Source organism: Pseudomonas sp. M1, from assembly GCF_022760135.1.
GTDB lineage: Bacteria > Pseudomonadota > Gammaproteobacteria > Pseudomonadales > Pseudomonadaceae > Pseudomonas > Pseudomonas citronellolis.
The window spans coordinates 1,301,850-1,526,956 of sequence record NZ_CP094343.1; the positions used below are offsets into that span (position 1 = coordinate 1,301,850).

Annotated in this window: 204 protein-coding genes and 1 pseudogene (2 of these 205 cut by a window edge); 135 read left to right on the plus strand and 70 right to left on the minus strand. The window is 65.9% G+C overall.

Annotation, left to right across the window (positions count from 1 at the left end; genetic code table 11):
- From PM1_RS05805 to PM1_RS05840, 8 genes are all read left to right on the plus strand, one after another.
- Positions 1-832, plus strand: partial view of a helix-turn-helix domain-containing protein gene (locus PM1_RS05805; RefSeq protein ID WP_009616173.1) — the 3' portion only. The gene continues 203 nt to the left of window position 1, outside the view; the window shows 832 of its 1,035 coding nt (coding positions 204-1,035); the start codon falls outside the window, past its left edge; the stop codon is at positions 830-832.
- A gap of 2 nt (positions 833-834) precedes the next feature.
- Entirely contained in the window at positions 835-1,947 is a 1,113-nt protein-coding gene (gene ispG, locus PM1_RS05810; protein ID WP_009616174.1) for a flavodoxin-dependent (E)-4-hydroxy-3-methylbut-2-enyl-diphosphate synthase, read from the plus strand.
- Positions 1,948-1,965: 18 nt separating this feature from the next.
- Entirely contained in the window at positions 1,966-3,255 is a 1,290-nt protein-coding gene (hisS, locus tag PM1_RS05815; protein ID WP_009616175.1) for a histidine--tRNA ligase, read from the plus strand.
- 26 nt (positions 3,256-3,281) lie between these two features.
- Positions 3,282-3,926, plus strand: coding sequence for a YfgM family protein (locus tag PM1_RS05820; RefSeq protein WP_009616176.1), 645 nt, complete (start codon positions 3,282-3,284; stop codon positions 3,924-3,926).
- Between the two features lies 1 nt (position 3,927).
- A complete protein-coding gene (gene bamB / locus PM1_RS05825) occupies positions 3,928-5,070 on the plus strand; it encodes an outer membrane protein assembly factor BamB (protein WP_009616177.1) in 1,143 nt (380 codons plus the stop codon).
- Positions 5,071-5,156: 86 nt separating this feature from the next.
- Positions 5,157-6,644 (plus strand): ribosome biogenesis GTPase Der, encoded by a 1,488-nt coding sequence (gene der / locus PM1_RS05830; protein ID WP_009616178.1) that lies wholly within the window; start codon positions 5,157-5,159, stop codon positions 6,642-6,644.
- A gap of 115 nt (positions 6,645-6,759) precedes the next feature.
- Positions 6,760-7,908 carry a pyridoxal phosphate-dependent aminotransferase gene (locus PM1_RS05835; RefSeq protein ID WP_009616179.1) on the plus strand — a complete coding sequence of 383 codons (1,149 nt, stop codon included), beginning with the start codon at positions 6,760-6,762 and terminating at the stop codon, positions 7,906-7,908.
- Positions 7,896-8,690 (plus strand): amidohydrolase, encoded by a 795-nt coding sequence (locus PM1_RS05840; protein ID WP_009616180.1) that lies wholly within the window; start codon positions 7,896-7,898, stop codon positions 8,688-8,690. Before PM1_RS05835 ends, PM1_RS05840 begins: the two co-directional genes overlap by 13 nt.
- A 472-nt stretch (positions 8,691-9,162) precedes the next feature.
- Here PM1_RS05840 and PM1_RS05845 read toward each other — a convergent pair whose 3' ends face one another.
- Together PM1_RS05845 and PM1_RS05850 are read right to left on the minus strand one after the other, a co-directional pair.
- Positions 9,163-10,092 (minus strand): sulfotransferase, encoded by a 930-nt coding sequence (locus PM1_RS05845; RefSeq protein WP_009616181.1) that lies wholly within the window; start codon positions 10,090-10,092, stop codon positions 9,163-9,165.
- 99 nt (positions 10,093-10,191) lie between these two features.
- On the minus strand, positions 10,192-11,145 hold the full coding sequence (locus PM1_RS05850; RefSeq protein ID WP_009616182.1) for an aldo/keto reductase: 954 nt from the start codon (positions 11,143-11,145) through the stop codon (positions 10,192-10,194).
- 342 nt (positions 11,146-11,487) lie between these two features.
- Here PM1_RS05850 and dapA point away from each other — a divergent pair, with 342 nt between their 5' ends.
- The 4 genes from dapA (at position 11,488) to PM1_RS05870 (ending at position 13,375) form a co-directional block, all read left to right on the plus strand.
- Positions 11,488-12,354 (plus strand): 4-hydroxy-tetrahydrodipicolinate synthase, encoded by an 867-nt coding sequence (dapA, locus tag PM1_RS05855; RefSeq protein WP_009616184.1) that lies wholly within the window; start codon positions 11,488-11,490, stop codon positions 12,352-12,354.
- 65 nt (positions 12,355-12,419) lie between these two features.
- Positions 12,420-12,755 carry a DUF5629 family protein gene (locus tag PM1_RS05860; protein WP_009616185.1) on the plus strand — a complete coding sequence of 112 codons (336 nt, stop codon included), beginning with the start codon at positions 12,420-12,422 and terminating at the stop codon, positions 12,753-12,755.
- Between the two features lie 106 nt (positions 12,756-12,861).
- Positions 12,862-13,101 (plus strand): CopG family ribbon-helix-helix protein, encoded by a 240-nt coding sequence (locus PM1_RS05865; protein WP_009616186.1) that lies wholly within the window; start codon positions 12,862-12,864, stop codon positions 13,099-13,101.
- Positions 13,091-13,375, plus strand: a complete 285-nt coding sequence (locus tag PM1_RS05870) for a type II toxin-antitoxin system RelE/ParE family toxin (protein WP_009616187.1) — start codon at positions 13,091-13,093, stop codon at positions 13,373-13,375. Before PM1_RS05865 ends, PM1_RS05870 begins: the two co-directional genes overlap by 11 nt.
- Before the next feature lie 687 nt (positions 13,376-14,062).
- Here the strand turns inward: PM1_RS05870 and leuA are convergent.
- Entirely contained in the window at positions 14,063-15,733 is a 1,671-nt protein-coding gene (gene leuA, locus PM1_RS05875) for a 2-isopropylmalate synthase (protein WP_009616188.1), read from the minus strand.
- Positions 15,734-16,200: 467 nt separating this feature from the next.
- On the opposite strand from leuA, the gene PM1_RS05880 reads away from it, so the two are divergent.
- The 4 genes from PM1_RS05880 (at position 16,201) to PM1_RS05895 (ending at position 19,929) form a co-directional block, all read left to right on the plus strand.
- Complete coding sequence (locus PM1_RS05880; protein ID WP_009616189.1) at positions 16,201-16,548, plus strand: DUF2946 domain-containing protein; 348 nt, start codon at positions 16,201-16,203, stop codon at positions 16,546-16,548.
- A 110-nt stretch (positions 16,549-16,658) separates the two neighbouring features.
- Positions 16,659-18,770, plus strand: a complete 2,112-nt coding sequence (locus PM1_RS05885; RefSeq protein ID WP_009616190.1) for a TonB-dependent copper receptor — start codon at positions 16,659-16,661, stop codon at positions 18,768-18,770.
- Positions 18,771-18,887: 117 nt separating this feature from the next.
- Positions 18,888-19,400 (plus strand): copper chaperone PCu(A)C, encoded by a 513-nt coding sequence (locus PM1_RS05890; RefSeq protein WP_009616191.1) that lies wholly within the window; start codon positions 18,888-18,890, stop codon positions 19,398-19,400.
- A 100-nt stretch (positions 19,401-19,500) separates the two neighbouring features.
- Positions 19,501-19,929: a DUF6491 family protein gene (locus PM1_RS05895; protein WP_009616192.1), complete on the plus strand. Its 429-nt coding sequence runs from the start codon at positions 19,501-19,503 to the stop codon at positions 19,927-19,929.
- On the opposite strand, the gene PM1_RS05900 is transcribed toward PM1_RS05895, so the two are convergent.
- Entirely contained in the window at positions 19,919-20,755 is an 837-nt protein-coding gene (locus tag PM1_RS05900; protein ID WP_009616193.1) for a M23 family metallopeptidase, read from the minus strand. The two genes, PM1_RS05895 and PM1_RS05900, sit on opposite strands and share 11 nt — an antisense overlap.
- A gap of 415 nt (positions 20,756-21,170) precedes the next feature.
- Complete coding sequence (gene xseA, locus PM1_RS05905; RefSeq protein ID WP_009616194.1) at positions 21,171-22,550, minus strand: exodeoxyribonuclease VII large subunit; 1,380 nt, start codon at positions 22,548-22,550, stop codon at positions 21,171-21,173.
- A 137-nt stretch (positions 22,551-22,687) separates the two neighbouring features.
- Between xseA and guaB the strand changes: the two genes are divergently transcribed.
- The 5 genes from guaB (at position 22,688) to PM1_RS05930 (ending at position 28,262) form a co-directional block, all read left to right on the plus strand.
- Positions 22,688-24,157: an IMP dehydrogenase gene (gene guaB / locus PM1_RS05910; protein ID WP_009616195.1), complete on the plus strand. Its 1,470-nt coding sequence runs from the start codon at positions 22,688-22,690 to the stop codon at positions 24,155-24,157.
- A 101-nt stretch (positions 24,158-24,258) separates the two neighbouring features.
- Positions 24,259-25,839: a glutamine-hydrolyzing GMP synthase gene (gene guaA, locus PM1_RS05915; protein WP_009616196.1), complete on the plus strand. Its 1,581-nt coding sequence runs from the start codon at positions 24,259-24,261 to the stop codon at positions 25,837-25,839.
- A 301-nt stretch (positions 25,840-26,140) separates the two neighbouring features.
- A complete protein-coding gene (locus PM1_RS05920; RefSeq protein ID WP_009616197.1) occupies positions 26,141-27,397 on the plus strand; it encodes a tyrosine-type recombinase/integrase in 1,257 nt (418 codons plus the stop codon).
- A 60-nt stretch (positions 27,398-27,457) separates the two neighbouring features.
- Positions 27,458-27,733, plus strand: a complete 276-nt coding sequence (locus tag PM1_RS05925; RefSeq protein WP_009616198.1) for a hypothetical protein — start codon at positions 27,458-27,460, stop codon at positions 27,731-27,733.
- A gap of 4 nt (positions 27,734-27,737) precedes the next feature.
- Positions 27,738-28,262, plus strand: coding sequence for a helix-turn-helix transcriptional regulator (locus PM1_RS05930; protein WP_009616200.1), 525 nt, complete (start codon positions 27,738-27,740; stop codon positions 28,260-28,262).
- 14 nt (positions 28,263-28,276) lie between these two features.
- Here PM1_RS05930 and PM1_RS05935 read toward each other — a convergent pair whose 3' ends face one another.
- The 3 genes from PM1_RS05935 to PM1_RS05945 all read right to left on the minus strand — a co-directional run bounded on the left by PM1_RS05935 (position 28,277) and on the right by PM1_RS05945 (position 30,502).
- Complete coding sequence (locus tag PM1_RS05935; protein WP_024128483.1) at positions 28,277-28,660, minus strand: helix-turn-helix transcriptional regulator; 384 nt, start codon at positions 28,658-28,660, stop codon at positions 28,277-28,279.
- A 213-nt stretch (positions 28,661-28,873) separates the two neighbouring features.
- Positions 28,874-29,665, minus strand: a complete 792-nt coding sequence (locus PM1_RS05940) for a hypothetical protein (protein WP_009616203.1) — start codon at positions 29,663-29,665, stop codon at positions 28,874-28,876.
- Positions 29,666-29,671: 6 nt separating this feature from the next.
- Entirely contained in the window at positions 29,672-30,502 is an 831-nt protein-coding gene (locus PM1_RS05945; RefSeq protein WP_238603224.1) for a WYL domain-containing protein, read from the minus strand.
- A gap of 162 nt (positions 30,503-30,664) precedes the next feature.
- Between PM1_RS05945 and PM1_RS05950 the strand changes: the two genes are divergently transcribed.
- The 7 genes from PM1_RS05950 (at position 30,665) to PM1_RS05980 (ending at position 41,199) form a co-directional block, all read left to right on the plus strand.
- The gene (locus PM1_RS05950) at positions 30,665-31,858 is read left to right on the plus strand and encodes a hypothetical protein (protein ID WP_009616205.1); all 1,194 of its coding nucleotides are present in this window, start codon (positions 30,665-30,667) and stop codon (positions 31,856-31,858) included.
- A complete protein-coding gene (locus PM1_RS05955; protein WP_009616206.1) occupies positions 31,858-34,110 on the plus strand; it encodes a Mov34/MPN/PAD-1 family protein in 2,253 nt (750 codons plus the stop codon). Before PM1_RS05950 ends, PM1_RS05955 begins: the two co-directional genes overlap by 1 nt.
- 45 nt (positions 34,111-34,155) lie before the next feature.
- The gene (locus PM1_RS05960) at positions 34,156-35,226 is read left to right on the plus strand and encodes a ComEC/Rec2 family competence protein (protein ID WP_009616207.1); all 1,071 of its coding nucleotides are present in this window, start codon (positions 34,156-34,158) and stop codon (positions 35,224-35,226) included.
- 85 nt (positions 35,227-35,311) lie between these two features.
- Positions 35,312-36,637 (plus strand): hypothetical protein, encoded by a 1,326-nt coding sequence (locus PM1_RS05965; RefSeq protein WP_009616208.1) that lies wholly within the window; start codon positions 35,312-35,314, stop codon positions 36,635-36,637.
- Positions 36,630-37,379, plus strand: coding sequence for a chromosome partition protein MukE (locus tag PM1_RS05970; protein ID WP_009616209.1), 750 nt, complete (start codon positions 36,630-36,632; stop codon positions 37,377-37,379). The genes PM1_RS05965 and PM1_RS05970 overlap by 8 nt, the downstream gene beginning before the upstream one ends.
- 2 nt (positions 37,380-37,381) lie before the next feature.
- Complete coding sequence (locus tag PM1_RS05975) at positions 37,382-40,306, plus strand: hypothetical protein (RefSeq protein ID WP_009616210.1); 2,925 nt, start codon at positions 37,382-37,384, stop codon at positions 40,304-40,306.
- An 83-nt stretch (positions 40,307-40,389) separates the two neighbouring features.
- Complete coding sequence (locus PM1_RS05980; RefSeq protein ID WP_126547487.1) at positions 40,390-41,199, plus strand: hypothetical protein; 810 nt, start codon at positions 40,390-40,392, stop codon at positions 41,197-41,199.
- A 97-nt stretch (positions 41,200-41,296) separates the two neighbouring features.
- Here PM1_RS05980 and PM1_RS05985 read toward each other — a convergent pair whose 3' ends face one another.
- A complete protein-coding gene (locus tag PM1_RS05985; protein WP_009616212.1) occupies positions 41,297-41,893 on the minus strand; it encodes a hypothetical protein in 597 nt (198 codons plus the stop codon).
- 615 nt (positions 41,894-42,508) lie between these two features.
- On the opposite strand from PM1_RS05985, the gene radC reads away from it, so the two are divergent.
- A complete protein-coding gene (radC, locus tag PM1_RS05990; RefSeq protein ID WP_009616213.1) occupies positions 42,509-43,018 on the plus strand; it encodes a RadC family protein in 510 nt (169 codons plus the stop codon).
- A gap of 52 nt (positions 43,019-43,070) precedes the next feature.
- Here radC and PM1_RS05995 read toward each other — a convergent pair whose 3' ends face one another.
- The gene (locus tag PM1_RS05995) at positions 43,071-43,880 is read right to left on the minus strand and encodes a hypothetical protein (protein WP_009616214.1); all 810 of its coding nucleotides are present in this window, start codon (positions 43,878-43,880) and stop codon (positions 43,071-43,073) included.
- A 593-nt stretch (positions 43,881-44,473) separates the two neighbouring features.
- Between PM1_RS05995 and PM1_RS06000 the strand changes: the two genes are divergently transcribed.
- Together PM1_RS06000 and PM1_RS06005 are read left to right on the plus strand one after the other, a co-directional pair.
- On the plus strand, positions 44,474-45,304 hold the full coding sequence (locus PM1_RS06000) for a DUF932 domain-containing protein (RefSeq protein WP_009616215.1): 831 nt from the start codon (positions 44,474-44,476) through the stop codon (positions 45,302-45,304).
- 79 nt (positions 45,305-45,383) lie between these two features.
- Entirely contained in the window at positions 45,384-47,420 is a 2,037-nt protein-coding gene (locus tag PM1_RS06005) for a ParB/RepB/Spo0J family partition protein (RefSeq protein ID WP_009616216.1), read from the plus strand.
- 237 nt (positions 47,421-47,657) lie between these two features.
- Here PM1_RS06005 and PM1_RS31295 read toward each other — a convergent pair whose 3' ends face one another.
- The 3 genes from PM1_RS31295 to PM1_RS06020 form a co-directional block, all read right to left on the minus strand.
- On the minus strand, positions 47,658-47,927 hold the full coding sequence (locus PM1_RS31295) for a DUF7740 domain-containing protein (RefSeq protein WP_446731347.1): 270 nt from the start codon (positions 47,925-47,927) through the stop codon (positions 47,658-47,660).
- 236 nt (positions 47,928-48,163) lie between these two features.
- Positions 48,164-50,308, minus strand: a complete 2,145-nt coding sequence (locus PM1_RS06015) for a DEAD/DEAH box helicase (protein WP_009616217.1) — start codon at positions 50,306-50,308, stop codon at positions 48,164-48,166.
- The gene (locus tag PM1_RS06020; RefSeq protein ID WP_342394084.1) at positions 50,308-51,972 is read right to left on the minus strand and encodes a HamA C-terminal domain-containing protein; all 1,665 of its coding nucleotides are present in this window, start codon (positions 51,970-51,972) and stop codon (positions 50,308-50,310) included. The genes PM1_RS06015 and PM1_RS06020 overlap by 1 nt, the downstream gene beginning before the upstream one ends.
- A 992-nt stretch (positions 51,973-52,964) precedes the next feature.
- Here PM1_RS06020 and PM1_RS06025 point away from each other — a divergent pair.
- Complete coding sequence (locus PM1_RS06025; protein ID WP_009616221.1) at positions 52,965-53,276, plus strand: DUF736 domain-containing protein; 312 nt, start codon at positions 52,965-52,967, stop codon at positions 53,274-53,276.
- A gap of 47 nt (positions 53,277-53,323) precedes the next feature.
- Here PM1_RS06025 and PM1_RS06030 read toward each other — a convergent pair whose 3' ends face one another.
- The gene (locus PM1_RS06030) at positions 53,324-53,614 is read right to left on the minus strand and encodes a helix-turn-helix domain-containing protein (protein ID WP_009616223.1); all 291 of its coding nucleotides are present in this window, start codon (positions 53,612-53,614) and stop codon (positions 53,324-53,326) included.
- Between the two features lie 316 nt (positions 53,615-53,930).
- Here PM1_RS06030 and PM1_RS06035 point away from each other — a divergent pair, with 316 nt between their 5' ends.
- The 12 genes from PM1_RS06035 (at position 53,931) to PM1_RS06090 (ending at position 65,051) form a co-directional block, all read left to right on the plus strand.
- Entirely contained in the window at positions 53,931-54,281 is a 351-nt protein-coding gene (locus PM1_RS06035) for a DUF2958 domain-containing protein (protein ID WP_024128488.1), read from the plus strand.
- Positions 54,282-54,622: 341 nt separating this feature from the next.
- On the plus strand, positions 54,623-55,420 hold the full coding sequence (locus PM1_RS06040; protein WP_009616227.1) for a DUF2285 domain-containing protein: 798 nt from the start codon (positions 54,623-54,625) through the stop codon (positions 55,418-55,420).
- 99 nt (positions 55,421-55,519) lie between these two features.
- A complete protein-coding gene (locus PM1_RS06045; protein ID WP_043300118.1) occupies positions 55,520-55,801 on the plus strand; it encodes a helix-turn-helix transcriptional regulator in 282 nt (93 codons plus the stop codon).
- Positions 55,802-55,827: 26 nt separating this feature from the next.
- Complete coding sequence (locus tag PM1_RS06050; protein WP_009616230.1) at positions 55,828-56,661, plus strand: replication initiator protein A; 834 nt, start codon at positions 55,828-55,830, stop codon at positions 56,659-56,661.
- A 241-nt stretch (positions 56,662-56,902) separates the two neighbouring features.
- Positions 56,903-57,541 carry a ParA family partition ATPase gene (gene parA, locus PM1_RS06055; protein WP_009616231.1) on the plus strand — a complete coding sequence of 213 codons (639 nt, stop codon included), beginning with the start codon at positions 56,903-56,905 and terminating at the stop codon, positions 57,539-57,541.
- The gene (locus PM1_RS06060; protein WP_009616232.1) at positions 57,538-57,789 is read left to right on the plus strand and encodes a hypothetical protein; all 252 of its coding nucleotides are present in this window, start codon (positions 57,538-57,540) and stop codon (positions 57,787-57,789) included. Before parA ends, PM1_RS06060 begins: the two co-directional genes overlap by 4 nt.
- Positions 57,786-58,319 (plus strand): DUF2840 domain-containing protein, encoded by a 534-nt coding sequence (locus PM1_RS06065; protein ID WP_009616233.1) that lies wholly within the window; start codon positions 57,786-57,788, stop codon positions 58,317-58,319. The genes PM1_RS06060 and PM1_RS06065 overlap by 4 nt, the downstream gene beginning before the upstream one ends.
- Positions 58,316-58,903, plus strand: coding sequence for a S26 family signal peptidase (locus PM1_RS06070; RefSeq protein ID WP_009616237.1), 588 nt, complete (start codon positions 58,316-58,318; stop codon positions 58,901-58,903). The genes PM1_RS06065 and PM1_RS06070 overlap by 4 nt, the downstream gene beginning before the upstream one ends.
- A 435-nt stretch (positions 58,904-59,338) precedes the next feature.
- Positions 59,339-61,318: a relaxase/mobilization nuclease and DUF3363 domain-containing protein gene (locus PM1_RS06075; RefSeq protein WP_009616240.1), complete on the plus strand. Its 1,980-nt coding sequence runs from the start codon at positions 59,339-59,341 to the stop codon at positions 61,316-61,318.
- 150 nt (positions 61,319-61,468) lie between these two features.
- The gene (locus PM1_RS06080) at positions 61,469-62,605 is read left to right on the plus strand and encodes an acyl-CoA dehydrogenase family protein (RefSeq protein ID WP_024128489.1); all 1,137 of its coding nucleotides are present in this window, start codon (positions 61,469-61,471) and stop codon (positions 62,603-62,605) included.
- Positions 62,606-62,629: 24 nt separating this feature from the next.
- Positions 62,630-63,850 (plus strand): acyl-CoA dehydrogenase family protein, encoded by a 1,221-nt coding sequence (locus PM1_RS06085; RefSeq protein WP_009616244.1) that lies wholly within the window; start codon positions 62,630-62,632, stop codon positions 63,848-63,850.
- Between the two features lie 10 nt (positions 63,851-63,860).
- Positions 63,861-65,051 (plus strand): acetyl-CoA C-acyltransferase, encoded by a 1,191-nt coding sequence (locus PM1_RS06090; protein ID WP_009616246.1) that lies wholly within the window; start codon positions 63,861-63,863, stop codon positions 65,049-65,051.
- 66 nt (positions 65,052-65,117) lie between these two features.
- Here the strand turns inward: PM1_RS06090 and PM1_RS31300 are convergent, their stop codons facing one another.
- The 3 genes and pseudogenes from PM1_RS31300 to PM1_RS06100 form a co-directional block, all read right to left on the minus strand.
- On the minus strand, positions 65,118-65,981 hold the full coding sequence (locus tag PM1_RS31300; RefSeq protein WP_409077363.1) for a methyl-accepting chemotaxis protein: 864 nt from the start codon (positions 65,979-65,981) through the stop codon (positions 65,118-65,120).
- Positions 65,976-66,593, minus strand: a pseudogene (locus PM1_RS31305) (HAMP domain-containing protein); the annotation flags it as partial. The gene PM1_RS31300 and the pseudogene PM1_RS31305, both read right to left, overlap by 6 nt.
- Positions 66,594-66,690: 97 nt before the next feature.
- Complete coding sequence (locus PM1_RS06100; RefSeq protein ID WP_009616249.1) at positions 66,691-67,365, minus strand: OmpW/AlkL family protein; 675 nt, start codon at positions 67,363-67,365, stop codon at positions 66,691-66,693.
- A gap of 371 nt (positions 67,366-67,736) precedes the next feature.
- On the opposite strand from PM1_RS06100, the gene PM1_RS06105 reads away from it, so the two are divergent.
- From PM1_RS06105 to PM1_RS06130, 6 genes are all read left to right on the plus strand, one after another.
- A complete protein-coding gene (locus PM1_RS06105) occupies positions 67,737-68,915 on the plus strand; it encodes an acetyl-CoA C-acetyltransferase (protein WP_009616251.1) in 1,179 nt (392 codons plus the stop codon).
- 11 nt (positions 68,916-68,926) lie between these two features.
- Positions 68,927-69,901, plus strand: a complete 975-nt coding sequence (locus tag PM1_RS06110) for an NAD(P)H-dependent flavin oxidoreductase (protein ID WP_009616253.1) — start codon at positions 68,927-68,929, stop codon at positions 69,899-69,901.
- 9 nt (positions 69,902-69,910) lie between these two features.
- Positions 69,911-72,034, plus strand: coding sequence for a 3-hydroxyacyl-CoA dehydrogenase NAD-binding domain-containing protein (locus tag PM1_RS06115; protein WP_009616255.1), 2,124 nt, complete (start codon positions 69,911-69,913; stop codon positions 72,032-72,034).
- 25 nt (positions 72,035-72,059) lie between these two features.
- A complete protein-coding gene (locus PM1_RS06120) occupies positions 72,060-72,827 on the plus strand; it encodes a 3-hydroxyacyl-CoA dehydrogenase (RefSeq protein WP_009616257.1) in 768 nt (255 codons plus the stop codon).
- Positions 72,828-72,905: 78 nt separating this feature from the next.
- Positions 72,906-74,045 carry an epoxide hydrolase family protein gene (locus PM1_RS06125; RefSeq protein ID WP_009616259.1) on the plus strand — a complete coding sequence of 380 codons (1,140 nt, stop codon included), beginning with the start codon at positions 72,906-72,908 and terminating at the stop codon, positions 74,043-74,045.
- Between the two features lie 50 nt (positions 74,046-74,095).
- Positions 74,096-74,692, plus strand: a complete 597-nt coding sequence (locus PM1_RS06130; protein ID WP_009616261.1) for a chalcone isomerase family protein — start codon at positions 74,096-74,098, stop codon at positions 74,690-74,692.
- A gap of 87 nt (positions 74,693-74,779) precedes the next feature.
- Here the strand turns inward: PM1_RS06130 and PM1_RS06135 are convergent, their stop codons facing one another.
- The 8 genes from PM1_RS06135 to PM1_RS06170 all read right to left on the minus strand — a co-directional run bounded on the left by PM1_RS06135 (position 74,780) and on the right by PM1_RS06170 (position 86,913).
- The gene (locus PM1_RS06135) at positions 74,780-77,461 is read right to left on the minus strand and encodes a LuxR C-terminal-related transcriptional regulator (RefSeq protein ID WP_009616263.1); all 2,682 of its coding nucleotides are present in this window, start codon (positions 77,459-77,461) and stop codon (positions 74,780-74,782) included.
- A 100-nt stretch (positions 77,462-77,561) separates the two neighbouring features.
- Positions 77,562-77,720 (minus strand): rubredoxin, encoded by a 159-nt coding sequence (locus tag PM1_RS06140; RefSeq protein ID WP_009616265.1) that lies wholly within the window; start codon positions 77,718-77,720, stop codon positions 77,562-77,564.
- Positions 77,717-78,556, minus strand: a complete 840-nt coding sequence (locus PM1_RS06145) for a fatty acid desaturase (RefSeq protein WP_238603225.1) — start codon at positions 78,554-78,556, stop codon at positions 77,717-77,719. The genes PM1_RS06140 and PM1_RS06145 overlap by 4 nt, the downstream gene beginning before the upstream one ends.
- Positions 78,557-78,795: 239 nt before the next feature.
- Positions 78,796-81,414: a LuxR C-terminal-related transcriptional regulator gene (locus PM1_RS06150; protein ID WP_009616269.1), complete on the minus strand. Its 2,619-nt coding sequence runs from the start codon at positions 81,412-81,414 to the stop codon at positions 78,796-78,798.
- A 91-nt stretch (positions 81,415-81,505) separates the two neighbouring features.
- Positions 81,506-82,729 carry an NAD(P)/FAD-dependent oxidoreductase gene (locus tag PM1_RS06155; RefSeq protein ID WP_009616271.1) on the minus strand — a complete coding sequence of 408 codons (1,224 nt, stop codon included), beginning with the start codon at positions 82,727-82,729 and terminating at the stop codon, positions 81,506-81,508.
- A gap of 10 nt (positions 82,730-82,739) precedes the next feature.
- On the minus strand, positions 82,740-84,290 hold the full coding sequence (locus tag PM1_RS06160) for an acyl-CoA synthetase (RefSeq protein WP_009616272.1): 1,551 nt from the start codon (positions 84,288-84,290) through the stop codon (positions 82,740-82,742).
- A 36-nt stretch (positions 84,291-84,326) separates the two neighbouring features.
- Positions 84,327-85,430, minus strand: a complete 1,104-nt coding sequence (locus PM1_RS06165) for an NAD(P)-dependent alcohol dehydrogenase (protein ID WP_009616273.1) — start codon at positions 85,428-85,430, stop codon at positions 84,327-84,329.
- A 19-nt stretch (positions 85,431-85,449) separates the two neighbouring features.
- On the minus strand, positions 85,450-86,913 hold the full coding sequence (locus PM1_RS06170) for an aldehyde dehydrogenase family protein (RefSeq protein ID WP_052058996.1): 1,464 nt from the start codon (positions 86,911-86,913) through the stop codon (positions 85,450-85,452).
- A gap of 170 nt (positions 86,914-87,083) precedes the next feature.
- Between PM1_RS06170 and PM1_RS06175 the strand changes: the two genes are divergently transcribed.
- The 16 genes from PM1_RS06175 (at position 87,084) to PM1_RS06250 (ending at position 101,726) form a co-directional block, all read left to right on the plus strand.
- A complete protein-coding gene (locus PM1_RS06175) occupies positions 87,084-87,920 on the plus strand; it encodes an enoyl-CoA hydratase/isomerase family protein (RefSeq protein ID WP_052058997.1) in 837 nt (278 codons plus the stop codon).
- Positions 87,921-88,082: 162 nt separating this feature from the next.
- Positions 88,083-89,012, plus strand: a complete 930-nt coding sequence (locus PM1_RS06180) for a LysR family transcriptional regulator (protein WP_009616276.1) — start codon at positions 88,083-88,085, stop codon at positions 89,010-89,012.
- Positions 89,013-89,014: 2 nt separating this feature from the next.
- Positions 89,015-89,266, plus strand: a complete 252-nt coding sequence (locus tag PM1_RS06185; protein WP_009616277.1) for an EexN family lipoprotein — start codon at positions 89,015-89,017, stop codon at positions 89,264-89,266.
- Positions 89,267-89,484: 218 nt separating this feature from the next.
- Complete coding sequence (locus PM1_RS06190) at positions 89,485-91,485, plus strand: conjugal transfer protein TraG (RefSeq protein ID WP_009616278.1); 2,001 nt, start codon at positions 89,485-89,487, stop codon at positions 91,483-91,485.
- Positions 91,482-91,943 carry a ribbon-helix-helix protein, CopG family gene (locus tag PM1_RS06195; protein ID WP_009616279.1) on the plus strand — a complete coding sequence of 154 codons (462 nt, stop codon included), beginning with the start codon at positions 91,482-91,484 and terminating at the stop codon, positions 91,941-91,943. Before PM1_RS06190 ends, PM1_RS06195 begins: the two co-directional genes overlap by 4 nt.
- The gene (gene trbB / locus PM1_RS06200; RefSeq protein WP_009616280.1) at positions 91,940-92,965 is read left to right on the plus strand and encodes a P-type conjugative transfer ATPase TrbB; all 1,026 of its coding nucleotides are present in this window, start codon (positions 91,940-91,942) and stop codon (positions 92,963-92,965) included. Before PM1_RS06195 ends, trbB begins: the two co-directional genes overlap by 4 nt.
- Positions 92,962-93,345: a TrbC/VirB2 family protein gene (locus PM1_RS06205; protein ID WP_009616281.1), complete on the plus strand. Its 384-nt coding sequence runs from the start codon at positions 92,962-92,964 to the stop codon at positions 93,343-93,345. The genes trbB and PM1_RS06205 overlap by 4 nt, the downstream gene beginning before the upstream one ends.
- Complete coding sequence (locus PM1_RS06210; RefSeq protein ID WP_009616283.1) at positions 93,342-93,611, plus strand: VirB3 family type IV secretion system protein; 270 nt, start codon at positions 93,342-93,344, stop codon at positions 93,609-93,611. The genes PM1_RS06205 and PM1_RS06210 overlap by 4 nt, the downstream gene beginning before the upstream one ends.
- A 15-nt stretch (positions 93,612-93,626) precedes the next feature.
- Complete coding sequence (gene trbE, locus PM1_RS06215; protein ID WP_009616285.1) at positions 93,627-96,062, plus strand: conjugal transfer protein TrbE; 2,436 nt, start codon at positions 93,627-93,629, stop codon at positions 96,060-96,062.
- Positions 96,059-96,796 (plus strand): P-type conjugative transfer protein TrbJ, encoded by a 738-nt coding sequence (gene trbJ / locus PM1_RS06220; protein ID WP_009616287.1) that lies wholly within the window; start codon positions 96,059-96,061, stop codon positions 96,794-96,796. Before trbE ends, trbJ begins: the two co-directional genes overlap by 4 nt.
- Before the next feature lie 11 nt (positions 96,797-96,807).
- Entirely contained in the window at positions 96,808-97,137 is a 330-nt protein-coding gene (locus tag PM1_RS06225; RefSeq protein WP_009616288.1) for a hypothetical protein, read from the plus strand.
- Positions 97,134-98,507: a P-type conjugative transfer protein TrbL gene (gene trbL, locus PM1_RS06230; protein ID WP_009616289.1), complete on the plus strand. Its 1,374-nt coding sequence runs from the start codon at positions 97,134-97,136 to the stop codon at positions 98,505-98,507. The genes PM1_RS06225 and trbL overlap by 4 nt, the downstream gene beginning before the upstream one ends.
- A 12-nt stretch (positions 98,508-98,519) precedes the next feature.
- Positions 98,520-99,224, plus strand: coding sequence for a conjugal transfer protein TrbF (gene trbF, locus PM1_RS06235; protein WP_009616290.1), 705 nt, complete (start codon positions 98,520-98,522; stop codon positions 99,222-99,224).
- Entirely contained in the window at positions 99,221-100,207 is a 987-nt protein-coding gene (gene trbG / locus PM1_RS06240) for a P-type conjugative transfer protein TrbG (RefSeq protein ID WP_009616291.1), read from the plus strand. Before trbF ends, trbG begins: the two co-directional genes overlap by 4 nt.
- A 2-nt stretch (positions 100,208-100,209) precedes the next feature.
- The gene (locus PM1_RS06245; RefSeq protein ID WP_009616292.1) at positions 100,210-101,484 is read left to right on the plus strand and encodes a TrbI/VirB10 family protein; all 1,275 of its coding nucleotides are present in this window, start codon (positions 100,210-100,212) and stop codon (positions 101,482-101,484) included.
- A complete protein-coding gene (locus tag PM1_RS06250; RefSeq protein WP_009616293.1) occupies positions 101,481-101,726 on the plus strand; it encodes a DUF2274 domain-containing protein in 246 nt (81 codons plus the stop codon). The genes PM1_RS06245 and PM1_RS06250 overlap by 4 nt, the downstream gene beginning before the upstream one ends.
- Before the next feature lie 348 nt (positions 101,727-102,074).
- Here the strand turns inward: PM1_RS06250 and PM1_RS06255 are convergent, their stop codons facing one another.
- Positions 102,075-102,860, minus strand: coding sequence for a crotonase/enoyl-CoA hydratase family protein (locus tag PM1_RS06255; protein ID WP_009616294.1), 786 nt, complete (start codon positions 102,858-102,860; stop codon positions 102,075-102,077).
- A gap of 209 nt (positions 102,861-103,069) precedes the next feature.
- Here PM1_RS06255 and PM1_RS06260 point away from each other — a divergent pair, with 209 nt between their 5' ends.
- Positions 103,070-104,461, plus strand: coding sequence for a multicopper oxidase family protein (locus tag PM1_RS06260; protein ID WP_009616296.1), 1,392 nt, complete (start codon positions 103,070-103,072; stop codon positions 104,459-104,461).
- Positions 104,449-104,967: a tRNA adenosine(34) deaminase TadA gene (tadA, locus tag PM1_RS06265; protein WP_043300119.1), complete on the plus strand. Its 519-nt coding sequence runs from the start codon at positions 104,449-104,451 to the stop codon at positions 104,965-104,967. Before PM1_RS06260 ends, tadA begins: the two co-directional genes overlap by 13 nt.
- A gap of 358 nt (positions 104,968-105,325) precedes the next feature.
- On the opposite strand, the gene mltF is transcribed toward tadA, so the two are convergent.
- Complete coding sequence (gene mltF, locus PM1_RS06270; RefSeq protein ID WP_009616299.1) at positions 105,326-106,795, minus strand: membrane-bound lytic murein transglycosylase MltF; 1,470 nt, start codon at positions 106,793-106,795, stop codon at positions 105,326-105,328.
- Between the two features lie 314 nt (positions 106,796-107,109).
- On the opposite strand from mltF, the gene purL reads away from it, so the two are divergent.
- Positions 107,110-111,006 (plus strand): phosphoribosylformylglycinamidine synthase, encoded by a 3,897-nt coding sequence (gene purL, locus PM1_RS06275; protein ID WP_009616301.1) that lies wholly within the window; start codon positions 107,110-107,112, stop codon positions 111,004-111,006.
- A 536-nt stretch (positions 111,007-111,542) separates the two neighbouring features.
- Positions 111,543-111,860: a Nif3-like dinuclear metal center hexameric protein gene (locus tag PM1_RS06280; protein WP_009616303.1), complete on the plus strand. Its 318-nt coding sequence runs from the start codon at positions 111,543-111,545 to the stop codon at positions 111,858-111,860.
- A gap of 50 nt (positions 111,861-111,910) precedes the next feature.
- Here PM1_RS06280 and PM1_RS06285 read toward each other — a convergent pair whose 3' ends face one another.
- Both PM1_RS06285 and PM1_RS06290 read right to left on the minus strand, forming a co-directional pair.
- Positions 111,911-112,411 carry a L,D-transpeptidase family protein gene (locus PM1_RS06285; RefSeq protein WP_009616312.1) on the minus strand — a complete coding sequence of 167 codons (501 nt, stop codon included), beginning with the start codon at positions 112,409-112,411 and terminating at the stop codon, positions 111,911-111,913.
- A 59-nt stretch (positions 112,412-112,470) separates the two neighbouring features.
- On the minus strand, positions 112,471-113,025 hold the full coding sequence (locus PM1_RS06290; protein WP_009616318.1) for an NUDIX hydrolase: 555 nt from the start codon (positions 113,023-113,025) through the stop codon (positions 112,471-112,473).
- Positions 113,026-113,161: 136 nt separating this feature from the next.
- On the opposite strand from PM1_RS06290, the gene PM1_RS06295 reads away from it, so the two are divergent.
- The 5 genes from PM1_RS06295 to PM1_RS06315 are packed head-to-tail and all read left to right on the plus strand — an operon-like array spanning position 113,162 to position 116,454.
- A complete protein-coding gene (locus PM1_RS06295; protein WP_009616320.1) occupies positions 113,162-113,758 on the plus strand; it encodes a CoA pyrophosphatase in 597 nt (198 codons plus the stop codon).
- Positions 113,759-113,796: 38 nt separating this feature from the next.
- Complete coding sequence (locus PM1_RS06300) at positions 113,797-114,321, plus strand: gamma carbonic anhydrase family protein (RefSeq protein WP_009616321.1); 525 nt, start codon at positions 113,797-113,799, stop codon at positions 114,319-114,321.
- Positions 114,318-114,506, plus strand: a complete 189-nt coding sequence (locus tag PM1_RS06305; RefSeq protein ID WP_009616323.1) for a DUF1289 domain-containing protein — start codon at positions 114,318-114,320, stop codon at positions 114,504-114,506. The genes PM1_RS06300 and PM1_RS06305 overlap by 4 nt, the downstream gene beginning before the upstream one ends.
- Positions 114,507-114,544: 38 nt before the next feature.
- On the plus strand, positions 114,545-115,726 hold the full coding sequence (gene purT, locus PM1_RS06310; RefSeq protein WP_009616325.1) for a formate-dependent phosphoribosylglycinamide formyltransferase: 1,182 nt from the start codon (positions 114,545-114,547) through the stop codon (positions 115,724-115,726).
- Positions 115,723-116,454, plus strand: coding sequence for an SGNH/GDSL hydrolase family protein (locus PM1_RS06315; protein WP_009616327.1), 732 nt, complete (start codon positions 115,723-115,725; stop codon positions 116,452-116,454). Before purT ends, PM1_RS06315 begins: the two co-directional genes overlap by 4 nt.
- Positions 116,455-116,680: 226 nt before the next feature.
- Here the strand turns inward: PM1_RS06315 and PM1_RS06320 are convergent, their stop codons facing one another.
- The 3 genes from PM1_RS06320 to PM1_RS06330 form a co-directional block, all read right to left on the minus strand.
- Entirely contained in the window at positions 116,681-117,982 is a 1,302-nt protein-coding gene (locus tag PM1_RS06320; RefSeq protein WP_009616338.1) for an MFS transporter, read from the minus strand.
- 281 nt (positions 117,983-118,263) lie between these two features.
- Positions 118,264-119,562 carry an HlyC/CorC family transporter gene (locus tag PM1_RS06325; RefSeq protein ID WP_009616340.1) on the minus strand — a complete coding sequence of 433 codons (1,299 nt, stop codon included), beginning with the start codon at positions 119,560-119,562 and terminating at the stop codon, positions 118,264-118,266.
- A 46-nt stretch (positions 119,563-119,608) separates the two neighbouring features.
- Complete coding sequence (locus tag PM1_RS06330; RefSeq protein ID WP_009616342.1) at positions 119,609-120,409, minus strand: cytochrome C assembly family protein; 801 nt, start codon at positions 120,407-120,409, stop codon at positions 119,609-119,611.
- Between the two features lie 192 nt (positions 120,410-120,601).
- Here PM1_RS06330 and ffh point away from each other — a divergent pair, with 192 nt between their 5' ends.
- The 5 genes from ffh to rplS all read left to right on the plus strand — a co-directional run bounded on the left by ffh (position 120,602) and on the right by rplS (position 124,068).
- Entirely contained in the window at positions 120,602-121,975 is a 1,374-nt protein-coding gene (ffh, locus tag PM1_RS06335) for a signal recognition particle protein (protein ID WP_009616344.1), read from the plus strand.
- A 142-nt stretch (positions 121,976-122,117) separates the two neighbouring features.
- Positions 122,118-122,366: a 30S ribosomal protein S16 gene (rpsP, locus tag PM1_RS06340; RefSeq protein WP_009616346.1), complete on the plus strand. Its 249-nt coding sequence runs from the start codon at positions 122,118-122,120 to the stop codon at positions 122,364-122,366.
- Between the two features lie 5 nt (positions 122,367-122,371).
- Positions 122,372-122,905, plus strand: a complete 534-nt coding sequence (gene rimM / locus PM1_RS06345; protein WP_009616348.1) for a ribosome maturation factor RimM — start codon at positions 122,372-122,374, stop codon at positions 122,903-122,905.
- A 24-nt stretch (positions 122,906-122,929) separates the two neighbouring features.
- Positions 122,930-123,673: a tRNA (guanosine(37)-N1)-methyltransferase TrmD gene (trmD, locus tag PM1_RS06350; protein ID WP_009616361.1), complete on the plus strand. Its 744-nt coding sequence runs from the start codon at positions 122,930-122,932 to the stop codon at positions 123,671-123,673.
- Between the two features lie 44 nt (positions 123,674-123,717).
- A complete protein-coding gene (gene rplS / locus PM1_RS06355) occupies positions 123,718-124,068 on the plus strand; it encodes a 50S ribosomal protein L19 (protein ID WP_009616363.1) in 351 nt (116 codons plus the stop codon).
- 350 nt (positions 124,069-124,418) lie between these two features.
- On the opposite strand, the gene PM1_RS06360 is transcribed toward rplS, so the two are convergent.
- Together PM1_RS06360 and PM1_RS06365 are read right to left on the minus strand one after the other, a co-directional pair.
- Positions 124,419-125,096 (minus strand): hypothetical protein, encoded by a 678-nt coding sequence (locus PM1_RS06360; protein ID WP_009616368.1) that lies wholly within the window; start codon positions 125,094-125,096, stop codon positions 124,419-124,421.
- A 116-nt stretch (positions 125,097-125,212) separates the two neighbouring features.
- Complete coding sequence (locus PM1_RS06365) at positions 125,213-127,045, minus strand: cation:proton antiporter (RefSeq protein WP_009616370.1); 1,833 nt, start codon at positions 127,043-127,045, stop codon at positions 125,213-125,215.
- A 95-nt stretch (positions 127,046-127,140) separates the two neighbouring features.
- On the opposite strand from PM1_RS06365, the gene xerD reads away from it, so the two are divergent.
- The 5 genes from xerD (at position 127,141) to PM1_RS06390 (ending at position 132,457) form a co-directional block, all read left to right on the plus strand.
- Positions 127,141-128,037, plus strand: a complete 897-nt coding sequence (xerD, locus tag PM1_RS06370) for a site-specific tyrosine recombinase XerD (protein ID WP_009616372.1) — start codon at positions 127,141-127,143, stop codon at positions 128,035-128,037.
- A 299-nt stretch (positions 128,038-128,336) separates the two neighbouring features.
- Positions 128,337-129,065 (plus strand): DsbC family protein, encoded by a 729-nt coding sequence (locus PM1_RS06375; RefSeq protein WP_009616374.1) that lies wholly within the window; start codon positions 128,337-128,339, stop codon positions 129,063-129,065.
- 172 nt (positions 129,066-129,237) lie between these two features.
- Positions 129,238-130,542 carry a homoserine dehydrogenase gene (locus PM1_RS06380; RefSeq protein ID WP_024128495.1) on the plus strand — a complete coding sequence of 435 codons (1,305 nt, stop codon included), beginning with the start codon at positions 129,238-129,240 and terminating at the stop codon, positions 130,540-130,542.
- A gap of 89 nt (positions 130,543-130,631) precedes the next feature.
- Positions 130,632-132,041, plus strand: a complete 1,410-nt coding sequence (thrC, locus tag PM1_RS06385) for a threonine synthase (RefSeq protein WP_009616379.1) — start codon at positions 130,632-130,634, stop codon at positions 132,039-132,041.
- A gap of 131 nt (positions 132,042-132,172) precedes the next feature.
- Complete coding sequence (locus tag PM1_RS06390) at positions 132,173-132,457, plus strand: DUF3509 domain-containing protein (protein WP_009616381.1); 285 nt, start codon at positions 132,173-132,175, stop codon at positions 132,455-132,457.
- Positions 132,458-132,516: 59 nt separating this feature from the next.
- On the opposite strand, the gene PM1_RS06395 is transcribed toward PM1_RS06390, so the two are convergent.
- Positions 132,517-132,840, minus strand: coding sequence for a hypothetical protein (locus PM1_RS06395; RefSeq protein ID WP_009616383.1), 324 nt, complete (start codon positions 132,838-132,840; stop codon positions 132,517-132,519).
- 419 nt (positions 132,841-133,259) lie between these two features.
- Positions 133,260-134,459, minus strand: a complete 1,200-nt coding sequence (locus PM1_RS06400) for a CaiB/BaiF CoA transferase family protein (protein WP_009616384.1) — start codon at positions 134,457-134,459, stop codon at positions 133,260-133,262.
- Between the two features lie 258 nt (positions 134,460-134,717).
- Between PM1_RS06400 and PM1_RS06405 the strand changes: the two genes are divergently transcribed.
- The 3 genes from PM1_RS06405 to recJ all read left to right on the plus strand — a co-directional run bounded on the left by PM1_RS06405 (position 134,718) and on the right by recJ (position 138,372).
- Positions 134,718-135,890 carry a GGDEF domain-containing protein gene (locus PM1_RS06405; RefSeq protein ID WP_009616385.1) on the plus strand — a complete coding sequence of 391 codons (1,173 nt, stop codon included), beginning with the start codon at positions 134,718-134,720 and terminating at the stop codon, positions 135,888-135,890.
- Positions 135,891-135,959: 69 nt separating this feature from the next.
- Complete coding sequence (locus tag PM1_RS06410) at positions 135,960-136,499, plus strand: YaeQ family protein (RefSeq protein ID WP_009616386.1); 540 nt, start codon at positions 135,960-135,962, stop codon at positions 136,497-136,499.
- 157 nt (positions 136,500-136,656) lie between these two features.
- Positions 136,657-138,372 (plus strand): single-stranded-DNA-specific exonuclease RecJ, encoded by a 1,716-nt coding sequence (recJ, locus tag PM1_RS06415; protein WP_009616387.1) that lies wholly within the window; start codon positions 136,657-136,659, stop codon positions 138,370-138,372.
- A gap of 104 nt (positions 138,373-138,476) precedes the next feature.
- On the opposite strand, the gene PM1_RS06420 is transcribed toward recJ, so the two are convergent.
- Genes PM1_RS06420 through PM1_RS06435 form a run of 4 tightly spaced genes read right to left on the minus strand, consistent with a single transcriptional unit; the run spans position 138,477 to position 142,788 of the window.
- Entirely contained in the window at positions 138,477-139,994 is a 1,518-nt protein-coding gene (locus PM1_RS06420; RefSeq protein ID WP_009616389.1) for a tripartite tricarboxylate transporter permease, read from the minus strand.
- 10 nt (positions 139,995-140,004) lie between these two features.
- Positions 140,005-140,475: a tripartite tricarboxylate transporter TctB family protein gene (locus PM1_RS06425; RefSeq protein ID WP_009616391.1), complete on the minus strand. Its 471-nt coding sequence runs from the start codon at positions 140,473-140,475 to the stop codon at positions 140,005-140,007.
- A gap of 17 nt (positions 140,476-140,492) precedes the next feature.
- A complete protein-coding gene (locus PM1_RS06430) occupies positions 140,493-141,476 on the minus strand; it encodes a Bug family tripartite tricarboxylate transporter substrate binding protein (protein ID WP_009616393.1) in 984 nt (327 codons plus the stop codon).
- A gap of 19 nt (positions 141,477-141,495) precedes the next feature.
- Positions 141,496-142,788 (minus strand): OprD family porin, encoded by a 1,293-nt coding sequence (locus PM1_RS06435; protein WP_009616395.1) that lies wholly within the window; start codon positions 142,786-142,788, stop codon positions 141,496-141,498.
- 185 nt (positions 142,789-142,973) lie between these two features.
- Here PM1_RS06435 and PM1_RS06440 point away from each other — a divergent pair, with 185 nt between their 5' ends.
- Together PM1_RS06440 and PM1_RS06445 are read left to right on the plus strand one after the other, a co-directional pair.
- Entirely contained in the window at positions 142,974-143,645 is a 672-nt protein-coding gene (locus PM1_RS06440) for a response regulator (protein WP_009616396.1), read from the plus strand.
- Complete coding sequence (locus tag PM1_RS06445) at positions 143,638-145,053, plus strand: sensor histidine kinase (RefSeq protein ID WP_009616398.1); 1,416 nt, start codon at positions 143,638-143,640, stop codon at positions 145,051-145,053. The genes PM1_RS06440 and PM1_RS06445 overlap by 8 nt, the downstream gene beginning before the upstream one ends.
- A 355-nt stretch (positions 145,054-145,408) precedes the next feature.
- Here PM1_RS06445 and PM1_RS06450 read toward each other — a convergent pair whose 3' ends face one another.
- Positions 145,409-146,245: an HDOD domain-containing protein gene (locus PM1_RS06450; RefSeq protein ID WP_009616407.1), complete on the minus strand. Its 837-nt coding sequence runs from the start codon at positions 146,243-146,245 to the stop codon at positions 145,409-145,411.
- 48 nt (positions 146,246-146,293) lie between these two features.
- The gene (gene ygfZ / locus PM1_RS06455) at positions 146,294-147,238 is read right to left on the minus strand and encodes a CAF17-like 4Fe-4S cluster assembly/insertion protein YgfZ (protein ID WP_009616417.1); all 945 of its coding nucleotides are present in this window, start codon (positions 147,236-147,238) and stop codon (positions 146,294-146,296) included.
- Between the two features lie 162 nt (positions 147,239-147,400).
- Between ygfZ and PM1_RS06460 the strand changes: the two genes are divergently transcribed.
- Positions 147,401-147,655 carry an FAD assembly factor SdhE gene (locus tag PM1_RS06460; protein ID WP_009616418.1) on the plus strand — a complete coding sequence of 85 codons (255 nt, stop codon included), beginning with the start codon at positions 147,401-147,403 and terminating at the stop codon, positions 147,653-147,655.
- Complete coding sequence (locus tag PM1_RS06465; protein WP_009616419.1) at positions 147,639-148,091, plus strand: protein YgfX; 453 nt, start codon at positions 147,639-147,641, stop codon at positions 148,089-148,091. The genes PM1_RS06460 and PM1_RS06465 overlap by 17 nt, the downstream gene beginning before the upstream one ends.
- 2 nt (positions 148,092-148,093) lie before the next feature.
- Here the strand turns inward: PM1_RS06465 and pdxA are convergent, their stop codons facing one another.
- The 5 genes from pdxA to nadB all read right to left on the minus strand — a co-directional run bounded on the left by pdxA (position 148,094) and on the right by nadB (position 154,029).
- On the minus strand, positions 148,094-149,095 hold the full coding sequence (gene pdxA, locus PM1_RS06470; RefSeq protein ID WP_009616420.1) for a 4-hydroxythreonine-4-phosphate dehydrogenase PdxA: 1,002 nt from the start codon (positions 149,093-149,095) through the stop codon (positions 148,094-148,096).
- Positions 149,096-149,113: 18 nt separating this feature from the next.
- On the minus strand, positions 149,114-150,352 hold the full coding sequence (locus PM1_RS06475) for a four-carbon acid sugar kinase family protein (RefSeq protein ID WP_009616421.1): 1,239 nt from the start codon (positions 150,350-150,352) through the stop codon (positions 149,114-149,116).
- Positions 150,349-151,353 (minus strand): 2-keto-3-deoxygluconate permease, encoded by a 1,005-nt coding sequence (locus tag PM1_RS06480; RefSeq protein ID WP_009616428.1) that lies wholly within the window; start codon positions 151,351-151,353, stop codon positions 150,349-150,351. Before PM1_RS06480 ends, PM1_RS06475 begins: the two co-directional genes overlap by 4 nt.
- Positions 151,354-151,568: 215 nt before the next feature.
- Positions 151,569-152,351, minus strand: a complete 783-nt coding sequence (locus PM1_RS06485; protein WP_009616431.1) for a DeoR/GlpR family DNA-binding transcription regulator — start codon at positions 152,349-152,351, stop codon at positions 151,569-151,571.
- Between the two features lie 73 nt (positions 152,352-152,424).
- Positions 152,425-154,029, minus strand: a complete 1,605-nt coding sequence (gene nadB, locus PM1_RS06490; RefSeq protein WP_009616433.1) for an L-aspartate oxidase — start codon at positions 154,027-154,029, stop codon at positions 152,425-152,427.
- A 394-nt stretch (positions 154,030-154,423) separates the two neighbouring features.
- Here nadB and rpoE point away from each other — a divergent pair, with 394 nt between their 5' ends.
- From rpoE to PM1_RS06515, 5 genes are read left to right on the plus strand one after another with little or no spacing between them, the layout of a single operon-like run.
- Positions 154,424-155,011, plus strand: coding sequence for an RNA polymerase sigma factor RpoE (gene rpoE / locus PM1_RS06495; RefSeq protein WP_009616435.1), 588 nt, complete (start codon positions 154,424-154,426; stop codon positions 155,009-155,011).
- 30 nt (positions 155,012-155,041) lie between these two features.
- Entirely contained in the window at positions 155,042-155,629 is a 588-nt protein-coding gene (locus tag PM1_RS06500) for a sigma-E factor negative regulatory protein (RefSeq protein WP_009616437.1), read from the plus strand.
- Between the two features lie 19 nt (positions 155,630-155,648).
- Positions 155,649-156,605 (plus strand): MucB/RseB C-terminal domain-containing protein, encoded by a 957-nt coding sequence (locus tag PM1_RS06505; protein ID WP_009616439.1) that lies wholly within the window; start codon positions 155,649-155,651, stop codon positions 156,603-156,605.
- Positions 156,602-157,057, plus strand: coding sequence for a SoxR reducing system RseC family protein (locus PM1_RS06510; protein WP_009616441.1), 456 nt, complete (start codon positions 156,602-156,604; stop codon positions 157,055-157,057). Before PM1_RS06505 ends, PM1_RS06510 begins: the two co-directional genes overlap by 4 nt.
- Before the next feature lie 34 nt (positions 157,058-157,091).
- Complete coding sequence (locus PM1_RS06515; RefSeq protein ID WP_009616442.1) at positions 157,092-158,507, plus strand: DegQ family serine endoprotease; 1,416 nt, start codon at positions 157,092-157,094, stop codon at positions 158,505-158,507.
- A gap of 379 nt (positions 158,508-158,886) precedes the next feature.
- On the opposite strand, the gene PM1_RS06520 is transcribed toward PM1_RS06515, so the two are convergent.
- Positions 158,887-161,376: a TonB-dependent receptor gene (locus PM1_RS06520; protein WP_009616445.1), complete on the minus strand. Its 2,490-nt coding sequence runs from the start codon at positions 161,374-161,376 to the stop codon at positions 158,887-158,889.
- Between the two features lie 317 nt (positions 161,377-161,693).
- Here PM1_RS06520 and lepA point away from each other — a divergent pair, with 317 nt between their 5' ends.
- The 7 genes from lepA (at position 161,694) to pdxJ (ending at position 167,949) form a co-directional block, all read left to right on the plus strand.
- Complete coding sequence (lepA, locus tag PM1_RS06525; protein WP_009616447.1) at positions 161,694-163,493, plus strand: translation elongation factor 4; 1,800 nt, start codon at positions 161,694-161,696, stop codon at positions 163,491-163,493.
- 5 nt (positions 163,494-163,498) lie between these two features.
- Positions 163,499-164,353, plus strand: coding sequence for a signal peptidase I (gene lepB, locus PM1_RS06530; protein WP_009616449.1), 855 nt, complete (start codon positions 163,499-163,501; stop codon positions 164,351-164,353).
- A 138-nt stretch (positions 164,354-164,491) separates the two neighbouring features.
- Entirely contained in the window at positions 164,492-164,869 is a 378-nt protein-coding gene (locus tag PM1_RS06535; RefSeq protein WP_009616451.1) for a DUF4845 domain-containing protein, read from the plus strand.
- Complete coding sequence (rnc, locus tag PM1_RS06540; protein WP_009616452.1) at positions 164,866-165,555, plus strand: ribonuclease III; 690 nt, start codon at positions 164,866-164,868, stop codon at positions 165,553-165,555. Before PM1_RS06535 ends, rnc begins: the two co-directional genes overlap by 4 nt.
- Positions 165,548-166,456 (plus strand): GTPase Era, encoded by a 909-nt coding sequence (gene era, locus PM1_RS06545; protein WP_009616454.1) that lies wholly within the window; start codon positions 165,548-165,550, stop codon positions 166,454-166,456. The genes rnc and era overlap by 8 nt, the downstream gene beginning before the upstream one ends.
- 52 nt (positions 166,457-166,508) lie before the next feature.
- A complete protein-coding gene (recO, locus tag PM1_RS06550; RefSeq protein WP_009616456.1) occupies positions 166,509-167,213 on the plus strand; it encodes a DNA repair protein RecO in 705 nt (234 codons plus the stop codon).
- Positions 167,206-167,949 carry a pyridoxine 5'-phosphate synthase gene (gene pdxJ / locus PM1_RS06555; RefSeq protein ID WP_009616458.1) on the plus strand — a complete coding sequence of 248 codons (744 nt, stop codon included), beginning with the start codon at positions 167,206-167,208 and terminating at the stop codon, positions 167,947-167,949. Before recO ends, pdxJ begins: the two co-directional genes overlap by 8 nt.
- A gap of 350 nt (positions 167,950-168,299) precedes the next feature.
- On the opposite strand, the gene cmoB is transcribed toward pdxJ, so the two are convergent.
- From cmoB to PM1_RS06595, 8 genes are all read right to left on the minus strand, one after another.
- Positions 168,300-169,268, minus strand: a complete 969-nt coding sequence (gene cmoB, locus PM1_RS06560) for a tRNA 5-methoxyuridine(34)/uridine 5-oxyacetic acid(34) synthase CmoB (protein WP_009616460.1) — start codon at positions 169,266-169,268, stop codon at positions 168,300-168,302.
- Complete coding sequence (gene cmoA / locus PM1_RS06565) at positions 169,265-170,005, minus strand: carboxy-S-adenosyl-L-methionine synthase CmoA (protein WP_009616462.1); 741 nt, start codon at positions 170,003-170,005, stop codon at positions 169,265-169,267. Before cmoA ends, cmoB begins: the two co-directional genes overlap by 4 nt.
- A gap of 116 nt (positions 170,006-170,121) precedes the next feature.
- Positions 170,122-170,694, minus strand: coding sequence for a hypothetical protein (locus tag PM1_RS06570; RefSeq protein ID WP_009616464.1), 573 nt, complete (start codon positions 170,692-170,694; stop codon positions 170,122-170,124).
- Between the two features lie 86 nt (positions 170,695-170,780).
- Positions 170,781-171,530 carry a substrate-binding periplasmic protein gene (locus PM1_RS06575; RefSeq protein WP_009616466.1) on the minus strand — a complete coding sequence of 250 codons (750 nt, stop codon included), beginning with the start codon at positions 171,528-171,530 and terminating at the stop codon, positions 170,781-170,783.
- A gap of 7 nt (positions 171,531-171,537) precedes the next feature.
- Complete coding sequence (locus tag PM1_RS06580; protein ID WP_009616468.1) at positions 171,538-172,200, minus strand: lysoplasmalogenase; 663 nt, start codon at positions 172,198-172,200, stop codon at positions 171,538-171,540.
- Between the two features lie 97 nt (positions 172,201-172,297).
- The gene (locus PM1_RS06585; RefSeq protein WP_009616470.1) at positions 172,298-172,693 is read right to left on the minus strand and encodes a protease inhibitor I42 family protein; all 396 of its coding nucleotides are present in this window, start codon (positions 172,691-172,693) and stop codon (positions 172,298-172,300) included.
- 789 nt (positions 172,694-173,482) lie between these two features.
- The gene (gene lon / locus PM1_RS06590) at positions 173,483-175,882 is read right to left on the minus strand and encodes an endopeptidase La (RefSeq protein WP_009616472.1); all 2,400 of its coding nucleotides are present in this window, start codon (positions 175,880-175,882) and stop codon (positions 173,483-173,485) included.
- Between the two features lie 55 nt (positions 175,883-175,937).
- The gene (locus PM1_RS06595; RefSeq protein ID WP_009616474.1) at positions 175,938-176,744 is read right to left on the minus strand and encodes an AraC family transcriptional regulator; all 807 of its coding nucleotides are present in this window, start codon (positions 176,742-176,744) and stop codon (positions 175,938-175,940) included.
- Between the two features lie 81 nt (positions 176,745-176,825).
- Here PM1_RS06595 and PM1_RS06600 point away from each other — a divergent pair, with 81 nt between their 5' ends.
- Together PM1_RS06600 and PM1_RS06605 are read left to right on the plus strand one after the other, a co-directional pair.
- Positions 176,826-177,716 carry an ATP-binding protein gene (locus PM1_RS06600; RefSeq protein ID WP_009616476.1) on the plus strand — a complete coding sequence of 297 codons (891 nt, stop codon included), beginning with the start codon at positions 176,826-176,828 and terminating at the stop codon, positions 177,714-177,716.
- A 67-nt stretch (positions 177,717-177,783) separates the two neighbouring features.
- The gene (locus PM1_RS06605) at positions 177,784-178,533 is read left to right on the plus strand and encodes an AraC family transcriptional regulator (RefSeq protein WP_009616479.1); all 750 of its coding nucleotides are present in this window, start codon (positions 177,784-177,786) and stop codon (positions 178,531-178,533) included.
- Between the two features lie 10 nt (positions 178,534-178,543).
- Here PM1_RS06605 and PM1_RS06610 read toward each other — a convergent pair whose 3' ends face one another.
- Genes PM1_RS06610 through PM1_RS06620 form a run of 3 tightly spaced genes read right to left on the minus strand, consistent with a single transcriptional unit; the run spans position 178,544 to position 180,554 of the window.
- A complete protein-coding gene (locus PM1_RS06610) occupies positions 178,544-178,852 on the minus strand; it encodes a hypothetical protein (protein ID WP_009616481.1) in 309 nt (102 codons plus the stop codon).
- Positions 178,849-179,379, minus strand: coding sequence for a hypothetical protein (locus PM1_RS06615; RefSeq protein WP_009616483.1), 531 nt, complete (start codon positions 179,377-179,379; stop codon positions 178,849-178,851). Before PM1_RS06615 ends, PM1_RS06610 begins: the two co-directional genes overlap by 4 nt.
- Positions 179,380-179,384: 5 nt before the next feature.
- Positions 179,385-180,554 carry a PepSY-associated TM helix domain-containing protein gene (locus PM1_RS06620; protein WP_009616485.1) on the minus strand — a complete coding sequence of 390 codons (1,170 nt, stop codon included), beginning with the start codon at positions 180,552-180,554 and terminating at the stop codon, positions 179,385-179,387.
- Between the two features lie 210 nt (positions 180,555-180,764).
- On the opposite strand from PM1_RS06620, the gene PM1_RS06625 reads away from it, so the two are divergent.
- The 4 genes from PM1_RS06625 to PM1_RS06640 all read left to right on the plus strand — a co-directional run bounded on the left by PM1_RS06625 (position 180,765) and on the right by PM1_RS06640 (position 183,881).
- Entirely contained in the window at positions 180,765-181,091 is a 327-nt protein-coding gene (locus tag PM1_RS06625) for a fe2+ zn2+ uptake regulation protein (protein WP_024128501.1), read from the plus strand.
- A gap of 102 nt (positions 181,092-181,193) precedes the next feature.
- Complete coding sequence (locus tag PM1_RS06630; RefSeq protein WP_009616489.1) at positions 181,194-182,300, plus strand: NADH:flavin oxidoreductase/NADH oxidase; 1,107 nt, start codon at positions 181,194-181,196, stop codon at positions 182,298-182,300.
- Positions 182,301-182,436: 136 nt separating this feature from the next.
- Positions 182,437-182,766, plus strand: coding sequence for a hypothetical protein (locus PM1_RS06635; RefSeq protein ID WP_009616491.1), 330 nt, complete (start codon positions 182,437-182,439; stop codon positions 182,764-182,766).
- A 77-nt stretch (positions 182,767-182,843) separates the two neighbouring features.
- A complete protein-coding gene (locus PM1_RS06640) occupies positions 182,844-183,881 on the plus strand; it encodes a zinc-dependent alcohol dehydrogenase family protein (protein WP_009616493.1) in 1,038 nt (345 codons plus the stop codon).
- Positions 183,882-184,151: 270 nt separating this feature from the next.
- On the opposite strand, the gene PM1_RS06645 is transcribed toward PM1_RS06640, so the two are convergent.
- From PM1_RS06645 to PM1_RS06680, 8 genes are all read right to left on the minus strand, one after another.
- Positions 184,152-184,643, minus strand: coding sequence for an ester cyclase (locus PM1_RS06645; protein ID WP_009616496.1), 492 nt, complete (start codon positions 184,641-184,643; stop codon positions 184,152-184,154).
- Between the two features lie 102 nt (positions 184,644-184,745).
- Positions 184,746-186,170, minus strand: coding sequence for a gamma-aminobutyraldehyde dehydrogenase (locus tag PM1_RS06650; RefSeq protein WP_009616498.1), 1,425 nt, complete (start codon positions 186,168-186,170; stop codon positions 184,746-184,748).
- Positions 186,171-186,427: 257 nt separating this feature from the next.
- Positions 186,428-187,249, minus strand: coding sequence for an ABC transporter permease (locus tag PM1_RS06655; protein ID WP_009616500.1), 822 nt, complete (start codon positions 187,247-187,249; stop codon positions 186,428-186,430).
- Complete coding sequence (locus tag PM1_RS06660) at positions 187,239-188,189, minus strand: ABC transporter permease (RefSeq protein ID WP_009616502.1); 951 nt, start codon at positions 188,187-188,189, stop codon at positions 187,239-187,241. The genes PM1_RS06655 and PM1_RS06660 overlap by 11 nt, the downstream gene beginning before the upstream one ends.
- Before the next feature lies 1 nt (position 188,190).
- Positions 188,191-189,219, minus strand: a complete 1,029-nt coding sequence (locus PM1_RS06665) for an ABC transporter ATP-binding protein (RefSeq protein ID WP_009616504.1) — start codon at positions 189,217-189,219, stop codon at positions 188,191-188,193.
- A gap of 218 nt (positions 189,220-189,437) precedes the next feature.
- Positions 189,438-190,583, minus strand: coding sequence for a putative ABC transporter substrate-binding protein YdcS (ydcS, locus tag PM1_RS06670; protein ID WP_009616505.1), 1,146 nt, complete (start codon positions 190,581-190,583; stop codon positions 189,438-189,440).
- 119 nt (positions 190,584-190,702) lie between these two features.
- Positions 190,703-192,211: a gamma-aminobutyraldehyde dehydrogenase gene (locus PM1_RS06675; protein WP_009616506.1), complete on the minus strand. Its 1,509-nt coding sequence runs from the start codon at positions 192,209-192,211 to the stop codon at positions 190,703-190,705.
- Between the two features lie 114 nt (positions 192,212-192,325).
- Positions 192,326-193,237 carry a LysR family transcriptional regulator gene (locus PM1_RS06680; protein WP_009616507.1) on the minus strand — a complete coding sequence of 304 codons (912 nt, stop codon included), beginning with the start codon at positions 193,235-193,237 and terminating at the stop codon, positions 192,326-192,328.
- Positions 193,238-193,544: 307 nt separating this feature from the next.
- Between PM1_RS06680 and PM1_RS06685 the strand changes: the two genes are divergently transcribed.
- The 4 genes from PM1_RS06685 (at position 193,545) to PM1_RS06700 (ending at position 196,620) form a co-directional block, all read left to right on the plus strand.
- A complete protein-coding gene (locus tag PM1_RS06685; protein ID WP_009616508.1) occupies positions 193,545-194,261 on the plus strand; it encodes a tellurite resistance TerB family protein in 717 nt (238 codons plus the stop codon).
- A 95-nt stretch (positions 194,262-194,356) separates the two neighbouring features.
- Positions 194,357-195,082, plus strand: coding sequence for a DUF533 domain-containing protein (locus tag PM1_RS06690; protein WP_009616509.1), 726 nt, complete (start codon positions 194,357-194,359; stop codon positions 195,080-195,082).
- 119 nt (positions 195,083-195,201) lie between these two features.
- Complete coding sequence (eco, locus tag PM1_RS06695; RefSeq protein ID WP_009616510.1) at positions 195,202-195,684, plus strand: serine protease inhibitor ecotin; 483 nt, start codon at positions 195,202-195,204, stop codon at positions 195,682-195,684.
- A gap of 390 nt (positions 195,685-196,074) precedes the next feature.
- The gene (locus PM1_RS06700) at positions 196,075-196,620 is read left to right on the plus strand and encodes a DNA topology modulation kinase FlaR (RefSeq protein WP_009616511.1); all 546 of its coding nucleotides are present in this window, start codon (positions 196,075-196,077) and stop codon (positions 196,618-196,620) included.
- Between the two features lie 340 nt (positions 196,621-196,960).
- Here PM1_RS06700 and PM1_RS06705 read toward each other — a convergent pair whose 3' ends face one another.
- Positions 196,961-197,443, minus strand: coding sequence for a BRO-N domain-containing protein (locus PM1_RS06705; RefSeq protein ID WP_009616512.1), 483 nt, complete (start codon positions 197,441-197,443; stop codon positions 196,961-196,963).
- Positions 197,444-197,609: 166 nt separating this feature from the next.
- Here PM1_RS06705 and PM1_RS06710 point away from each other — a divergent pair, with 166 nt between their 5' ends.
- Entirely contained in the window at positions 197,610-198,188 is a 579-nt protein-coding gene (locus tag PM1_RS06710; protein ID WP_152604463.1) for a hypothetical protein, read from the plus strand.
- A 40-nt stretch (positions 198,189-198,228) separates the two neighbouring features.
- Here the strand turns inward: PM1_RS06710 and PM1_RS06715 are convergent, their stop codons facing one another.
- Complete coding sequence (locus PM1_RS06715) at positions 198,229-199,137, minus strand: LysR family transcriptional regulator (protein WP_009616513.1); 909 nt, start codon at positions 199,135-199,137, stop codon at positions 198,229-198,231.
- Between the two features lie 132 nt (positions 199,138-199,269).
- Here PM1_RS06715 and PM1_RS06720 point away from each other — a divergent pair, with 132 nt between their 5' ends.
- Both PM1_RS06720 and PM1_RS06725 read left to right on the plus strand, forming a co-directional pair.
- A complete protein-coding gene (locus tag PM1_RS06720) occupies positions 199,270-200,928 on the plus strand; it encodes a GMC family oxidoreductase (protein ID WP_009616514.1) in 1,659 nt (552 codons plus the stop codon).
- A gap of 118 nt (positions 200,929-201,046) precedes the next feature.
- On the plus strand, positions 201,047-202,669 hold the full coding sequence (locus tag PM1_RS06725; RefSeq protein WP_009616515.1) for an MFS transporter: 1,623 nt from the start codon (positions 201,047-201,049) through the stop codon (positions 202,667-202,669).
- A gap of 488 nt (positions 202,670-203,157) precedes the next feature.
- On the opposite strand, the gene PM1_RS06730 is transcribed toward PM1_RS06725, so the two are convergent.
- Complete coding sequence (locus PM1_RS06730; RefSeq protein WP_009616516.1) at positions 203,158-205,521, minus strand: DNA polymerase II; 2,364 nt, start codon at positions 205,519-205,521, stop codon at positions 203,158-203,160.
- A gap of 1,030 nt (positions 205,522-206,551) precedes the next feature.
- On the opposite strand from PM1_RS06730, the gene PM1_RS31310 reads away from it, so the two are divergent.
- The 18 genes from PM1_RS31310 to PM1_RS06820 form a co-directional block, all read left to right on the plus strand.
- Positions 206,552-207,166, plus strand: coding sequence for a methyl-accepting chemotaxis protein (locus PM1_RS31310; RefSeq protein WP_372241054.1), 615 nt, complete (start codon positions 206,552-206,554; stop codon positions 207,164-207,166).
- Positions 207,167-207,237: 71 nt separating this feature from the next.
- A complete protein-coding gene (locus PM1_RS06740) occupies positions 207,238-208,179 on the plus strand; it encodes a class I SAM-dependent methyltransferase (protein WP_024128504.1) in 942 nt (313 codons plus the stop codon).
- A gap of 102 nt (positions 208,180-208,281) precedes the next feature.
- A complete protein-coding gene (locus PM1_RS06745) occupies positions 208,282-209,025 on the plus strand; it encodes a YkgJ family cysteine cluster protein (protein WP_009616519.1) in 744 nt (247 codons plus the stop codon).
- Positions 209,026-209,197: 172 nt separating this feature from the next.
- Positions 209,198-210,817 carry a methyl-accepting chemotaxis protein gene (locus tag PM1_RS06750; protein WP_009616520.1) on the plus strand — a complete coding sequence of 540 codons (1,620 nt, stop codon included), beginning with the start codon at positions 209,198-209,200 and terminating at the stop codon, positions 210,815-210,817.
- The gene (locus tag PM1_RS06755; RefSeq protein ID WP_009616521.1) at positions 210,792-211,292 is read left to right on the plus strand and encodes a chemotaxis protein CheW; all 501 of its coding nucleotides are present in this window, start codon (positions 210,792-210,794) and stop codon (positions 211,290-211,292) included. Before PM1_RS06750 ends, PM1_RS06755 begins: the two co-directional genes overlap by 26 nt.
- Entirely contained in the window at positions 211,289-212,530 is a 1,242-nt protein-coding gene (locus PM1_RS06760; protein ID WP_009616522.1) for a CheR family methyltransferase, read from the plus strand. Before PM1_RS06755 ends, PM1_RS06760 begins: the two co-directional genes overlap by 4 nt.
- The gene (locus PM1_RS06765) at positions 212,523-213,191 is read left to right on the plus strand and encodes a chemotaxis protein CheW (protein WP_009616524.1); all 669 of its coding nucleotides are present in this window, start codon (positions 212,523-212,525) and stop codon (positions 213,189-213,191) included. The genes PM1_RS06760 and PM1_RS06765 overlap by 8 nt, the downstream gene beginning before the upstream one ends.
- Positions 213,188-215,440: a hybrid sensor histidine kinase/response regulator gene (locus PM1_RS06770; RefSeq protein ID WP_009616526.1), complete on the plus strand. Its 2,253-nt coding sequence runs from the start codon at positions 213,188-213,190 to the stop codon at positions 215,438-215,440. The genes PM1_RS06765 and PM1_RS06770 overlap by 4 nt, the downstream gene beginning before the upstream one ends.
- Before the next feature lie 267 nt (positions 215,441-215,707).
- Positions 215,708-216,715 (plus strand): chemotaxis response regulator protein-glutamate methylesterase, encoded by a 1,008-nt coding sequence (gene cheB, locus PM1_RS06775; RefSeq protein WP_009616528.1) that lies wholly within the window; start codon positions 215,708-215,710, stop codon positions 216,713-216,715.
- Positions 216,716-216,751: 36 nt separating this feature from the next.
- Positions 216,752-217,774 (plus strand): response regulator, encoded by a 1,023-nt coding sequence (locus tag PM1_RS06780; RefSeq protein ID WP_009616530.1) that lies wholly within the window; start codon positions 216,752-216,754, stop codon positions 217,772-217,774.
- A gap of 78 nt (positions 217,775-217,852) precedes the next feature.
- A protein-coding gene (gene prfB / locus PM1_RS06785; RefSeq protein ID WP_152604464.1) for a peptide chain release factor 2 occupies positions 217,853-218,948 on the plus strand; the annotation gives its coding sequence in 2 pieces (ribosomal slippage) (positions 217,853-217,924 and positions 217,926-218,948; 1,095 coding nt in all).
- A gap of 118 nt (positions 218,949-219,066) precedes the next feature.
- The gene (gene lysS, locus PM1_RS06790; protein WP_009616532.1) at positions 219,067-220,572 is read left to right on the plus strand and encodes a lysine--tRNA ligase; all 1,506 of its coding nucleotides are present in this window, start codon (positions 219,067-219,069) and stop codon (positions 220,570-220,572) included.
- A 407-nt stretch (positions 220,573-220,979) separates the two neighbouring features.
- A complete protein-coding gene (locus tag PM1_RS06795) occupies positions 220,980-221,693 on the plus strand; it encodes a TetR/AcrR family transcriptional regulator (RefSeq protein WP_009616533.1) in 714 nt (237 codons plus the stop codon).
- A 54-nt stretch (positions 221,694-221,747) separates the two neighbouring features.
- The gene (locus PM1_RS06800) at positions 221,748-222,311 is read left to right on the plus strand and encodes a hypothetical protein (RefSeq protein WP_009616534.1); all 564 of its coding nucleotides are present in this window, start codon (positions 221,748-221,750) and stop codon (positions 222,309-222,311) included.
- On the plus strand, positions 222,308-223,612 hold the full coding sequence (locus PM1_RS06805) for a flavohemoglobin expression-modulating QEGLA motif protein (RefSeq protein WP_009616535.1): 1,305 nt from the start codon (positions 222,308-222,310) through the stop codon (positions 223,610-223,612). The genes PM1_RS06800 and PM1_RS06805 overlap by 4 nt, the downstream gene beginning before the upstream one ends.
- Before the next feature lie 147 nt (positions 223,613-223,759).
- Positions 223,760-224,680: an alpha/beta hydrolase gene (locus tag PM1_RS06810; RefSeq protein WP_043300120.1), complete on the plus strand. Its 921-nt coding sequence runs from the start codon at positions 223,760-223,762 to the stop codon at positions 224,678-224,680.
- Entirely contained in the window at positions 224,677-225,009 is a 333-nt protein-coding gene (locus PM1_RS06815; protein WP_009616537.1) for a hypothetical protein, read from the plus strand. The genes PM1_RS06810 and PM1_RS06815 overlap by 4 nt, the downstream gene beginning before the upstream one ends.
- A gap of 46 nt (positions 225,010-225,055) precedes the next feature.
- Positions 225,056-225,107 carry the 5' portion of an O-acetyl-ADP-ribose deacetylase gene (locus PM1_RS06820; protein ID WP_009616538.1) on the plus strand. 467 nt of this gene lie beyond the right edge of the window, so the window shows 52 of its 519 coding nt (coding positions 1-52); its start codon is at positions 225,056-225,058; its stop codon lies beyond the right edge, outside the window.

Genomic DNA, 225,107 nt, shown 5'->3' on the forward strand with positions numbered 1-225,107 from the left:
CGCCTACGCCAAGCTGCTGGGCATGGACCAGGCGCAGATGGTCAGCGCCTTCGACCAGTACACCGGCACCGACGCCACCGGCAGCAACGTGCAGAGCCTCGGCCGGGTGGCCGAGCCGATGCGCCTGTCGCGCAACCTGCTGCGCCTGTTCAGCCTGTTGCTGCTGGCCCTGCTGGTGGGCTTCGGCTACTTCTGGTGGCAGGAGCGCGCCGGGCGCAACCTCGCCGAGAACAGCGGCCTGAACCTGGAGCACGTCGAGGTCGAGAGCGCCGACGGCACCACCGAAGTGCACAGCCTCGACGAGCCCGAAGACCAGGCCGTCGCCGAGGATAAGGCCAGCGCGCCGAGCGAACCGGCTGGCGACAGCGGCGCCGCCGAGCCCGAACAGAATGCCGAGGCCCCGGCCAACCCGGCCGAGACCGCGCCCCAAGTGGCCGCCCCTGCGGCGCCGGCTGCTCCCGCCGCGCCGGCCGCTAACACCGCCGCCGTGCCTGCGACTCCGGCCGCTCCTGCCGCCCCGGCGGTTCCGGCTGCGCCCGCTGCCGAACCTGCTGCCCCGGCTGCCGCTCCAGTGGTGGCTTCGGCCGGCCAGGGCGTGGTCAAGGTGCAGTTCATCGCCGACTGCTGGACCCAGGTCACCGACGCCGACGGCAAGGTCCTGGTCAGCGCGCTCAAGCGCAAGGGCGACTCCATGGAAGTCGCCGCCAAGGTTCCCCTGGAGTTGCGCCTGGGCTTCGCCCGCGGCGCCCAGGTCAGCTACAACGGCCAGCCGGTCGACGTTTCGCCCTATTCCCGCGGCGAGACGGCACGCATGAAGTTGGGTGGTAACTAAAGATGCATTGCGCTTCTCCGATCAAACGCCGCCAGTCCCGCAAGATCTGGGTCGGCTCGGTGCCGGTGGGCGGTGACGCGCCCATCGCCGTACAGAGCATGACCAACACCGATACGCTGGACGTGGCCGCCACAGTCGCGCAGATCCGCCGCCTGGAAGACGCCGGCGCGGACATCGTGCGCGTCTCGGTGCCGGACATGGACGCGGCCGAGGCCTTCGGCAAGATCAAGCAGCAGGTCCGCGTGCCGCTGGTGGCCGACATCCACTTCGACTACAAGATCGCCCTGCGCGTGGCCGAGCTGGGCGTCGACTGCCTGCGCATCAACCCCGGCAACATCGGCCGCGAGGACCGCGTCAAGGCGGTGGTGGACGCGGCCCGCGACAAGAACATCCCGATCCGCATCGGCGTCAACGCCGGTTCGCTGGAGAAGGACCTGCAGAAGAAGTACGGCGAGCCGACCCCCGAGGCCCTGCTGGAATCGGCCATGCGCCACGTCGAGCATCTCCAGCGCCTGGACTTCCAGAACTTCAAGGTCAGCGTGAAGGCCTCCGACGTGTTCATGGCCGTGGCGGCCTACCGTCTGCTGGCCAAGGAAATCGAGCAGCCGCTGCACCTGGGCATCACCGAGGCCGGGGGCCTGCGTTCGGGCACCGTGAAGTCCGCGGTGGGCCTGGGCATGCTGCTGGCCGAGGGCATCGGCGACACCATCCGCATCTCCCTGGCCGCCGACCCGGTGGAAGAGATCAAGGTCGGTTTCGACATCCTCAAGTCCCTGCACCTGCGCTCGCGCGGCATCAACTTCATCGCCTGCCCGAGCTGCTCGCGGCAGAACTTCGACGTGGTCAAGACCATGAACGAGCTGGAAGGCCGCCTCGAAGACCTGCTGGTGCCGATGGACGTGGCCGTGATCGGCTGCGTGGTCAACGGCCCGGGCGAGGCCAAGGAGGCCCACATCGGCCTCACCGGCGGCACGCCGAACAACCTCGTCTACATCGACGGCAAGCCGGCGCAGAAGCTGCAGAACGAAAACCTGGTGGATGAGCTGGAACGGCTGATCCGCGAAAAAGCGGCCGCCAAGGCCGAAGCCGACGCCGCCCTGATCGTGCGCGGCTGACCGCAACAAGGACAACATGTGAGCAAGTCCCTGCAAGCCATTCGTGGCATGAACGACATCCTGCCGGACCAGACCCCGGTATGGCGCTACCTGGAAAACACCTTCGCCGGCCTGCTGGAAGAATACGGCTACAGCGAAATCCGCCTGCCGATCATGGAGTTCACCGAACTCTTCGCCCGCGGCATCGGCGAAGGCACCGACGTGGTCGACAAGGAGATGTACACCTTCCTCGACCGCAACGAGGAGTCGCTGACGCTGCGCCCCGAAGGCACCGCGGGCACCGTGCGGGCCATGCTCGAACACGGCCTGACCGGCGGCGGCCAGGTGCAGAAACTCTGGTACACCGGGCCCATGTTCCGCTACGAGAAGCCGCAGAAGGGCCGCTACCGCCAGTTCCACCAGATCGGCGTGGAAGTCTTCAACCTGCCGGGGCCGGACATCGACGCCGAGCTGATCATCCTCACCTGGCGCCTGTGGCAGAAGCTGGGCATGGCCGACGCCGTGACCCTGCAGCTCAACACCCTGGGCTCCAGCGAGGCCCGCGCGCGCTACCGCGAAGCGCTGGTGGCCTACCTGCAGGAACGCTTCGAGCAGCTCGACGAAGACAGCCAGCGGCGCATGACCACCAACCCGCTGCGCATCCTCGACAGCAAGGTGGAAAGCACCCAGGCGCTGCTGGTCGGCGCGCCGACCCTGCACGACTACCTGGACGAAGAGTCGATCGCCCACTTCGAGGGCCTGAAGGCCCGCCTGGACGCGGTCGGCCTGCGCTACGAGATCAACCAGAAGCTGGTGCGCGGCCTGGACTACTACTGCCGCACCGCCTTCGAATGGGTCACCGACAAGCTCGGCGCCCAGGGCACCGTCTGCGGCGGGGGCCGCTACGACGGCCTGGTCGGCCAGTTCGGCGGCAAGCCGACGCCGGGCGTGGGCTTCGCCATGGGCGTGGAACGCCTGGTGCTGCTGCTGGAGACCCTGGGCGTGGTGCCCGCCGAGCTGAAGCGCCCGGCCGACGTCTACGTCTGCGCCTTCGGCGAGCCGGCCGAACTGGCCGCCCTGGGCCTGGCCGAGAAGCTGCGCGACGCCGTCCCCGGCATCCGCCTGCTGCTCAACGCCGGCGCCGGCAGCTTCAAGAGCCAGTTCAAGAAGGCCGACAAGAGCGGTGCCCAATTCGCCCTGATCCTGGGTGACGACGAACTGGCCGCGCGCGTGGTAGGTTTCAAGCCCCTGCGTGGCGAGGGTGAGCAACAGAACATAGCCTGGGAGGCTCTGCCCGAGCACCTGGCAGCCTGCATCCAGCGGGCCTGAGAATCGAGCGGATTAGGAGTATTGGGGTGACCACGCGTACCGAAGAAGAACAACTGGCGGATCTCAAGGACTGGTGGCAGCGCAACGGCATGCCCCTGCTCACCGGGGCCGCCCTGGCGCTGGTGGTGGTGTTCGGCTGGCAGGCCTGGAAGAAGTACCAGGCCAACCAGGCGCAGAACGCCTCCATCCTCTACCAGCAACTGGTCGAAGCCTCGCTGACGCCCTCCGGCCAGCCGGACACCGCGCGCGTCGCCGAGCTGGCCAACAAGCTGACCAGCGAGTACGGCGGTACCCACTACGCCCAGTACGGCCGCCTGTTCGTCGCCAAGGTGGCGGTGGACGCCGGCAAGCTGGACGATGCCGCCAGCGAGCTGAAGGCCGTGGTCGACAAGCCGGTTGACGCCACCCTCGGCGAACTGGCCCGCCAGCGCCTGGCCCGTGTCCTGGCCGCCCAGGGCAAGGCCGAGGACGGCCTGAAGCTGCTCGAAGGCGACGCCGACAAGGCCTACGTCTCCAGCCGCGAAGAACTCAAGGGCGACCTGCTGGTGCAGCTCAAGCGCACCGACGACGCCCGCAGCGCCTACGAGAAGGCCAAGGCCGCCCTGCCCGAAGAGGCCGCCGCTGGCGCCCTGCAGGTGAAACTCGACGACCTCGCCAAGGGAGGTGCGTAAGATGCTGCGCTGGAAACATGCGGCGCTGCTGGCGCTGACCCTGCTCGCGGTCGGTTGCAGCAGCAACAGCAAGAAGGAACTGCCGCCGGCGGAACTCACCGACTTCAAGGAAGAGGTGCGCCTGGACAAGCAGTGGAGCCGCTCGGTCGGTGACGGCCAGGGCGACCTCTACGAACTGCTGCAGCCGGCCGTGGACGGCTCCAGCATCTATGCCGCTTCCGCCGAAGGCCGCGTCATGGCCATGCAGCGCGAGAACGGCGATGTGCTCTGGAAACAGGACCTCGACCTGCCGATCTCCGGCGGTGTCGGCGTCGGTGGCGGCCTGGTGCTGGTCGGCACCCTGAAGGGCGACGTCATCGCCCTGGACGCCGCCAACGGCGAGCAGAAGTGGCGTACCCGCGTGCCCAGCGAAGTGCTGGCGGCGCCGGCCACCGACGGCGACGTGGTGATCGTGCAGACCCAGGACGACAAGCTGATCGCCCTCGACGCCAGCACCGGCAACCAGCGCTGGGTGTACGAGAACACCGTGCCCGTGCTGACCCTGCGCGGCACCGGCGCCCCCATCATCGCCGGGCGCATGGCCATCGCCGGCCTGGCCAGCGGCAAGGTGGTGGCGGTGGACGTGCAGCGTGGCCTGCCAATCTGGGAAACCCGCGTCGCCGTGCCCCAGGGCCGTTCCGAACTGGACCGCGTGGTGGACATCGACGGCGGCCTGACCCTGGTCGACAACGTGATCTACGTAGCCAGCTACCAGGGCCGCGCCGCCGCCCTCGACCTGGCCAGCGGCCGGGTGATCTGGCAGCGCGAGGCCTCCAGCTACGCCGGCGTCGCCGAAGGCATCGGCAGCGTCTACGTCAGCGATGCCAGCGGCACCGTGGAGGCCCTGGACGGCCGCAGTTCGTCCTCGCTGTGGAGCAACGACGCCCTGGCGCGTCGCCAGCTGTCGGCCCCGGCGGTGTTCTCCAGCAACGTGGTGGTGGGCGACCTGGAAGGCTACGTGCACCTGCTGAGCCAGGTGGACGGCCGCTTCGTCGGCCGCGAGAAGGTCGACGGCGACGGCGTGCGCGTGCGCCCGCTGGTGGTCGACCGGTGGATGTACGTGTATGGCAACAGCGGCAAGCTGGTCGCCTTCACCATTCGCTAAGCTATGTTCTACCTGCCGGCCGCTGTTGGATGACGACAGCGGCCGGCGTGTTTTTTACGAATTCCTGAAATTTCCTGGAGAGCCGCATGGTTCCCGTAATCGCCCTGGTGGGCCGCCCCAACGTCGGCAAGTCCACCCTGTTCAACCGCCTGACCAAGACTCGCGACGCCATCGTCGCCGAGTACGCCGGCCTGACCCGCGATCGCCAGTACGGCGAGGCCAAGTGGCAGGGCAAGAAATTCATCGTCATCGATACCGGCGGCATCACCGGTGACGAGGAAGGCATCGACGCCAAGATGGCCGAGCAGTCGATGCAGGCGATCGAGGAAGCCGATGCGGTGCTGTTCATGGTCGACGCGCGCGCGGGCCTGACCGCCGCCGACGAGATGATCGCCGAGCACCTGCGCAAGCGGAACAAGCGCAGCTACCTGGTGGCCAACAAGATCGACACTGTCGATCCGGACATCGCCCGCGCCGAATTCAGCCCGCTGGGCCTGGGCGACGCCCTGACCATCGCCGCCGCCCACGGCCGCGGCATCACCCACATGCTGCAGACGGCCCTGGGCGAGATGTTCCAGCCCGAGCCCGAGGCGCCGGAAGACAACGACCTGCCGGACGAGCTGGAAGAGGTCGCCGAGGGTGAGGAAGCCAAGCGCATTCCCGGCCCCAGCGAGAAGGACGGCATCAAGATCGCCATCATCGGCCGCCCCAACGTCGGCAAGTCGACCCTGGTCAACCGCATGCTCGGCGAGGAGCGGGTGATCGTCTACGACCAGGCCGGCACCACCCGCGACAGCATCTACATCCCGTTCGAGCGCAACGAAGAGAAGTACACCCTGATCGACACCGCCGGCGTGCGCCGCCGCGGCAAGATTTTCGAGGCGGTGGAGAAGTTCTCGGTGGTGAAGACCCTCCAGGCCATCCAGGACGCCAACGTGGTGATCTTCGTGATGGACGCCCGCGAGGGCGTGGTCGAGCACGACCTCAACCTGCTCGGCTTCGTGCTGGAGACCGGCCGCGCGCTGGTCATCGCGCTGAACAAGTGGGACGGCATGGAGTCGGGCGAGCGCGACTACGTCAAGACCGAGCTGGAGCGCCGCCTGCTGTTCGTCGACTTCGCCGACATCCACTTCATCTCGGCGCTGCACGGCACCGGCGTGGGCCACCTGTACAAGTCGGTGCAGGAGTCGTTCCGCTCCGCCGTCACCCGCTGGCCCACCAGCAAGCTGACGCAGATCCTCGAGGACGCGGTGCAGACGCACCAGCCGCCGATGGTCAACGGCCGCCGCATCAAGCTGCGCTACGCCCACCTGGGCGGCGCCAACCCGCCGCTGATCGTGGTCCACGGCAACCAGACCGAAGCGGTGCCCAAGGCCTACACCCGTTACCTGGAGAAGACCTACCGGCGCGTGCTCAAGCTGGTCGGCACGCCGATCCGCATCGAGTACAAGGGCGGCGAGAACCCCTTCGAAGGCAAAAAGACCCAGCTCACCGAGCGCCAGGTCAACAAGAAGCGCCGCTTGATGTCGCACCACAAGAAGGCCGAAAAGAAAAAGAAAGACAAGAAGCGTTGAAAGCCGAAAAGAGCGCTGGAGGCTGGAAGGCTGGACGAGCGAGAATCCTCCGGCGCTCTGTATTTCGTTTAGCCTCAAGCCTTCAGCGCTCTTAATCGGCTTTTTGGGAACCGCCATGCTCACCAGCAAACTGCCCAACGTCGGCACCACCATCTTCACCCGCATGTCGCAGCTCGCCGCCGAGTGCGGTGCGCTCAATCTGTCCCAGGGTTTCCCAGACTTCGACGGCCCCGCCGCCTTGCGCGAGGCGGTAGCTCGCCACGTCATGGCCGGGCACAACCAGTACTGCCCGATGACCGGCCTGCCGGCGCTGCGCGAGCAGGTGGCGGCCAAGGTCGCCGCCTTCTACGGGCGCAACGTCAGCGCCGACGCCGAAGTGACCATCACCCCCGGCGCCACCGAGGCGATCTTCTGCGCCGTGCAGGCGCTGATCCGCCCCGGCGACGAGGCCATCGTCCTCGACCCCTGCTACGACAGCTACGAACCCTCGGTGGAACTGGCCGGCGGCCGCTGCGTGCACGTGCCGCTGAACCTGCCGGACTTCCGTATCGACTGGCAGCGCCTGGCCGACGCCATCACCCCGCGCACCCGCCTGATCTTCCTCAACAGCCCGCACAATCCCAGCGGCGCGCTGATCGACCGTGCCGACCTGGACCGCCTGGCGGCGCTGATCCGCGAGCGCGAGATCTACGTCATCAGCGACGAGGTCTACGAACACCTGATCTACGACGGCGTGCAGCACGCCAGCGTGCTGGCCCACGACGAGCTCTACGCCCGCGCCTTCGTGGTCAGCTCCTTCGGCAAGACCTACCACGTCACCGGCTGGAAGACCGGCTACGTGGTGGCGCCGCAGGCTTTGTCGGCGGAGATGCGCAAGATCCACCAGTACGTGAACTTCTGCGGCGTCACCCCGCTGCAGTGGGCGCTGGCCGACTTCATGGCCGCGCACCCCGAGCACCTGCGCGAGCTACCGGGCTTCTACCAGGCCAAGCGCGACCTGTTCTGCGACCTGCTGAGCGGTTCGCGCTTCAGCTTCCAGCGCGCTGCCGGTACCTACTTCCAGGTGGTCGACTACTCGGCGATCCGCCCGGACCTGGACGACGTCGCCATGGCCGAGTGGCTGACCCGCGAACACGGCGTGGCGGCCATCCCGGTCTCGGTGTTCTACCAGCAGGCCCCGGCGGACATACGCCTGGTGCGCTTCTGCTTCGCCAAGAAAGAGGAGACGCTGCGCCAGGCGGCGGACAAGCTATGCGCGATCTGAGCCAACTGCCCGACCTGAACCTGGCCCTGGTGCAGACCACCCTGGCCTGGCACGACGCGCCGGCCAACCGCGCGCACTTCGACGCGCTGCTGGAACAGGCCCGCGGCGCCGACATCGTCATCCTCCCGGAGATGTTCACCACCGGCTTCTCCATGGACTCCGAGGCCCTGGCCGAGGCGGAGGAGGGCGAGACCTACGCCTGGCTGCGCCACCAGGCCGCGCGCCTGGACGCCGTGGTGACCGGCAGCGTGATCGTCCGCGCCGCCGACGGCAGCCATCGCAACCGCCTGCTCTGGGCCCGCCCGGACGGCGAGATCCTGCACTACGACAAGCGCCACCTGTTCCGCATGGCCGGCGAGCACAAGCACTACACGCCGGGCGAGCGCCAGGTGCTGCTGGAGTGGAAGGGCTGGCGGGTGCGTCCGCTGGTCTGCTACGACCTGCGCTTCCCGGCCTGGAGCCGCGACGCCCAGGACACCGACCTGCTGCTCTACACCGCCAACTGGCCGGCCGCCCGCCGGCTGCACTGGAACCGTCTGCTGCCGGCCCGGGCCATCGAGAACCTGTGCTACGTGGCGGCGGTGAACCGCGTGGGCGAGGACGGCAAGGGCCACGCCTATGCCGGCGACAGCCAGGTGCTGGACTTCCAGGGCGAAGCGCTGCTGGAAGCGGCTAACGGCGACGGCGTGTTCCACGCCAGCCTCTCGGCCCAGGCGCTGGCCGCCTACCGCGAACGCTTCCCGGCCTACCTCGACGCCGACCGCTTCCTCATCGAGCCCTGAGGCTGTAGGCAAGCTTTTCGTAGGATGGTGTTGAGCGAAGCGATACCCATCGCCCCGCTCGACTGCACGCCGGCCCTGCCGACGCAATCGCGGGGCCTGCTCCGTGCCCCCCTGTAGGAGCGGGCCCTGCCCGCGAATCGCGCGCAGGGCGCGCTCCTACAGGTTGATGCCGAACCTTGCAATGCCGGACAGCCCTCTCTCCCGCTTGCGGGAGAGGAGCGGCGTAACCCACAACACGGTTGTCGCCGGTAATCACCATTCGCGAGCAAGCTCGCTCCTAGCGCATGAGCGAGCATGGCTTTTCGTAGGATGGTGTTGAGCGAAGCGATACCCATCAGCGCCACCGCATGGGTTTCGCAAGCTCAACCCATCCTACGAAGAGCGTCCCGGTGCGGCCCTCAAGACAGTTGCTCCTACAGGCGAAATGCCATGCCTCGCGCCCCTGTAGCGGGCTCCGTCCGCGATTCGACCGTCAGGACGCCGCCAGCAACCCCTCGATACGCCGATGCAGGTTGCCCAGCGGCGTGAAGTGCGCCGGATCGATGTGGTTGGAATTCTGCTCCAATTGCACCAGGCGCATGCCGCCGGCGACCTGCCCGCGCAGTTCCTCGTAGGCGGCGATGACCTCTTCCGCCAGGGCGCGGGCGTGCTCCGGCACCTGATCCAGGCTGTAGCGCCTGACCCGGGCGTTGTCGTAGTAGCCGGCGGCCTCGCCCAGGTCGACGCCCAGCCATGCGCCGGTGTCGCGTAGCACCGCCTCGCCGAGGTCCTCGTGGAACACCGCCCTGACCGAAGGCAGGTTGCGCAGGAAGCGGATGTACAGCGCCATCACCTGCAGGAAGCTCTTGAGCACCGTGTCGTAGCCGGCTGCCTCGTCGCCGTTCAACTCGGCCAGGCCGCGGGTCGACATGAGCACGTCGATGGGGTTGCGGAAGGTGAAGACGTAATGCGAGCGGTAGAAATGCCGGCAATGGAATTCGAACAGTTGCTGGCAGGTGCGCGCGGCCTCGTGGGGATTGACCACGATCTTGCTGCCGACGTAGCGGTAGTGCCGGGCTAGCCGGGCCAGGTAGTGGTGCCAGGGGGCGTCTTGCTGGAACAGCGGCGGGCAGAAGCTGCTCTTGTTCTCCTGGTTACCCCAGGACCTGTGCATGGCGTTGTAGCGCGCGGCGAAGTCCGGGGTGCCCGGGTCGTCCTGCAACGCCGGTTCGCCGAGGAGGAATATCTCCGGCGAGCTATTCAGCGCGTTCTGGAAGACGGTGGTGCCGCTGCGCGCCGCGCCGATGACGAACAGGCCGCGGTCGTCTGGCACCGCGATGCCGGCGGTTTCCGTCAGGAGCGATTCTTCGCGCTGCGGGTTGGACTTCAGAACCTGCCAGAGGCGTTGCGGCGTGGACAGCATTCTCTGCTCCGTTTTTCTTCTTGTCGGGGGAGACGCGCAGCAGAGAGTACGGGGCCATGGGAGGCCGCGGCAAGTCTCCGCGGCCACCCGGCGGGCGCCTCAATAGGCGCTCGCCGCATCCAGCCGGTGGGTATCTTCCTGGCTCAGTTGCAGCCGCGTCGCCGCGACCAGGTCCGGCAACTGCTCCAGGTTGGAGGCGCTGGCGATGGGCGCGGTGATGCCCGGGCGGGCGATCAGCCAGGCCAGGGCCACCTGGGCCGGGGTGGCGTCGTATTCCTCGGCCACTTCGTCCAGGGCCACGAGGATGGTCACGCCGCGCTCGTTCAGGTAGCCCTTGACCTTGTCCGCCCGCGCCGGGCTCTTGTCCAGGTCGGCTTCGCTGCGGTACTTGCCGCTGAGGAAGCCGCCGGCCAGGCCGTAGTAGGGGATGACGCCGATGCCCAGTTCGCGCACCGTCGGTTCCAGGCGCGTCTCGTAGTCGGCGCGGTCGTAGAGGTTGTAGTTCGGCTGCAGGCTCTGGTAGCTGGGCAGGTGCAGGTGCTCGGCCACCTCGCGGGCCTCGCGCAGGCGCCGGCCGTCGTAGTTGGAGGCGCCGATGACGCGCACCTTGCCCTTCTTCACCAGCTCGGCGTAGGCGCCGAGGGTTTCCTCCAGGGAAGTGTGGGTGTCGTCGCAGTGGGACTGGTAGAGGTCGATGTAGTCGGTCTGCAGGCGCTGCAACGAGTGCTCTATGGCCTGTTCGATGTAGGCCGCGGAGAGGCCCTTGTGGCCGTTGCCCATGTCCATGCCGACCTTGGTGGCGATGATCACCCTGTCGCGGTTGCCGCGCTGCTTCATCCACTTGCCGATGATGGCCTCGGACTCGCCGCCCTTGTGCCCGGGCACCCAGCGCGAGTAAACGTCGGCGGTGTCGATGCAGTTCAGCCCGGCGTCCAGCAGGGCGTCGAGCAGGCGGAAGGAGGTCGCCTCGTCGGCGCTCCAGCCGAAGACGTTGCCGCCGAACACCAGCGGCGGAATGGCCAGCCCGGAGCGGCCCAGTTCGCGAGAGTTCACCTGTCACTTCTCCATACTGCGGTGTGGTTGAACCAGCATAGACCCTAGGAGAAGGTTGACAGCCAAGTCCGACGTTGAGCATATTCGGTGCCTGATTCGCGCAACGGACTTCCCATGTTCGCCAACTCCGACCACTCGCTGCCGCTCCCGGGCTCCTTCGCCCCGGCCTGCGCGTGCGTCGCCGTTGCCAAGAAATCGAAGAAACAGTCGCTCATTTGACCGGGGCGCGCTGTCCCGTCAGATGGGCTGACAGGACAACCAGGCGCCAGGTCGATCTTCCCCCGCTTGCATCCCGCACCCTCCCTGACGGCGACCAGACGGTCAGTCACAAGGAGTTTTCGCATGTCTACGTTTCGTGGGATCTGGGTGGCCCTGGCCACGCCCTTGCGTGCCGGGGAAATCGACTTCGCCGCCCTGCGCGGCCTGGTGGGCAGGTTGCTGGAGGACGGCGTCGCCGGCTTCGTGGTCTGCGGCACCACCGGCGAGGCCGCCGCGCTCAGCCATGAGGAACAGCTGGCGGTGCTCGACGCCGTGCTGCAGTGGGTGCCGCCGCAGCAGGTGATCATGGGCCTGGCCGGCAACAACCTGCGCGAGCTGCTGGCCTTCCAGCAGGAAATCCAGCGCCGCCCCGTGGCTGGTCTGCTGGTGCCGGCGCCTTACTACATCCGCCCGTCGCAGCAAGGCCTGGAGGCGTTCTTCCAGACCGTGGCCGACGCCGCCAGCGTGCCGCTAGTGCTCTACGACATCCCCTACCGAACCGGCGTGCGTATCGAGCGCGAGACCCTGCGGCGCATCGTCCGCCACCCGCGCATCGCCGCGGTCAAGGACTGCAGTGGCGACTTCGAGACCACCCTGGCGCTGATCGCCGACGGCGACGTCGAAGTGCTGGCCGGCGAGGACCTGCAGATCTTCGCCAACCTGTGCCTGGGCGGCGCGGGGGCCATCTCCGCGTCCGCCCACGTGCGCGCCGACCTCTACGTGCGCATGCAGCGCCAGGCGGAGGCGGGCGACCTGGCCGGCGCGCGGGGCACCTTCCTGCGCCTGCTGCCGTGGATGCAGGCCGCCTTCGCCGAGCCCAACCCGGCGCCGCTGAAGGCCGCCCTGGCCTTGCAGGGGCTGATCGCCGACGAACTGCGCGAGCCCATGCAGCCCTGCTCGGCGGCCACCGTCGAGCGTCTGCGCGGCGTGCTGGCGGCGCTGGCCGACTAGGCGGGGAGGGCCGCCGGCGGGGCTTTGCTCTATGATGGCGGCCTGTCTCACCGGGAATACGAAAAATGTCCGAAGAAACCCTCTACCTGCTGGACCAGCTCGAACTGACCGACATGCTCGAACTGGACGGCCTGCACGCCTGGGAGTTCAGCCTCGACGAAGACCTGCTGGACCGCGCCGAGATCGCCGCCGAAGCCGGCCAGCCCTTCGCCAGCGAAGACGTGGTGCTGCGCGTGGAGGTGGTCGACGGCCGTGACAAGCGGCGCTGGCAGTTCACCTACAACGAGGTGATGGAAGCCCAGTACGAGGCCAGCGACGACAGCTGGACGCTGCAATCCGACGGCAGCGAGCACCGCCTGCGTTGCCTGGGCGCGGTGAGCGCCAGCGGCGACGACGAATAGCATTCCCCTGGCTGGCCGGTGGGCGCTTCCGGGCGATCGGTAGTTCGAGTGGCCTGTAGTGTGTTGTAGTATGTTGTAGCGATACATATTACAACCGAGGTGCTCCATGCCCGTGATGTCGTTGCGCCTGTCGGACGATCAGTCCGATACCCTCGCGAGGCTTGCCCAGGCGACTGGCCGCAGCAAGAACTTCCTCGCCGCCCAGGCACTGGACGAATACCTCGCCCGGGAAGCCTGGCAGATCGGCGAAATCCAGCAGGCCATCGTAGAGGCCGATGCCGGTGACTTCGCCAGCGAGGCGGAAGTCGAAGCGGTACTGCACAAGTGGACGCGCAATGCAGGTTGAGTGGCTGCGCAAAGCGCTGCAGAACCTCGACGACGAAGCCGCCTATCTCGCCCAGCACAATCCGGCCGCCGCACGCGACTTCGTCGCTGCGGTGTTCGACGACATCGCACAACTGGCCCTCCACCCCGCGATGGGGCGCGAGGGACGCGTACCCGGCACCCGCGAATGGCCCATGCCTGGCCACCCTTACCTGATCCCCTATCGCGTTCGTGACGGGAAGCTGCAGATCCTGCGCATCTTCCACACTCGGCGCCTGCCTCCCGAGCGGTGGTAGCCCGGCAAGCGTGCTGCGGAGAAAGTTACAAGCGAAAACGCTGGAGAGCGCCTGAAGCAGGATGCTCTTCGTAGCCATGCCGATGGGTATCGCAAGCTCAACCCATCCTACGGAAAGCGCCATGCCTCCCGGCGGGTTGTAGCGGGCCCTGCCCGCGAATCGCGCGCAGGGCGCGCTCCTACAGGGGAATGGTGCGGGTGGGGCAGCGCAGGAGCGGATCTCATCCGCGATCCGCGCCGGGACGTCCGGTCATCGCGGACAAGGTCCGCCTACGCCTCCGGCAAACACCACACCCCGTAGGATGGGGTGAGCGATACCCATCACCAGGGTCCGGTGGCTATCGCAAGCTCAACCCATCCTACGGAAAGCGCCATGTCTCCCGGCGGGTTGTAGCGGGCCCTGCCCGCGAATCGCGCGCAGGGCGCGCTCCTACAGGGGAATGGTGCGGGTGGGGCAGCGCAGGAGCGGATCTCATCCGCGATCCGCGCCGGGACGTCCGGTCATCGCGGACAAGGTCCGCTCCTACGCCTCCGGCAAACACCACACCCCGTAGGATGGGTTGAGCGAAGCGATACCCATCACCAGGGTCCGATGGCTATCGCAAGCTCAACCCATCCTACGAATCGACGCCTGACCGAGAAGATGAGAAAGGGGCCCGAAGGCCCCTTTTTCATATCACCGGCGGGTTCAGGCAGCTTTCGCCTGGCCCAGGGTCACGGCGCGGTTCAGCGCGCTGAACAGGGCGCGGAAGCTGGCGGTGGTGATGTTTTCGTCGATGCCGATGCCGTGCAGCGAGCGGCCGCCTTCGACGCGCAGCTCGATGTAGGCTGCCGCGCGGGCGTTGGTGCCGGCGCCGATGGCGTGCTCGTTGTAATCCATGATCTCGACTTCCACCGGCAGCGCGGCGACCAGGGCTTCCAGGGTACCCTTGCCCTTGCCGTGCCAGCGGTGCTGCTCGCCCTTGTGGGTCACGTCGATGTCGATGGCGCAGATGCCGTTCTCTTCCTGCAGGCGGTAGTTCTTCAGGCCGAACGGCGAGACGGCTTGCAGGTACTCGCTCTGCAGCAGGTTGTAGATCTGCTCGGCGGTCATTTCCAGGCCGAGACGGTCGGTCTCGTTCTGCACCACCTGGCTGAACTCGATCTGCATGCGGCGCGGCAGGCTGATGCCGTATTCCTGTTCGAGCAGGAAGGTGATGCCGCCCTTGCCCGACTGGCTGTTGACGCGGATGACCGCCTCGTAGCTGCGGCCGATGTCGGCCGGGTCGATCGGCAGGTAGGGCACTTCCCACACGGCGTCGTCCTTCTGCTGGGCGAAGCCCTTGCGGATGGCGTCCTGGTGGGAGCCGGAGAAGGCGGTGTGGACCAGGTCGCCGACGTAGGGGTGGCGCGGGTGCACCGGAATCTGGTTGCACTCTTCCACCACCTTGCGCACGGCGTCGATGTCGGAGAAGTCCAGCCCCGGGTTGACGCCCTGGGTGTACATGTTCAGCGCCATGGTCACCAGGCAGAGGTTGCCGGTGCGCTCGCCGTTGCCGAACAGGCAGCCTTCCACGCGGTCGGCGCCGGCCATCAGCGCCAGCTCCGAGGCGGCCACGCCGGTGCCTCGGTCGTTGTGGGTGTGCAGGCTGATGATCACGCTGTCGCGCTTATCGATGTGGCGGCCGAACCACTCGATCTGGTCGGCGTAGTTGTTCGGCGTGGCGCACTCGACGGTGGCCGGCAGGTTGAGGATCAGGCGGTTGGCCGGGGTCGGCTGGAACACGTCGATCACCGCGTTGCACACCTCGACGGCGAAGTCGGTCTCGGTGGAGCTGAACACCTCGGGGGAGTACTCGAAGCCCCACTGGGTTTCCGGCGCGGCGGCGGCCAGGCGCTTGATGGTCTTGCCGGCGGCGATGGCGATCTGCTTGACGCCTTCCTTGTCCTGGTTGAAGACGATCTTGCGGAAGCTCGGCGCGCAGGCGTTGTAGTAGTGCACGATGGCGCGCTTGGCGCCCTTCAGGGATTCGAAGGTACGCTCGATGAGGTCGTCGCGGGCCTGGGTCAGCACCTGGATGGTGACGTCATCGGGAATGTGGCCGCCCTCGATCAGCTCGCGGACGAAGTCGAAGTCGGTCTGCGAGGCGGACGGGAAGCCCACTTCGATTTCCTTCAGGCCCACCTGCACCAGGCACTTGAAGAAGCGCATCTTCTTCTCGGCGTCCATCGGCTCGATCAGCGACTGGTTGCCGTCGCGCAGGTCGGTGCTCAGCCAGATCGGCGCCTTGTCGATGATCTTGTCCGGCCAGGTGCGGTCGGGCAGGGTGATCGGGGTGAAGGGACGGTATTTCTTCGACGGGTCTTTGAGCATGGTCATGGGCGGAATCCTTGTTCTTCCGGGCCAGCGGCGGCCCTGCGCGGTAGAAAGATGAAGAGGTGAAGCCGGGAAACGGATTCAGCCACGCAGTCGCGGGCTGACCAGGCGCAGGCAGGCGTGTTGGCGAAGCAGGATGAGGGTGTGTGCGGTTTTCATGACGACCACCCTAGTGCGCTTTGGGGGTGGATGGCAAGCATTGTGGAAAAATTGGTAGTCATCATCGGGTTATAAAAATAAACGAGATTTTCTGCTTCTGTATTCGCTTTATTGCGCAAGGAATTGCGAAACGCTTTTTCTGCTTTACTCCCTGATGCGTCTCCATGCCGCACAGCATTGAGCCATCGGCGAATTGCGCCCATCGGCCCAGCAGGGTAAAACGCCGCCAATCGATTCGGGGACTTCCAGTGACAGGTCGCAGACGGCGAGGCACAGGACAAGGCACGGGCATCTGGCTGGCGCTCTTCGCCATGCTGATGATCCACCTCGGCCCGCTGCTGTCGCAGTCCATGCCCATGGATCACCCCATGCCGGCCATGGCCGGCATGGAGGGCATGGCCTGCTCCGAACAGATGCGCGGCGGCCACCACGGGGCCGATGCCGCGCAGCAGGGCTTCTCCGCCGACCACTTCATGGAGAAGTGCGGCTACTGCGGCCTGCTGCTCCACAGCCCGGCGCTGGAAACCCCGCGCCTGGCGCTCTCCGCCGACCTGCCCGGGGCCGCCCCAGCGCCCCAGGTCGTCATCGAACAATCCATCCCGCCTTCGCCGATCTTCCCCGGCGCCCGTTCGCGCGCGCCGCCGTCCATGAGCGCCTGACCTTTCTTTCGCCGTAGCCAGCGCAAGCGCCATCGCGCAGAGGAGTCTTCCTCCACGCGCGTCCGCCGTGCCTGGCCAGAAGAACATCGTCATCGATCATGGAATTTCGCATGTCCAGACTCTTCCTGCGCGGGCGCGTTCGCCCGGCACGCCTACGCACCCTTTGCGCACTCACCGCCCTCGGCGGCATCGTCGGCCTGAGCCCTTCCATTCGCGCCGACGAGGCCGACGACCCGCACGCCGGCCACCACGCCATCGAACTGCAACCCAGCGTCATCACCGCGGTGGCGCAGAGTTCGCCGCTGACCGTGGTCACCGACCCGAAGCAGGCGCGCCAGCCGATCCCGGCCAGCGACGGCGCCGACTACCTGAAGACCATCCCCGGCTTCTCCGCCATCCGCAACGGCGGCAGCAATGGCGACCCGGTGCTGCGCGGCATGTTCGGCTCGCGGCTGAACATCCTCACCAACGGCGGCGTGATGCTCGGCGCCTGCCCGGCGCGGATGGACGCGCCCACTTCCTATATATCGCCGGAGACCTACGACCGGCTCACCGTGGTCAAGGGCCCGGAAACCGTGATCTGGGGCCCTGGCGCCTCGGCCGGGACCATCCGCTTCGACCGCGATCCGGAGCGCTTCGGCGAGCTGGGCACGCGGATAAACGGCAGCCTGGTGGCCGGCTCCAACGGCCGCTTCGACCGCGTGCTGGACGCCGCCGCCGGCGGCCCCGAGGGCTACCTGCGCTTCACCGGCAACCGCTCGCAGTCCGACGACTACGAGGACGGTGGCGGCAATACCGTGCCCTCGCGCTGGAACAAGTGGAACGGCGACGTCGCCCTGGGCTGGACGCCGGACGCCGACACCCTGGTCGAACTGACCGCCGGCAAGGGCGACGGCGAGGCGCGCTACGCCGGGCGCGGCATGGACGGCTCGCAGTTCAAGCGCGAGAGCCTGGGCCTGCGCTTCGAGAAGTCCAACCTCGGCGGCGTGCTCGACAAGCTGGAGGCGCAGGTCTACTACAACTACGCCGACCACGTGATGGACAACTACAGCCTGCGCACGCCCTCGGGCACCGGCATGATGGCCGGGCCCATGGCTTCCAACGTCGACCGCCGCACCCTCGGCGGGCGCCTGGCGGCCACCTGGCGCTGGGACGACTTCAAGCTGATCTCCGGCGTCGACGCCCTGAGCAGCGAGCACCGCCAGCGCAGCGCCATGGGCATCGGCGCCTACGACGAGGTGCCGTGGAACAAGGATGCGACCTTCCACAACTACGGCGCCTTCGGCGAGCTGACCTGGTACGCCGCCGAGCGCGACCGGGTGATCGCCGGCGCACGCCTGGACCGCGCCTCGGCCAAGGACTACCGGCAGACCACCGGCTCGGGAATGATGACGCGGCCCAACCCCACGGCCGACGACACCCGCACCGACACCCTGCCCAGCGGCTTCCTGCGCTACGAGCACGACCTGGCCGACTCGCCCACCACGCTCTACGCCGGCCTCGGCCACGTGCAGCGCTTCCCCGACTATTGGGAGCTGTTTTCCCCGAACATGGGCCCGGCCGGCTCGGCCAACGCCTTCGACGCCATCAAGCCGGAGAAGACCACCCAGCTCGACTTCGGCGCCCAGTACGAGGGCGAGAAGCTCAAGGCCTGGGTTTCGGGCTACGTCGGCGAGATTCGCGACTACATCCTGTTCACCTACACCAGCGGCGGCATGATGGGGGCAACGTCCCAGGCGACCAACGTGGACGCCCGCATCATGGGCGGTGAACTGGGCGCGGCCTACCAGTTGGCGCCGAATTGGAAGACCGACGCGACCCTGGCCTACGCCTGGGGCAAGAACACCAGCGACGACCGCGCGCTGCCGCAGATGCCGCCGCTGGAAACCCGCCTGGGCCTGACCTACGAGCAGGGCGACTGGAGCGCCGGCGCCCTGTGGCGCCTGGTGGCGAAGCAGGGGCGGGTGGCCGAGGGGCAGGGCAACGTGGTCGGCAAGGACTTCGACGAAAGCGCCGGCTTCGGCGTCTTCTCGCTCAACGCCGCGTACCGCGTGAACAAGCACTTCAAGGTCAGCACCGGCGTCGACAACCTGTTCGACAAGGACTATGCCGAGCACCTGAACCTCGCCGGCAACGCCGGCTTCGGTTACCCGGCGAACGACCCCCAGGCGATCCGCGAACCGGGCCGCACGCTCTGGACCAAGGTGGACTTCAGCTTCTGAGCCCCGGCGACCGCGGTCGCCGGCTTGAGTGGGGGCGCGAAGCGGCTATGCTGGCCGTGCCCCCGGCGAAGCCGCCCGCTCGACGGGCGGCCCATGAGATCGTTAGGAGTTTCCAACATGCGCAAGACCCTCCTGGCCCTGGCGGCCATGCTGTCCTTCTCCACCCCGCTGCTGGCTCACGAATACAAGGCCGGCGACCTCGACGTCGAGCACCCCTGGTCGCTGCTGCTGCCGGCCAACTCGGAGAACGGCGCGGCCTATTTCGTCGTGCACAACCACGGCAAGGCGGCCGACCGCCTGCTCGGCGCCGACACCGAGCGCGCGGCCAGCGCCGAGGTCCACGAGCACCAGATGAAGGACGGCATGATGAAGATGCAGAAGGTCGACGGCGTGGATATCCCCGCCGGCGGCACCGTCACCTTCGCCCCGGGCCACTACCACCTGATGCTGCTCGGCCTGAAGAAGCCGCTGGCCGACGGCGAGCGCTTCCCTGTGACCCTGCACTTCCAGCAGGCTGGCGACCTCAAGGTCGAGGTGCAAGTGCAGAAGCAGGCGCCCGAGGCCGGTGAGCACGGCATGTCCGGCCACGATATGTCGGGTCACGACATGCCCGGGATGAAGATGAACTGACCGTCCGGCCGGCCGTGCGCCGGCCTTTCCCCAGGGGGGGAAAATGGAGCCGGGCCGGTTTCGGCTCGGCATGGCCACCCATCGTGGCCGGGAGGTGAGCATGCGCAATGTCCGCAGCGCCGCCATGCTGGCGGTCGCCGTTCTGCTGGCCGCCTGCAGCCAGTCCGGGCTGCGCAACGACGAGCTGCCCCTCGACCAGCACCTGGAACGCCTCGGCTACCGCCAGGGCGAGACGGTCAAGTCGATCCCGGTGTGGGAAACCCAGGGCTGGGAATACCTCGACAAGGGCCACATCGTCCTCGGCCACGCGCCCGGGCGGCGCTATCTGGTGGCCTTCTCCTCGACGTGCGACAACCTGTCGTTCAGCAACCGCCTGAACATCGGCAGCACGGTGGGAGCGGTGACCAGGCTCGACCGCATCCTCTCGTATGACTCGAGTGGTATCCCCGAGCCCTGCCTGATCGGCGAGCTCTATCGCCTGGAGCGCTTGCCCAGCCGCGCGGAATGCGGAATGAAGCTTACGGCTTGAAGGCGCCGATGAAGATCGCCGGGTCGACGCGGGCGTCGTTGAGGCTGACGTTCCAGTGCATGTGCGGCCCGGTGGCGCGGCCGGTGGCGCCGACGCGGCCGACCACGCCGCCGCGCGGCACCTGGTCGCCGAGTTTCACGTCGATCTTCGACATGTGGCAGAACATGCTGATGAAGCCCTGGCCATGGTCGACGAACACGGTGTTGCCGTTGAAGAAGTAGTTGCCGATCAGGATCACCTTGCCCGCCGCCGGGGCCTTGATCGGCGTGCCGGCGGGCACCGCGAAGTCCAGCCCGGAGTGCGGGTTGCGCTCCTCGCCATTGAAGAAACGGCGCAGGCCGAAGGGGCTGGAGAGCGGGCCGTTGACCGGCTTGTCCAGCACCAGGTTGCTCGGCGTGCCGGGGCTGAAGCTGCGGTAGGCGGCGGTCTGCTCGGCCAGTTCGCGGTTGATGCGCTTGAGGTCCTCGGGCAGCGGGTTGACCTGGCGGGTGTTCTTCAGGGTGATGCGCTGCTCGCGGTAGTGCTTGCTGCCGACCTGGAACGGCAGGCTGCGGCTGGCGCCGGCCTGCTTGACCTGCAGCTGCTGCTGGTCCGGCTTGACGCTGAGCGGGATGCCGACCACTGCGATCCAGTCGCGGCCTTCCTCGCGCACCACCAGCACCGGCTTGCCCTGGTAGCTGGCGCTCGGCGCCGGCCCCGCGCTGCCCAGCTGGACCACGGCGACGCCGCCGGGCACCGGCTTGTTCAGGGTACGGCTGATGAAACCCTCGGCATGGGCGGGCAGGGCGAGAAGGGTGGCGAACAGCAGGCAGAAGACGCGGAACATGGGCTTTCCGTAAATCCGGTAAAGCCGGCAGTCTACATGGCGCGCACGTCGGGGGTGTAACCGTTGGCGGTTATTCGTCAGTCCCTGTAGGAGCAACTGTCTTGCCGGCTGCGCCGGGGTGATGGGTATCGCTTCGCTCAACGCCATCCTACGGGGCAATCTTGCGCCGGAGGGTTCTTCGTAGGATGGGTTGAGCCTGCGAAACCCATGCGGTCGTGGTGATGGGTATCGCTTCGCTCAACGCCATCCTACGGGCTGTCTTGCGCTGGGGGGCTCTTCGTAGGATGGGTTGAGCTTGCGAAACCCATGCGGTCGTGGTGATGGGTATCGCTTCGCTCAACCCATCCTACGAAGAGCCGTGTTTCCCTGGAAACGTAGGAGCGGACTCCGTCCGCGATTTCGACCAATGCCCAGGTCAGTCCAGCAGCGAGAGGGTGACCGGGGCCTGGTGGTTGTCTTCCACCCGCACTTCCAGCTGGCCTTCGCCCAGTTTCGCGGTCAGGCGCTGGCCGGGCTGGGCCTGGGCGGCGCGGCGGATGGCCTGGCCGCGTTCGTCGAGGAGGATGCTGTAGCCGCGCCCGAGGGTCGCCAGCGGGCTGACGATGTGCAGGCTCTGGGCCAGGCCGTCGAGGCGCTGGCGGCGTTCGCGGAGGATCGCCCGGGTGGCGTGGGGCAGGCGCGCGGCCAGGCTGTCGAGCTTCTGCCGCAGCAGCGCCAGGGCCCGGCCCGGGTGCTGTGCCTGCAGGCGCGTCTGCAGGCGGCCGATGCGTTCCTGGCGCACCTGCAGCTGGCGCTCGAAGGCGCGGCGCAGGCGCATGTCCAGGTCGTCCAGGCGCTGGGCCTGCTGGCGCAGGCGCTCGCCGGGGTGGCGCAGGCGCCGGGCGGTGCCTTCCAGGCGCAGGCGCTCGCGGGTCAGGCGGTCCTGGATGCGCAGGATCAGCCGGCGGCGCAGGCCGTCCAGGCGCTGCTGCAGGTCGCCGGCGTGCGGCGCCAGCAACTCGGCGGCGGCCGAGGGCGTGGGCGCGCGGACGTCGGCGACGAAATCGCTGATGGAAACGTCGGTCTCGTGTCCCACGGCGCTGACCACCGGCGTGGCGCAGGCGGCGATGGCGCGGGCCACGACTTCCTCGTTGAAGCACCAGAGGTCCTCCAGCGAGCCGCCGCCGCGGGCCAGGATGATGGCGTCGAAGCCGCGCGCATCGGCCAGCTTCAGGGCACGGACGATCTGCGCGGTGGCCTCGCGGCCCTGCACCGCGGTGGGCACCAGGGTCAGTTCGACCTGCGGCGCGCGGCGGCGGAACACGCTGATGATGTCGCGGATCACCGCGCCGGTGGGCGAGCTGACGATGCCGATGCGCCGCGGATGGGCTGGCAGCGGCCGCTTGCGCTCGGCGGCGAACAGGCCCTCGGCGGCGAGCTTCTGCTTCAGCGCCTCGAAGGCCAGGCGCAGGGCGCCGTCGCCGGCCGGCTCGACGGCGTCGGCGATCAACTGGTAGTCGCCGCGGCCCTCGAACAGCGAGACCTTGCCGCGCACCTTGACCGCCAGGCCGTCGCGCAGGGCCTGGCGCACCCGCAGAGCGTGCTGGCGGAACAGCGCGCAGCGCACCTGGGCGTTGCCGTCCTTCAGAGTGAAATAGATGTGCCCGGAGGCGGGGCGAGCGAGGTTGGAGATCTCGCCTTCCACCCACACCTGCGGGAACACGTCCTCCAGGAGCTGGCGGGCGCGCTGGTTGAGCTGGCTGACGGTCAGCACCTCGCGGTCGAGGCCCAGCCGTTGGAAAGGGTCATTGAACATGGCGCTGGATGATAAGCCCGGGGCCTTGCCGAGGGCCAGCGCGAAACCCGCGAATCCAGCGGTCGGGCGCGTTGAGCCCGAGCGTGAAGCTGGGGTATAATGCCGCGCTTCCATTTTCCCGTGTGGGAGCCCTCGCCATGCTGCGCATCAGCCAAGAAGCCCTGACGTTCGACGACGTCCTCCTCATCCCCGGTTACTCCGAGGTCCTGCCCAAGGACGTGAGTCTGAAGACTCGCCTGACCCGGGGCATCGAACTGAACATCCCGCTGGTGTCCGCCGCCATGGATACCGTGACCGAATCCCGCCTGGCGATCGCCATGGCGCAGGAAGGCGGTATCGGCATCATCCACAAGAACATGGGCATCGAGCAGCAGGCTGCCGAGGTGCGCAAGGTCAAGAAGCACGAGACCGCCATCGTTCGCGACCCGGTCACCGTGACGCCCTCCACCAAGATCATCGAGCTGCTGCAGATCGCCCGCGAATACGGCTTCTCCGGCTTCCCGGTGGTGGAAGAGGGCGAGCTGGTGGGCATCGTCACCGGCCGCGACCTGCGCGTGAAGCCGAACGTCGGCGACAGCGTGGCGGCGATCATGACGCCCAAGGACAAGCTGATCACCGCCCGCGAAGGCACCGCCCTGGAAGAGATCAAGGCCAAGCTGTACGAGAACCGCATCGAGAAGATGCTGGTGGTCGACGAGCAGTTCCGCCTCACCGGCCTGGTCACCTTCCGTGACATCGAGAAGGCCAAGACCTACCCGCTGGCCTCCAAGGACGAGCAGGGCCGCCTGCGCGTCGGCGCCGCCGTCGGCACCGGCGCCGATACCGCCGAGCGCGTCGCCGCGCTGGTCGCCGCCGGCGTCGACGTAGTGGTGGTGGACACCGCCCACGGCCACTCCAAGGGCGTGATCGACCGCGTGCGCTGGGTGAAGGAAACCTTCCCGCAGGTCCAGGTGATCGGCGGCAACATCGCCACCGGCGAAGCCGCCAAGGCCCTGGCCGACGCCGGCGCCGACGCGGTCAAGGTCGGCATCGGCCCGGGCTCCATCTGCACCACCCGCATCGTCGCCGGCGTCGGCGTGCCGCAGATCTCGGCCATCGCCAACGTCGCCGCCGCCCTCGAAGGCACCGGCGTCCCGCTGATCGCCGACGGCGGCATCCGCTTCTCCGGCGACCTGGCCAAGGCCATGGTGGCTGGCGCCTACTGCGTGATGATGGGCTCCATGTTCGCCGGCACCGAAGAGGCCCCGGGCGAGATCGAGCTGTTCCAGGGCCGTTCCTACAAGTCCTACCGCGGCATGGGCTCCCTGGGTGCCATGGCCGGCGCCACCGGTTCCTCCGACCGCTACTTCCAGGACGCCTCCGCCGGCGCCGAGAAGCTGGTCCCCGAGGGCATCGAAGGCCGCGTCCCGTACAAGGGCCAACTGACCGCCATCGTCCACCAACTGATGGGCGGCCTGCGCGCCGCCATGGGCTACACCGGCAGCGCCGACATCCAGGACATGCGCACCCGGCCGCAGTTCGTGCGCATCACCGGCGCCGGCATGGCCGAATCCCACGTGCATGACGTGCAGATCACCAAGGAAGCGCCGAACTACCGCGTCGGCTAAACCGCTCTTTCGCTGGAGGCTGGAGGCTGGAGGCTGGACGAGATTGCTCTTTCGTTCAGCCTTCAGCCTTCAGCCTTCAGCCATTTCCCCAGGGGAAGAAAATGGCCCATCAAGATATCCATGCTCACCGGATCCTGATCCTCGACTTCGGTTCCCAGTACACCCAGCTGATCGCCCGCCGCGTGCGCGAGATCGGCGTGTACTGCGAAATCCACCCGTTCGACATGAGCGACGACGACATCCGCGCCTTCGCCCCGCGCGGCATCATCCTGGCCGGCGGCCCGGAGTCGGTGCACGAGCTGGACAGCCCGCGGGCGCCCAAGGCGGTGTTCGACCTCAACGTGCCGCTGTTCGGCATCTGCTACGGCATGCAGACCATGGCCGAGCAACTGGGCGGCAAGGTGCAGGGTTCGGACCTGCGCGAGTTCGGCTACGCCCGCGTAGACGTGGTCGGCAAGGCGCGCCTGCTGGACGGCATCGAGGACCACGTCGATGAAGACGGCGTGCTCGGCCTCGACGTGTGGATGAGCCACGGCGACAAGGTCACCGACATCCCCGAGGGCTTCCACATCCTCGCCAGCACCCCGAGCTGCCCGATCGCCGCCATGGCCGACGACGCCCGCGGCTACTACGGCGTGCAGTTCCACCCGGAAGTGACCCACACCAAGCAGGGCGGCCGCATCCTCTCGCGCTTCGTGCTGGACATCTGCGGCTGCGAAGCCCTGTGGACGCCGTCGAACATCGTCAACGACGCCATCGCCACCGTGCGCGCCCAGGTGGGCAACGCCAAGGTGCTGCTTGGCCTGTCCGGCGGCGTCGATTCCTCGGTGGTCGCGGCCCTGCTGCACAAGGCCATCGGCGACCAGCTGACCTGCGTGTTCGTCGACAACGGCCTGCTGCGCCTGCACGAGGGGGACCAGGTGATGGCCATGTTCGCCGAGAACATGGGCGTCAAGGTGATCCGCGCCAACGCCGAAGACAAGTTCCTCGGCCGCCTGGCCGGCGTCGCCGACCCGGAAGAGAAGCGCAAGATCATCGGCCGCACCTTCATCGAGGTCTTCGACGAGGAAGCCACCAAGCTGCAGGACGTGAAGTTCCTCGCCCAGGGCACCATCTACCCCGACGTGATCGAGTCGGCCGGCGCCAAGACCGGCAAGGCCCACGTGATCAAGTCGCACCACAACGTCGGCGGCCTGCCCGAAGACATGCAGTTCGAACTGGTCGAGCCGCTGCGCGAACTGTTCAAGGACGAAGTGCGCAAGATCGGCCTGGAACTGGGCCTGCCCTACGACATGGTCTACCGCCACCCGTTCCCCGGCCCGGGCCTGGGCGTGCGCATCCTCGGCGAAGTGAAGAAGGAATACGCCGACCTGCTGCGCCGCGCCGACCACATCTTCATCGAAGAGCTGCGCAACTTCGACTGGTACCACAAAACCAGCCAGGCCTTCGTGGTGTTCCAGCCGGTGAAATCGGTCGGCGTGGTCGGCGACGGCCGCCGTTACGCCTGGGTCGTGGCCCTGCGCGCGGTGGAAACCATCGACTTCATGACCGCACGCTGGGCGCACCTGCCCTACGAGCTGCTGGAGAAGGTCAGCAACCGCATCATCAACGAGATCGAAGGCATCTCCCGCGTCACCTACGACGTGTCGAGCAAGCCGCCGGCGACCATCGAGTGGGAGTGAAATCAGGTCTTTCGGGGGCTATCGCTACCTATCGATAAGATGCTGTAACGTGTTGATTTAGAAGAAAATACGTCACGGCATCTATCGGTGGCTATCGCCGGGCAGCAGAACGCACTGGCGGTAAGGGTGACGGTAGGAACCGGAGGTCGGATTAAGACCCTCCCGTTTACTATCGAGACCAAACCGGTCTTTGACGGTAAATCTCTCCTTGGGAAAGCTTGCGCCATGCGGCTTTCCCGGCATCAGCAGGTCTCCTGACCCTTGACGGTAAAAGCCGTCATGAACAGGAGGAAAAACCTCGATGCTTACTGACACCGCGCTGCGCAATCTCAAGCCCAAAGCCAAGCCCTATAAGGCTTCCGACCGCGATGGCATGTACGTGACGGTATCGCCCGGCGGTACCGTCACCTTTCGCTACGATTACCGTCTCAATGGGCGCCGGGAAACGCTGACCATCGGGCGGTATGGCCCAGCGGGAATTTCGCTGGCCATGGCTCGCGAGAAGCTTCTAGATGCCAAGCGAATGGTTGCCCAAGGCATATCCCCCTCCCTAGAAAAACAGCGAGCCAAGCGGCGTCTGACAGCCGCCAAATCGTTTGGTGACATGCTGAAAAGCTGGCTGGCTGATGCGCGTATGGCTGACAGCACGCGGTCCATGCGCAAAAGCATCATCGACCGCGACATCCTGCCGGTCTTCGAGAACCGGCTCCTGACCGAAATCACCCCTGACGATCTGCGGGCGCTCTGTGCCAAGGTGAAGGGCCGTGGTGCGCCGGCCACGGCCGTCCACATTCGCGACATCGTGAAGCAAGTCTTTGCGTTCGCGATCCTGCATGGCGAGAAGGTCGAGAATCCGGCCGACGATGTGAAGGCTGCGTCAATCGCTACCTTCGTGCCGAAGGATCGAGCGCTGACCCCGACCGAGATTCGCCTGGCTTTTCACCAGTTGGAGTCGATTGCTGCATATCCCACCATTCGGCTGGCCTTGCGCCTGGTGCTTCTAACCCTGGTGCGAAAGAGCGAGCTGATTGAGGCGACCTGGAATGAAGTGGATTTTGAGAACGCCACCTGGACGATCTCCAAACAGCGGATGAAGGGACGTAATCCCCATGTGGTCTACCTGTCGCGCCAGGCTCTGGACATCTTCGTGGCGCTGCACACTTGTGCTGCTGGCTCGAGGTTCGTGCTGCCCTCGCGCTATGACATCCACCGCTGCATGTCACACGCCACCTTGAACCGGATCACCCAACTCATTGCGTCACGTGCTAAGGAAGCGGGGCTGCCGTTGGAGCCGTTCACGGTTCACGACCTGCGCAGGACTGGCTCCACGCTCCTCAACGAAGTGGGCTTCAATGGTGACTGGATCGAGAAGTGCTTGGCGCATGAGGACGGGCGTTCCTCGCGCTCGGTCTACAACAAGGCCGAGTACGCTGAGCAGCGCCGCCACATGCTGCAAGAGTGGGCCGATATGGTTGATGCCTGGGTCGATGGTCGGACTCATGTGCCGAAGCTGCTGCCCGACAATGTGACCGTGCCGGTGTTGAGTGCCGCCGTTTAGAGGAATGGACAGGTTGTCGGTTGACAACCTGTCGAGTCATGGGAATACTGGAGATCATTAATGGCCCGTCCCTCACATCCGAAGAAAGAGGTCGAAGAAGCGCTCAAGCATGCCGAAGGGCAGGGGTGGCGCATCGAAGTTGGCGGCAGTCACGCCTGGGGACGGATCTACTGTCCCTACAACGACGAGGAGTGTCGTTGCGGCGAGTTCTGCATCACCAGCGTGTGGAGCACGCCGAAGACCCCTGGTAACCACGCACGCGCCTTGCGACGCGTCGTGGACAACTGCACCACGCACCGTAAGCCGCAAGAGGCTGCCGACGGCGCAGAGGAGTAGCACGATGGAATACACCTTCACTCTGAAATACCAACTCGCCGATGATGACCGGAACCCGGATGTGCTGGTCGAACGCCTTGGCGAAGCTGGTTGCGACGATGCCCTGGTTGGCATCGGTCAGCCGGGGCGGCTGGCGCTGGAGTTCATTCGCGAGGCGGAGAACGCAGATGCGGCTGTGCGCAGTGCACTGGCCGATGTGCGCAGTGCAGTGCCCTCGGCCAGGCTGATCGAGGTCGCCCCTGATCTGGTCGGCCTGACCGACGTGGCCGAAATGGTCGGGGTATCGCGACAGAACATGCGCAAGCTGATGCTGGCCAACCCGGGCAGCTTCCCGGCACCTGTGCACGAGGGCAGTGCGTCGATCTGGCACCTGGCGGATGTGCTGACCTGGTTGCAGGCCAGGGGCAGCTATTCGCTGGCCAGAGATGTACTGGAAGTGGCGCGAGTGGCCTTGCAGGTCAATCTGGCCAAGGAAAGTCGGCGTCTACCCCGCTCGACTTCTGAGGAGCTGGGGGCTCTGGTCGGCTAAGGCAATCATAGGCCTCATGCTTGATCCGAACCCGCCCGAACCGGGCGGGTTTTCCGTAGGCGGACATCCGGGCCGCTGATGTCTCTGCGAGGCGCCTGCTTGCGCTCCTCAATCCATGCTTCCACCTCGGCCAAGTCCCACACCACGCAACGTGGTGTCAGGTTAAAGCGTCGAGGGAACTCGCCACGACGCTCCATCTCGTAGATGGTCGTCTCAGATAGCGGGATGATCTGCCTCAGCTCTTGTCGCCGAATGGTGCGCCGGAAGGGCAGGGGGCTTCGCTTCGGAAACTGCGGCAGTGCCTCGTAGGCTTCCGTGTCAGGCATCGGAAGAGACTGGCCGGTCTCGGAGATTGACGCGCCGGGCGGAGGCGATAGATGTTCCATCTCGGACTCCATGGGTCTGGCTGGATGGACACACTGTGAGGTTCAGTGCCTTATCGGGACAACCCGCTGCGGCGTACAGGGGCAGACTTGGTGCGATTATTGGTTGCTAGATAGCTTTCAGTGATGTTATTTCATCGCTGAGGTTGTGGCAGTTCTCCAGTTAATTCGATCCTGCCCCTTATCCCAGCAGCTCAGCCGGCTGCACGGGAGTGCAGCCGGAGGGGATCATTCTGTAGATGTCGATTTTGGTGCCTTCTTTCGTGATGCTGAAGAAGTCAGCGACGGCAGGCACTCAAACAGACGTTCCGCATACACAAACCCCATACGTCTCACGGCACTCTGATCGAAATACAGCAGCCAGGCCGCGAGTAACGCCATCGAAATAAGCAGCGTCAAGCCAGCAGCGAGCCCCGGGTCTGCAAAATGCACGGGGTAAAAATGGGGAGGCGTGATCTGCAGAACCTTTGCAATCAGTAATCCGTAGAGGATTCCCAGGAGGCTCGACAGGATGCCGACAGGCTTCATCGCCAGCATATTGCGGTGGAATCCGTAGGCAATATTCTCTTTCAGTAGGAGTTGCTTATTGGTACGCGTGAGTTCGCGAAGTCGCTTGGTTGCTCCGATGTAGATGTCGTCCGCTTTGTCAGGGTTCGCTGATTCTTCTTCTGCCGTTGGTATGTCAATACCCAGTTTAGTTGTGATCGCAGAGTGGTACCTCTGCTTGCTGACGCTATCGAGAAAATTGTCGCGATGCCGCAGGGCTATGGTTGTAGGCATGCCGCCCCATTTTTTGACTAAAAGCTCTTCAAGCTTTTTGCCGCGCCCACGTGCCACGCTCGCAAGCGCGTAAATGGCGCCGCAGCCGCCAAGTAAACCGATAACACCTGTGAGCACAGGATGCTTTGCTCCGTATACGCATAGCAAAGGGACGAGCAATGGCAACGCTACGAGAAGACCTGGAACCACGCGAGCTTTGCGCTCGTATGGGTCTTTAACTAGTTCGAAAATTGTTGTCATGGGAGGTCAGGCCTGGGCTGTTAAAGCATCGATGTAGGGTTGGATTTCATCACGATTTCTCAGCGTGATCTGTTGCGCGAGAGGGTCTGGCGCTTCCTTGGTATGCAAGCCCAAACGCCTTAGCGTGTAGTACAGAAACGCTTGACGGCAGGGAAGCTTGACCTGCCCTTCTTCCATGCCGTAATCCAGCTCCAATACTCGTTTTTTGGCTGCAGGCAAATCGGGATGCGGTGCAAGCACTAGCGTCAACACGTTGTGCCAATGAGCATCCTGGCTGGAGTCCACATGACTCGGCTCGAAACCTTCGATGTGCAAAATTCGAGCGAGAACAAAATCGCTAAAGCGCTGACGCTTGTGGCAATACGCTCGCACGTGCCAGCGAAAACCGTCATTGCCGAGAGCGTGCGGCGAAAGCAGTCGGATTGACTCGTCTAGAGACGTCATGGACTGGTAGCTCACTCGAATAGCTTCCTGCTGCCGAATAGCCCGGACCACTGCTTCTACCGTCTCTTCATTGATTGAGCGCCAGGGGGATGGAGCCCAATCTGTTTCGGGGGCTGAGCCAATAAAGCTGGCTCTCGGTTCGACAACGCCCATCTTGGTTGCCAGTAGTTCCGCTAGATAGCGTTGAGCCGAGCTTCGTTGGTACAGCGGTTGAAAGTGTGAGGTGGCGGTGTAGGTCTTGGAGCGACGGTCATAGGTCAGATTGCTCGGCGCCAGCTCTGTGTACTTAGCAATGTCCAGTGATGCCTGAGGAACCGATATGGCGAAATGCTCGGTGAGATCCATCCGATTGATGCGTCGCTCCCAGCGCAGACGAAAATCGATGAATTGCAACCTGCTCTCCAGACCCCAGCTCAAGCTCTTGGGCTCAGAGGGTTCGACATTAGTATTCGAGGCTTTTTTCATAGTCACCATCTAAAAAGTAGACGGATATAAAAAATATCCGTACATTAAGTGTACGTGACTGCTGCTTTGGTCGTCTACCTGGAGACCCAGATGCCTACAACCATCACATTCTTTCCCGTAGACAACGGGGATATGGCCCTCATCAAGTTTGGCGATGTGGACGCAACCACCCTACTGATCGACATAAACATTAGGCAGGACGCTGACGACCCGGATGGGGTGGCACGTGATGTCGCCAGGGATCTGCGAGACCGTTTGAAGCGGGATGAGAACGGAAGACCTTATGTCGATGCATTCTTGCTGAGCCACCCGGATCACGATCATTGCCGGGGGCTGACGCGGCATTTCTATCTGGGACCGCTGGACAAGTACCCCGATGACAAAAAGGACGATAAGGACAAGAAAATCGTGATCCGCGAGATGTGGTCGTCCCCCATCGTGTTTCGACGCGCCAGCAAGACGCACACCCTGAGTGACGATGCCAAGGCATTCAACACGGAGGCGCGTCGGCGGGTGCAGGTTAATCGCGATAAGAATTTTGCTGTTGGGAGCGGTGATCGTATTCAGATCATGGGCGAGGACATCGACGGAAAAACTGACGATCTCACTCCGATTGTGCGGAGGGTAGACACGAGCTTCTCGACGATCAATGGCAAGACTTCTGCGTACTTCTCCGCTCTTCTTCTAGCGCCCTTGGATGCCCAGGACGACGAGGAAGAGGAGCAGAATCTGATCAAAAACCAGTCAAGCGTGATCCTGAATATCACATTGGCCGCTGACGCACAGACGCCAGATGGCGCGAAGTTTCTTACTGGTGGCGATGCTGAGGTGTTCATTTGGAACCGCCAATGGCAGCGCCACAAGGCTGAAGCCGATGTGCTTGAGTACGACATTATGCAGGCGCCGCATCATTGCTCTTGGCATTCGCTGTCCGAAGACAGCTGGTCTACCCATCGCGAAAAGGCCAAGCTCGACGCCGACGCTCGTAAGGCGCTTTCGCAGACTCGTGACGGTGCCGTCATCGTTGCTAGTTGTATGCCTATTGCAGACGACGACAGTGATCCCCCCTGCATCCGTGCAAAGCGTGAGTACGTCGCAATCGTGGGTGAAGCAAATGGCGAGTTTTACTGCACGGGCGAATACCCGAGCGAAAAATCTGTTGAGCCTCTCGTGTTTACCGTCACTACTCAGGGGGTGCAGCCTCCCTCGAAGAAAGAAGCTGGATCGAAGGCCGCAGCCGTGATTACCTCTGCGCGTACCCCCATGCCGCACGGCGCATCGTGATGGACAGGATTGCGGATGCACTGCATCAGCTTCAGCGGCATCGAGGTCTGGTCCGCGTTGGGGAGCCAAGGGTAAGCGGTGAATTAACGCAGATCGAAGTCGATGTTGCTGTTGAGCTGCCGAGCCGGTCTCGGCGCTATGGCGTATCCGAGACCGGCGTACGTTCGGTCGAGACATGCATTCTGGTCTTCGACAATGACTGGCCGCTATCCGCGCCCAAGCCTTTCTTGCGTACGGACTTTCCGCTCAGCTTGCCGCACATCAACCCCCATCGCGAAGGCGAGTTGGTCTCACCTTGCCTGTTCGAGGGGGCATTGGACGAGCTGCTGCATCGGTTTGGTCTGGACGCGATTATCGATCAATTAATCGATTGGCTGCACAAGGCTGCAGCTGGGGCATTGCTGAATCTTGAGCAGGGGTGGGAGCCGACGCGTCGAGACAGTTGTCCTTCGACCATTGTATTCAGCGCCGAGAAGGTCGCGTCCGCTGCTCCCGCTGACGGCTCGATTTTGATAGTTCCCGTGAGCTATGTAACGATTGATGATGGCCTATACGCCATCATCAATACCGAACTGACCGCCCAGGTCGATCCTGTGTTCTATCAGGACGCTCACAACGACAAGCTGGGTAAATGGGGAAACGGTCATACGGCGGCCTTCATCGCACGCGCTCCAACAACCGACGGCCTTCATCATGTGATCGAACGTTATCAACCGGAGACGGTTTTCGATCTCGCGACGTTGCTTGATCGAGCTGCGGAGCTCGGCATTGATCGCGACGCTTTGGCCAGAAGTCTGGATGGTTTTTACGGACACTCGATCCTGGATATGCAACAGGACTCGCGCGGCTGGGTGCATGGTTTGTACGCGGTTGTGATTCTGACTGTGCAAAGGCCTGTATCGCTTGTGGGCTCGCCAGGGCGAAGTATTGAGGTACTGCCCTATGTGGTGCGCTATGAGCTCAACGCTCAATCGCTCCTAGAGCGAAGCGCCACGGTTCACCCAGCCTTTCATGCGCATGCATTGTCTCCCGAATTGTTGGCAAGGACGTCCGGCATTCCAGCGGCGACCACATCTCAGCCGCTGGTCATACTCGGCTGCGGAAGTGTAGGGTCGAAAATCGCGATGCATCTGGGGCGAGCCGGTTTCGGTTCAATGGCTTTCGTCGACAACGAATCCATGTCGCCTCACAACGCAGCACGGCATGCACTCATTGAGCGGGCATCAGTGCTGGTCCCACCTCGAAAGGCTGCTCTGATGAAGACGACCTTTGAGGAGCTGTCGCATCTTCAATCGCGCGCGTTCGACGCCGACGCAGTGACCCTCTTGGTCGATCCGGCACAGTTCGCCACAACCGTTCCGCAGGATGCAGCGCTTATCGTGGACGCAACAGCTTCACTTAAGGTGTTAGCCGCAGAAACACAGTCGACAGCGCTGGATCAATCACCTGCCCGGCTGGTACGGATCACGATGTACGGTCAGGGCCGCTGTGTTGCAGTTTTGCTCGAAGGACTTGGCCGCGACGGTCGGGTTGATGACCTCACGGCATTCTTGTTCGAGTGCTGCCGATTTGTGCCGGAACTGCGTGCGTCGATTGCCGGTGATACTTCTGAGCCGACGCGTATCTTTGTGGGTGACAACTGCCGCTCACTGACCATGCCAATGTCTGATGCCGTCGTTTCGCGGTCTGCTTCACTGGCTGGGCTGCAACTGGAACGCTGGCTCATTGACGGGCTTCCGAAGGAAGCGACTCTTTGCGCTGGGATCTCGGATGCCGAAGGCCTCGGCATAGCATGGACTCGCACCGGCCTTGGTACTACCACTGTGCTCGATGTGGCGGACGATGGTGGTTGGAGCATTCGGATTCTGCACCCGGTCGCGCAAGCGATCCATGCTGATGCGCTGCGCTGGGGGGCGTTGGAAACAGGCGGTGCCTTGGTCGGCCGCATCTCGTTTGAAAATCGAACCATCATCATTGCGGGGCTTGTTGACGCACCGCCAGACAGCGTTCGAGAGGCCGCACGCTTCGTTTTGGGCACCGATGGGCTTGTTCAAAATTTGCGTACTGCGAATTCAACCTCTTTGGGATATCTCTCTTTTATCGGTACTTGGCACAGCCACCCGAAAGGCGGCGCTCATTCGGGTATAGACCGACATACGTTGCGCGGCATCGCCGAGGATGCTGGTGGTCTTCCTGCTGTGTCGTTGGTATGGACTCCGACAGGACTCACATGTGCGGTGGATCGCTGGTAGGTGGAGAACCACCGGCACTTCGTTGGTATTAGGCAAGAGGGATGTATGGCTGACTACTTTGAGATCGATTTTCTTGGCGTCGAAACAGCGAAGAGCGGTGATGCAATCACGCTGCGCTACTCGGTAAATGGCACCGAAGGCATACACGTGGTTGACGGTGGGTATCTGGATACCGGTGATCAGATCGTGGAGCACCTGAAAACCTACTATGGCACAACGGTTATCGATCACGTGATCCTCACGCATCCGGATCGCGATCACGCCAATGGGCTTCGAAAAGTCTTGGAGCAATGTACGGTCAGGAATCTCTGGATCAATAGGCCGTGGATATATGCAGAGCAGTTAATAGATCGATTCGAGACCTATGAGTCAGTGGAAGCGCTGAGGCGGAAATTACGTTCTGTCTACGATGCCACTGCAGCTCTTGAGGACATTGCGCTTGAGAAGGGAATCCCGATTCATGCTCCGCTTCAGGGGCAGAGCATCGGCCCCTTCACGGTGATGGCTCCGACGTTAGGTCGCTACATGGAATTAATCGTGGATTCCACGAAGACACCTGAAGCTGTTGAAGAAGGTGCCATGGATACTGCTCTGAGCAGCATTTTTCGGGCAGTTAAGGCTGCGACTTCCTACATCAAATCCTTGTGGGGCGACGAGTATTTTCCGTCTGCGCCAACTAGTCGCGAAAATGAAATGAGTGTAGTCCAGTCAGCTGTCCTGAATGGTCATCGCGTCATGCTTACTGGCGACGCCGGGCGTGAAGCGCTGCAAGAGGTGATTGACTACGCACCTTTTGCGGGACTTACGTTGCCCGGCATTCGGTATTTCCAGGTGCCGCATCATGGCGGGCGACACAATGTTTCGACTGAGATTCTGGATCAGTTGGTTGGCCCAAGGTTGGACAGCATGCCAGACAAACATACCTGGAATGCCATATGCAGCTCCGCTAAGGCGGATGAGGATCATCCACGGAAGTCGGTGATTCGCGCTGTACTGCACCGGGGTGGGCACTGGGCAGCAACCGAAAGCAAGAACATACGCATCGGGGCGGGTATTACCCGTGATGGCTGGGTATCAATTCCCCAAGCAGCGTATCCAGAAGAGCAAGAAAGTTGAGTCTAGTAGAGGCGCGGCCCTGCTTTTTAGGCTCCAGAGCAGGGGCAGTCTATGGCCCATTTATTTGTAGTAGGTCCGAGTCTCAATGAAACCACGGTCTTTCATTCGTGCGCTTGGTGACTACTGGGACATCGTAAGTTCCATCTGGTCTCGGTACGAAACCCGCACCCTGACCGAGCGCGAACTGCTACATATCGTACGCCCGCTCACTATCGGTACCGATCAGCCTGAGCAGGTAGCAGTCAAGCGCATGGTCGATATCGGCATCCTTTCGGAGTTCTCCCGCGGTGGGCAGGGCTATTCACTGAATCTGCAGATCGTACCCTTTGTGCAGTTTTTGCTGGATGAGCAGAGTCTGGGCTTGATCGAGGAGATCAGCGCTAACGCCAACAGGCTCGAGGGGCACCTTGAAGAACTGGCTGCGGCCCTGCTCAGCGGTCGGCGCACCGGTTTTTTCGCCAAGTCCCAGGAGATGCAGTCGCGCTTTCAGACGTTGCGCCGCATGGTCGAATCTAATACGCGTGCTATCTACGCGCTGGTGGACAAGGCCAAGCGCTCGGATCAGAGCCAGCCGCTGGCCGAGCGTTATGAGCAGGTGATCAAGGCCTGGGACGAGTACGTAACACCGGCACTACAGATGAAGAGCATGGGTGGGCCGTTCGATCTTTCGCTCATGCGCATCAAGCGCACTCTGCAGGAGTGGCAGCAGGACCCGGCGCTGCACCTGCTGAGCATGGATGATGCACGCTACGAAATCGACAGCATCCTGTTTCGCATGCTCGATTTTCGCGAGAGTCTCAATCATTCGATCGAGAACATGGCGAGCCATCTGGCGCCGCTGGTGCGCCAGGCGCAAATTAATGCGCGCATTGCCCAGGGAGCGGCGCTGGGCCTTCAGGACCTTGGCCACCACAGCAGCCAATTGGCGCGCAGCGACACTCTGGCCCTACCGCCGCGCAAGCGACGCGTCCATAAGCCTGACCAGGATTCGCTGCAGGCCTGGTGGGCGCAGCTCAAGGAGCTACAGTCGATTGCCCCCGACGCGATCCTCGTGCGCGTCCCCTCGGCCGCAGCGCTCGAAGCCCGCGAGCGGCGGGAGATGTCCCCGCAGATGCTCGTGTGGCTGAAGAGTCAGCAGCCTGTCGAGGATGTCGTCGCGAAGCTGATGGTTCAGTACCCCAAGGCCCGGCCTGACTCGGTGTTGCGCGTGCTGACCCGCTTGACGATGGAAGATAAAACTGCGCCTTTCATCCAACGCCACGACGACATGCAGCACTACCGATTCGAGGAACTCGAAATCCGCATGAACCGGCGCTCATACAATGCCGAACCGGCCCCGCGGCGATTGGCCCCGATCGCCTTCTACAGCCATTACGAACCCTTGCCTATCCGAGAACCCGCCGATGGATGATCTGCCTCAGGACGAGTCTGCCGAGGATCTCGAGCTGTCGCTCGAAGATCGAGTGCGCGATGCTAGACACTATGCCCAGCGCCTCGAGCGAGAGCTCCGCCTGTTCTCCCGGATTGTCGAAGCGCTCGAGGCGGGGCGCTTTATCAGCAGCACCGACCGGATCAAGGAATATCGCGAGCTGTCGCGTTTTCAGGACACCTATGAGGTGTTGTTGCGCATGATGGGGCATGAGCTTCGACATCACCCCACAGGGTTTTACTATTTGCAGCCGCGCGAGATGAGTCAGGCCCAGCTGCCCCAGCGTGAGCGCATGGCAGCCGCGGCGATCTTCTCCCTGATTGAGCACCTGTGCGACAAGGGATTGCCGATCGAATCGATGATCACCCATGAAGAACCCATCCTCCTCGACGACCTGGGAGCGATGTTCAGCCAGTGCCACGACCGGCTCACCCGTCTGGGACTGGGCAGTGTGGAGTCATTCATCGACAACGGCATTCGCCGGCTGGTCGACGTCGGGGTGATGAATGAGCGCCGTCTCTCCCAAGACAGGGTCGCCTACACCTTGGGCCTGCCGGCCTACTTCTACCTCGACATCTGCCGGAACCTGGCTGAACAGCATCAGCAACAGCTCGAGGCCCAAGAGCGCGGGGAAGACTATTCCTACAGCGACCGCTCGGTGGACGAGCTGGCAGACGAATTTCTGAATACCCAGCCCAACGAAGACGACGAGACCCCGGAGTAACGATGCGCAGCAAAGCACTCAAGACCCGCTGGGGCGTGCGCCATTACGCCATGGTCAACTCCGGCAACCACATCATGTCGGTTTTTCCCATGGACGGGCCGCTGAGCATCTGCGGACACAACAACTTGGGTAAAACCCAGGCGCTGCAAAGCATGCAGTTTCTCTTCTTCACCCACCTTGCACACATGCACTTCGGCGCCCACCAGGCCAACACCAGCCGCGCATTCTTCTTTCCCAGCGACCACAGCTATCTACTGATGGAGGTGCTGACCCCCGACGGCGTGTTCATCGTCGGTGCTCACGGCAAAGGGCCTACCGCTGGCAACGAATATGAACTGTTCGTGGCTAAAGGTGAGCTGGACATGGATGATTTCGTCGACCCGATCAACCGCATACGCCCCTATAAGGAGCTGTTCCGGCACTGGTACGAACGGGGCATCGAGGTGCGCAACCTGACCCGCGAACAGATGCGCCAAATGCTCTATGGAGAGAGCGGGCGGGTCAAAGGCGGTGACTGGGATGTGACCATAGTGCCTCTGGCGAACGCCAACGAAAGGCGCTACCAGGTGTTCCGCCAAATCTATCGCAACCTGCTCACTCAGCAGCTACTCAAGAGCCGCGAGATCAAGGAGCTCATCCTCAACGTCTTCAGTGAAAAGCTGAGCAATGCCAATTTGAATTTCCTCGAGGTCCGCGAGCGCGCGTTCCAGCGCTTTCGTCTTGCAGAGCGGGAAGTCGAGCGACTTACGTACCGTCGTGAGGACATCCTCGCCCTCGGCAAGGAATACGACGAATACACTGAACTTTCGCAAGAAGGTGGCTGGTTGGCGCGCGAGCTGCGGGTAAACCTGACCCTGGCGGTGGAGCGGGCACCGCTATGCATTGAGGAGCTCAACGCGCTTCACAAGGAAGAAATCGAAAAGCGCGCCAAGCTCAACGAACAACTTAATAGCCGCATGCAAGAACGCGATCGAGCGGTCGAGCAGCGCATCACCTTGGCCGGCCGGCTGACCCGCCTCGACGAGTTACGTGAGCGCAATGCGATGACCTGCCGCGAAACGGTCGAGAAGTCGATTCGCACACTGACAGCCCAGCACGCGACACTCAGCGATCAGTTGCGCCAGGCTGACATCTACGATGTGGCAACCGTCAGCAGCAGACTGCGCCACACTGAAAATGAAATTCGCAAGCTCAACAAGCGACTGGAGCAGGTCCGCAATGGCGACGGACTGTTGGATACCCAAGGCTTTGTCGATGCGGAAAAGGCCGAGCTGTCGCGGCTGCTTCGCAGCGACATGTTCAGCCTTGAGGCCGCAGCACTGACTGAAATCCACCCGGGCAGTTTCAACAATTGGGTACGCACCCAACTCATGTCGAAGGGAGGGCTGCTCAATTTACAGGGTTTCGAGTTAGACCTGACCGATCTGCCTCCAATGGATTTTCATGGCGATGATCCAGCACAGCTACAACAGTCAATCGCCATGTACCAAGAGGACCTGGCCAAGCTTCAGGGGCAACTCGAGGTTGCCCAGAACCAGACGCTCAAGCGTAACGAATTGGAGTCGCTGGCAAAGCAGCTGAGCAACCAGCAGGGCTACCTGCAGGAACTGACCGAGCTCGCGGCTCTGGAAACCACCGAGACCGCTGATCGCCAGGTGCTCGAGGGTGTAATGATGTGTCTCGCCCAGATCGACGAATGGCTGCAAGGGCACCAGGAGCGGATCGAGGAGGCCACCCGGGCCATCAGTGTTATCGAGCAGAAGCTCAACGATGCCCTCGAGCAGGCCCGCCAGCTCAAGGTCGTGCAGCAACACCGCCAGATCCAGAACAGTCCTTTCATTCTCGCTGAAGGGCCGAACGAGGACTTCGAGCGCGATCTCACCGGGTACAACTTCGGTGACACGTTGAATCGGCTGGAGTGGATCAGCAACGCGCTCGACCGCATAGCCCTGACCATGAAGAACTACCAGCACGCGATCGTTGGCGACCTACCTGATCTTGCCCGACATGCGAATCTGAGCGATCTGGTACAGCATGCACGCGAGCGGTTGGAAACGCTGGCGCAGATGCGTGAGATGCTCAAGCGCTACCATCAGGAGGGCATTGCCCAGCTCTCGGGAGCTCTGCGCGATCTTTCCGAGAACTACGTGACGCTGGAACACGAGATATCGCTATTCAACCGCCGGATCAATGCGCGCAAAGTCTCGAACCTTCGTGGCTTCAGGCTAGATCTGAAGAGGAACGAACCGATACTTGAAGCCATTAATATCCTGTCCTCATATATCGCCCAGGCTGACGAAAACGAGACCGACTTGTTCGGTCAGCAAGGCGGGGGCTCATCCGAGGCCGGGTTGGGGCGCGCTATGGATCGGCTATCTCGTCTGGTTGAAGATGGTCGTGACGGTACCCTCGAGCTCGGCGACCTGTTCGATATCGGATTCACCGTGGAAGAGGTCAACGGCAAGGTCGTTGTCTGCAACACACTCGACGAGCTGGCTTCTAATGGCTCGACCATGACGCTCAAACCGTTGTTGTATTTCTCTCTGATTCGCCACCTGACCGACCGTGGTGCTCGGGTCGAACCGTTCCTGCCGTTCTACTTGGATGAGATTGCTTCGGTTGATCCGAACAATCAGCGCACCATCTTGGCATTCAGCGAGAACCTTGGTTTCACTCCTGTGTTTGCATCTGTCGACCCGACTACCACGGTGCGCTATTGCATCAATATCAGTGAGTGTATCAACGCCGACAATCGTATCTATGTGACCCAGGCGGACTGGCAGCACTTCGATCACCACGAAGACGTCAAGCTGGGGCAGGCTCCGCAGCGAAGTGAGAGAGACGAGAAGTCCGAGATAGACGTCGAGCAGTTCAGTGATAGCTTGCAGGTGGCGACCGCGAAGGCTGACACGGTAGCTCAGTCATGAGTCGGTCGAGAGAGCTGGAAATACTACAGCGGTTGCGCAAAGGGCCTGTCCCTGTGCGCAGTTGGCCGAAGGCACTTGAGGCTGTGCTCGATCAGCTCAGAGTCTCCGGCATCGTCACGGTGGGCCGTGTGCCCGGGCGAATATCGCCGCATGTGATTGTGCAGCATGCCGATTCTCTGGGACAGCGTATTGCCCGGTTGCAGCCACCCAAGGATTTGGAAAGCTGTTCGGTGCGCGGCTTGAACATTATCCACGGCGGCTCGAGCAAGCGCGGGGGGAGACTGCCCTCGCTCATGATCAGTTGTAGCGCTGGCGAGGCCGTCAGGTGGGAGGATGCACAGGGTAATATCCTGCAGTGGGAATCGCCTTCACCGGCGTTTCTGAAGTTGCTATGGCACGACGAGCGCAGACCTGACGCGACCCCCAAGCCAACCGGCCATGTGGTGCTAGTGGAAAACCGTGACACCCTGCTGCATCTGCCGACACGGCTACCGGCAGTATTGAGCGGCGCGCTGGTGGCTCATTACGAAGGTTGGCTATCTGATCGGCTGCTGGCGCTGTTGGTGTCTTGGGAGGGCGCGAAGATCTGGCTGCTGCCTGACCTTGATCCAGTTGGTCTAGCCAATGCCCGGCGCATAGCCGAAGCCTTGCCCTGTGCGGGTATGCTGGTACCACTTCTGAGTCCCGAAATAGTCGATCAGTATGGAGACGAAACCATCTGGCGGGAGAGCTTTGCCCTGGTCCCGGCGCTGCTTCCTTGGCTAGAGCAGCAGGACCCACCCCTGCGGGATCTGTTCGCCCTGCTCAAATGCAAGGGTAGAGGTGTTGAGCAGGAGTATTGCCTGGCAGTGCCCTCGACCGTACTTCAACCCATAGAACTAAGAAGGGGCTGATCGCCCGACTGACCCAGTCGCAGTGGCCAATCCGATTAGTCCGGTGCGATTCGATGAGCTGCTTCAGCGGCTCCGAGAAGAGCCGCTGAAGCTTCATTTAGTTTTCTTCGAGGTTGTTAGCATAGATGTCACCCATTGCCTCGTACTTTGCTTTGATGAGATCAATGGGTGGATTTTTTGCCACAAGGTGCTTCTTGTTGAACAACGCCGGGAAAAATTCTCTGGCTAAGTCTGGTGGCACTATGGCAGTCGAAAACCACAAGTGATTCCAAGCTATAAACTCTCTTTCTGTTTCAATAGCAAAAACTGGTGAGGGCTGGAGCTTGCGGAGTTTTCGCGCCTGCTCCCTGCCGTCAATTGGGCGTGGTACGCGAACCTCATTGCCTTTCTTGTCCCAGCCTATCCAGTAGCTGTAATGGCCAACTCCGCCACCAGGCAGGACCGTCAGTTGAACGTAAGCTTTGTTGCGGAGCGGCAAGCGCATCTGGCAAATCCGCTGCATCAGGCGCATTGTGCTTTTTTGAAGGCGATCTTTTGCGGGCTCGTTCTTCAAAGTGTCCAGCAGATGGTTCCAGTTTTGGTAACCCAGGTGCTTTGCTTTGAGCTCCAGCTGACGACAGCGGGAAAGGTCGTCGGGCACGCTGTCCAGCTCCATGGCTCGAACCGCGTTAGCTACACATTCGAAATCGAACATCACAAATTTCCTCGACAAAATGCAGCCGTTAAAGCTTTCGCTTTGCTGAGCATGCTGCTTGCCGGGCGGGCCACAAGGGGAAAAATATGGGCTTCGATTTGAGCTGGTTTTCCTCGAGGCAGCAAGGCGGATACCAGAACCAGACTCGATCCTAGCAGCGGCCCTATAACGGATCAATATCTTCGTGCAGCTTGTGCTTATGAGAAACCTTCAATGGGCGACTGTTCATCTTTTGCCGCTGAGTTTTATCACTTCATTCTTTTTGACTTGAAGTTGCAAGTTCGTGTGTTCGCTATGCATTGGTGTGCCTCGGCGTTCCGCCGTCGGGCTCGCGGGCGGCGCCCCGCGCCTCGTGCCGAGTCGCGGCCATTCGGCTTTGATCCCTGATACCTCCGGCCCTTGCGGGCCTGCGCGCTCCGCTTGCCGATCCGTGGCATGGGTGGAGTGGGGGCGGTCTTGCTGTTCCCTTCACCGTATCACGGCGTTCTCGCCGTCAAGGGCTGCACGTGCCTTGCACGCTGGCGTCCTGGCGGCCGTCGGTGACCCCTGACAGCTGCGCTGCGCCGTGCTGGCGCCGGTTCCGGGCAATTCCGCCCGAGCAACCGGAGCACGATCATGTCGCAACTTTCCTTTTCCTCGTTCGATGCCATGCTGCTGGTGCGTGATGCACAGGGGCGCTACCTGCCTGCGTCTGCAGATCAGATCCTGAATATGGCGCGTCAGGTGATCGACCAGAAATACCAGCGTGGAGCGTTGTTCACGTCGCCGGAGCTGGTCAAGGACTATCTGCGCACCAAACTGGCTGGTTTTGAGCACGAGGTGTTTGCGGCGCTATTCCTCGACAGCCAGCATCGGCTGCTTGAGTATGTGGAGTTGTTTCGCGGCACCATCGATGCGGCGGCGGTGTATCCACGGGAAGTGGTGAAGGAGGCACTGCGCGTCAACGCAGCGGCGGTGATTTTCTCGCACAACCATCCGAGCGGAAATCCAGAGCCCAGCCAGGCAGATAAGGTGCTGACCCAGCGCCTCAAGGAGGCCCTGGCGCTGGTGGATGTGCGCACGCTGGATCACATCATCGTGGGTGGCGAGGCAACTGCATCATTCGCAGAGCAGGGGCTGCTCTGACAGCAGGGGGCTTCGGCCCCTTTTTTGCTGCGCCCTGCCTGCTGGCCGTGCATCACTTGTCGCTATTGCGTTCGCGTTGTCGCAGTCGCTTCACGTAGGCGCTGTCTTTCAGTTCGTCAGGGCCCAGATCCAATGCGCAGTTCACCAGCGAGGCCAGCGTGGCATCGCTGAGCCTGAAGCCTTCGGGTAGCGGACCACCGCTCTGCTCGCTGTTCTCCTCGATGGCGGCGAAGAGTGCCTTGAAGAAGTCCGCAGGCGAGTGGCGTGTGGCTGCGGTTGCGGCTCGAGTCAGCGGATCTGTGGCCTCCAGTTCGGCGCCGTTGGCATCTCTGCCCAGCGCTCGAACGAACTGTTCCACGGTGGGCCAGTACTTCCATTCGAACTGGTTGCGAACGGTGTTCAGGCGCTCCTTCACATAGGCGTTAAAGAGGTAGTGATCCTTCGCTGCGTCCTCAATTACGTTACAGACATGGTAGTGAGTGTCACTGCTGAAACCCGATGTATTGTGCAGGTTGGAGCGGTGCTCCAGCAGTTGGGCCAGTTCCTCGGCTTTCTGTGCAATCTGCTGGTTGGTGTCGACAAGTTCGTCCCGTTGAGCACGAGCCTTGGCGATCTTATCTGGGGCCCAGAATGCTGCGGTACTGAGCAAGAGGCTCAGGAATACCGAGAGTGCCCGAGGATGCAGGTGCAGTTTGTCGTACAGCTCACCGTAGGCTTCATTCAGTTCGAGGCGTCGCGCGAGCAGGCGATCGATGATGGCGTTTTCGCTGGGCAGGATGTTGTGCTCAACGTTGTAGGTTTTATCGTCGATCAGGATGTTCTCGCAGGTTTGCTGCGGGGATGGGGTCGGTGCGGTACGCATGGGTCTTCTCTGAGTAGTGAGGATGCTTTGCAGCGTAATGAGCCGAGTTGCGCTTGTCGGTACCCCAAAGCCCATTGTTCGACCTGCTCTCAGGTACCTCTGTTTTTGGGCATCCCGGCCAATGGCCGGGCGCGCTGTCATGCTGTGCATCGAGCCACGCTGCGCGAGTCTCGCCCCATTCGGGTTTCCATCGTTCCCTCACGGCGTTCGGCTGATGCCTTCGGCCCGGCTACGCAGGGCCTGCGCGCTGCGCTTGCGTGGCGTCTGCGCTAACGCTGTGGCCGTTGCCTGTCGATCCGCCTTTCCCTGAATTCATCACCTTGTCGCGACTGTAGCCCGCGGCCTTGAGCCGTCAAGGCGCGCCGGGCCATGTCCTCGGCTGCGCCTGCGGGCCGCACCTACCCGGCGCTTGTCTCCTTGACGGCCCCCGTCCGCGCGCTCCTGACCGTCGCGGGCGATGAACTCAGGAAAGACGGTGGCAACGAGGCCAGCCCAGGTCTCCGGGCCGACCCCACCGGAAGAGCCAAAAGCGGGCTCCGAATCTAGGAATCCGGTGGTGGTTTTCGACAGCAATACTTGTCAGGAGAACGACCATGCAACTTGCTTCCCGCTTCTCGTACCGCTCCCCGGTGCTGCGCTCCGAGGCTCCTTTGTCGGACGAGCAGATTCGCGCCGTGGCCCCGTCCATCTTCGCGGACGCTCCGCACGAAAGTCGCTCCGAGCGCTACAGCTACATCCCGACCGCGACCGTACTGCAAGAGCTGCGCGGTGAAGGCTTCGAGCCCTTCATGGTGTGCCAGACCCGCGTGCGCCGGGACGATCGGCGTGATTTCACCAAGCACCTGATCCGCCTGCGCCACGCCAGCCAGATCAGCGCCCGAGGTGAGGCCAACGAAATCATCCTGCTGAACTCGCATGACGGAACGAGCAGCTACCAGATGCTCGCCGGCATGTTCCGCTTCGTCTGCCAGAACGGCCTGGTCTGCGGCGACACCGTGGCGGACGTGCGCGTGCCGCACAAGGGCGACGTGGCCGCCGAAGTGATCGAGGGGGCCTACGAGGTGCTGCACGGCTTCGAACGGGCGCAGGCGTCCCGCGAGGCCATGCGCGCCGTCACCCTGGACGGCGGCGAGGCCGAAGTCTTCGCCCGTGCTGCGCTCGCCCTCAAGTATGACGACCCCGACAAGCCTGCACCGATTACCGAACGGCAGGTGTTGGCCGCGCGCCGACTCGACGACAACCGCGCCGACCTGTGGAGCGTGTTCAACCGCACCCAGGAAAACCTAATCCGTGGCGGCCTGCTCGGTTGCGGCGGCAACGGGCGTCGTCAGCGCACCCGCCCTGTGCAGGGTATCGACCAGGACCTGCGCCTGAATCGTGCCCTGTGGCTGCTGGCCGATGGCCTGCGCCAGTTGAAAGCCTGAACCCAACCCGGAGGGGCTTTCAGCTGTCCGGCCCCTCCATTTCCACCGCTGTTGTTATCCCATGAATGGAGCTATCACCATGAACGCCATCATCCACACCGAAGCCGTCACCCTGTCCACCCTGGAAGCGGCCGACCCGACCAAGAACCTGCTGTTGCTTTCGCTGGCGCAACTGCTGCCGCGCCGTTCCAAGCGTAATGCCCGCACCACGCCGCGCCTGTCCATCGACGAGTTGGCCGCGAGCATTTCCCGCATCGGCCTGCTGCAAAACCTTGTCGTCATCCTCGCTGCCGATGGCAAGCATTACGAGGTGGTGGCCGGCGATCGCCGCCTGACCTCCTTGAAGCTGCTGGCGAAGAAAAAGCGCATCGCCGCCGATTTCGAGGTGCCGTGCCTGCTGGTGCCCGACGCCTCGGCCCGCACCGTCAGCCTCGCGGAGAACCTGTTGCGCGAGCAGATGCACCCGGCCGACCAGTTCGAGGCCTTCGCCGCGCTGGTCAAGGAAGGCCGCCCCGTCGAGGATATCGCCGCCGACTTCGGCGTCACCCCGCTGGTGGTGCAACGCCGCTTGAGGCTGGCGAACGTCTCGCCACGCCTGATGGCGGATTACCGGGCCGGAAGCGTCACTCTGGAGCAATTGATGGCTTTGACCATCACCGACGACCACGCTGCGCAGGAAGCCGCGTTCTACAGTGCGCCGGACTGGCAGCGTGGCGCTGCGGCGCTGCGGGCGCGCCTGACGGAGCGCGAAATCGATGTGCGCCATCCGCTGGTGGGCTTCGTCGGGCTGGAGGCCTACACGGCGGCCGGCGGCGGCATCCGCCGCGACCTGTTTGCCGACGACGACAGCGGCACCTACCTCACAGATGCCGCGCTGCTGGAGACGCTGGTGCGCGGTAAGCTGGAGGCGCTGGCCGAGGGCGTGCGTGCTGAGGGTTGGGCCTGGGTGGAAGCCGTGCCGCAGTTCAGCTATGCGGATCGGCAGGCTTTCCAGAGCGCGCCGCGCACCCGCCGCGAACCGTCCGCCCGCGAGGCGCGCCGCATCGCTTCGCTGCAATCCCGGCTGGAAAAGGTCGATGCCGAGCTGGAGGACGCCTACGACGCCGAGGACGCAGACACGGTGCCGACGCTGGAGCAGCGGCGCGAACAGGTGGCCGCCGAGTTGCACGCCGTTGCCGAGTCCTTGCAGGGCTACACCACGGAAGTTCTGAGCGTGGCCGGTGCCGTGGTCGCCATCGACCGCAGTGGCGAGGCGGTGATCCATCGCGGGCTGTTGCGCGAGGCCGAGGCCAACGCGCTGCGCACCCTGGAACGGCTACGCCTGGGCATCGGTGACAACCATGGCACGAGCGACGAAGTAGGCGAGGGCGGCGAGCCGCCCAGGGCGGCGAGTCTGTCCGACCGGCTGGCGCAGCGCTTGAGCGCTCATCGCACGGCGGCGCTGCAGATCGAAGTAGCCAGGCACCCCCAGGTTGCGCTGGCGGCCTTGGTGCATGGGATGGTGCAAACCGCCCTGCGGGACGATTACCACGGCGACAGCATGCCGCTCGGTGTGCGCCTGATCGTGCGGGACCGACTCGACAGCCTTGCCCCGGACTGGCCGGAGTCGCCCGCTACCGTGGCGCTGCATGAGCTGCGTCAGGCCTGGGGCGAGAAGATGCCGCAGGACGGCACCGCGCTGTTCGCCGCGCTGCTGGCGATGCCCCAGGACGAGTTGGTACGGCTGCTCGCGGTGTGCGTGGCGGTGACCGTCGATGTGGTCACGCCCCGCGCTGCCCAGCACCAACCCGGAGCCGAGCTGGCGCAGGCCGTGGGGCTGGACATGGGCGCATGGTGGAAGCCGACCGCCGAGGGCTACTTCAAGCACGTCGCCAAGGCGGTGATCCTGGAGGCGGTGGGCGAGTTCGCGCCGAAGCAGGTCAACCAGCTGGCCAAACTCAAGAAAACTGACATCGCCAGCGAGGCTGAACGGTTGGTCGAAGGCACTGGCTGGATGCCGGCCGTGTTCACAACAGGGCAAGGTACGGCGGAGGCGCAGACTGTCCGGGAAGTGGCGGAGGAGTCGGAGCCGACAGAGGCTGACGACGAGGTACACAGTCACACGTTGGCCGCCTGACGCCCTCGGCGCTCCGGCAAGGAAGCCGGGACTCTGCTCACGAGCGGAGTTTCCCCGATGAGCGACCAGACCATCTGAGGCGGGCTGTTACTCTGGTCTGCCAAGACCCGCCGGCGGCCCCGGCGCGCTGCGCCGGGGTCGCCTCAAATCGGGCGTGGCAGTTCTGCCGCGCCCGGTTTTATCCAAGGGCAGGCAACAGCGCCGAAGCCAACAATCGCCTGGTGATTCTGGGGGGCGCTAATCCAGATCCAGATGCTGAGCGATGTGCTCGACGAGCTTCAGAGGCTCGCGACTGTTTACGACAGTGAACATGAGGTCGCGTTTGCTGCGGGATAGGCGCTGGGAGCAACGCTTGGCGGTGGCTTGCACCGCTGCGTCCGTGCCATGAATCTTGGCAGCGAGCAGTAGCGCTATCGTCGCATCAGTGAGGTTCACAGGCGTCTCATTGAGCTGGGGGAAGGGTGCCCGCATTCTACGGCAGCCATATTTTGATACGAAAGGATTCATCGTCCTGGGTTTCTAAGGCATGACATCAATGTCCAGGAGGTTGCGGAGTCCGGATACTGGGTGGTGTGCAAGGTGCCTTACCCTGGACGCGACAAGGCACATGTACTGCCGCTTTTGACCTGAGGCCGCCGTTGAGAAAGGCAGCAACCGGCCAAGAGCAGTCATTTACGATGGTATCCGCACGCCATCTATTTCAATTTCTTCCCGGCCTTATGCTGTTCGAATCCATGGGTGGCTCACATATCCTCTATCGCCCACTTGACGATGCTTTTCTCAAACCGACTCAGGTGTGAGTATTCCAGTCGTGGTGCCCATTGCTTAAGCTTTTCCATTAGCTGGGTCATGCCCTCGGCGGGCAGTATGGCGCTTTTGAACTTCGTCGAAATCTGCGTGGGAATCCCGTACTCGTCCAGCGCAGTGAGAAGAGGGTCGTTGAACAGGTTTTCAAGCTGCTCAGCCAAGAAGCCGAAATCACCCGGTTCAATACCTATTCGGGTGAAAACGTCAGCTTGAATTTTACTCAATGCCATGATGTCGCGTGGAAGGCGGTACGAGATCACGTTCCGAATAAACTTTAGGCGTTGGCCAATCGACTCGCTTGGAGTGCGATCTGTGGGGTCTTCATCAATAGCTTGTTGGAGGTAGGCCTGGAAATCCTTCTGTGCCCTGAGCGCATTGATGTGCCACGCCAGTTGCAGGCCGGAGTGGATACTGAATTCCTGCAGTTTATGTGGGAGGTGATCGTAGATGAGGGTGCAGAGGTATTCGAGTTGCTTCTGCTCGGGATTTCCTTTCCAGGTCAGCCATATGTGGCTGATTGCGAGCTCACGACGAATCCTGTCAGCCACTTCAATTTGACGGTCTACCGGGATATGCCGGTTCTCGATCAGCGTTGAGGAGGACAGTTGCGGTGTTGAATAGACGACTTCCAAACGCTGCCTGGATTGGTCGGTCAAATACTCTGGTTCCAACTTCATCAACAGTCCCATGGGGGAGGTGCTGTCCTGCAAACCGATCGGGTACTCGACGGTGAGGTTTTCCTCCTCGGGCGGCTCCTCCAGCATGAACACCTTGCCAATGAAATACTGGTTCATGCGACCAGCACGGCCGGAAATGTTCTTAAAGGTGAAGAAGTCAAAGGTGTTCTTGTTGATTCGCCGATCGTAGATGATGACGTTCTCAGCCGAGGTGTTAACGCCTTCGATCATCGTGGACGTGCAGATGATGTAGCGGATGGTTCTCTCGTTGAACAGCTTCACAAAGTACTGTTGAATCGCTCGGGGTACGCCGCCGTGGTGAATGCCGATTCCCAGAGAAATGGCTTTGGCCACATTCCAGTCAGGATGGTAGTTGCTGGAAATCCAGTCCGATACGTCCTTGGTCTCGGGAAGCGAAGGAAAATTACCTCTATCAATCAAAAGCTGTGCGACCCGGTTCGCGCTCGCAGGCGACTGGCAGTAGATCAGCGTAGGGGAGGTGAGTTGCTCGCACAGCTCCAGCAGCTTTTCCTTGCGCTCGTCACCACGGGTGCGCAGGTTAAAGTAGGTTACGTCCACTGCCACCGTCGAGAAGTTCGAGGGGATAAAATTGTATTCATACCCATCCAGACCTTGGATGTTATGGATGTGCGGGCCCAGCAGATAAAACTGGGCACCTAGGTTCGCTAGTTTGTGAAAGGCGAGGCTGAGGTCAACGGAGCGGTTCTTTTCTTCAGAGTCACTGGCAAGATCAAGCTTGTAGAACTCGTCAATGACGAAGAAATCGACGTCGTTCAAATCATCGCGCTGCAGCACCCGTTCCTGAGTCAGGAGGTAGACGTTGATGAGGCCAGTCTTCGCCTCCTGGCTCGGGTGAGTGATGACATTGCAGACCGATCGGAAGCGCTTCACCAGCCGGCGACGCGTTTCGTCAATCAGCGCGATGGTTGGTACGATCACCACCACTTTGCGGAATTTGCCTTGCGCCAGCACCGCATCAATGACAAGGCTCTTGCCGACACTTGTCGACGCGCTGAGCACGACGTTGCGCCCTTGCATAAGTAGGTGAAACACATTTGCCTGAAGCCGGTGGAAGACCAGGCCTTTCTCCACGCCCTCGACCCGGTGGATTTCATAGGCTAGGCGGTCTGCGGCGGACACTTGCTCGACGTGCTCTGTGATGTAGGGGAACAGACCAACAGTGCGAACCAGGCTGAGTAAAAGCGACTGTTCTATTTCGTCCAAGAACGCGAATTTATCTAGGAGACGGATCACCAGATCGCGACCCTCCCACTCAGGTTTCCCCCTGTTCACGATCTGGGTCACGCCTGCAAGAAGTCCAGTCTTGTCGCTATCTTTGCCGCCGAGCGATTCCAGCTGCTGTTTGATGATCTCGTATTTCACTAGCTAACAGCCTTGCACAGGGAGTTGAATTTCTGGACAAGCTGTCGAATGCTTTCCATTGGTACCAGAAACACGACCACCCGAACCTGTTGGATCTTCGAAGGCAAGGTGCTGAGTAAGGTCTTGTAATGCTGCGTCACTTCAGTTTTCAGGTTCGCCACGTAGTCAGCGAGAAAGCCGCCGGCCAACACTTCACTGTCGTATGCCAACAGGACTGGAAAGCAAAGCACCTTCAGCATGTCCTGGGTCGGTGCATTTTTGTGTAGCGCCTTGTTGAACGCCTCGGCGTTTGGTCGATGATGTTGAGGCTCGCGCAGGGTCACGATGATCTCGCGCTCTTCGGTCAACGCGGCTCTGGAAATCGTCGCGTCCAACACATTGCAAATATCTTTCAGCGTCTGATCCATCGTGCCGGTATAGATCATTCGCGATATTCCCAGCCAAAGCTGGTCTACCTCACCCTCGGATTGGACTACGTGGGCGTTGCCGAACTCGGAAAGTTTGCCGTTGACGGTGTAAAACGCTTTGCATGCGATCGGTTCGCTGTTTTCTCGGTGACGCAGTATGGCGTGGAGAATCAGCTCGGCGATCAAGCGGTCGCGAGAGCCAGGCGTTTGATCCAGCATGCTGATGGATTTCGCGAGCGCACTTGAGAGCTGGTGTATCTGGAAATTGGCAATCTCGCTGGCACGTAAACAAAATTCGGGAAGCCATTGCACGAGATGCTCCGCAAACTGATCGCTGCGCCACTCCTCAAAATCGTACTCCACGTCGAAGCCAGAAATGGAGCGAAGCAGCCCCGTCTCGGTGGCTGAATGAAACTCCACGAGAAACGGATCAGGTTTTGATTTGTAAGGTTTAGCGAAGGCGTTGGCTTGCTTGGACGCCGAGTCCAGCAGCGCTTTCAATCGGGCCAATGCATCGGCACGCAGGATAATTTTGTCCTGTGGTGCTATTTTGACATCGGCAGTTGCTGCGTCATCTGCCCAGCCGAGAAAATTCGCGTAGATTTCTTTCAACTGGCGGTGGGAGGGGTTCTCCCCATAAAACTCAATCACTTCGGAAAGCAGGCGCAGGTTAATAGATTCAAGAGCGTTGACCTTGCCACATACCTGCCAAACGAAGTGGTCGGCCCAGTACGACAGGTTCCGGCCCATGGCCGAAATCGACTTGGGAAAACGTTTGGCCAGCTTGATGCCCTGAGCCGTTGCCCCGTCCGGGGTGACACGCTTGTCCAGCTCCTGGGTGAAGTCCTCCAGTACCTTCGCGACATCACGTTTGGAGACGATCCGAAAACAGGCTGGCCCCGGCCTTACGTCGCATTTGAGCGACTTTTGGATCAGAGAGCTATCGGGTTTCCTGTTCTCCAGTTGGGTGCTTTCCTTCAGGTTCCACTTCCCATCCTTCTCGGTGGTTTTGACCTGGATGTATTCATTGATAGTGCTACCTGCTGACTGCTTCACCGCGACGATGTCGTCGGCGGTCTCGCATTCGATCTGCACGTAGCTGCTGTCGGCTAGCATTTTCAATATGAAGCTTACGGCAACGTGATCCTGATATTTGAACCCTTGCCGAGCCGCTGGCCCACCTTTGTTTGATGGGCGGGGAGTAGTAACCATGACTTCCTTGTACCTGTGAAAATGACTGATGCAGGTCGTTCCCATGGTGCTCAGGCTGCGAGGTGCATCACTAGATGGCGTAAAGCTACCATCATCAATATTTGTGCGACCACATTATTGGATCAACATCTACGTGCCTAACCCTTGAACCAGGGCGGGCCGGAAGGCCACTGTATCGGCGGTGCTCCTACTGTAATTCTGGCAACGCTTCTGCTCGGCTTCTTCCACTAGCTGCAGTTGAGCAAACTCAGTAGGAAGCAGCCTGCAATGGCTGCTTTTGGCCGGTTTCTGCCGATTACGCTTGAAAAATAATGATTAGAGCGGCGCAACCCGTCGTCATCGCGATGCAAATTTTTCATGGGGGTGAATGCATTTTGCACCCCCTGTTACCGTCTTCTGCCAGGCGATAACGGGGTGGCGCACCAGTACCTGGTGCGCCATGGCAATCGGCGCCTGCTGACGCGGGTGGGCTTTCGATGGCAGCCACCGCAACGGGCGGGGCGCGATGGGGCTACGCTCCGGCTTGCTGCGACAGGTTGTGCATGCGCGTACCGTCCTCGACTCTGACGGTTGCTAGGTCCAGGTCACGAAGGACGGGCCACGGACATGCCGCACGGCCTCGCTGTGGCGCGTCCAGTCCACGCCTCAAGCCTGTTGCCGCAGAGCGCGGCAAGGGCATTCTCGCTAGTCGTCGGGGTGTTGGCCCTGCCCGCGTCATGGTGCCGGCTGGTGAAGCCGTCGCGCGGGGATGCTGAGTCGCCCTGTCTCCTTCCGGGGAGGTTCGGCCCGGTGCGTCCTTGGCTTGTCGTGAATCCTGGCGGTGGCACGGCTGCGCCTCGGGCCTCATGGACGCAACCGTCCGGCGCAAACAATTTCCCCTCCGCTGCGCGGATTCCTCGCCCACAAATTCTGTGCGCCTCCCGGTCCTCCACGCCGTTACGGCCTCTGTGCGGTGCGGCCAGCCCGTCCACCACCGGACGGATCACAACAAGGACGCGATGGGCGCGACCTTGGTTACCCCGCAAGGAGAAATCATCATGGCCAACATCGGCACCTTCACCGCTCAGAACGACGGCTTCACCGGCACAGTCCGCACCCTGACGCTCAACGTCAAGGTCAAGTTCGTCCTCAACGACAGGAGCAGCGAGAACGCCCCCGACTACCGCATCCAGGCGGCCGGCGGCTACGACATCGGCGCGGCCTGGAAGAAAGTCAGCCAGGCCGAGCGGACCTATCTGTCCGTGACCCTCGACGACCCTTCGTTCCCGGCGACGATCTACGCCCGGCTGATCGAGGAAGAGGACGGTACGCACAACCTGATTTGGTCGCGCAGCAAGTCGGCGGCCTGACGGCCATCTCGTCGCCCCGCCCGTTGTGGCGGGGCGCTGTTTCGGGACTACGCCCTGGACGCGGCGAGCTGGCTTTCCGTCGCAGCCATCAGCTCCGCCGTACTGCAATCGAGCGCGCTAGCGATTTTGAAGATGATCGCCAGCGTGGGCATGTGCTCGCCACGCTCGACCTTGCCCATGTGCGAGCGTTCGACGCCGGCCAGGTTCGCCAGTGACTCCTGCGCGATGCCGCGCTCCATGCGCAGCGCGCGCACCGCCGTGCCGAAGGCTTGAGCCAGCTCGGCATCGAAGGTGGTGGAGCCGGCCGGTCGGCCGGGCTGGACGGATCGCTTCTGCATGGACAGAAGCGTCCGATCGAGGGAAAATCAAAACCACGTTATCTTTAACTCATTTTGGAGATTCCCGCCGCTTTCGTGCTTTTACTGAAACCCGTACCGGCAGATTTGATCAGAACCGTAGAGGCGCATCCGTGTCTTTCCTGACTTGCGTAATGCCGATTCCACGCCTTGACGCTTTTACGGATTCGCCGGCATGCGCATCCGTGCCTCTGAACGAATGCACGAATCCGCATCGGTGGATTGGCGAATCCGTGCGAAAGCCCTTCTGTGCATCCACGCCTGCAAGTAGGGCATGGGCGCATTCCTGCGTGCGGCCATGACCCTGTCACTCATCACCGAGACGGAGCGAGAGCAGTTGCTGGCGAACGGACGTGCCCGGGCGGCGGGCCAGGCCATCGATCCGTTGCCGGTGGTGCGCCTGTTCACCCCCGACGCGCACGTGACCTGGCTTCTGGCTTCGCTCGATGCGGCCGACGAGGACACGGCCTATGGTCTGTGCGACCTGGGCATCGGTATGCCCGCGCTGGGCACTGTGAAACTCTCCGAACTAGCCTCTATCGTCGGCCCGCTCAAGAGTCCGGTCATGCGCGACCTGTACTTCCGGGCGACACGCACATTGTCGGAATACACACGGCTGGCGCAGCTCAACGGCTCGATCATGGACTGACCGATCCGGTCTATCCCGCCCAGGTTGTCCAGGCGCGCACTGTGATCGACCCAATCCGAGTCCAGACCGCCCCGGTCTTAATCGGCACTATTGCACTCAGGCGTTACAAGCCTGACCCAATCGGTCACGATGGCCCCCGCTCAAGGCTGCAGGATATGCCTGGCGCCGCACCATTGATGGGCGGCGGCTCTGTCGCATTCGGACGATCCGCGTAACGCTTCGGAGTCAATCGGTCTTGATGCTGTCGTTTGACGTGTTTCCACATAGTGCTGTGTCGAGGAGGCGCTGACCTCGCGTTGCGAACCCGTGGCGACGGACCCTGTGCAAAGGGAGGTTGCCCCATGGCCGATCACGACGCCGAACAGTGGTATCCCACCGCCGCTTACCTCTACGTACTGCACCTGGATAACCTCGGCCTGGCCTGGGAGTACTTGCGCCGGAACCCGGAGTACCGCCGCGACTGGCGGGATCGTCCGCGCCGACCCGAAGTGGCGCAACGTTGGGGACTGCGCCTGCTGGAAGACCCGAGCCTGGACGCGCGTGACGCGCATCCGGCCTGGTTTCCCGACCACCCGGAACTGATCCAGCTGTATCCCGATGTCGATCCCATGCCCGACTCCGTGGCATTCGACTTCTGGCGCATTCCTGGCAGCAAAGCCCTGGTCCATGATGGCCGGCGCCTGCTGCTGACGACACGCTGGCCAGGCTGCAGCCTACGGCTGACCGTTGCGCCCGGCCTGGAGCAGGGCAGGGCCTATGTCCACGCCGTCCGGGCCTGCGCCAGGCCCTGCGCACGCTTTCGCGCCATCGCGGCCGAGCTGGACAGGCTGGCTGTTGCTGCCGATGCCGCGCCGCTCGCGGCGGCCCGCTGCCGACCCAGCCCGGCCGCACTGCTGGAGCTGCACACCCTCCAGGCGCTCGACGCCACCCTGGCGGGGGCGTCCTTGCGCGAGGTGGCCGCGGGGCTGTTCGGCCCGGCGGCAGTTGCCGACAGCTGGCACGCCGATGGTGGCCTGCGCTCGAAGGTGCGTCGCCTGGTGCGACGCGGCCGGACACTGATGCACGACGGCTATCGCCGCCTGGCACAGCTCGACGCGTGCGGGGAGGGCCGTTCTACGCCGCCTGCAAAACGACCCTGAGCAGGCCTCCACGCCTTTCTGAGACTGCCTCCATCCGGCTGCGCTGGTGTGGCCGGGCTGTCCTGAACGATGGAGGCTCACCCCATGCGACCCGCTCCCGTGCGACCTGCTGCCGCCCACGCCAAGTCCCTGCAACCCGCCACCACTGCCCAGCCGCAGCGCTACCTGACCAACGACGAGGCGGCCACCTACCTGCGCCTGTCGCCGCGCACGCTGGAGAAGCAGCGCGTGATCGGCGGCGGCCCGCGATTTCGCAAGTTCGGCCGGCGTGTCATGTACGCCGTCGCCGATCTCGATGCCTGGGCCGACCAGCACAGCTTCGAGGCCACCTCCGATCCCGAATACGCCGAGCAGCACTCGGCCGACAGCCGTGCGCGCTGATCGGCGGCTCGCCGGAGGCCATCGCCATGTCCAGCTCGGCTCCGGAGCGGGAACAGCTCGACCTGTTCCGCGCCTTGCCGGGCGACATGGCGCCGCGCGACAGCCAGGACCTGATGGCCTACCCGTTCTTCTCGTTGGCCAAGTCGCGGCGCACCGCGCCGATCGATTTCCAGTCCGGCGGTGTCACCGTACGCGTGGAGGGCACACGGGAACATGGCATCGCCACGATCTGGGATGCCGACGTGCTGATCTGGGCGGCCAGCCAGATCGTCGCGGCGCGCGACGTGGGCCTGCACCCGTCGCGCCTGATGCGCGCCACGCCCTACGAGATCCTGCGCTTCATCGGGCGCGGGGTGTCGCTGCGCGACTACCAGCGCCTCAAGGCCGCTCTGGATCGCCTGCAGTCGACCACGGTGGCCACCTCCATCCGCGAGACCAGCGGTCGGCGCCTGCACCGTTTTTCCTGGATCAACGAGTGGAAGGAGCTGGCCGACGCCCGTGGCACCCCGCAGGGCATCGAGCTGATCCTGCCGGACTGGTTCTACGCGGGCGTGCTGGACGCAGCCCTGGTGCTGACCATCGACCCGGCGTATTTCCGGCTCACCGGCGGCATCGAGCGCTGGCTGTACCGACTGGTGCGCAAGCATGGCGGCAAGCAGCCGGACGGTTGGCAGTTCGACTTCCGTCACCTGCACCGCAAGTCGGGCAGCACGGCCAGGCTCTGCGATTTCGCTTGCGACCTGCGTGCCCTGGCGGCGCGTCAGTCGCTGCCCGGCTACGTGCTAGGCATCGAGCGTATACCGGAAGCCAACGTGGAGCTGCTGACGTTCCGGCCCGTGTCGCCCACGGCACGGGGATAAGCGCGGTAAAACCTGTGAATGGGCTCGTGCTATCAGGCGTACGGGGTATCGTGCTATCAGGCGTATCACTATCGTGCTATCGGGCGTACGAAATCCTCTGCAGGCCAGAGCCTGCGCGGGCTCCAGCCTCCCTTAACTTCTCTAACTTAAAAGCTCTAACTTTTTGTAGAGGCGCGCCGTTTCGGTGGGCAACCGCGAAACGGCACGGTCAGGCCGGCTTTCCAGCAGGGAGGGCCGCGCCATGATCATCGCCTTGCTCAACCAGAAAGGCGGTGTCGGCAAGACCACGCTCGCCACCCACATCGCCGGCGAACTGGCGCTGCGCGGTGCGCAGGTCATCCTGCTGGATGCCGACCCACAGGGTTCATCGCTGGACTGGACGCAACGGCGTGCCCAGCAGGGTTTGCCCAGGTTGTTCAGCGCCGTGGGCCTCGCCCGCGAAACCCTGCACCAGGAAGCGCCTGAACTGGCCCGTCGCGCCGATCACGTGATCATCGACGGGCCACCGCGCATCGCCGCCCTGGCGCGCTCCGCGCTGCTGGCGGCCGAGCGCGTATTGATCCCGGTGCAGCCCAGCCCCTACGACCTGTGGGCCAGCGCCGAGATGGTCGCGCTGATCCGCGAGGCGCAGGTGTTCCGGCCGCAACTGGCGGCGGCCTTCGTCATCAATCGGCGCGTCAGCACCACCATCATTGGTCGCGAGGCGCGCCAGGCATTGGCTGACCAATCACTGCCGGCGCTGCGCGCGGAGGTGCGCCAGCGCATCGTCTTTGCCGACAGCGTGGCCGCCGGGAGACTCGCTCGCGAGACGGCACCGGACAGCCCCGCCGCGCGGGAGATCACTGCGCTGGTCGACGAACTGCTGCGGTGGACGGCATGACCCGCGAGCGCGGCAAACGCACGGCCATCGGCGCCCGCCCGCCGGCAAATCCGCACGCCGAGGCGTGGGTGCGCCAGGGTGATGCTGGCGGCCTGCAGAAAGGTGATCTCTACACCGCACGCCTGACCCTCGACATCACGCCCGCCATGCGCGCCCGCATCAAGGTCTCGGCGTTCACCCAGGGGGTAACGGTCGCCGATCTGCTGCGCGCGCTGCTGGAGCGCGAGTTCCCGGAGAAGTCCCCATGAACGCACAGCTTTCGGAGACCACGCCTGCGCCGCCGCCATCGCTCGCGGTGCTCGCCGGCCAGACCGACGCCACGCCGCTGACCCGCGTTTCGCTCGCCTATGTGGAGCAGCGCATCAAGCTCTACCTGCGTTTTGGCGAGCCGGTACGCATCACTCGCCTGGATCACTGGCGACGTGTCGCGGTGTTCCTGCCGGGTGCCGTCTTTTGCCGTATCCGCTGGCAGGCCAACGACTACGGCACGATCCGTTGGCAGCTCATGGTGATGCAGGCGTGCACGCCTCTGGACACCATGCAGCGCATCCCCGGCGTGCTGCCTGGCGCGCGCCTGCTGCTGCATACGGAAGGCGATAACACGGTGCGCGCCGTGCTCGAGCGCATCGACGCCATCGAGGCGCTGGGCATCGCCCCCGTCGCCGCATCGCCGGCGTACTGGCGCACGCTGGGTAACCGGCTCGCGGCACGCTCGCCGCTGCCCGGCTACACCGCCGAGCGGCACGCCGCCTGGCTCGCCGGGAGGTCATTGTCATGACCATCGTTTCCACGACAAGCCCCGCACCGCGTCCTCGCTCGCGCCTGCGCGCTCGCATCGTCCTTGCGGGGCTGTCCTCCGTAGGCCTTGTCGCGTTGGCCTGGGCGTCCTTTGTGCAGCCGCTGCCGCGTCTGGTCTACAACCCGTCCGACAGCGTTCCGGTCGGTTGGTATCGCGTCGAACCGCTTCAGCCCCGGGCCGGCTCGCTGCCTCGTCCGTTGTCCGTGGGCAGCATCGTCCTGGTCCAGTTGCCTGCCGACGCTACCGCACTCGCTGCGCAGCGCGGCTACCTGCCGGCGCATATCCCGCTGCTCAAGCGCTTGGGCGCGGTTGCGCCGCAACACGTCTGCATCGTCGCCGGCCAGGTACGTATCGACGGCGTGCCGGTGGCCACCGCGTTGCCTGCCGATCGCCTGGGCCGGCCGCTGCCATCCTGGCGGCATTGCCGACCGCTGATCGAGGGCGAGTTGTTCCTGCTGAGCGTGACCAACCCGGCGTCGTTCGACAGCCGCTACTTCGGGCCGGTCAGCACATCCGCCGTGATCGGCGTCGCGCGCCCGATCTGGTCGGAGACACATCCATGATGGCAGCCGACTCGCTGCGCTCCGGCGTGCCTCCAGCCTGTCGTTTCGGCGGTCACTGCCGTTTCGCCGCGCCTGCCATGTGTGCGCATTCGTGTCGCGCTTCGCACAACCTTCGGCGCATCTATCCAGCGTGCAGGTGTCTTGCCTCGAACGCGCACGGCCGATGGCCGTCACCGCGTTCGCCGGCGTGCGGGCTGCGAGCAGCGCCGCGCTGCCGGGCCGTCGAGGCCTGGAGCGTAAGCGACAGGCAAAAGCGGAAGGCAAGACAAAAGGGGGCGGCACCTGCTCGCCCGCAATACCAGTCTGCACGTGGGGGCGGAGCGGCACGGCGCGGCTTCACCACCGTGCTGTGTGCGACGCGCAACACGCGCCGATGCCGGCATACCCGTGTGCTTCACACGCCAGGACACGCCCTGGCTCGACGAGGGAACAGCCATGACCGACCGGCGTGACGACGATTTCCGCATTCGGCCCAACGCCCCGAAGAACCGGGGCAAGGGCTTTGTCTCCAAGGTGCTCAAGCAGGTCGGCAAGGCCGGTGGCAAGTCGGCTGTGCGGCGCCCATCACTGGCCGGTGGCAAGGGACAGCACGCCGGTCAGCGGCCCGGCTCACGCCTGGGGCGTGGGCACACGGCGGCGCGCTTCGCGGGCACCTCACTTACGCCATTCTCGCGCCGGGTGACCATCAAGACCCTACTGGTCAACCAGCGCCAGGCCAGCCCGCGGTCGCTGGCCAAGCACCTGCGCTACATCGAGCGCGACGGCGCCGGCCGCGACGGCGAACCGGGCCGCGCTTATGGGGCGCAGGCGGACGAGGCCGACCTTGGTGCATTCAAGGAGCGCTGTCAGGACGACCGGCACCATTTCCGCTTCATCGTCGCGCCAGAGGATGGCGCCGAGCTGGATGACCTGCGCACCTACACACGACATCTGATGGGGCGCATGGAGGCCGACCTGGGCACGCGTCTGGACTGGGTGGCGGTGGATCACTGGAACACCGATAACCCGCACACCCACATCGTTCTGCGCGGGCGCGACGACACCGGCAAGGATCTCATCATCGCTGGCGATTACATCGCCCACGGCTTCCGCCACCGGGCCGCCGAACTGGCCACCGAGTGGCTGGGGCCACGCACCGAGCTGGAGATCCAGCGGACCTTGCAGCGCGAAGTGGAGCAGGAGCGGTGGACGAGCCTGGATCGCACGCTACGACGCGAGGCTGGCGACGATGGCCAGGTGTATGTCGAACGTCTCAATGAACCCCGCCTGCAACGCCAGCGCCTGCTGCTGATCGGCCGCCTGCAACGCTTGCAGCACATGGGCCTGGCCGACGAGACACAGCCTGGAGCCTGGGCCATCCATGCCAATGCTGAAAAGACCTTGCGCGCCCTGGGTGAGCGTGGGGACATCATCCGCACCCTGCAGCGGGCCATGAGTGGCCAGCGGCGCGAGCTGGCGGTGTTCGAGCCGGGGGAGGAGGGACGCGCCGTGATCGGCCGGGTGGCCGCCAAGGGACTGGCCGACGAGCTGCGCGACCGGGGCTATCTGGTCATCGACGGTATTGACGGCAAGGCTCATTACGTCGCGCTCAACGCCCGCGACGAACTGGCGAACTACCCCTCAGGATCGGTGGTGGAGGTGCGCGGCTCGGCCGAGATACGCGCGGCCGACCGCACCATTGTCGCGCTGGCGAGCGATGGCCTGTATCGCACCGACCATCACCTGGCGGTTGCTCAGGGTCAAGCAAAGGCTGGCCGCAATCCGCAGGAGGTCGTGGCGACTCACGTCCGCCGCCTGGAAGCCCTGCGTCGTGCAGGTATCGTGGAGCGTGTGGCTGAAGGGCTGTGGAAAGTGCCGGACGATTTGCCCGAGCGTGGCCGCCAGTACGACGCGCAGCGCCTAGGGGGAGTTGCTGTGGAGCTGAAATCGCACCTGCCGATTGAACTGCAGGCCCGCGTCATTGGCGCCACTTGGCTCGACCAGCAACTGATCGGCGCTGGGCGAGGGATGGGTGAGCTCGGATTTGCCGGTGAGGTGAGACAGGCCATGCGGCAGCGCGCCGATTTCCTGGTCGAGCAGGGGCTGGCCGAGAGGCAAGGCCAGCGTGTGATCCTGGCGCGCAACCTGCTGGCGACGTTGCGCAACCGGGAACTGGCCCGGGTCGCTCGGGAGATCGCCGCCGAAACTGGGTTAGAGCACCGACCAGTGCTTGATGGCCAGCGCGTGACGGGCATCTACCGGCGTAGCGTCATGCTCGCCAGTGGACGTTATGCCGTGCTCGATGATGGTAAGGGATTCAGCCTGGTGCCGTGGAGGCCGGTCATCGAGCAGCGGCTGGGGCAACAGCTCGCCGCGACCGTTCGGGGTGGAGGAGTGTCCTGGGAAATAGGGCGGTCGCGAGGTGTCGACATATAAAAGGCCTTGTGCGACCACACGTCGCGCTCACGTTTAGTAGAGCCGTAGCCCTGGATGGAGCGAATCCATACCCATGATTAAGTATGGGCCTTGGTGATCTACCACTCTCTAGCATTGATTCGTCATCGAGCATGCTGGGGAACTGTGTAAATGTTACTGAGTGATGAGCAGCAAATGATCCAGGACTCCTTGCGCGCATTTGCGCAGGAGCAGCTGGCGCCTCACGCCGAAGCCTGGGAACGACAGAAGGTTTTTCCTTATCAGGCGCTACGTGGACTGGCCGAGCTTGGTGCGTTCGGGATTACCGTACCGAGCCAATGGGGCGGTGCCGGGATGGACTATCGCAGCTTGGTCTTGGCAATCGAGGAAATTGCAGTTGGCGATCCTGCCACCTCCACCATCATCAGTGTCCACAACTCTCTAGCTTGCTCGATCATTCAGCGTTACGGCAGTGACGAGCAGAGGGAACGCTTCCTGCGTCCGCTGGCGTCTGGTGACTGGTTAGGCTGCTTTTGTCTGACCGAGCCCCATGCTGGCTCCGATGCCGCGTCGTTGCATACCCGTGCGGTGCGTGACGGTGATTCCTGGATATTGAACGGCGTGAAGCAGTTCGTCACCAGTGGCAGCACGGCGCAACTGGCGCTTGTGTTTGCTGTGACAGACAAAGCTGCCGGCAAGAAAGGCATCAGTTGCTTTGTGGTGCCAACTTCTACCCCTGGCTACCAGGTGGCGCGCCTGGAAGAAAAAATGGGCCAGCATGCCTCGGATACTGCCCAGATCCTGTTGGAGGACTGCCGAGTAGGAACGGATCACCTGTTGGGTGAGCTTGGGCAGGGGTACTCCATCGCCCTGTCGAATCTTGAGGGAGGGCGTATCGGCATTGCGGCTCAGTGCCTGGGTATGGCCCGTTCTGCGCTCGAGGCCGCTGTTCGCTATGCAGAGGAGCGCACGGCATTCGGCCAGACCTTATCGAAACATCAGGCTGTTGCGTTTCGTCTAGCGGATATGGCGACACGCCTGGAGGTCGCCCGCCAAATGGTCTGGCATGCCGCTGAGTTGCGCGATGCTGGCCAACCCTGCTTGAAAGAGGCCTCCATGGCCAAGCTGTTCGCCTCCGAAATGGTCGAGCAGGTCTGCTCCGATGCCATTCAGATTCATGGTGGATATGGCTATGTCACCGACTTCCCTGTGGAGCGTATCTACCGCGCTGCGCGGGTCACGCAGATCTATGAGGGTGCGAGCGATATTCAGCGACTGCTGATCGCCCGCACCTTACTCAATGCTTAACCAGAACAAAAAACGGAGAGCAAGATGACCTATCCCCGCCGTCGTTCCGAACACCTGTTCAGCGATATTTTCCTGCCCGAGGAAACCCGCACCATTCGTGCCGAGGCCCGAGCGTTCGCCGAGCGAGAGCTGCGTCCAAGAGCCCATGCCCTGAATACAGCGGCTGAGCGCCGTGATGGTTTCCCGCGTGAACTGTTCGAGCTGATGAGTGAGGCCGGGCTGTATGAAATCCCGTTTGCCGCTGATGTTGGCGGGCGCGGTTTGCAGCACCCGACCCTGGCTACTCTGGTTGCAATCGAGGAGCTGGCCTATTACTCGCCAGGTGCCGCTTCGGCGCTGTACGACGGCCAGGCGATCCTGGTGGGGAAAACCCTGGATCGCGCCGGGCCGGCGTTGCGCCAGCGTTATCTGCCGCAACTGATCAAGGGCGGTTTCGTCGGCGCTTTTGCCACCAGTGAGCCGGAAGCAAGCACCGATCTATCCGTCGGTTCCATGCACAGCGTTGCGGAGCGGGTAGAGGGCGGTTGGCGGGTGAATGCACACAAGCGCTGGATTACCAACTCGGTTGCCGCCGATCTGATCCTGCTGCTGTGCCGTACCGGGGATCGACTGACCATGCTGTGCGTGGATATGCACGACCCGGGTGTAACGGTCGGTGAGCCGGACCTCAAGATGGGCAACCATGCGCAACTGACGGCTGATGTGCGTATCGAGAACGTCTTCGTCGCCGATGACCATGTCGTTGGTGACGTGGGGGGTGGTTTGCGTGCTGCGCTCGGGGCGTTGATGCTGGGACGGATGGGCATCGGTGCCATTGGCGTTGGCATGGCCCAGGCCGCAGTGGATTTCGCTGTCGACTACAGCAGCAAACGCAAAGTGTTTGGCCAGGAATTGGCCCGTTTCCAGCACTGGCAATTTGTTTTTGCCGAGCATGCGCTGGGAATCGAAAACGCCCGCAATCTCTACACGAAGGCGGCGTTGCGCTACGACCAGGAGGGGCAGGCCGAGGTAGAGGCGGCCATGGCCAAGATCGCCGGTAGCCGCCTGGCTGTGGAGGTGGCCCGCGACGCCATCCAGGTTTGCGGTGCCTATGGGTTTGTGCGGGAACTGAAGGAAACTGCTACCTACTTCCCGCTGGAGTCGATCTATCGGGATGCCAAGATCGGTGAGATCTATGAGGGTGCCAATGAAGTGCAACGCTGGGTCGTGGCACGTAACCTGTTTGGCCGTGAGCTGATTGGTTGAGGACATGCTGATGAACGATCCGGTTGTAATCGTTTCGGCGGTGCGTACGCCGCTCGGTGCGTTTCAGGGCATGCTCGCCTCCCTCAACTGCACCGATCTGGGGGGCATCGTGCTGCGTGAGGCAGTGCGCCGTGGTGGCTTGAGTGGGGAGCGGGTCGATGAGGTGTTGCTCGGTTGTGTGTTGCCTGCGGGCCTGGGGCAGTCTCCGGCGCGTCAGGCCAGTCTGAAGGCAGGGTTACCGTTGTCGGTAACCTGCGGCCAGGTGAGCAAGGTCTGTGGCTCGGGTATGAAGGCCGTGATGATCGCCCATGACATGCTTCTCGCCGGCAGCAATCGAATAATGCTTGCCGGCGGCATGGAGAGCATGAGCAACGCGCCCTATCTGCTGCCCAAGGTTCGTGGTGGTATGCGCATGGGGCATGGCCAGGTAATCGACCATATGTTTTTCGATGGCCTGGAAGATGCCTATGACGATTCCACGCGCGGCCGTTTGATGGGCACCTTTGCGGAGGAGTGTGCAGACGCTTATGGCTTCACGCGAGAGGAGCAGGACGGCTTTGCCCGCCAATCTCTGGAGCGAGCCCGTGCCGCGGCCGAACGCGGCGAGTTTGCATGGGAAGTGGCTGCCGTGCAGGTGCCGCAAAGGGGCACAGTGGCCCACGTGGCGGAGGATGAGCCGCCGCAAAAGGGCGACCCGGACAAGATCGGTCGCCTCAAACCGGCTTTTCGCAAAGATGGTACGGTCACGGCAGCCAATTCCAGCTCCATAGCCGATGGTGCCGCTGCGCTCTTGCTGATGCGTGCGTCCACCGCTGCGGAGCTGGGCCTACAGCCACTGGCTGTCGTCCGGGGTCATGCCGGGTATGCCCAGCAGCCCGCGTTGTTCACCACAGCCCCGGTGGGGGCGATGCGCAAACTGCTGGGGCAGGTCGGCTGGTCTGCGCAGGAGGTCGATCTGTATGAGATCAACGAAGCCTTTGCCGTTGTTACGCTTGCAGCCATGCGCGAGCTGGACTTGCCCGCCGGCAAGGTCAACGTCAATGGTGGCGCTTGTGCCTTGGGCCATCCGATCGGGGCGTCAGGGGCACGTATTCTAGTGACCCTGCTGGGTGCCTTGAGAGCCCGGGGCTTGCGCAAGGGAGTGGCCAGCTTGTGCATCGGCGGTGGCGAGGCCACGGCAATTGCGCTGGAGCTGTGCTGACCCTGTCTCCCACCTGCCGCTGGCAAAGAACCAGGCCCGGCAACTTGCCGGGCCTTTTCTCCAGTTTCACAACGTGAAGCGGCCGACTACCTGGCGCAGGTGACTGGCCAGCCCGGTCAATGCTTCTCCAGCCCTGGCAGTGATCTGGGCCTGCTCCAGGCTGAGGCTGGTCAGGTCATGGATGCGTAGCAGATTACCGTCGATTTCCCGCGAAACCATGGCCTGCTCTTCCGTGGCGCTGGCGATGGTCATGTTGTTGTCGTTGATTTTCGCCGTAAGCTCCGCAAAGTGTTGCAGGCTGTCATTGGTCTGCGTGGTTCGCGTCAGGGTCTGGTTGGCTTGCTGGGCACTGCTCTGCAGGGCTTGGGTTGTTTGCAGCGTACCTTGCTGGATCAGGCTGACGATCTGCTCGATGTCTTTGGTTGATGCCTGGGTTCGTTGCGCCAGGGCACGCACCTCGTCCGCCACCACCGCAAATCCACGGCCACTGTCACCGGCTCGCGCGGCCTCGATGGCGGCGTTCAGCGCCAGCAGGTTGGTCTGCTCGGCAATATTGCGGATGATCACCAGTGTCTGGCCAATGTCTTCGGCCTTGTGTGCCAGCTCCTCGGACTGTTGGCAGACTCCAAGCACCTGTTGCGCCAGCGTCTGGATATCGGCGACGGTCGCGGACAAACGCTGCTGCCCGTCCGTGGAGGCGCTGACACAATCTCGCGAGTTCTGCGCCGTGGCATTGGCATGCTGAGCGACCTCCTCGACCGAGACGGCCATCTGGTTGATGGCGGTAGCGGTCTGCTCGACCTGCTGGCTCTGCTGCTGCAGGTTGTCCGTGGTGACCTGTGCCGCCTTGCGCATAGCGTCCGCGGCCTGGAGCAGATCGGTGCTGCTGTGCTGAATCTGCGTCAGGGTACTGTGCAGGTTGTCGCGCATGGTCTCCAGCGCCAGGCCAAGTCGCCGGGTTTCATCCGGTCCGTCGATCTCTATCCGGCAGTTGAGCTTGCCGGCGGCGATGGTTTCCGCAACGGCGACTGCCGCCTGCAGGGGCTTGGTGATGCTTCTGATCAGTTGCCAGAGCAGAACCAGGGTAAGCGCCAGCACGGGGGGAATGACCGTCACCACCACATTGCCGACATGATCTTGCACGGCGGCATCGGCTGCGGCCATCCGATGGCTCTGTGCAAGCTGCTGCTGGTTCAGTCGTAGCAAGGCTGCCCGTAAGATGCCATGCGTCCGAGGGTTGGCCAGGTAGCCGAGCAGTGCGTCGTGGATTTCCTGGTATTGTCCGGCGGGCAGTGTGGCCGGCAGTGCATCGAGCAGGTTGCGCAATGCCGTGCTGTCCACTGTGTCGGCATCCAACTGGCCTTGCATTTCATTCAGCCAGGCTTGCTGTGGCAGCCATGTGTTTTGCAGCAGTTGATTGGTGGTGCGGATCTTGGCCAGGTTCGCCAGGGCAAACACGCCGAGGAACACCACCAGAATGAGGATCATGCTCAGGCAGAGTACCAGGCGCTGAGAGATCTTCGTTTTCGTCCAGTACGGCATGATTGCTTGCTCCTTCTCGACACGCCATTGGCTGAAATAGCCAATGCGAGATGGCGGTCAGGCACCGATAGCGCCACGCTATCGGTGCTTTGCGGGGTCAGAAGTAGAACACCACGCCAGCGGTATAGACGGTGGGGTCGAGGACAATGTCAGCCTTGACCGGAATGCCGCCCATGGCTGGAGGAGCGTTACCCGTGGCCTCGGCTTCCAGGTAGAAGCGCTTGACGTCGAAGAACAGGCCCATGTTGTCGCTGCTGCGATATTCGAAGCCGCCCTGCAGGACCAGGCCATTGACGTCGTCGACATTCAGATTGCTGACGGCTTTGTCTTTGGAGTCCAGGACAAGCATGTAGGACCATCCGGCCCCAAGGTAGGGTTGGAACTTGCCGAAATTGGTAAAGCGGTACTGCGCAGTCAAGGCAGCCGGGCCATAGGTGATGCTGCCCAGTTTGCCCAGTCCTTTCAGCGAGCCGCCCGCTTTCAGTTCGGTGGTTGGTGGATAACCCACGGTCAGGCCAACGGCCCAGTTTTCGGTGAAGCTGTAGCCGATCTCGGCAGCCAGGGTGAGGTTGTCTTTAACATCGGCGCTGGCACCGGGGATTTCACCCCCGAGCATGGGGGCCTTCAGCGTGACGTCGTTCTTGAAGTCGACGAAGGCAGGGCCGGTTCGCAGCCACCAATGTCCCTCTTCGGCATTCGCCTGTGTGGCGCCTAACAGCAGAGCTGCGGCGGTGAGCGCTGAAAGACGAGCCGGTCGGGTGAGTTTTTTCATGATAGTGATCGCTCTTGTTGTTGTTCTGGTGCACTCCATGAGTCGCTGAACGAGGGAGTGGTGGAGCTGATCCTAGGGAAACGACAGGCGCTTGAATGGGTTCAAACGAACTAATTTGCACAAGGCGTTGACGGTGCAGGGAGGCTTCCTGGGCAGGTTATTTCATCGCTACGCATCTTGACTGATTGGCTTCAGAATCATTTTCACGGGGTTTCCCGGCGATTCTTGGCCAGGCGGATTGGGAGGCAGATTAGTCCTAAAGAACGCCGCGGCTTCCAACATCACGCCATAGGCTTTGTCCCATCGCGCTACTGCGCATGAAACCCGCCTGCTTGAAAGCAGGCTGTCAGTTTGGGATGAGGAGGCAAGACATGAGCCAGGCCTATATCGTTGCAGCAGTTCGTACCGCGGGAGGGCGTCGTAACGGGCGCCTGTCTGGTTGGCACCCGGCGGATCTGTCCGCCCAGGTGCTCAATGAGCTGGTTGCCCGGGTAGATGTCGACCCGGTGCGGATCGATGACGTGATCATGGGCTGCGTCAGCCAGATCGGTGAGCAGTCCAACAACATTGCCCGCAACGCCATCATGTCCTCCGTGCTGCCGGAAAGCGTGCCGGGAACCAGCCTGGATCGTCAGTGCGGCTCTTCCCAGCAGGCCCTGCACTTTGCCGCTCAGGCGGTGATGTCCGGCACTCAGGATATTGTCATTGCCGCCGGCGTCGAGAGCATGACCCGTGTGCCGATGTTCCTGCCCAGCACGCTGCCTCACGAGCATGGTTATGGCCTCTATGTCGGGCCGGCGATGCAGGAGCGTTACCCCGGTGTGCGCTTCAGCCAGTTCACTGGTGCCGAACGCATGGCGCAGAAGTATGGCTTCAGCCGCGAGGACCTGGATCGCTTCGCCCTGACCAGCCACCAACTCGCGGCGCGCGCCGTCGAGGCGGGGGTATTCAAGAATGAAATCCTTGCGCTGCAGGTCCGTACTGCCGAGGCGGGTGCCCTGGATGATCTGCATCTGGTCGATGAGGGCATCCGTTCCGATGCCACCCTGGAAAGTATCGGCAGCGTCAGGCTGCTGCATGAAGGCGGGGTGATTTCCGCCGCCAACGCCAGCCAGGTTTGCGATGGTGCCTCCGGGGTCATGGTGGTCAACGAGCGTGGCCTCAAGGCGCTGGGCGTCGAGCCGCTGGCCCGGATCCATCACATGAGCGTGCTGGGCCATGACCCGGTGATCATGCTCGAAGCCCCCATTCCCGCGACGCAACGGGCACTGGAAAAGTCCGGTATGCGGATCGACGACATTGACCTGTACGAGGTCAACGAGGCCTTTGCCTCCGTGCCTCTGGCCTGGTTGCAAGCGCTCGGCGCGGATGCGTCTCGCCTCAATGTGCATGGCGGGGCCATTGCCCTGGGTCACCCGCTGGGGGCCTCGGGCACCAAGCTGATGACCACCCTGATCAATGCCCTGAATGTACGCGGCAAGCGCTATGGCCTGCAGACCATGTGCGAAGGCGGCGGCATGGCCAACGTCACCATCATCGAGCGTTTGTGAGGAGCGTTGCCATGAAAACCCGGATTACCGAGCTTCTGGGAATCGAATTGCCGATCGTGCAAGGCGGCATGCAGTGGGTGGGGCGTGCGGAAATGGCCGCGGCTGTCTCCAACGCGGGTGGACTGGGCATGCTCACCGGCCTGACACAGCCAACACCGCAGGATCTGCGCGCGGAAATCGAGCGGACCCGGGGCATGACCTCGAAACCGTTCGGCGTGAACCTGACCATCCTGCCCTCGGTCAATCCGCCGCCTTACGCCGAGTACGTCGAAGCGATCATCGACAGCGGCGTGAAAGTGGTGGAAACCGCAGGCAACAGCCCGAAGGAATTCATCGCCCGTTTCAAAGAGAACGGCGTGAAGATCCTGCACAAATGCACCTCGCTGCGGCATGCCCTGTCGGCCGAGCGCAACGGTGTGGACGTGGTGTCCATCGACGGCTTCGAGTGTGCCGGTCACCCAGGTGAAGATGATGTGGGCGGGTTGGTGCTGATTCCGCTGGCTGCCCGTACCCTGAACATTCCCGTGATCGCTTCCGGCGGCATTGCCGATGGCCGTGGCCTGGCGGCTGCGCTGGTGCTGGGGGCCGAAGGGGTGAACATGGGCACCCGTTTCTGCGCAACGGTCGAGGCACCGATTCACCAGGCGATCAAGGAAGCGCTGGTTGGCGCTTCCGAGCGTGAAACCAATCTGATTTTCCGCACCCTGCACAACACTGGACGCGTACTGAAAACTCCGGTGTCGAACGAGGTGGTCAGCCTCGAGCGCCGTGAGGGGGGCTGCGAGTTCAAGGACATCCAGCATCTGGTGTCCGGGCAGAAGGGGCGTCTGGCTCTGGAAACAGGTGACCTGAATGCCGGCCTGGTGTGGGCGGGGCAGGTGGTTGGCCTGATCGGCGATATCCCGACATGCGAGCAGTTGCTCAAGAGGATTATCGCCGAATGCCGTGAGCAGCTTGGCGTGGTCAACGGTTTCTTCGGGAACTGAGGAGGGCATATGTATCAAGGTAAAACCCTCCGTCTGCTGTCGCTGGGAGACGGCTTCGTCGAGCTGTGTTTCGATCGTGCTGGCGAGCCCATCAACAAGCTGGACAAGACCACGGTGCGCGAGCTGCGCGAGGCGGTCGAATCGATTGCCGGTGATCCGGCTTTGCGCGGATTGCTGGTCACCAGCGCCAAGGATGTGTTCATCGTTGGTGCTGACATCACTGAGTTCGCGGCACTGTTTGCGCTTTCCGCCGAGGACATCAGCGCCGATGTCAGCCGCTCCAACCAGTCGTTCCTGGCATTGGAAAACCTGCCGGTGCCGACCCTTTCCGTGATCAATGGCTACGCGCTGGGTGGCGGGCTCGAGCTGGCGTTGAGCACGGACTTCCGTGTGCAGTCGACGACGGCTGAAATCGGCTTGCCGGAAGTCAAACTAGGGCTGATTCCCGGTTTTGGTGGAACAGTGCGTCTGCCTCGGGTAGGGGGAGCCCATACCGCCCTGCACTGGATTGTCAGCGGGCGTCAGGTGACGGCGGAAGACGCTTTGGCGGGTTCTGTGGTTGATGCCATCGCCGAACCGGAAAGCCTGCGGGGCGTTTCCTTGCATATGCTGCGACAGGCGGCGTGCGGGGAGTTGGATTGGCGCTCTGCTCGTCAGCGTAAGCGGCAGCCGGTCCTGACCGATCCACAACTGGCCAACCAGATGTTTCAGCAGGAGCGGGAGCGCCTGCAACAGCGAGGCAACCAACACCTGCCTGCCGCGCAGATGGCCATTACGCTGTTGCAGGATGCGCTGCCCCTGGATGGGCAGCAGGCGTTGGAGCTTGAGTCCAGAGTCTTTGGCCAGGTAGCCAGAACCCAGGCCGCCTCCAGCCTGGTACAGGCATTCCTGAACGATCAGGCGTTGAAGAAAACCCTGCGCCAGTACCGCGCCGATGCCCGCCCGGTCTCGCGTAGCGCGGTACTGGGCGCCGGCATCATGGGCGGTGGGATTGCCTACGGCAATGCGATCAAGGGCATCGATGTCAGGGTCAAGGACATCTCGTTTCCGGCGCTGCAGGCATGCATGGGGGAAGCCCGTCGTCTACTCGACAAGGGTGTCGCTTCCGCCCGCATGAGCCGACCGACGGCCGATGCAGCACTGGCTCGCATTACCCCCTTGCTGGAGTACGAAGGGTTTGACGACGTGCAGATCGTTGTCGAAGCCGTCGTGGAGAAGCTGGACGTCAAGCGGGAGGTCTTGCAGGGGCTGGAGTCGGTCGTTGCGGATGACTGCGTGATAGCCACCAACACCTCCTCGTTGTGCCTGCGTGAGATGGCCGATGCGCTGCAGGACTCGAAACGCCTGGTGGGTTTGCACTTCTTCAATCCCGTACCGCAGATGCCCCTCGTTGAAGTGGTGCGCGGTGAGCATACCGATCAAGCCAGCCTGTGCACTGCCGTGCAATACGTTCTGGCCCTGGGCAAGACGCCCATCGTCGTGAGCGATTGCCCGGGTTTCCTGGTGAACCGCGTATTGACGCCCTACATCCTGGCTTTCCTGGAGTTGCTGGGCGAGGGCGTCGACTTCCAGCGCATCGACCAGGTCATGGAAGCATTCGGTTGGCCGATGGGGCCGGCCTATCTGAATGACGTGGTCGGGATCGATACCGCCGCGCATGTCTTTCGCACCATCGGCTCGGCCTATCCACGGCGCATGTCGGCAGAGCTGAGCCGCCATCTGGATGCGCTGGTCAGGCTGGGGCGACTGGGGCAGAAAAGTGGCTCGGGCTTCTACCAGTACCAGCGTGACGAAGGGGGCAAGGTTCGCAAGATCCCCACCACGGATATCCGCGAGGTAGTGCGTATTGATGCTTTGGCTGCCGAGGTCGGTGATCAACAGATTGTCCGTCGTCTGATGCTGCCGATGCTGCTGGAGGCCGTGCATTGCCTGGATGAAGGTGTGGTGGGCAGTGCCCATGAGCTGGATACCGCGATGACCATGGGGCTAGGCTTCCCGACGCATATGGGCGGACCGCTGAAGTACATCGACTGGCTCGGTGCCGAACAGGTCGTGGAGTGGGCTGGGGCGGTAGGCCTCGGCGTGCCCGAGCGACTGAAGTGCATGGCTCGCGACGCGCAGCGTTTTTATTGATTGATGAAGGCGTAAGGATTTGAACATGCAAGTACAAGACAAGGTATTTCTGGTAACGGGCGCCGCCTCCGGGCTTGGCGCAGCCACTGCTGAACACCTGGTCGCCCAAGGCGCCAAGGTCGTGCTGGCGGACATGAACAGCGAAATGGGCGAGAGCCTGGCGGCGCGTCTCGGCGAGCGTTGTGCCTTTGCCAAGGTCAATGTGACCTCGGCAGAGGATGTGCAAGCCGCCGTACAGTTGGCTGTCGATCGCTTCGGCGGCCTGCATGGCGCGATCAGTTGCGCCGGTATCGGCAATCCGGAAAAGGTGCTGGGCAAGGAGGCGCCGCATCGTCTGGAGAGTTTCGCCAAGGTGATCGAGGTCAATCTGATCGGTACCTTCAACGTCATCCGCCTGGCTGCTTTCCAGATGAGCCAGAACACTCCTAACGAGCAGGGTGAGCGCGGTGTGCTGATCAACACCGCCTCAATTGCGGCATATGACGGCCAGATCGGCCAGGCCGCTTATGCGGCGTCCAAGGGGGGCGTGGTGGGTATGACCCTGCCTATCGCCCGGGAGCTTGCACGCAGCGGCATCCGTATCTGCACCATAGCTCCGGGCCTGTTCGCGACGCCGATCCTCAACATGTTGCCCGATGACGCCAAGAAGGCTCTGGGCGATCAGGTGCCATTCCCTTCGCGACTGGGCTATCCCTCTGAGTTTGCCCAACTCGCTCAGCAGATCATCGAGAACCCGATGCTCAACGGAGAAACCATCCGCCTGGATGGCGCTCTGCGGATGCCTCCACGCTAGATCGCAGCCGTTAGTCATCCCAATTTTTAGCCGGTCTCCGTGGCCGGCTCTTTTTGCCTGTCATAAAGGAATTGTGTGGTGAGTGAAGCTATTGAGTCTTTTGTTCTCAAGGTCGCTGACGATGTGTTGGTGGATCTTCAGCGTCGCCTGGACAACACCCGCTGGGCTTCGGCGGAAACAGTTGGCGACTGGAGCCAGGGCGTTCCCCTGAAGCATTTGCAGGACTTGCTCCACTACTGGCGACACGCGTACGACTGGCGACGCTGTGAGGCTCGCCTGAATCAGCTGGGGCAATTCCGTACACGTATCGACGGCGTGGATATCCATTTCTTACATGTGCGCTCGGCCAACCCCAACGCCATGCCGTTGCTCCTGACCCATGGCTGGCCGGGATCGATCATTGAGTTCCTCAAGGTGATCGATCCGCTGGTCGACCCGCAAGCACATGGCGGTAGTGCCGCGGATGCCTTCCATCTGGTGATCCCATCGCTGCCCGGTTACGGATTTTCTTCCAGCCCCACTGGCCCCGGTTGGGGAGTGGCGCAGATTGCCAGAGCCTGGGCGATCTTGATGGAGCGCCTGGGTTACGAGAGCTATGTCGCTCAGGGCGGAGATTGGGGGGCGGCGGTTACCACTGAGCTGGGCCAGCGCCGGCCCAGGGGATTGCTGGGTATTCATCTGAATATGCCGCTGGTTCTGCCTGAGCCGCCGTATGACAACCTCAGTGACGATGAGGCGCGCATGCTTGGGGCCATGGTTCAGTACCAGCAGGGGCAAGCGGCGTATGCCATGCAGCAGATGACCTGTCCGCAGACCCTGGGTTATGCCCTGGCGGACTCGCCTGCGGGACAGGCCGCGTGGATATTCGAGAAGCTGGTGTCCTGGTCTGACGGTGATGGCGAGCCGGGTCGAGTGTTTTCCCAAGACGAGGTGCTCGACAACATCATGCTCTATTGGCTGGGCAACAAGGGGGCATCGTCCGCTCGCCTGTACTGGGAGAGCTTTGCCGATGGCTTTGGTGCGCGCCAGCTTGATCTGCCTGTGGGTTGCAGCATTTTCCCAAAGGAAATCTATCAGGCCGCGCGTAGCTGGGCCGAGCGCTGCATGAGCCAGCTCATTTACTGGAATGAGGTAGAGCGCGGTGGGCATTTTGCCGCGTTTGAACAACCGGATTTATTTGTTCGTGAAATCAGGGACTGCTTCCGTTTGCTGCGCTAGGTGCTGTGTAGCCAATCATGGAATAGCAAACCAACCAGTGAGGGCGTGCCATGAGTCGTATCGGCGGAAGTTTCATGGGGTTATTCGCAAGCCTCTGGGCGGGGGCGTTGTGGGCCGCAGCGCTGAATCTGCCCGATGGTATATCCATGCAGGTGTCCGAGGTGGTCGCCGGGCAAAGGCTGGAGTTGCTCGGCACGGGTGTGCGCAGCCGCCCCGGTGGGAGGGTGGATTATGTGCTGGGCCTGTATCTGCTGGATGGATGCGAAAGCGCGGCAAAGGTGTTCACCAGTCAGGAACCCAAGAGCGCTCGAGTGATTTTCGTTGATGGCATGAGTTTCGAGCGCGGCCGCAAGGTTATGGTCGAAGACATTATTGTCAACGTCGAGCCGGAGATGTTCGAGCGGGTATCCCAAGCGCTGGCGCAGTTGATCAAGGCCGGGCCGGTGGAGAGCGGCTTTCCCGCGGGCAGTTGGATCGCCTTCAACTACCTCCCGGGGCGTGGCACCGTCTTCGTTTACAACGGTCAGGAAAGCCAGCCGATTCCGGGTGACGAGTTCTATCAGGCGCTGCTCATGCAATGGTTGGGCGCGCGGCCGATCAGCCGGAAGTTCAAGCAGTCGATCCTGGGATCATGCACCGTCGGTTGAGGTTCGCTCTGCATGCGTAGGGGGCTGCGGGCTATCCAGGTTTAGCCATGGGCAGGCTGCTGAGCCTGCTCATGGCTTTCCGCCTGTTCAGATCCAGCCGTGCCGCCGGGCGATGGCAACGGCCTGGGTGCGTGAGTGAGCATCGAGCTTGGAGTGGATGCGACGCAGGTGGGCCTTGACCGTCGTTTCCGAGAGAAAGATCTTGTCGGCGATCTCGCGATTGCGCAGCCCCTCGGCGATGTAATGCAGCACCTGCAGTTCACGCTTGCTCAGTGGCTCGATAACGACAGCCTTCGATGCGGTCTGCCCTCGCGATGCCTCCGCGCTCGGTGGCTCGCCACCCACCTGCTCGAACAGCTGTTCGACAAAGCTGGCGCTGATGCCCTCTGGCAGTGGCACATGCTGCTGCCGGGCCTGCCAGAGACGCAGCAGCGGATGCAGGGCGCTGCCTTCGTCGAGAAAGCTGCGGAAGAAGCCTTCATTGCCGGCCAGCTGCAGCGCTTCGCTGATCAGCTGCAATGCCGCTTGCTGCTTGCCCTGGGCGTACAGGGCCGTGGCCAGCAGCAGCTTGAGTTTCAGGCAGCGACGCAGGCGCAGGTTCTGCCGGGCCTGGGCGCAGGCCCGACGGATATCCTCTTCCACCACGGCCGCCTGCCCGTTGGCAATCGCCAGGCGCCAGCGCATCACTTGCGGAGTTTCGATCTCCTGGGCCGGTAAGGTATAGCCCGCCAGTTCCTGCCACAGCGGCATGCTCTCGACCTCGCGGACGATGCGCTCGCTGAGGAACAGGTCGCCATGCAGCCAGTGCAGCCTGGCCTGCTCCAGACGCGCGCTGGCGCGAACCCGGGGCAGGTCGAGGTCGAGGCCGATATTCTCCAGCTCGGTGAGGTAGCGCAGCGCGGTTTCCCGGTCATCCTCGCAGGTGGCCAGGCGCGAGAGCAGCACATAGGAGAGGATCAGCGCATCGACGTGGCCGTTCTGCCGCGCATAGGGTAGGCACTCGCCAATCAGGCGACGGGCCTGCTCGAGCCGGTTCATCTCATACAACACTTCGGCCAGCGGCACGCCGATCATGGCGCGACCACCAGGCACCCCCTTCTGTCCCTCGCGCCAGGAGCTGCGGTAGCTGGTCTGCAGGCGAACCTGGGCTTGGATCAGACGCCCCTGGAGCAGTTCGATCCAGCCTTCGTTGTAGTCGCCGATGGTACGGATGAAGGTGTTGCGGATCTGGGTTTCCTGGTCGATGGCCTGAACCATCAGCTGGCGCGCCTCGTCGTAGCGGTTGGCGGCAATCATGTGGTGGGACTGGATCGTGACCAGGATGCCTTGTTGCAGCGGGTGTCCATCGGACAGTTGTGGGAGATGCTCGCTGCAGGCCCGAAAGCACTCCTCGATACGATCGCTCATGGCCAGCATCAGGCACTCGAGGGTATGCGCATGAGCTGCCTCGGACGGGGCGTCCCGCTTTATCGCCGCAATATGCGAGGAGGCTTCGGCATGACGGCGGTTGAGGATCAGCGCCCAGGCATAGGACAGGCGCAGGCGTGGGTGGTTGACGAGCAGGTCCGTGGGCAGTTGGTCGAACCAACGTAGCAGGCGGCGTACACGGCCATCCTCGAGCAAGGCCTGGGCGTGGTCTTCGAGCAATTCCAGGGCGGCCTCGGCCTCGCCGGCCAGCAGCAGGTGGTCGATGGCCCGGATCGGTCTGTTCTGTCGGATGAACCATTGGGCCGCCCGCCGCTGGAGCTGCCCATGGCGGTCACCAGGTTGTCGGGCAAGCTGGCTGCGCAGGTAGCTGACGAACAGACTGTGGTAGCGGTAGAGGCTGCCCTGGCTGTCGAGGGGCAGCAGGAACAGGTTGTCGCGCAGCAGGCGGGCCAGCACTTCCCGGCTGTCCCGTCGTTGCATGAGCCAGTCGCAGGCCTCGGCATCGAACTGTTCGAACACACTGCTGGCGAGGAGGAAATCCTGCTGCTCCGGGGCAAGGCGCAGCAGGATGTCTTCGGTCAGGTAGTTGGCCAGTTCGCAATGGCTACCCGAGAAGTGGTGCAGGAGAGCGCTGGGGCCGCTGTGCCGCGGCAGCGAAAGGGTCAGGAGCTGAATGGCTGCCACCCAGCCCTCCGTTCGCGAATGCAGCAGACCGATGTCCTGCGCGCTGAGCTCCTGGGGCAGGCGGGCATGCAGCAGGCGGGTGGTTTCTTCGAGGCTGAGGCAGAGATCCTCGCGGGTGATCTCCAGCAACTGACCCCGGGCGCGCAGGGTGGCCAGTCGTAGGGCCGGTATCTGCCGCGAGCTGATGACCACTTCACCCTGGGGTGGCAGGTACTCCAGCAATTGTTGCAGTAGGGAGAGAACGTCCGGGGCCTGAATCACCTCGAATTCATCGAGCAGAATGGAAAAGGGTTGTGCGCACAGGGCCAGTTGCTCGATCAGGCCGGTGGCATGTGCCGGTTGTTGCGCACTGGCGTTCCAGCCGACCTGCAAGTGGCGGACGAAGCGCTCGAGGTCGTTGTCGGCGGCGTCCAGGCTCAGCCATAGCGTGCGGCGTTTTTCCCGCCGGCAGGCCGCCAGGTATTGCAGGAGCAAGGTGGTCTTGCCGAAACCGGCGGGGGCATGCACCAGTACGAGCTTGCGTGGCGAGCGCTGCGCCAGCCTGCCCAGTATGGCGAGGCGCGGCTCTTGCTGGGCGGGCTCCTGAGGTGGCTGCAGTTTGGACATCACCAGTTGCGGGGGAGATTGTAGAGTCGGCAGGCGGGCAAGGTTACTCATTCTCGACTCCTGATCGACGGGAGCCCTATGGCCCCGAGGATGGTGGTTCTTCTCGACTGGGGGCGGAGGGGCGTGATGGCCCCTCCTGGTGGAATGTGCGTCAGATCTCGTCGAAATCGACCTTGGTCGCGCCGCAGTCCGGGCACATCCAGTCGTCCGGCACGTCGCTCAACGGCGTTCCCGGGGCGATGCCTTCCGCCGGCAGGCCCAATGCTTCGTCGTAGATGAATGAGCAGTAACGACATTGCCAGCGCTTCATGCGGCGTCCCTCCCGGCATGGCGGGCATGCTCGTCGAGTGGCTGCAGGCCGAAGGTTTTGACGATCAGCGGTGAGTTGGCCATGTGCTCGGCGTGCCGCAGTTCCCACAGTTTGATCATGTTGTAGAAGGGCGCAGTCGGGTACAGGTGGTGCATCAGGTGGTAGTTCTGGTAGGCCAGCAGCGGGGTCAGCAACCACTCTGCGCCCGGGCGGATGTTGGAGGCGCGGTATTCATCCTCCTTGGCCGTGCTCTGGAAGGGTTCATGGGGCAGGTAGACGAAGGCCATGACGAACAGGAAGGAGCTGATGCGGGTCGGCAGAATCCATAGCATCAGGGCTTCCAGGCCATAGCCGGCCAGCGTCAGGGCGATCAGCACGCCGATGATCACGGAGAAGTGGATGATCAGGCGTGGCAGGAACTTCTTGCGCATGGCGGCGGGCGCACGCATGAAGAAGTACTTGGTGTAGTAGTAGTCGAAATTGCTCCAGCGCAGGGGGAACAACCAGTCCATCTTGTGCCCGAAGTGATCGGGATCCATGGTGCTGTCGTTGGTGAAGCGGTGGTGCTGCATATGGATGAAACGGGCGACGTTGAATGGCGCGATCGGGCCGAAGAAGAACATGCCGATATGGCCAGGCAGCTCATTGATCCATTTGATGCGCGAGACGGCCCCGTGGGAGGCATCGTGTACGCAGCTGAACAGCAGGTAGATGACCAGCCCATTGATGATCGTCCCCACCCAGAGCGGGATGTTGCCCGCCACGGCGTGGTAGTCCACCAGTCCCAGGGTGCCCAGGGAACCGAAGAACAGCAGCATGGTGGGCCATGCCAGCAAGGGGGCGTCCATCAATTTGCGAAACTGGATATCCTTTGGGGTGACGGTACTCATAGTGCCTCCACGGCGTTTGCCAATGTTGTTTTTGTGAGCTGACTTTGGCACTCGCGCGGTGTGGGAAACCTAGGAGAAAGTCTGGTTTGGCCTTCGGGGTCGGCTTCTGGCGGCAGGCGTGATGTGGCGCCGCGCACGCGCCGTGCATGGCACGACGCAGTCGCCAGGAAATGGGCGGGTGGGAGTTACTCGCCGTGGTTCAGTAGTTGCAGCTGGCGGGCGACGACCAGGGCTCCGGAGCGGTTTTTCACCCCGAGCTTGCCGTAGATGTTGTAGACATGCCATTTGACCGTGGCCAGGGAAATGAACAGCTGGTCGGCGATCTGCTGGTAGGTCAGCCCGGATTCGAGCAGCGCCAGCAATTCCAGTTCGCGCCGCGATAACGGCTCTGCCAGCTGCGTAGCCTTCTTGCAGGATTGCGCTCGCAACTGCAGGGCGTCGCACAGCCGTGCGAACAGCTCCCGCTCGCTCGAGGGCAGGTGCTGTCCGCCGGCATTGCATAGCCACTGCATGGGCGATGCCGAGAAGCGCCGCAGGTCGAGGAAGACCCGGTAGAGGTTGTTTTCGCGGGCCACCTTGAGCGCCCCGCACATGACCTTGCCGGCTGCGGCTGCGCTTTCGGTCTGCGTCAGCAGGGCGGCCTGAACGATCAGCACTCGGCAATGGAGCAGGGGCTGGAGCTGCAGCGCCGGTTCGTCCAGCAGTTGCCGGTAGCGCCTTTCGGCGTCGGCATGGTGTTCGCGGGCGCAGCTCAGCAGCAGCTCGACATAGGCCTGATTCAACCTTGGCACCAGGCGGGTGTCCTGATACTCGGGCTGCGCCATCAGCTGTTCCAGTGCGTTGGCGGCAATCAGCGCTTCGCTGGTACGGCCGTGATCGAGCAGCAGTTCGATACGCTGTTGGTGCAGCAGCGTTTCCAGGCGTCGAGGGTAGAGCGCGCTGATCGCCTGCGCCTCATCCAGCACCTGCAGGGCCTCGCCCAGGCTGCTGCGGGCTGCCAGGCGGGCGCGTACGGCGATCCCGGCGATGGCGCTCTCGATAAGGCCGTGGCTTCTGATATGCCGGTAGCCGATCTCGACGTAGTCGCCGGCCCCGTCCAGGTCGTCATGCTCGTAAGCGATGCGCGATAGCAGCAGCGCGCAGGTGGAGAGGATCGCGGAGTGTTCGCCGATTTCCTGGGCGGCCAGGTAGAACTGCTCGTTGAGCAGCAGGCGGGCGCGGCTGTAGTCACCGAACTCCAGTTGATAGAGGGCGTTGAGCAGGTTGACCCAGATCTTGCCGTACACGCTGCCGGAGCGCTGGATGGCCGATATGGCGCGGATACCGGCGCTCGCTGCGCCGCTGCAGTCGGCGTCGAGACGCAGTGCAATGAGCTGGGCGCTGGCGATCACCGCGATGTCGAAGGCATCGGCATCCGGGTGCTGTTCCAGCCAGTGGCTCGAACGCTCCGCCACGCCTGCGGTCCGGTCCTGGAAGATGGCCAGCACCAGTTCCAGTGAGTCGAGCTTGGACGTATGGTCGCGTCGTTCCTGGGGGCTGAGGCCGGTGTTGTTACGGATGGCCGAGGTCAGTTGCAGGATGCGCTCGTGCGCTTCCTGCCAGCAGTAGGAAAAGGCCAGTGACCAGGTTGACCAGTACACCAGTTCGTTCCATTCGAAGATGGGGCCGACCTGCATGTCACGGGTCCAGTCAACGATGGTGGGCAACTCGCCGAGATTGCGTACCAGGATCTCGCTGGTCTTGCTGATCACCAGACGGGCGACGCGCGGCTCGCCGCTGGCCCGGGCATAGTCGGCGGCCAGCCGATAGCGCTGGTGGCGGATCGACCAGCGCGTGGCTCGCACCAGCAACTTGCGCTGATGGGCCGAGGTGTGGCCCTGATCCAACAGGAATTCGCGGAACAGGGGGTGCAGGCGGTAGTCGTCTAGGTTGCGGTCGCGCGTTTCGAGGAATGCCCCGGCGCGGTACAGGCCTTCCAGTTGTTCATGGCTATCCCGGCGTTGCAGCGCGTAGTCGCAGAGTGCGCCGCAACCGCTGCCGATTACGGCAAAATCGTGAAGGAAGGCTTGCTGCTGCCGATCCAGATGGGTCAGCACCTGCTCCTCGAAGAAGGTACGCAGGCCCTGGTCCCTGCCGGAGAAGGTCACCAGCTTGGCTGATTGTTTCTTGTCTCGTCCGAGGATGCGGCACAGGTTGACCGCAAGCGGCCAGCCTTCGGTTAGCTGGTGCAAGTGCTCGCGCTGGCTGGCGGGCAGTTCCTGGCTGAGCAGCAGGTTGGTTTCGTCGGCGCTGAAGCTCAATTGCGTGCTGTCGATGCTGTGCAACTGGCTTCGCATCTCCAGGCGGGAAAGCTTCAGGGCCGGTTGATGGCGACAGGCCAGGGCGATATGCAGGCGTGGCTGGTCGAGTTGGAGGATCTGCTCCAGCAAGCCCGTGCTATGCGGGCTTTCCAGTTGCTCATAAGCGTCGATGAATATGACCAGGGGCGCCTTGAGGTTCTGCAGGCGTGCCAGCAGCGTTTCAGCAGTGGTGGCGGTGGAGCCTGGCAGCTGCTGGCAAATGGCATGCAGAAGCGTTTCGCTGCCGACCTCGCTCCATTGCTCGGCCGAAATCCATATCCCCTGGGCGTTGGCGCGATGGACATGCTGCATGCAGTAAGCCAGTGCCGTGCTCTTGCCATAGCCTGCGGGGGCGCGGAGCAGTGTCAGACGGTGCGTGGTGAGCTTGCTCAGCAGCACGTCGTAAAGATGGCGCGGGATGAAGCCGGCAGGTGGATAAGCCTGGGGCTGCAAGCAGGTCTTCATTGTTCTTGTTCTTATTGGCGAGTGATTAGGTCAAGGCCGCTCTCGTTGGGCATTTCTCCGGGCGCATCCCTGCGCCAGTGGGGCAAGCCGTTCAGGCTGGCTGGGCAGGCAGCGCCGCGTTGATATCGCAGGTTTCATCGGCCAGCTTGAGCGGATCGACCCGCGTCGCCGTGGCGATCAACCGCTTGCTGGCGATGAACTCCTTGGGGCGGTTCACGCACAGGGCGCTGAGGATCACCCCATCGTGCAGGTAGAACCGGGAAAAGCTACCGGCGCAAGCGTCTCCACGTTGTACCACGCACTCGTATTCATCGACTAGACCGGCGATCTGGAGACGGGTGTCGTACTGATCCGACCAGAACCATGGTAGGGCCTCATGGCGTTTTTCATGACCGCACAAGGTGGCGGCTGCCGACCTCGCCTGATCGCTGGCATTGGCCAGGCATTCCAGGCGTACCATGCGCCGCAGGTGCGGGCTCGGAAAGCGGGTGCAATCCCCGGCGGCGACAATGTCGGCATCGGATGTTCGGCCATGGCTATCGACCAGGATGCCATCGTCGATGGCCAGCCCCGCGTCCTTGGCCAGCTCGATATTGGCTTGTACCCCTATGCCGATCACCACCAGGTCTGCCGGATAGCGGGTGCCGTCGCCGCATAGCACCGCTTCGACGCGTTCATGGCCCAGCAGCTCACTGACCTGGCATCCGGTCCGGATGGTCACACCATGAGCGCGATGCAGAGCCTCGAAGAATGCCGATACCGATGCATCGACGCTGCGTCCGAGAATGCGCGGCGCGGCCTCCAGCACGCTGACCTCCAGGCCTAGCTGGCGCAGGCTGGCGGCGGTTTCCAGGCCGATGTACCCCGCGCCGATAACCACCGCAGTGCGGGCTCCTGGTAGCTCCGCGCGCAGACGGTCGGCATCGGCGAGATCGCGCAGGTAATGCACGCCGGCCAGTTCGCCGCCCCTGATGCCCAGGCGGCGCAGGCGAGCGCCGGTGCAAAGCGCCAGCTTGGTGTAGGCAAGGCGCTGGTGGTTATCCAGCAGCACTTCATGGGCCTGGCGGTCTATCCGTGACACGCGTGTGGAGGGCAGGAACTCGATGCCGTATTTATCCAGGCTGGCCTGTGGGTGGATGATCGCCACCTCGGACTCTCCCTTGAGATAGGCCTTGGACAGCGGCGGGCGGTGGTAGGGCAGCGAAGGCTCGTCGCCAATGAGCAGGATGCGTCCCTGCCAGCCCTCCTGGCGTACGCCGACGGCCATCTGTATACCGGCATGGCTGGCGCCGATGATGATGCAGGTTCCGTTCATCCTCGCCTCCTCACCGTGCGGCCCTGGCGTACTCATCGCGCAGCAGGCGCTTGAGCAGCTTGCCCGTGGGCTCGCGAGGCAGGTCCTGGCGGAACTCGATGCTGCGCGGGCATTTGATCGAGGACAATTGCGCGCGGCAGAACTGGTTGAGCTCCGCGGCGAGGGCGTCACTGGCCTGGTTGTGGTCATGCAGCTGAACCACCGCGTGGACCGACTCACCCAGGTCGTTGTCAGGAATGCCGATCACGGCGGCGTCCAGCACCTGCGGGTGGCTGAGCAGGACGTTTTCGGTTTCCTGTGGATACACGTTGACGCCGCCGGAGATGATCATGTGGCTCTTGCGGTCGGTCAGATAGAGGTAGCCATCGGCGTCTAGGTGACCGATGTCGCCCACGCAGGCCCAGCCCTTGTCATTGTAGGCTTCGGCCGTCTTGACCGGGTCCTTGTGGTAGGAGAACGGCAGGCTATCGGAGAAATACACCAGGCCATCCTCGCCCGCTGGCAGCTCGCGGCCATCCTCGCCGAGGATATGCAGGCGGCCGTAGATGGCGCGTCCCACCGTACCCGGATGCCTGAGCCAGTCGTCGGTGCTGGCCATGGTCATGCCGATCTGTTCGGTACTGCCGTAGTACTCGTAGAGGATCGGTCCCCACCAATCGATCATGGCCTGCTTGGTGGGAATCGGGCAGGGGGCGGCGGCATGCACGGCTACCTGCTGGCTGCTCAGGGAGTATCTGTTCCTGGTTTCATTCGGCAGGTTGAGCAGGCGATGGAACATGGTCGGCACCCACTGGCTGTGGGTTACCTGGTATTCGTCGATGGCGGCAAGGGCCGCTTCAGGCTCGAACTTCTCCATCAGAATCGCGGTGCCGCCGAGCACATGCACCCCCCTTACCCATTTCAGCGGGGCAGCGTGGTAGTAGGGGGCGGGTGACAGGTACACGGAGTGTTCGTTGACGGCAAAGGCCTTTTCCAACTGCTGGGCAATTACCTCGGTACTGCCCAGGGGCAGCCCTGTGAGCTTCGGCTTGACCCCTTTGGGGCGTCCCGTGGTGCCGGATGAATAAAGCATCTCACTGCCTTCGCGCGGATCCTCCAACGTGGCGGGAGAGTACTGCTGCACGGCCGCGAGCAGCGACTCCGTAGCGGGGCGCTGTGCGTCGAGAATGAACACCCTGGGGGCGGATGGCAGGCTGGCGATTGCCGCGAGCAGCTCTGGCGTGGCGCATTTGGCGCTTAAGACCAACAGCTTGGCGTCACAATCCTCGACGATGTAGGCGCTTTCGGCGGGCGTTAGCCGGGTGCTCAGGAAGGTGTAGTACAGCCCGGCATAGTGGGCACCCCATTGCAGGGCAGGGCACTCCACGCGGTTTTCCAACTGGTAGGCGACATGATCGCCATATTCCAGCCCGAGCGACTGATAGAGGCGTGCCAGGCGGTTGGCGAAGGCGTCCAGCTCATGATAGGTGAGTGACGCACCCGTTTCGGCGATCAACACGGCAATGCGCTCGGGCGCGCACTTGGCGTGATAACCGGGGTGACGGAGAAGGGGAGTAGCCATGCAGCGATTCCTCGAATGGCGAAGACGAAATTCAAATCAACCGGCCAATAGCACAGGCTTGACGCAGGTGCCCGCATGCTGGGCGGCGATGGCTTTGTTGATTTGTGCGAGGGGGAAGGTCGTGACCAGCTTGTCTATTGGCAGGCGGCCGGCCTGGTACAGGGCGATCAGTTCTGGAATCGACTGCTGGGGATCGCTGTCGCCTTCGATGATGCCCTTGAAAATGATGCCGCTCTGGACCATCTCGGCCAGGGTACCGGGCAACTTCTGCTCCCAGTCCTGCGGCACGCCCACCAGGCCAAAGGTGGCGCGTGGCGCCAGGCAGCGGTAAGCCGTTTCCAGTGCGGCGCCGATGCCTGAGGTGTCGAATGCATAGTTCACACCTGCCGGCAGGAGGCCTTTGACGACCTGCTCGACATCCTCGCTGAGTGGATCGATAACGGCGGTCGCGCCCAGTTCCAGCGCCAGGGCACGGCGGGCCGCATGGGGCTCGGTGAGGATGATCTGCTGGCAGCCGCGAATCACTGCCGCCATGACTGCAGACAGGCCCACTGCACCACCGCCCAGAATCAGGATGGAGGAGTCGGCTTCACAGGCCAGGGCCCTGGCTACGCCGCCGAATCCGGTCTGGATACCACAGCCCAGTGGGCCTACCAGTTCCAGCGGGATGTCTTTGCTGACTTTGACGACGTTGCGCTGGTTGGCCACGCAATGGCTGGCAAAGGATGATTGGCCAAAGAAGTTGCCGGCCACCGCCGCACCGGTCGCATCATGCAGATTGCTGCCGCCCTGGCGAATACCGGTGAAGTTGAGCAGGCCAAAGGAGTGGCAGTAGGACGGATCGTCGAGTCTGCAGCGTGGGCATTCACCGCAGGAGTGAAAGCTCAGGGCCACATGATCACCCGACTGGACTCCGGTGACTTTGCTGCCTGTCTTGATTACCACACCAGCACCTTCGTGGCCGAACACCGCCGGAGGCTGGATCGGCAAGACACCGGCGGCGGCAACCAGGTCGGTGTGGCAAATACCCACGCCGACGATGCGTACCAACACTTCGTCATCCCGGGGTTCGTCCAGCTCCAGGTTTTCGATGGAGAAACCGTTGCTGTTGGCGCGTGTAACCGCGGCAGTGATTTTCATGGCAGGTTCCCTGATGTTGTTAGAAGAACTTGAACAGCCAGCTCAGAACCCGGCGTGTGGTTTGTGTGTAGGGGGGGAAGAACAGGCTTGAGAGCATGATCTTGCTTTCCAGCACTGAGCGTTCATGAGAGAAGGCGCGGATTCCCCATTCGGCGTGATAGCTGCCGATGCCCGAGTTGTTCACGCCGCCGAATGGCAGGTTGTTGTGCAGGAAGTGCCCGGCGATATGGTTGATGCAGGACGCACCGGCGCTGGTGTTCTGCAAGATATGCTCGATGTTCTGGCGATTCTTGCTCCAGATGTACAAGGCTAGGGGCTTGGGCGCGTTGTTGATGCGCTGGATCACATCATCCAGGTACTCGAAGGTGATGATTGGCAATACCGGGCCGAAGATCTCCTCCTCCATGATCTTGGCGTCGGCCGGTACCTCTTCCAGTAGTGTGGGCGAAATAAACCGCTCCTGGGCGTCCACCGATGCCCCATAGATGGGCTTGGCCCCGCGCTCGACGGCATCCTTGATCAGCCCGGCGATACGACCGGCGTGGCGTTGGTTGACGATGCGGGCCAGAGGGGCGGTGCGGGCTTTTTCCCCTTCGCCATAAACCTTGTCGAGGTGCTGCTTGAGCAATTGCACAAAGCGTTCCTTGACGCTGGCGGCGACGTACAGATGATCCGGCGCGATGCAGGTCTGACCGGCATTGAGGAACTTGCCCCAGGTGATGGTCTTCACCGCCATCTCGAGGTCGGCGCTTTCATCAATGATGGTGGGCGATTTTCCACCCAGTTCCAGGGTTACGCTGGTCAGATGTTCCGCAGCGGCACGCATGACCACTTTGCCGATGGCCGGTGAGCCGGTGAAGAAGGAGTGGTCGAAGGGCAGGCTGAGCAACTCGGTCGCCACCGAGGCGTCGCCCTCGAAAATGGCGACTTCGCTCTCCTCGAAGGTGTCGCGGATGATGTCGACCATGACCGCCGACAGATTCGGGGTCAGCTCCGAGGTCTTGATGATCACCGTGTTGCCAGAGGCGATCGCCGGAACCAGTGGGCCGAAGGTCAGGGTCAGCGGATAGTTCCAAGGCGAAATGATCAGGCAGCGTCCGCGTGGCTCATACCGTACCGAGGCCGAGGTACCGAGCATCAGCGCGGTGCTGGGAATCTTCTTCGGTTTGAGCCACTTCTTCAGGTGTTTGCAGGTGTGGCTGATCTCCATGATGACCGTGAGGATCTCGGTCATTTCCACTTCGATAGCTGGCTTGCCGAAGTCCATCGCACCCGCTGCGATGATTTTGTCGCGCCGAGCTTCAATAGCCTTGCGCAGCCTTTTCAGTTTGTGGATGCGCTCTTCGGCAGTAGAGCTACGGAGTTGCAGAGCGGTATCGCGTTGGGCGGCGAACACGCGCCGAATGTCGGCGCTTTGAGCGTTCTCGACAGGGGCGGCTATAGGGCGAGAGATGGCTTCGACTGGCACTGGCAGAGTCTCCATGGTTATTTTTCTGGTGGAGATTTTTGTGGGCGCTGGAGCGCTGGGTACCAGGCCAATATGAAGCAGTCTGCAAATGGAGGATTCGTCACAAAGAACTAAAAAACACCTCCTGGGCTCGACCAAGGCACATCAGGAATACCCAACCTAAAGGCTAGGTAAGCCGGTCGACCATGACGCTAGGCTACGGCGCGATCCTTCCCTTTCTTATGGATATCGCGATGTCACGCCCTGTCGATTACCACTTCGATGCCGACTCATGTCGTGCAACCCTGACGTTCAATCGCCCAGATGTGCTCAACGCCATTGATGTCGAAACGGCGCAATCCTTCAGCGAAGCCGTGCTGCGGGCCACTGCGGAAACTGGCATCCGTCTGATTGTCATTCGTGGGGCGGGACGGGCCTTTGTGGCCGGTGGCGACTTACAGCGTTTTGCTGACGACTTCGACAAGGCGGACCACGTAGTCAATCAACTGCTGGATCATCTCCATCCTGCGATCCTGGCTCTGCATACCACTCCAGCGTTGGTTCTTGCGTGTGTGCACGGCGTGGTCGCGGGGGCTGGGCTGAGTCTGATGTTGGGCTGTGACCTGATTCTGGCCGCTGATAACACGCGGCTGCTGTTGGCCTACAACAAGGTCGCCGCCTCTCCTGATTGCGGCGGAACTTACTTTCTGCCACGACGCATCGGCATCGGCCCCGCGATGCAACTGATGGTGGGCAGCGGTGAGCTTGTTGCAGAGGAGGCCCGTTCAATGAGTCTGCTGGACTGGTGTGTCCCTTCGCACGAGTTGGAGAGTAGTTTGGAGAGAGTGAGCAGAGAGATTCTGTCTGGCCCGAGTCTGGCATATGGTCGCTATAAGGCTCTGATCCGGGGCGAGCCTGGTGAGCTTCAAGCCCATTTGGAGCGGGAGCGTGCAGCCTTCTGTGCGGCGACCAAGACCGATGATTTCCGTGAGGGTGTCACCGCCTTTCTGATGCGCCGTAATGCAAGGTTTTTGGGGCGTTGATGAGACGGCTCTAGGAAGTCCTAAGTGATTAACTGGCGTTTAAATTCAAGGCTGTTGTTTGAGTGCGGGTTGGGGTAGTGGGAGTAGCGATGCCAAGCGTTCTATCTGAGCCGAGCCATATGGAAACACGGCCGATTACGCGCCAATGGAGAGGGTGGAGTAATGGAGCTTCGACATCTTCGCTGTTTCCTTGCCGTAGCCGAGGAACTGCATTTTGCGCGTGCGGCTGAGCGTTTGCACATCGAGCAGTCGCCCTTGTCGCGTGCGATCAAGGAGCTCGAGGAGGAACTGGGAACACGGCTCTTTGTGCGGACGACGCGGAGCACAAGACTCTCACATGCCGGACGACTGTTCCTGGAGCATGTGCCGCGCGTCTTCACCGCGCTGCAACAGGCGCAGGATAGTGTGAAGGCCGCCGCCAATGGATTTTGCGGTCAACTGCGGGTGGCACTCTCGGACGGGATTTCTCCGTCGCGTTTCTCCTCGTTCCTGGCGCGATGCCGGCAAGAGGAGCCGGAGCTAGAGATTCGCCTGTCAGAGGTGCCGCTGTCTCAGCAGATCAAGGGACTGCATGATGATCTTTATGACGTGGGCTTCGCCCAGTCGGCCGAGGTCGGGGATGGCGTCGTTGCTATTCCAGCCTGGAGCGATCCGCTGGTGGTGGCGGTGCCGGAGCGCCATCCCATCCTGTCCCACAAGCACATTCCGCTGGAGGAATTGCTGCGTTACCCACTGGTGTTGTGCGACCCACAAGCTTGCGAAGGTCATGCACGACAGGTCGAGCGCTTCTTGCGCCAGGCCGAAGCGGAGCCTCTGGTCGCGGAGCAGGTGACCTCCTGCGACCTGATGATGGCGCTTGTCGCGGCAGGCTTCGCCCTAGGGCTGACGGGAGAGTCGTGCATCGCGGCTAGCCGCGAATCGGGTGTAGTGGGGCGCGCATTGAGGGGCTTTCCCCAACTGACGACCTATCTGCTGCGTTCGCCGCGTGAACCATCAGCAACGCTGACTCGTTTCATTGAACGGGTACAGACCATCGATTCTTCGGATGACGTCCAGATCGCTAGCCAGGTCAATGCCAGGGAGGAAATCTAGCCGTGAAGAAGATTACGCCGTTTCTCTGTGTCCTGGCCCTTGCGGCCTGCGGTCAGCCTGAAACATCGACGCCGTCGGTTGATGAGCTCGCGGCCGATCCCGCACGACTGAAAGAGCTGCGCCAGCAGTGCAAGCTGGAGCGCGCCCAGTTGGGTGATGAGCTGTGCAATCGCGTCGCCGAGGCCACGCGCAAGCGGTTCTATGGCGATGGGAAAGTGCCCTACACGCCGCCGAAAGAGCCGCCCAAGTTCTGATCGTGGGCGATCTGCTAAATCGTCCACTAGCTTGCTCAACACGCCGTAATGCGCTTGCGCATGCGGCGGTTTCTCTCCATTCGCTCTCGCATGAATTGATGCGCTCCAGTCCAGTGTTGTCCCGATAAAGGTCTTTGACCGGCACTGACCCGGCACCGAGTCTCGACCACGCAGCCAGCATTTTTGCTGCCTTCATTGGAGAGATTGGGAGCCGGGAAATGCAAGGGACGAACGTGCTGTTCGGGCAGATCGCCGCCGTATTCGGCATCGTGATCGCCGGCGTGTGGGTCGCCACACAATGGACAGCCGCCGCCCTGGGCTATCAGGTACGCCTCGGTTCGCCTTGGTTCGATTGCTTTGGCACGCCGGTATATCACCCCTGGCGGTTGTTCGACTGGTGGTTCTTCTTCGGCGCCTATGCGCCGGAGATTTTCGACACCGGTGGTGCCATCGCCGCCGCCAGTGGCATGGTCGCCGTGGGCGTCGCCATCGCCATGTCGATCATGCGTTCGCGCCAGTCGCGCCTGGTCACGACCTATGGTTCGGCGCGCTGGGCCGAGGCCGCCGACATCCGTTTGGCAGGCCTGGACCGGCCGGCAGGTATCTTCCTCGGCCTGCATGATGGTCAGTACCTGCGCCATGAAGGCCCGGAACACGTCCTGACTTTCGCGCCTACCCGCTCCGGCAAGGGCGTAGGCTTGGTTATCCCCACGCTGCTGAGCTGGCCAGCCTCGGCGGTCATCCACGACATCAAGGGCGAGAACTGGAACCTGACCGCCGGCTGGCGCTCGCGCTTCTCGCACTGTCTGCTGTTCAACCCCACCGATCCGCTTTCGGCCGCCTACAACCCTTTGCTGGAGGTTCGGCGCGGTTCGCATGAAGTGCGTGACGTGCAGAACATCGCCGACATCCTGGTTGATCCGGAAGGCGCGCTGGAGCGCCGCAACCACTGGGAGAAGACCTCGCACGCGTTGCTGGTCGGCGCCATCCTGCACGTGCTCTACGCGGGCAAGGACAAGACGCTGCGCGGCGTCGCCAACTTCCTGAGCGACCCGGCATGCCCGTTCGAGGTGACGCTGCACCAGATGATGACGACGCGTCACCTGGGTGACGGGACGCATCCAGTGGTGGCGTCCGCCGCGCGCGAAGTGCTCAACAAGAGCGACAACGAGCGCTCGGGTGTGCTGAGCACCGCCATGTCGTTCCTGGGGCTGTACCGAGACCCCACGGTGGCCGAGGTCACCTCGCGCTGCGACTGGCGCATCGCCGATCTGATCGCCGCTGAACATCCGGTGTCGCTGTATCTGGTGGTGCCGCCGTCCGATATCAGCCGCACCAAGCCGCTGATCCGGCTCATCTTGAACCAGATCGGGCGGCGGCTCACCGAATCGCTCGACGGTTCTGACGGCATCGAGCGCCGCCACAAGCTACTGCTGATGCTCGACGAGTTCCCTGCGTTGGGCAGGCTCGACTTCTTCGAGACGGCGCTTGCCTTCATGGCCGGTTACGGCATCCGCAGCTTTCTCATTGCCCAATCGCTTAACCAGATCGACAAGGCCTACGGGCAGAACCATTCCATCCTCGACAACTGCCATGTGCGTGTGACCTTCGCCACCAACGACGAGCGCACGGCCAAACGCATTTCCGAGACGCTGGGCACCGCGACCGAGCTGCGCGCACAGCGCAACTACGCGGGCCACCGGCTCGCGCCGTGGTTGGGGCACCTGATGGTGTCGCGTCAGGAAACGGCGCGGCCGCTGCTGACGCCAGGGGAGGTGATGCAGCTGCCGCCGGACGAGGCCGTGGTGATGGTCTCCAGCGTCGCGCCGATCCGGGCCAGGAAGCTGCGCTACTACAGCGATGCCAACTTCAAGCGCCGCGTGCTGCCGCCACCGGTTCTCGTGACCGGGCGCTACGCCGACGCACCGCCGGCGCGAGCGGACGACTGGAGCGACCTGACCATGCCGGCTGTGCCGGCGCCCTTGGCTGCGGATCTGGGAGATGACTTGGCAGCTATCGTCGAGGAGGGTGGTCCACGCCGCCAGCCCGAGCTGTCCCAGACTGTTACCTACAACCCCGATCCAGAAGGCTCGGTCAGTGACTTGTCGCTACTCGATGACGACGACCTGCAGCCCGTTCTCCCTCGCCAGCTCAATCCGGCCATGCAGCGCGTCGCCCGGCTGGCTGCCCTCGACCCCGACGACGGAATCCAGCTATGAGCCAGTACCGCCTCAACCTGTTCATCCAGCCCGAGCATGCCCGCCGCCTGGACGAGCTGGCCGCCAAGAAGGGCGTGTCCAAGTCCTCCATCGTGGCGGCGGCCCTGGCGTCCTGGCTGTCGCCGGATTCAGGCGACCAGCGCGAGGCGGCCATCGCCAAGCGGCTGGATCGCCTGTCGCGCCAGTTCGAGCGCCTGGAGCGCGACCAGGCCATCGAGATCGAGACGCTGGCTCTGTTCGTGCGCTACTTCCTGACCGTCAGCACGCCGGTGCCCGAGGCGCACCAGGAAGCGGCCAAGGCCCAGGGCAAGGCGCGCTTCGAGCAGTTCGTCGAGCAGCTCGGCCGTCACCTATTGCGCGGCCGAAGCCTGGTACGCGACGTGGTCGAGGAGCTGTACCCGAACAGCTCACACACGTATGAGACGGCGCAGGGTGAAGCGCAGGAGCGTGTCTCATGAGTACCGTGCAATCCTTCAGCACAACCTCGCTGGACCGGCGCATCCGCATGCTGCGCACGGCAATGGGGCCGGTGATCGCCGCCGCGCTCGAAGACCCGGACGTGGTCGAGATCATGCTCAACCCCGACCGCACGCTCTGGGTCGATCGCTTGTCGTCGGGGCGCGCGCCGCTGGGCGCGGAACTGTCCGAGGAAGACGGCGAACGCATCATCCGCCTGGTCGCCGCTCACGTCGGCGCGGAAGTGCATCGCGGCCAGCCGCTGCTGACCGCCGAACTACCGGAAACGGGTGAGCGTTTCGAGGGCATCCTGCCGCCGGCGGCGCCGGGGCCGGCCTTCGCGCTGCGCAAACGCGCCGTGGGCATCATCCCGCTGGAGCGCTACGTGACCGACGGAATGATGACCGCCGCGCAGGCCGAGTTCCTGCGCGGCGTGGTGCGCGAGCGGCAGAACATCCTGATCGCCGGCGGCACCAGCACCGGCAAGACCACGCTGGCCAATGCCTTGCTCGCGGAGATCGCCGCCACCGGCGACCGCGTGCTGGTGCTCGAGGACACCATCGAGCTGCAATGTGCCGCGCATGACCATGTGCCATTGCGCACCCGAGCGGGTGTGGTGTCCATGCGCGAGCTGGTACGCGCCACGATGCGCCTGCGCCCCGACCGCGTGGTGGTCGGCGAGGTGCGCGGCGGCGAGGCATTGGACCTCATCAAGGTCTGGGGCACCGGCCATCCAGGCGGCATCGCCACCCTCCATGCTGGCTCCGCCCTGGGCGCGCTGCTGCGCCTGGAGCAGCTGGTGCTCGAAGTGGCGGTGAATCCGCCGCGCGCGCTGATCGCGGAGGCGGTCAACGTGGTGGTCTTTATCGCCGGCCGCGGCCGCAAGCGCCGCATCGAGAGCATCGCCCGCGTCACCGGCTTCGACGAGGCAGGCTACTGCCTGGCGGAAGTGCCGGGAGAGCCGCTCGCCGATCAGCTCACGCCCTTTTTCCTGTCCCCGACCACGCCTGGAGAACTGCCATGATGCCGACACGCGCCCCTGCTTTCCGCTTTTCCGTAAATAAGGCCACATGCCTGGCACGCCTGCGACGCCTGGCCGGACCCGCGCAGCGTGGCTTGCTGCTGGCCGCCGTCATGCTGATGACGGCTAGCACGGCGAGGGCCGCCGGCTCCTCGATGCCCTGGGAAGGTCCGCTCGAGTCCATCCTTGAGTCGATCCAGGGGCCGGTCGCGCGCATCGTGGCGGTGATCATCATCATCGCCACGGGGCTGGCGCTAGCGTTCGGCGACACCTCGGGTGGCTTTCGCAAGCTGATTCAGATCGTCTTCGGCCTATCCATCGCGTTCGCGGCATCCTCGTTCTTCCTGTCCTTCTTCAGCTTCTCCGGCGGGGCGGTCGTATGAGCACGGCCAGCGACCTGCCGGGCTTCGAGGTGCCGCTGCACCGCTCGCTGACCGAGCCGATCCTGCTCGGTGGCGCGCCGCGCACCGTGGCGATCGCCAATGGCACGCTGGCGGCCGCCGTCGGACTGGGTCTGCAGCTTTGGTTGCCGGGCCTGGTGCTGTGGCTGGTCGGCCACGCGCTTGCGGTCTGGGGCGCGCGGGTCGATCCGCAGTTCATGCAGGTGTTCGCCCGGCACCTCAAGCACAAGCCGCTGCTGGACGTGTGAGGGGAGGGTGCCGCGATGCTGAACCTTACCGAATACCGCCAGCGCCCGGCGCTGCTCGCCGATTGGCTGCCCTGGGCTGGTCTGGTCGCGCCCGGCACCGTGTTGAACAAGGACGGCTCGTTCCAGCGCACGGCGCGTTTCCGTGGCCCCGACCTCGACAGTGCGACGCAGGGTGAACTGATGGCCACCACGGCAAGACTGAACAACGCGCTGCGCCGGCTCGGCGCCGGATGGGCGCTGTTCGTCGAGGCTGAGCGCAGGCCGGCGGCGGATTATCCGCACTCGGACTTCCCCGAACCGCTGTCGTGGCTGGTGGACGAGGAGCGGCGGGCGACGTTCGAGGAGTCCGGCGAGCACTTCGAGAGCGCCTATCACCTCACACTGCAATACCTGACGCCAGAGGAGTCGCATGCCCGCGCGGCCAGGTTGCTGTACGAGCACACGCCAACCGCCGGCGTGGACTGGCGCGAGCGCCTCACGGCCTTTATCGCGGAGACCGAACGCATCTTCGATCTGCTCATGGGCGTGATGCCGGAGCTCGACTGGCTCGATGACGACGAAACGCTGACCTACCTGCACGCGACCATTTCGACGCGACGCTACCGCATCGCCAAGCCGGAAGTGCCGTTCCACCTCGACACGCTGCTGTCTGATACCCCGCTGCTCGGCGGCCTGGCGCCGATGCTGGGTGACGTGCACTTGCGCGTGGTGACGGTGCGTGGTTTCCCGACCTCGACCTGGCCAGGAATTCTGGATGACCTCAACCGGCTGGGCTTCGCCTATCGCTGGAGCACGCGCTTCCTCTGCCTGGACAAGGCCGAAGCGGAAAGGGAACTCGGCCGTCTGCGCCGCCAGTGGTTCGCCAAGCGCAAGAACATCCTGGCGCTGTTGCGCGAAACTCTCTTCCAGCAGGAGAGCCCGCTGGTCGACACCGACGCCAGCAACAAGGCGGCTGATGCGGATGCCGCCTTGCAGGAGCTGGGTAGCGACGAGGTCGCCTTCGGTTTCGTCACCGCGACCGTGACGGTGCTTGATGGTGACGCCGCCGTGGCCGACGAGAAGCTGCGCAGGGTGGAGCGCGTCATCCAGGGCCGGGGCTTCGTGACCATCCCGGAAACCCTCAACTCGGTAGAGGCGTGGCTGTCGTCGGTACCGGGCAACGCCTACGCCAACGTGCGCCAGCCCATCATCTCGACGCTGAATCTCGCCCACCTGATGCCGGTGTCGGCGGTATGGGCCGGGCCGGAGAAGAATACGCATCTCGACGGGCCGCCGCTGATTGTCACCCGCACCGAGGGTGCGACGCCATTCCGGCTGGTGACACATATCGGTGATGTGGGGCACACCCTGGTCGTCGGCCCGACCGGCATGGGCAAGTCCGTGCTGCTCGCCACGCTGGCGATGCAGTTCCGCCGCTACCCCGGCTCGCGCATCTTCGCCTTCGACATGGGGCGCTCCATGCGGGCGACGGTGCTGGGGCTGGGCGGCGAACACTATGACCTGGGCGCCGATGGCGCGATTGCCTTCCAGCCGCTTGCGCACATCGACCAGGAGGGCTACCGCACCTGGGCGGCCGAATGGGTGGAGGGCCGTCTGGCGCACGAGGGCGTGGCTGTCGGCCCGGACGAGAAGGCGGCTATCTGGTCGGGGCTCGGAAGCCTCGCCGGCGCGCCGGTCGAGCAGCGCACGCTCACCGGCCTGTCGGTGCTGCTGCAGTCCAACGCGCTGCGCCAGGCGCTCGCGCCCTATGTGCTCGGTGGGGCACACGGCAAGCTGCTCGACGCTGACCTCGACTATCTGGGCATGGCCGACGTGCAGTGCTTCGAGATGGAGGAGCTGATGCCCAGCAAGGCGGCGGTGCTGGCCGTGTTGGGCTACCTGTTCGCACGCTTCGAGGAGCGTTTCGACGGCGTGCCGACGCTGCTGATCCTCGACGAATCCTGGCTGTTCCTCGACGACCCGGTGTTCGCCGCGCGCATTCGCCAGTGGTTGAAGACGCTGCGCAAGAAGAACGTCAGCGTGATCTTCGCCACGCAGTCGCTCGCTGACATCAAGGACTCGACCATCGCCCCGGCGATCATCGAGAGCTGCGCGAGCCGCATCTTCCTGCCCAATCCGCAGGCGACCGAGCCGCAGATCCGCTCGATCTACGAGGGCTTCGGCCTCAACGGCCGGCAGATCGAGATCGTCGCCACCGCGCAGCCCAAGCGCGATTACTACTACCAGTCCCGTGCCGGCAATCGACTGTTCGACCTCGACCTGGGGCCGGTCGCGCTCGCGTTCGCCGGCACCTCGATGCCCCAGGATCAGCGTGCCATCGACGACGTGCTGCGCGATGCCGGGGTGCCGGGTTTCGCCGGAGCCTGGCTGCGTAATCGCGGCCTCGACTGGGCAGCCGAGCTGTTGCCGTCCGCGCCATCCGCCGCGTCATTTCAGGAGGTTTCGCCATGAAGACCCGCGCGCTTTCCACGTCCCTCGCCGCCGTGCTGTCGGTCTCGTTGCTGGCCGTTCAGCCCGTGTCGGCATTCACCGTCATCGACCCGACAAACCTGATACAGAACACCCTGACTGCTATCAGCGCGATGGAGCAGGTAAGCAACCAGGTGCAGCAGCTGCAGAACGAATCGCAGATGCTCATCAACCAGGCTCGCAACCTCGCGAGTCTGGACTTCAACATCGTCAATCGGCTGCGTTCGTCGTTGGCGAGGAGCGAGCAACTGATCGCCGAGGTGCAGGGGCTGGCCTATGACGTGCAGAACCTCGACCGCGAATTCGCGCGGCTGTACCCAGAGGAGTACGCGGCCACCGTCAGCGGCGACCAGATGTACCGGGACGCCCGCGAGCGCTGGGCGCACACGCTCGACGGTCTGCACACCGCAATGCGCATGCAGGCGCAGGTGTCGCGGAACCTGCATGAGGATGAGGGGGCGCTGTCAGACCTGGTGGGCCAGAGCCAATCGGCGACAGGTGCCCTGCAGGCCATGCAGGCGACCAACCAACTGCTGGCCCTGCAGGCCAAGCAGTCCATCCAGGCGCAGCAGCTCCAGCTCACCCAGGACCGCGCTGCCTCGCTGGAGCTGGCGCGGCAGGCGGCTGCGACCGAGCGCGCCCGCGAGGTTCGGCGACGCTTCCTGGGCGAGGGCACGCCGTACACCCCGCAACCGGTCCGGTTCTACGGGAACTGAGGATGGCCGCCATGCGTAGTGTTTTCATGCTGTCGATTGCCTTGCTGGCAGCCTGCGATCGGCCGTCCTGCGAGGGTCTGGCCGAAACACTGGCCACCAATCCCGCGGGGCTCAAGGCGCTGCGCGCAGAGTGTGTGGCCGACTGGCGGGCGGTGGGCGAGAGTGCCTGCAGGATCGCTGCCGAGGCATACCGGCGCCGCTTCTTCGCCGGCCACTCCGGCCCTGATGAGTATGTCGCCCTGGAGGAGTTGCCGCCAATTCCATCGACCTTCGATGAGCCTGGCGAGGACGTGACCGAAAGCGCTGCGCGGCTGGTTGTCGTCAAGGAGGAGGCACCATGAACGATGTCACGGTCATCGACCGCTTCCTCGATACCTTCTCGCGCTACATCGACTCGGGATTCGGGTTGCTGCAAGGGGAAGTCGCCTACCTGACCGCCACGCTTATAGCGATCGATATGACGATTGCCGGGCTCTACTGGTCGCTCGGTCACGCCACCGGCCAGGGCGAGGACGTGATGGCGAAGTTGATCCGCAAGGTGCTCTACGTCGGTGCCTTTGCCTACATCATCGGCAACTTCAACTGGCTGGCCGGCATCGTCTTCCGCTCTTTCGCCGGGCTGGGCCTGACGGCGACCGGCGCGCTCAGCATGGAGACTTTCCTGCAGCCGGGGCGGTTGGCGAAAACCGGCATTGACGCCGGCGCGCCGATCCTGGAGCAGATCGGCGAACTGACTGGCTTCCCCGAGGTGTTCGTCAACCTCGACCCCATCGTCATCCTGTTCCTGGCCTACCTTGTGATCATCGTCTGCTTCTTCGTGCTGGCGGTGCAGCTGTTCATCACCCTCATCGAGTTCAAGCTGACCACGCTCGCGGGCTTCGTGCTGGTGCCCTTCGCGCTGTGGAACAAGACCGCGTTCCTGGCCGAGAAGGTGCTGGGCAACGTGGTGTCTTCCGGCGTCAAGGTGCTGGTGCTGGCGGTGATCGTCGGCATCGGAACGGGGCTGTTCGCCGAGTTCCAGGTGCATCCCGACGAGCCCTCCATCGACCACGCGCTGGTGGTCATGCTGGCCTCGCTGGCGTTACTCGCCCTGGGCATCTTCGGCCCGGGGATCGCCGCCGGACTGATTTCCGGCGGCCCGCAGCTGGGGGCGGGGGCTATGGCGGGCGCCGCACTCGGCGCGGCGGGTACGGCCGTCGCCGTGGGTGCCGCTGCAACGGGTGTCGGTGCTGCGGTTGCGGCCGGGGCGCGTATGGCGCCGGCCGCCTCCAGGATTGCTGGCAGTGGCGTGCGTGCCGCCACCTCGACAGCTAGCAGTGCGCGTGCCGCATTCCAACTCGGATCTTCCGCTGCCGGTGGCGGCCTCAAGGGCGCCGCGGCCGGGTTGGGCAGCGTTGCCAAGGTCAGCACGCAGGCTGCGGGACAGAGGGTTCCCGCCGGTATGCGTTCACTCAAGTCACGCGCTGCTTCCGCCTTCCAAGCCGAAGGGGCCGGTGCCACTTCTGGCGCCGGCAGGGGTATTCATGGCAATGCGACCCAGGGCGAGTCCGTCGACGCTACCCCCGCGTCAACGGCGCAGCCCGCCTGGGCCAGGCGCCTGCAGAGTCGTCAGCAGATCAGCCATGCCGCCACCACCGTTGCGCACACGTTGCGCAGTGGTGATGGCGGTGGATCGGGCAGTGGTCCGAGCCTGCGGGATTCGGATTCATAAGGAGGGTGAGTCATGCGCTTCAAACGACCACGGGTGCGCTACGCCGAGACGCCGCAACCCTCGACCCCGTACCAGGCCGCCGCCCAGGTATGGGACGAGCGCATCGGCTCGGCCCGCGTGCAGGCGAAGAACTGGCGCCTGATGGCCTTCGGCTGCCTGGCGCTCGCGCTGCTGATGGCGGGGGGCCTGGTCTGGCGCTCGGCGCAGTCCATCGTCACGCCCTACGTGGTGGAGGTGGACCGGACCGGCCAAGTGCGCGCGGTCGGCGAGGCCGCCACGCCCTATCGGCCAGCCGATGCACAGGTCGCCTATCACCTGGCGCGCTTCGTCACGCTGGTGCGTTCGCTGTCGATCGACCCGATCGTGGTGCGGCAGAACTGGCTCGAAGCCTACGACTACACCACCGACCGTGGTGCGGCGGCGCTCAACGACTATGCGCGCACCAACGATCCGTTCGTCCGCGTGGGCAAGGAGTCGGTGACGGTGCAGGTCAGCAGCCTCGTGAGGGCCAGCGACGCCTCCTTCAACGTGCGCTGGACGGAGCGGCGCTTCGTCAACGGCGCGCCTGCCGGCACCGAGCGCTGGAACGCGGTGATCTCCATCGTCCTGCAAACCCCGCGAACCGAACAGCGCCTGCGCAAGAACCCCTTGGGCATCTACGTCAACGGGCTGTCGTGGAGTCGCGAGCTCGATGCGTCCGAAGGAGCCAAGCCATGAACCTGTCTTTCCGTAAATCCGCGTTCCCCCTGGTCCTGCTTGCCTTGGCTGGCTGCTCCAGCCAAGGCAAGCCACCGCCACGCATCTCGCTCGACGAGCCGATGCAGGCGCAGCCGCTGCCTGAGCCGCCGAAGCCGGTGGAAGTGGTGGCGGTGCCGAAGGTGCTACCGATGCCTGGGCAGCTGAAGCCGTTGCCAGAGGAGCCCAGTCCAGCCCCGGAGCCGGCCGACGAGAAGGTGAGGGTGTCGCGCGCGAACCGGGAGGCGAGGGTGGCGCCCACCCGTGAGGGTTACGTCAATGCGATCCAGGTCTGGCCCTATAGCGACGGCGCGCTGTACCAGGTCTATGCCGCCCCAGGGCGGGTGACCGTAATCACGTTGCAGGCCGGAGAGGATCTGGTGACGGTGGCTGCCGGCGACACGGTGCGCTGGATCGTCGGCGACACCTCCAGCGGCGCCGGCGATGCGCTGCGCGTCAACGTGCTGGTCAAGCCGATCCGCTCGGATCTCAAGACCAACCTGGTCATCACCACCAGCCGTCGCACCTACCTGATCGAGCTGACCTCGACCGAGAAAGCCTGGATGGCCTCGGTGTCCTGGGACTACCCGAAGGACCGGATGCTGGCCCTGCAGCGCCAGGCGCAGGCCGCACAGGCGAGCGCGCCGGTCGATACCGGCCTCTCGCTGGAGAAGATTCGCTTCCGCTATGCGATCAGCGGCAGCAAGCCTCCGTGGCAGCCGCTGCGCGCCTTCGACGATGGCGAGAAGGTCTATATCCAGTTTCCCGCCGGCATTGCCCAGGGTGAGCTACCGCCGCTGTTTGTGATCGGCGCGCAGGGCGATGGGCAACTGGTCAACTACCGTTTCCGTTCGCCGTACTACATCGTGGATCGGCTGTTCGGCGCGGCCGAGCTGCGCCTGGGCGGGGACAAGGGCGACGTGGTGCGCATCGAGCGCACGGATGGCGTGGCGCGGGGAAACTGAGCATGAGCCAAGACGATACCCCCGACCTGGTCGCGCCGCCGGCCGGCAAGGTTCCGCCCGAGTCGGTCGCGCTCCGTGCCCAGCCGCGCCCGGTCACGCGGTTGAATCGGCGTACCCTGGCCGTGCTTGCCGGTGGGCTCTCCGCCGCGGTTCTGGGGGCAACCATCTGGTCCTTGCAACCGTCGAAGCCTCGGAGTAGCAACGATCCGGCCGAGCTGTACAACGTCGACCGGGTTTCGCGTTCCGAGGGGCTCGACCGACTGCCCTCGGACTACTCCGAGCTGCCGCCTCCGCCCGAACTGGGGCCGCCGCTACCGGGCGACCTTGGCCCCGCCATCGTGCAGTCGCAACGACCTGCGGCACCCAGCTATACGACACCCGGACACGATCCCGCCGAGGCTGAGCGGCTGGCGCGTTTGAAGGAGGCGGAGGAAGCGGCAGCCTCGTCGGTGTTTTTCCGCACGGGCGGACAGCGCCCAGCCATGGCTGCACCGGCACAACCTGCTGCGGATGCAGCAACGCTGGCGGGTTTCGATCCGCTGGCCGCCGGCCCAGCTTCGACGGCGGCGCACCCCCTCGATCCGACAACCGTGCAGAACCAGCAGGGGCAGAAAGAGGCGTTCCTGCAAGCCGGCTCTACGGATACCCGCAATTTCGGGAACCTGCAGCTGCCGGCGTCGCCGTACCAGGTCATGGCCGGCACGGTGATTGCCGGTGCGTTGGTGACGGGCATCAAGTCGGATCTTCCGGGTGACGTGATCGGCACGGTGACGGAGCCGGTCTACGACACGGCGACCGGCAAGCACCTGCTGATCCCGCAGGGCTCACGCATCCTCGGCCGCTACAACAGCCAGGTCAGCTACGGGCAGAGCCGCGTGCAGGTGGTGTGGAATCGCATCATCCTGCCGGATACATCCTCGCTGACGCTGGACAACCTCGTGGGCACCGATTCAGCCGGCTATGCCGGCCTGGAAGATGGTGTGGATTGGCACTGGGATCGCGTTTTCGTCGGCGCTGCGTTGACGACGCTGCTGGGCATCGGCGCCGAGCTGGCCGCGCCTGAGAACCGCCAGGATGGCGATAGGATCATCATTGCCGGCCGTGACGGCTTGCAGGACAGCGTGAACCAGGTCGGGCAGGAGATAACTCGGCGTAACATGAACATCCAGCCCACCTTGACCGAGAGGCCTGGCCTGCCGGTGCGCATCATTGTCAACCGAGACCTGGTGCTCCGACCATACCAACCACTGTTCTTCAATCGGAGAGCTTCACGATGAGCACGACACGCAAGCTGCGGCTGGGGCCGCTGCCCAAGGCCGAGAGCATCAAGCTGACCTTCGTTTGCCCGGCCAGCCTGAAGGCTCACCTTGACCGCTACGCCGCGCTGCATGCGCAGACCTACGGCGAGACGGTCGATGCTGTAACGCTGATCCCGCACATGCTGGAGGCGTTCATGACCGGGGATAGGGGGTTCAAGAGGGCAGGAAACGATCCTGATCGTCAGCTTCCCACTATTTAATAGGAGGCTTCGGCGGGCAGACTACTGTCGCCAACGTAGGTGTCGAACCTTTAGGCCTCGCGCCGGGGGCAGCGGAGGGCTAAAATGGGAGCTGATTGATAATGGTGTCGCCAAAGTCGTCGCCCCGCAAATCGCTCTATCTCCCGCGTCAGCAAAAGCTCTGCGCGGTTGACGGTAAAAGCGACGGTAAGGCTCCATGTCGGTCACAGCCAGTCCCTTTAGCCATGCGGGTTCAGGCGACCTATTGATGATCGAGTGGGAGTGATCCCTGCGACCCGGCACAACTGAGCGGCGCCGGCAGTCGGAAGACGGGGCGGTCGTGGTCATCCACGCCGCCCCGTCGTCGTTTCAGCGGCCGACGAAGTTCGCCTCGCGGCGTTCGAGGAAGGAGGCCACGCCTTCCTTGACGTCCTCGCTGCCCATCAGCGGTTGCAGGTCCGGCAGTAGGCGGCGGGCGGCTTCCGCCTCGCCTTCGGCCAGGGCCAGGCGGGCGCTGGTCAGGGTGGCGCGCACGCCCAGCGGGGCCTGGCGGGCGATGCGTTCGGCGATGGTCAGGGCTGCGGCGAATTCCTCGCCGGGGGCCGTCACTTCCTGCACCAGGCCCATGCGCTGGGCTTCCCGGGCGTCGAATTCGTCGCCGGTGAGCAGGTAGCGCATGGTGTTGCCCCAGCCGATGTTCTGCACGAAGCGGATGGTCGCGCCGCCCACGGCATAGATGCCGCGCTTGACCTCGATCTGGCCGAAGCGCGCGTCTTCCGCGGCGATGCGCACGTCGGCGGCCAGCATCAGTTCCAGGGCGGCGGTGAAGCAGACGCCGCGGGCGGCGACCACGATCGGCTTGGCCACTCGCCGCGCCGGGTCCAGGCCGAAGGGGTCGCAGGCGCCTGGAGGCAGTTCGGGGAAGCGGCCGCTGGTGAACTGCGGGCCCCACTTGTCCAGCTCCAGGCCGGCGCAGAAGTGCTGGCCCTCGCCGTAGAGCAGGCCGCAGCGCAGTTCGTCGTCGCCTTGCAGTTCACCGTAGGCGTCGGCCAGCGCCAGGTACAGCTCCACGTCCATGGCGTTGTACTTTTCCGGGCGGTTCAGCCCGATGCAGAGCACATGGCCCTTGCGTTCCACCTTCAGTTTCTGGCTCATGCCTCGTCTCTCTCGTCGTCAATGGCGGGGTGCCGCCGTGGAAGCGAAGTTATCCAGATAGCCTTCCGCGGCGCCGCTGTCCATGTCTGTCAGGCATTTGCTGCGGTTGCTCGGGATGCGACATCGCGCAGCGCCTTCGTGCTCGCCTTGCCACCGGGAAAATGAGAAAATCTTGCATTTGCGAGATACCCGCAGGGGTTGGGGGAGACATGAGCTTTACCCGCAGACAGGTACTGGGTGGCATCGCCGGCCTCGCCGTGGTCGGCCTCGGCGCCGGCGGCGCGCGCCTTTGGCTGGCGCGCCCGCAGGTGACCGCGGAGCACGACTACGAACTGATCGCCGCGCCCATGGACCTGGAGCTGGTGCCCGGGCACAAGACCCCGGCGCTGCTCTACGGCAACCGCTTCCCCGGCTTCGAGATCCGCGCCCGCCAGGGCGACTGGCTGCGCGTGCGCTTCACCAACAAACTGGACCAGCCGACCACCATCCACTGGCACGGTATCCGCCTGCCCATCGAGATGGACGGCGTGCCCTACATCTCGCAGCCGCCGGTGCAGCCGGGGCAGAGCTTCGTCTACCTGTTCAAGACCCCCGACGCCGGCAGCTACTGGTACCACCCGCACCTGATGAGCAGCGAGCAGCTGGGCCGCGGCCTGGTCGGCCCGCTGATCATCGACGAGCGCGAGCCCAGCGGCTTCAGTCACGAGAAAATCCTCTGCCTGAAGACCTGGCACGTGGACGAGCAGGGCGCCTTCACCGCCTTCAGCGTGCCGCGCGAGGCCGCCCGCGAGGGCACCCGCGGCAGCCTGTCGACCATCAACGGCGAGCACGTACCGGTGATCGAGCTGCCCGCCGGTCAGGTGACCCGCGTGCGCATCCTCAACATCGACAACACCGTGACCTACCGGCTCAACCTGCCGGGCAGCGAGGCGAAGATCTACGCCATCGACGGCCACCCGGTGGAGCCGCGGGACCTCGACGAGCAATACTGGATCGGCCCGGGCATGCGCCTGGAGCTGGCCATCCGCGGCCCGGCCGAGGGCCAGGAGCTGTCCCTGCGCGACGGCGTGGTGCGCCTGGGCACGGTGCGCGGCGTGGCGCCGCTGCAGGGTGGTTCCGCCGAATGGCCGCCGGCGCTGCCGCACAACCCGGTGAGCGAGCCGGACCTGGACAAGGCCGAGACCATCGACTTCAAGTTCGAGTGGGTGGGCGCCATGACCGACTACTCCAAGGGCCAGGCGACCCCGTCGCTGTGGCAGATCAACGGCGTGGCCTGGCAGGGCGGCGAGGAGCACAAGCACAACGCGCCGCCGCTGGCCAAGCTGGAGCTGGGCAAGAGCTACATCTTCACCCTGCGCAACCTGACGCAGTACCAGCACCCGATCCACCTGCACGGCATGACCTTCAAGGTGCTGGCGTCCAACCGCCGCAAGATCATCCCGTACTACAGTGATACCTACCTGCTGGGCAAGAACGAGAGCGCGAAGGTGGCGCTGGTGGCGGACAACCCCGGCCTGTGGATGTTCCACTGCCACGTCATCGACCATATGGAGACCGGCCTGATGGGCACCATCGCCGTGGGTGACGCCTGGTGCGGCTGACCAACAGCAAGGGCCACCCGACGGTGAAGGGGCTGGCCCCGGTGATCGACCGCAGCCGCGACCGCGAATTCATGCGCGAGGCCATGGCCCTGGCCGAGCAGGGCGCGGCCCTGGGCGAGGTGCCGGTGGGCGCGGTGCTGGTGCTGGAGGGCCAGGTCGTCGGCCGTGGCTTCAACCAGCCGATCACCGCCCACGACCCCAGCGCTCATGCCGAGATGGTCGCCATCCGCGAGGCCGCGGCGGCGGCCGGCAACTACCGCCTGCCCGGCAGCACCCTCTACGTCACCCTGGAGCCCTGCAGCATGTGCGCCGGCATGCTGGTGCACGCGCGCATCCAGCGCCTGGTCTATGCCGCCACCGAGCCCAAGTCGGGGGTGGTGGTCAGCCGGGGGGAGTTCTTTGCCCAGGAGTTCCTCAACCACAAGGTGTTGGTGGAGGGCGGGGTGCTGGCGGAGGAGTGCAGTGCGATGCTGTCGGCCTTTTTTAAGGCGCGGCGCAAGGGATAGGGCGCGGCGTCCTACGCGAATCGCGGACGGAGTCCGCTCCTACGATAGTGCATTCCTGAAGACCGTCTTGCCGGCGGAGCGCCGAGGCGCTTTTCGTAGGGTGGGTTGAGCTTGCGATACCCATCGGATCATGGTGATGGGTATCGCTTCGCTCAACACCATCCTACGGGTGTTGTGTTTGCCGGAGGCCCCGGCGCGATTCGCGGATGAGATCCGCTCCTACGCGCTGCCCCCACTCGCGCCATTCCCATGTAGGAGCGCGCCCTGCGCGCGAAATCGCGGGCAGGGCCCGCTCCTACAGTTGTCGTGGGGCATGGAGTTTCCTCGTGGCGGACTCCGTCCGCAGATGCTCTGCGCTTCAGAGCTTCTCGTCGGGCTCTTCGCTGGGGCGGGTCTTGTTCACCCCGGGCAGGTGCAGGCCGCTTTCGGCCAGTTGGCCACCCTCGAGCTGCGGCTGGGTCACCCAGGTGAGGATGTCGTAGTAGCGCCGCACGTTCTGCACGAAGTGCACGGTCTCGCCGCCGCGGGCGTAGCCGTAGCGGGTCTTGCGGAACCACTGCTTCTGCGACAGGCGCGGCAGCATCTTCTTCACGTCCAGCCACTTGTCCGGGTTCAGGCCTTCCTGCTGGGCCAGCTTGCGGGCGTCGTCGAGGTGGGCGCTGCCGATGTTGTAGGAGGCCAGGGCGAACCAGCTGCGGTCCGGCTCCTTGATGCTGTCCGGCAGCTCGTCGCGGATCTGGTCGAAGTACTTGCCGCCGCCCTGGATGCTCTGCTTGGCGTCGAGGCGGTTGGACACGCCCATGGCCTGGGCGGTGCGGTTGGTCAGCATCATCAGGCCGCGCACGCCGGTCTTGGAGGTGGCGTCGGGCTGCCACATGGATTCCTGGTAGCCGATGGCGGCGAGCAGGCGCCAGTCCATCTTCAGCGTCTGGGCGATCTGCTTGAAGTGCGTTTCGTAGCGCGGCAGGCGCTGCTGCAGGTGCTGGGCGAAGGTGTAGGCGCCGACGTAGCCGAGCACGTCGACGTGGCCGTAGTAGCGGTCCTTCAGGTGCTGCAGGGTGCCGTCCTGCTTGACCTTGTCGAGGAACTTGTTGACCTCCGCGTACAGGCTGTCGTCCGTCCCGCCGGGCAAGGCCCAGGCCAGGCCGCGGGCGTCGCCCAGGTCGAAGGCTACGCGCACGTTGGGGAAGTAGACCTGGTTCATCGCCAGCTCGTTGGAGTCGATCAGCGTCAGGTCGATGTCGCCGACATCCACCATGCGCAGCAGGTCGACCATCTCGTCGGCGTCGGATTCCTTGTACTCCAGCTTCGGATACTTCTTCTTCAGCTCGGCCAACTGCATGGCGTGGCTGCTGCCCTTGAGCACCACGATGCGCTTGCCGACCAGGTCGTCAGGGCGGGTGGGGCGCGGGTCGCCATTGCGGTAGACGACCTGGGGAGTGACGTCCAGGTAGGAGTGCGAGAAGCGTACGGAGGTCTCCCGCTCGCCGCCGGGGGTGAGGCCGGCGGCGGCCAGGTCGGGGCCGCCGGATTGGCCGAGCTTGCTGTAGAGGTCGTCGAGGTTGTCGGCGGTCTCCATCTGCAGCTTCACCCCCAGGTGATCGGCGAAGCGCTTGGCCAGCTCGTATTCGAAGCCGGTCTCGCCGTTGCGATCCTGGAAGTAGGTGGCCGGGCTGTTGCGGGTTATCACCCGCAGCACTCCGTCCTTCTGTACCCGCTCCAGGGCCGTGGGGGCTTTCGCCTCGCTACAGCCGGAGAGCAGCAGAAAGATACAGGTCGCCAGGATCCATACGGCGGAGCGCACGCGGGACGGGTTCAGGGCAAACATCGGCGCAGTATACGCCAAGGTCGCGGAGCCCAATATCTGGACAGCCGGGGGCATCTCTGCTAGCGGCTTCGTTTCAGGGGCCGTGCCAGACGCCGGCCGGGGGCCCGGGGCGCGCCTGGAGCGGGCGTGCGGCGAGCCCGCTCGAAAGCGTTCGAAGATGAATGGCGCCGCTCCCCCGCCCAATGGCAGAAAGCCCTTGCCGTCGGCCGAGCTGCAGGTGCCGCCGGGGCATGCTTTACGGTAGAATGCACGGCCTCTGCGGGCCGGCCCTCCCGGCCCTGCGAATTCCCCTGTCTCCAGAGGCTGTTCCGACAATGCTGATCCTGCGCGGCGCTCCCGCCCTTTCCGCCTTCCGCCACGGCAAACTGCTCGACCTGCTGACCCGGCAGGTACCCGCTGTCACCGGGCTGTACGCCGAGTTTGCGCATTTCGCCGAGGTCAGTGGCGTGCTGACCGCCGATGAGGAACAGGTGCTCGGACGGCTGCTCAAGTACGGCCCGAGCGTGCCGGTGCAGGAGCCCAAGGGCCGGCTGTTCCTGGTGGTGCCGCGCTTCGGTACCATCTCGCCGTGGTCCAGCAAGGCCACCGACATCGCCCACAACTGCGGCCTGGCGAAGCTCGAGCGCATCGAGCGCGGCATCGCCTACTACGTCGCCGGCGAGCTGTCCGAGGCCGACGCCGCGCAAGTCGCCGCGCGTCTGCACGATCGCATGACGCAGCTGGTGCTGAACCAGATGGAAGAGGCCGCCGGCCTGTTCAGCCACGCCCAGCCCAAGCCGCTGACCGTGGTCGACATCCTCGGCGGCGGCCGCGCCGCGCTGGAGAAGGCCAATCTGGAGCTGGGCCTGGCCCTGGCCGAGGACGAGATCGACTACCTGGTGAAGAGCTTCGTCGAGCTGGGCCGCAACCCCCACGACGTCGAGCTGATGATGTTCGCCCAGGCCAACTCCGAGCACTGCCGCCACAAGATCTTCAACGCCAGTTGGGACATCGACGGCCAGGCCCAGGACAAGAGCCTGTTCGGCATGATCAAGAACACCTATGAAATGCACCGCGAAGGCGTGCTGTCCGCCTACAAGGACAACGCCGCGGTGATGGTGGGCTCGGTCGCCGGGCGCTTCTACCCCAACCCCGAGACCCGCCAGTACGGCGCCAGCGAAGAGCCGGTGCACATCCTGATGAAGGTCGAGACGCACAACCACCCGACCGCCATCGCCCCGTTCCCCGGCGCCTCCACCGGCTCCGGCGGCGAAATCCGCGACGAGGGCGCCACCGGCCGCGGCGCCAAGCCCAAGGCCGGCCTGGTCGGCTTCACCGTCTCCAACCTGAACATCCCCGGTTTCGAGCAGCCCTGGGAAGTGCCCTACGGCAAGCCCGAGCGCATCGTCACCGCGCTGGACATCATGATCGAAGGCCCGCTGGGCGGCGCCGCGTTCAACAACGAATTCGGCCGCCCCAACCTGACCGGCTACTTCCGCACCTTCGAGCAGGCCGTGGCGACCCCGCGCGGCGAGGAAGTGCGCGGCTACCACAAGCCGATCATGATCGCCGGCGGCCTGGGCAACATCCGCGAAGACCACGTGCAGAAGGGCGAGATCAGCGTCGGCGCCAAGCTCATCGTGCTCGGCGGCCCGGCCATGCTCATCGGCCTGGGCGGCGGCGCGGCCTCGTCCATGGCCACCGGCGCTTCCGCCGCCGACCTGGACTTCGCCTCGGTGCAGCGCGAGAACCCGGAAATGGAACGCCGCTGCCAGGAGGTCATCGACCGCTGCTGGCAGCTGGGCGCGAACAACCCGATCAAGTTCATCCACGACGTCGGCGCCGGCGGCATCTCCAACGCCCTGCCGGAACTGATCAACGACGGCGGCCGCGGCGGCCGCTTCGAACTGCGCGCGGTGCCCAACGACGAGCCGGGCATGAGCCCGCTGGAAATCTGGTGCAACGAGTCCCAGGAGCGCTACGTCCTGTCCGTCGACGCCGCCGACTTCGAGACCTTCAAGGCCATCTGCGAGCGCGAGCGCTGCCCGTTCGCCGTGGTCGGCGAGGCCACCGAGGAGAAGCACCTGACCGTCGCCGACAGCCACTTCGGCAACAAGCCGGTGGACATGCCGCTCGACGTGCTGCTCGGCAAGCCGCCGCGCATGCACCGTTCGGTCGCCCGCGAAGCCGAGATCGGCGATGACTTCAGCGCCGCCGCCCTGGACCTGGGCGAAGCCACCGAGCGCGTGCTGCGCCACCCGGCCGTGGCCAGCAAGAGCTTCCTGATCACCATCGGCGACCGCACCATCACCGGCCTGGTGGCCCGCGACCAGTTCGTCGGCCCCTGGCAGGTGCCGGTGGCCGACTGCGCCGTCACCGCCACCAGCTTCGACGTCTACACCGGCGAAGCCATGGCCATGGGCGAGCGCACCCCGCTGGCCCTGCTCGACGCTCCGGCCTCGGGCCGCATGGCCATCGGCGAGACCATCACCAACCTGGCTGCCGCCAGTATCGGCGCGATCTCCGACATCAAGCTGTCGGCCAACTGGATGGCCGCCGCCGGCCACCCGGGCGAGGACGCGCGCCTGTACGACACCGTCAAGGCGGTGGGCATGGAACTGTGCCCGGCGCTGGGCATCACCATCCCGGTGGGCAAGGACTCCATGTCCATGAAGACCCGCTGGCAGGACGCGGGCGTGGAGAAGAGCGTCACCGCGCCCATGTCGCTGATCATCTCCGGCTTCGCCCCGGTCAACGACGTGCGCAAGACCCTCACCCCGCAACTGCGCCTGGACAAGGGCGAGACCGACCTGATCCTGATCGACCTGGGCCGCGGCAAGAACCGCCTGGGCGGCTCGATCCTGGCGCAGACCTACGGCAAGATCGGCCAGCAAGCCCCGGATGTCGACGACGCCGAGGACCTCAAGGCCTTCTTCGCGGTGATCCAGGGCCTCAACGCCGACGGCCACCTGCTGGCCTACCACGACCGGTCCGACGGCGGCCTGCTGGCCAGCGTGCTGGAAATGGCCTTCGCCGGCCACTGCGGCCTGTCCCTGCGCCTCGACAACCTGGCCTCCAGCCGCGAGGAGCTCAATGCCGCGCTGTTCAGCGAAGAGCTGGGCGCGGTCATCCAGGTCCGCGAAGCGGCCACCCCGGAAGTGTTGGCGCAGTTCAGCGCCGCCGGCCTGGGCGACTGCGTGGCGGTGATCGGCCAGCCGGTCAACGGCGACGCCATCGAGCTGGGCTTCAACGGCGCGCCGGTGTACAGCGCCGAGCGCCGCCTGCTGCAGCGCATCTGGAGCGAAACCAGCTACCAGATCCAGCGCCTGCGCGACAACGCCGAGTGCGCCGACCAGGAGTTCGACGGCCTGCTGGCCGAGGACAATCCCGGCCTGTCCGCCAAGCTCAGCTTCGACGTCAACGACGACATCGCCGCGCCCTACATCAAGAAGGGCGTGCGCCCGCAGGTGGCGATCCTCCGCGAGCAGGGCGTCAACGGCCAGGTGGAAATGGCCGCGGCCTTCGACCGCGCCGGCTTCGCCGCGGTGGACGTGCACATGAGCGACATCCTCGCCGGCCGCGTCAGCCTGGAAGACTTCAAGGGCCTGGTGGCCTGCGGCGGCTTCTCCTACGGCGACGTGCTCGGCGCCGGTGAGGGCTGGGCCAAGTCGATCCTGTTCAACGCCCGCGCCCGCGACGGCTTCCAGGCCTTCTTCGAGCGCAAGGACAGCTTCGCCCTGGGCGTGTGCAACGGTTGCCAGATGATGTCCAACCTGCACGAGCTGATCCCCGGCACCGAATTCTGGCCGCACTTCGTGCGCAACCGCTCCGAGCAGTTCGAAGCGCGCGTGGCCATGGTCCAGGTGCAGGAGTCGCAGTCGATCTTCCTGCAGGGCATGGCCGGTTCGCGCCTGCCGATCGCCATCGCCCACGGTGAAGGCCATGCGGAGTTCGAGAGTGAGGAAGCCCTGCTGGAGTCGGACCTGTCCGGCTGCGTGGCGCTGCGCTTCGTCGACAACCACGGCAAGGTCACCGAGAGCTACCCGGCCAACCCCAACGGCTCGCCGCGCGGGATTACCGGCCTGACCAGCCGCGACGGCCGCGTGACCATCATGATGCCGCACCCGGAGCGGGTGTTCCGCGCCGTGCAGAACTCCTGGCGCCCGGACGAGTGGCAGGAAGACGGCGGCTGGATGCGCATGTTCCGCAACGCCCGCGTCTGGGTGGGCTGAGGCCGCATCTGACGCAGCAGGAAAAGGGGAAGGCTTCGGCCTTCCCCTTTTTCGTTGCGGGCTCGCGAACCCGACCTCCTGTAGGAGCGCGCCCTGCGCGCGAATCGCAGGCAGGGCCTGCTCCTACAGGTGGCTCCGTATGAGCGAGCATGGCTTTTCGTAGGATGGTGTTGAGCGAAGCGATACCCATCAGCGCAACCGCATGGGTATCGCAAGCTCAACCCATCCTACGAAAAGCGCCTCGGCGCAGCCGGCAAGACAGTTGCTCCTACGAGCATCGCGGTGCAGCGAATCGGACCCCGCCAAAGGTTGGGCTGGGCGCTGGCGGCGCTTTATCGGAAAGTGATTCCGACTGAATCTGGACTCCATCACGTTTTACGAATCTTGGGAATTTTCCCTCAGAACGTGAAGGCAATCGCGCTGTCGATATTTGCCGAGCATGACCGCTGAGTCATTGAGGGCAAAATGCCATCACCTATGGCAGCATTCGCTCCTCGACTCCCCACCCGGTCCCGTTTTCCGCCACGGAGCGTCCGATGTACAAACTCTGCTTCTATGTTCCCGAGACTCACCTGGAGACGGTGAAGAAAGCGGTGTTCGCCGCAGGTGCAGGACGCATCGGTGCCTACGATAGCTGCTGCTGGCAGGTGCTCGGCCAGGGCCAGTTCCGCCCGCAGCAGGGCAGCAACCCCTTCCTCGGCTCGGCCGGCCTCGTCGAGCAGGTGGCCGAATGGAAGGTGGAGATGGTGGTGGCCGACGAGCTGATCCACGACTCGGTCAAGGCGCTGAAGGCCGCGCACCCCTACGAGACGCCGGCCTTCGAGGTGTGGCGATTGTCGGACATGGTCTTCTAGCCACCGCAAAATGAAAAAGGCGCCCGAGGGCGCCTTTTTTCGTTCCACCGTCAGGGGCGGATCTCGATCAGCGTGCCGTCCTTGACCAGGCTCCAGACCTCCTGCATGTCCGGGTTGGTCATGGCGATGCAGCCGTTGGTCCAGTCCAGGGTGGAGAAGTACCACTCCGGGTACTCGTCGCTCAGCGGGGTGCCGTGGATCATGATCATGCCGCCGGGCGACAGGCCCTTCTCGCGGGCGCGCACCACGTCGCGGGCGTTGGGGTAGGAGATGTGCATGGAGAGGTTGAACTTGTCGCTGGTCTTGCGCCAGTCGATCCAGTAGAAGCCCTCCGGCGTGCGGTTGTCGCCCTCGGCCAGCTTGGTGCCGCGCGGGCTCTTGCCCAGGGAGATGCGGTAGCTCTTGAGGATCTTGCCGTTGCTCAAGAGGTGCAGCTTGTGCTCGGACTTGAGCACCAGCACCTTGTCGATGCGGCCTTCCAGGGTCGGCGTCGCATTGGCCTGCGATAGAGCGGCAAAGGTCAGGCACAGAAAGGCAAGCAGCCAGCGCATGGAAAGACTATCCCCCGGATGTTCGATAAAGCGCCGCGATGCACGGCCCTGCAAAGTGTTCAGGTCTTCTTGTAGTGGCCCGGCATGGGTGCAATGGCCTCGTTGCGCACCGGGAAGTCCTGCCTCTGCCGGTCGCTGAAGTAGCATTCTAAGGTACGGCCCACGGTGGGGAAAGCCAGCTCCGACCAGGGAATCGCCGATTCCTCGAACAGGCCCACCTCCAGGCTTTCCTCGCCGGCGGCGAAATCCAGGTCGGCCAGCTCGGCGCGGAAGAACATGTACACCTGGCTGATGTGCGGCAGGTCGAACAGGGTATAGAGCTGCAACTGGCGCACGCGGGCGCAGGCCTCCTCCAGCGTCTCGCGGGCGGCGGCCTGCTCGAGGGTCTCGCCGTTCTCCATGAAGCCCGCCGGCAGCGTCCAGAAGCCCTGGCGCGGGGCGATGGCGCGGCGGCACAGGAGGATGCGCCCCTCCCACACCGGCAGGCAGCCGGCGACGATGCGCGGGTTCTGGTAATGCACCGTATGGCACTGGTCGCAGATGTAGCGCGGCCGGTTGTCGCCGCTGGGGATGCGCAGGCTCACGCTGGCGCCGCACTGACTGCAGAATTTCATGCACTTTCCCTGGGAATCGATACAGCCATCTTGCTCGCCGGAAGGCCCGCGCAGCAAGGGGGTGGGGCTTGGGCGAGGCAGCCTTTCATGCCATGATTCCACAATTGAGAGAATGGCTTACACGCAGGATGTCCGCATGCTGGACGAGCTGCGCCGGCGCATCACGGCGCACACCCCCCAGGACCTGAACAGCGAGCAGCGCTTCCCCGAAGCGGCGGTGCTGCTGCCCATCACCCCCAGCGAAGAGCTGGTGCTGACCCTGCGCGCCACCGGGTTGTCAACTCACAGCGGCGAGGTGGCCTTCCCCGGCGGGCGCCGCGACCCCGAGGACGTCGACCTGATCCACACCGCGCTGCGCGAGGCCGAGGAGGAGATCGCCCTGCCGCCGAGCCTGGTGGAGGTGGTCGGGCCGCTGAGCACCCTGGTCTCGCGCCATGGCATCAAGGTGACGCCGTTCGTCGGTTTCGTTCCCGACTTCGTCGAGTACACCCCCAACGACGGCGAGATCGCCGCGGTGTTCAAGGTGCCGCTGGAGTTCTTCCGCGGCGACCCGCGGGAAATGACCCACCGCATCGACTACTTCGGGCGCAGCTGGTACGTGCCCAGCTACCGCTTCGGCGAATACAAGATCTGGGGCCTGTCGGCGATCATGGTCGTCGAACTGGTCAACCTGCTGTTCGATGACCGCATCGACCTGCACCAAGCGCCGCCACAATTCATCAAGCTCAGCTGAGCGGCGCGTACAACAACGAGATGCCTGAGGAGCCACCGATGAAATACCGCCTGGGCGACGCCCGAGTCGAAACCCACCCCGACAGCTGGATCGCCCCGAACGCCGCGGTGATCGGCAAGGTGCGCCTGGACGCCGGCGCCAGCGTCTGGTTCAACGCCGTGCTGCGTGGCGACAACGAGCTGATCCACATCGGCGAGAACAGCAACGTCCAGGACGGCACCGTGATGCACACCGACATGGGCTTCCCGCTGAACATCGGCAAGGGCGTGACCATCGGCCACAACGTCATGCTGCACGGCTGCACGGTGGACGACTACAGCCTGATCGGCATCAACGCCGTGGTGCTCAACGGCGCGAAGATCGGCAAGTACTGCATCATCGGCGCCAATTCGCTGATCCCCGAGGGCAAGGTGATTCCCGACGGCTCGCTGGTCATGGGCTCGCCCGGCAAGGTGGTGCGCGAGCTGACCGAGCAGCAGAAGAAGATGCTCGAGGCCAGCGCCGCCCACTACGTGCACAACGCCCGGCGCTACGCCCGCGACCTGGCCGGGCAGGAAGAATGAGCCAGGAGCGCCCGGTGGCCTCGCCCTGCGTCTACGTCTGCACCCTGGACGATCAGGACCTGTGCATAGGCTGCCAGCGCACGGCCGACGAAATCACCCGCTGGGGCCGCATGGACAACGACGAGCGCCGCGAGGTGCTGCGCCTGTGCCATGAGCGCGCCCGCGAACAGGGCGTGCTGCTCTAGCGCGCCGACAGAACATCCCCTTCCCGAGGTTGCACGCAATGCCCCGTATTGGAACCCCCCTGTCGCCCACGGCGACCCGCGTACTGCTCTGTGGCTCCGGCGAGCTGGGCAAGGAAGTGGTGATCGAACTGCAACGCCTGGGCTGCGAAGTGATCGCCTGCGACCGCTACGCCAACGCCCCGGCCATGCAGGTGGCGCACCGCAGCCACGTGCTGAGCATGCTCGACGGCGCCGCCCTGCGCGCGGTGATCGAGCAGGAGAAGCCGCACTACATAGTCCCGGAAATCGAGGCCATCGCCACCGCCACCCTGGTGGAGCTGGAGGCCGAGGGCTACACCGTGGTGCCCAGCGCTCGCGCCGCGCAGCTGACCATGAACCGCGAGGGCATCCGCCGCCTGGCCGCCGAGGAACTGGGCCTGCCCACCTCGCCGTACCATTTCGCCGACACCTACGAGGACTACCTCGCTGGTGTCGCCTCGGTGGGCTACCCCTGCGTGGTCAAGCCGATCATGAGCTCCTCGGGCAAGGGCCAGAGCGTGCTCAAGTCCGACGCCGAGCTCAAGGCTGCCTGGGACTACGCCCAGGAAGGCGGCCGCGCCGGCAAGGGCCGGGTGATCGTCGAAGGCTTCATCGACTTCGACTACGAGATCACCCTGCTCACCGTGCGCCACGTCGGCGGCACCACCTTCTGCGCGCCCATCGGCCACCGCCAGGTCAAGGGCGACTACCACGAATCCTGGCAGCCCCAGGCCATGAGCCCGAAGGCCCTGGCCGAGTCCGAGCGCGTGGCCAAGGCGGTCACCGAGGCATTGGGCGGGCGCGGCCTGTTCGGCGTGGAGCTGTTCGTCAAGGGCGACCAGGTGTGGTTCAGCGAAGTCTCGCCGCGCCCCCATGACACCGGCCTGGTGACGTTGATCTCCCAGGACCTCTCCGAATTCGCCCTGCACGCGCGGGCCATCCTCGGCCTGCCGATCCCGGCGATCCGCCAGTTCGGGCCCTCGGCCTCGGCGGTGATCCTGGTGGACGGCGAGTCGCAGCAGGTCAGCTTCGGCAACCTGGGCGCCGCGCTGACCGAGCCGGACAGCGCCCTGCGCCTGTTCGGCAAGCCGGAAGTCTCCGGCCAGCGGCGCATGGGCGTGGCCCTGGCGCGCGCCGAATCCATCGAGGAAGCGCGGGCCAAGGCCACCCGTTCGGCCGAGGCGGTGGTCATCGAGCTGTGAACCGCCTGGCGGGGCTGGCCTGGTGGGCGGCGGCGCTGCCGTTGCTGCCGCTGGCCCTGCCGATGGCCGTGCGCACCCGGCGCACGGCGCTGCGCCTGGCCCCGGCCGCGGGGGCCTGTGAGCGTCTGGCCGGCGCGGAATTTCCCGGCGAGCCCCTGCGCCTGCTATTGCTGGGCGAGTCGACCGTCGCCGGCGTCGGCGCCTCCTGCCTGGACTTCGCCCTGGCCGGGCGCCTGGCCACGGCCCTGGCGGCGCGCCTGCAACGGCCGGTGGCCTGGCGGGCGCTGGGGGAGAACGGCATTACCGCCGGTGAGGCCTGCGAGCGCCTGTTGCCGCTGGCCGACGGGGGGTATGACCTGGTGGCGCTGGTCTTCGGCGTCAACGACACCACCCATTTCAGTTCCGGCGAGCGCTGGCAGGCGGCCATCGCCCGGCTGATCGGGCATTTCCAGGCCGATGGCGCGCGAGTGGTGTGCACGGCGGTGCCGCCGCTGCGGCATTTCCGCGCCTTGCCCTGGCTGCTGCGGCAGTTGCTGGGCTGGCGCGCTGCGTTGCTGGATGGCCAGTTGCGGGAATTGGCTACGGCGCTAGGCGCTGGATACTGCGCGGTGGGGCTGGAGATGCAGCCGCAGTATCTCGCCATCGACGGCTATCACCCGTCGGCGCTGGGCTACCAGGTGTGGGGAGAGCACCTGGCCCAGTGGCTGGTGGCCGTGGAGCGCGGCTGAGGCCGGGTCGCGGACGGAGTAGGAAGCACGGCTTTTCGTAGGATGGCGTTGAGCGAAGCGATACCCATCGCCGCAACCGCATGGGTTTCGCAAGCTCAACCCATCCTACGAAGAACACCTCGGCGCAAGACAGTTGCCCCTGCGCCCCGCCACACCATGCCCCGTAGGAGCGGGCCGTGCCCGCGATTCGCGCGCAGGGCGCGCTCCTACAGGAGATCGGCGCCGCTCAGAGCTCCCGCTCCCGCGTCTCATGCAGGCACAGCACCGCGATCAGGCTCAGCGCCGCCGCCACCGACACGTAGCCGCCGACCCAGCTCAGCCCGCCCATGCCCACCAGCTTCTGGGCGATGTAGGGCGCTACCGAGGCGCCGAGGATGCCGCCCAGGTTGTAGGCCGCCGAGGCGCCGGTGTAGCGCACGCGGGTGGGGAAGAGTTCCGGCAGCAGGGCGCCCATGGGGGCGAAGGTCACGCCCATGAGGAACAGCTCCAGGGCCAGGAAGGCTGCCACTTCCACCGACGAGCCCTGGCTCAGCAGCGGCTGCATGGTGAAGCCGGAGAGGATGGCGGCGATGCAGCCGACGATCAGCACCGGGCGGCGCCCGTAGCGGTCGCTCAGCCAGGCGGAGATGGGCGTGGCCGCGGCCATGAACAGCACGGCGAAGCACAGCAGGCCGAGGAACTGCTCGCGGCTGTAGCCCAGGCTGGTCACCCCGTAGCTCAGCGAGAACACGGTGGAGATATAGAAGAGCGCATAGCACACCACCATGGCCAGCGCGCCCAGCAGCACCGGGCGCCAGTGCTGGGCGAACAGCTCGGCGATCGGCAGGCTGGAGCGCTCCTGGCGTTCCATGGCCTTGGCGAACACCGGGGTTTCCGACAGTTTCAGGCGCACGTAGAGGCCGACGATCACCAGCAGCGCGCTGAGGATGAAGGGAATGCGCCAGCCCCAGGCGCGGAACTGCTCCTCGCTGAGGGTCATGGCCAGGCCGAGGAACAGGCCGTTGGCGGCGAGGAAGCCGATCGACGGGCCCATCTGCGGGAACATGCCGAACCAGGCGCGGCGGTGCCTGGGCGCGTTCTCCGTGGCCAGCAGCGCGGCGCCGCCCCATTCCCCGCCCAGCCCCAGGCCCTGGCCGAAGCGCAGCAGGCAGAGCAGCGCCGGGGCCCAGGCGCCGATGCTGTCGTAGCCCGGCAGCAGGCCGATCAGGGTGGTGGACAGGCCCATCAGCAGCAGCGAGGCGACCAGCGTCGACTTGCGCCCGATGCGGTCGCCGAAGTGGCCGAACAGCGCCGAGCCCAGCGGCCGGGCGAGGAAGGCGATGCCGAAGGTGATGAAGGCGCTGAGCATCTGCGCGGTGCCCGAGGTCTGCGGGAAGAACACCGGGCCGATCACCAGGGCGGCGGCGGTGGCGTAGACGTAGAAGTCGTAGAACTCGATGGCGGTGCCGATGAAGCTGGCGACCGCGACCCGCGCGGTGGAGTTGGCGGGTTGCTGTTCGGCGGCAGCGGCAAGGCTGGCGGTGGTCATGGGATGTCCCTGTCAGTCATGGCCGGCACGGGCTCTGCGGGCGTGTCCGGCGGCGATGGAGGCTACGCCCGTGCGCGAGGCGGGAAGCGCCACCCGGGTAGGGCAGGGGCGGGAACCTCGCGGCGGGTCGGGGCGAGGCCGGTTGCTTCGCCGGGCGCAGGCGCGGGGCCGGGCTCGGGCTGGCGGGCGGTCGACTGGCGCCGGGCGTTGCGCGGGTAGCGCGGGCCCTGGCGCGGGATGCTGGGTAAGCAGGGGGCGATTATAGGGCGCGGGCCGGCCGCTCAGGCAAGCCCGTCGGCGCTGCCCGGCGCCGGCGCGGCGGCGCGCCCGGTGAGCCAGACGCGCACGCTCTTCACGCGGTTCTCGCCGGACTGCAGGATTTCCAGGCGGTAGGGGCCGATGCGCAGGCACACCGGGCAGTCGGGGATTTGCTCCAGGGCCTCGGTGACCAGGCCGTTGAGGGTCTTCGGCCCCTCGCTGGGCAACTGCCAGCCCAGGGCGCGGTTGAGCTCGCGGATGTTCGCCGAGCCGTCGATCACGTAGGTGCCGTCGGCCTGGGGGTGGATGTCCGGGTTGCGCAGGGCGTCGGCGTTGCTGAACTCGCCGACGATCTCCTCGAGGATGTCTTCCAGGGTGATGATGCCGATCACCTCGCCATACTCGTCGACGACGATGCCGATGCGCCGCTTTTGCTTCTGGAAGTTGATCAGCTGGGTCGACAGCGGCGTGCTCTCGGGAATGAAGTAGGGCTCCAGGCAGGCCGCGCGCAGGCTGTCCTTGGTCAGTTGGTTGTGCGTCAGCAGGCGGGCGATCTGACGCATGTGGACGATGCCCTCGACCTGGTTGATGTCGTTGCGGAACACCGGCAGGCGCGTGTGGGTGGTGTTGCGCAGCTGGCCGATGATGCTTTCCACGTCATCGTCCAGATCTATGCCCTGCACCTCGTTGCGCGGCACCATGAGGTCGTTCACGGTGATCTTTTCCAGGTCGAGGATGCTCAGCAGCATGTCCTGGCGGTTGGCGCTGAGCTTCTCGCTGGATTCGCTGACCACGCTGCGCAGCTCGTCGTTGTTCAGCGGCCGGCTGCGGCGCTGCGCCGGGTCCAGGCCGCACAGCCGCAGGATGCCGTTGCTCACCCCGTTCATCAGCCACAGCAGCGGGCTGAACAGGCGCTGCAGCCACAGCAGCGGCAGGCTGGCGGGGAAGGCCACGCGTTCCGGGCGCAGGGTGGCGTAGGTCTTGGGGGTGATCTCGCCGAAGATCAGCAGCACCAGGGTCAGCGCCAGGGCCGTGGGCGCCACTGCGAAGTCGCCCCACAGGCGCAGGGCCAGCAGGGTGGCCAGGGACGAGGCGATGACGTTGACCAGGTTGTTGCCGATGAGAATGGTGCCCAGCAGGCGGTCGGTGCGCAGGAGCAGCCAGCTGGTGCGCCGCGCCGCGCGGTTGCCCTGCTTGGCCTGGTGGCGCAGGCGGTAGCGGTCCAGGCTGAGCACGCCGGTCTCGACGCTGGAGAAGAACGCCGAGCACAGCAGCAGGACGACCAGCAGGCCGATCAGGTAGCCGGGATGGATGTCGCCCATGCGTCGGGTTCCCTCAGCGTTCCGTGGCGCCCAGGCGCCGCCGGGCTCAGATGTGCAGGATGAATTCCTTGACCAGCTTGCTGCCGAAGTAGGCCAGCATCAACAGGCAGAAGCCGGCCAGGGTCCAGCGGATCGCCTTGTGCCCGCGCCAGCCGAGCTGGTGGCGGCCCCACAGCAGCACGGCGAAGACCACCCAGGCGAAGCAGGAGAGGATGGTCTTGTGCGCCAGGTGCTGGGTGAACAGGTTGTCGAGGAACAGCCAGCCGGACACCAGCGACAGCGAGAGCAGCACCCAGCCGCCCCAGAGGAAGCCGAACAGCAGGCTTTCCATGGTCTGCAGCGGCGGGAAGTTGCGGATCAGCCCGGCCGGGTGCTTGTGCTTCAGGCGATGGTCCTGCACCAGCAGCAGCAGGGCCTGGAACACCGCGATGGTGAGCAGGCCGTAGGCCAGCACCGAGAGCAGGATGTGCGCGAGGATGCCCGGCTGCTCGTTGATCGGCTCCAGGGTGCCGTGGGGCACCAGCACCGACAGCGCGGCGGTCAGCATGCCCAGCGGGAAGAGGAACAGCAGCAGGTTCTCCACCGGGATGCGCAGGCAGGCCAGCAGGGTCAGGGCGATCACCGCCGCGGCGATCAGGTTGGCGGCGTTGAAGAAGTCCAGCACCAGCCCGGCGTCGGTCAGCAGTTGCGGGGTCAGGCCCAGGCACTGGGCGACCAGCGCGGCCAGGCCGAGCACCAGCAGCAGGGGTTTGTTCGGCGCGGCGCGGCGCGCCAGGCAGACACCGTGGTAGGCCGTGGCGCCCAGGTAGAGGAGGGCGGCGAGCAGGCTGGGCAGCAGAGGGTGCATAGCGTCTTGGGCGAATCCTTCGAAAGGTGCCGAGTTTGGCACAGAACGCCCATGCCTAGAAAGCAGCCGGGAACGCTTCGCTTTCTCGCTGCGGCGGGATCATCGGCGGTGTCTGTGGCCTTCGCAGTTGGTTATAATCCCGCGCTTGCTGCCACGCCCACCCCGGCCGCTCCCGGCCCGATAGGAACGCGCATGTTCGAAAACCTTACAGACCGCCTCTCGCAAACGCTGCGCCAGGTCACCGGCAAAGCCAAGCTGACCGAGGACAACATCAAGGATACGCTCCGCGAAGTGCGGATGGCCCTGCTCGAGGCCGACGTGGCCCTGCCGGTGGTCAAGGACTTCGTCAACCGCATCAAGGAGCGCGCGGTCGGCACCGAGGTGTCCAAGAGCCTGACCCCGGGCCAGGCCTTCGTGAAGATCGTGCAGGCCGAGCTGGTCGAGCTGATGGGCGCGGCCAACGAGGACCTGGCGCTCAACGCCGCGCCGCCGGCGGTCATCCTCATGGCCGGCCTGCAGGGCGCGGGCAAGACCACCACCGCCGGCAAGCTGGCGCGCTTCCTCAAGGAGCGCAAGAAGAAGTCCGTGCTGGTGGTTTCGGCGGACGTCTACCGCCCGGCGGCGATCAAGCAGCTGGAAACCCTGGCCAACGACATCGGCGTGACCTTCTTCCCCTCGGACACCAGCCAGAAGCCGGTGGCCATCGCCGAGGCGGCGATCCGCGAGGCGAAGCTGAAGTTCATCGACGTGGTGATCGTGGATACCGCCGGTCGCCTGCACGTCGACAGCCAGATGATGGACGAGATCAAGCAGGTCCACGCGGCGATCCAGCCGGTGGAAACCCTGTTCGTGGTCGACGCCATGACCGGCCAGGACGCCGCCAACACCGCCAAGGCCTTCAACGACGCCCTGCCGCTGACCGGCGTGGTGCTGACCAAGGTCGACGGCGACGCCCGCGGCGGCGCCGCGCTGTCGGTGCGCGCCATCACCGGCAAGCCGATCAAGTTCCTCGGCATGGGCGAGAAGAGCGAAGCGCTCGACCCCTTCCACCCGGACCGCGTGGCCTCGCGCATCCTCGGCATGGGCGACGTGCTCAGCCTGATCGAGCAGGCCGAGCAGAACATGGACCGCGAGAAGGCCGAGAAGCTCGCGAAGAAGATCAAGAAGGGCAAGGGCTTCGACCTCGAAGACTTCCGCGACCAGCTGCAGCAGATGAAGAACATGGGCGGCCTGGGCAGCCTGATGGACAAGCTGCCGATGCTCGGCGGCGTCAACCTGGCGCAGATGGGCAACGCCCAGGGCGCGGCGGAGAAGCAGTTCAAGCAGATGGAGGCGATCATCAACTCCATGACCCCCGCCGAGCGTCGCGACCCGGAAGTGATCAGCGGCTCGCGCAAGCGCCGCATCGCCATGGGTTCGGGCACCCAGGTGCAGGACGTCGGCCGCCTCATCAAGCAGCACAAGCAGATGCAGAAGATGATGAAGAAGGTCACCGCCAAGGGCGGCATGGCCAAGATGATGCGCGGCATGGGGAGCATGTTCCCCGGCGGCATGCCGAAGATGTGACCCGCAGGCCCGCCTGGCTGGCGGGCCGACGTGCTGCGGCTTGCGGCGCGGGGCTTTAGCTCATAGAATATGCGGCCTTTCGGGCTCCTTGCCCGAGGGCTGCATTTCTTTTTTGCAAGCAAACCATAGGAACAACGTACGCATGGTAACCATTCGTCTGGCTCGTGGCGGCTCCAAGAAGCGCCCGTTCTATCACCTGACCGTGACCAACAGCCGCAACGCTCGTGACGGCCGTTTCGTCGAGCGCGTCGGCTTCTTCAACCCCGTCGCCACTGGCGCCGAAGTCAAGCTCTCGGTCAACCAGGAGCGCGTCAACTACTGGCTGAGCCAAGGCGCTCAACCGTCCGAGCGCGTCGCTCAACTGCTCAAGGACGCCGCCAAGGCTGCCTGAAGTCGATGAACACGATGCCTGCCGCCGAGGAAATGATCGTACTCGGCAAGATAGTTTCCGTGCATGGCATTCGTGGCGAGGTGAAGGTGTATTCCTTTACCGACCCGTTGGACAACCTGCTGGACTACCGGCGCTGGACGCTCAAGCGTGGCACCGAGGTTCGACAGGCTGAACTGGTCAGTGGCCGCGTGCAGGGCAATGTCCTGGTGGCGAAGCTGAAGGGACTGGACGATCGCGAAGTCGCCCGCACCTATGCGGATTTCGAGATCCTGGTACCGCGCAGCGAGCTCCCGGAGCTGGACGACGGCGAGTTCTACTGGAGCCAGTTGGAAGGTCTCAAGGTGATCGACACGAACGGGCAACTGTTCGGGATACTCGACCACATGCTGGAGACCGGCGCCAACGACGTGATGGTGGTCAAGCCCTGTGCGGGCAGCCTGGATGACCGCGAGCGCCTGTTGCCCTATACGGAGCAATGCGTGCAATCGGTAGACCTGGCGGCTGGCGAGATCAGGGTGGACTGGGACGCGGATTTCTGACCCGCAGGGTAGGAGTTTCAACCCATGTGGATCGGAGTCATCAGCATCTTTCCGGAGATGTTCCGCGCCATCAGTGACTACGGCATCACCAGCCGTGCGGTGAAACAGGAGCTGATCCGGCTCGAGTGTTTCAACCCACGCAACAACACTGATGACCGTCACCAGACGGTGGACGACCGGCCCTTCGGCGGTGGTCCGGGCATGGTGATGAAGATCAAGCCGCTGGAAGGCGCACTGGGCGATGCCCGGCAAGCCGCAGGCGGACCGGCGAAGGTGATCTACCTGTCGCCGCAGGGCCGCAAACTGACGCAGGCGGCCGTGAAGGAACTGGCGAACGAGGAGCGGTTGATCCTCATAGCCGGGCGTTACGAAGGCATCGACGAGCGCTTCATCGAAGAGCACGTGGATGAGGAATGGTCGATTGGCGATTATGTCCTGTCCGGGGGTGAGCTTCCGGCCATGGTGCTGATCGACGCGGTCACACGGTTGTTGCCCGGTGCATTGGGCCACGTGGACTCCGCCGAGGAGGACTCGTTCACCGACGGCCTGCTCGACTGTCCGCACTACACCCGACCCGAGGTGTACGCAGACAAACGTGTTCCCGAGGTGCTGCTAAGCGGCAACCACGAACACATCCGGCGCTGGCGTTTGCAGCAGTCCCTTGGAAGGACCTGGGAACGACGTGCCGATCTTCTGGATTGCCGCTCGCTTTCTGGAGAAGAGAAGAAGCTGCTGGAGGAATACATCCGCCAGCGGGACGATAGTTAACGTATCGATGGCGAGCGCCAAGCGCTTGTCTTAGGAGCACTGAGATGACCAACAAGATCATTCAGCAGATCGAAGCTGAACAGATGAACAAAGAGATTCCGGCGTTCGCCCCCGGCGACACCGTAATCGTCCAGGTGAAAGTGAAGGAAGGCGACCGTCAGCGTCTGCAGGCCTTCGAAGGCGTCGTGATCGGCAAGCGTAACCGCGGCCTGAACAGCGCGTTCACCGTTCGCAAGATCTCCAACGGCGTAGGCGTGGAGCGTACCTTCCAGACCTACAGCCCGCTGGTCGACAGCGTCAGCGTCAAGCGCCGCGGCGACGTGCGCAAGGCCAAGCTGTACTACCTCCGCGAACTGTCCGGCAAGGCAGCGCGCATCAAGGAAAAACTGGTCTGAGTCCACGACTCCCAGTCGATCCGGAAAAAAGCAGCCCTCGGGCTGCTTTTTTCATGCCTGGGATTTGCCGGGGACGCCTGTAGGAGCGGGCCCTGCCCGCGATTTCGCGCGCAGGGCGCGCTCCTACAACTGTGCCTCCGGAACCGTAGGGCGCATAACCGTTCGCGGTTATCCGCCGTTGGCCCGAAATGCCGCTGCCGAGAACGACGGCGTAGGTGCTCTTCGTAGGATCGAGGGGGACGCCTGGTTCTTGCTCGCGAACAAACACGGTGCCATGCGGTTCGCGAGCAAGCTCGCTCCTACGAAGAGCCGTGCCTGCCGGTACGGTAGGAGCGGGCTTCCCGGCTTCCTCAGGGCCGCATGCTGACGTGCAGCGAGGCCTGGGACAGGTCGATGTCCTGCAGGCTCAGGCTGCCCATGCTCTGGCTCTGCGGGGCGCCGGCGACGCGGATGTTGTCGAAGCGCATCTCGCCGATGGAGCTGGGCAGGCGCAGGCTGATCGAGCCGTCGGGGTTGAGGCTGGAGGCCATGTGCTCGGTGTCGTAGACCACGTCCTTCATCGAGGTCTCGGCCTGCAGGCTGTCCACCACCGGCAGCACCAGGCGCGCCAGTTGCTTCATGGTGCCCACGCCGTCACCGGCCTCGGCACTGACGAACAGGCTCTGCAGGGTTTCGTCGAAGCCCTGGGCATTGATGCCGCTCATCTCGCTGTCGCTCAGCGGCTTCAGCCCGCGCTGCTGGTGGCTCTGGCTGATCGCCGGGGCCTGTTGGCGCTGGATGTCCGCGCTGGCCAACTGGAAGGGCCCGAGCAGGGCCGCCACCAGGGTGGCGGCCAGGCGCAGGTTGTTCTGCTTCTTCAGCGCCCGCTTGACCTGGCGTTCGCTGACCCAGCCCTGGGCGATCAGGGTTTCCCCCAGGCGCAGGCCGTTGCGCAATTGCAGTTGGATCGCCTGGTCCAGTTGGGCGGCGCTGATCAGGCCCTTGCTGACGAGAATCTGGCCGAGGCGGGAATTCTGGGTGTTGGGCATGGTTGTGGACCGTGGAGCTGAAAGAATGATGGCGTGGTGCAATCATTGCCTCCGGCACTCCGCCCTGTCACCCATCTTAGGATAGGCTGACGGACGATTCGCCAGCCGATCCCGGCTCATTCCGACTGCCGGTCGTCCTCCTTGCCGGCCGCGTGGGCGCCTTCCTCGATCAGCGCTATCACCAGCCAGCCTTCCGCGGGGTTCAGCGGCCGGGTGCTGCTGGCCACGTGCATCCAGCCCGACGGATCGCGGGCGAACAGCAGAGTGGCGGCGTTGCCGTACAGCGCCTGGTACTGCTCCCAGCCGAAGCTCTCGCTGAGCAGGGTGCTGCGCACTTCGGCGCCGCGGGACAGCAGGCCGGCGAACTGCGGGTAGCTCAGCTCGCGCGGGCTCAGGTTGTGCCCGCGGTGCTGGTCGCTGGCGCGGTGCTTGTCGGTGCGCCGGCTCTCCTGGCCGCTGGTCAGGCTGAAGAGGCGCGCGCCGAACTCGTGGCGGAAGCGCATGCAGGCCAGGGTATTCAGCTCGCCGGAGGGCGACAGGGCCAGCAGGTGGCCGAGGCCGACCAGGTCCAGGTGCGCCTCGGCATGCTGCGAGGTGGGGTTGCCGAAGTAGGTGGGCAGGTTGTCCATGCGCGCGGCGCGGATGTTCTCCCAGCTGGAGTCGGTGAGCAGCACGCGGCTGCCGGCGTTCTTCAGCGCCGTGCCGATGGCTCGCGCCACCGGGTTGGCGCCGACGATGAGGAAGCCGCTGGGCGCCGGCTCCGCCACTTTCAGCAGGCGCGCCAGGGGCCGCGCGGTGGCGCTCTGCAGGACCACGGTGCCGATGATCACCAGGAAGGTCAGCGGCACCAGCAACTGGGCCTGCTCGTGGCCGGCCTCCTGCAGACGGATGGCGAAGATCGCCGAGACCGCCGCCGCGACTATCCCGCGCGGTGCTATCCAGGCCAGCAGCGCCCGCTCGCGCCAGTTCAGCGACGAGCCGGCGCTGCTCACCAGCACGTTCAGCGGGCGGGCGACGAACTGGATCAGCGCCAGCACCAGCAGCGCCGCCGGGCCCAGGCCGAGCAGGGCGGACAGGTCCAGGCGCGCGGCGAGGACGATGAACAGGCCGGAGATCAGCAACACGCTGAGGTTTTCCTTGAAGTGCAGGATCTGCCGCACGTCCACGCCCTTCATGTTGGCCAGGCACATGCCCATCAGCGTCACCGCCAGCAGGCCGGACTCGTGCACCGTGAGGTTGGCGCCGATGAAGATGCCCAGCACCGCCGACAGCGCGGCCAGGTTGTGCAGGTAGTCCGGCAGCCACTGGCGGCGCAGCACCTGGCCCAGGGCCAGGCCGCCGAGGATGCCGAAGGCGCTGCCGCAGGCGATCACCCCGGCGAAGGCGCCAAGGCTGTGGCGCCAGCCGCTGCCGGTGTCGCTGGCGGCGATGAAGCTGTAGACCACCACCGCCAGCAGCGCGCCTATGGGGTCGATGACGATGCCCTCCCAGCGCAGGATGTTGGCGATGGCCGCCTTCGGCCGCACCACCCGCAGCATCGGCACTATCACCGTGGGGCCGGTGACCAGGGTGAGGGTGCCGAACAGCAGCGCCATCTCCCAGCTGAAGTCCAGCAGCCAGTGCACCGCCAGGGCGATCACGCCCCAGGTCAGCAGCGCGCCCCAGGTGACCATGCGCTGCACCACCTTGCCGATCTCGCGCCACTCGCTGAAGTGCAGGGTGAGGCTGCCTTCGAAGAGGATCAGCGCCACCGACAGCGAGACCAGGGGGAACAGCAGCGGGCCGAACAGCGCCTGCGGGTCGAGCAGGCCGAGCAGGGGCCCGGCGAGGATGCCGGACAGCAGCAGGAAGAGGATCGCCGGCAGGCGCAGGCGCCAGGCCAGCCACTGGCAGAGCAGGGCGCCGGCGCCGATGCCGCCGAGGGAAAGCAGAACTCGGGTTTCATCCATGCGGAGGATTCCTTGACGAGGGGATGGCTGGCCGCGAACGGCCCGCCTGTGGAAGACTAGCCGCGCCCCGTCCGCTTTAGAATCCGAAAACCGCCGTGAATCCCGTTGCGCACCCGCTGATCGACCGCTTCCTCGACGCCCTCTGGCTGGAAAAGGGCCTTGCCGACAACACCCGCCTGGCCTACGGCAGCGACCTGGCGCTGTTCAACGGCTGGCTGGGGGAGCAGGGCGTGAGCCTGGAGCGCGCCGGCCGCGAGGCGATCCTCGACCACCTGGCCTGGCGCCTGGCCCAGGGCTACAAGGCCCGCTCCACCGCGCGCTTCCTCTCCGGCGTGCGCGGTTTCTACCGCTACTGCCTGCGCGAGGGGCTCATCGCCGAGGACCCGACCCTGCAGGTGGAACTGCCGCAACTGGGCAAGCCGTTGCCCAAGTCGCTGTCCGAGGCTGACGTGGAAGCACTGCTGGCCGCGCCGGAGACCGAGGACCCGCTGGGCCTGCGCGACCGCGCCATGCTGGAGGTGCTCTACGCCTGCGGCCTGCGCGTCAGCGAGCTGGTCGGCCTGACACTGGAGCAGCTCAACCTGCGCCAGGGCGTGGTGCGGGTGTTCGGCAAGGGCAGCAAGGAGCGCCTGGTGCCGCTGGGCGAGGAAGCCATCGTCTGGCTCGAACGCTACCTGCGCAACGCCCGCGACGACCTGCTCGGCGGCCGCCCCAGCGACGTGCTCTTCCCCAGCCTGCGCGGCGAGCAGATGACCCGCCAGACCTTCTGGCACCGTATCAAGCACCACGCCAAGGTCGCCGGCATCGGCAAGTCGCTGTCGCCGCACACCCTGCGCCACGCCTTCGCCACCCACCTGCTCAACCATGGCGCCGACCTGCGCGTGGTGCAGATGCTGCTGGGCCACAGCGACCTCTCGACCACGCAGATCTACACCCACATCGCCCGCGCGCGCTTGCAGGAGCTGCACGCCCAGCACCACCCGCGCGGTTGAGCGTAGGAGCGGACTCCGTCCGCGATGGGCCGGACACCCCCGTAGGATGGGTTGAGCGAAGCGATACCCATCACCACGACCGCATGGGTTTCGCCAAGGCTCAACCCATCCGTTGAGGCGCGCCTCGGCGCAGCCGGCAAGATAGGCCTGTCTGGTGTAGGGCGAATAACCGTTCGCGGTTATCCGCCGCTTGACCTGATCGACCAACGGCGCGCCCTGAAGCCTCGTGCTACAAGCTCGCGGTTCGGTCCGCAGGCTCTGCTGTGGTAGGCTGCGAGGTTCATCCACAGGAGTTTTCCATGCGTCTGTCCCGTTTCCTGGCTGCCGCGGCCCTGGGCCTCGCCAGCACCCTCGTCCTGGCCGCCGAGCCCGACCAGACCATCCGCAAGACCCTGCAGTCGCTGCAGCCCGACCTGCCCATCGAAACCATCAGCGCCAGCCCCGTGCAGGGCCTGTACCAGGTCCAGCTCAAGGGCGGCCGGGTGCTCTACGCCAGCGTCGACGGCAACTTCGTGGTGCAGGGCAACATCTACCAGGTGAAGGACGGCGCGGCCACCAACATCACCGAGGTCGCCGAGGCGGCCGGCGTGGCCAAGACCATCAATGCGCTGCCGGCCAGCGACATGGTGGTGTTCCCCGCCCAGGGCAAGGCCAAGGCGCACATCACCGTGTTCACCGACACCACCTGCCCCTACTGCCAGAAGCTGCACGCCGAGGTGCCGGAGCTGAACAAGCGCGGCATCGAGGTGCGCTACCTGGCCTTCCCGCGCCAGGGGCCGAAGTCCCCGGGTGACCAGCAACTGCAGGCGGTGTGGTGCTCCAAGGACCGCGCGGCGGCCATGACCGAGATGTTCCACGGCAAGGAAATCAAGGCCGCGCAGTGCCCCAACCCGGTGGACAAGCAGTTCCAGCTGGGCCAGATGGTCGGCGTGCAGGGCACCCCGGCGATCATCCTCGAAAGCGGCCAGATGCTGCCGGGTTACCAGAGCGCCGGCGAAATCGCCAAGCTGGTGCTGGACACCAAGTGAATCGGGCCCTGCGCCTGATTTGACTAATAGGGAGCCGCTTCGTAATGTGCGGTTCCTTTAACCATGAGGCCGGGCGTTCGCCCGGCCTTCGTACGGTACGTCCCCGCCCTCGCCGCACATGCGCCGCGGGCCGGGACGTACCCCGTTTGCCGCGATGATGGGGAGTTTCAGCGTGAAACCGGTGAAAGTGGGAATCTGTGGGTTGGGGACCGTCGGTGGCGGTACCTTCAATGTACTCAAACGCAACGCCGAGGAGATTGCCCGCCGCGCCGGGCGTGGTATCGAGGTTGCGCAGATTGCCGCCCGTCGTCCCAATCCGAAATGCGAAACCGGCAGCACCCCCATCACTGCCGACATTTTCGACGTGGCGAACAACCCGGAAATCGACGTGGTCATCGAGCTGATCGGTGGCTACACCCTGGCCCACGAGCTGGTGCTCAAGGCCATCGAGAACGGCAAGCACGTGGTCACCGCGAACAAGGCGCTGATCGCCGTGCACGGCAACGAGATCTTCGCCAAGGCCCGCGAGAAGGGCGTGATCGTCGCCTTCGAGGCCGCGGTGGCCGGCGGCATCCCGGTGATTAAGGCGATCCGCGAGGGCCTGGCGGCCAACCGCATCAACTGGCTGGCCGGCATCATCAACGGCACCGGCAACTTCATCCTCACCGAGATGCGCGAGAAAGGCCGCGCCTTCGCCGACGTGCTCAAGGAAGCCCAGGCGCTGGGCTACGCCGAAGCGGACCCGACCTTCGACGTCGAGGGCATCGACGCCGCGCACAAGCTGACCATCCTGGCGTCCATCGCCTTCGGCATCCCGCTGCAGTTCGACAAGGCCTACACCGAGGGCATCACCAAGCTGACCACCGCCGACGTGAACTACGCCGAGGCCCTGGGCTACCGCATCAAGCACCTGGGCGTGGCCCGCCGCACCGACGCCGGCATCGAGCTGCGCGTGCACCCGACGCTGATCCCGGCCGACCGCCTGATCGCCAATGTGAACGGCGTGATGAACGCGGTCATGGTCAACGGCGATGCCGCCGGTTCCACGCTGTTCTACGGCGCCGGCGCCGGCATGGAGCCCACAGCATCCTCGGTGGTCGCCGACCTGGTCGACGTGGTCCGCGTGCTCACCACCGACCCGGAGAACCGCGTGCCGCACCTGGCCTTCCAGCCGGACTCGCTCTCCGACCACCCGATCCTGCCGATCGAAGCCTGCGAAAGCGCCTACTACCTGCGCATCCAGGCCAAGGACCACCCGGGCGTACTGGCCCAGGTGGCGACCATCCTCTCCGAGCGCGGCATCAACATCGAATCGATTATGCAGATGGAAGTCGAAGAGCATGACGGTCTGGTGCCGATGATCCTGGTTACCCACCGCGTGCTCGAGTCCCGCATCATCGAAGCCATCGCCGCGCTGGAAGCGCTGGATGACGTGGTCGGCAATGTCGTACGCATTCGTGTAGAGCAGCTCGCGTAAGGCTATAGGCTGAAGGCTGGACGAGAAGGCTTCTACGTCCAGCCTCAAGCCTCCAGCGCTTTTATCGGTTTTCAAGAAAGGTTTCTAACATGCGCTACATCAGTACCCGCGGCCAGGCGCCCGCGCTGAATTTCGAAGACGTGCTGCTGGCTGGCCTGGCCAGCGACGGCGGCCTGTACGTGCCGGAAAACCTGCCGCGCTTCACCGTCGAGGAGATCGCTTCCTGGGCCGGCCTGCCGTACCACGAGCTGGCCTTCCGGGTGATGCGCCCGTTCGTCGCCGGCAGCATCTCGGACGCCGACTTCAAGAAGATCCTCGAAGAGACCTACGGCGTCTTCGCCCACAACGCCGTGGCGCCGCTGCGCCAGCTGAACGGCAACGAGTGGGTGCTGGAGCTGTTCCACGGCCCGACCCTGGCCTTCAAGGACTTCGCCCTGCAACTGCTCGGCCGCCTGCTCGACCACGTGCTGACCAAGCGCGGCGAGCGCGTGGTGATCATGGGCGCCACCTCCGGCGACACCGGCTCGGCGGCCATCGAAGGCTGCAAGGCCTGCGAGAACGTCGACATCTTCATCATGCACCCGCACAACCGTGTGTCCGAGGTGCAGCGCCGGCAGATGACGACCATCCTCGGCGAAAACATCCACAACATCGCCATCGAAGGCAACTTCGACGACTGCCAGGAGATGGTCAAGGCCAGCTTCGCCGACCAGGGCTTCCTGAAAGGCACCCGCCTGGTGGCGGTCAACTCGATCAACTGGGCGCGGATCATGGCCCAGATCGTCTACTACTTCCATGCCGCCATCCAGCTCGGCGCGCCGGCCCGTTCGGTGGCCTTCTCGGTGCCCACCGGCAACTTCGGCGACATCTTCGCCGGCTACCTGGCGCGCAACATGGGCCTGCCGGTCAGCCAACTGATCGTGGCGACCAACCGCAACGACATCCTGCACCGCTTCATGTCCGGCAACCGTTACGACAAGGACACCCTGCACGCATCGCTGTCGCCGTCCATGGACATCATGGTCTCGTCCAACTTCGAGCGCCTGCTGTTCGACCTGCACGGCCGCAACGGCAAGGCCATCGCCGAGCTGATGGACGGCTTCAAGGCCACCGGCAAGCTGTCCGTCGAGGATGACCGCTGGACCGAGGCGCGCCGCCTGTTCGATTCGCTGGCAGTGGACGACGAGCAGACCTGCCAGACCATCGCCGAGGTCTACGCCGAGTGCGGCGAACTGCTGGACCCGCACACCGCCATCGGCGTGCACGCCGCCCGCGAATGCCGCCGCAGCCTGGCCATCCCCATGGTCACCCTGGGCACCGCACACCCGGTGAAGTTCCCGGAAGCGGTGGAGAAGGCCGGCATCGAGGCGGCCCCGGCGCTGCCGGCGCACCTGGCCGACCTGTTCCAGCGCGAGGAACGCTGCACCGTGCTGCCCAACGAACTGGCCAAGGTCCAGGCTTTCGTCAGCGCCCACGGCAACCGCGGCAAGCCGCTCTAAACCGGCCGCAGGAAGAGCCCGCCACCTTGGCGGGCTTTTTCGTTTGCGGGGCAAATATCTGAGGTTATTGAACTTTTTCCTTCAGATAGAGGTCTTTTGCTGACGTATCCGTTGTATCCCAGGAGAACCCCATGGACCGACTCGAGCCCCTGCTCGCAGCCATCTTCAGCCAGTACGCCCACGATCTCGGACCCGCGCGTCCGGACGGTGGCCGGGTGCTGAGCCTGAGCACTTCCGAAGGCGAGGTCGTCCTGCGTCGCGTCCTCAGTGGCGAACAACTGGCCGACGAGCGCAATTGCCAGGAGGCGCTGGAAGCCATCAGCCGCGACCTGGCGGTCCAGGAGGGGCGGATCTGCAACGACGTCATCCTGGCACTGCGCCAGCGCGCCGCCCAGGTGCTCAGCTACGACACCTGAGCCCGCCGGTTCCATCGCGAATGCCGCCGTCCCGGCCCGGGACGGCGGCATTCGTGTTTCTACAGGCGCCCGCACTGCACCAGGCGGGCGCGGATGGCCCCGGTGGTGCGGCCATGGGCGCGGGCGATGGCGGTGATCGGCTCGCCCTCGTCGAAGCGCCGCAGCAGGGCCTGTTCCTCTTCCTCGCTCCAGGGCTTGCCGGCCTGCTCCGGCGGCGGGCGCACCTTGCCCTGGGCTTCGAGGGCCTGGATGGCCTGGAACAGGGCGCGGATCACCTCCGGCGCCTGGCAGGCATCCTGCTCGGGAAGCGGCAGGCCGCTGCGCGGGTCGATGCCCTGGGCCAGCTTGCGCAGCGTGTCCAGGCAGTGCTGGTTCATCTCCATGGAGCCTTCTCCTCTGCGGGGCGCCCGGAATGGGCGCCGAAAGGATCAGGTAGTGGATTTTCCAGTGCGGATCAGTCGGGTGGTTCCGTTCTTTTCGTAGGAGTGGGCTTGCTCGCGAATGGGGCTTCGCCGGCAATCTCGGCGCTTGACCTGAAGAGCACCCTCTCCCCAACCCTCTCCCTGAAGGGAGAGGGGGCTTGTCCGTGCCGAGAGGAGGAATGGTTTCAGCCGGTAATTTCCGTGCTAGCCGGCTAACGCCGAAACATCAGCATCTGCCCAACGGTCCCTTCTCCCTTCAGGGCGGGGCGCGCAGCCGAGGGTTAGGGAGAGGGGACGGAGCCAAGCCATGGCGTCGAAGTCACCGGTGACTCCAGTTCGCGAGCAAGCTCGCTCCTACAAGAGCAGTGTGCTCACTGCTATCAGACCGCCCCATCCCGCCGCAACGCCGCGATCTGTTCTGCGTCGTAGCCCAGTTCCGCCAGGATCGAGTCGTTGTGCTCGCCCAGCTTTGGGCCTATCCATTCGGCCGAGCCGGGGGTTTCCGAGAGCTTGGGCACTATGCCGGGCATCTTGAAGGGCTTGCCGTCCGGCAGCTTCGCCGAGAGGAACATCTCGCGGGCGAGGAACTGCGGATCGGCGAACATGTCCTCGGCGGAATAGATGCGGCTGGCCGGCACCTCGGCCTCGTTCAGCACCTTCAGCACCTCTTCCAGCGGCAGCGAGCGGGCCCAGCGGTCGATCACCCCGTACAGCTCGTCGCGCCGCGCGTCGCGGCCGTCGTTGCCGGCCAGTTGCGGGTCGTCGGCCAGGTCCTGGCGGCCGATGGCGAGCATGAAGCGGCGGAAGATGGCGTCGCCGTTGGCGGCGATCTGCACGTGCTTGCCGTCGGCCGTGGTGTGCACCGAGGACGGGGTGATGCCGGGCATGATGTTGCCGCTGCGCTCGCGGATGAAGCCGAACACGTCGAACTCCGGGACCATGGACTCCATCATGGCGAACACCGCCTCGTACAGCGCCACGTCCACCACCTGGCCCTGGCCGCCGTTGACCTCGCGGTGGCGCAGCGCCATGAGCGCGCCTATGACGCCCCACAGGGCGGCGATGGAGTCGCCGATGGAGATGCCGGTGCGCACCGGCGGGCGGTCCTCGAAGCCGGTGATGTAGCGCAGCCCGCCCATGGACTCGCCCACCGCGCCGAAGCCCGGCTGGTCCTTGTAGGGGCCGCTCTGGCCGAAGCCGGACAGGCGCACCATCACCAGCCTGGGGTTCAGCGCGTGGAGCACGTCCCAGCCCAGGCCGAGCTTCTCCAGCACGCCGGGGCGGAAGTTCTCGATGAGGATGTCGGCCTCGGCCAGCAGCTTCTTCAGCACCTCGCGGCCGGCTTCCTGCTTGAGGTTGAGGGTCAGCGAGCGCTTGTTGCGCGCCTGCACGAACCACCACAGCGAGGTGCCCTCGTAGAGCTTGCGCCACTTGCGCAGCGGGTCGCCGCCGTCGGGCGACTCGATCTTGGTCACGTCGGCGCCGAACTCCGCGCACAGGCGCGCGGCGAAGGGGCCGGCGATCAGGGTGCCGAGTTCCACGACCTTGAGGCCGGCGAGGGGTTTGGCGGTGGCGTTCATCGAAGGTTTCCGTCAGTCGGGCAGTGGGGCGACTCTAGGGCCGTCGCCGGCCCGCCGCAAGCCATGGCCGGTGCGGCGGCACGGGCAAAGCTGACCGATCGGTTGTGAAGGCGTTCCGCGATCGACGCCGGACGCGTAGAGTAGGGAGCATTCCCACACCCTTTTCAGGCCGGCCGGGTATCCGCTCATGGGCGCCGTTGATCTTTCTCCTTCCGTCGACCCTACGTCGCCTGCGCACGGGATGCCGAAGGAGGGCGCATGTCGCTGAGCCTGCCCACCCTGCTGCTGGTGGACCTGTACATCCTCGCCCTGGTCGGCGTGCTGATGTTCTTCGCCTGGTACGGCGGGCGCCGCGAGCCGACCCTCGGCTACATGGCCGCCATGCTCCTGCTCGGGGCGCTGTCCACCTTCCTCATCGCCCTGCGCAGCTTCGGCCTGGAGACGCTGGCCATCGTCGCCGGCAACATGGTGGTGGCGCTTTCCTGCGCGCTGCTGTGGACCAGCATGCGGGTGTTCGCCGGGCGCGCGCCCTACTGGCCCGGCGTGGCCGCGGGGGCCGTGCTCTGGCTGCTGCTGTGCCTGTGGCCGGTCTTCCTGCAGTCGATGGTCTTGCGCATCCAGGTCCACTCGGCGCTGACCGTGGTCTACTGCCTGCTCGCCGCCGCCGAGCTGTGGCGCAGCCGCCAGCGCCTGGAAGTGCCGCTGCGGCCGACCCTGGCCCTGTTGCTGTTCCACGCCGGCTTCTACACCCTGCGCATCTTCGTCGACCGCGGCGAGGTGCCGGTGGTGCCTGCCGGCACCTACACCACCCTGTTCACCCTGCTGGTGTTCGAGACCATGATGGTCGCCGTCGGCCTGGCCTTCACCACCCTGACCATGGTCAAGGACCGCGCCGAGCTGAAGTTCCGTTCGGCGGCCCTGAGCGACCCCCTGACCGGCATCGGCAACCGCCGCGCCTTCATGGATTCCGGCGAGCGCCTGCTGCGCCTGTGCGCCGAGCGTGGCGAGCCGGTGGCGCTGCTGGTCTGCGACCTGGACAACTTCAAGCGCCTCAACGACGCCTACGGCCACCCGGTGGGCGACCGCGCCCTGCAGGAATTCAGCCGCATCACCGCCTCGCGCATGCGCCGCCAGGACGTGTTCGGGCGCATCGGCGGCGAGGAGTTCGCCTGCCTGCTGATCGGCGCCGGCACCGAAGCCGCCTGCCAGGTGGCCGAACGCATCCGCCGGGAGTTCGCCGAGGTGCCGTTCGTCGCGGATGGCCTGCTCAGCGTCAGCATCGGCGTGGCCACCAGCGAGGAGGGCGGCTACGAGCTGGCGCGCCTGCTGTCGCTGGCCGACCAGGCGCTGTACCTGGCCAAGGCCAAGGGCCGCAACCGCATCGAGCTGTCGGCCCCCGGGCCGGGGCGCGAGGGCCGCGGCCACCGCTGAGCGCGACGGGGGCGGCAGGGCCGGCGCAATCGGGGTAGACTTGCCGCCTTCGCATCGCTGGGATAGACCATGGCCCTCTCCGCCACCCCCTACAAGGCCGACATCAGCCTCACCGACCTGGACCGCGGCGTCTACGAGACGCTGCGCTTCACCGTCGCCCGCCACCCCTCGGAAACCGAGGAGCGCCTGGCGGTCCGCCTGATCGCCTTCGTGCTCTGGTACAACGAGCAACTGGCCTTCGGCCGCGGCCTGTCGGACGTCGAGGAACCGTCGCTGTGGGAGAAGAGCCTGGACGATCGCATCCTGCACTGGATCGAGGTCGGCCAGCCGGACAGCGAGCGCCTGGTGTGGTGCTCGCGGCGCTGCGAGAAGCTCTCGCTGCTGGCCTACGGCAACCTGCGCGTATGGACCACCAAGGTCCTCGACGGCGTGCGCCACCTGAAGAACCTGAATGTCGCCGCCGTGCCCCAGGAACCGCTGGAGGAGCTGGCCCGCGACCTGCCGCGCTCGATCAACTGGACCGTGATGATCAGCGAGGGGACGATCTTCGTTACCGACGAAAACGGCCAGCACGAACTGCAACTCGAATGGCTGATGGGCGAACGCTGAGTTGCGCTAGCTGCGCTTCGGCCCGGCTGTGTCGAAACAGGCCCGGGCTTACTCATTTACACTCGGTAAACTCCGCGCCCGTGCCTGTTTTCGCCTAGCCGTGCTCTAGCTCGCAAGGCGCAAGGTCAGGCTGAAATGGAAGGATTGGAAAGCTCTGATGCGCATCGACCCCCGCCCGTTGCCGGAAACCCTGCCCGACCTCGGCGACCTGCCGCCACTGCTGACCCGCCTCTACGCCGCCCGCGGCGTGAAGTCCGCCGAGGAGCTGGACAAGGGCCTGGCGCGGCTGATCCCGTACCGCCAGCTCAAGGGCATCGACGCCGCCGTCGAGCTGCTGGTCGACGCCCTGGAGAAGCGCCAGCGCATCCTCTACGTCGGTGACTTCGACGCCGACGGCGCCACCGCCAGCAGCGTCGGCGTGCTGGCCCTGCGCCTGCTCGGCGCGGCCTGGGTCGACTACCTGGTGCCGAACCGCTTCGAATACGGCTACGGGCTGACCCCGGAGATAGTCGCGGTCGCCCTGGAGAAACGCCCGGAGCTGCTGGTCACCGTGGACAACGGCATCTCCAGCATCGACGGCGTGGCCGCGGCCAAGGCCGCCGGGCTGCGCGTGCTGGTCACCGACCACCACCTGCCGGGCCCTGAGCTGCCGGCGGCGGACGCCATCGTCAACCCTAACCAGCCGGGCTGCGAATTCCCCAGCAAGGCGATGGCTGGGGTCGGCGTGATCTTCTACGTGATGCTCGCCCTGCGCGCGCGCCTGCGCGAGCTGGACTGGTTCGCCCGCAGCGGCACGCCGGAGCCTAACCTGGCCGAACTGCTCGACCTGGTGGCCCTGGGCAGCGTCGCCGACGTGGTGCCGCTGGACGCCAACAACCGCATCCTGGTGCACCAGGGCCTGGCGCGCATCCGCGCCGGCCGCGCCCGCTCGGGCCTGCGCGCGCTGCTGGAAGTGGCCGGGCGTGACGCCCGGCGCATCACCTCCACCGACCTGGGCTTCATCCTCGGCCCGCGGCTGAACGCCGCCGGGCGCCTGGACGACATGTCCCTGGGCATCGAGTGCCTGCTCTGCGAGGACGAGGCCCTGGCCCGCGACATGGCGGTGCAGCTCGACCAGCTCAACCAGGACCGCAAGGCCATCGAGCAGGGCATGCAGCGCGAGGCCCTGGCCCAACTCAAGGAACTGCCGATGGAGGAAATGCCCTTCGGCCTGTGCCTGTTCGACCCGGACTGGCACCAGGGCGTGATCGGCATCCTCGCCTCGCGCCTGAAGGAGCGCTACCACCGCCCGACCATCGCCTTCGCCGACGCCGGCGACGGCAGCCTCAAGGGCTCGGCGCGCTCGGTGCCGGGCCTGCACATCCGCGATGCGCTGGATGCCGTGGCTGCGCGCCATCCGGGGCTGATCAGCAAGTTCGGCGGGCATGCCATGGCCGCCGGGCTGTCGCTGCCGCAAGGGCATTTCGGCGCCTTCGCCGCAGCCTTCGATGCTGAGGTGCGCCGCCAGCTCAGCGAGGACGACCTCACCGGGCGCATCCTCTCCGACGGCCAGCTGAGCCTGACCGAATTCCACCTGGAACTGGCCCGCGCCCTGCGCCAGGCCGGCCCCTGGGGCCAGCACTTCCCCGAGCCGCTGTTCCACGGGGTGTTCCAGATCGTCCAGCAACGCATCGTCGGCGAGCGCCACCTGAAGCTGGTGCTCAAGACCGAGTGCGGCTCGCTGCAGCTGGACGGCATCGCCTTCAACGTCGACCGCGAGGTCTGGCCGAACCCGACGGTGCGCTGGGCGGAAGTGGCCTACAAGCTGGACGTCAACGAATACCGCGGCAACGAGAGCGTGCAGTTGATGGTGGTACACCTGGCGCCACGCTGAGCTCGCAGGGTTTTACCCGCGCCCACCCCAGGCAAAAAGAGACCCGCGCAAGGCGGGTCTGAAATCGCCGCAGGAGAGAACGCGGCGAGCGTGGTTGGTCTTTCTCAGGCGCCGGCCAGCGCCGCGTTGCGCCGGGCCAGGCGGCGGCGCCAGGCGCGGTACAGCGGCAGGCCGAGCATCGCCGCCACCAGGGCCCAGGTGCCGATGGCGATGGGGCTGGACCAGAGGATGCTCAGCTCGCCGTTGGAGATCGACAGCGCGCGGCGCAGGTTCTGCTCCATCAGCCCGCCGAGGATGAAGCCCAGCAGCAGCGGCGAGAGCGGGAAGTCGAGCTTGCGCAGGATGTAGCCGAGGATGCCGATGCCGACCATCAGGAACAGGTCGAAGGTGGTGGCATGCACGGCGTACACGCCGATGGCGGTGATGATCGCGATGCCCGGCACCAGCGCCCAGTTCGGCACCGAGAGGATGCGGGTGAACACCCGCACCATCGGCACGTTGAGGATGATCAGCATCAGGTTGGCGATGAACAGCGAGGCGATCAGGCCCCAGACGATGGTCGGCTGCTCCTGGAACAGCAGCGGGCCGGGGGTGATGTTGTACAGGCTGAGCGCGCCGATCATCACCGCGGTGGTGCCCGAGCCGGGCACGCCGAGGGTCAGCATGGGCACCAGGGCGCCGCAGGCGGAAGCGCCGATGGCGGTTTCCGGGGCGGCCAGGCCGCGCATGTCGCCCTGGCCGAACTTGCCGCTGGCGCCGGCGTAGCGCTTCTCGGTCATGTAGGCCACGGCGCTGGCCAGGGTGGCGCCGGCGCCGGGCAGCACGCCCATGACGAAGCCGAGCAGGCCGCAGCGCAGGTTGACGACGAACACCGAGGCCGCCTCCTTGAGGTTGAACAGCATGCGCCCGCTGGCTTCCACGGCCTTGTGCCCGTGGTGGGTCTTCTCCAGCAGCAGGAGAATCTCGCTGACCGAAAACAGGCCCAGCACCAGCACCACGAACTGGATGCCGTCGGCGACGTGGATGCTCTCGAAGGTGAAGCGGTACACGCCGCTGTTGGCGTCGATGCCCACGCTGGACAGGAACAGCCCGAGCAGCGCCGCCAGCAGCGTCTTCAGCGGCCGGTCGCCGGCCAGGCCGCCGAGCGCGACTATGGCGAAGACCATCAGCACGAAGTATTCCGCCGGGCCGAAGGCGATCGCCCATTTCGCCAGCAGCGGGGCGAACAGCACCATGCCGCAGGTGGCGATGAAGGCGCCGATGAACGAGCTCCAGGCCGACAGCGACAGGGCCACGCCGGCCAGGCCGTTGCGCGCCATGGGGTAGCCGTCCAGGGTGGTCATCACGGTGGAGGCTTCGCCGGGGATGTTCAGCAGGATCGAGGAGATCCGCCCGCCGTATTCGCAGCCCAGGTACACCGCGGCCAGCAGGATCAGCGCCGACTCCGGCGGCAGGCCGAGGGCGAAGGCCACCGGGATCAGCAGGGCCACGCCGTTGATCGGGCCCAGGCCCGGCAGCAGGCCGACCACGGTGCCGATCAGCGTGCCGATCAGCGCGGTGACGAGGTTGTAGGGGCTCAGGGCGACGCCGAAGCCCTGCCCGAGATAGCTCAGGGTATCCATGACGGTGTCCTCAGAAGGGCAGGAAGTCGAGCACGCCCCGCGGCAGCGGGACGTCCAGGGTGCGGTCGAAGAGCAGGTACAGGCCGATGCTCAGCAGCGTGCAGGTGAGCACGCTGACGGCCGGCTTGCCGCCATAGAGCAGGGCAATGAAGCTGCCCACCAGGGCGCTGGCGAGGATGAAGCCCAGCGGCTCGAAGAGCCCGGCGTAGACCAGCAGCAGGCCGATGCACGCCACCACCTTGCGCAGCAGCGCGCCTTCCAGCGGCTGCTCGTCGTCATGGCGCACCGGCGTGGGCCGCAGGATCAGCCAGGCCAGGCCGATCGCCATCAGCGCCAGGCACAGCAGCGGGTAGGCGCGCGGGCCCACCGGTTCGTAGGAGAAGGGCGCCTGGTAGTTCCAGGCCACGGCGGCCAGGCCGAGGCAGGCCAGCAGCCAGGCACCGGCGAACAGCCGCTGCGGCAGCGAGTGGGGGGCGTGCATGTCGGGAACCTCGCGGCTTACTGGATCAGGCCGAAGTCATGGGCCATCTGCCGATAGCGGGCGACCTGCTGCTTGACGTAGCTGTCCAGCTCGGGCCCGGTCATGGCGAAGGGGAACAGCTCGCGCTGGTCGCGCAGCTTGGCGAAGTCCTCCGAGGCCAGCAGCTTGTCGAACGAGGCCTTCCAGAACTGGTAGTCCTCGTCGCTGACCTTGGGCCCGACGTAGAAGCCGCGCACCACCGGCCAGACGATGTCGAAGCCCTGCTCCCTGGCGGTGGGGATGTCGGCCATGCCTTCGTCTTGCAGGCGCTCCTCGGCGAACACCGCGAGCAGGCGCATCTTGCCGGCGCGGATGTGCGGCATGGAGTCGGAGATGTCGGTGCTGCCCACCTGGATGTGCCCGCCCAGCAGCGCCGTGGCGATCTCGCCGCCGCCTTCCAGGGCGACGTAGCGCAGCCGCTTCGGATCGATGCCGGCGGCCTTGGCGATCAGCGCGGTCTGCATCCAGTCCTGGCTGCCGACGGTGCCGCCGGAGCCGATCACCACCTTGCCCGGGTCGGCCTTGAGCGCGGCCACCAGGTCGGCGAGGTTCTTGTAGGGCGAGTCGCTGCGCACGGCGATGGCGCCGTAGCTGGTGCCGATGGCCGCCAGCCACTTCACCGCGTTCTCGTCGTAGCGGCCGAACTTGCCCTGGGCCAGGTTCAGCAGCGAGCCGCTGGAGAAGGCGGTGATGCTGTTGCCGTCGGCCGGGCGCTGGGCGACCACGGCGTTGTAGGCCACCGCGCCGACGCCGCCGGGCATGTAGGTGACGCGCATCGGGCTGCTCAGCAGCTTCTCGTCCAGCAGGGCGCTCTGCGCCAGCTTGCAGGTCAGGTCGAAACCGCCGCCGGGGGCGGCCGGGGCGATGCATTCCGGGCGCTTGGGCTCGGCGTGGGCGACGGCGGCGGTGAACAGCGCGCCGGCGGCGAGAAGCAGGGGGAGGGTGCGGAGCTTGGTCATCATCGGGGCCTCTTCTTGTTGTTTACCAGATCGCCAGGGAATAGGTGAGGTAGACGCGGGTTTCGTCGGCGTTGCGGGCGAAGTTGGAACGGTAGGTGGCGTTGCGCAGGCGCACGCCGAAGTCCTTCAGCGGGCCGCTCTGCACCACGTACTTGAGGTCGGTGTCGCGTTCCCACTCGCGGCCTTCGCCGGCGCGCCCGTTGATCTCGGCGTTGTCGCCCTTGAGGTAGCGGTTCATCAGGGTCAGGCCGGGCAGGCCGAACACGGCGAAGTCGAAGTCGTGGCGCAGCTGCCAGGAGCGTTCCCTGGTCTCGGCGAAGTCGCCGACCTGGACGAAGTTCACCAGGTAGGGGTTGCTGCCGTCGATGTAGGGGAAGGCGCTGTCGCCGTCCATCTGCTGCCAGCCGACGCTGAACTTGCTGGCGCCGATGGCGTAGCCGAGCATGGCGTTGAAGGCGCGGTTGTCGATCCTGCCGCCGCGGGCGGCGCCGTCGTCGTCGCTGATCGCCAGGCGCCAGTCGGTGGTCAGCTTGCCGTCGCCCAGCTTGTGGCTGCTGAGCAGGCCGATGAAGTGCTGGCGATACACCTCGTCCAGCTCGGCGTAGTGGTAGCGGCCGGTGAAGTGGTCGTCGAACTTGTAGTCGCCGCCGGCCAGGTCGTAGTGCTCGCCGGCGACGCTGCCGGTGAAGCGCTTGTTCTTGTTGTTCAGCGCCAGGTCCTGGGCATCGGTGGAGTCGCGGTCGATGGCCTTTTCCAGGCGCCCGCCGGTGAAGGTCAGGCCGGGCAGGTCGCGGGACTCCAGCAGGCCGCCCTCGAATATCTGCGGGAACAGGCGGCTGTCGTTGGGCTGCAGGGTGGGCAGGTCGGGGATCAGGCTGCCGAGCTTGAGTTCGGTCTGCGAGACCTTGAACTTGGCGGTCAGCCCGAGCTTGCTGTACTCGTCCGCGGCGCGGCCGTCGTCGTGGGTGGGCAGCAGGCCGCTGCCGGTGCGGTCGGGGCTGGAATCGAGCTTGAGGCCGAGCATGCCCAGGGCGTCGAGGCCGACGCCGACGGTGCCGTCGGTGTAGCCGGACTGGAAGTCGAGGATGAAACCTTGCGCCCACTCCTCGCGCTTGGACTGGCCGGCGCCGTCGCGGAAGTCGCGGTTGAAGTAGATGTTCTGCGTCTGCAGCTTCAGGCTGCTGTCTTCGATGAAGCCGGAAGCCTCGGCTTCCCCGGCCAGGCCGCCGAGGGCCAGGGCCGCGCCGAAACCGGCGGGAAAAACACGGAACAGGACGGGATTGGCCCCACGGGCCGGGTGCTGGACAGTCAGCATCGGTGGACTCCATTTCTTGTTCTTGTGTGGATGGCGCCACGCCGCCAGCCGATTTTGGGACGATCTGCGTCGTCTGACGGGCGATCCTAGCGCCGCTGCCTTTCACCAGGCTTTCAGCCGTTCACAGGCGCCCGTGGGCGGGTAAACTGCGTGCACCTGTCCACATCCGAGCGAGGAATACCGCCGTGCGCATCCTTCTGGTCGAAGACCATCCGCAACTGGGCGACAGCGTGCAGCAGGCGCTCAAGGGCGCGGGCTGGACGGTCGACCTGCTGCGCGACGGGGTGGCCGCCGACCTGGCCCTGGCCAGCGAGGAATACGCCCTGGCCATTCTCGACGTCGGCCTGCCGCGCCTGGACGGCTTCGAGGTGCTGGCGCGCCTGCGCGGCCGCGGCAAGACCCTGCCGGTGCTGATGCTGACCGCCCGCGGCGAGGTCAAGGACCGCGTCCACGGCCTCAACCTCGGCGCCGACGATTACCTGGCCAAGCCCTTCGAGCTGAGCGAACTGGAAGCGCGGGTGAAGGCCCTGCTGCGGCGCAGCGTGCTCGGCGGCGAACAGCAGCAGCGTTGCGGCGAGCTGGTCTACGACCTGGGCGCGCGGCGCTTCAGCCTGGCCGGCGAGGCGCTGACCCTGACCTCCCGCGAGCAGGCCGTGCTGGAAGCGCTGATCGCCCGCCCCGGGCGGGTGCTGAGCAAGGAACAACTGGCCGCCCAGGTGTTCGGCCTGGACCAGGACGCCAGCGCCGACGCCATCGAAATCTACGTGCACCGCCTGCGCAAGAAGCTGGAAGGCGACGCGGTGCGCATCGTCACCTTCCGCGGCCTGGGCTACCTGCTCGAGGCCGTGGATGCCTGAGGTGCTCCGGCGCCTGGCCCTGCCCGGTTCCGGCAGCCTGCGCTGGCGCCTGCTGTGGCGCCTGGGCGGGTTGCTGCTGGTGCTGCTCCTGCTGGGCAGCCTGGCCACCTACCAGCGTGCCCGCCACGCCTCGGACATCGCCTACGACCGCACCCTGCTGGCCTCGGCGCGGGACATCGCCGACGGCCTCTACGACAGCGACGGCAGCCTGCGCGCCAACGTGCCCTACGTGGCCCTGGACAGCTTCGCCTACGACAGCGCCGGGCGCATCTTCTACCAGGTGATCGACACCCGCGGGCAGTCCATCTCCGGCTACGAGAACCTGCCGGCGCCGCCGCCGGGAACGCCGCGCACCGACGACTATCCGGCGCTGGCGCGCTTCTACGACAGCGAATACCAGGGCCAGGGCGTGCGCGTGGTCAGCCTGCTGCAGCCGGTCAGCCAGCCGACGGTCAACGGCATGGCGGAAATCCGCGTGGCCGAGACCCTCGGCGCGCGCGAGCGCCTGGCCCGCGAGCTGCTCACCGACACCCTGCTCAACCTGGCGCTGTCGGCGCTGGCCGCGCTGGTCATGGTCTGGTACGCGGTGAGCGCCGGCCTGCGCCCGCTCGACCGCCTGCGCGCGGCGGTGGAGGAGCGCCAGGCGGACGACCTGCGGCCCCTGCCGCCGGTGGCGGTGCAGCGCGAACTGCGCCCGCTGGTGGCGGCGCTGAACCATTTCACCGTGCGCCTGCGCAGCCTGTTCGAGCGCCAGTCGCAGTTCATCGCCGAAGCTTCCCACGAACTGCGCACGCCGCTGGCGGCGCTCAAGGCGCGGCTGGAGCTGGGCCTGCGCGAGCAGGAGCCGCAGCGCTGGCGCGAGACGCTGGAAGAAGCGGTGCAGTACACCGACCGCGTCACCGGGCTGGCCAACCAGTTGCTGTCCCTGGCGCGGGTGGAAAGCGGCGCCCGGGCCATCGCCGAGGGCGGCGGCGAGGTCATCGAACTGGGCGCCCTGGCCCGCGAGCAGGGCATGGTGCTGGCGCCGCTGGCCCATGCGCGCGGCGTGGCCCTGGCCCTGGAGGCCGAGCGGCCGGTGTGGATCAAGGGCGATCCGACGCTGCTCCACGAACTGCTCGACAACCTGGTGGCCAACGCCCTGGCCCATGCCGCCGGCAACGTGGTGATCCGCGTCGAGTCGCCGGCCGTGCTGGAGATCGAGGATGACGGCCCGGGCATCCCGGCGGAGGAGCGCGACAAGGTCTTCGGCCGCTTCTACCGCAAGCGCCAGGAGGGCACCGGGCTGGGGTTGGCGATCGTCGGGGAGATCTGCGCGGCGCACCGGGCGCGCATCGAGCTGGCCCATGGGGAGTTGGGTGGGTTGCTGGTGCGGGTGAGTTTTCCGCTGGAGGAAGCGAGGGGCGGCTAGGCGCTTTTCGTAGGAGCGAGGGGGACGCCTGGTTCTTGCTCGCGAATAGCGCTTGCCGGTGGGCTTCGGTGTTTGGATTGACTCCGCTCCCTCTCCCCAGCCCTCGGCTGCGCGCCCCGCCCTGAAGGGAGAGGGGGCTAGTCCGTGCCGAGAACAGGCATGGCTTCAGCCGGAAACCACCGTGATTGCCGGCTAACTCGGTAAAACCAGTCCACTCCGAACGGTCCCCTCTCCCTTCAGGGAGAGGGTTAGGGAGAGGGCGCTCTTCGGAGCGACACCAAACCTTTCCGGTAGAACGCTATTCGCGAGCAAGCTCGCTCCTACCAAGAACCCGCGCCAACGCCGGACCGGTGACCTACTGCAACATCCCCATCGCCGCCTCCATGGCGGCCGACAGGTCCTCGTCCTCGTTGAGGTTGGCCTGCGGGTCGATGCCCAGCTTGGCGAAGGACGGGATGTCGCTCCAGTCCATTTCGGTGAAGGGATGCTGGCTGCCCAGGTAGCTCTGCAGGGTGGCGACCTGGACGATGTCCACGTAGTCGGCCTTGGCGGAGTCGCGGGTGAAGTCCAGGTAGTGACCGGGCACTTCGGCGATGGGCGCGGGGAATTCCCAGGCCTTGAGGATGCGGTCGCCGATGACCGGGTGGATGCGCTCGATCACGTGGTTGAGGCTGATGGAGTCGGCCAGCAGTTCGCTGTTCTCCTCGGCGTAGGTGAGGATCGGCAGCACGCCGATCTGGTGCACCAGGCCGGCGAGGGTCGCCTGGTCGGGCATCAGCCGGGTGTAGTGGCGGCACAGCGCGTGGCAGATGCCGGCGACCTCGACGCTCTTGTTCCATACCTCGCGCATCTTGCGGTCGACCACGTCGGAGGTGGCCTGGAACATCTGCTCCATGGCCAGGCCCGTGGCCAGGTTGCTGGTGTAGTTGATGCCCAGGCGGCCGATGGCCATCTGCAGGTCGGTGATTTCCTTGTTGGTGCGCAGCAGCGGGCTGTTCACCACCTTGATGATGCGCGCGGTGAGCGCGGCGTCGTTGCCGATCACCCGGGCCAGGTCATGGATGCTGACGTCCGGGTCCTCCGCCGCCTCGCGGACCCGCAGCGCCACCTCGGGCAGGGTGGGCAGCACCAGTTCGTCGTTGTCGATGGCCCGCAGCAGTTCCTGTTGTACTTTTTCGGCAAGCTTGCTCATGGCGTTTCCTTGAGGGACGCCGGGCTCCCCACCCGGCAGGCGATTCGGTCAGCGCTGGATTTCGCGGTCGCTGTCGAGAACGTAGGGCAGCGTCAGCAGGCGCAGGGCCGGGCCGTCCTCGGCCTGGCCGAGGCGCACGCGGCCGTCGGCCACGGCGTCGTCCTGCAGCACCGCCAGCAGCTCGATGCCTTCGGCGGCGCGGGCGGCCAGCACCACTTCGCCGACGCTGCTGCCGTGCACCGGCGAGAACAGCGCGGCGCCCGGCTCGGGCAGCTCGGCGGCGTCCAGCGCCAGGCGGTGCAGGCGGCGCTTGAGGCGGCCGAGGTACTGCATGCGCGCGACGATTTCCTGGCCGGTGTAGCAGCCCTTCTTGAAGCTCACGCCGCCGACCGCCTGCAGGTTGATCATCTGCGGGATGAACAGCTCGCGGGTGGCGCCGAAGACCTGGCCTACGCCGGCGCGCACCTGGCCCAGCAGCCAGTCGTTGAGGGTGCCTTCGTCCAGGCCGGCGTCGAGCGCCTCGCGCACTTCGCCGGCGCGGACCGCCGGCACCCAGAGTTCGGCGCGGCCATGGCCCAGGCCGATGGCCAGCAAATCACCGTTGCGCGCCACGCGGTCGGCCTCGGCGGGCGGTTCCAGGCCGAGGCCGGCGAGCACGGCGTCGCCGCCGCTCAGGCCGAAGCGGGCCCAGGCGGCGCTGTCGTCGCTCAGGCTGGCCTTGGAGAACACGGCGTACTTCTTCAGGTCGGCCAGTTGCCCTTCCAGCAGCTCGGCGGCCAGCGCCAGCAGATAGCCGTCGCCCTCGGCGACGATGCGGAAGCTGGAGGTCATGCGCCCCTTGGGCGTGCAGCGGCCGCCCAGGCTGGACGTCGTGGCGTCGAGGTAGTTGAGGTTGCAGGTCAACTGCCCCTGCAGGAACTTGGCGGCGTCCGCGCCACGGACGGCGAGGACTCCTTCGTGGGTCAGGGCGGTGTAGAACGCGGAATCGGCCATTGCGGGTCGCTGGAAGAAAGTTAGGCTTTCCATGATAGAGCCGGGACCTGCGCTTGTCAGCGGGTGCCGCCAGGCGAGGGCATGCGTATAATGCCGCTCGCTTCACGGAATCCGGCAGGCGCCGCACCGTGGGGTTTCCGATGTAGCGCCGAGGACCCGCAGATGACCGACGAAACCGAACTGAAACGACTCTTCTGGCACAGCCGCCGCGGCATGCTGGAGCTGGACGTGCTGCTGGTGCCCTTCGTGCAGGAGGTCTATCCGGGCCTGGACGCCGAGAACCAGGCGCGCTTCCGTATGCTGCTGGAATGCGAGGACCAGGACATGTTCGGCTGGTTCATGCAGCGCGGCGAGCCGGAAGACGCCGACCTGCGCCACATCGTGCGCATGATCCTGGACCGTGTCCAACCGAAGTGAGCCTTTCGAGTGCCACTGGCGGCCGTCCGAGCGGCTGCTGGCGGCCTACCTGGCGAGCCTGGCGCTCGCCGTGGCGGCGCTGTATCTGGCCGCCATTCCCGCCTTCTGGCAGGCCGCCGGCCTGCTGCTCTGCCTGATCCATGCCCTGTGGGTGCTACCGCGCCAGGTCCTGCTGCGCAGCCGCCACGCCTACCGCGCTTTACGCCACGACGCCGACGGCTGGCAGCTGTGGAGCCCGGCCGACGGCTGGCAGGCGGTGCAACTGCGCGCCGACAGTCTCGCGCTGCCGGCGCTGATCGTGCTGCGCTTCCGCTTGCCGGGCCAGCGCCTGAGCCGCGGTCTGTGCCTGCCGGCCGACAGCCTGGCGGCGCAGGCCCATCGCCGTTTGCGCGTGCGGCTGCGCTTCGGCCGGGGCCGCTGGGTGGCGCCGCAGTAGCTTCAGCGCGGCCTGTTCGCCAGCTCCGCGCCCTGGCGTAGCGCTTCCAGCAGGCTGCGTTCGTCGGCGATGCCCTTGCCGGCGATGTCGAAGGCGGTCCCGTGGTCCACCGAGGTGCGCACCACGTCCAGGCCGACCGTGACGTTCACCCCGGCTTCCAGCCCGAGGACCTTCACCGGGCCGTGGCCCTGGTCGTGGTACATGGCCACCACCAGGTCGAAGTCGCCGCGGCCGGCGCGGTAGAACAGGGTGTCGGCCGGCAGCGGGCCGGTGACGTCCAGGCCCCGCGCCTGCAGCAGGCTGACGGCGGGGATGATCTTCTCTTCCTCTTCGCCGTAGCCGAACAGGCCGTTTTCCCCGGCGTGCGGGTTGATGCCGCAGACGCCGATGCGCGGCTGCGGGATGCCGGAGCGCACCAGGGTCTCGTGGCCGCGTTCGATGGTGCGCTGCACCAGGCCGGGCTCGATGCGGCGTATGGCGTCGATGATGCCGATGTGGGTGGTGACGTGGATGACGCGCAGCTTGGGGGCCACCAGCATCATGGACACTTCGTCGACGTTGGTCAGGTGGGCGAGCAGCTCGGTATGGCCGGGAAACTTGTGGCCGCCGGCGTGCAGGGCTTCCTTGTTCAGCGGGGCGGTGCAGATGGCGTCGATCTTCCCGGCCTTGGCCAGGTCCACCGCGTGGGCGACGTACTGGTAGGCCGCATCACCCGCCACGGGGGAGAGCACGCCGAAGGGCAGGTCGTCGGGGATGAGCCCGAGGTCGATGCAGTCGATCACACCCGGCTCGAAGCGGGCGTCGTCGGCATCCTCGATGCGCCGTACCCGGGCTAGCCCGCCGAGCAGCCGGTCGGCCTTCTCCAGGCGCTGCGCATCGCCGATCACCAGCGGGCGGCAGAATCGGTGGAGCCCGGCGCTGGCCAGGCTCTTGACGATGATCTCCGGTCCGACGCCGGCGGCGTCGCCCATGGTGATGCCGATTACGGGAAGATAGTCGTTCATGGGTGGGGCACTCTGAATTCAGGAGGGGGACTGTTGCGCGTCGCGCAGGTGGCGCCACGCGCGATAGAGGGCTTCGGGGCTGCCGAAGGCGCCGGCCTTGGTGACGATGCAGGGGCGATGGCCGCCCGCCGGGGCCAGGGGATGGCTGAGGACGCTGCCGGCCTCGATCTCGCCGACCAGTTGCAGGCCGTCGATGCCGACCGCGCCGAGCATCGCCCGCGCGGTTTCGCCGCCGGTGGCGACCAGGCCGCCGACCCGATGGAAATGCGGCTTGAGCAGGGCGGCGAGGTTGGCCGAAAGCAGGGCGCCTTCGGCGGGATCGGGGCGTTCGTCGCGGCCGATGCGCAGCAGCAGGTCGCGGCCTTGGTCGAGCAGCGCGCCCACCTGCGCCTGCCAGTCCGGCCAGTCGGCATGCTCGCTGCCCTGGCGCAGCACGGCCGGCGGCAGGCTGAGCTGGCGGATGTCGCTGCGCCGCTGGAGTTCCTCGCATTGCCGGTCGGCGACGGCGGAAAGGCTGCCGGCCAGCACCACGGTCGCCAGTTGCGATGGGAGATGGCCGGTCTCGACGGCTGCTGTTTGCGAAGGGGAGGGCGCAGGCGCTTCGGTTATCTGCCTTGCCAGGCCCCCGGAGCCGACCCAGAACGCCCGGAGTTCCGCCTGCGCCGTTTCCCGGGCCAGCAGGCGCAGGTCCTCGGCCGTCTCGGCGTCGAAGATCAGGGCCTGGACGCCGCGCTCCATGGCCGACTGGATGACTCGCCCCGCCGACCGGCGCAGCTGTTCCAGCGCGCAGTGTTCGACGCGCAGCCCGGCAGCGCCGAGCATCCTGGCCATGTCGGCCGGCGCATCGGCATGCTCCAGGCGCCAGGTATCGGTGCTTTCCAGCGGCGCGCCGTGCACCAGCACCTGGCCGTCGCGCACCGTGCGGCCCATTTCCGGAAAGGCGGGGGCGACCAGCGCCAGGCCCGCCAGGGGATGCAGCGCGGCGACTTCCGCGGCCCAGTTGCCGCGCAGGGTCGAGTCGATCTTCTTGTACAGCCGCTGGCCCGGCCTGGCCAGGGCATGGAAGGCCGCGACGCTGCGCTGCGCGGCCTGTGCCGCATCAAGGCGGCGGCTGTCGGTGTCCACGGCGATGACCTCGACCTGCGCCTGCGTCGGCCGGGTGTCGAGCATCACCAGGCTTCGCCAGCCGCGGCTGGCGAAGCCCACGGCGCAGTCCGCCGCGCCGGACAGGTCGTCGGCGATGATCAGCATGTTCATTGAGGCGACTCCGGCGCCATCGAGTCGCGCTGCCCGGCGCTTTCGGCCCGCTGCCGGACGCGCTTGGCCAGGGTGGAGACCAGCACGGGCGTGAGGATGGCGGTGACCACCACGCAGGAGGCGACCAGCATGGTGGCGCTGGCGGCGGCCGGGGCGTAGACCGGGTTGGCGGCGGCGACCAGGGCCGGCACGGCTGCGGCATTGCCCGCCGTGGTAGCCGCCGCGGCGCCGGCGACGCCAGTGCCGCCGGTCAGGCGGTCGGCGAAGTACAGCGGGATGCCGGTCAGCACCACCACCGCCACGCCCATCAGAAGGCCGAGCACGCCGGCCTGCCAGACCTTGTGCAGGTCCAGGCTGGCGCCCAGGGCGAGGGCGAAGAAGGGGATCAGCACCGGCACCGCCTTGCCGAGGAATTCGCGCATTTCACGGTCCAGGTTGCCGATGAGGATGCCCAGCAGCAGCGGCAGTATCGCCCCCAGCAAGGTCGGCCAGGGGAAGGCCGAAAGCCCGGCGACGCCCAGGGTGAGCATGGTCAGGAAGGGGCCGGACTCCAGGGACATCACCGAATAGGCGCCGACGTCCTCGGGGCGGCCGTACTGGCCCATCAGCGCCATGTACAGGCCGCCGTTGGTGTCGTTCATCGCCGCCACCACGGCCAGCGTGGACAGGCCGGCGAAGAACCCGGCCGAGATGGGTTGTTCCCCCAGGAACTGGCCGAGCAGGATGCCGAGGAGCATCGCCGTGCCGACCTTGGTCGCGAACAGCGCGCCGCCTTTCTTCAGCAGGTAGGGCGTGGTGCGGACGTTGATGCTCGCGCCCATGCAGACGTAGAACACCGCGAGTATGGGCAGCGCGCCGGTGAACAGGGCATTGGTGAAGGAGCCGAAGAATTTCGGCGTGTCCGGCGCGAAGGTGGCCACCAGCGAACCGAGCAGCAGCGGGACGATCATCATGCCGCCGGGAATACGCTCGATCGTGCGCTTGATCGGGATCTGGATCATGGGCAGGTACCTGTTCGTTCTTGTTCGACTTGTTGTAGGGGAATTTGATCGAATCGCTCATGTGTTTGATTGATTCGATCATCAGGATGCGATTTAAAGGACATGTCCTGCGCAAGTCAATCATGGTTTTGCGCATTTCGATCAAGAAGGGACGGCCGGCAGGCTGCGGAGGGAGGCGGGTAGAGGCTGGGCGGAGCGAGGGAAGGGGGCCCGCTTCAGCGGGCGGAGGGGCTGGCCGGCGCCAGTTCGACGGTGGCCATGGGCAACTGGCGGAAGGGTTCGAGCGTTCTTTCGTCCGGCGTCGAAGTGATCAGGCGCCATTCCCGCTCCAGCGGCGTCCAGTGCTGCTGGCGCGCGCGGCCCAGCTTCTCGGCGTCGGCCAGTATGTACACTTCGGCGGCCCGCCTGATCACGCATTCCTTGAGGTAGGCCTGCTGGGCGCTGGCTTCGCAGAGGCCGAACCCGGCGACGACGCCGTCGGCGCCGAGGAAGGCGCGGTCGAAGCTCAGCCGGCTCAGCGACAGTTCCGCCAGCGGGCCGAAGGTGCTCATGCCGGTGCTGCGCAGATCGCCGCCGATCAGGGTGATCCGCACGCCCGGGGCATTGGCCAGCGCGGTGAGCGCCAGCAGGTTGTTGGTGATGACGTGCAGGTTCTGCAACGTGCGCAGATGCGCCGCCAGCGCCGCGCAGGTGGTGCCGCTGTCGAGGAAGATGCTGTCGCCCTCGCGGATGTGCGCGGCCGCGGCCCGGGCGATCGCCACCTTTTCCTCGCGGTGGCTGGCGTTGCGCTCCTCCAGGCTGGCTTCCGGCTCGTGGGTGCCGATCAGCGCGGTGGCGCCGCCGTGGGTCCGCACCAGCCGCCGCTGTTGGGCCAGCAGGCTGAGGTCGCGGCGCACGGTGGCCTCCGAAACGCCCAGGGCGGCGCCCAGTTCTTCCACGCTGGTGTCGCGGTGGCGAACGAGGTCGAGGATGGCGCGCTGGCGGTCGGTCGGTTTCATGGCGGTCTCGCTTTGCTGTCGGGGCTGCCGGTTGGCCGTTGCGCAGGCCGCCCGCGGTGGCGGGCGGGGCGGGCTAGCGGGGGCTGAGGATGGTGTCGCGCGCCTCGGGCAGTAGCCCCGGGTAGTCCAGGGTGTAGTGCAGGCCGCGGCTTTCGTGGCGCTGCATGGCCGAGCGGATGATCAGGTCGGCGACCACGGCGAGGTTGCGCAATTCGATCAGGTCGCGGCTGACCTTGTAGTTGCTGTAGAACTCGTCGATCTCGCTGAGCAGCATCTGCACGCGGTGCTGGGCGCGCTGCAGGCGCTTGGTGGTGCGCACGATGCCGACGTAGTCCCACATGAAGCGCCGCAGTTCATCCCAGTTGTGCGCGATGATCACGTCCTCGTCCGAGTCGGTGACCTGGCTGGCGTCCCAGCTCGGCAGGGCCGGGGTGGCCGGCGTGCTTTCCAGGCGCGCCTGGATGTCGGCGGCGGCGGAGCGGGCGTAGACGAAGCACTCCAGCAGCGAGTTGCTGGCCATGCGATTGGCCCCGTGCAGGCCGGTGAAGCTGGTTTCGCCGATGGCGTAGAGGTGCGGCACGTCGGTGTGGCCGTGCTCGTCCACCAGCACGCCGCCGCAGGTGTAGTGGGCGGCCGGCACCACCGGGATGGGCTCGCGGGTGATGTCGATGCCGAAGGTCAGGCAGCGCTCGTACACCGTGGGGAAGTGTTCCTTGATGAACTCGGCCGGCTTGTGGCTGATGTCCAGGTACACGCAGTCCACGCCCAGGCGCTTCATCTCGTGGTCGATGGCGCGCGCGACTATGTCCCGCGGGGCCAGTTCGGCGCGCGGGTCGAAGCGCTTCATGAAGCGCTCGCCGTTGGGCAGGCGCAGGTAGGCGCCTTCGCCGCGCAGCGCCTCGGTGATGAGGAAGCTCTTGGCCTGCGGGTGGTACAGGCAGGTGGGGTGGAACTGGTTGAACTCCAGGTTGCCGACGCGGCAGCCGGCGCGCCAGGCCATGGCGATGCCGTCGCCGGAGTTGCCGTCCGGGTTGCTGGTATAGAGGTAGACCTTGCTGGCGCCGCCGCAGGCGAGCACGGTGAAGCGCGCCGAGAAGGTGTCCACCTCGCCGCTGTCGCGGTTCAGCACGTAGGCGCCGAGGCAGCGCTGGCCGGGCAGGCCGAGCTTGCGTTCGGTGATCAGGTCGACCGCCACGCGCTGCGCCAGCAACTCGATGTTCGGGCGCTGCCGGGCCTGTTCCAGCAGGGTGTTGAAGATGGCCGCGCCGGTGGCGTCGGCGGCATGGATGATGCGCCGGTGGCTGTGGCCGCCCTCGCGGGTGAGGTGGAATTCGAAGCCGTTGTCCTCGCGGCCCGCCTCGCTGTCGCGGGTGAAGGGCACGCCCTGGTCGATCAGCCACTGGATGGCCTCGCGGCTGTGCTCGACGGTGAAGCGCACGGCGTCTTCCCGGCACAGGCCGGCGCCGGCGTCCAGGGTGTCCTGCACGTGGGACTCGACGGTGTCGGTGTCGTCCAGCACCGCGGCGACCCCGCCCTGGGCCCAGAAGGTCGAGCCCTGGGACAGTTCCCCCTTGCTCAGCACGGCGATGCGCAGGTGCTGCGGCAATGTCAGGGCCAGGCTGAGGCCCGCGGCCCCGCTGCCGATCACAAGGACGTCGTGATGAAAGTGCTCGCTCATGCCCGGATTCCGATTGGTGGCGGCCTAGTATATAGAAGGGGGGATCGGCACAATAGCGGCCTTGTGCCTGCCGCCGTATTTCTGGCGCAAGCCCCGGCGTTCATGCGCCAGGGGCGGCAGGTGGAACTATTTCAGTCTTTCTGGTTCTAACGGTGAATGTCCGAAACCTTCTTGCAACGGGGTTCCCGACGCGCGAGAAGGCTGTGGTTGTTCGCCGATTGCAGTGGATTTTCAAAGGCTTGGACAATGGGTCCGGCCGGGTCGCGGTGAAGCGACAAAAAAACTGTGCGGCGTACGCTTGGAGGGGAGAACTTTTGCAAGACATCCGAGTCTATCTTGGCAGAGCGATTCTGCAGGGTGCTCGCAGCTCCTCCGGGCTTGTTGAGGAGCATGCATGCTAACCCAGGAACAGGATCAGCAACTGGTTGAACGGGTACAGCGCGGAGACAAACGGGCTTTCGATCTGCTGGTGCTGAAGTACCAGCACAAGATCCTCGGGTTGATCGTGCGGTTCGTGCACGACGCCCAGGAAGCCCAGGACGTTGCGCAGGAGGCTTTCATCAAGGCGTATCGCGCCTTGGGCAACTTCCGCGGTGACAGTGCCTTTTATACCTGGTTGTACCGGATCGCCATCAATACCGCGAAGAACCACCTGGTGGCGCGCGGTCGGCGACCACCGGACAGCGATGTGACAGCCGAGGATGCGGAGTTCTTCGATGGCGACCACGCCCTGAAGGACATCGAATCGCCGGAACGGGCAATGTTGCGGGACGAGATCGAGGAAACGGTCCATCGCACCATCCAGCAACTGCCAGAGGACCTGCGCACGGCATTGACCCTGCGCGAATTCGAGGGATTGAGCTACGAGGATATCGCCACCGTGATGCAATGCCCGGTGGGTACGGTCCGCTCACGGATCTTCCGTGCGCGGGAAGCGATAGACAAAGCCTTGCAGCCGTTGCTGCATGATGAACAGCCCTGAATACGGCGGAACAGCCAAGAGAGGTACGCCATGAGTCGTGAAGCCCTGCAGGAGTCGCTGTCCGCACTGATGGATAACGAAGCGGACGAACTCGAACTGCGCCGGGTACTCGCAGCCTGCGGTGAAGACGCGGAAATGCGTGCCGCCTGGTCGCGCTATCAACTGGCCCGGTCGGTGATGCACCGCGAGCCGGTGCTGCCCAAGCTGGACATCGCCGCCGCGGTGTCGGCTGCGCTGGCCGAGGAGGCCGCCCCGGCACAGTCGCGGCGCAATCCGTGGCGCAACGTCGGACGCGTGGCGGTCGCCGCATCGGTGACACTGGCCGTGCTGGCGGGTGTTCGTCTATACCATCAGAATGATAGCGTTGCTCCGAGCCTGGCCCAGCAAGGCGCCACGCCGCAGATCACCCTGCCGCAGGTGCAGGGCCCGGCGGTACTGGCCGGCTACAGCCAGGACGAGGACGCACCGCAGGTCATCACTGGTGGCGCGGGCAGCCCCACCACCTGGCATGAACAGCGTCTTCCGGGATATCTCCGCCAGCATGCCCAGCAGTCGGCGGTGAGCGGTGCCGACAGCGCCCTGCCTTACGCGCGAGCCGCCAGCCTGGAAAGTCGCTGAAACCCCTTTAAGGAGCGTCATGCGCGCCACCTTCCTGTTGTTCTTCCTGGGCGGTCTGCTGGCAATGCCGGTACAGGCCGCCGACGTTCAGGCGTGGGTCAAGCGGCTGACCGAGGGCCAGCAGCGACAAAGCTTCCAGGGCACCTTCGTCTACGAGCGCAACGGCATCTTCTCCACCCATGAGGTCTGGCGTCTGGTCGAGCCCGACGGCTCGGTGCGCGAGCACTGGCTGCAGCTCGACGGCCCGCGCCAGGAAGTGGTCAAGCGCGATGGCGTGACCCAGTGCATCGCCGGCGGCATGGCCGGGCAGCTGGGCGCCGGGCAGTTATGGCCGGTGCGCAAGCTGGTCTCGGACGACCTGGCTTCCTGGTACGACATCCGCATGGTCGGCCAGTCCCGCATCGCCGGGCGCGCGGCCACGGTGATCGGGCTGATCCCCCGCGACCAGTACCGCTACGGCTTCGAGCTGCACCTGGACCAGGAAACCGGCTTGCCGCTGAAGTCGCTGCTGCTCAACGACAAGGGCCAGCCGCTGGAACGCCTGCAGTTCACCCAGTTCAGCACCGCGGCGCCGGACGACAGCGGCCTGCAGCCCTCCGAGGCCTGCCAGGCGGTCCCCGCGGGCAAGCCGGACGCCCCGGTCGCCAGCAGCTGGCGCTCGGAATGGGTGCCGCCGGGTTTCACCCTGAACAACACCTATGAGCGCCGCAGCCCGGTGTCGGACGATCGCGTCGTCAGCATGGACTATGGCGATGGCCTGGCGCGTTTCTCGATCTTCATCGAGCCGCTGCACGGCGCCAGGATCGACGACGCGCGCACCCAACTGGGCCCGACCTCGGTGGTGTCCAAGCGCCTCAACACCGAAGATGGCGGCATGATGGTCACCGTTGTCGGCGAGATTCCCACCGGGACCGCCGAACGCATCGCCATGTCGGTGCGGCCGCAGGCGCCCGCCCAGGGAGCCGCCGCGCAGTGATCGAAGAGCGGGGTCGGGTGATCGGCGTCGAATCCGCAGCAGTGCGGGTCCAGACGCTGCGCCAGGGCACCTGCTCAGCCTGCAGCGCCAAAGCCGGATGCGGCCAGGGGTTGTTGCAGCAATTGGGCTCCTCTGCGGGGCGCGGCGAAGTCCGCGCCCTTTCTGCTTTCCAGCTCGGGGTGGGTGACGAGGTGGTGCTCGGCATACGCGAGGACCTCTTGTTGAAATGCGCCCTGATGTTCTATCTATTCCCCCTGCTCGGCCTGTTCGCCGCTACGCTGCTCGCGTGGTGCGCCGGCCTCGCCGAGCCCTGGTTGATCCTGGCCGGCCTCGCGGGTTTCTTCGTGACCTGGCTGTGGGTACGGCGCCATGCCCGGCGCCATTCGGATGACCCGGCGTTGCAGCCGGTTGTGCTGCGCACGCTGGTCACAGGGGCCGAGGGCCCCGCCTAAGTCCACTTCCCTTTGAATACGGGAGCAGTAGTCCATGCAAACCCTGAAACGCAGTATGGCCGCGATGGTCGCCCTGCTGGCCTTGAGCCTGTCTGTGGTCGCCCGCGCCGAATTGCCGGATTTCACCCCGCTGGTGGAGAAGGCTTCGCCGGCCGTAGTGAACATCAGTACCACCCAGAAGGTGCCGGACCAGGTCGCCAGCGCTCAGATGCCCGACCTGGAAGGCCTGCCGCCGATGTTCCGCGACTTCATCGAGCGCAGCATGCCGCGTGGCCAACGCCCGCCGCGTGGGGCGCAGCGCGAGGCGCAATCCCTGGGTTCGGGGTTCATCATTTCCGATGATGGCTACGTCCTGACCAACAACCACGTGGTCGCCGACGCCGACGAGATCGTCGTGCGCCTGTCCGACCGCAGCGAGCACAAGGCCAAGCTGATCGGCGCCGATCCGCGCAGCGACGTGGCCCTGCTGAAGATCGAGGCCAAGGGCCTGCCGACCCTCAAGCTGGGCGATTCCGACAAGCTCAAGGTCGGTGAGTGGGTGCTGGCCATCGGCTCGCCGTTCGGCTTCGACCACTCGGTGACCGCCGGCATCGTCAGCGCCAAGGGCCGCAGCCTGCCGAACGAGAACTACGTGCCCTTCATCCAGACCGACGTGGCCATCAACCCGGGCAACTCCGGCGGCCCGCTGCTGAACCTGCAGGGCGAGGTGGTCGGCATCAACTCGCAGATCTTCACCCGCTCCGGCGGCTTCATGGGCCTGTCCTTCGCCATCCCGATCGACGTCGCCATGAACGTGGCCGACCAGTTGAAAAAAGGCGGCAAGGTCAGCCGCGGCTGGCTGGGCGTGGTGATCCAGGAAGTCAGCAAGGACCTCGCCGAATCCCTCGGCCTGGACAAGCCGGCCGGCGCCCTGGTGGCCCAGCTGGTGCAGGACGGCCCGGCGGCCAAGGGCGGCCTGCAGGTCGGCGACGTGATCCTCAGCCTGAACGGCCAGACCATCAACGAGTCGGCCGACCTGCCGCACCTGGTCGGCGGCATGAAGCCGGGCGACAAGGCGGCCCTGGACGTGTTCCGCGATGGCTCGCGCAAGACCCTGAACATGACCATCGGCAACCTGCCGGACGAGGACGACGAAGTCGCCGCCGTCGAAGGGCAGGGCGCCGAGCGCAGCAGCAACCGCATGGGCGTGACCGTCGCCGACCTCACCGCCGAACAGCGCAAGTCGCTGGACATCAAGGGCGGCGTGGTGATCAAGGACGTCCAGGACGGCCCGGCGGCGATGATCGGCCTGCGTCCGGGCGACGTCATCACCCACCTGAACAACCGCACGGTGGATTCCGCCAAGGCCTTCTCCGACATCGCCAAGGCGCTGCCGAAGGGCAAGTCGGTGTCCATGCGCGTTCTGCGCCAGGGGCGTGCCAGCTTCATTACCTTCAAGCTGGGGGAATGACTGGCGGGTAGGTAGGCCGGAAAAGGGTCGTGCCACCGGGGCATCCGGTGTGGCCGATGAATCCAATCGCGGACGGAGCCCGCTCCTACGACGTGCTTCCCTGAACCGTAGGAGCAACTGTCTGCGTCGAGGTGCTTTTCGTAGGATGGGTTGAGCTTGCGAAACCCATGCGGTTGCGCTGATGGGTATCGCTTCGCTCAACGCCATCCTACGAAAAGCCGTGCTTCCCGGAAGCGTAGGAGCGGGCTCTGTCCGCGATTCGGCGGATAACGCCGCACGCAGAAACCTCCGGGCGCACCGGAATACCTCTGAAGGCCAAATGAAAAACGCCGTTTCCCCCTCAGGAAACGGCGTTTTTTCTTAAACGCTTCAGCGCGGCTCAGCGGAACGCCCAGCGCACCCCCAGCCAGGCGGTACGCGGCGCCCCCGGGGCAACGAAGGTCTCACCCACGGAGTTGCTGCGCCTGCCATTGACCGCGCCATTGCCAGCCGCGCCATCGGTGCGCATCACGCCATTGTCGTCGAACGGATTGGCGCCAAGCATGCCGGCGGTGGCGTACTCGCGGTCGAACAGGTTGTTGACCTGGGCGAAGACACGCCAGGCCGGGGTGAGCTGGTAGGCGCCGTTGAGGTTGAACACGGTGTAGCCGCCGATCTCGCCGCCGCCCTGGTACAGGCCGCCGCTCTGGTGGTCGTTGTTCTCGTTGCCGCGCACGTAGGAGCTGGAGACGCTGATGGCATCGGCGCCGAGGCTCAGGCGCTCGGTCACCGCGTAGTCGGCCGACAGCTTGAGGATGTTGCGCGGGACCAGCGGAATGCGGTCGCCGGACTTCACGCTGATGTTGCCGTCGTCCGCGCTGCTGTTGGCCTCGCCGAGGAAGGTCTCGCCCGAGCGGTAGGTGGCGTCGATGAAGGTGTAGTTGGCGGCCAGCGCCCAGTCGCCCCAATTCCCGGAGATGCCGGTTTCGATGCCGCGCCGGCGGGTTTCGCCGAAGTTCGCGAAGTAGCCGCTGCCGCTGGTGCTGGACGACACGAACATGATGTCGTTGCTGTTGCGCGCGCTGAACAGCCCGGCGTTCCACTGCACATTGTCGCCGATCAGACCGCGCAGGCCGGCTTCCCAGGTGCGCGTCACCACCTGTTCCAACGGCGGATCGCCGGCCATGGAGTTGGGCAGGCGGCAGGGCGACTCGGGGTTGGCGCAGCCCAGCTCGATGGTGGTCGGGGCCCGGCTGCCTTCGCTGTAGCCGACGTAGGTGGTCAGGCTGGGCGTCGGGCGGAAGGTCAGGCCGATGGCCGGGTTGAAGCGGTTGAAGCTGTGCTTGCCGCTGAGCGAGGCGTTCTCGTCGACGGTGTCGCCCAGGGTGTCGCCGTCGAGTTCGTAGTGGGACAACTGGTCGTGGTTGCGCACCGAGATGGCGTTGTAGCGCCCGGACAGCGTGAGATCCAGCGTCGGGGCCAGGCTCAGGGTGTCGCTGCCGTAGAGGCTCCAGGTGCGGGTGTTGCCCTTCAGGCGCGCGGCGCGGTCGTCCAGTTCGCCGTCGAGGTTGAAGGCGTTGCCGGCTTCGGCGTACACGCCCGTGCCGACGATGCCGCGGTCGGCGGTGAGCGCGCCGTATTCGGCCGACTGGCGGAAGCGTACCTGGCTGTAGTCGAAGCCGCCGCCCAGGGACAGCAGGTTTTCCTTGCCGAACAGGCGGTTGCGCAGCGAGAACTGCTCGAACAGGCCGATGTTGCTCTGGGTGGTGCGGGTGCGGTTGATCATCCCGGTGCATTTCTCGCCGGGTTCGCCGCCCGGCTCGAACTGCGCGACGCAGGCCGCCAGGTTCGCCGCGATGGTGTAGCTGCCGGCCATCGGCAGGATGTTCTGCCCGGCTTCGCCGATGCCCTCGGGCAGGGACTCGTCGTTGATGTCGCCGTTGAAGGTGTCGGTCTTGATGTGGCGGTAGTAGAGGTTGCCGGAAGCGCTCAGGTCGTCGCTGTAGTCGTGGTTCCACTGCAGGTTGAGGAAGTTGGCGGTGTTCTGCGTGTTGTCCGGGTAGGTGTACACGCTGTCGCGGTCGCGGCGCAGGAAGCTCTCGGGGACCATGCCGTTACCGTTGAGGTCGCTGTCGGCGAAGCTGTAGGTCAGCTTCAGGTCGGTGGCCTCGCCCTGCCAGCCGAGCTTGCCGAACAGCTGCTGTGCGTCGGAGTCGGAGTGGTCGCGCCAGCCGTCTTCCTCGAAATGGGTGCCGGCGAAGAACCAGTCCCATTGCCCCTCGCTGCCGCCGTATTCGGCCTCGCCGATCCTGCGCCCGTAGGAGCCCAGGGTGGCCTGGACGGCGCCGCCGGGGTTGTCGCGGCCATTCTTTGTCTGCACCGAAAGCGCGCCGCCCAGGGTGTTGAGGCCGAACAGCGGGTTGCTGCCGGGCATCAGTTGCGCGCTGGCGATGGCGTTGTCGGGGATCAGGTCCCAGCTGACGACGTCGCCGAACGGCTGGTTCATGCGCACGCCGTCGAGGTACAGCGACAGCCCCTGGGGCGTGCCGAGCAGCGGCGAGGCGGTGAAGCCGCGGTAGTTGATGTCCGGCTGCAGCGGGTTGTTCTGGATCTCGTTGACGTAGACCCCGGCGCTGCGCCGCTTGAGGTAGTCGGCCAGGTCGAGCGCCTGGCTTTTCTGCATGTCCTCGCCGCTGAAGGTCTGCACCGGCGCGGCGATCCGGTCGCGGGAAACGCCCAGCGAGGGCAGCGGCAGGCTGCTGATCACCTCGCTCTGCCCGAGCGACAGGGGCTGCTCGCCGTCCGCGGCGCGGGCGGGCAGGGCGAGGCCGGCGGCGTGGGCCACGAGCAGGGCGAGGGCGCTCGGGCCGAAGGGGTGGCGTCTGGGCATGGCAGTGCTTCCTGGTTCTTGTTGGCGTTATGGAGCGGCGCGGCCGAATCGCTCCGCCGCGCCAGGGCCAGGCGCGCAGGTGCTCGGTGGGGAGGGGGGCCTTGGCCGGCGTGCGGCTGCACGGAGGACACTAGGGCCCTGGGTGGGGTGGGAAAATCCTACGTTGGATGCGGGCGCATCGTACGAACGTACTGGATGGCGGCCGCTGGGCGTCGGCAGCGCTGCGGCGCAGGGTGACGCCTGGCTGCGGATTCAGGTAAACTCCCCGGCTATTTTTCGGCGGATCGCCGCCTTCAGCCTTCCGAGTGTGTCAAGCCGTGAGTGACCTGAGTCATATCCGCAACTTCTCCATCATCGCCCACATCGACCATGGCAAGTCGACCCTGGCCGACCGCTTCATCCAGATGTGCGGTGGTCTGTCCGACCGCGAGATGGAAGCGCAGGTCCTCGACTCCATGGACCTGGAGCGCGAGCGGGGCATCACCATCAAGGCCCACAGCGTCACCCTGTACTACAAGGCCAAGGACGGTAAGACCTACCAACTGAACTTCATCGACACCCCCGGCCACGTCGACTTCACCTACGAAGTCAGCCGCTCCCTGGCCGCCTGCGAGGGCGCGCTGCTGGTGGTGGACGCCGGCCAGGGCGTCGAGGCGCAGTCGGTGGCCAACTGCTACACCGCCATCGAGCAGGGCCTGGAAGTCATGCCCGTGCTGAACAAGATGGACCTGCCGCAGGCCGACCCGGACCGCGTGAAGGACGAGATCGAGAGCATCATCGGCATCGACGCCACCGACGCCGTGGCCTGCTCGGCGAAGAGCGGCATGGGCGTGGACGAGGTGCTCGAGCGCCTGGTGCAGACCATCCCGGCGCCCGAGGGCGAGATCGAGGCGCCGCTGCAGGCGCTGATCATCGACTCCTGGTTCGACAACTACCTGGGCGTGGTCTCGCTGGTGCGCGTCAAGCACGGCCGCGTCAAGAAGGGCGACAAGATCCTGGTGAAGTCCACCGGCAAGCTGCACCAGGTGGACAGCGTCGGCGTGTTCTCGCCCAAGCACACCGAGACGCCGGACCTCAAGGCCGGCGAAGTGGGCTTCATCATCGCCGGCATCAAGGACATCCACGGTGCGCCCGTGGGCGACACCCTGACCCTCAGCACCACCCCCGACGTGGCCGTGCTGCCCGGCTTCAAGCGCATCAAGCCGCAGGTCTACGCCGGCCTGTTCCCGGTCAGCTCCGACGACTTCGAGGACTTCCGCGAAGCCCTGCAGAAGCTGACGCTGAACGACGCCGCCCTGCAGTACGAGCCGGAAAGCTCCGAGGCCCTGGGCTTCGGCTTCCGCATCGGCTTCCTCGGCATGCTGCACATGGAGATCATCCAGGAGCGCCTGGAGCGCGAATACGACCTGGACCTGATCACCACGGCGCCCACCGTAATCTTCGAGATCGTGCAGAAGAACGGCGACATCCTCTATGTCGACAACCCGTCCAAGCTGCCCGACCTTTCGTCCATCGACGAGATGCGCGAGCCCATCTGCCGGGCCACCATCCTTGTGCCTCAGGAGCACCTGGGCAACGTCATTACCCTGTGCATCGAGAAACGCGGTGTGCAGCGTGACATGCACTTCCTCAGCGGCCAGGTCCAGGTGATCTACGACCTGCCGATGAACGAAGTGGTGCTGGACTTCTTCGACCGTCTGAAGTCGACCAGCCGCGGCTACGCCTCGCTGGACTACAGCTTCGACCGCTTCGAGCCGGCCAACCTGGTCCGTCTCGACGTGCTGATCAACGGCGAGAAGGTGGACGCCCTCGCCCTGATCGTCCACCGCGACAACGCTCCCTACAAGGGGCGCCAACTGGTGGAGAAGATGAAGGAACTGATCCCGCGTCAGATGTTCGACGTCGCGATTCAGGCGGCCATCGGCGGGCAGATCATCGCCCGCTCGACGGTCAAGGCGCTCAGGAAGAACGTGCTGGCCAAGTGCTATGGTGGTGATGTGAGCCGTAAGCGCAAGCTGCTGGAGAAGCAGAAGGCCGGTAAGAAAAGGATGAAGCAGGTCGGTAGCGTGGAGATTCCCCAGGAAGCCTTCCTCGCCGTGCTCAAAGTGGACAGTTAGATTCTATGACGCTGAATTTCCCGCTGTTGCTGGTGATCGCCGTCGCCCTGTGCGGCGCCCTGGCCCTGGTCGACCTGGTGCTCTTCGCGCCGCGCCGCCGGGCCGCCATTTCCGCCTACCAGGGCTCGGTCACCGAGCCCGATCCGGAAGTGCTGGACAAGCTGAACAAGGAACCCGTGCTGATCGAGTACGGCAAGTCCTTCTTCCCGGTGCTGTTCATCGTGCTGGTGCTGCGGTCCTTCCTGGTCGAGCCGTTCCAGATCCCCTCCGGCTCGATGAAGCCCACCCTCGAGGTCGGCGACTTCATCCTGGTCAACAAGTTCGCCTATGGCATCCGCCTGCCGGTGCTGGATGCCAAGGTGATCCCGGTCGGCGACCCGCAGCGCGGCGACGTCATGGTGTTCCGCTACCCCAGCGACCCGAACATCAACTACATCAAGCGCGTGGTCGGCGTGCCGGGCGACCGCATCCGCTACACCAGCGACAAGCGCCTGTACGTCAATGACCAACTGGTGGCGGAGCAACTGATCGGCGAGGAGCCGGGCAGCCTGGGCAGCGTGACCCTCTACCAGGAGAAGCTGGGCGAGGCCGAGCACCTGATCCGCAAGGAAATGACGCGCTACCGCGTGGAGCCGGGCAAGGAGTGGACGGTACCCGCCGGGCACTACTTCATGATGGGCGACAACCGCGACAACTCCAACGACAGCCGCTACTGGAACGATCCGAAGATCCCGAAGGAGCTGCTGGGCATGGTTCCGGACCGCAACATCGTCGGCAAGGCCTTCGCCGTGTGGATGAGCTGGCCGGACCCGAAACTGCGCAACCTGCCGAACTTCTCGCGGGTCGGCGTGATTCACTGAATGTGAGATGCGTCGAGCGCCGGCCGCCGGTCGGTGCTAGAACGAAGGGCGGGGCGGCACGCGGGGAGCGGGTCTGCCCCGCTTGCACTTGGAACCGCCGGTGGCGGGGGATGAGAACCATACCGACATGAGGTCAGCATGAAGTACGCAGGTTCGCAGAAGGGGATGTCGTTGCTGGGTTGGCTGGTGGTATTGGCCATTGTGGCCTTCCTGGCCAGTACCGCGTTCAAGATCATTCCGCACTACCTCGACTACTACGCCATCGAGAAGGCCATCAAATCGGTGGAAACCGACAAGGCGGCGGATGTGCGCAGCGTCCCGGAGTTCTACTCTTACGTGGACAAGGCGCTGACCATCAACAACATCCGCGACCTGAAGCTTGAGGACGCGCTGACCGTGGAACAGGACAACAACGAGTTCCGCGCGCACCTGAAGTATGAAAAACGCGAGCCGCTGATCGAGAACCTCGACCTGGTGGTCCACTTCGACAAAGAATTCCGTGTAAGAACGCCGTGAGCAATACCCTGGATCGACTCGAGCGCAAGCTCGGCTACACCTTCAAGGACCAGGACCTGATGGTCCTGGCCCTGACCCATCGCAGCTTCGCCGGGCGCAACAACGAGCGCCTGGAGTTCCTCGGTGACGCCATCCTCAACTTCGTCATCGGCGAAGCCCTGTTCAGCCACTTCCCGCAGGCCCGCGAGGGCCAGCTGTCGCGCCTGCGCGCACGGCTGGTCAAGGGCGAGACCCTGGCCCTGCTGGCCCGTGGCTTCGAGCTGGGCGACTACCTGCGCCTGGGCTCGGGTGAGCTCAAGAGCGGCGGTTTCCGCCGCGAGTCGATCCTCGCCGACGCCATGGAAGCGCTGATCGGCGCCATCTACCTGGACACCGGCATGGATTCCGCGCGCGAGCGCATCCTCGCCTGGCTCGGCCCGCAACTGCGCGAGCTGACCCCGGTGGACACCAACAAGGACCCCAAGACGCGCCTGCAGGAGTTCCTGCAGTCGCGCGCCTGCGAGCTGCCGCGCTACGACGTGGTGGACATCCAGGGCGAACCGCATTGCCGGACCTTCTTCGTCGAGTGCGAAGTGGCCCTGCTGAACGACAAGACCCACGGGCACGGCGGCAGCCGCCGCATCGCCGAGCAGGTGGCCGCCGCCGCCGCGCTGGTGGCCCTGGGCGTGGAGAATGGCCATGACTGAACAACACGACGACATCAGCCGCTGCGGCTACGTCGCCATCGTCGGCCGCCCCAACGTGGGCAAGTCGACGCTGCTCAACCACATCCTCGGGCAGAAGCTGGCCATCACCTCGCGCAAGCCGCAGACCACCCGCCACACCCTGCTCGGCATCAAGACCGAAGGCGCGGTGCAGGCGGTGTACGTCGACACCCCCGGCCTGCACAAGGACAACGACAAGGCGCTGAACCGCTACATGAACCGCTCCGCCAGCGCCGCGCTGAAGGACGTCGATGTGGTGATCTTCGTCGTCGACCGCCTGCGCTGGACCGACGAGGACCAGATGGTCCTGGACCGCGTGCAGCACGTCAGCTGCCCGGTGCTGATCGCGGTGAACAAGGTCGACCGCCTGGAAGACAAGGCCGAGCTGCTGCCGCACCTGCAATGGCTCACCGAGCAGTTGCCCAAGGCCGAAGTGGTGCCGATCTCCGCCCAGCACGGGCAGAACCTCGAGCTGCTGGAAAAACTGGTGGCCGAGCGCCTGCCGGAAAGCGAGCACTTCTTCCCCGAAGACCAGATCACCGACCGCAGCAGCCGCTTCCTCGCCGCCGAACTGGTGCGCGAGAAGATCATGCGCCAGCTCGGCGCCGAGCTGCCCTACCAGATCACCGTGGAGATCGAGGAGTTCAAGCAGGAGGGCGCCGTGCTGCACATTCACGCGCTGATCCTGGTGGAACGCGAAGGGCAGAAGAAGATCATCATCGGCGACAAGGGCGAGCGCATCAAAAGCATCGGCCAGAGCGCGCGCAAGGACATGGAAGTGCTGTTCGACTCTAAGGTCATGCTCAACCTCTGGGTCAAGGTGAAGGGCGGCTGGTCCGACGACGAACGCGCCCTGCGCTCGCTCGGCTACGGCGACCTCTGACACCCACCCGCGCGGCCCGCTCCAACGGGCCGCCTGAAGGCCGCACCCGCGCATGAGCCTCGTCAGCGTTCCCCTGCCGACCTTCATCCTGCACAGCCGCCCGTACAAGGAAACCAGCGCGCTGGTGGACTTCTTCACCCCCGAAGGCCGCCTGCGCGCGGTGTTGCGCGGCGCGCGCGGCAAGTCCGGGGCGCTGGCGCGGCCGTTCGTGCCGCTGGAGGCGGAGTTTCGCGGCCGCGGCGAGCTGAAGAACGTCAGCCGCCTGGAGGCTGCCGGCATTCCCAACCTGCTGGCCGGCGAGGCGCTGTTCAGCGGCCTCTACCTCAACGAATTGCTGATTCGTGTGCTGCCGGCCGAGGTCGCCCATCCCGGGTTGTTCGAGCACTATCGCGCGACCCTGCCGGCGCTGGCCGCCGGACGCCCGCTGGAGCCCTTGCTGCGCGCTTTCGAATGGCGGCTGCTGGACGAGCTGGGCTATGGTTTCGCCCTCGATCGCGATATTGTCGGACAAGATATCGTCCCCGGCGGCCTCTACCGCCTGCTGCCCGACGCCGGCCTGGAGCCGGTGGGCGGCTTCCAGCCGGGCCTGTTCCACGGCGCCGACCTGCTGGCCATGGCCGAGGCCGACTGGAGCGCCCCCGGCGCCCTGGCCGCGGCCAAGCGCCTGATGCGCCAGGCCCTGGCGCCGCACCTCGGCGGCCGACCGCTGGTCAGCCGCGAACTCTTCATGAATCGCAAGGAACCTCCCCGTGACTGAAGCCAACCGCATCCTCCTCGGCGTCAACATCGACCATGTCGCGACCCTGCGCCAGGCCCGCGGCACCCGCTACCCGGACCCGGTGAAAGCGGCGCTGGACGCCGAGGAAGCCGGCGCCGACGGCATCACCGTGCACCTGCGCGAGGACCGCCGGCACATCCAGGACCGCGACGTGCGTGTGCTCGCCGAGGTGCTGCAGACGCGCATGAACTTCGAGATGGGCGTGACCGAGGAGATGCTGGCCTTCGCCGAGGCGATCCGCCCGGCCCACGTCTGCCTGGTCCCGGAAACCCGCCAGGAACTGACCACCGAGGGCGGCCTGGACGTGGCCGGCCAGGAGGCGCGCATCCACGCCGCGGTGCAGCGCCTGGCCGCCGCCGGCTGCGAGGTGTCGCTGTTCATCGACGCCGACCCGCGGCAGATCGAAGCCTCCGCCCGCGTCGGCGCGCCGGCCATCGAACTGCACACCGGGCGCTACGCCGACGCCCACGGCGCGGCGGAAACCGCGCTGGAACTGGCGCGCATCCGCGACGGCGTGGAGGCTGGCCTGTCCCACGGGCTGATCGTCAACGCCGGCCACGGCCTGCACTACCACAACGTAGAGGCAGTGGCGGCGATCGCCGGCATCAACGAACTGAACATCGGCCACGCCCTGGTGGCCCACGCGCTGTTCGTCGGCTTCAAGCAGGCGGTGGCGGAGATGAAGGCGCTGATCGTGGCGGCTGCCAAGCGCTGAGCCCCAGGGGTTCCGGGCGCGGCTCCGGCGTTGGCGGAGGCGGCGGTGTATCGGCGTATAACCGCGAGCGGTTATACGCCCTACGCCGAGGCTGCTTTTCGTAGGATGGCGTTGAGCGAAGCGATACCCATCAGCGCAACCTCCGGCGTTGGCGGAGGCGGCGGTGTATCGGCGTATAACCGCGAACGGTTATACGCCCTGCGCCGAGGCTGCTTTTCGTAGGATGGCGTTGAGCGAAGCGATACCCATCACCGCAACCGCATGGGTATCGCAAGCTCAACCCATCCTACGAAAAGCCGTACTTCCTGGAACCGTAGGAGCGGCCCTGCCCGCGATTCGCGTGCGCAGGCCTAGGGCTTGCGCGCCACCAGGGTGGCGCGCAGCGGCGCCGGCAGGCCTTCGATGGTGCGGCTGGGGTCGTGCGGGTCGAGGAATTCCGGCAGCGACTGGTAGCGCATCCACTGGGTGGAACGCTGTTCCTCCACCGTGGTGCGGCTCTGGTCGACGCAGCGCACATCCGTGAAGCCGGCGCGGCGCAGCCACAGTTCCAGGGCCGCCACCGAGGGTAGGAACCAGACGTTGCGCATCTGCGCGTAGCGGTCCTCCGGCACCAGCACCGTGGTGACGTCGCCCTCCACCACCAGGGTTTCCAGCACCAGTTCGCCGCCGCGGCGCAGGCAGTCCTTGAGCGCGTAGAGGTGGTCGATGGGCGAGCGGCGGTGGTAGAGCACGCCCATGGAGAACAGGGTGTCGAAGCCTTCCAGGCTCGAAGGCAGCTCCTCCAGGGTGAGCGGCAGGTGCCAGGCGGGCAGCTCCGGCAGGTAGCGCTTCATCGCCAGGAACTGGCAGAAGAACAGCCAGTTCGGGTCCACCCCCACCACGCTGCGGGCGCCGGCGCCGAGCATGCGCCACTGGTAGTAGCCGTTGCCGCAGCCGACGTCGAGGATGCGCTTGCCGGCCAGGTCCAGGTGCGGCGAGACGCGCTCCCATTTCCAGTCCGAACGCCACTCGGTATCGATGTGCACGCCGAACACGTCGAAGGGCCCCTTGCGCCAGGGGATCAGCCCTTGCAGGGCCGTCTTCAGTTCGGCTCGGGTGGCCTCGTCGCAGGCGCCTTCCAGAGCGAAGCAGCGGGCCAGCTCGACGCTTTCGGCGCGCAGTCCGGGCAACTGGTCGACGGCGGCCAGCCAGCGTTCCAGGTCGCCGTGGCCGTCCGCCACCTTGGCCGCGAGCTGCGCGGCGAGGGATTCGCTCCAGGCTTGCAGGGGCGTGCCGGCCAGTTCCCGGCGCAGGCCGTCGAGGGCGAAGCGTTCGATCATGGCAGGGCGACCAGCGAGGCGAAGTTCAGGCACTGGAACCAGGGCACCACCTTGGAGAAACCGGCCCGGGCCAGGCGCTCGCGGTGCTCGTCCAGGGTGTCCGGGCGCATCACGTTCTCGATGGCGGTGCGCTTCTGGGCGATCTCCAGCTCGCTGTAGCCGTTGGCGCGCTTGAAGTCCAGGTGCAGCTCGTTCAGCAGCTCCTGCTCGGCGTCGTCGCTGAAGCGCAGCTTCTCCGAGAGGATGAGCGCGCCACCGGGCAGCAGGGCCTGGCGGATGCGCTGCAGCAACTCCAGGCGCTTGCCCGGCTCGATGAACTGCAGGGTGAAGTTCATGGCCACCAGCGAGCAGCTCTGGAAGTCCATGGCCAGGATGTCCGCCTCCAGCAGGTCCGCCGGCAGCAGTTCCTGGTACATGGCGTCCTGGGCGCTGAGGTACTCGCGGCAGCGCGCCAGCATGGCGGCGGAATTGTCCACGCCCAGCACCTTGCAGCCGTCGGCCCTGACGTGGCGGCGCAGCGCCTGGGTCACCGCGCCCAGCGAGCAGCCCAGGTCGTAGATCAGGCTGTGCGGCTGGGCGAAGCGCGCGCCGAGCACGCCGATGTTCTCGACGATGGTCGGGTAGCCCGGCACCGAGCGCTTGATCATGTCCGGGAAGACGCGCGCCACGTCCTCGTTGAAGGTGAAGTCGGCGACGTGTTCCAGGGGTTGGGCGAAGATGCGGTCAGACTCGCTCACGCGGTGGGGCCTCGGTACGGTGGTGCGGACGGCCGGCGCCAGTCTCGGGCGCCGGGGTGCGCATTGTAGCCGAGCGGGGCGCGGCGCCCCAACCTCCGGGCGACGAGCCCGGCGCCTCACTTGAGCTTGTCGGAGAAGTACTCGCCGGCGCCCTGCAGCGGGCCCAGGGGGTTCTTCTTGTCTTCCACGCGGCGGATGTTCGGTTCGCCGTTGCTGACCTTGTGCACCACCACGTCGTCGATCAGCACGAACACCGGGCGGAACGACCAGCCCTGGACCTGGCGGCGTTTGCGGAAGTTGAACATGTCGGCCCAGAAGCTGCCGATGCGCTGACTGTCGGTCTTGTTGAAGTCGAAGGAATAGCCGATGCAGCGGTCCTTGGCCTGCAGGCAGGTCACCAGGCCGTCGGGCAGGTAGTCGATGGGGATGTTCGGCTGCACGAAGAGCAGGCGCACGTCGATGAACGAGAGCATCTTGGCGTTGCCCTGGGTCAGCGGGTCGAAGCCCAGGCTGAGCAGTTGCGAGCGCGTGGTCCGGCCCGGCACCACCTGTTCGTAGCGGTGCTCGGCGTCCTGGTAGTCGATGAAGGGGGACTGCACCTCGGCGCGTTCGCTGGGCAGCAGGCTGCCGCACGCGCCAAGCATCAGACAGGTTCCAAGCATCCCCAGCAAACGGACTTCAGCACGCATGAAACCTCTCCATTCGATACTCCCTGGTATTTGATCTATAGACGATGACGGCAGCGCCTGCCGGACTTTTCTACAGGGCGAATGTGTCAGTCGACAGAGACCAGGTACTCGCGCATCAGCGGTGCCCAGGCGTCGCCTTCGCGCAGCCTGCGCAGGCCCTCGTCGAGCTGCGCCAGGCGTGCGTCGGCGTTCTTCAGGTGTGGGCTCAGGGCCACGTACATCGGCCGCGGGCTGGGCAGCTCGCCGGCGCTGCGGACCTGCCCGGCAAGGCCCTGGCGCTGAAGGTAGCGGTCGACGATGCGGCGGTCCTCGACCACCACGTCGACGCGGCCGAGCAGCAGCTTCTGCAGGTTGCGTTCGAGCACGCGCTCGCCGCTGAGGACCTGAACCCGCTCGTGGTCGTCCAGGTTGCGGTCGCGCCAGGCGTCCAGTTGCTCGCCGTAGGAATAGCCCTGCGCCAGGCCGACGGCGAGCCCGTCGAGGGAGGCCGGGTCGCGGTAGCGCCAGTCGCTGTCGGCGCGGGTGTAGAAATGCATGTCGGCCCAGGCGATGGGTTCGCGGCCGATCAGCAGCCCCTGGCTTTCCTCCGCGTAGGCGCCGATCACCCCGTCGATCAGGCCTTCGCGGGCCATCTGCAGGGCCCGCGACCAGGGCAGGTTCTCGAACTGCGGCGGCTCGGGCAGGGCCTGGCCCAGGCCTTCGAGCAGGTAGCCGGGTTTCTCCGGCGTCTGCGGGCACAGGTAGGGGCACCAGTCGTCGCCGCCCAGGCGCAGCGGCTCGGCGGTGGCGCCCAAGGCTGCCGCGCAGCACAGGGCGGTGAGGGTGGCGCGCAGCATGTCGTCCTCAGGCGAGGGGGTTCGCCTGCGAGTATGGCAGAGGCGTATGGCGCGCACTAACCGAGGCGGCGATGCCCAGTTGGCCGAGCCAGTAGCTGAGCATGATGGCGTAGCTAGAACCGGCGAAGGGCGAGACGAAGCGGTTGATGCCGATCATGCCGTCGGAGATCACGAACAGCAGCGCGCCGGCGGCGGCCAGGCGAGCGCTGGGCGAGGCCTGCGGCAGCCGGGCCAGGGCGCGCCAGAGCATGCAGGCGATCACCAGGCTGTACGCCGCGATGGGCAGGCGCAGCGGGCCCAGGCCCTGGCGGTCGAGCAGCAGGAACAGCCCGCCGCCCAGCGCCGCGGCGCAGGCCAGGGCCAGCGGGGCGGGGCGCCTCGTCTCGCCCAGGTAGGCGGCGAGGTAGGCCAGGTGAGCGAGGAGGAAGGCGCACAGGCCGGGCACGAAGGCGTTGAGCGGCCATTCCAGCAGCACGTCGCCGAGCAGCGATAGCGCCAGGCCCAGGGTGATCCAGCGGCGGTAGGCTGTGGCGGGTTCGCGGCTCACCCAGCCCAGCAGGGCGATGATCGGCAGCGGCTTGCAGAGCATGCGCAGCCAGGGCAGGTCGAGGGCGATGCCGAGCAGGTAGGCGAGGCCGGCGAGGACGGCCAGGGGGAGCAGCCAGCGCATCTGTCGATTCTCCGCAGCAGGGTGCGTCGACTGTGCCGCAGCCGTCGCCGCCGCCCCAGGCCGCGGGCGTCAGATCGGGTGGTATTTGGCGCCGCGTTCAGTACGCCTTGAGCGCGCAGTCGAAGGTGCGCTCGGGGGCGACGTCGGCCTCCCAGGGGCGGCGGTAGGCCAGTTGCAGGTGGTCCTCGCCGCTGGCGGTGACGCGGAAGCGCCAGGTGGACTCGCCGGCGCTGCCGACCAGGCCGCTGTCCTCGGGGTTGTTGTAGACCTCCGGGCCCAGGCTGGCCAGCACGTGGCTGGCGGGGTTGCGCAGTTCCCAGCGGAAACCGGTGGTGGGGTTGCTCGGCAGCATCAGCACCAGTTCCTGGCCCTGGTGCAGTTCCAGGGGCTTGCAGGGCTTGTCGTCTTCCAGGCTGACCACGGGCTTGGGTTGGCTGGCGCAGGCGGCGAGCAACAGCAGGGGCAGGGCGAGCAGGGGGCGGGGCGACGGCATGACGACTCCTCGGGCTGGGTCCGGACAGGCGGGAGGATATCGCAAAGGTCCGGTGCGGTGGGGCCATACGTCCCCAAGGAACGGCATGGGTGAGATGCTCTTCGCAGGAGCGAGCCGTGTCAGCCTGCAGCTCGCGCCGGGATGGCCGGCCATCGCGGACAAGGTCCGCTTACGGGGGAATGCCGTGCCTTCGGGCAACCTGTAAGCGGGCCCTGCCCGCGATTTCGCGCGCAGGGCGCGCTCCTACATGGGAATGGTGTAGGTGGGGCGGCGTAGGAGCGGATCCCATCCGCGAATCGCGCCGGGACGTCCGGCTATCGCGGACAAGGTCCGCTACGGGGGAATGCCGTGCCTCGGGGCAACCTGTAGCGGGCCCTGCCCGCGATTTCGCGCGCAGGGCGCGCTCCTACATGGGAATGGTGTAGGTGGCGCGGCGTAGGAGCGGATTCCATCCGCGAATCGCGCCGGGACGTCCGGCTATCGCGGACAAGGTCCGCCTACGGGTAGGAATGTCATGCCTCGGGGCAACCTGTAGCGGGCCCTGCCCGCGATTTCGCGCGCAGGGCGCGCTCCTACATGGGAATGGTGTAGGTGGGGCGGCGTAGGAGCGGATCTCATCCGCGAATCGCGCCGATAGTTCCGGCGATCGCGGACAAGGTCCTACACCCTCCGGCAAACACAACACCCCGTAGGATGGTGTTGAGCGAAGCGATACCCATCACCAGTGTCCGATGGGTATCGCTTCGCTCAACCCATCCTACGAAGAGCGTTCCGGCGCAGCGCTGGCCCTCAGGCCGGGAACAGCACCTTGGCCACGTCGCTGTAGCGCTTGGCGAAGTGCACCGTCAGGCCTTCCTTGAGGTAGTCCGGCAGTTCCTCGAAGTCGCCGCGGTTGGCTTCGGGCAGGATCAGCTCGTGGATCTTCTGCCGGCGCGCCGCGATCACCTTTTCGCGCACCCCGCCGATGGGCAGCACCTGGCCGGTGAGGGTCAGCTCGCCGGTCATGGCCACGCCCTTCTTCGGCGCCTGGTTGCGCGCCAGGGACAGCAGGGCGCTGGCCATGGTGACGCCGGCGCTGGGGCCGTCCTTGGGCGTGGCGCCCTCGGGCACGTGCAGGTGGACGAAGGCCTGGTCGAAGAAGTTGGCGTCGCCGCCGTACTTCTTCAGGTTGGCGGTGATGTAGCTGTAGGCGATTTCCGCCGACTCCTTCATCACGTCACCCAGTTGCCCGGTCAGCTTGAAGCCGCGGTTCAGCGTGTGGATGCGCGTCGCCTCGATGGGCAGGGTGGCGCCGCCCATGCTGGTCCAGGCCAGGCCGGTGATGACGCCGATGCCGGAGAGCAGCTGCTCGGTGCGGAACACCGGCATGCCGAGGTAGCTCTCCAGGTCCTTGGCGCCGATCTTCAGCTTGGCCTCGGGGTCTTCCAGCAGCTTGACCACGGCCTTGCGCACCAGCTTGCCGAGCTGTTTCTCCAGCTGCCGCACCCCGGCCTCGCGGGCGTAGCCCTCGATCACCGCGCGCAGGGCGGCGTCGTTGATCGACAGCCGCTCCTTCGGCACCCCGGCCTTCTCCAGCTGCTTGGGCCACAGGTGGCGCTTGGCGATGGCCAGCTTCTCCTCGGCGATGTAGCCGGACAGGCGGATGACCTCCATGCGGTCGAGCAGCGGCCCGGGGATGGAGTCCAGGGTGTTGGCCGTGCAGACGAACAGTACCTTGGACAGGTCCAGGCGCAGGTCCAGGTAGTGGTCGAGGAATTCCACGTTCTGTTCCGGGTCCAGCGTCTCCAGCAGCGCCGAGGCCGGGTCGCCCTGGTAGCTGGCGCCGAGCTTGTCGATCTCGTCGAGCATGATCACCGGGTTCATCACCTCGACGTCCTTCAGCGCCTGCACCAGCTTGCCTGGCAGGGCGCCGATGTAGGTGCGGCGGTGGCCCTTGATCTCCGCCTCGTCGCGCATGCCGCCGACGCTGAAGCGGTAGAACGGCCGGCCGAGGCTCTCGGCGATGGACTTGCCGATGCTGGTCTTGCCCACCCCGGGCGGGCCCACCAGCAGCACGATGGAGCCGGCTATCTCGCCCTTGAAGGCGCCCACGGCGAGGAATTCGAGGATGCGGTCCTTGACGTCTTCGAGGCCGGCGTGGTGCTTGTCCAGCACCTTGCGCGCGTGGGGCAGGCTGAGCTTGTCCTTGCCCAGCACGCCCCAGGGCACCGCGGTGGCCCAGTCCAGGTAGTTGCGGGTGACCGCGTATTCCGGCGAGCCGGTCTCCAGGATCGACAGCTTGTTCAGCTCCTCGTCGATGCGCTTCTTCGCCTGCTCGGGGAGGATCTTGCCTTCCAGGCGGGCGCGGAACTCGTCGGCGTCGGCGCTCCTGTCGTCCTTGGTGATGCCCAGCTCCTGCTGGATGGTCTTGAGCTGCTCCTTGAGGAAGAACTCGCGCTGGCGCTCGCCGATCTTGCGGTTGACCTCGGCCGACAGCTCCTTCTGCAGGCGCGCGACTTCCACCTCCTTGCGCAGCAGCGGCAGGACCTTCTCCATGCGCTTGAGCATCGGCACCGTGTCCAGCACCTCCTGCAGCTCGTTGCCGGGCGCGGTGGTCAGGGCCGCGGCGAAGTCGGTGAGCGGCGAGGGGTCGTTGGGGTTGAAGCGGTTCAGGTAGTTCTTCAGCTCCTCGCTGTACAGCGGGTTGAGCGGCAGCAACTCCTTGATCGCGTTGATCAGCGCCATGCCGTAGGCCTTGACCTCGTCGCTGGAGTCGCTGGGCGTGTGCGGGTAGTCCACCTCGACCAGGAACGGCGGGCGGTGGCGCTTGATCCAGCCGCGGATGCGCACCCGCGCCAGGCCCTGGGCGACGAACTGCAGCTTGCCGCCTTCGCGGCTGGCATGGTGCACGCGCACCAGGGTGCCGTGCTCGGGCAGGCTGTCCGGGTCGAAGTGGCGCGGATCGTCCGGCGGGTTGTCCATGAAGAACAGCGCCAGGCTGTGGTGGTCGGTCTTGGCCACCAGCTCCAGGGTTTCCGCCCAGGGCTCCTCGTTGACGATCACCGGCAGCACCTGCGCGGGGAAGAACGGGCGGTTGTGGATCGGGATGACGTAGACGGTGGTCGGCAGCTTCTGGCCGGGCAGCACCAGGCCGGTCCCGGTGACCTCCTCGGCGCTGTGGATATCGTGAATCTCGTCTTGGTCGCTCATGAGGCACCTGACTGATTGAACATGACAGTCTAGATGGGGAATCGGCCCGCGACTTTCAATTCCCCGACGAGCGCGGCCTGTTGCCGGAGGTTTCCCGCGGCGGGCGCAGGAAGTCGCTGGGCGGGCGGCCGAACTGGCGGCTGAACATGGCGCTGAAGGCGCTGGGCGTGGAGTAGCCGACCTCCAGCGCCGCCTCCAGCACGCTGGCGCCGCTGCCCAGCAGTTCCAGGGCGCGCAGCAGCCGGGCCTGCTGGCGCCACTGGCCGAAGGTCAGCCCGGTGTCGCGCAGGAACCAGCGGCGCACCGTCTTGGCGTCGACCTTGGCCCGCGCGGCCCAGTCCTCCAGCCCGGCGTCCAGGCCCATGTCCCGGCACAGCCGGCGCAGGCGCGGCTCGTTGGGCAGCGGTAAGTGCAGGGGCAGCGCTGGCTCGCTGGTCAGCTCGTCGAGCAGCAGGCGCAGCACGCGGCCGTCGCGGCTGTCCGCCGGAACCTCGCCGGCGATGCCGACGGCGGCCAGGATCAGCTCGCGCAGCAGCGGCGAGATGGCCAGCACCGTGCACGCGGTGGGCAGGTGCGGCGCGCTGTCCGGCTCGATGTAGAGGGTACGCACGCGCACCTCGCCGACCATCCGCGTCCAGTGCTCGACGCCGGCGGGAACCCACAGGCCACGGTTGTCCGGCACCACCCAGAGGCCGCCGGCAGTGCCCACCACCAGCACCCCGCGCACCGCATAGAGCAGTTGCGCGCGCTGGTGGCTGTGGCTGGGCACCTGGTGGCCGTCGGCGTAGTCCAGGGCGACGGCGGTCACCGGGCCGGTGGCGTGCTGGTCGCCGTGAATGGAAGGAATGTCCGCTTCTCGCATTTCATCGCCCATTTTGCGTTAGACGGCCAGTCTCGCCCGTTACTAGCATGCTCGCCAATCCCCTCGCGCCCGGTTTTTCCCATGTCCGATTTCGCCACTGCCCTGCAACCGCTCACCGAACAGCTCACCCGCATCGCCGACCTGCTGCAGCGCAACCTGCCGCCGCAGCCGGCCCAGGCGCTGCAGCCGGAAGTGATCGCCTACCTCTGGGAATACCGCCCCCACGCCGGGGTGGCCCAGGCGCAACTGACGCCGGTGCGCGAGCCGGCGCTGATCGCCTTCGACGACCTGCGCAACGTCGAGCGGCAGAAGGCGCTGATCGAGCGCAACACCCGCCAGTTCGTGCAGGGCCGCCCGGCCAACAACGCGCTGCTCACCGGCGCCCGCGGCACCGGCAAGAGTTCGCTGGTGAAGGCCTGCCTGCACGCCTTCCACGCCGAGGGCCTGCGCCTGATCGAGGTGGACAAGGAGCACCTGGGCGACCTGCCGCAGATCATCGAGCTGGTCCGCCAGCGCCCGGAGCGCTTCATCCTGTTCTGCGACGACCTCTCCTTCGAGGACGGCGAGACCGGCTACAAGGGCCTGAAGACGGTGCTCGACGGCTCGGTGGCGGGGCAGGCCGGCAACGTGCTGATCTACGCCACCTCCAACCGCCGCCACCTGCTGGCCGAGCGCGCCGCCGACAACCTGGCCTTCTCCCGCGGCGAGAACGGCGAGCTGCACCCGGGCGAGGCGGTGGAAGAGAAGGTCTCGCTGTCCGAACGTTTCGGCCTGTGGATTTCCTTCTATGCCTTCAGCCAGGACGAATACCTGGAGGCGGTGGCGCGCTGGCTGCAGTCCCACGGCCTGGGCGAGGAGGCCATCGAGGCCAGCCGCGCCGAGGCGATCCGCTGGGCGACCCACCGCGGTTCGCGCTCCGGACGCATCGCCGCGCAGTTCGCCCGCGACTACGCCGGGCGCCACGCCGGCTGACCGGCGCGGCTGGGCAGGGCCGCGCAACTTCGCTAGAGTGCGGGAAAGCCACGCACGCCTCCTGCCGATGTTGCACGCACGCCTCGCTCGCCTGCCCGAGCAGTCCCACGCCCACGACCACGAACATCACCAACTGGTGATGGCCCTGGCCGGCCGCGCCGAGTTCGAGGTCGACGGGCGCGGCGGCGAGGTCTGCCGCATGCGCGCCTGCCTGGTGCCGGGCGATGCCCGGCACGCCTTCGCCGGCACGGGCGACAACCGCATGCTGATCCTCGACCTGCAGGCGCCAGGCGTGGCGGACGAGGACCGCGAGCTGCTGGCGCGGCTGTTCGAGGCGCCGCGCTACCCGACGCTGGATGCCGACTTCCAGAACCTGCTCAGCTACGCCGGCGCGGAACTGGCGCGCTACGGCAGCGACCCGCTGCTGGCCAGGGCGCTGGGCGGCGTGCTGCTGCGCGCCCTGCACCTGCGCCTGTTCGGCGAGACGCCCCGGCCGCCCACCGGCCCGCTGGACATGCAGCGCCTGGACGGGCACATCCGCAGCCACCTGGCGCGGCGCATCACGGTGGCCGAACTGGCCCAGGTGGCCTGCCTGAGCCCCAGCCACTTCCACGCCCAGTTCAAGGACAGCGTCGGCCTGACGCCGCACCAGTACCTGCTCAAGCAGCGCCTGGACGCCGCCGCGCGCCTGCTGCGCGAGACCGACCTGGCGCTGGTGCGGGTGGCGGAAGAGTGCGGTTTCTCCAGCCAGAGCGCCCTGACCACGGCGATGCGCCGCTACCTGGGTCTCACCCCCGGGGCGCTGCGCCGCGGTTGAGCCGGCCGCCTCAGGGGCCGGTGATGTCGCGGGAGTCGACCTCGGCGCGGTAGCCGGGGCCGACGTCGAAGAGCACGAAGTAGGGCACTGCCGGGCGCTGGAAGGTCAGGCTGGAGTCGGCGCCCAGGCGTTCTTCCAGCAGCGTCTGGCCGTCATGGCCGAGGACCCGCAGCTTCACGCCCTGCGCCTGGCTGCCGTCGCTGAAGCCGCCCAGGCAGCGGATGCGCTCGGCGTCCAGGGCCTTGCATTCGAGGAAGGGCGCGTGGGCCATTGCCTGCGGGGCGAGGCCCAGCAGGAGGAGGGGAAGCAGGGCTTTCATCGGGACGCTCCTTGGCGGTCGAGCCAGGCCACCAGCGACGGGGAGGCCTCGGCGAGGGGCAGGCTGGCCTGGTGCACGCTGCCGTCCCAGGCTTCGACGGTCAGCCACAGCTGGTCGTCGGCGCGGGCGCGTGGCGGTACCGCCACCTCGGTGAACTGCTGGTACGGGCTGCCGCTGAGCAGCGCGCCGGGGGCGCTCAGGCTGTAGGGCCGGCCGATGCGCAGGTAGGCCGCGCGGATGCGCTGCTCGCAGCCCTGGCACCAGGCCAGGGTGAAGGCCTTGAGGTGGCCGGCGCGGCCTTCGTCCTCGGGGTCGCCGACTTCCCATTCGGCCAGGCGCGCGTGCCAGGGGCCGACCTGCAGTTCGCCGACCTCGCGTTCGCCCAGGCCGGTGAGGCCGCGGTCGACGCGGGCGTCGTGGAGGAACGCCGGCAGGTAGCCGAGGGGGATCAGCACCAGCAGGGCGCTGAGGTGGAAGCGCCAGCGCAGCCACTGGCGGCGCAAGCGCGAAGGTTGACGGGCGGGCATGGCGTTCACTCCGTGAGGGCCGCGGTGCGCTGCGGGGCGCGTTGCTTCTTCAGTTGCTTGGCGGTGGCCAGCAGGGTGCGCTTGCTCCAGATCTGCAGGCCGCTGAGCACCATCAGGCTGAGCAGCAGGCCGAAGGCGAACCAGATCAGTTTCACCCAGAGCCCGCCGAAGTCGCCCACGTGCAGCGGGCGCATGGATTCGCTGAAGAACTCCAGGCCGCTGCGGTCGCCCAGGCGCCGGGTGGCGGCCAGGCTGCCGTCGTAGGGGTTGACCTTGGCGCGCTCGAACAGCAGCGGGAACCAGCCGTGGCCGAGCAGGCCGATGGGCGCGAAGGCGTCGCCCGGCAGCGTCAGGTAGCGCGGCTCGAAGCCGGGAATCTCGCGCTGCGCGACGGCCACCGCCTGGTCCAGGCCGATGCGCGGCGGCGGCCCGCCGTCGACGCCCGGCGGCACCTGCTCGGGCTGGATGATGGCCGGCACGCCCTCGCTGGAGATGGAAATGGCGTTGTCGTAGAGCACCGCCTGGACCAGGAACCAGGTGCCGCTGACGGCGATCACCGCGATGAACCAGATCGACCAGATGCCGGTCAGGCGGTGGAAGTCGCCCCAGAAGATGCGCGCGCCCTGGTTCAGGCGCAGGCGCGGGGCGAGGAAGCCGCGCCAGAAGCGCTTGTAGACCACCAGCCCGGTGACCAGCGAGGCCAGCATCGGCAGGCCCAGCAGCGTCACCAGGTACCAGCCCCAGCTGTAGCCGTGGCTGAAGGGCACCAGCCACCAGCCGTGCAGGGCGCGGGTGAAGTTGCGGAAGTCGAACAGCGGCGCCTCGCCCTGGATGGCGCCGCTGTACGGGTTGACGTAGAGGGTGGCGTTGCGCGCGTCCGGGTAGCTGACCTGGGCTTCTATGGCGAAGTGCCTTTCGCTCGGCACGTGCAGGCCTTGCACATGGGCCTGCGGCTGCTGGCGCTGGACCGCGGCCAGCAGGGCGTCGTAGCCCAGACGCTGAGCGTCGCCGGGCGGCGCGTTGGCGCGGATGGCCGGGTTGGCCAGCCAGACGATCTCCTGGCTGACGGTGGCCAGGGTGCCGGTGATGCACACCAGGAAGACGAAGAACCAGATGGGCAAGGCCAGCCAGCTGTGGATCAGGAACCAGTTCCTGGCACGGGATTTCTTGGACATGGGAGCTTCAGGCTTCACGCAGTGAGGAGGCGGCGATGCCGCCGGGGCCCCGCCATTGGCCGGGGATTCTATGGATAAGGACGGATGAGACGGAGAAATCGGCCAGTGGGTTTGCAATAAATTATTTCATCGCTCCGGTTGCCGGTTTTGCCCCGCTCGTTCGTCTTCATTAGAGAAAGCCGCAATGGCGGCCCGGAAAAGGACTCTTTCGTGACCCTCCACCCTCGCTTCCCCGACGCGGCCGCCGACGGCCGGCCCGAGGTCCTGCCGCTGGCGCAGCGCCGCGAACTGCGCCCGGCGCGCAAGCTGCTCGAACGCGCCGGCCTGCGTTGCAGCCTGCCGCGCCTGAAGGTACTGGATGTGCTCTGCTCCGGCGGCTTCTACAGCGTTTCGGCGCTGCACCAGCGCCTGCTGGACGAAGCCGCGCCCATCTCGCCCAACTGCGTGCGCCAGACCTTGCGCCGGCTGCATGCCAGCGGCGTGCTGCGCCGCGATGCGCAGCGCCGCTACGGCCTGGAGACAGAGCTGTTGGCCTAGGGCCGAGGGGGTCGTGGACGAACGATTGACGTGTCGGCCGGCCAACCCGGTCTACAGTTGAAGTGTCGATCATTCGTTGAAAGAACCTGAGGGAGTGTAGCCATGAGCCAGCTGTTCGAGCCCCTGACCCTGCGCCAACTGACCTTGCCCAACCGCATCGGCGTTTCCCCCATGTGCCAGTACTCGGCCGAGGACGGCCTGGCCAACGACTGGCACCTGGTGCACCTGGGCAGCCGCGCCGTGGGTGGCGCCGGCCTGGTCCTGGTGGAGGCCACCGCGGTGGTTCCGGAAGGGCGCATCACCGACCGCGACCTGGGCCTGTGGAAGGACGAGCAGGTCGAGCCCCTGCGGCGCATCACCCGTTTCATCGAATCTCAGGGCGCTGTGGCCGGCATCCAGCTGGCCCACGCCGGGCGCAAGGCCAGCACCTATGCGCCCTGGCTGGGCAAGCCGGGGAGCATGCCGGTGGCCGAGGGCGGCTGGGTGCCGCTGGCGCCGTCGGCCATCGCCTTCGACCCCAAGCACACCACGCCCACGGCGCTGACCGAGGCGCAGATGGCCGAAGTCACCCAGGCCTTCGTCCGCTCCGCCGAGCGCGCCCTGGCGGCGGGCTTCAAGGTGGTGGAGGTGCACGCGGCCCACGGCTACCTGCTGCATCAGTTCCTCTCGCCGCTGTCCAACCAGCGCCGCGACCAGTACGGCGGCTGCTTCGAGAACCGTATCCGCTACCTGCTGGAAGTGACCCAGGCGGTGCGCGAGGTCTGGCCTGAAGAACTGCCGCTGCTGGTGCGCCTGTCGGCCACCGACTGGGTGGAGGACGGCTGGAACCCCGACGAGACGGTGGCGCTGGCCCGGCGCCTGAAGGACCTGGGTGTCGACCTGATCGACGTGTCCTCCGGCGGCACCGCGGTGAACGCCGAGATTCCGGTGGGCCCGGGCTACCAGACGCAGTTCGCCGAGCGCGTGCGCAAGGAGGCCGAGATCGCCAGCAGCACCGTCGGCATGATCACCGAGCCGGTGCAGGCCGAGCACATCCTGCGCACCGGCCAGGCCGACCTGATCCTGCTGGCCCGCGAGCTGCTGCGCGAGCCCTACTGGCCGCTCAACGCCGCCGACGAGCTGGGCGGCCAGCAGGTGCCCTGGCCGGCGCAGTACCTGCGCGCGGCCCAGCGTGGCACGCCGATGCGCAAGCCCCTGGGCGAAGCCTGAGGCCATGGCGCGCCGTCCATCGGGCGGCGCGCCAGCACTTTCGTACAACAAAATGTGAAATGGATCGTATGCAGGCATTTTGCTGCTATGCTCCGCCGCAACGCGTCAGGACGACGCACTTCCCACTGGTACACGCATGGACGCACGCACCCCACCCGCCGCCGTGCCGGAATCGGAGATCGCCCTGCTGGCGAACATCCTGGCCCTGGCGACGCGCAACATGTCCGCCCTCAGCACCCTGATCGGCCAGCTTTCCCTGGAGCTGGGCCGCAGCGCCGACCCGCACCTGCAGCAGGTCGGCCAGCGCGCCCTGAACGACATCGCCCACCTGGCCGGCGACCTGGAAACCCAGTGGGAGCTGATCGGCAGCCTGGCGCGCTTCTGCCCGCTGCTCAAGCGCAGCCAGCTCAAGCCCGAGCCGCTGCTGACGGAAATCCACATCACCGAGCTGCCCAGCGCCGAATGAGCCTTTGATCGGGATCAGGCCCTGGCCGCCGGGGCGGGACTAGCCTGTCCTGACCATTCCCCGAAAGGAGCCCGGCCATGAAAGCCCTGGTCTACCGCGGTGTCGGCGACATCGCCCTGGAAGAGCGCCCCGACCCCGAACTGCAGGCGCCCGGCGACGCCGTGGTGCGCCTGCTCCGCACCACCCTCTGCGGCACCGACCTGCACATCATCAAGGGCGACGTGCCAGCCTGCCGACCCGGGCGCATCCTCGGCCACGAGGGCGTCGGGGTGGTCGAGCAGGTCGGCGCGGCGGTCAGCCAGTTCAAGCCCGGCGACCGCGTGCTGATCTCCTGCATCAGCGCCTGCGGCAAGTGCGACTTCTGCCGCAAGGGCATGACCTCGCACTGCCGCACCGGCGGCTGGATCCTCGGCCACCTGATCGACGGCACCCAGGCCGAGAAGGTGCGCATCCCCCATGCCGACACCAGCCTGTACCACCTGCCCGCCGAGGCGGACGAGGAGGCCATGGTGATGCTCAGCGACATCCTCCCCACGGGCTTCGAGTGCGGCGTGCTCAACGGCCGCGTGCAGCCCGGCGGCAACCTCGCCATCGTCGGCGCCGGCCCGGTGGGCCTGGCCGCGCTGCTCACCGCGCAGTTCTACTCGCCGGCGCGGATCATCATGATCGACCTGGACGACAACCGCCTGGAAGTGGCGAAGGGCTTCGGCGCCACCGACTGCTTCAATGCCGGCGACCCGCAGTTGCTGGAGAAGGTGAAGGCGCTGACCGACGGCCTGGGCGTGGACAGCGCGGTGGAAGCGGTGGGCGTGCCGAGCACCTTCAGCCTGTGCGAGGAGCTGATCGCACCTGGCGGCGACATTGCCGTGCTGGGCGTGCACGGGGTGCCGGTGGAGTTGCACCTGGAGCGCCTGTGGTCGCACAACATCACCCTGCGCACCCGCCTGGTGGACGCGGTGACCACGCCGATGCTGCTCAAGAGCGTGCAGGCCGGCAAGCTGCAGCCCGAACAGCTGATCACCCACCGCTTCGCCCTGGACGACATCCTCCAGGCCTACGAGACCTTCGGCAAGGCGGCGCAGAACAAGGCGTTGAAGGTGATTATCGAGGTTTGATGGCGGGAGGCTTTTCGTATTTTCGTAGGAGCGAGCTTGCTCGCGAACCGTGTATTCCTGCGATGTTGGCGTGATGGATTGACTCCGCTCCCTCTCCCCAGCCCTCTCCCTGAAGGGAGAGGGGGCTGTCCGTGCTGGCGGAAACGGGTGGTGTTTGCCGGCGAGCATCGATGTTGCGCTTCACACCGTAAGGCTCCCTCTCCCTTCAGGGAGAGGGCGGGGGGAGAGGGTTGGTGGGGCTAGCGCAAACCTTCCAGCCCCAGGCCAACCTCACCACCCCAACTGCTTATGCAACCCAAGGGCGTCGTAGTAATCCCCCTGGTAAACGATCTTTCCGTCCTTGACCTTCACATAACTGACACCGTCGAACGACAGCGGCTTGTTGGTCGCCGGCGTCTGCGCGTCCCAGGCGCCGGTGTTGGTGCCGCTGAAGGTCCACTGGAAGGCGATGCCGTCCTTGTCGACGATGGGCTTGCCGTTCATCTTCCACTTCAGGTCCGGCACGGCGCCGACGAAGGCCTTGATCACGTTGTCGCGCGCGGCCTCGCGGCCCTTCTGCGGGGTGCCGACGGTGACGTCGAAGTACTCCGCGTCCTTGGCCAGGTAGCCGGCGGCCTTCTCGGCGTCGTGGGCGTTCCACGCGGCCATGTAGGCGTCGACTATCTGTTTCGGTGTTTCCTGGGATGAAGAGCTGGCGGCCTGGGCCAGGCCGGCGAGGGTGAACAGCGACAGCAGGTAGAACGCTCTGACGAGGTGACGCATGCTTGCCTCCGTTGCGGGCGCGCCCGCGGGTTGTGGGCCGGGTGGCCCTGGGTGCCGCGAGGTCGCCGGGCTCCCGCGTGTGCGGGAACCCGGAAAACAACCTCAGTGCTTGAACATCACATGACGAACGGCGGTGTAGTCCTCCAGCCCGTACATGGACATGTCCTTGCCGTAGCCGGAAAGCTTCATGCCGCCATGGGGCATCTCGGTGGTCAGCATGAAGTGAGTGTTGACCCAGGTGCAGCCGTACTGCAGGCGGGCCGCCAGGCGGTGGGCGCGGCCGATGTCGCTGGTCCACACCGAGCTGGCCAGGCCGTAGTCGGAGTCGTTGGCCCAGGCCAGCGCCTGCGCTTCGTCGTCGAACTCGGTGACCGAGACCACCGGGCCGAAGATCTCGCGGCGCACCACTTCGTCGTCCTGGCGGGCGCCGGCCAGCACGGTCGGTTCGAAGAAGAAGCCGGGGCGGTCGGCGCGCTTGCCGCCGGTGACCACCTCGATGTGCGGCAGCTGGCGGGCACGTTCGACGAAGCCGATGACGCGCTCCAGGTGCTGCTCGGTGATGACCGGGCCGAGTTCGGTGTCCGGGTCGTCCTGCTCGCCGTAGCGGATGCTGGCGACGGCTTCGCCCAGTTTCTCCACGAATTTGGCGTAGATACCCTTCTGCGCGTAGATGCGGCAGGCGGCGGTGCAGTCCTGGCCGGCGTTGTAGAAGCCGAAGGTGCGGATGCCTTCCACGGCGGCGTCGATGTCGGCGTCGTCGAAGATGATCACCGGGGCCTTGCCGCCCAGCTCCATGTGCATGCGCTTCACGGTGTCGGCGGTGCCGGCGATGATGCGGCTGCCGGTGGCGACCGAGCCGGTCAGCGAGACCATGCGCACCTTCGGGTGGGTGGTCAGCGGCTCGCCGACGCTGGGGCCGCGGCCGAAGACCAGGTTGACCACGCCGGCGGGGAAGATGTCGGCCATCAGCTCGGCCAGGCGCAGGGCGGTCAGCGGCGTCTGCTCGGAGGGCTTGAGCACCACGGTGTTGCCAGCGGCCAGGGCCGGGCCGAGTTTCCACGCGACCATCATCAGCGGGTAGTTCCAGGGCGCAATGGAGGCCACCACGCCGATCGGGTCGCGGCGGATCATCGAGGTGTGCCCGGGCAGGTATTCGCCGGCGGCGGAACCCTGCAGGCAGCGGCTGGCACCGGCGAAGAAGCGGAACACGTCGGCGATGGCCGGCAGTTCGTCGTTCAGCGCGGCGCTGTAGGGCTTGCCGCAGTTGTTGGATTCCAGGCGCGCCAGTTCCTCGGCGTGGGCGTCGATGGCGTCGGCCAGTTTCAGCAGCAGCAGCGAGCGGTCCTTCGGCGCGGTCTGCGACCAGTTGTCGAAGGCGGCGTCGGCGGCCTGCACGGCGGCGTCGACCTGGGCCGGGGTGGCCTCGGCGATCTCCACCAGGGTGGTGCCCAGGGAGGGATTGAGCACGGCGAGCTTCTCGCCTTCGCCAGCGACCAGTTGGCCGTTGATCAGCAGTTTGGTTTGCATTCTTTAAGTCCTCTTGGTCAGGGCTTGCAGGTATTCGTTGGGGTTTCTTTTATGGGGCCGCCGGTTTCGGCAGTCCTGAGGGGGTCTGTTATGTCGGAGCGGGGGCTTTTCCCTCTCCCCCCGCCCTGGCTGCGCGCCCCGCTCCGAAGGGAGAGGGAGCCGTACGTGCCGGCTGAGGCCTTGGTTTCCTCCTGCTCCGATCAAGTCCCCTCTCCCTTCAGGGAGAGGGTTAGGGAGAGGGCCGCACGGCACCGTAGTCACTTGCCACTCCCCGCCACGCCCTCGCCACCCTTGGTCAGGTAGTAGGCGCCGAGGATCGGCAGCATGGTCACCAGCATCACCAGCATGGCCACCACGTTGGTCACCGGCACGTCGCGCGGGCGCGTCAGCTGGTTGAGCAGCCAGATCGGCAGGGTGCGCTCGTGGCCGGCGGTGAAGGTGGTGACGATGATCTCGTCGAAGGACAGCGCGAAGGCCAGCATGCCGCCGGCCAGCAGGGCCGAGCCGAGGTTCGGCAGGATCACGTAGCGGAAGGTCTGCCAGCCGTCGGCGCCCAGGTCCATCGAGGCCTCGATCAGGCTGTGGGAGGTGCGGCGGAAACGGGCGATCACGTTGTTGTAGACGATCACCACGCAGAAGGTCGCGTGGCCGATGACGATGGTCAGGAAGCCCGGTTCTATCCCCAGCGTCTTGAACGCCGAGAGCAGCGCGATGCCGGTGATGATGCCGGGCAGGGCGATCGGCAGGATCAGCATCAGCGAGATGCCCTCCTTGCCGAAGAAGTTGCGGCGGTACAGCGCAGCCGCGGCCAGGGTGCCCAGGAGCATGGCGATCAGGGTGGCGATGCAGGCGATCTTCAGCGACAGGGTGATCGACTCCAGCACGTCCTGGCGGCCGAAGGCGACGCTGAACCAGTGCAGGGTGAAGCCCTGTGGCGGGAAGCTGAACGCGGCGTCCTCGGTGTTGAAGGCGTACATGAAGATGATCAGGATCGGGAAGTGCAGGAACACCAGCCCGCCCCAGGCGGCGGCTTTCAGGCCCCAGGAAGCCTTCTCTTGAGATGAGGAGTCAGAGTGCATCGAAGGCCCCCAGGCGTTTGACGATGGACAGGTACACGGCGATCAGCACGATGGGCACCAGGGTGAAGGCGGCGGCCATCGGCATGTTGCCGATCGCGCCCTGCTGGGCGTAGACCATGCTGCCGATGAAGTAGCCCGGCGGGCCCACCAGTTGCGGCACGATGAAGTCGCCGAGGGTCAGACTGAAAGTGAAGATCGAGCCGGCGGCGATGCCCGGGATCGACAGCGGCAGGATCACTTGCAGGAAGGTCTGCCGCGGGTGCGCGCCCAGGTCCGCGCTGGCTTGCAGCAGCGACGGTGGCAGGCGCTCCAGGGAAGCCTGGATCGGCAGGATCATGAACGGCAGCCAGATGTACACGAACACCAGGAAGCGCCCCAGGTGCGAGGTGGACAGGGTGTTGCCGCCCACGCCGGGCACGTCCATCAGCAGGTCCAGCAGCCATTGCAGGCCGAGGTGGTGCACGAACCACATGGCCACGCCGCCCTTGGCCAGCAGCAGGGTCCAGGCGTAGGCCTTGACGATGTAGCTGGCCCACATCGGCATCATCACCGCGATGTAGAAGAAGGCCTTGGTCTTGCCGCTGGTGTAGCGCGCCATGTAGTAGGCGATGGGGAAGGCCACCACGCCGCTGGCGATGGACACCGCGATGGCCATCGCCAGGGTGCGCTGGATGATGTCGAAGTTGGCCGGGGTGAACAGGGCGGCGAAGTTGGCCCAGGTCAGGTCCGGCGTCACCGTCATGGTGAAGTCGTCGAAGGTGTAGAAGCCCTGCCACATCAGGGTCAGCAGCGAGCCCAGGTAGATGGCGCCGAACCACAGCAGCGGCGGCACCAGCAGCAGCGAGAGGTAGAGCGTAGGCTTGCGGTACAGCAGGTTGGACAGGCGGCGCAGCGGGCCGTTGCCGGCCGTGGGCGCCTGCGCGTTCATCGTCAGTTCCATCTCAGGCGCCCTCGTTCAGCGCCACCATGGCTTCGCGCGCCCAGCGCGCGGTCACGCGCTGCCCCGGCTGGTGGGCCACGGCGGCGGCGTCCCATTGGCTGTTGGCCTGGCTCAGGCAGAGGTTCTGGCCGTTGTCCAGGCGGATCTCGTAGCGGGTGGCGGCGCCCTGGTACTGAATGTCGTGCAGCAGGCCGCTGATCTCCAGGTCGCCGGCGCCGCGTTCGCCGCTGGCGAAGCGGATGTGCTCGGGGCGGATGGAGAACGGCTGGGCGTTGCCGGTGAGCTGCTGGGCCAGGTCGCCGCGCAGCACGTTGGAGGTGCCGACGAACTCGGCGACGAAGGGCGTGGCCGGCTGCATGTACAGGTTGCGCGGGGTATCGACCTGCTCGATGCGGCCCTTGTTGAACACCGCCACGCGGTCGGACATCGACAGCGCTTCGCTCTGGTCGTGGGTGACGAAGATGAAGGTGATGCCCAGCTGGCGCTGCAGCTTCTTCAGCTCGCTCTGCATTTGCTCGCGCAGCTTCAGGTCCAGCGCGCCCAGGGGTTCGTCCAGCAGCAGCACCCGCGGGCGGTTGACCAGGGCGCGGGCCAGGGCCACGCGCTGGCGCTGGCCGCCGGACAGTTGCACCGGCTTGCGGCCGCCGTAGCCGCCGAGGGCGACCATGCCCAGGGCTTCCTCGGCGCGCTTCAGCCGCTCGGCCTTGCCCACGCCTTTCACCTTCAGGCCGTAGGCGACGTTCTCCAGCACGTTCATGTGCGGGAACAGCGCGTAGTCCTGGAACACGGTGTTGACGTCGCGCTGGTACGGCGGCAGGCCGGCGGCCTCCTCGCCATGGATGCGGATGGAGCCGGAGGAGGGCTGTTCGAAACCGGCGATCAGGCGCAGGCAGGTGGTCTTGCCCGAGCCCGAGGGACCGAGCATGGAGAAGAACTCGCCGTCCTTGATGTCGATGGACACCCGGTCGACGGCTTTCACCTCGCCGAACTGGCGGGAGACCTGGGTGAATTGAACAGCGGGGGTGGTCATGGGGCACGCTCCAGGGGCAGGAATTCGGCGTACGAAGGCCCTGCCCGGAAAAATCGGGTGAATCAGAAACGGATGGTTGGCTGGGCGCCCCCTCTCCCTTCAGGGAGAGGGACGGGGAGAGGGTTGCCTTGGCATCGGCACGGGGCATTGCCCTCTCCCCCAGCCCCTCTCCCTGAAGGGAGAGGGGAGCCAGTCAGGCGCGAAGCGAAGCCTCGTGCTTAACGGCCACCCATGATCGCGATGTAGTCCTGGGTCCAGCGGCTGTAGGGCACGAACTTGCCGCCCTCGGCCTGCGGGGTCTTCCAGAAGGCGATCCTGGCGAACTGGTCGAAGCCATTGGTGGCACAGCCTTCGGCGCCGAGCAACTCGCTGGCCTTGCAGCCTTCCGGCGCAGCCGGCACCGAACCGAACCAGGCTGCCACGTCGCCCTGTACCTTGGGCTCCAGCGACCAGTTCATCCACTTGTAGGCGCAGTTCGGGTGCGCGGCCTCGGCGTGCAGCATGGTGGTGTCGGCCCAGCCGGTGACGCCTTCCTTCGGGAACACGGTGGCGATCGGCTGCTTCTCGGCCTTCAGCGCGTTGGCCTGGTACGGCCAGGAGCTGGAGGCGGCCACGCCCTCGTTCTTGAAGTCGCTCATCTGCACGGTCGCGTCGTGCCAGTAGCGGTGGATCAGCGAATGCTGCTTGCGCAGCAGGTCGAGCACGGCGCCGTACTGCGCCTCGGTCAACTGGTACGGGTCCTGGATGCCCAGTTCCGGCTGGGTGCTCTTCAGGTACAGCGCGGCGTCGGCGATGTAGATGGGGCCGTCGTAGGCCTGCACGCGGCCCTTGTTCGGCTTGCCGTCGGGCAGGTCCTGCGCCTGGAACACCACGCTCCAGCTGTCCGGCGCCTTGGGGAAGACCTTGGTGTTGTACATCAGCACGTTCGGGCCCCACTGGTACGGGGTGCCGTAGGTCTTGCCGCTGACGGTGTACCAGGGCGCGTCCTTCAGGCGCGCGTCGACGTTCTTCCAGTTGGGGATCAGCTCGGGGTTGATCGGCTGCACGCGCTTGCCGTAGATCAGCCGCAGCGAGGCGTCGCCGGAGGCGGTGACCAGGTCGTAGCCGCCCTTGGCCATCAGGCTGACCATTTCGTCGGAGGTGGCGGCGGTCTTCACGTTGACCTGGCAGCCGGTGTCCTTCTCGAACTGGGTGACCCAGTCGTAGGCCTTGTCGGATTGGCCGCGTTCGATGTAGCCCGGCCAGGCGATGATGTCCAGGCGGCCTTCACCGGCGCCGACCGCCTTGATGGCGTCGGCGGCCTGTACGCCGGCGCTGGCCAGCAGGGCGGTGGTGATGGCGCTGAACAGTGCTGTCTTGCGCATGCGATGTCTCCCTCGTTTGTTGTCTCTATTGGTGGGGCAGTGTCAATCGAGCAACGGCCCTCGCGCGGCGTACCGCCGGGGCATTTCTTATGTACCGGCGGGCGGGCCCGCCGGGGCGTTCAATCCAGGCGGTCGCCGTGGCGGGCCATGATGTGGCGCACCACGCTGTAGTCCTGCAGCGAGTCGCTGGACAGGTCCTTGCCGTAGCCCGAGCGCTTGAGGCCGCCGTGGGGCATCTCGCTGGCGAGCATGAAATGGGTGTTGATCCAGGTGCAGCCGTACTGCAGGCGGTTGGCGATCTGGAAGGCCTTGTCCAGGTTCTGCGTCCACACCGAGGAGGCCAGGCCGTACTCGGAGTCGTTGGCCCAGTCCACCGCCTGTTCCAGCTGCTCGAAGCGCGTCACCGTGACCACCGGGCCGAACACCTCGCGCTGGACGATCTCGTCCTGCTGCTTGCAGCCGGCCAGCAGCGTGGGCTGGTAGTAGAAGCCGGGGCCGGAATGCACGGCGGCGCCGGTCACGCGCTCGATGTGTGGCTGGCCCAGGGCGCGTTCGACGAAGCTGGCCACGCGGTCGCGCTGGCGGGCGCTGATCAGCGGGCCGATCTCGTTGTCCTGATCGCGCTTGCGGGCGAAGCGGATGCTCGCCACCGCCTCGCCCAGCTCGGCCACCAGGCGGTCGTGGATGCCGGCCTGGGCGTAGATGCGGCAGGCGGCGGTGCAGTCCTGCCCGGCGTTGTAGTAGCCGTGGGTGCGCACGCCCTGGACGACCGCCTCGATATCGGCGTCGTTGCAGACGATGACCGGCGCCTTGCCGCCCAACTCCAGGTGGGTGCGCTTCAGGGTGCGCGCGGCGGCCTGGAGAATCTTCTGCCCGGTGACGATATCGCCGGTCAGCGAGACCATGCGCACCCGCGGGTGGCCGACCAGGTGGCTGCCGACGTTCTCGCCGCCGCCGCAGACGATGTTGAGCACGCCCGGCGGGAGGATGTCCGCCAGCGCCGGGGCCAGCGCCAGGATCGACAGCGGGGTGTGCTCGGAAGGCTTGAACACCAGGGTGTTGCCGGCGGCCAGGGCCGGGGCGATCTTCCACGCGGCCATCATCAGCGGGTAGTTCCAGGGCGCGATGGAGGCCACCACGCCCACCGGGTCGCGGCGCACCATGCTGGTGTGCCCGGGCACGTACTCGCCGGCCAGCTGGCCCTGCTGGCAGCGCACGGCGCCGGCGAAGAAGCGGAACACGTCGGCGGTGGCGGGGATGTCGTCCTGCCGCGCCAGGTGCAGCGGCTTGCCGCAGTTCAGGGCTTCCAGGCGGGCGAGGGCGTCGGCGCGCTTGTCGATGGCATCGGCGATGGCCAGCAGCGCAGCGGAGCGTTGCGCCGGGGTGGTTCGCGACCAGGCCGGGAAGGCGCGCTGGGCGGCGTCGATGGCCTGTTCGATCTGCTCGGGGGAGGCATCGGCGACCGAGACCAGGGTTTCGCCGCTGGCGGGGTTGAGGATCGCCTCGGCAAGGCCCTGGCCGGGCGTCAGCTGACCGTCGATCAGCAGCTCGGTGTACAGGGGCGGGGTGCTCGCCAGGGCGTTCATCTTCGCGGCTCTTTTCTTCTCGGTCTTGTTTTCGGGGGCCATGGGCTGCTCCGCTGGGTTGCCCGGCCCTTCTGTATGAAGCCAGAGACTAGATTCCGGGCCTGAGGTCGACAAATTCTAAATACTGAAAGTGGCATTCGATTAAATCGAATGCTGCTAGATGGACGGCCGCTTGGCGTTGGGTTGCTCGCGGGCCACGGTGAGGAACGGGTCCACCAGCGCCGGCCGCGCCGTGCCGCGGCGCCAGGCCAGGCCGACGTCCAGCGGCTCGCCCAGGTCCACCAGCGGGCGCGCCTCGATGATGTCGCCTTCGAGCGACCAGGGGCGGTAGGTCATGTCCGGCTGGATCGACAGGCCGAGGCCGGCGGCCACCAGGCTCCGCACGGCCTCCACCGAGGCGGTGCGCAGCGTCACCTGCGGCACCAGCCCGGCGCGCGACCAGATGCGCTGGGTGTGCAGGCCCATCTCGTCGGCGTTGAGCTGGATCAGCGGCTCCCCGGCGACGTCCGCCAGGCCGATGCTGTCGCGCTCCAGCAGCGGGTGCTGGGCTGGCAGCCAGAGGCGGTGCGGCGAGTGGGTGAGCACCTCGGTCTGCAGGGCGTGGCGGTCCTCCAGGTTGGAGAGAATCAGCACGCCGACGTCGATCTCGCCGCTCACCAGCAGGTGCTCTATATAAGGCCGCTCGTCCTCCACCACGCGCGTCTGCACGTTGGGGTAGGCGCGCTGGAAGCGGGTGATGAGGTCGGCCAGGTAGTAGCCGGCGACCAGGCTGGTCACCCCGATGGTCAGGCTGCCGGCGACCTTGTCGGTGCTCTGCTGCAGGCTGCGCTTGGCGTTCTCCACCGTGGCCAGGATCAGGTGCGCCTGGCGCAGGAACTGGTGGCCCTGGTGGGTGAGCGTCATGCCCTTGGCGTGGCGCTCGAACAGGCGCACGCCGATTTCCTCCTCCAACTGCTGGATGGCCAGGGTCAGGGTGGACTGGGAAATGAACACCGCCTGGGCGGCGGCGGAGATCGAACCGGTCTCGGCGACGGCGATGAAATGGCGGATCTGGCGCAGGGTCATCATGGATGGCGGGCCATGGCTTTTGTGCTTTATCGAAAATCTATAGGAGCATTCTTTTAAATCGAATGAAAGCACCCGCCCACCCGCTCGCTCTTCGTAGGATGGGTTGAGCCTGCGAAACCCATCGGGCCGCGGTAACGGGTATCACTTCGCTCAACCCGTCCTACGACGATGTTCTCCTGCGCCTGTAGGATCGGGCCCTGCCCGCGATTCGTACTCCCCAGCAATATCCCGAAGCACTCTGCGCCTGCGCACATACGGGAGCGGGCGCTAGAGTCGAGGTTTCCCTCTACCGACCCAGGAGACCGCCATGAACACCCGTGGCCTGCTCGACCAACTGCTCAAATCCGGCCAGGACCTCCTGCAGAACAAGGGCCTCGCCCAGGGCGGCGGCCAGCCCGGCCAGGCCCAGGGCAAGGGCGGCCTGGACCTCGGCAGCCTGCTCTCCGGCGCCGGTGGCGGCGCCCTGGCCGCCGGCGCGCTGGGCCTGCTGCTGGGCAGCAAGAAGGCGCGGAAGATGGGCGGCAAGGTCGTCACCTACGGCGGCCTGGCCGCCCTCGGGGTGATCGCCTACAAGGCCTACGGCAACTGGCAGCGCCAGCAGGCCAGCGCGCCGCGCGGCGAACCGCAGACCGTCGACCGCCTGCCGCCGGTGGAAGCCGAGGCCCACAGCCACGCCATCCTCCGCGCCCTGGTGGCGGCGGCCAAGGCCGACGGCCACATCGATGCCCGCGAGCGCCAACTGATCGACGGCGAGATCGCCAAGCTCACCGGCGACCTGGAACTGCAGGGCTGGCTCGACCGCGAACTGGCCAAGCCGCTGGACCCGCGGGAAGTGGCGGGGGCCGCGCAGAGCGAGGAAATGGCCGCCGAGATGTACCTGGCCAGCCTGCTGATGGTCGACGAGGAGAACTACATGGAGCGCGCCTACCTCGACGAACTGGCCCGCCAGCTGAGCCTCGACCCGGGCCTCAAGGCCGAGCTGGAAGCCCAGGCGCAGAAGGCCCTGCAGGCACTGCCGGCCTGATTCTCAGCGCGCCCCTGAATAGTCCCGGACGGCATTGGCGGAATCCGCCACCGGGACTATCGTTGCCTGACTGCAACCACGCCGAGGGCGCTGCCATGAACACCACGGATCTGCTGGAACAACTGCTGCGGGCCGGCCAGGGCGCGCAGGCGCAACAGGGCGGCGCAGGCGGCCTGGGTGGCCTTGGCGGGTTGCTTGGCGGTCTGCTCGGCGGAGCCACCGGCGGCGGCGCAGCGGCCGGAGGCCTGGGTGGCCTCGGTGGCGTGCTGGGCAGCATGCTCGGCGGCGGCGTCCCGGCCAGCCAGGGCCGCTCCAGCGGCGGCGGGGTCAACTACGCCATGCTCGCCTCCCTGGGCATGATGGCCTTCCAGGCCTACCAGAACTGGCAGCAGCAACAGGCGGCCGCCGCGCAGCAACAGCCGCCGACCACCGTCGACCAGCTCTCCGGCGACGAAGCCGAAGCCCACAGCCACGCCATCCTCATCGCCCTGATCGCCGCGGCCAAGGCCGACGGCCGCATCGACGACAAGGAAAAGCAGGCGATCTACGCGGAAATCTCCCGCCACGCCGGCGAGCCGGAACTGCAAGCCTGGCTCGACAACGAAGTGCAGAAACCCCTCGAAGCCGCCGACGTGGCCCAGGCCGCGCAAGGCGACCCGGGCAAGGCCGCGGAAATGTACCTGGCCAGCGTGATGCTGGTGGACGACCAGCAGGAAAGCGAACGCAACTACCTGGACGAACTGGCCTACCAGCTGCAGCTCGACCCGGAGCTGCAGGCGCACCTGGAACAGCAGGCCAAGACCGGCGGTGAAGTAGCCTGAAACAACTTCGCGCGGCCCCGGGCCGCGCATTCGCACAGGCGCATGGTCGAAGGGATGCAATCAATCCGGACGAACGCATCCTGCGCGATGCGTTCGCCCTCAACCGGCAAGGAGGCGTCATGCCCTTCACCCGTTTCACCCTCTGCACCGCGCTGCTGCTCAGCGCCACCGCCACCCTGGCCAACGCCGCCAAACTCGAAGACGTGGCGCCCTATCCCAAGGCCGAAGACGGCTTCGTGCGCCAGGTCATCCACTTGCCGCAGCAAGCCCACGAAGAGAACTTCAAGGTCGAAGTCCTGGCCGGCAAGACCCTCACCGTCGACTGCAACCGCCAGCGCCTGGGCGGCAGCCTGGAAGAAAAGACCCTGGAAGGCTGGGGCTACCCCTACTACCGCCTGGACAAGGTCGGCGGCCCGGCCAGCACCCTGATGGCCTGCCCGCAAGGCACCAGCAGGAAGGACTTCGTACCGGTGGTCGGCGACGGCTTCCTGCTGCGTTACAACAGCAAGCTGCCGATCGTGATCTACGCCCCCAAGGACATCGAAGTCCGCTACCGCATCTGGTCCGCCTCGGACAAGGTCGAACACGCCCGCGCCGAATAAACCCCCCGACCAAACCCATGCATCCTGTAGGAGCGGGCCCTGCCCGCGATTCGCGCGCAGGGCGCGCTCCTACATGGGAATGACGCGGGTGGGGCAGCGTAGCGGATCTTATCCGCGATCCGCGCCGAAACCTCCGGCAATCGCGGACAAGGTCCGCTCCTACGGGGAGAGGAATGCCGTATTTCCCGGCGACCTGTAGGACTCCGTCCGCGATCCCGCCAGCAGTGCTGGCGCCCGGCCGGGCATGGAGATGGGTATCGCTTCGCTCCACCCATCCTACGAAGAGCGCCACGGTTCGGCCTGCGATGCAGTTCGCCTGGACTCACTTAACGTCAACGGCAGGGTTGCAGCACAATACGCGCCCTACAGCAGGCCAACAGGGAGAGTTCTGTGCAAAGAATCCTGATCATCGGCTCCGGTGGCAGCGGCAAGAGCACCTTGTCCGCCACCCTTGGCCAGCGCCTGGCGCTACCGGTCATCCACATGGACGCCCTGTACTGGCAGCCCGGCTGGCAAGAGCCGGAAAAACCGGACTGGCAGGCCCGCGTACAGGTGCTTTGCCAGGGCGAGCGCTGGGTGATGGACGGCAACTACTCCGGCACCCTGGCGCAGCGCCTTGCCGCCTGCGACACCGTGATCTTCCTCGACCTGCCACCCTTGCTCTGCCTGTGGCGCGGCTTCCGCTACCGCGGCCGAGTCCGCCCGGACATGGCCGAAGGCTGCCCCGAGCAACTGCCCGACCCGGCGTTCCTGAGTTGGATCTGGAACTATCCTAAGGGCAGCCGCCCCAAGGTGATGGAATTGCTGGATGCGCAACGGCAGGGGCGGCGCATCATCCGCCTGCGCTCGCGGCGTGAGGTCAGGCAGTTTCTCCGGGAGTTGGACTGGAATCCGTCTGTGACAGCGGAACACAAACCTCTGAGTGCAGAGACCTGAGTCGTCAATACCGCGCTGGTAGGAGCGAGCTTGCTCGCGAAGGGGACTTGCCGGCGACTCTGGTGTTTTCAGTTGAGTCCCTCCCCTCTCCCCAGCCCTCTCCCTGAAGGGAGAGGGAGCTTGTTCGTGCCAGTGGGGAAGGATGGTTTCAGCCGGAACCACCATCGTGGCCGGCTAACACCATGACATCCAACTCTGCCCAACGGTCCCCTCTCCCTTCAGGGAGAGGGTTAGGGAGAGGGCGCTCTCATGCCTGGCACCGGCATGACCGGGAAACTCCCTTCGCGAGCAAGCTCGCTCCTACAAAAGCACCCCGCAGCCCAAGCCACGGGGCGCCACCTCAACCCAAGCGCATCGTCTGCGCCAACTCCGGCAGCGGCACCCAAACCTGCCCCTGCCAATCCTGCACGCTCAACTGCTGTTGCTCCCAACGCAGCAACCGCCGCTGCGGCACCTCACCCAGCGCCGGCGCAGCCGCATCTCGCAGGCTCGGCACCACCGAATTGCTGATCCACTGGCGAATGCCACGGTTCTCCGGATGGTGGAAAAGAATCAGCACGGCATACACCGCGGACTCGCTCAGCAATTCCACCTCTTCGGCCAAGCCGTTGTCATTGCGCAGCATGGCGTGGCGTAACTGATCCGGATCGAGATTGCGCGCCAGGCGATCCTGCAGAAAGGCATTCATCAACTTGCTCAGGTCGCGCACGACGAACCAGGGCTGGCCTTCGATCAGCAGGGCGCGGAGGCGGCGTTTGTGGCGGTAGAAGTGGGTGGGAATGAGCTGGGACTGGACAGAAGTCGTGGAAATGGAAATAGACATGGATGTTGCGTCCTTTCAGATACGCTCCATGCTGACGGGCATGTATTCCGCCGTGAGGGTGTGTTCAGCACCGAGATTTGAAAATAGTGAATAGGGACTGGTTGGTCAACTGAATGGCAATCGATTCTACGGATTGAAATGATCTTTTTTTATTAGGTTATTAGGTATGAGAGAGCAAATAAAAAACTCTATTTCCTCAAAGTGGCTGAGTCTTGATGCTTGGTCGGAGACTTATGTAGGGGCTAGGTGGCTGCTAATTAATGAGTTGCCGAATTTCCAATATGAGGCTGAGGTTCATCATGGGGCTCTTGCTCAAATGGTTTTGTTAGCTGCGCATAGTTTGGTTGAAATAATGTTTTTCAGTTGTGTGGAAGATATCTTGAGTAAGGCTCAAGAGAAGAAATCGATGTTAGACCCAAAATACAAGGGCGCAAGTTTCACGGCGGCGTTTAAGAACTGGCCCGTAGTATTGGTAGGTTCGCCTTTCGATCTAACGGTAGAACCATACAAGTCAGCGTTGTTGTTAGCGCGAAGACGTAATGCAACGGTGCATAAAGAGTCGGCGCTTGCAACCGTCGAGATGGCGAGGTCGGCAGTGTATTCGGCAGTTGAGGTGTCGAAGATGATTGAAGGGTATCTTCTTGGCGGAAATGAATTTAAATACTGTAAGGTTATTGAAAAATACCCTTTGAAAACCGAGCGATGGTTTAGTGACGTGAGCTTATTGAGCGAAGGGAAAGGGTGAATTGAAAAATCCTAGTCGTTTCTCTATTGTTCATTGCTACTTAAATCTCTATAGATTCCAGTTTTCCTTCCATTAGGATCCCCTGCTCCCTCTCACACAACCCCACCAGAAAATCCCAAACCAACCTCAGCCGCACCGACCGGTGCAACTCCCGCCGCGTACACATCCAGTACTCCCGCTCGATGAACTCCTCCGGCAGCACCGGCACCAGCAGCGGGTCGTGCAGGCCCATGAACTGCGGGAGGATGGCCAGGCCGACGCCGGCCTGGGCGGCTTGTTGCTGGGCCACCACGCTGGTGCTGCGGAACACCACCTGGGGGTGGCGGCAGAAGCTGTGGTGGAACATCAGTTCCTGGCTGAACAGCAGGTCGTCCACGTAGCCGATCCACTGGTGCTTGCACAGGTCGTCGCGGTCGCGCAGGGGCGGGGCCTTTTCCAGGTAGGCGGGGCTGGCGAACAGGCTCAGGCGGTAGCGCGTCAGGCGACGGCTGATCACCAGGTCGGCGTTGGGCCTTTCCAGGGTGATGGCGATGTCCGCCTCGCGGTTGGTGATGCTGACGAAGCGCGGCACCGACACCAGTTCCAGCTCCAGGCCCGGGTACTGGCGCATCAGCTCGCCCAGGCGCGGGGCGAGGAACATGGTGCCCAGGCCCTCGGTCACACCCAGGCGCACCTGGCCCAGGGGGCTGATGCTCTGGCTCATTTCCTCCTGGGCGAGCAGGGCGGTGTTCTCCATGGCCTCGGCGTGCTTGAGCAGCGCCAGGCCCGCCGGGGTCAGCTGGTAGCCGCCGGTGTGCTGGGCGAACAGCTGGGTGCCCAGGTCGCGCTCGATGTTCTCGATGTGCCGGGCCACGGTGGCGTGGGTGGTGTTCAGCTTGCGCGCGGTGGCCAGCAGGCGGCCGCTGCGGTGCAGTTCGAGGAAGTAGCGCAGGTCGTTCCAGTCGAACATGGCGGGCTCCGTTGTTAGAAAACGATCAGCAGCTGACTCGAAATGTTCGTTTTTTTATCGCGAATGAGCGGCTAGCCTCAAGCGACGCATCGATAAGAACGACTAACTATAAGAACAACTGGAGGTCAGCCCATGCCCCAGGCACTGGACGCTTTCGACTACCTGATCGTGGGGGCCGGCCCCGCCGGGTGCCTGCTGGCCAACCGCCTGTCCGCCGACCCGGCCAACCGCGTGCTGCTGATCGAAGCCGGCGGCCCGGACAACTACCCCTGGATCCACATCCCCGTCGGCTACCTCTACTGCATCGGCAACCCGCGCACCGACTGGTGCTTCGACACCGAAGCGGTGCCCGGCCTCAACGGCCGCGCCATCAAGTACCCCCGCGGCCGCGTGCTCGGCGGCTGCTCGTCGATCAACGGCATGATCTACATGCGCGGCCAGGCCCGCGACTACGACGGCTGGGCCGCCGAGGGCAACCCCGGCTGGGGCTGGAACGACCTGCTGCCGCTGTTCCTCGGCATGGAGGACCACTTCGCCGGCGACAGCGCCATCCACCATGGCGGCGGCGAATGGCGGGTGGAGCAGCAGCGGCTGTCCTGGGAAATCCTCGATGCCTTCCGCGAGGCGGCGGCGCAGACCGGCATCGCTTCGGTGGACGACTTCAACGGCGGCGACAACGAAGGCTGCGGCTACTTCCAGGTGAACCAGCGCGGCGGCGTGCGCTGGAATGCTTCCAAGGCCTTCCTGCGCCCGGTCGAGCAGCGCCCGAACCTGCTGGTGCTGACGAATGTCGAGGCGCAGCAGTTGATCCTCGAAGACGGCCGAGCCAAAGGCCTTGTGGTGGACTGGCAGGGCGCCCGCCGCGAACTGCGGGCGCGCCGCGAGGTGATCCTGTGCGCCGGCGCCATCGGCTCGCCGACCCTGCTGCAGCGCTCGGGCATCGGCCCGCGGCCCTTGCTGGAACAACTGGGCATCGGCGTGCGCCACGAGTTGGCCGGCGTCGGCGAGAACCTGCAGGACCACCTGCAACTGCGGCTGATCTACCGCATCCAGGGCACCCGCACGCTGAACCGTATCGCCGCCACGCCCTGGGGCAAGGTCGGCATGGGCCTGGAGTACCTGTTCAAGCGCAGCGGCCCGCTATCCATGGCGCCGAGCCAACTGGGCGCCTTCGCCAGGTCCGACCCCGGCCAGGCCTCGGCCAACCTCGAATACCACGTGCAGCCGCTGTCGCTGGAGCGCTTCGGCGAGCCGCTGCACGCCTTCCCGGCCTTCACCGCCTCGGTGTGCGACCTGCGCCCGCAAAGCCGCGGCAGCGTGCGCATCCGCAGTACCGACCCGCGCGCCAAGCCGCTGATCCAGCCCAACTACCTGAGCCACCCGGAAGACCTCAAGGTGGCCGCCGACGCCATCCGCCTGACCCGCCGCATCGCTGCCGCGCCTGCCCTGGCGCGCTTTCGCCCGGAGGAATACAAGCCCGGCCCGGACTTCCGCAGCGAGGAAGACCTGCACCGCGCCGCGGCGGACATCGGCACCACCATCTTCCACCCTGCCGGCACCTGCCGCATGGGCAGCGGGCCGAATGCCGTGGTCGACAGCCAGCTGCGCGTGCACGGCATCCCCGGCCTGCGCATCGCCGACGCCTCGATCATGCCCAGCCTGACTTCCGGCAACAGCTGCTCGCCGGTGCTGGTGATCGCCGAGAAGGCGGCGCGGATGATCCTGGCCGAACCCTCGCGGCAGGCGGAGGTCATCCCTATCAGCGGCCGGGAGGAGAAGGCCCTGTCCTGACGGCCACCCCGGCGGGACGACACGAGGTTCGACACCAGACAGCGTCGCGCGGCCCCGGGCCGTGGCGGTCGAGGCTGAAACAACAATAAGAGCCCCCACGAGGGGCAGGAGAGCCGTAATGACCGATCTAGCACAGCCCCAGTCGTTCGAGCGGGGGCGCTCCAGCAGCCGCGAAGAGCGCAAGGTGATTTTCGCTTCCTCGCTCGGCACCGTGTTCGAGTGGTACGACTTCTTCCTCTACGGATCGCTGGCCGCGGTCATCAGCAAGCAGTTCTTCGCCGGCGTCAACGACACCACCGCCTTCATCTTCGCCCTGCTGGCCTTCGCCGCCGGCTTCCTGGTGCGGCCCTTCGGCGCCCTGGTGTTCGGCCGCCTGGGCGACATGATCGGGCGCAAGTACACCTTCCTCGCCACCATCCTGCTGATGGGCCTGTCGACCTTCTGCGTCGGCCTGCTGCCGTCCTACGCCAGCATCGGCGTGGCCGCGCCCATCATCCTCATCGCCTTGCGCCTGCTGCAGGGCCTGGCCCTGGGCGGCGAATACGGCGGCGCGGCCATCTACGTCGCCGAGCACGCCCCGGCCAACAAGCGCGGCGCCTACACCAGCTGGATCCAGTGCACCGCCACCGCCGGCCTGCTGCTGTCGCTGCTGGTGATCTGGGGCTGCCGCCAGGCCACAGGCGAAGCCTTCGAGACCTGGGGCTGGCGCCTGCCGTTCCTGATTTCCATCGTGCTGCTGGGCATTTCCACCTGGATCCGCCTGTCCATGCAGGAGTCGCCGGCGTTCCTGAAGATGAAGGCCGAGGGCAAGATCAGCAAGTCGCCGCTCAAGGAGTCCTTCACCCGCTGGAGCAACCTGAAGATCGTGCTGATCGCCCTGTTCAGCATCAACGCCGGCCAGGCGGTGACCTTCTACGCCGCGCAGTTCTACGTGATGTTCTTCCTCACCCAGGTGCTCAAGGTCGACCCGGGGCTGTCCAACGTGCTGCTGATCATCTCCCTGGTGATAGGCGCGCCGCTGTTCGTGCTGGCTGGCTGGGTGTCCGACAAGGTCGGGCGCAAGCCGGTGCTGGTGGTCGGCCTGCTGCTGGCGACGGTGTTCTACTTCCCGCTGTTCAAGGCCCTGACCCACTACGCCAACCCGCAGATCGACCAGGCCTCGCGCCAGGCGCCGGTGGTGGTGATGGCCGACCCGGCCACCTGCACCTTCCAGTTCGACCCGGTGGGCAAGGCCAGATTCGACAGCCCCTGCGACAAGGCCAAGACTCTGCTGGTGAAAGGCGGCGTGCCCTACAGCACCCAGGCCGCGCCGGCCGGCAGCGAGCTGGTGGTGAGCGTGGGCGAGAAGCGCATCGAAGGCTTCGACGCCGCCGCCCTGGGCGCCGCGGTGAAGGAAGCCGGCTACCCGACCCAGGCCGACGCCTCGCTGGTGAACCGGCCGATGGTGATCGCCATCATCGTGGCGCTGATCTTCATCGCCACCTGCTGCTACGGCCCGCTGGCGGCGCTGATGGTCGAGCTGTTCCCGACGCGCATCCGCTACACCTCGCTGTCGCTGCCGTACCACATCGGCAACGGCTGGTTCGGCGGCCTGCTGCCGACCATCTCCTTCGCCCTGGTGGTGTACACCGGCAACATCTTCTACGGCCTCTGGTATCCGGTGCTGATCACCGGCGTGAGCCTGGTGTGCTCGCTGCTGTTCCTGCGTGAGACGCGGCACAACGACATCCATGCCGATTGAGCATGGCGCTGCCGGCTTCCGGCTCTTCGTAGGAGCGAGCTTGCTCGCGAACGGTGCCTTCCGGCGGCAGCTGTGTTCAGGTTGACTCCGCCCCTCTCCCTGAAGGGAGAGGGGGCTGTCCGGCATGCTCTGGAAGTTCGGCGTCAACCTGTAGGAGCGGACTCCGTCCGCGAATCGCGCGCAGGGCGCGCTCACCCGGCCGAGCCACCGCGCGGCCGGCAAATCCAATCGCGGACGGAGTCCGCTCCTACGCCCGCCGGCAAACCACCCCGTAGGATGGTGTTGAGCGCAGCGATACCCATCACCGCGGCCGCATGGGTTTCGCAAGCTCAACCCATCCTACGAAGAGCCTCTCGGCACAGTCGGCAAGACAGTTGCTCCTACGCCCGTGCTTCTCTGAGCCGAGCGGACTCTGTCCGCGATTCGGCGGATAACGCCGTAGGCGTTATGCGCCCTACGTCCGGCCGGGGCTTCGCGGGCGGGTGTGTTCAGAACAACGCCATCTGCCGATCGACCAGTCGTGCGAAGTCGTCGCCGACGAAGGGCAGGATGGCGTCGGCCACCGGTTGCAGCTGGCGCGTCAGGTAGTGCTCGTAGTCGATGGCCGCGCGGCGGTTTTCCAGGGGTTCGGGGCCGGCGGTGGTGATCAGGTAGCTGATCCAGCCGCCGTGCTGATACTGCCGCGGGCGGCCCTGGCTCTGGTTGTAGTCGTCGGCGGCACGGGCTGCGCGCACGTGGGGCGGGACGTTGCGTTCGTAGTCGTCCAGGCGCCGGCGCAGGCGCTTGCGGTAGACCAGCAGGTCGTCCAGTTCGCCGGCCAGGGTGCGGCGCACGTAGTCGCGCACGTAGTCCTGGTAGGGCTGGCGGCGGAAGATGCGTTCGTACAGCTCCTGCTGGAAGCGCTGGGCCAGCGGCGACCAGTCGGTGCGCACCGTTTCCAGGCCCTTGAAGACCATTTCCTCGCTGCCGTCGGCGCGCCGCACCAGGCCGGCGTAGCGCTTCTTGCTGCCTTCCTCGGCGCCGCGCACCGTGGGCATCAGGAAGCGCTGGTAGTGGGTTTCGTACTGCAGCTCCAGGGCGCTTTCCAGGTCGTAGGTTTCGCGCAGGTGCTCCTTCCACCATTGGTTGATGCGTTGCACCAGGGCGCGGCCGATGCGCTCGGCGTCCGCCTCGGCGTGGGCGCCGCCGAGCCAGACGAAGGTGGAGTCGGTGTCGCCGTAGATCACCTGGTGGCCCTGCGCCTCGATCAGCTCGCGGGTGCGGCGCATGATCTGGTGCCCGCGCATGGTGATGGACGACGCCAGGCGCGGGTCGAAGAAGCGGCAGCCGCTGGAGCCGAGCACGCCGTAGAAGGCGTTCATGATGATCTTCAGCGCCTGGGACAGCGGCTTGTTGCCCTCGCGCTTGGCCGCCTCGCGGCCCTGCCACACGCGTTCGACGATGGCCGGCAGGCAGTGCCGGCTGCGCGAGAAACGGGCGCCGCGGAAGCCTTCCACCGAGTGTTGGTCGTCCGGCTGGCGCAGGCCTTCCACCAGGCCCACCGGGTCAATCAGGAAGCTGCGGATGATCGACGGGTACAGGCTCTTGTAGTCCAGCACCAGCACCGATTCGTACAGCCCCGGACGCGAGTCCATGACGAAGCCGCCGGGGCTGGCCTCCGGCGGCTTGCCGCCGAGGTTGGGGGCGACGAAGCCGAGGCGGTGCATGGCCGGCAGGTACAGGTGGGTGAAGGCCGCCACCGAGCCGCCGCTGCGGTCGGCGGGCAGGCCGGTGACGCTGGCGCGTTCGAGCAGGAAGCGCAGCAGCTCGGTCTTGGCGAAGATGCGCGTGACCAGCTCGCAGTCCTTGAGGTTGTAGTGGGCCAGCGCCGGCTTGTCCTCGGCGAACTTGCGGTCGATCTCGGCCATGCGGTCGTAGGGGTTGTCGATCGCCTTGCCTTCGCCCAGCAGCGTCTGCGCCACGCTTTCCAGGCTGAAGGAGGGGAAGCTCCAGGTGGCCGAGCGCAGCGCCTCGATGCCGTCGATGATCAACCGCCCGGCGGCCGCGGCGAAGTAGTGGTTGCTGCCGCTGCCATGCTGGCGCCAGTGCATCTCGTCTCCGTCGCGGCCCAGGCGCAGGGGGATCTTCAGGCGCTGGGCGTGCTCGCGCAGCACGCGCAGGTCGAACTGCACCAGGTTCCAGCCGATGATGGCGTCGGGGTCGTGCTCGGCCAGCCACTGGTTGAGGCTTTCCAGCAGTTCGCCACGGCTGTCGCGGTAGGCCAGGTCGAAGTCCAGCCAGCTGGCATCGCCGTTGGCTGGGCCGAGCATGTACACCTGGCGCTGGCCGCAGCCTTCCAGGGCGATGGAATAGAGGTTGCCGTGGATGTCGGTCTCGATGTCCAGGGACACCAGCTTCAGCTGCGGCCGGTAGTCCGGCGCCGGCTTGAGCACGGCCTCGCGCAGCACGCCCTCGGCATCGGCCTCGCCGTCGAAGCTCACCGGGGCGGTGATGAAGCGCTCCATCAGGTAGCGCTCCGGCGGGCGGATGTCGGCTTCCAGCACCTCGACGCCGGCCGCGCGCAGGCGCTTGTCCAGGTCCATCAGCTGGCGGTGCTGGCGGCAGTACAGGCCCAGCACCGGGCGCTGCTCGAAGTCGCGCAGCTGCAGCGGGCGCAGCTCCACGCCGGTTTCGCCCTGCAGCAGGCGCTGCGCCGCCTCGCGCTGGGCGGCGGGGAGGAAGGCCACCGAGGTCTGCGGCGGCAGGCGCACCCGGCGCGGGCCGGCGTCGGTGGCCAGCCAGAACTCCACCTCGGTGCCGGCGGGCGTGTCGCGCCAGTGCCGGGTGAGGACGAAGCCGTGTTGTGCTGCCACCGGTAACCCCTGGGAAGAATCTTTCAGACGATCATTCTACCCGCGGCGCCGGACGCGCGCCCGGCCGCCTCTGGACGAGCGGCCTAAGGTTAATGGCGGTGCCGGCCGATAAGCTGGGGTCATTCCACCCGTTGGTGCTCCGTTCGTCATGTCCCACACCTCCTTTTCCCTGGAAAACCACTACCGCAAGGCAGACCGCATCATGTTCGGCGTGCTCTGGCTGATGTTCGCCTACTCGCTCGCCCTGGCCGCCTGGCACGATACCTGGGGGCAGGCCCTGCTGATCGGTGGTGGCACGCTGGCGGCCATGCATGGCCTGAACCCGTTGATCGGCGGCCGGCGCCTGATGCGCTGCTGCATGGGCGTCGCCTTCATGGCCTTCGCCGCCCTGCAGATCAACCAGAGCGACGGGACCATCGAGATGCACTTCGGCATCTTCGTGCTGCTGGCGATCCTGGTGTTCTACCGCGACTGGCTGCCCATCGTGGTCGCCGCCAGCGCCATCGCCGTCCACCACCTGGCCTTCTTCGCTCTGCAGCAGGGCGGCAGCGGGCTGTGGGTGGCGCCCCAGGGCACATGGCCGATCATCTTCCTGCACGCTTTCTACGTGGTGCTGGAAAGCTCGATCCTGGTCTACCTGGCCATCCAGTCCCACGCCGAGGCCCGCGGCGCCATGGGCTTGCTGGCCTCGGTGAGCCGCCTGACCGAAAGCGACGTGGTCGACCTCAGCTACCGCAGCCCGGTGTCCGGCGCCATGAACTCGCGCCTCAACCGCTTCCTCGCGCGGCTGGACGAGCTGGTCGCCGTGGTCCTGCGCGATGCCCTGGGGCTGAACGAACTGGCCCAGCAGCTGGCCAGCACCACCCAGACGCTGCGCGACGGCGCCCGGCGCCAACTGGGCGAGACCGCGCACATGTCCGGTGCCATGCGCCAGATGGGCAGCACCATCGAGGGCGTGGCGGCCAATGCCGACGAGGCCGCGCAGACCGCCCTGCGCATCAACCAGGAGGCGCGCGACGGCAGCGAGCTGATGCGCGAGAGCCTGGAGGAGATCGGCCGCCTCGCCAGCCAGATCGACGACAGCGACCGCCAGGTCCAGGACCTGGACGCCCAGGCCCAGCAGATCGGCCGGGTGGTGGAAGTCATCCGCGGCATCGCCGAACAGACCAACCTGCTGGCGCTCAACGCCGCCATCGAGGCCGCGCGGGCCGGCGAGCAGGGCCGCGGCTTCGCCGTGGTGGCCGACGAGGTGCGCAACCTGGCGCAGAAGACCGCGCTGTCCACCCGCGAGATCCAGGAAGTGATCGGCCGCCTGCAAAGTGGCAGCCGCGCCGCGGCCCAGGCCATGTCGAGCAGCCGGGAGAACGTCGAGCAATGCGTGTCGCGCAGCCGGCGCACCAGCGAACTGCTCCTGCGCATGACCGAGGGCATCGCCAGCATCAGCCAGATGAACCAGCTCATCGCTACGGCTACCCAGGAGCAGAGTTCCGTCAGCGAGGAGGTCATCCTCCACCTACAGGACGTGCAGGGCGTGGCCGAGCACAACGACAGCGATGCCCAGGCCCTGGAGCGCGAGGGCTCGCGCCTGCAGGAGCTGAGCGGGCGCCTGCAGCGCCTGACCGAGCGCTTCCAGGTCACCCGCTGAGGTGCTACGGGCGGTTCTCTTTTGCGCCGATCCTGTCCAGAATGGCCGCCCCTTTTTCCAGCCCCGACGCCATGAACGCACAAGCCCTCGACGTACTCCTGCAACAGCTGCTGGCCGCTTTGGAGGCGCCGCCCGCCGAGGTTCGCCGCCTGTTCCACGGCCGCGGCCGGCGCTGGCCGGGGCTGGAGCATGTGACCGCGGACTGGCTGCAGGGCGTGCTGCTGGTGTCGCTGTTCCGCGAGCCGGGCGAAGATGAACTGGCGGCGCTGGAGCGCCTGCTGCTGGGCCTGTGCGAGTCGCCGCAATGGCGCGCCAGCGGCGCCGAGGCCTTGCTGCTGCAGCACCGCTACCGCCCGGACAGCGCGATGCAGGCCCTGTTCGGCGAGGTGCCGGAGGAGCGCGTGGTCAGCGAGAACGGCCTGCGCTACCTGCTGGACCTGGGGCGCAAGCAGAACAACGGCCTGTTCCTCGACATGCGCCTGGGCCGCCAGTGGGTGCAGGCCCGGGCCGCCGGGCAGCGGGTGCTCAACCTGTTTGCCTACACCTGCGGCTTCTCGGTGGCGGCCATCGCCGGCGGCGCCGAGCACGTGGTCAATCTGGACATGGCGCGCGCCGCGCTCAGCCGCGGGCGCGACAACCACCGGCTGAACGGCCACGACCTGTCGCGGGTGGAGTTTCTCGGCCACGAGCTGTTCAAGTCCTGGGGCAAGGTGAAGAAGTCCGGGCCCTACGACCTAGTGATCATCGACCCGCCGTCGTTCCAGAAGGGCAGCTTCGCCCTCGGCAAGGACTACCCGCGCATCCTGCGCCGCCTGCCCGAGCTGCTGGCGCCCGGCGGCCGGGTGCTGGCCTGCGTCAACGATCCGTCCGTGAGCCCGGCCTTCCTCATCCAGGGCATGGCCGCCGAGGCGCCGGAACTGGCCTTCGTCGAGCGCCTGGACAACCCGCCGGAGTTCGCCGACGTCGATGAGGATGCGGCGCTCAAGGCGCTGGTGTTCGCCTACCCGGGCTAAGCCCGCACCTGGATGTAACACCTGGCACACAATCTGCTCCGCATCGGCCATGGCACGGAAAACGCCGGTTTTCCGTCATCCCCTGGCCACGGAGCGAATCCCATGCGCTTTTCCTGCAACGGTTGCGGCAAGTGCTGCCATGACCACCACGTACCCCTGACCCTCGACGAATCCCGCGACTGGGTGGCCGACGGCGGCAGCCTGATCGTCCTGCTGGAAGCGGTGCTGGACGACGGCGCCGGGCTGCCGGAGGGGCAGCGCGAGCACGTGCTGCGCCGCTCGCTGCCGGTCCGCTGCGGCAGCACCCAGGCGCACCTGGCGATCACCTTCGCCGCCTTCAACCAGGGCGCCTGCCGCCACCTGGGCAGCGACATGCGCTGCGGCATCTACGAGCGGCGGCCGCTGGTGTGCCGCATCTATCCCATGGAGATCAACCCGCACATCCCGCTGCGCGCGGAGGCCAAGGACTGCCCGCCGCAGGTCTGGGACGAGGGCCCGGAGCTGATCGTCGGCGGACGCCTGGTGGACACCGAACTGGCGGCGCTGGTCGAGCGCTCGCGCCAGGCCGACCGCGAGGAGATCGCCGCCAAGGCGGCCATCTGCGAGCGCCTGGGCATCAGCGTCTCGGCGCTCAAGGGCGACGGCTTCACCGCCTACCTGCCGCAGCGCAAGGCCTTCCTGGCGGCGCTGGACGCGGTGCGCGCGCAGACGCCGGCCAGCTCCGCGGCGGACTGGCAGTTGCATGTCTCCAGCGACGACCTTGCCCGCCAACTGGAGGAAACCGGGGCGATGATCGCCGCCCTGCTGAGCGACGACTGCGCCTTCATTCCCCTGCGCGCGGCCTGATGGGGGAGGGGATGGCCGGGTAGTAGTCCTTCGGAATAATGACGCCGAAAATTCGCCGGTGCGGATAATATATGCGGCATTTTCCGCTAGAACTGAAAAGAAGGCTGACGCCAATCTGCCTTCGTCTGCAGGTTTTACCTGTCAGACAGCCGATCATCACCAGGGGAATACTGTGAAGAATTGGACGCTCCGCCGACGTATCCTGGCCAGCTTCGCGGTCGTGATCGCGATCATGTCGCTGATGGTGGTGGTTTCCTACATCGCCCTGCTCGCCGTCGAGCGCGACTCGCGCAGCGTCAGTACCGACGCCATGCCGGGCACCTATGCGCTGACCACGGTGCGTAGCACCTGGACCGACACTATGCTGCGCACCCAGGCCCTGGTCGGCCTGGGCGACGGCAAGCCGCTGGACGCCGCCGGCCGCCAGGGCTTCCGCGAACTGCACGAGACCCTGCTGCAGCGCATCGCCACCTACGAGGCCACCGTGCACGCGTCGGCCGACCGCGAGCTGCTGGCCCGCTACAAGCAGCAGGCGCTGGACTTCCAGGCGCAACTGGAGCAACTGCTCGACCTCTACGACAAGGACCACCAGGCCGCCCGCCAGTCGCTGCTGCACGACCTGCTGCCGGCCTGGGAGAAGGGCCGGCAGACGCTCAACGAGCTGATCGCGCTGAACCGGCAGATCGCCGATGCGGCGGTCATCGCCATCGTCCACCAGGTGGAGCTGGCCGAGGCCGCCATGCTGGTCTCGCTGCTGCTGGCCATCGTCGCCGCCGGCGTCCTCGGCCTGCTGCTGATGCGCGCCATCACCGGCCCGGTGGAGAAGGTGGTGAAGACCCTCCAGACCATGAGCGGCGGCGACCTCACCGCGCGCCTGGCGCTGGAGCGCAACGACGAGTTCGGGGTGATCGAGAGCGGCTTCAACGGCATGGCCGAGGAGCTCAAGGCCCTGGTGGCGCAGGCGCAGCGCTCGGCCATCCAGGTCACCACCTCGGTCACCGAGATCGCCGCCACTTCCAAGCAGCAGCAGGCCACCGCCACCGAGACCGCCGCCACCACCACCGAGATCGGCGCCACCTCGCGGGAGATCGCCGCCACCTCGCGGGACCTGGTGCGCACCATGACCGAGGTCTCCAGCGCCGCCGAGCAGACTTCCACCCTGGCCGGCTCCGGCCAGTTGGGCCTGGCCCGCATGGAAGAGACCATGCACCAGGTGATGGGTGCCGCCGAGCTGGTCAACGCGAAGCTTGCGATCCTCAACGAGCGCGCCGGCAACATCAACCAGGTGGTCACCACCATCGTCAAGGTCGCCGACCAGACCAACCTGCTCTCGCTCAACGCCGCCATTGAGGCGGAGAAGGCCGGCGAGTACGGCCGCGGCTTCGCCGTGGTGGCCACCGAGGTGCGCCGCCTGGCCGACCAGACCGCGGTGGCCACCTACGACATCGAGCAGATGGTCCGCGAGATCCAGTCGGCGGTGTCCGCCGGGGTGATGGGCATGGACAAGTTCTCCGAGGAAGTGCGCCGCGGCATCGCCGAGGTCGGCCAGGTCGGCGAGCAGCTGTCGCAGATCATCCACCAGGTGCAGGCCCTGGCGCCGCGGGTGCAGATGGTCAACGAAGGCATGCAGGCGCAGGCCACCGGCGCCGAGCAGATCAACCAGGCCCTGGTGCAACTGGGCGAGGCCACCGGGCAGACCGTGGAGTCGCTGCGCCAGGCCGGTTTCGCCATCGACGAGCTGAACCTGGTGGCCAATGGACTGCGCAATGGCGTCTCGCGCTTCAAGGTCTGAGGCCGGCGGGCGGCTGTACCTGCAGTTCCGCCTGGGCGCCGACCGCTACGCGCTGGACGTGCACGAGATCGTCGAGGTCCTGCCGCTGCGGCGCTTCAAGCAGGTGCCCGAGGCGCCGGCCTGGGTGGCCGGGCTGTTCGTCCACCGCGGCGAACTGCTGCCGGTGCTCGACCTCAGCCAGATCGCCTGCGGCCGCCCGGCGCCGCGGCACACCAGCACGCGCCTGGTGCTGGTGGACTACCGCTTCGCCGGCAGCGGCCCGCAGCGGCGCCTGGGGCTGATCCTGGAACAGGCCAGCCAGACCCTGCGCCGCGACCCGGCGGCTTTCCGCGACTACGGCCTGGAGCCTGGCGAGGCGCGTTACCTGGGGCCGGTGCTGGAAGATGCCGAGGGCCTGCTGCAGCGCGTGCAGGTGGACGAACTGCTGCCCGAGCACGTGCGCGAACTGCTCCTGGCCCAGGGTGAGCGGCCATGAGCGACGAGCGTTTCAGCCAGTTGCTCAAGGCGCGCATCGGCCTGGACGCGGAGTCGGTGGGCGAGGCGGTCATCGCCCGTGCCGTGCGCCAGTGCGCCAACCGCAGCAGCGGCGGCGACCTGGAAGCCTATTGGCTGCGCCTGCAGGGCTCCGCCGAGGAACAGCAGGCGCTGATCGAGGCGGTGATAGTCCCGGAGACCTGGTTCTTCCGCTACCCCGAATCCTTCGCCACCCTCGGCCGCCTGGCCCTGCGCCGGCAACTGGAACTGGCCGGCGCGCGGCCCCTGCGCCTGCTCAGCCTGCCCTGTTCCACCGGCGAGGAGCCGTACTCCATCGCCATGGCCCTGCTCGATGCGGGGCTGCCGGAAGCGGCCTTCCAGATCGACGCCCTGGACGTCAGCCCGGCCTCGCTGGAGCGCGCGGCCCATGGCGTGTACGGGCGCAACTCGTTCCGCGGCAGCGAACTGGGTTTCCGCGACCGCTACTTCCACGCCGAGGGCCCCGACTACCGCCTCGACGAACGGGTGCGCCGCCGCGTGCGCCTGCGCCGCGGCAACCTGCTGGCGCCCGGCCTGCTGGCCGAGGAGGCGCCCTACGACTTCCTGTTCTGCCGCAACCTGCTGATCTATTTCGACCGCGACACCCAGGAACGCGCCGTGCAGGTGCTGCTGCGCCTGGTACGCGAGGACGGCGCGCTGTTCATCGGCCCGGCCGAGGCCAGCCTGACGTCGCGCCCGGGGCTGCGCGCGCTGGGCGTGCCGCAGTCCTTCGCCTTCCTGCGCGTGACCGCGGAGCCCGAGGCGCCGGCGGCCAGGCCGCGCCCCACCATGCAAACCACGCCACCGCCCGCCATGGCGCCGCGCCCGGCACCGCGCCGCGCGCCTCCGCCGCCACCCGCCAGGCCGGCGGTAGCGCCGCCGAGCGGTGCCGAACAGGGCCTGGCGGAAATCGCCCGGCTGGCCAACCAGGGCCAGACGGCCCAGGCCCGCGCCGCCTGCGAGGCCTACCTGGCCCAGCACGGCCCGGCGGCCCAGGCCTATTACTGGCTCGGCCTGCTGGCCGATGCCGAGGGCCGCAACGAACAGGCCCAGGGCTACTACCGCAAGGCGCTGTACCTGCAGCCCGACCACCAGGAAAGCCTGCTGCAGCTGGCCGCCCTGCTGGCCGCCCGCGGCGACCGGGAAGGCGCGCGGCGCCTGCAGGAGCGCGCCGCGCGAGGAGTGAAGCGCGATGCCTGAGCAGCGCTACCACCTGCACCCGGAGGCCGCCGAACAGGCGGTGGACGACTGCTGGAACCGCATCGGCATCCGCGGCGACAAGTCCTGCCCGCGGCTGGCCGAACACATCCACTGCCGCAACTGCCCGGTCTACGCCGCCGCCGCCGTGCGCCTGCTGGACCGCTACGCCCTGGGCGCCGAAGGCGAGCAGGCCGCCAGCGTCGAGGACGAGGCGCCGCCGGGCGACGCCTACCTGCTGTTCCGCCTCGGCGAGGAATGGCTGGCCCTGCGCACCCTGGCGCTGGCGGAGGTGGCGCCGAACTGCCCGGTGCATTCGCTGCCGCACCAGCGCTCGCCGGTCGTGCTGGGCGTGGCCAACGTGCACGGCGCGCTGGTCGCCTGCCTGTCGCTGGCCGAACTGCTCGGCCTGCCGCCTTCTGCCGCGCGCGAGGACGAGGGCCGCCGGCTGCCGCGCATGCTGGTGCTGGCGACCGACAGCGGGCCGGTCCTGGCGCCGGTGGACGAGGTGGACGGCATCCACCCGCTGGCGCCGGGCCAGGCGCGCGTCGCCACGGCGGCCGGCAGCCGTTTCACCCACGACGTGCTGAAGTGGCGCGAGCGCAGCGTGCGCCTGCTCGACCACCAGGCCCTGCTTGCCGCCGCCGCCCGGAGCCTGGCATGACCCCCGAGCAGATGAAGGACGCCTCGCTGCTGGAACTCTTCCGCCTGGAGGCCGAGGCCCAGGCCCAGGCGCTCGGCCAGGGCCTGCTGGCGCTGGAGCGCGAGCCGCGCCAGGCCGCGCAGTTGGAGGCCTGCATGCGCGCCGCGCATTCGCTCAAGGGCGCCGCGCGCATCGTCGGCCTGGACGAGGGCGTGCAGGTCGCCCACGTCATGGAGGAATGCCTGGTGGCCGCCCAGGACGGCCGCCTGCTGCTGGGCGCGGAGCACATAGATGCGCTGCTGGCTGGCACCGATATCCTGCTGCACATCGCCGACGTCCAGGCCGAGCGTGCTGCCCAGGCGCGCGCGGCAGTGCCCGGCCTGGTGCAGCGCCTGGAGACACTGCTGGGCGCGGAGCCTGCGCAGCCCGCCGCACCTGTCGCCGCCGAGGCGCCGCCGGCTGCGCCGCCAGAGCCACCGGCCGAAACCGCCGAGCCGGCGCCCGCCGCAGTCGAGAAAAAGGGCGAGGAGGGCACCGGCCGGGTACTGCGCGTCACCGCCGAGCGCCTGAACCAGTTGCTCGATCTTTCCAGCAAGGCCCTGGTCGACTCCCAGCGCCTGCAACCGCAACTGGCCTCGATGCAGCGCCTGAAGCGCCTGCAGGCCACCGTCAGCCGCCTGCTCGACGGCGCCCGCGACGCCGCCGGCGCCAGCCTCGACCCGCAGGCCCAGGCCTTCCTCGCCGATGCCCGGCGTCTGGTCGGCGAGTGCCAGCAACTGCTGGGCGAACAGATGGCCGAGCTGGACGAATTCGCCTGGACCACCTCGCAGCGCGCCCAGACCCTCTACGACAGCGCCCTGGCCTGCCGCATGCGGCCCTTCGCCGACGTGCTCGGCGGCCAGGCGCGCATGGTCCGCGACCTCGGCCGCGAGCTGGGCAAGTCGGTGCGCCTGGAGGTGGACGGGGTGTCCACCCAGGTCGACCGTGAGGTCCTGGAAAAACTCGAAGCGCCGCTGACGCACCTGCTGCGCAACGCCGTCGACCACGGCATCGAGACGCCGGACGCGCGGCGCCGGGCCGGCAAGCCGGAGCAGGGGCTGATCCGCCTGCTGGCGCGGCACCACGCCGGCATGCTGGTGCTCGACCTGCGCGATGACGGCGCCGGCGTCGACCTGCAGCGCCTGCGCGAAGGCATCGTGCGCCGTGGCCTGTCCACCGAGGAGACGGTCACGCGGCTGTCCGAAGAGGAACTGCTGGCCTTCCTCTTCCTGCCCGGCTTCAGCCTGCGCGAGCAGGTCACCGAGGTCTCCGGCCGCGGCGTCGGCCTGGACGCCGTGCAGCACATGGTGCGCCAGCTGCGCGGCGGCATCCGCATGGAGCAGGTGGCAGGGCAGGGCAGCCACTTCCACATCGAGGTGCCGCTGACCCTCTCGGTGGTGCGCAGCCTGGTGGTGGAAATCGGCGGCGAGGCCTACGCCTTCCCCCTGGCGCACATCGAGCGCATGCGCAGCCTGGCGCCGGAGGAGATCGTGCAGATCGAGGGCCGGCAGCAGTTCTGGCACGAGGGCCGGCACGTCGGCCTGGTGGCCGCGCACCAGTTGTTGCAGCGCCCGGAAGGCCGTGCGCCGGAGGGCGACATCCCGCTGGTGCTGATCCGCGAGCGCGACAACCTGTACGGCGTGGCGGTGGAGCGCTTCATCGGCGAACGCACCCTGGTGGTGATGCCGCTGGACGCACGCCTGGGCAAAGTCCAGGACGTGTCCGCCGGCGCCGTGCTGGACGACGGCACGCCGGTGCTGATCCTCGACGTCGAGGACATGCTGCGCTCGGTGGACAAGCTGCTGGCCAGCGGCCGCCTGGAGCGCATCGACGCCGGCAACCGCCAGGGCGCGGCGCTGCGCAAGCGCGTGCTGGTGGTGGACGACTCGCTCACCGTGCGTGAACTGGAGCGCAAGCTGCTGGCCGGCCGCGGCTACGACGTGGCGGTGGCGGTGGACGGCATGGACGGCTGGAACGCCCTGCGTTCGGAGCGCTTCGACCTGGTCATCACGGATATCGACATGCCGCGCATGGACGGTATAGAACTGGTCGGGCTGATCCGCCGCGACGCCCGCCTGCAAGCCCTGCCGGTCATGGTCGTGTCCTACAAGGACCGCGAGGAGGACCGCCGCCGCGGGCTCGATGCCGGCGCCGACTACTACCTGGCCAAGGCCAGTTTCCACGACGAGGCCCTGCTGGATGCGGTGGTCGACCTGATCGGAGGTGCGTAGGGTCGGCTCCCGTTTCGGCGCGGCCGCGACGGAGCCGCATTTTGCGCAGAGCAAGGCGCGAGGAGAGAGGTTTGGTTATTCCAAATGAACGACGAGTAACGCGGCGCTGCGCAAAATGCGGCCCGTCCCTTCGGGTTGCGCGGCAAATCACGCCATGCGTCGTTGCGGGACTTGCCAAGGGAGCGACCATTGCCTGCGTCCCGCGCCTAGCCTGGCGTGATTTGTCGCGGCAACGCGGCTCGCGCCGAAACGGGAGCCGACCCTAAGATGAGAATTGGCATCGTCAACGATATGCCTCTGGCGGTGGAAGCGTTGCGCCGGGCCTTGGCCTTCGAACCTACGCACCGCGTGCTGTGGGTCGCCAATAACGGTGCCGAGGCGGTGGAAATGTGCGCCGCGCAGACTCCCGACGTGGTGCTGATGGACCTGCTGATGCCGGTGATGGACGGTGTGGAGGCCACGCGGCGGATCATGGCCGCCTCGCCCTGCGCCATCATCGTGGTCACCGTGGACCTGGAGCAGAACCTCTCGCGGGTGTTCGAAGCCATGGGCTGCGGCGCGGTGGACGCGGTGAACACCCCGGCGCTGGGCGTCGGCGATTCCCTGGAGGCGGCCCGCCCGCTGCTGCGCAAGCTGCAGAACCTGGCCTGGCTGTCGGCCCCGGGCAATACCCGGCCGCGCAGCGAGGTCGCCGTGCGCGAAAACCCGGCCAAGGTCCGTCGCCTGGTGGCCGTGGGCGCTTCGGCCGGCGGCCCGGCGGCCCTGGCCGAGCTGCTGGGCAAGCTGCCGGCGAGCTTTTCCGCGGCCATGGTGGTGGTGCAGCACGTGGACGAAGTGTTCGCCGCCGGCATGGCCGAATGGCTGGCCAGCCAGGCCCGCATCCCGGTGCGCCTGGCGCGCAACGGCGAAGTGCCGCAGCCCGGCTGCGTGCTGCTGGCCGGCACCAACGACCACATCCGCCTGCAACGCAACGGCGAGCTGGCCTACACCGCCGAGCCCTGCGGGCACATCTACCGGCCCTCGATCGACGTGTTCTTCGACAGCGTGGCCGACAACTGGGTGGGCCAGGCCACCGGCGTGCTGCTCACCGGCATGGGCCGCGACGGCGCCCAGGGCCTGAAGCACATGCGCGAACGCGGCTTCCTGACCCTGGCCCAGGACCAGGCCAGCAGCGCCGTGTACGGCATGCCCAAGGCCGCCGCGGCGATCGGCGCCGCCACCGAGATCCGAGCCCTGGGCGACATCGCCCGGCGCCTGGGCGAACTGTACGGCTGACATTCCGGAGGCAGCGCCAGCGGCGCCACGACGACGATGAACCCCAAGCATAGCGAGAACCCCTTGATCACTCCGGACGACACCGCGGTCATGGTCCTGCTGGTCGACGACCAGGCCATGATCGGCGAGGCCGTGCGCCGCGCCCTGGCCGAGGACGGCGGCATCGACTTCCACTTCTGCTCCGACGCCACCCAGGCCATCGAGCAGGCCCTGCAGATCCGCCCGACGGTGATCCTGCAGGACCTGGTGATGCCCGACACCGACGGCCTGGAGCTGGTGCGCCAGTACCGCCGCCACCCGCAGACGCGCGACATCCCGATCATCGTCCTGTCGACCAAGGAGGAGCCGCAGGTCAAGAGCGCCGCCTTCGCCGCCGGGGCCAACGACTACCTGGTCAAGCTGCCCGACGCCATCGAGCTGGTGGCGCGGGTGCGCTACCACTCGCGCTCCTACCTCGCCCTGCAGCAGCGCGACGAGGCCTATCGCGCCCTGCGCGAGAGCCAGCAGAAGCTGCTGGAGACCAACCTGGTGCTGCAGCGGCTGATGAACTCCGACGGCCTCACCGGGCTGTCCAACCGCCGCCACTTCGACGAGTACCTGGAAATGGAATGGCGCCGCGCCCTGCGCGAGCAGAGCCAGCTGTCGCTGCTGCTGATCGACGTCGACCACTTCAAGGCCTACAACGACACCTTCGGCCACGTCGCCGGCGACGAGGCGCTGCGCCGCGTCGCCGGGACCATCCGCGAAAGCTGCGCGCGCTCCTCCGACCTGCCGGCGCGCTACGGCGGCGAGGAGTTCGCCATCATCCTCCCGGGCACCTCGCCGGGCGGTGCGCGGCTGCTGGCGGAAAAGCTGCGGCTGACCGTGCAGGCCCTGGGTATCGCCCACGAGCAGCCGGATTCCGGTGCGGTGCTGACGGTCAGCGTCGGCGTGGCGACCCTCACCCCGGGGCAGGGCGAAAGCTGCCTGCGGTTGATCGAACACGCCGACCGCGCGCTCTACAACGCCAAGCACGGCGGACGCAACCAGGTGGGGGTGGACGGCGGCGCAACCGGCTGACGCACAGCCGCCCACGGGCGGCTTTCTCGGGTATACTTCCGGGTTTTTCCACGCCATTACCCGTGAGTGCTGACCGCCATGGAAATCCAACCGATCCTCAACAGCATCAAGGACCTCTCCGACCGTACCCAGTCCATTCGGGGGTATCTTTGACTACGATCTGAAACATGATCGTCTGATCGAAGTAAACCGCGAACTGGAAGACCCGGCGGTCTGGAACAAGCCCGAATACGCCCAGAACCTGGGCCGCGAGCGCGCCATGCTGGCGCAGATCGTCGAGACCCTCGACGAGCTGACCGGCGGCCTGGCCGACTCCCGCGACCTGCTCGACATGGCGGTCGAGGAGAACGACGAAGGCGCGGTGAACGACGTCGAGACCGAAGTCCAGCGCCTGCGCGAAATCCTCGAGAAGCTGGAATTCCGCCGCATGTTCAGCGGCGAGATGGACCCGAACAACGCCTACCTGGACATCCAGGCCGGCTCCGGCGGCACCGAGGCCCAGGACTGGGCCAACATGCTGCTGCGCATGTACCTGCGCTGGGCCGACAAGAACGGCTTCGACGCCGAGATCGTCGAGCTGTCCGAGGGCGAGGTCGCCGGCATCAAGGGCGCCACCGTGCACATCAAGGGCGAGTACGCCTTCGGCTGGCTGCGCACCGAGATCGGCGTGCACCGCCTGGTGCGCAAGAGCCCGTTCGACTCCGGCAACCGTCGCCACACCTCGTTCACCGCGGTGTTCGTTTCGCCCGAGATCGACGACAACATCGAGATCGAGATCAACCCGGCGGACCTGCGCATCGACACCTACCGTTCGTCCGGCGCCGGCGGCCAGCACGTGAACACCACCGACTCCGCGGTGCGTATCACCCACGTGCCGACCAACACCGTGGTGGCGTGCCAGAACGAACGCTCCCAGCACGCCAACAAGGACACCGCCATGAAAATGCTGCGGGCCCGGTTGTACGAGCAGGAGATGCAGAAGCGCACCGCCGCCTCGCAGGCGCTGGAAGACACCAAGTCCGATATCGGCTGGGGCCACCAGATCCGTTCCTACGTGCTCGACCAGTCGCGCATCAAGGACCTGCGTACCGGCGTGGAACGCAGCGATTGCGACAAGGTGCTCGACGGCGACCTCAACGAATACCTGGAAGCCAGCCTTAAACAGGGCCTGTAGACCGCACCCCGTAGGAGCGAGCTTGCTCGCGAACCCGCTGAAGAGCTTCGCGAGCAAGCTCGCTCCTACAGTTGTTATCCCTAATTGAATGAATCGACGCCAGGCAGATAGAACGACCATGAGCGACCAACAACTCGACCAGCACGAGCTGCAACAGGAAGAAAACAAGCTGATCGCCCAGCGCAAGGAAAAGCTTGCCGCCGTGCGCGAGGCCAGGGCCATCGCCTTCCCCAACGACTTCCGCCGCGACGCCTATTTCGCGGACCTGCAGAAGCAGTACGCCGACAAGACCAAGGAAGAGCTGGAAGCCGCAGCCATCCCGGTCAAGGTCGCCGGTCGCATCATGCTCAACCGTGGCGCCTTCATCGTCCTGCAGGACAGCAGCGACCGCCTGCAGGTCTACGTCAACCGCAAGACCCTGCCCGAAGAGACCCTGGCCGAGATCAAGACCTGGGACCTGGGCGACATCATCGGCGCCGAAGGCACCCTGGCCCGCTCCGGCAAGGGCGACCTGTACGTCGACATGAGCAGCGTGCGCCTGCTGACCAAGTCGCTGCGCCCGCTGCCGGACAAGCACCACGGCCTGACCGACACCGAGCAGCGCTACCGCCAGCGCTACGTCGACCTGATCGTCAACGAGGAAACCCGCCACACCTTCCGCGTGCGTTCCCAGGTGATCGCCCACATCCGCCGCTTCCTGTCCGAGCGCGGTTTCCTCGAAGTGGAAACCCCGATGCTGCAGACCATCCCCGGCGGCGCCGCGGCCAAGCCCTTCGCCACCCACCACAACGCGCTGGACATGGCCATGTTCCTGCGCATCGCCCCGGAGCTGTACCTCAAGCGCCTGGTGGTCGGCGGTTTCGAGAAGGTCTTCGAGATCAACCGCAACTTCCGCAACGAAGGCGTCTCGACCCGGCACAACCCCGAGTTCACCATGCTCGAGTTCTACCAGGCCTACGCCGACTACGAAGACAACATGGACCTGACCGAGGAACTGTTCCGCGAGCTGGCCCAGGCGGTGCTCGGCACCACCGACGTGCCCTACGGCGACAAGGTCTTCCACTTCGGTGAGCCGTTCGCCCGCCTGTCGGTGTTCGACGCCATCCTCAAGTACAACCCGGACATCACCGCGGCTGACCTGCAGGATGTCGAAAAAGCCCGCGAGATCGCCAAGAAGGCCGGCGCCAAGGTCCTCGGCCACGAAGGCCTGGGCAAGCTGCAGGTAATGATTTTCGAGGAGCTGGTGGAGCACAAGCTGGAACAGCCGCACTTCATCACCCAGTACCCCTTCGAAGTCTCCCCGCTGGCCCGCCGCAACGACCGGGACCCGAGCGTCACCGACCGCTTCGAACTGTTCATCGGCGGCCGCGAGATCGCCAACGCCTACTCCGAGCTGAACGACGCCGAAGACCAGGCCGAGCGCTTCATGCTGCAGGTCAAGGAGAAGGACGCCGGCGACGACGAGGCGATGCACTACGACGCCGACTTCATCAACGCCCTGGAATACGGCATGCCGCCCACCGCCGGCGAAGGCATCGGCATCGACCGCCTGGTGATGCTGCTGACCAACTCGCCGTCGATCCGCGACGTGATCCTGTTCCCGCACATGCGCCCGCAGGCGTAACCGCTGGAGCAAGTGGAGAAGCCGCCTTAGGGCGGCTTTTTCGTGTCTGAGGGCAAGGCTCTTCGTAGGAGCGAGCTTGCTCGCGAACGGTGCTTGCCGGGGATTTGGGCGCTGGGTTTGAGAGCGCCCTCTCCCCAGCCCTCGGCTGCGCGCCCCGCCCTGAAGGGAGAGGGGACCGTTCGGCGTGTTCGGGGGGTTCGGCGTTAGCCGGCTAGCACAGAGATTACCGACTGAAACCACTCCTCCTCTCGGCACGGACAAGCCCCCTCTCCCTTCAGGGAGAGGGCAGGGGAGAGGGTGCGGAGGCCACCTCATGCACCCACATACCCGGGAGGCACCCCGCCCCAATTGATTCCCCAAGCAAAAGCCCGAACAATGCGCCATCGCCCGCGAGCGGAGGAAAGACCGTGCCCCGAGCAGTTTCCAGAGACAGCGCCGCCCAGGCCGCCAGTGCGGTGGCCGAGAGTGTCCAGTACCAGGGCCGCAAGGCCGCCCGCCAGGGCAGCGAGCAGCGCCGCCAGGCGATCCTCGACGCGGCCATGCGCATCATCGTCCGCGAGGGCGTGCGGGCCGTGCGGCATCGGGCGGTGGCGGCCGAGGCGGACGTGCCCTTGTCGGCCACCACCTACTACTTCAAGGACATCGACGACCTCATCACCGACACCTTCGCGCTCTTCGTCGAACGCAGCGCCGAAGCCCTGTCGGCCTTCTGGGCCAGCGTCGAGGGTGACCTGCAGGCTCTGGCCGCCGGCCTCACCGGCAGCCCCGAGGCGCGCCGCGAGCTGGCCGACCGCATCACCGAGCTGGCCATCCAGTACGTGCGCGTGCAGCTCACCGAGCGCCGCGAGCACCTGCTGGCCGAGCAGGCGTTCCGCCAGGAGGCGTTGCTCAACCCGCGCCTGGAACAGCTGGCGCAGAGCCACAGGCGCATCCTCTCCCTGGGCGTGGTGCACTTCTTCGAGGTGCTCGGCTCGCAGCAGCCGGAACAGGACGCCAAGGTGTTGACGGCCATCATCCTGCAGATGGAGTATCAGGGCCTGCTGGATGGCGTGGAGCACCTGGACACCGTGGAAATGCGCGCCATCCTGACCCGCTACCTGTACCTGGTGCTGGGCCTCTGAAGCCCGCCGACGACCCCATATGGCGTGCCGCCCGCGGCCCCTGAGGAGACTTCGATGAAAGCCTGGCGCGCCTTGCTGCTGTTGAGCATCTTCCTGCTCGGCGGCTGCCTGGTGACCTTCAAGGAGCCGATCCCGGCGAAGGAGGCCGCGCCCAAGCAGTTGCTCGGCCAGTGGTCGCGGATCGACGAATACGGCGAGGAACAGTTCCTCGAGATCAGCCGCACCGGCGAGGGCCTGTACCGCGCCTTCAGCTACTACGACGACAGCGGCAACACCGACAGCGCCGAGGACCTGCCCTTCACCGTGGTCCACCACGGCCAGCGCTGGTACCTGTCCGTCGAACTGCCCAAGAGCCAGGGCGGCAACTACGTGCTGGCCGGCTTCGAGATCACCGACAAGGACGAGCTGGTGGTCTACTCGCTGGACGTCGAGCAGATCCTCCAGGCCATGGCCAAGGGCACCCTGCAGGGCCAGAAGGTGGACAGCGAGCAGGGCGCCGGCGCCCTGGTGGCCAGCCCCCTGGGCGACGTCCTGGCCTACCTGGACGAGCCCGCCAACGCCGAAGTCTTCAACGAAGCGCTACGCTTCCAGCGAGTGACTCCGGGAGAACGCCCATGAACCCGCGGCGCAAGAAAAGCACGCCCAGCGAGTACCAGCAGATCATCCGCGGCCTGTCCGACCGCCTGGTGGAGGCGCAGACGCCGATCCGCGTGCTCGATGCCATCAAGTGGGACGACAGCGTGCGCGCGGACTTCCTCAAGGGCCGCGGCAAGCACGCGCCCAAGGTCGACCGCGGCTACTACGACGGCCGCCCGCTGGCCTTCGACGGCAACGCCAAGAAGCAGGAATTCCAGAACCTGGAGCGCGACATCACCCGCCAGCTCGGCCAGTTCAACCCGGTGGGGCAGATCATGCGGCGCATGTGCCGCGAGTACCGCATGGTCATCCGCATGCTGGAGGCGCGCGGCACCCAGGACTTCGGGCTGATCTCCCAGGAACTCTACGGCTCGGCCTCCGACGCCTTCCACGCCGGTGACCCGACCCTGGCCGACCTCGGCCTGATGCTATCGGACTACCTGAACAATATCGCCGACCGCGGCGACCTCAAGGACGAACCCAAGACGCTCACCGCCAAGGAAGCGGTGGCCATGCTGCAGGAGCGCCTGAACAAGACCTTCGGCGAGGCCGAGGACACCATCCGCGTGTTCGAGTCCGACGGTATAGTCGCCGACGCCGCGGCCGGCGCCGACTACATCAAGGTGCGCGCCGACGCCATGTTCAACGAGCGCGACGTGCGCGCCCTGGAGGTCCACGAGGGCCTGGTGCACGTGGGCACCACCCTGAACGGGCAGAACCAGCCGATCTGCACCTTCCTGGCCAAGGGCCCGCCGTCCTCCACCGTGACCCAGGAGGGCCTAGCCATCCTCATGGAAGTGATCGCCTTCGCCTCCTACCCCACGCGCCTGCGCAAGCTGACCAACCGCACCCGCGCCATCCACATGGCGGAGGAGGGCGCGGACTTCCTCGAGGTGTTCGGCTTCTACCGCGAGCAGGGCTACAGCCAGGAAAGCAGCTACCAGAACGCCAGCCGGGTGTTCCGCGGCTCCACGCCCGGCGGGCTGCCGTTCACCAAGGACCTGTCGTACCTCAAGGGCTTCATCCTCATCTACAACTACATCCAGCTCGCGGTGCGCAAGGGCAAGCTGGAGCAGATCCCGCTGCTGTTCTGCGGCAAGGCCACCCTGGAAGATATGCGCACCCTGCGCCAACTGGTGGACGAGGGCCTGGTGGTGCCGCCGAAGTACCTGCCACCGCAGTTCCGCGACCTCAACGCGCTGTCGGCCTGGATGTGCTTCTCCAACTTCCTCAACCACCTGAGCCTGGACCGCATCGAGGCGGACTACGCGAATATCCTCTAACGCCATGCCGACCCGCCTGGACTCCGTAGGATGGCGTTGAGCGAAGCGATACCCATCAATGGGAATCGCTCCGCTCGTCCCATCCTACGAAAGCGCTTCTGTGCCGCCAGTGTGGGAGCGATCCCCGGCCCCAAGGATGACCCGACCATGACCCACCGCTTCAAGGCCGCCGCGCTGTCCCTGCTGCTTCTGCTCGGCGGCTGCAGCTCGCTGCTGTTCTACCCCAGCCCCGACGTGGCCATTACCCCGGCGCGGGCCAAGCTGGACTACCGCGACGTCACCCTCACCACCGCCGACGGCGTGAAGCTCGCCGGCTGGTGGCTGCCGGCCAAGCCCGGCGTGCCGGTCAAGGGCACGGTGCTGCACCTGCACGGCAACGGCGGCAACATGGCCTGGCACCTGGGGGCCACCTTCTGGCTGCCGGAGCAGGGTTACCAGGTGCTGATGCTCGACTACCGCGGCTACGGCCATTCCCAGGGCGAGCCCAGCCTGCCGGCGGTGTACCAGGACATGGACGCCGCCTTCGCCTGGCTGGACAAGGCCCCCGAGGCCCAGGGCAAGCCGCTGATCCTGCTCGGCCAGAGCCTGGGCGGCGCCATGGGCGTGCATTACCTGGCGCTGCATCCCGAGCGGGTGAAGCAACTCAAGGCCGTGGTGCTCGACGGCGTGCCCGCCAGCTACCGCGAAGTGGCGCGCTACACCCTGGGCACCGCCTGGCTGACCTGGCCGCTGCAGATTCCGCTGTCCTGGTTCGTGCCCGATGGCGACAGCGCGATCCGCGCCATGCCGCGACTTTCTGGCGCACCCGTGCTGTTCTTTCACAGCATCGACGATACCATCGTGCCCCTGGACAACGGCCTGAGCCTGTACAAGGCGGCGCGGCCGCCGAAAGTCTTCCAGCTGACCCGCGGCGGGCACGTGGAAACCTTCGGCGAACCGACCTGGCGCGAAGTGATGCTGCGCTTCCTCGACGACCCGCAGCACTTCAGCGGCCTGCGCCGCCTGGCCGAAGTCCCCAACACCGATCCGCCGGCCGAGCCGGCCAGCCAGTCCCAGGGCAAGCCATGACCACCAGCACCGACCGCAACATGATCCCGTACATCCTCACCGCCATCGGCAGCATCATCGTCAGCGTGGGCACGCTCTGGTACTACGGCTACCTGCACTTCGCCAAGGAGCAGGACGCCCTGCTGCTGGCCGAGTTCACCATGCTCAAGAGCATTCCCGGGCAGGACGTGAAACTCTCGCTGGAGCCGGCCAACCAGATCGCCCAATGCATCGACGGCGTACTGGTGCTGTTCGACACCACCCAGAAGGGCCTCTCCGGCGTGCTGGTGGACAACAAGAAGCACGCCGTGCGCTGCGCCGGCGAGGAAACCCCGCAGGAAGTCCGTTGACGGCATGCTTCGGGGCCAGTCTGGGAGCAACCTGGAGGGCGCGACCATGAGCAACCCCGAAATCCACGTCTGGCAGGGCGACATCACCACCCTGCGCA

Excerpts from the sequence above, each read along its gene's own strand:
- ispG (WP_009616174.1), top strand. The coding sequence starts at position 835 with ATGCATTGCGCTTCTCCGATCAAACGCCGCCAGTCCCGCAAGATCTGG.
- bamB (WP_009616177.1), top strand. The coding sequence starts at position 3,928 with ATGCTGCGCTGGAAACATGCGGCGCTGCTGGCGCTGACCCTGCTCGCG.
- der (WP_009616178.1), top strand. The coding sequence starts at position 5,157 with ATGGTTCCCGTAATCGCCCTGGTGGGCCGCCCCAACGTCGGCAAGTCC.
- PM1_RS05835 (WP_009616179.1), top strand. The coding sequence starts at position 6,760 with ATGCTCACCAGCAAACTGCCCAACGTCGGCACCACCATCTTCACCCGC.
- PM1_RS05840 (WP_009616180.1), top strand. The coding sequence starts at position 7,896 with ATGCGCGATCTGAGCCAACTGCCCGACCTGAACCTGGCCCTGGTGCAG.
- PM1_RS05845 (WP_009616181.1), bottom strand. The coding sequence starts at position 10,092 with ATGCTGTCCACGCCGCAACGCCTCTGGCAGGTTCTGAAGTCCAACCCG.
- dapA (WP_009616184.1), top strand. The coding sequence starts at position 11,488 with ATGTCTACGTTTCGTGGGATCTGGGTGGCCCTGGCCACGCCCTTGCGT.
- PM1_RS05860 (WP_009616185.1), top strand. The coding sequence starts at position 12,420 with ATGTCCGAAGAAACCCTCTACCTGCTGGACCAGCTCGAACTGACCGAC.
- PM1_RS05865 (WP_009616186.1), top strand. The coding sequence starts at position 12,862 with ATGCCCGTGATGTCGTTGCGCCTGTCGGACGATCAGTCCGATACCCTC.
- PM1_RS05870 (WP_009616187.1), top strand. The coding sequence starts at position 13,091 with ATGCAGGTTGAGTGGCTGCGCAAAGCGCTGCAGAACCTCGACGACGAA.
- leuA (WP_009616188.1), bottom strand. The coding sequence starts at position 15,733 with ATGACCATGCTCAAAGACCCGTCGAAGAAATACCGTCCCTTCACCCCG.
- PM1_RS05880 (WP_009616189.1), top strand. The coding sequence starts at position 16,201 with ATGCTGATGATCCACCTCGGCCCGCTGCTGTCGCAGTCCATGCCCATG.
- PM1_RS05885 (WP_009616190.1), top strand. The coding sequence starts at position 16,659 with ATGTCCAGACTCTTCCTGCGCGGGCGCGTTCGCCCGGCACGCCTACGC.
- PM1_RS05890 (WP_009616191.1), top strand. The coding sequence starts at position 18,888 with ATGCGCAAGACCCTCCTGGCCCTGGCGGCCATGCTGTCCTTCTCCACC.
- PM1_RS05895 (WP_009616192.1), top strand. The coding sequence starts at position 19,501 with ATGCGCAATGTCCGCAGCGCCGCCATGCTGGCGGTCGCCGTTCTGCTG.
- PM1_RS05900 (WP_009616193.1), bottom strand. The coding sequence starts at position 20,755 with ATGTTCCGCGTCTTCTGCCTGCTGTTCGCCACCCTTCTCGCCCTGCCC.
- xseA (WP_009616194.1), bottom strand. The coding sequence starts at position 22,550 with ATGTTCAATGACCCTTTCCAACGGCTGGGCCTCGACCGCGAGGTGCTG.
- guaB (WP_009616195.1), top strand. The coding sequence starts at position 22,688 with ATGCTGCGCATCAGCCAAGAAGCCCTGACGTTCGACGACGTCCTCCTC.
- guaA (WP_009616196.1), top strand. The coding sequence starts at position 24,259 with ATGGCCCATCAAGATATCCATGCTCACCGGATCCTGATCCTCGACTTC.
- PM1_RS05920 (WP_009616197.1), top strand. The coding sequence starts at position 26,141 with ATGCTTACTGACACCGCGCTGCGCAATCTCAAGCCCAAAGCCAAGCCC.
- PM1_RS05925 (WP_009616198.1), top strand. The coding sequence starts at position 27,458 with ATGGCCCGTCCCTCACATCCGAAGAAAGAGGTCGAAGAAGCGCTCAAG.
- PM1_RS05930 (WP_009616200.1), top strand. The coding sequence starts at position 27,738 with ATGGAATACACCTTCACTCTGAAATACCAACTCGCCGATGATGACCGG.
- PM1_RS05935 (WP_024128483.1), bottom strand. The coding sequence starts at position 28,660 with ATGGAGTCCGAGATGGAACATCTATCGCCTCCGCCCGGCGCGTCAATC.
- PM1_RS05940 (WP_009616203.1), bottom strand. The coding sequence starts at position 29,665 with ATGACAACAATTTTCGAACTAGTTAAAGACCCATACGAGCGCAAAGCT.
- PM1_RS05950 (WP_009616205.1), top strand. The coding sequence starts at position 30,665 with ATGCCTACAACCATCACATTCTTTCCCGTAGACAACGGGGATATGGCC.
- PM1_RS05955 (WP_009616206.1), top strand. The coding sequence starts at position 31,858 with ATGGACAGGATTGCGGATGCACTGCATCAGCTTCAGCGGCATCGAGGT.
- PM1_RS05960 (WP_009616207.1), top strand. The coding sequence starts at position 34,156 with ATGGCTGACTACTTTGAGATCGATTTTCTTGGCGTCGAAACAGCGAAG.
- PM1_RS05965 (WP_009616208.1), top strand. The coding sequence starts at position 35,312 with ATGAAACCACGGTCTTTCATTCGTGCGCTTGGTGACTACTGGGACATC.
- PM1_RS05970 (WP_009616209.1), top strand. The coding sequence starts at position 36,630 with ATGGATGATCTGCCTCAGGACGAGTCTGCCGAGGATCTCGAGCTGTCG.
- PM1_RS05975 (WP_009616210.1), top strand. The coding sequence starts at position 37,382 with ATGCGCAGCAAAGCACTCAAGACCCGCTGGGGCGTGCGCCATTACGCC.
- PM1_RS05985 (WP_009616212.1), bottom strand. The coding sequence starts at position 41,893 with ATGTTCGATTTCGAATGTGTAGCTAACGCGGTTCGAGCCATGGAGCTG.
- radC (WP_009616213.1), top strand. The coding sequence starts at position 42,509 with ATGTCGCAACTTTCCTTTTCCTCGTTCGATGCCATGCTGCTGGTGCGT.
- PM1_RS05995 (WP_009616214.1), bottom strand. The coding sequence starts at position 43,880 with ATGCGTACCGCACCGACCCCATCCCCGCAGCAAACCTGCGAGAACATC.
- PM1_RS06000 (WP_009616215.1), top strand. The coding sequence starts at position 44,474 with ATGCAACTTGCTTCCCGCTTCTCGTACCGCTCCCCGGTGCTGCGCTCC.
- PM1_RS06005 (WP_009616216.1), top strand. The coding sequence starts at position 45,384 with ATGAACGCCATCATCCACACCGAAGCCGTCACCCTGTCCACCCTGGAA.
- PM1_RS31295 (WP_446731347.1), bottom strand. The coding sequence starts at position 47,927 with ATGAATCCTTTCGTATCAAAATATGGCTGCCGTAGAATGCGGGCACCC.
- PM1_RS06020 (WP_342394084.1), bottom strand. The coding sequence starts at position 51,972 with ATGGGAACGACCTGCATCAGTCATTTTCACAGGTACAAGGAAGTCATG.
- PM1_RS06025 (WP_009616221.1), top strand. The coding sequence starts at position 52,965 with ATGGCCAACATCGGCACCTTCACCGCTCAGAACGACGGCTTCACCGGC.
- PM1_RS06030 (WP_009616223.1), bottom strand. The coding sequence starts at position 53,614 with ATGCAGAAGCGATCCGTCCAGCCCGGCCGACCGGCCGGCTCCACCACC.
- PM1_RS06035 (WP_024128488.1), top strand. The coding sequence starts at position 53,931 with ATGACCCTGTCACTCATCACCGAGACGGAGCGAGAGCAGTTGCTGGCG.
- PM1_RS06040 (WP_009616227.1), top strand. The coding sequence starts at position 54,623 with ATGGCCGATCACGACGCCGAACAGTGGTATCCCACCGCCGCTTACCTC.
- PM1_RS06050 (WP_009616230.1), top strand. The coding sequence starts at position 55,828 with ATGTCCAGCTCGGCTCCGGAGCGGGAACAGCTCGACCTGTTCCGCGCC.
- parA (WP_009616231.1), top strand. The coding sequence starts at position 56,903 with ATGATCATCGCCTTGCTCAACCAGAAAGGCGGTGTCGGCAAGACCACG.
- PM1_RS06060 (WP_009616232.1), top strand. The coding sequence starts at position 57,538 with ATGACCCGCGAGCGCGGCAAACGCACGGCCATCGGCGCCCGCCCGCCG.
- PM1_RS06065 (WP_009616233.1), top strand. The coding sequence starts at position 57,786 with ATGAACGCACAGCTTTCGGAGACCACGCCTGCGCCGCCGCCATCGCTC.
- PM1_RS06070 (WP_009616237.1), top strand. The coding sequence starts at position 58,316 with ATGACCATCGTTTCCACGACAAGCCCCGCACCGCGTCCTCGCTCGCGC.
- PM1_RS06075 (WP_009616240.1), top strand. The coding sequence starts at position 59,339 with ATGACCGACCGGCGTGACGACGATTTCCGCATTCGGCCCAACGCCCCG.
- PM1_RS06080 (WP_024128489.1), top strand. The coding sequence starts at position 61,469 with ATGTTACTGAGTGATGAGCAGCAAATGATCCAGGACTCCTTGCGCGCA.
- PM1_RS06085 (WP_009616244.1), top strand. The coding sequence starts at position 62,630 with ATGACCTATCCCCGCCGTCGTTCCGAACACCTGTTCAGCGATATTTTC.
- PM1_RS06090 (WP_009616246.1), top strand. The coding sequence starts at position 63,861 with ATGAACGATCCGGTTGTAATCGTTTCGGCGGTGCGTACGCCGCTCGGT.
- PM1_RS31300 (WP_409077363.1), bottom strand. The coding sequence starts at position 65,981 with ATGCGCGACAACCTGCACAGTACCCTGACGCAGATTCAGCACAGCAGC.
- PM1_RS06100 (WP_009616249.1), bottom strand. The coding sequence starts at position 67,365 with ATGAAAAAACTCACCCGACCGGCTCGTCTTTCAGCGCTCACCGCCGCA.
- PM1_RS06105 (WP_009616251.1), top strand. The coding sequence starts at position 67,737 with ATGAGCCAGGCCTATATCGTTGCAGCAGTTCGTACCGCGGGAGGGCGT.
- PM1_RS06110 (WP_009616253.1), top strand. The coding sequence starts at position 68,927 with ATGAAAACCCGGATTACCGAGCTTCTGGGAATCGAATTGCCGATCGTG.
- PM1_RS06115 (WP_009616255.1), top strand. The coding sequence starts at position 69,911 with ATGTATCAAGGTAAAACCCTCCGTCTGCTGTCGCTGGGAGACGGCTTC.
- PM1_RS06120 (WP_009616257.1), top strand. The coding sequence starts at position 72,060 with ATGCAAGTACAAGACAAGGTATTTCTGGTAACGGGCGCCGCCTCCGGG.
- PM1_RS06130 (WP_009616261.1), top strand. The coding sequence starts at position 74,096 with ATGAGTCGTATCGGCGGAAGTTTCATGGGGTTATTCGCAAGCCTCTGG.
- PM1_RS06135 (WP_009616263.1), bottom strand. The coding sequence starts at position 77,461 with ATGAGTAACCTTGCCCGCCTGCCGACTCTACAATCTCCCCCGCAACTG.
- PM1_RS06140 (WP_009616265.1), bottom strand. The coding sequence starts at position 77,720 with ATGAAGCGCTGGCAATGTCGTTACTGCTCATTCATCTACGACGAAGCA.
- PM1_RS06150 (WP_009616269.1), bottom strand. The coding sequence starts at position 81,414 with ATGAAGACCTGCTTGCAGCCCCAGGCTTATCCACCTGCCGGCTTCATC.
- PM1_RS06155 (WP_009616271.1), bottom strand. The coding sequence starts at position 82,729 with ATGAACGGAACCTGCATCATCATCGGCGCCAGCCATGCCGGTATACAG.
- PM1_RS06160 (WP_009616272.1), bottom strand. The coding sequence starts at position 84,290 with ATGGCTACTCCCCTTCTCCGTCACCCCGGTTATCACGCCAAGTGCGCG.
- PM1_RS06165 (WP_009616273.1), bottom strand. The coding sequence starts at position 85,430 with ATGAAAATCACTGCCGCGGTTACACGCGCCAACAGCAACGGTTTCTCC.
- PM1_RS06170 (WP_052058996.1), bottom strand. The coding sequence starts at position 86,913 with ATGGAGACTCTGCCAGTGCCAGTCGAAGCCATCTCTCGCCCTATAGCC.
- PM1_RS06175 (WP_052058997.1), top strand. The coding sequence starts at position 87,084 with ATGACGCTAGGCTACGGCGCGATCCTTCCCTTTCTTATGGATATCGCG.
- PM1_RS06180 (WP_009616276.1), top strand. The coding sequence starts at position 88,083 with ATGGAGCTTCGACATCTTCGCTGTTTCCTTGCCGTAGCCGAGGAACTG.
- PM1_RS06190 (WP_009616278.1), top strand. The coding sequence starts at position 89,485 with ATGCAAGGGACGAACGTGCTGTTCGGGCAGATCGCCGCCGTATTCGGC.
- PM1_RS06195 (WP_009616279.1), top strand. The coding sequence starts at position 91,482 with ATGAGCCAGTACCGCCTCAACCTGTTCATCCAGCCCGAGCATGCCCGC.
- trbB (WP_009616280.1), top strand. The coding sequence starts at position 91,940 with ATGAGTACCGTGCAATCCTTCAGCACAACCTCGCTGGACCGGCGCATC.
- PM1_RS06205 (WP_009616281.1), top strand. The coding sequence starts at position 92,962 with ATGATGCCGACACGCGCCCCTGCTTTCCGCTTTTCCGTAAATAAGGCC.
- PM1_RS06210 (WP_009616283.1), top strand. The coding sequence starts at position 93,342 with ATGAGCACGGCCAGCGACCTGCCGGGCTTCGAGGTGCCGCTGCACCGC.
- trbE (WP_009616285.1), top strand. The coding sequence starts at position 93,627 with ATGCTGAACCTTACCGAATACCGCCAGCGCCCGGCGCTGCTCGCCGAT.
- trbJ (WP_009616287.1), top strand. The coding sequence starts at position 96,059 with ATGAAGACCCGCGCGCTTTCCACGTCCCTCGCCGCCGTGCTGTCGGTC.
- PM1_RS06225 (WP_009616288.1), top strand. The coding sequence starts at position 96,808 with ATGCGTAGTGTTTTCATGCTGTCGATTGCCTTGCTGGCAGCCTGCGAT.
- trbL (WP_009616289.1), top strand. The coding sequence starts at position 97,134 with ATGAACGATGTCACGGTCATCGACCGCTTCCTCGATACCTTCTCGCGC.
- trbF (WP_009616290.1), top strand. The coding sequence starts at position 98,520 with ATGCGCTTCAAACGACCACGGGTGCGCTACGCCGAGACGCCGCAACCC.
- trbG (WP_009616291.1), top strand. The coding sequence starts at position 99,221 with ATGAACCTGTCTTTCCGTAAATCCGCGTTCCCCCTGGTCCTGCTTGCC.
- PM1_RS06245 (WP_009616292.1), top strand. The coding sequence starts at position 100,210 with ATGAGCCAAGACGATACCCCCGACCTGGTCGCGCCGCCGGCCGGCAAG.
- PM1_RS06250 (WP_009616293.1), top strand. The coding sequence starts at position 101,481 with ATGAGCACGACACGCAAGCTGCGGCTGGGGCCGCTGCCCAAGGCCGAG.
- PM1_RS06255 (WP_009616294.1), bottom strand. The coding sequence starts at position 102,860 with ATGAGCCAGAAACTGAAGGTGGAACGCAAGGGCCATGTGCTCTGCATC.
- PM1_RS06260 (WP_009616296.1), top strand. The coding sequence starts at position 103,070 with ATGAGCTTTACCCGCAGACAGGTACTGGGTGGCATCGCCGGCCTCGCC.
- mltF (WP_009616299.1), bottom strand. The coding sequence starts at position 106,795 with ATGTTTGCCCTGAACCCGTCCCGCGTGCGCTCCGCCGTATGGATCCTG.
- purL (WP_009616301.1), top strand. The coding sequence starts at position 107,110 with ATGCTGATCCTGCGCGGCGCTCCCGCCCTTTCCGCCTTCCGCCACGGC.
- PM1_RS06280 (WP_009616303.1), top strand. The coding sequence starts at position 111,543 with ATGTACAAACTCTGCTTCTATGTTCCCGAGACTCACCTGGAGACGGTG.
- PM1_RS06285 (WP_009616312.1), bottom strand. The coding sequence starts at position 112,411 with ATGCGCTGGCTGCTTGCCTTTCTGTGCCTGACCTTTGCCGCTCTATCG.
- PM1_RS06290 (WP_009616318.1), bottom strand. The coding sequence starts at position 113,025 with ATGAAATTCTGCAGTCAGTGCGGCGCCAGCGTGAGCCTGCGCATCCCC.
- PM1_RS06295 (WP_009616320.1), top strand. The coding sequence starts at position 113,162 with ATGCTGGACGAGCTGCGCCGGCGCATCACGGCGCACACCCCCCAGGAC.
- PM1_RS06300 (WP_009616321.1), top strand. The coding sequence starts at position 113,797 with ATGAAATACCGCCTGGGCGACGCCCGAGTCGAAACCCACCCCGACAGC.
- PM1_RS06305 (WP_009616323.1), top strand. The coding sequence starts at position 114,318 with ATGAGCCAGGAGCGCCCGGTGGCCTCGCCCTGCGTCTACGTCTGCACC.
- purT (WP_009616325.1), top strand. The coding sequence starts at position 114,545 with ATGCCCCGTATTGGAACCCCCCTGTCGCCCACGGCGACCCGCGTACTG.
- PM1_RS06320 (WP_009616338.1), bottom strand. The coding sequence starts at position 117,982 with ATGACCACCGCCAGCCTTGCCGCTGCCGCCGAACAGCAACCCGCCAAC.
- PM1_RS06325 (WP_009616340.1), bottom strand. The coding sequence starts at position 119,562 with ATGGGCGACATCCATCCCGGCTACCTGATCGGCCTGCTGGTCGTCCTG.
- PM1_RS06330 (WP_009616342.1), bottom strand. The coding sequence starts at position 120,409 with ATGCACCCTCTGCTGCCCAGCCTGCTCGCCGCCCTCCTCTACCTGGGC.
- ffh (WP_009616344.1), top strand. The coding sequence starts at position 120,602 with ATGTTCGAAAACCTTACAGACCGCCTCTCGCAAACGCTGCGCCAGGTC.
- rpsP (WP_009616346.1), top strand. The coding sequence starts at position 122,118 with ATGGTAACCATTCGTCTGGCTCGTGGCGGCTCCAAGAAGCGCCCGTTC.
- rimM (WP_009616348.1), top strand. The coding sequence starts at position 122,372 with ATGAACACGATGCCTGCCGCCGAGGAAATGATCGTACTCGGCAAGATA.
- trmD (WP_009616361.1), top strand. The coding sequence starts at position 122,930 with ATGTGGATCGGAGTCATCAGCATCTTTCCGGAGATGTTCCGCGCCATC.
- rplS (WP_009616363.1), top strand. The coding sequence starts at position 123,718 with ATGACCAACAAGATCATTCAGCAGATCGAAGCTGAACAGATGAACAAA.
- PM1_RS06360 (WP_009616368.1), bottom strand. The coding sequence starts at position 125,096 with ATGCCCAACACCCAGAATTCCCGCCTCGGCCAGATTCTCGTCAGCAAG.
- PM1_RS06365 (WP_009616370.1), bottom strand. The coding sequence starts at position 127,045 with ATGGATGAAACCCGAGTTCTGCTTTCCCTCGGCGGCATCGGCGCCGGC.
- PM1_RS06375 (WP_009616374.1), top strand. The coding sequence starts at position 128,337 with ATGCGTCTGTCCCGTTTCCTGGCTGCCGCGGCCCTGGGCCTCGCCAGC.
- thrC (WP_009616379.1), top strand. The coding sequence starts at position 130,632 with ATGCGCTACATCAGTACCCGCGGCCAGGCGCCCGCGCTGAATTTCGAA.
- PM1_RS06390 (WP_009616381.1), top strand. The coding sequence starts at position 132,173 with ATGGACCGACTCGAGCCCCTGCTCGCAGCCATCTTCAGCCAGTACGCC.
- PM1_RS06395 (WP_009616383.1), bottom strand. The coding sequence starts at position 132,840 with ATGGAGATGAACCAGCACTGCCTGGACACGCTGCGCAAGCTGGCCCAG.
- PM1_RS06400 (WP_009616384.1), bottom strand. The coding sequence starts at position 134,459 with ATGAACGCCACCGCCAAACCCCTCGCCGGCCTCAAGGTCGTGGAACTC.
- PM1_RS06405 (WP_009616385.1), top strand. The coding sequence starts at position 134,718 with ATGTCGCTGAGCCTGCCCACCCTGCTGCTGGTGGACCTGTACATCCTC.
- PM1_RS06410 (WP_009616386.1), top strand. The coding sequence starts at position 135,960 with ATGGCCCTCTCCGCCACCCCCTACAAGGCCGACATCAGCCTCACCGAC.
- recJ (WP_009616387.1), top strand. The coding sequence starts at position 136,657 with ATGCGCATCGACCCCCGCCCGTTGCCGGAAACCCTGCCCGACCTCGGC.
- PM1_RS06420 (WP_009616389.1), bottom strand. The coding sequence starts at position 139,994 with ATGGATACCCTGAGCTATCTCGGGCAGGGCTTCGGCGTCGCCCTGAGC.
- PM1_RS06425 (WP_009616391.1), bottom strand. The coding sequence starts at position 140,475 with ATGCACGCCCCCCACTCGCTGCCGCAGCGGCTGTTCGCCGGTGCCTGG.
- PM1_RS06430 (WP_009616393.1), bottom strand. The coding sequence starts at position 141,476 with ATGATGACCAAGCTCCGCACCCTCCCCCTGCTTCTCGCCGCCGGCGCG.
- PM1_RS06435 (WP_009616395.1), bottom strand. The coding sequence starts at position 142,788 with ATGCTGACTGTCCAGCACCCGGCCCGTGGGGCCAATCCCGTCCTGTTC.
- PM1_RS06445 (WP_009616398.1), top strand. The coding sequence starts at position 143,638 with ATGCCTGAGGTGCTCCGGCGCCTGGCCCTGCCCGGTTCCGGCAGCCTG.
- PM1_RS06450 (WP_009616407.1), bottom strand. The coding sequence starts at position 146,245 with ATGAGCAAGCTTGCCGAAAAAGTACAACAGGAACTGCTGCGGGCCATC.
- ygfZ (WP_009616417.1), bottom strand. The coding sequence starts at position 147,238 with ATGGCCGATTCCGCGTTCTACACCGCCCTGACCCACGAAGGAGTCCTC.
- PM1_RS06460 (WP_009616418.1), top strand. The coding sequence starts at position 147,401 with ATGACCGACGAAACCGAACTGAAACGACTCTTCTGGCACAGCCGCCGC.
- pdxA (WP_009616420.1), bottom strand. The coding sequence starts at position 149,095 with ATGAACGACTATCTTCCCGTAATCGGCATCACCATGGGCGACGCCGCC.
- PM1_RS06475 (WP_009616421.1), bottom strand. The coding sequence starts at position 150,352 with ATGAACATGCTGATCATCGCCGACGACCTGTCCGGCGCGGCGGACTGC.
- PM1_RS06480 (WP_009616428.1), bottom strand. The coding sequence starts at position 151,353 with ATGATCCAGATCCCGATCAAGCGCACGATCGAGCGTATTCCCGGCGGC.
- PM1_RS06485 (WP_009616431.1), bottom strand. The coding sequence starts at position 152,351 with ATGAAACCGACCGACCGCCAGCGCGCCATCCTCGACCTCGTTCGCCAC.
- nadB (WP_009616433.1), bottom strand. The coding sequence starts at position 154,029 with ATGAGCGAGCACTTTCATCACGACGTCCTTGTGATCGGCAGCGGGGCC.
- rpoE (WP_009616435.1), top strand. The coding sequence starts at position 154,424 with ATGCTAACCCAGGAACAGGATCAGCAACTGGTTGAACGGGTACAGCGC.
- PM1_RS06500 (WP_009616437.1), top strand. The coding sequence starts at position 155,042 with ATGAGTCGTGAAGCCCTGCAGGAGTCGCTGTCCGCACTGATGGATAAC.
- PM1_RS06505 (WP_009616439.1), top strand. The coding sequence starts at position 155,649 with ATGCGCGCCACCTTCCTGTTGTTCTTCCTGGGCGGTCTGCTGGCAATG.
- PM1_RS06515 (WP_009616442.1), top strand. The coding sequence starts at position 157,092 with ATGCAAACCCTGAAACGCAGTATGGCCGCGATGGTCGCCCTGCTGGCC.
- PM1_RS06520 (WP_009616445.1), bottom strand. The coding sequence starts at position 161,376 with ATGCCCAGACGCCACCCCTTCGGCCCGAGCGCCCTCGCCCTGCTCGTG.
- lepB (WP_009616449.1), top strand. The coding sequence starts at position 163,499 with ATGACGCTGAATTTCCCGCTGTTGCTGGTGATCGCCGTCGCCCTGTGC.
- PM1_RS06535 (WP_009616451.1), top strand. The coding sequence starts at position 164,492 with ATGAAGTACGCAGGTTCGCAGAAGGGGATGTCGTTGCTGGGTTGGCTG.
- era (WP_009616454.1), top strand. The coding sequence starts at position 165,548 with ATGACTGAACAACACGACGACATCAGCCGCTGCGGCTACGTCGCCATC.
- recO (WP_009616456.1), top strand. The coding sequence starts at position 166,509 with ATGAGCCTCGTCAGCGTTCCCCTGCCGACCTTCATCCTGCACAGCCGC.
- cmoB (WP_009616460.1), bottom strand. The coding sequence starts at position 169,268 with ATGATCGAACGCTTCGCCCTCGACGGCCTGCGCCGGGAACTGGCCGGC.
- PM1_RS06570 (WP_009616464.1), bottom strand. The coding sequence starts at position 170,694 with ATGCGTGCTGAAGTCCGTTTGCTGGGGATGCTTGGAACCTGTCTGATG.
- PM1_RS06575 (WP_009616466.1), bottom strand. The coding sequence starts at position 171,530 with ATGCTGCGCGCCACCCTCACCGCCCTGTGCTGCGCGGCAGCCTTGGGC.
- PM1_RS06580 (WP_009616468.1), bottom strand. The coding sequence starts at position 172,200 with ATGCGCTGGCTGCTCCCCCTGGCCGTCCTCGCCGGCCTCGCCTACCTG.
- PM1_RS06585 (WP_009616470.1), bottom strand. The coding sequence starts at position 172,693 with ATGCCGTCGCCCCGCCCCCTGCTCGCCCTGCCCCTGCTGTTGCTCGCC.
- lon (WP_009616472.1), bottom strand. The coding sequence starts at position 175,882 with ATGAGCGACCAAGACGAGATTCACGATATCCACAGCGCCGAGGAGGTC.
- PM1_RS06595 (WP_009616474.1), bottom strand. The coding sequence starts at position 176,744 with ATGCGAGAAGCGGACATTCCTTCCATTCACGGCGACCAGCACGCCACC.
- PM1_RS06600 (WP_009616476.1), top strand. The coding sequence starts at position 176,826 with ATGTCCGATTTCGCCACTGCCCTGCAACCGCTCACCGAACAGCTCACC.
- PM1_RS06605 (WP_009616479.1), top strand. The coding sequence starts at position 177,784 with ATGTTGCACGCACGCCTCGCTCGCCTGCCCGAGCAGTCCCACGCCCAC.
- PM1_RS06610 (WP_009616481.1), bottom strand. The coding sequence starts at position 178,852 with ATGAAAGCCCTGCTTCCCCTCCTCCTGCTGGGCCTCGCCCCGCAGGCA.
- PM1_RS06615 (WP_009616483.1), bottom strand. The coding sequence starts at position 179,379 with ATGCCCGCCCGTCAACCTTCGCGCTTGCGCCGCCAGTGGCTGCGCTGG.
- PM1_RS06620 (WP_009616485.1), bottom strand. The coding sequence starts at position 180,554 with ATGTCCAAGAAATCCCGTGCCAGGAACTGGTTCCTGATCCACAGCTGG.
- PM1_RS06630 (WP_009616489.1), top strand. The coding sequence starts at position 181,194 with ATGAGCCAGCTGTTCGAGCCCCTGACCCTGCGCCAACTGACCTTGCCC.
- PM1_RS06635 (WP_009616491.1), top strand. The coding sequence starts at position 182,437 with ATGGACGCACGCACCCCACCCGCCGCCGTGCCGGAATCGGAGATCGCC.
- PM1_RS06640 (WP_009616493.1), top strand. The coding sequence starts at position 182,844 with ATGAAAGCCCTGGTCTACCGCGGTGTCGGCGACATCGCCCTGGAAGAG.
- PM1_RS06645 (WP_009616496.1), bottom strand. The coding sequence starts at position 184,643 with ATGCGTCACCTCGTCAGAGCGTTCTACCTGCTGTCGCTGTTCACCCTC.
- PM1_RS06650 (WP_009616498.1), bottom strand. The coding sequence starts at position 186,170 with ATGCAAACCAAACTGCTGATCAACGGCCAACTGGTCGCTGGCGAAGGC.
- PM1_RS06655 (WP_009616500.1), bottom strand. The coding sequence starts at position 187,249 with ATGCACTCTGACTCCTCATCTCAAGAGAAGGCTTCCTGGGGCCTGAAA.
- PM1_RS06660 (WP_009616502.1), bottom strand. The coding sequence starts at position 188,189 with ATGGAACTGACGATGAACGCGCAGGCGCCCACGGCCGGCAACGGCCCG.
- PM1_RS06665 (WP_009616504.1), bottom strand. The coding sequence starts at position 189,219 with ATGACCACCCCCGCTGTTCAATTCACCCAGGTCTCCCGCCAGTTCGGC.
- ydcS (WP_009616505.1), bottom strand. The coding sequence starts at position 190,583 with ATGCGCAAGACAGCACTGTTCAGCGCCATCACCACCGCCCTGCTGGCC.
- PM1_RS06675 (WP_009616506.1), bottom strand. The coding sequence starts at position 192,211 with ATGGCCCCCGAAAACAAGACCGAGAAGAAAAGAGCCGCGAAGATGAAC.
- PM1_RS06680 (WP_009616507.1), bottom strand. The coding sequence starts at position 193,237 with ATGATGACCCTGCGCCAGATCCGCCATTTCATCGCCGTCGCCGAGACC.
- PM1_RS06685 (WP_009616508.1), top strand. The coding sequence starts at position 193,545 with ATGAACACCCGTGGCCTGCTCGACCAACTGCTCAAATCCGGCCAGGAC.
- PM1_RS06690 (WP_009616509.1), top strand. The coding sequence starts at position 194,357 with ATGAACACCACGGATCTGCTGGAACAACTGCTGCGGGCCGGCCAGGGC.
- eco (WP_009616510.1), top strand. The coding sequence starts at position 195,202 with ATGCCCTTCACCCGTTTCACCCTCTGCACCGCGCTGCTGCTCAGCGCC.
- PM1_RS06705 (WP_009616512.1), bottom strand. The coding sequence starts at position 197,443 with ATGTCTATTTCCATTTCCACGACTTCTGTCCAGTCCCAGCTCATTCCC.
- PM1_RS06710 (WP_152604463.1), top strand. The coding sequence starts at position 197,610 with ATGAGAGAGCAAATAAAAAACTCTATTTCCTCAAAGTGGCTGAGTCTT.
- PM1_RS06715 (WP_009616513.1), bottom strand. The coding sequence starts at position 199,137 with ATGTTCGACTGGAACGACCTGCGCTACTTCCTCGAACTGCACCGCAGC.
- PM1_RS06720 (WP_009616514.1), top strand. The coding sequence starts at position 199,270 with ATGCCCCAGGCACTGGACGCTTTCGACTACCTGATCGTGGGGGCCGGC.
- PM1_RS06725 (WP_009616515.1), top strand. The coding sequence starts at position 201,047 with ATGACCGATCTAGCACAGCCCCAGTCGTTCGAGCGGGGGCGCTCCAGC.
- PM1_RS31310 (WP_372241054.1), top strand. The coding sequence starts at position 206,552 with ATGCGCGAGAGCCTGGAGGAGATCGGCCGCCTCGCCAGCCAGATCGAC.
- PM1_RS06740 (WP_024128504.1), top strand. The coding sequence starts at position 207,238 with ATGAACGCACAAGCCCTCGACGTACTCCTGCAACAGCTGCTGGCCGCT.
- PM1_RS06745 (WP_009616519.1), top strand. The coding sequence starts at position 208,282 with ATGCGCTTTTCCTGCAACGGTTGCGGCAAGTGCTGCCATGACCACCAC.
- PM1_RS06755 (WP_009616521.1), top strand. The coding sequence starts at position 210,792 with ATGGCGTCTCGCGCTTCAAGGTCTGAGGCCGGCGGGCGGCTGTACCTG.
- PM1_RS06760 (WP_009616522.1), top strand. The coding sequence starts at position 211,289 with ATGAGCGACGAGCGTTTCAGCCAGTTGCTCAAGGCGCGCATCGGCCTG.
- PM1_RS06765 (WP_009616524.1), top strand. The coding sequence starts at position 212,523 with ATGCCTGAGCAGCGCTACCACCTGCACCCGGAGGCCGCCGAACAGGCG.
- PM1_RS06770 (WP_009616526.1), top strand. The coding sequence starts at position 213,188 with ATGACCCCCGAGCAGATGAAGGACGCCTCGCTGCTGGAACTCTTCCGC.
- cheB (WP_009616528.1), top strand. The coding sequence starts at position 215,708 with ATGAGAATTGGCATCGTCAACGATATGCCTCTGGCGGTGGAAGCGTTG.
- PM1_RS06780 (WP_009616530.1), top strand. The coding sequence starts at position 216,752 with ATGAACCCCAAGCATAGCGAGAACCCCTTGATCACTCCGGACGACACC.
- lysS (WP_009616532.1), top strand. The coding sequence starts at position 219,067 with ATGAGCGACCAACAACTCGACCAGCACGAGCTGCAACAGGAAGAAAAC.
- PM1_RS06800 (WP_009616534.1), top strand. The coding sequence starts at position 221,748 with ATGAAAGCCTGGCGCGCCTTGCTGCTGTTGAGCATCTTCCTGCTCGGC.
- PM1_RS06805 (WP_009616535.1), top strand. The coding sequence starts at position 222,308 with ATGAACCCGCGGCGCAAGAAAAGCACGCCCAGCGAGTACCAGCAGATC.
- PM1_RS06810 (WP_043300120.1), top strand. The coding sequence starts at position 223,760 with ATGACCCACCGCTTCAAGGCCGCCGCGCTGTCCCTGCTGCTTCTGCTC.
- PM1_RS06815 (WP_009616537.1), top strand. The coding sequence starts at position 224,677 with ATGACCACCAGCACCGACCGCAACATGATCCCGTACATCCTCACCGCC.